The organism is Nocardia sp. N2S4-5 (genome assembly GCF_044628355.1).
GTDB classification, from domain to species: Bacteria; Actinomycetota; Actinomycetes; order Mycobacteriales; family Mycobacteriaceae; genus Nocardia; species Nocardia wallacei_B.
This window is the reverse complement of record NZ_JBIUPM010000001.1, coordinates 5,918,804-6,143,686: the sequence shown is the minus strand read 5'-3', so window position 1 is coordinate 6,143,686 and position 224,883 is coordinate 5,918,804. Positions and strand designations below refer to the sequence as shown.

Annotated in this window: 215 protein-coding genes, 2 tRNA genes, 2 pseudogenes and 1 riboswitch (2 of these 220 only partly in view); of the genes and pseudogenes, 89 read left to right on the top strand and 130 right to left on the bottom strand. The window is 68.9% G+C overall.

Translation table 11 applies throughout. The features are described from left to right. The 7 genes from ACFMRZ_RS28305 to ACFMRZ_RS28275 form a co-directional block, all read right to left on the bottom strand. Positions 1-410 carry the 5' portion of a F0F1 ATP synthase subunit delta gene (locus tag ACFMRZ_RS28305; RefSeq protein WP_400181404.1) on the bottom strand. 400 nt of this gene lie to the left of the window's left edge, so the window shows 410 of its 810 coding nt (coding positions 1-410); its start codon is at positions 408-410; the stop codon falls past the left edge of the window. A gap of 75 nt (positions 411-485) precedes the next feature. Further along, complete coding sequence (locus ACFMRZ_RS28300) at positions 486-1,043, bottom strand: F0F1 ATP synthase subunit B (RefSeq protein ID WP_280361528.1); 558 nt, start codon at positions 1,041-1,043, stop codon at positions 486-488. Between the two features lie 5 nt (positions 1,044-1,048). Further along, positions 1,049-1,297 carry an ATP synthase F0 subunit C gene (locus ACFMRZ_RS28295; protein ID WP_040746450.1) on the bottom strand — a complete coding sequence of 83 codons (249 nt, stop codon included), beginning with the start codon at positions 1,295-1,297 and terminating at the stop codon, positions 1,049-1,051. A gap of 73 nt (positions 1,298-1,370) precedes the next feature. Further along, the gene (gene atpB, locus ACFMRZ_RS28290) at positions 1,371-2,096 is read right to left on the bottom strand and encodes a F0F1 ATP synthase subunit A (protein WP_280276086.1); all 726 of its coding nucleotides are present in this window, start codon (positions 2,094-2,096) and stop codon (positions 1,371-1,373) included. 358 nt (positions 2,097-2,454) lie between these two features. After that, the gene (locus tag ACFMRZ_RS28285; protein ID WP_400181403.1) at positions 2,455-2,907 is read right to left on the bottom strand and encodes a hypothetical protein; all 453 of its coding nucleotides are present in this window, start codon (positions 2,905-2,907) and stop codon (positions 2,455-2,457) included. Between the two features lie 14 nt (positions 2,908-2,921). Continuing rightward, positions 2,922-4,097 (bottom strand): MraY family glycosyltransferase, encoded by a 1,176-nt coding sequence (locus tag ACFMRZ_RS28280; protein WP_280276077.1) that lies wholly within the window; start codon positions 4,095-4,097, stop codon positions 2,922-2,924. Positions 4,098-4,108: 11 nt separating this feature from the next. Next, on the bottom strand, positions 4,109-4,774 hold the full coding sequence (locus ACFMRZ_RS28275) for an L-threonylcarbamoyladenylate synthase (RefSeq protein ID WP_280276076.1): 666 nt from the start codon (positions 4,772-4,774) through the stop codon (positions 4,109-4,111). A 209-nt stretch (positions 4,775-4,983) separates the two neighbouring features. Between ACFMRZ_RS28275 and ACFMRZ_RS28270 the strand changes: the two genes are divergently transcribed. Next, entirely contained in the window at positions 4,984-5,433 is a 450-nt protein-coding gene (locus tag ACFMRZ_RS28270) for a nuclear transport factor 2 family protein (RefSeq protein WP_400181402.1), read from the top strand. A 13-nt stretch (positions 5,434-5,446) separates the two neighbouring features. On the opposite strand, the gene prmC is transcribed toward ACFMRZ_RS28270, so the two are convergent. The 3 genes from prmC to rpmE all read right to left on the bottom strand — a co-directional run bounded on the left by prmC (position 5,447) and on the right by rpmE (position 7,948). Next, a complete protein-coding gene (gene prmC, locus ACFMRZ_RS28265; RefSeq protein WP_400181401.1) occupies positions 5,447-6,328 on the bottom strand; it encodes a peptide chain release factor N(5)-glutamine methyltransferase in 882 nt (293 codons plus the stop codon). A 74-nt stretch (positions 6,329-6,402) separates the two neighbouring features. After that, positions 6,403-7,482, bottom strand: a complete 1,080-nt coding sequence (prfA, locus tag ACFMRZ_RS28260) for a peptide chain release factor 1 (RefSeq protein ID WP_280276074.1) — start codon at positions 7,480-7,482, stop codon at positions 6,403-6,405. A gap of 229 nt (positions 7,483-7,711) precedes the next feature. Continuing rightward, positions 7,712-7,948, bottom strand: coding sequence for a 50S ribosomal protein L31 (rpmE, locus tag ACFMRZ_RS28255; protein ID WP_400181400.1), 237 nt, complete (start codon positions 7,946-7,948; stop codon positions 7,712-7,714). A gap of 449 nt (positions 7,949-8,397) precedes the next feature. On the opposite strand from rpmE, the gene ACFMRZ_RS28250 reads away from it, so the two are divergent. Further along, a complete protein-coding gene (locus ACFMRZ_RS28250; protein ID WP_400181399.1) occupies positions 8,398-8,679 on the top strand; it encodes a hypothetical protein in 282 nt (93 codons plus the stop codon). Between the two features lie 5 nt (positions 8,680-8,684). Here the strand turns inward: ACFMRZ_RS28250 and rho are convergent, their stop codons facing one another. The 6 genes from rho to argS form a co-directional block, all read right to left on the bottom strand. After that, a complete protein-coding gene (gene rho, locus ACFMRZ_RS28245; RefSeq protein WP_400181398.1) occupies positions 8,685-10,568 on the bottom strand; it encodes a transcription termination factor Rho in 1,884 nt (627 codons plus the stop codon). A 515-nt stretch (positions 10,569-11,083) separates the two neighbouring features. Beyond that, the gene (thrB, locus tag ACFMRZ_RS28240; protein WP_280361521.1) at positions 11,084-12,040 is read right to left on the bottom strand and encodes a homoserine kinase; all 957 of its coding nucleotides are present in this window, start codon (positions 12,038-12,040) and stop codon (positions 11,084-11,086) included. A 25-nt stretch (positions 12,041-12,065) separates the two neighbouring features. Further along, the gene (gene thrC, locus ACFMRZ_RS28235; protein ID WP_280274047.1) at positions 12,066-13,154 is read right to left on the bottom strand and encodes a threonine synthase; all 1,089 of its coding nucleotides are present in this window, start codon (positions 13,152-13,154) and stop codon (positions 12,066-12,068) included. Further along, positions 13,151-14,506, bottom strand: coding sequence for a homoserine dehydrogenase (locus ACFMRZ_RS28230; protein ID WP_400181397.1), 1,356 nt, complete (start codon positions 14,504-14,506; stop codon positions 13,151-13,153). The genes thrC and ACFMRZ_RS28230 overlap by 4 nt, the downstream gene beginning before the upstream one ends. Continuing rightward, entirely contained in the window at positions 14,503-15,924 is a 1,422-nt protein-coding gene (gene lysA / locus ACFMRZ_RS28225) for a diaminopimelate decarboxylase (protein WP_400181396.1), read from the bottom strand. The genes ACFMRZ_RS28230 and lysA overlap by 4 nt, the downstream gene beginning before the upstream one ends. A gap of 52 nt (positions 15,925-15,976) precedes the next feature. After that, positions 15,977-17,635 (bottom strand): arginine--tRNA ligase, encoded by a 1,659-nt coding sequence (gene argS, locus ACFMRZ_RS28220; protein ID WP_400181395.1) that lies wholly within the window; start codon positions 17,633-17,635, stop codon positions 15,977-15,979. A 265-nt stretch (positions 17,636-17,900) separates the two neighbouring features. Here argS and ACFMRZ_RS28215 point away from each other — a divergent pair. The 3 genes from ACFMRZ_RS28215 to ACFMRZ_RS28205 all read left to right on the top strand — a co-directional run bounded on the left by ACFMRZ_RS28215 (position 17,901) and on the right by ACFMRZ_RS28205 (position 19,546). Further along, positions 17,901-17,973 (top strand) — tRNA-Arg (locus ACFMRZ_RS28215). A gap of 82 nt (positions 17,974-18,055) precedes the next feature. Next, the gene (locus ACFMRZ_RS28210; protein WP_280270370.1) at positions 18,056-18,691 is read left to right on the top strand and encodes a Uma2 family endonuclease; all 636 of its coding nucleotides are present in this window, start codon (positions 18,056-18,058) and stop codon (positions 18,689-18,691) included. A 57-nt stretch (positions 18,692-18,748) separates the two neighbouring features. Next, the gene (locus ACFMRZ_RS28205) at positions 18,749-19,546 is read left to right on the top strand and encodes a thioesterase family protein (RefSeq protein WP_400181394.1); all 798 of its coding nucleotides are present in this window, start codon (positions 18,749-18,751) and stop codon (positions 19,544-19,546) included. Positions 19,547-19,568: 22 nt separating this feature from the next. On the opposite strand, the gene ACFMRZ_RS28200 is transcribed toward ACFMRZ_RS28205, so the two are convergent. Then, positions 19,569-20,141, bottom strand: a complete 573-nt coding sequence (locus ACFMRZ_RS28200; RefSeq protein WP_400181393.1) for a TetR family transcriptional regulator — start codon at positions 20,139-20,141, stop codon at positions 19,569-19,571. Positions 20,142-20,247: 106 nt separating this feature from the next. Between ACFMRZ_RS28200 and ACFMRZ_RS28195 the strand changes: the two genes are divergently transcribed. Next, the gene (locus tag ACFMRZ_RS28195; RefSeq protein ID WP_400181392.1) at positions 20,248-21,411 is read left to right on the top strand and encodes an FAD-dependent oxidoreductase; all 1,164 of its coding nucleotides are present in this window, start codon (positions 20,248-20,250) and stop codon (positions 21,409-21,411) included. A gap of 97 nt (positions 21,412-21,508) precedes the next feature. Then, positions 21,509-22,180 (top strand): EthD domain-containing protein, encoded by a 672-nt coding sequence (locus ACFMRZ_RS28190; protein ID WP_400181391.1) that lies wholly within the window; start codon positions 21,509-21,511, stop codon positions 22,178-22,180. A 16-nt stretch (positions 22,181-22,196) separates the two neighbouring features. Here the strand turns inward: ACFMRZ_RS28190 and ACFMRZ_RS28185 are convergent, their stop codons facing one another. Further along, on the bottom strand, positions 22,197-23,108 hold the full coding sequence (locus tag ACFMRZ_RS28185) for a zinc-binding dehydrogenase (RefSeq protein ID WP_400181390.1): 912 nt from the start codon (positions 23,106-23,108) through the stop codon (positions 22,197-22,199). A 100-nt stretch (positions 23,109-23,208) separates the two neighbouring features. On the opposite strand from ACFMRZ_RS28185, the gene ACFMRZ_RS28180 reads away from it, so the two are divergent. Continuing rightward, a complete protein-coding gene (locus tag ACFMRZ_RS28180; protein WP_400181389.1) occupies positions 23,209-23,796 on the top strand; it encodes a TetR/AcrR family transcriptional regulator in 588 nt (195 codons plus the stop codon). On the opposite strand, the gene ACFMRZ_RS28175 is transcribed toward ACFMRZ_RS28180, so the two are convergent. Continuing rightward, a complete protein-coding gene (locus ACFMRZ_RS28175) occupies positions 23,793-24,812 on the bottom strand; it encodes an iron ABC transporter substrate-binding protein (RefSeq protein WP_400181388.1) in 1,020 nt (339 codons plus the stop codon). The two genes, ACFMRZ_RS28180 and ACFMRZ_RS28175, sit on opposite strands and share 4 nt — an antisense overlap. A gap of 108 nt (positions 24,813-24,920) precedes the next feature. Here ACFMRZ_RS28175 and ACFMRZ_RS28170 point away from each other — a divergent pair, with 108 nt between their 5' ends. After that, a complete protein-coding gene (locus ACFMRZ_RS28170; protein WP_400181387.1) occupies positions 24,921-25,505 on the top strand; it encodes a hypothetical protein in 585 nt (194 codons plus the stop codon). A gap of 20 nt (positions 25,506-25,525) precedes the next feature. Next, entirely contained in the window at positions 25,526-26,956 is a 1,431-nt protein-coding gene (locus tag ACFMRZ_RS28165) for a metallophosphoesterase family protein (RefSeq protein WP_400181386.1), read from the top strand. Between the two features lie 319 nt (positions 26,957-27,275). Here the strand turns inward: ACFMRZ_RS28165 and ACFMRZ_RS28160 are convergent. Then, a tRNA-Cys gene (locus tag ACFMRZ_RS28160) sits at positions 27,276-27,346 on the bottom strand. Between the two features lie 118 nt (positions 27,347-27,464). Here ACFMRZ_RS28160 and ACFMRZ_RS28155 point away from each other — a divergent pair. Then, positions 27,465-28,001, top strand: a complete 537-nt coding sequence (locus ACFMRZ_RS28155) for a MarR family transcriptional regulator (protein WP_280271436.1) — start codon at positions 27,465-27,467, stop codon at positions 27,999-28,001. Between the two features lie 82 nt (positions 28,002-28,083). Then, positions 28,084-29,139: a hypothetical protein gene (locus tag ACFMRZ_RS28150; RefSeq protein WP_400181385.1), complete on the top strand. Its 1,056-nt coding sequence runs from the start codon at positions 28,084-28,086 to the stop codon at positions 29,137-29,139. On the opposite strand, the gene ACFMRZ_RS28145 is transcribed toward ACFMRZ_RS28150, so the two are convergent. The 6 genes from ACFMRZ_RS28145 to ACFMRZ_RS28120 form a co-directional block, all read right to left on the bottom strand. After that, complete coding sequence (locus ACFMRZ_RS28145; protein WP_400181384.1) at positions 29,140-29,916, bottom strand: enoyl-CoA hydratase; 777 nt, start codon at positions 29,914-29,916, stop codon at positions 29,140-29,142. 34 nt (positions 29,917-29,950) lie between these two features. Beyond that, entirely contained in the window at positions 29,951-31,018 is a 1,068-nt protein-coding gene (locus ACFMRZ_RS28140; protein ID WP_400181383.1) for an enoyl-CoA hydratase/isomerase family protein, read from the bottom strand. Between the two features lie 233 nt (positions 31,019-31,251). Next, a complete protein-coding gene (locus ACFMRZ_RS28135; protein ID WP_400181382.1) occupies positions 31,252-32,250 on the bottom strand; it encodes a hypothetical protein in 999 nt (332 codons plus the stop codon). 25 nt (positions 32,251-32,275) lie between these two features. Beyond that, a complete protein-coding gene (locus tag ACFMRZ_RS28130; protein ID WP_400181381.1) occupies positions 32,276-33,085 on the bottom strand; it encodes a hypothetical protein in 810 nt (269 codons plus the stop codon). Further along, positions 33,082-34,101: a hypothetical protein gene (locus ACFMRZ_RS28125; protein WP_400181380.1), complete on the bottom strand. Its 1,020-nt coding sequence runs from the start codon at positions 34,099-34,101 to the stop codon at positions 33,082-33,084. The genes ACFMRZ_RS28130 and ACFMRZ_RS28125 overlap by 4 nt, the downstream gene beginning before the upstream one ends. Continuing rightward, a complete protein-coding gene (locus ACFMRZ_RS28120) occupies positions 34,098-35,279 on the bottom strand; it encodes a hypothetical protein (RefSeq protein WP_400181379.1) in 1,182 nt (393 codons plus the stop codon). The genes ACFMRZ_RS28125 and ACFMRZ_RS28120 overlap by 4 nt, the downstream gene beginning before the upstream one ends. Before the next feature lie 243 nt (positions 35,280-35,522). Here ACFMRZ_RS28120 and icmF point away from each other — a divergent pair, with 243 nt between their 5' ends. From icmF to ACFMRZ_RS28105, 3 genes are all read left to right on the top strand, one after another. After that, complete coding sequence (icmF, locus tag ACFMRZ_RS28115; RefSeq protein ID WP_400181378.1) at positions 35,523-38,762, top strand: fused isobutyryl-CoA mutase/GTPase IcmF; 3,240 nt, start codon at positions 35,523-35,525, stop codon at positions 38,760-38,762. 81 nt (positions 38,763-38,843) lie between these two features. Further along, positions 38,844-39,929, top strand: coding sequence for an amidohydrolase family protein (locus ACFMRZ_RS28110; protein WP_400181377.1), 1,086 nt, complete (start codon positions 38,844-38,846; stop codon positions 39,927-39,929). Between the two features lie 80 nt (positions 39,930-40,009). Continuing rightward, on the top strand, positions 40,010-41,533 hold the full coding sequence (locus ACFMRZ_RS28105; protein ID WP_400181376.1) for a flavin-containing monooxygenase: 1,524 nt from the start codon (positions 40,010-40,012) through the stop codon (positions 41,531-41,533). On the opposite strand, the gene ACFMRZ_RS28100 is transcribed toward ACFMRZ_RS28105, so the two are convergent. Genes ACFMRZ_RS28100 through ACFMRZ_RS28090 form a run of 3 tightly spaced genes read right to left on the bottom strand, consistent with a single transcriptional unit; the run spans position 41,491 to position 45,898 of the window. After that, positions 41,491-42,285: a helical backbone metal receptor gene (locus tag ACFMRZ_RS28100; RefSeq protein ID WP_400181375.1), complete on the bottom strand. Its 795-nt coding sequence runs from the start codon at positions 42,283-42,285 to the stop codon at positions 41,491-41,493. The genes ACFMRZ_RS28105 and ACFMRZ_RS28100 overlap by 43 nt on opposite strands. A gap of 6 nt (positions 42,286-42,291) precedes the next feature. After that, entirely contained in the window at positions 42,292-43,062 is a 771-nt protein-coding gene (locus tag ACFMRZ_RS28095; RefSeq protein ID WP_400181374.1) for an SWIM zinc finger family protein, read from the bottom strand. Positions 43,063-43,075: 13 nt separating this feature from the next. Then, positions 43,076-45,898, bottom strand: coding sequence for a DEAD/DEAH box helicase (locus tag ACFMRZ_RS28090; protein WP_400181373.1), 2,823 nt, complete (start codon positions 45,896-45,898; stop codon positions 43,076-43,078). Between the two features lie 187 nt (positions 45,899-46,085). Here ACFMRZ_RS28090 and ACFMRZ_RS28085 point away from each other — a divergent pair, with 187 nt between their 5' ends. Then, the gene (locus ACFMRZ_RS28085) at positions 46,086-46,358 is read left to right on the top strand and encodes a hypothetical protein (RefSeq protein ID WP_400181372.1); all 273 of its coding nucleotides are present in this window, start codon (positions 46,086-46,088) and stop codon (positions 46,356-46,358) included. A 118-nt stretch (positions 46,359-46,476) separates the two neighbouring features. Further along, complete coding sequence (locus tag ACFMRZ_RS28080; RefSeq protein ID WP_280363979.1) at positions 46,477-47,145, top strand: HNH endonuclease family protein; 669 nt, start codon at positions 46,477-46,479, stop codon at positions 47,143-47,145. A gap of 19 nt (positions 47,146-47,164) precedes the next feature. On the opposite strand, the gene ACFMRZ_RS28075 is transcribed toward ACFMRZ_RS28080, so the two are convergent. The 3 genes from ACFMRZ_RS28075 to ACFMRZ_RS28065 all read right to left on the bottom strand — a co-directional run bounded on the left by ACFMRZ_RS28075 (position 47,165) and on the right by ACFMRZ_RS28065 (position 49,943). Next, positions 47,165-47,974, bottom strand: coding sequence for a sulfurtransferase (locus ACFMRZ_RS28075; protein WP_400182992.1), 810 nt, complete (start codon positions 47,972-47,974; stop codon positions 47,165-47,167). 125 nt (positions 47,975-48,099) lie between these two features. After that, on the bottom strand, positions 48,100-49,251 hold the full coding sequence (locus tag ACFMRZ_RS28070) for a benzoate/H(+) symporter BenE family transporter (RefSeq protein WP_400182991.1): 1,152 nt from the start codon (positions 49,249-49,251) through the stop codon (positions 48,100-48,102). A 131-nt stretch (positions 49,252-49,382) separates the two neighbouring features. Beyond that, positions 49,383-49,943, bottom strand: a complete 561-nt coding sequence (locus ACFMRZ_RS28065; RefSeq protein WP_400181371.1) for an Lrp/AsnC family transcriptional regulator — start codon at positions 49,941-49,943, stop codon at positions 49,383-49,385. A gap of 210 nt (positions 49,944-50,153) precedes the next feature. On the opposite strand from ACFMRZ_RS28065, the gene pdhA reads away from it, so the two are divergent. The 3 genes from pdhA to ACFMRZ_RS28050 are packed head-to-tail and all read left to right on the top strand — an operon-like array spanning position 50,154 to position 53,632. Then, a complete protein-coding gene (gene pdhA / locus ACFMRZ_RS28060; protein ID WP_400181370.1) occupies positions 50,154-51,251 on the top strand; it encodes a pyruvate dehydrogenase (acetyl-transferring) E1 component subunit alpha in 1,098 nt (365 codons plus the stop codon). After that, positions 51,248-52,228, top strand: coding sequence for an alpha-ketoacid dehydrogenase subunit beta (locus ACFMRZ_RS28055; RefSeq protein WP_400181369.1), 981 nt, complete (start codon positions 51,248-51,250; stop codon positions 52,226-52,228). The genes pdhA and ACFMRZ_RS28055 overlap by 4 nt, the downstream gene beginning before the upstream one ends. Before the next feature lie 27 nt (positions 52,229-52,255). Further along, positions 52,256-53,632: a dihydrolipoamide acetyltransferase family protein gene (locus ACFMRZ_RS28050; protein ID WP_400181368.1), complete on the top strand. Its 1,377-nt coding sequence runs from the start codon at positions 52,256-52,258 to the stop codon at positions 53,630-53,632. Here the strand turns inward: ACFMRZ_RS28050 and ACFMRZ_RS28045 are convergent, their stop codons facing one another. Both ACFMRZ_RS28045 and ACFMRZ_RS28040 read right to left on the bottom strand, forming a co-directional pair. After that, entirely contained in the window at positions 53,633-54,025 is a 393-nt protein-coding gene (locus tag ACFMRZ_RS28045) for a thioesterase family protein (RefSeq protein ID WP_280363986.1), read from the bottom strand. 71 nt (positions 54,026-54,096) lie between these two features. Then, a complete protein-coding gene (locus ACFMRZ_RS28040; RefSeq protein WP_400181367.1) occupies positions 54,097-55,143 on the bottom strand; it encodes an AraC family transcriptional regulator in 1,047 nt (348 codons plus the stop codon). A 237-nt stretch (positions 55,144-55,380) separates the two neighbouring features. On the opposite strand from ACFMRZ_RS28040, the gene ACFMRZ_RS28035 reads away from it, so the two are divergent. The 4 genes from ACFMRZ_RS28035 to ACFMRZ_RS28020 all read left to right on the top strand — a co-directional run bounded on the left by ACFMRZ_RS28035 (position 55,381) and on the right by ACFMRZ_RS28020 (position 58,339). After that, a complete protein-coding gene (locus tag ACFMRZ_RS28035) occupies positions 55,381-56,604 on the top strand; it encodes an MFS transporter (protein ID WP_400181366.1) in 1,224 nt (407 codons plus the stop codon). Positions 56,605-56,614: 10 nt separating this feature from the next. Then, positions 56,615-57,190, top strand: coding sequence for a TetR/AcrR family transcriptional regulator (locus ACFMRZ_RS28030; RefSeq protein ID WP_400181365.1), 576 nt, complete (start codon positions 56,615-56,617; stop codon positions 57,188-57,190). A gap of 72 nt (positions 57,191-57,262) precedes the next feature. Further along, complete coding sequence (locus ACFMRZ_RS28025; RefSeq protein WP_400181364.1) at positions 57,263-58,051, top strand: oxidoreductase; 789 nt, start codon at positions 57,263-57,265, stop codon at positions 58,049-58,051. A gap of 24 nt (positions 58,052-58,075) precedes the next feature. Then, entirely contained in the window at positions 58,076-58,339 is a 264-nt protein-coding gene (locus ACFMRZ_RS28020; protein WP_400181363.1) for a hypothetical protein, read from the top strand. Between the two features lie 13 nt (positions 58,340-58,352). On the opposite strand, the gene ACFMRZ_RS28015 is transcribed toward ACFMRZ_RS28020, so the two are convergent. Continuing rightward, the gene (locus tag ACFMRZ_RS28015; protein ID WP_342213874.1) at positions 58,353-58,637 is read right to left on the bottom strand and encodes a hypothetical protein; all 285 of its coding nucleotides are present in this window, start codon (positions 58,635-58,637) and stop codon (positions 58,353-58,355) included. Positions 58,638-58,840: 203 nt separating this feature from the next. On the opposite strand from ACFMRZ_RS28015, the gene ACFMRZ_RS28010 reads away from it, so the two are divergent. Next, positions 58,841-59,641 carry a maleylpyruvate isomerase family mycothiol-dependent enzyme gene (locus tag ACFMRZ_RS28010; protein WP_400181362.1) on the top strand — a complete coding sequence of 267 codons (801 nt, stop codon included), beginning with the start codon at positions 58,841-58,843 and terminating at the stop codon, positions 59,639-59,641. 66 nt (positions 59,642-59,707) lie between these two features. Here the strand turns inward: ACFMRZ_RS28010 and ACFMRZ_RS28005 are convergent, their stop codons facing one another. The 3 genes from ACFMRZ_RS28005 to ACFMRZ_RS27995 are packed head-to-tail and all read right to left on the bottom strand — an operon-like array spanning position 59,708 to position 62,574. Beyond that, positions 59,708-61,120 (bottom strand): NAD(P)(+) transhydrogenase (Re/Si-specific) subunit beta, encoded by a 1,413-nt coding sequence (locus ACFMRZ_RS28005; protein ID WP_400181361.1) that lies wholly within the window; start codon positions 61,118-61,120, stop codon positions 59,708-59,710. Between the two features lie 3 nt (positions 61,121-61,123). After that, positions 61,124-61,447, bottom strand: a complete 324-nt coding sequence (locus ACFMRZ_RS28000; RefSeq protein ID WP_400181360.1) for an NAD(P) transhydrogenase subunit alpha — start codon at positions 61,445-61,447, stop codon at positions 61,124-61,126. Continuing rightward, positions 61,447-62,574, bottom strand: a complete 1,128-nt coding sequence (locus tag ACFMRZ_RS27995; protein ID WP_280274764.1) for a Re/Si-specific NAD(P)(+) transhydrogenase subunit alpha — start codon at positions 62,572-62,574, stop codon at positions 61,447-61,449. The genes ACFMRZ_RS28000 and ACFMRZ_RS27995 overlap by 1 nt, the downstream gene beginning before the upstream one ends. 269 nt (positions 62,575-62,843) lie before the next feature. Here ACFMRZ_RS27995 and ACFMRZ_RS27990 point away from each other — a divergent pair, with 269 nt between their 5' ends. The 3 genes from ACFMRZ_RS27990 to ACFMRZ_RS27980 are packed head-to-tail and all read left to right on the top strand — an operon-like array spanning position 62,844 to position 64,784. Then, positions 62,844-63,293, top strand: coding sequence for an HIT domain-containing protein (locus ACFMRZ_RS27990; protein ID WP_400181359.1), 450 nt, complete (start codon positions 62,844-62,846; stop codon positions 63,291-63,293). Next, complete coding sequence (locus ACFMRZ_RS27985; RefSeq protein ID WP_400181358.1) at positions 63,290-64,114, top strand: maleylpyruvate isomerase family mycothiol-dependent enzyme; 825 nt, start codon at positions 63,290-63,292, stop codon at positions 64,112-64,114. Before ACFMRZ_RS27990 ends, ACFMRZ_RS27985 begins: the two co-directional genes overlap by 4 nt. 1 nt (position 64,115) lies before the next feature. Continuing rightward, positions 64,116-64,784: a Type 1 glutamine amidotransferase-like domain-containing protein gene (locus tag ACFMRZ_RS27980; RefSeq protein WP_400181357.1), complete on the top strand. Its 669-nt coding sequence runs from the start codon at positions 64,116-64,118 to the stop codon at positions 64,782-64,784. On the opposite strand, the gene ACFMRZ_RS27975 is transcribed toward ACFMRZ_RS27980, so the two are convergent. Continuing rightward, a complete protein-coding gene (locus tag ACFMRZ_RS27975) occupies positions 64,762-65,361 on the bottom strand; it encodes a TetR family transcriptional regulator (RefSeq protein WP_400181356.1) in 600 nt (199 codons plus the stop codon). The two genes, ACFMRZ_RS27980 and ACFMRZ_RS27975, sit on opposite strands and share 23 nt — an antisense overlap. Before the next feature lie 115 nt (positions 65,362-65,476). Here ACFMRZ_RS27975 and ACFMRZ_RS27970 point away from each other — a divergent pair, with 115 nt between their 5' ends. Beyond that, positions 65,477-66,931, top strand: coding sequence for an MFS transporter (locus ACFMRZ_RS27970; RefSeq protein WP_400182990.1), 1,455 nt, complete (start codon positions 65,477-65,479; stop codon positions 66,929-66,931). 73 nt (positions 66,932-67,004) lie between these two features. On the opposite strand, the gene ACFMRZ_RS27965 is transcribed toward ACFMRZ_RS27970, so the two are convergent. Next, positions 67,005-67,325, bottom strand: a complete 321-nt coding sequence (locus ACFMRZ_RS27965; RefSeq protein ID WP_280274769.1) for a co-chaperone GroES — start codon at positions 67,323-67,325, stop codon at positions 67,005-67,007. Positions 67,326-67,366: 41 nt separating this feature from the next. On the opposite strand from ACFMRZ_RS27965, the gene ACFMRZ_RS27960 reads away from it, so the two are divergent. Both ACFMRZ_RS27960 and ACFMRZ_RS27955 read left to right on the top strand, forming a co-directional pair. Beyond that, a complete protein-coding gene (locus ACFMRZ_RS27960; protein ID WP_400181355.1) occupies positions 67,367-68,725 on the top strand; it encodes an FAD-binding oxidoreductase in 1,359 nt (452 codons plus the stop codon). Positions 68,726-68,764: 39 nt separating this feature from the next. Further along, positions 68,765-69,055: a GNAT family N-acetyltransferase gene (locus tag ACFMRZ_RS27955; RefSeq protein ID WP_280274771.1), complete on the top strand. Its 291-nt coding sequence runs from the start codon at positions 68,765-68,767 to the stop codon at positions 69,053-69,055. Positions 69,056-69,070: 15 nt separating this feature from the next. Here ACFMRZ_RS27955 and ACFMRZ_RS27950 read toward each other — a convergent pair whose 3' ends face one another. The 5 genes from ACFMRZ_RS27950 to ACFMRZ_RS27930 all read right to left on the bottom strand — a co-directional run bounded on the left by ACFMRZ_RS27950 (position 69,071) and on the right by ACFMRZ_RS27930 (position 73,174). Beyond that, positions 69,071-69,409 carry a hypothetical protein gene (locus ACFMRZ_RS27950; RefSeq protein ID WP_280274772.1) on the bottom strand — a complete coding sequence of 113 codons (339 nt, stop codon included), beginning with the start codon at positions 69,407-69,409 and terminating at the stop codon, positions 69,071-69,073. A gap of 98 nt (positions 69,410-69,507) precedes the next feature. Next, positions 69,508-70,665 (bottom strand): acyl-CoA dehydrogenase, encoded by a 1,158-nt coding sequence (locus ACFMRZ_RS27945; protein WP_400181354.1) that lies wholly within the window; start codon positions 70,663-70,665, stop codon positions 69,508-69,510. 171 nt (positions 70,666-70,836) lie between these two features. Beyond that, positions 70,837-71,490 (bottom strand): TetR family transcriptional regulator, encoded by a 654-nt coding sequence (locus ACFMRZ_RS27940; RefSeq protein WP_400181353.1) that lies wholly within the window; start codon positions 71,488-71,490, stop codon positions 70,837-70,839. Positions 71,491-71,505: 15 nt separating this feature from the next. Beyond that, on the bottom strand, positions 71,506-72,009 hold the full coding sequence (gene purE, locus ACFMRZ_RS27935; protein WP_280274775.1) for a 5-(carboxyamino)imidazole ribonucleotide mutase: 504 nt from the start codon (positions 72,007-72,009) through the stop codon (positions 71,506-71,508). Further along, on the bottom strand, positions 72,002-73,174 hold the full coding sequence (locus ACFMRZ_RS27930) for a 5-(carboxyamino)imidazole ribonucleotide synthase (protein ID WP_400181352.1): 1,173 nt from the start codon (positions 73,172-73,174) through the stop codon (positions 72,002-72,004). The genes purE and ACFMRZ_RS27930 overlap by 8 nt, the downstream gene beginning before the upstream one ends. 121 nt (positions 73,175-73,295) lie before the next feature. On the opposite strand from ACFMRZ_RS27930, the gene ACFMRZ_RS27925 reads away from it, so the two are divergent. Then, the gene (locus ACFMRZ_RS27925; RefSeq protein ID WP_280274777.1) at positions 73,296-73,841 is read left to right on the top strand and encodes a GtrA family protein; all 546 of its coding nucleotides are present in this window, start codon (positions 73,296-73,298) and stop codon (positions 73,839-73,841) included. 4 nt (positions 73,842-73,845) lie between these two features. Here ACFMRZ_RS27925 and ACFMRZ_RS27920 read toward each other — a convergent pair whose 3' ends face one another. From ACFMRZ_RS27920 to ACFMRZ_RS27910, 3 genes are read right to left on the bottom strand one after another with little or no spacing between them, the layout of a single operon-like run. Next, entirely contained in the window at positions 73,846-75,159 is a 1,314-nt protein-coding gene (locus ACFMRZ_RS27920; RefSeq protein WP_280274778.1) for a HAMP domain-containing sensor histidine kinase, read from the bottom strand. A gap of 7 nt (positions 75,160-75,166) precedes the next feature. After that, entirely contained in the window at positions 75,167-75,844 is a 678-nt protein-coding gene (locus ACFMRZ_RS27915) for a response regulator transcription factor (protein ID WP_195100056.1), read from the bottom strand. A gap of 25 nt (positions 75,845-75,869) precedes the next feature. Then, a complete protein-coding gene (locus ACFMRZ_RS27910) occupies positions 75,870-76,403 on the bottom strand; it encodes a PH domain-containing protein (RefSeq protein WP_400181351.1) in 534 nt (177 codons plus the stop codon). A gap of 199 nt (positions 76,404-76,602) precedes the next feature. Between ACFMRZ_RS27910 and ACFMRZ_RS27905 the strand changes: the two genes are divergently transcribed. Next, a complete protein-coding gene (locus tag ACFMRZ_RS27905; protein WP_280369433.1) occupies positions 76,603-77,553 on the top strand; it encodes an acyl-ACP desaturase in 951 nt (316 codons plus the stop codon). 29 nt (positions 77,554-77,582) lie between these two features. Here ACFMRZ_RS27905 and ACFMRZ_RS27900 read toward each other — a convergent pair whose 3' ends face one another. The 4 genes and pseudogenes from ACFMRZ_RS27900 to ACFMRZ_RS27885 form a co-directional block, all read right to left on the bottom strand. Then, a complete protein-coding gene (locus ACFMRZ_RS27900) occupies positions 77,583-78,383 on the bottom strand; it encodes a biotin--[acetyl-CoA-carboxylase] ligase (RefSeq protein WP_400181350.1) in 801 nt (266 codons plus the stop codon). Positions 78,384-78,452: 69 nt separating this feature from the next. Beyond that, positions 78,453-78,644 carry a hypothetical protein gene (locus ACFMRZ_RS27895; protein WP_280274781.1) on the bottom strand — a complete coding sequence of 64 codons (192 nt, stop codon included), beginning with the start codon at positions 78,642-78,644 and terminating at the stop codon, positions 78,453-78,455. Between the two features lie 144 nt (positions 78,645-78,788). After that, positions 78,789-79,127, bottom strand: a complete 339-nt coding sequence (locus ACFMRZ_RS27890; protein WP_400181349.1) for a hypothetical protein — start codon at positions 79,125-79,127, stop codon at positions 78,789-78,791. 125 nt (positions 79,128-79,252) lie between these two features. Beyond that, positions 79,253-79,633 (bottom strand): annotated as a pseudogene (locus tag ACFMRZ_RS27885) (DUF1707 domain-containing protein); the annotation flags it as partial. Positions 79,634-79,750: 117 nt separating this feature from the next. Between ACFMRZ_RS27885 and ACFMRZ_RS27880 the strand changes: the two are divergent. After that, positions 79,751-81,532, top strand: coding sequence for a protein kinase (locus ACFMRZ_RS27880; protein WP_400181348.1), 1,782 nt, complete (start codon positions 79,751-79,753; stop codon positions 81,530-81,532). 148 nt (positions 81,533-81,680) lie between these two features. Here ACFMRZ_RS27880 and ACFMRZ_RS27875 read toward each other — a convergent pair whose 3' ends face one another. Further along, the gene (locus tag ACFMRZ_RS27875; RefSeq protein ID WP_280271390.1) at positions 81,681-83,483 is read right to left on the bottom strand and encodes an acetyl/propionyl/methylcrotonyl-CoA carboxylase subunit alpha; all 1,803 of its coding nucleotides are present in this window, start codon (positions 83,481-83,483) and stop codon (positions 81,681-81,683) included. Positions 83,484-83,643: 160 nt separating this feature from the next. Then, a complete protein-coding gene (locus tag ACFMRZ_RS27870) occupies positions 83,644-84,558 on the bottom strand; it encodes a sulfurtransferase (protein ID WP_400181347.1) in 915 nt (304 codons plus the stop codon). A 285-nt stretch (positions 84,559-84,843) separates the two neighbouring features. On the opposite strand from ACFMRZ_RS27870, the gene ACFMRZ_RS27865 reads away from it, so the two are divergent. After that, positions 84,844-85,515 carry a helix-turn-helix transcriptional regulator gene (locus ACFMRZ_RS27865; RefSeq protein WP_400181346.1) on the top strand — a complete coding sequence of 224 codons (672 nt, stop codon included), beginning with the start codon at positions 84,844-84,846 and terminating at the stop codon, positions 85,513-85,515. Here the strand turns inward: ACFMRZ_RS27865 and ACFMRZ_RS27860 are convergent. The 6 genes from ACFMRZ_RS27860 to ACFMRZ_RS27835 all read right to left on the bottom strand — a co-directional run bounded on the left by ACFMRZ_RS27860 (position 85,447) and on the right by ACFMRZ_RS27835 (position 91,589). After that, complete coding sequence (locus ACFMRZ_RS27860) at positions 85,447-86,088, bottom strand: Maf family protein (protein ID WP_400181345.1); 642 nt, start codon at positions 86,086-86,088, stop codon at positions 85,447-85,449. The two genes, ACFMRZ_RS27865 and ACFMRZ_RS27860, sit on opposite strands and share 69 nt — an antisense overlap. A 1-nt stretch (position 86,089) precedes the next feature. Then, positions 86,090-86,410: an acyl-CoA carboxylase subunit epsilon gene (locus ACFMRZ_RS27855; protein ID WP_400181344.1), complete on the bottom strand. Its 321-nt coding sequence runs from the start codon at positions 86,408-86,410 to the stop codon at positions 86,090-86,092. Between the two features lie 211 nt (positions 86,411-86,621). Next, positions 86,622-88,262 carry an acyl-CoA carboxylase subunit beta gene (locus ACFMRZ_RS27850; RefSeq protein WP_280271385.1) on the bottom strand — a complete coding sequence of 547 codons (1,641 nt, stop codon included), beginning with the start codon at positions 88,260-88,262 and terminating at the stop codon, positions 86,622-86,624. A gap of 152 nt (positions 88,263-88,414) precedes the next feature. Continuing rightward, the gene (locus ACFMRZ_RS27845) at positions 88,415-89,608 is read right to left on the bottom strand and encodes a hypothetical protein (protein WP_400181343.1); all 1,194 of its coding nucleotides are present in this window, start codon (positions 89,606-89,608) and stop codon (positions 88,415-88,417) included. Positions 89,609-89,734: 126 nt separating this feature from the next. Then, the gene (gene lat, locus ACFMRZ_RS27840) at positions 89,735-91,030 is read right to left on the bottom strand and encodes an L-lysine 6-transaminase (RefSeq protein ID WP_400182989.1); all 1,296 of its coding nucleotides are present in this window, start codon (positions 91,028-91,030) and stop codon (positions 89,735-89,737) included. 106 nt (positions 91,031-91,136) lie between these two features. Beyond that, a complete protein-coding gene (locus tag ACFMRZ_RS27835) occupies positions 91,137-91,589 on the bottom strand; it encodes an Lrp/AsnC family transcriptional regulator (protein WP_187685059.1) in 453 nt (150 codons plus the stop codon). 110 nt (positions 91,590-91,699) lie between these two features. On the opposite strand from ACFMRZ_RS27835, the gene ACFMRZ_RS27830 reads away from it, so the two are divergent. Further along, positions 91,700-93,229, top strand: coding sequence for an aldehyde dehydrogenase family protein (locus ACFMRZ_RS27830; RefSeq protein WP_400181342.1), 1,530 nt, complete (start codon positions 91,700-91,702; stop codon positions 93,227-93,229). An 8-nt stretch (positions 93,230-93,237) separates the two neighbouring features. Here ACFMRZ_RS27830 and ACFMRZ_RS27825 read toward each other — a convergent pair whose 3' ends face one another. Together ACFMRZ_RS27825 and ACFMRZ_RS27820 are read right to left on the bottom strand one after the other, a co-directional pair. Then, positions 93,238-94,080 (bottom strand): SDR family oxidoreductase, encoded by an 843-nt coding sequence (locus tag ACFMRZ_RS27825; protein ID WP_400181341.1) that lies wholly within the window; start codon positions 94,078-94,080, stop codon positions 93,238-93,240. A gap of 17 nt (positions 94,081-94,097) precedes the next feature. Beyond that, complete coding sequence (locus tag ACFMRZ_RS27820; RefSeq protein WP_400181340.1) at positions 94,098-95,045, bottom strand: patatin-like phospholipase family protein; 948 nt, start codon at positions 95,043-95,045, stop codon at positions 94,098-94,100. Positions 95,046-95,112: 67 nt separating this feature from the next. On the opposite strand from ACFMRZ_RS27820, the gene ACFMRZ_RS27815 reads away from it, so the two are divergent. Next, positions 95,113-95,718, top strand: a complete 606-nt coding sequence (locus ACFMRZ_RS27815) for a TetR/AcrR family transcriptional regulator (protein WP_400181339.1) — start codon at positions 95,113-95,115, stop codon at positions 95,716-95,718. Here ACFMRZ_RS27815 and ACFMRZ_RS27810 read toward each other — a convergent pair. Continuing rightward, complete coding sequence (locus ACFMRZ_RS27810; RefSeq protein ID WP_400181338.1) at positions 95,708-96,253, bottom strand: histidine phosphatase family protein; 546 nt, start codon at positions 96,251-96,253, stop codon at positions 95,708-95,710. The genes ACFMRZ_RS27815 and ACFMRZ_RS27810 overlap by 11 nt on opposite strands. 87 nt (positions 96,254-96,340) lie before the next feature. Between ACFMRZ_RS27810 and ACFMRZ_RS27805 the strand changes: the two genes are divergently transcribed. From ACFMRZ_RS27805 to ACFMRZ_RS27785, 5 genes are all read left to right on the top strand, one after another. After that, positions 96,341-101,698, top strand: coding sequence for a DEAD/DEAH box helicase (locus ACFMRZ_RS27805; RefSeq protein ID WP_400181337.1), 5,358 nt, complete (start codon positions 96,341-96,343; stop codon positions 101,696-101,698). A gap of 87 nt (positions 101,699-101,785) precedes the next feature. Beyond that, a complete protein-coding gene (locus tag ACFMRZ_RS27800; protein ID WP_400181336.1) occupies positions 101,786-102,550 on the top strand; it encodes a DNA-formamidopyrimidine glycosylase family protein in 765 nt (254 codons plus the stop codon). Between the two features lie 111 nt (positions 102,551-102,661). After that, positions 102,662-102,838, top strand: a complete 177-nt coding sequence (locus tag ACFMRZ_RS27795; protein ID WP_280271376.1) for a hypothetical protein — start codon at positions 102,662-102,664, stop codon at positions 102,836-102,838. A gap of 80 nt (positions 102,839-102,918) precedes the next feature. Further along, positions 102,919-104,283, top strand: a complete 1,365-nt coding sequence (gene hpnE / locus ACFMRZ_RS27790; RefSeq protein WP_400181335.1) for a hydroxysqualene dehydroxylase HpnE — start codon at positions 102,919-102,921, stop codon at positions 104,281-104,283. A gap of 29 nt (positions 104,284-104,312) precedes the next feature. Continuing rightward, positions 104,313-104,888 (top strand): TetR/AcrR family transcriptional regulator, encoded by a 576-nt coding sequence (locus ACFMRZ_RS27785; RefSeq protein WP_400182988.1) that lies wholly within the window; start codon positions 104,313-104,315, stop codon positions 104,886-104,888. A gap of 8 nt (positions 104,889-104,896) precedes the next feature. On the opposite strand, the gene ACFMRZ_RS27780 is transcribed toward ACFMRZ_RS27785, so the two are convergent. The 5 genes from ACFMRZ_RS27780 to ACFMRZ_RS27760 form a co-directional block, all read right to left on the bottom strand. Next, positions 104,897-106,648 carry a glycerol-3-phosphate dehydrogenase/oxidase gene (locus ACFMRZ_RS27780; protein WP_400181334.1) on the bottom strand — a complete coding sequence of 584 codons (1,752 nt, stop codon included), beginning with the start codon at positions 106,646-106,648 and terminating at the stop codon, positions 104,897-104,899. A gap of 621 nt (positions 106,649-107,269) precedes the next feature. Further along, positions 107,270-108,448: a PLP-dependent aminotransferase family protein gene (locus ACFMRZ_RS27775; RefSeq protein WP_400181333.1), complete on the bottom strand. Its 1,179-nt coding sequence runs from the start codon at positions 108,446-108,448 to the stop codon at positions 107,270-107,272. An 87-nt stretch (positions 108,449-108,535) separates the two neighbouring features. Beyond that, complete coding sequence (locus tag ACFMRZ_RS27770) at positions 108,536-109,807, bottom strand: hypothetical protein (protein WP_400181332.1); 1,272 nt, start codon at positions 109,805-109,807, stop codon at positions 108,536-108,538. A gap of 73 nt (positions 109,808-109,880) precedes the next feature. Continuing rightward, complete coding sequence (locus ACFMRZ_RS27765; RefSeq protein WP_400181331.1) at positions 109,881-111,023, bottom strand: hypothetical protein; 1,143 nt, start codon at positions 111,021-111,023, stop codon at positions 109,881-109,883. A 317-nt stretch (positions 111,024-111,340) separates the two neighbouring features. Next, positions 111,341-112,744 (bottom strand): NAD(P)H-quinone dehydrogenase, encoded by a 1,404-nt coding sequence (locus tag ACFMRZ_RS27760; protein ID WP_400181330.1) that lies wholly within the window; start codon positions 112,742-112,744, stop codon positions 111,341-111,343. Positions 112,745-112,985: 241 nt separating this feature from the next. On the opposite strand from ACFMRZ_RS27760, the gene ACFMRZ_RS27755 reads away from it, so the two are divergent. After that, positions 112,986-113,465 carry a gamma-glutamylcyclotransferase gene (locus ACFMRZ_RS27755; RefSeq protein ID WP_280271370.1) on the top strand — a complete coding sequence of 160 codons (480 nt, stop codon included), beginning with the start codon at positions 112,986-112,988 and terminating at the stop codon, positions 113,463-113,465. A gap of 22 nt (positions 113,466-113,487) precedes the next feature. Here the strand turns inward: ACFMRZ_RS27755 and ACFMRZ_RS27750 are convergent, their stop codons facing one another. The 4 genes from ACFMRZ_RS27750 to ACFMRZ_RS27735 form a co-directional block, all read right to left on the bottom strand. Next, positions 113,488-114,618 carry a M20 family metallopeptidase gene (locus tag ACFMRZ_RS27750; protein ID WP_280363881.1) on the bottom strand — a complete coding sequence of 377 codons (1,131 nt, stop codon included), beginning with the start codon at positions 114,616-114,618 and terminating at the stop codon, positions 113,488-113,490. A gap of 143 nt (positions 114,619-114,761) precedes the next feature. Next, on the bottom strand, positions 114,762-115,937 hold the full coding sequence (locus ACFMRZ_RS27745; protein ID WP_400182987.1) for a M20 family metallopeptidase: 1,176 nt from the start codon (positions 115,935-115,937) through the stop codon (positions 114,762-114,764). 192 nt (positions 115,938-116,129) lie between these two features. Continuing rightward, positions 116,130-116,834: an enoyl-CoA hydratase-related protein gene (locus ACFMRZ_RS27740; RefSeq protein WP_400181329.1), complete on the bottom strand. Its 705-nt coding sequence runs from the start codon at positions 116,832-116,834 to the stop codon at positions 116,130-116,132. A 15-nt stretch (positions 116,835-116,849) separates the two neighbouring features. Then, positions 116,850-117,764 carry a ribonuclease Z gene (locus ACFMRZ_RS27735; protein WP_280271391.1) on the bottom strand — a complete coding sequence of 305 codons (915 nt, stop codon included), beginning with the start codon at positions 117,762-117,764 and terminating at the stop codon, positions 116,850-116,852. A gap of 103 nt (positions 117,765-117,867) precedes the next feature. On the opposite strand from ACFMRZ_RS27735, the pseudogene ACFMRZ_RS27730 reads away from it, so the two are divergent. Both ACFMRZ_RS27730 and ACFMRZ_RS27725 read left to right on the top strand, forming a co-directional pair. Beyond that, a pseudogene (locus tag ACFMRZ_RS27730) lies at positions 117,868-118,646 on the top strand (purine-nucleoside phosphorylase). Positions 118,647-118,697: 51 nt separating this feature from the next. Then, a complete protein-coding gene (locus tag ACFMRZ_RS27725; protein WP_400181328.1) occupies positions 118,698-120,275 on the top strand; it encodes a phospho-sugar mutase in 1,578 nt (525 codons plus the stop codon). Positions 120,276-120,288: 13 nt separating this feature from the next. On the opposite strand, the gene upp is transcribed toward ACFMRZ_RS27725, so the two are convergent. Next, positions 120,289-120,912 (bottom strand): uracil phosphoribosyltransferase, encoded by a 624-nt coding sequence (upp, locus tag ACFMRZ_RS27720; RefSeq protein ID WP_400181327.1) that lies wholly within the window; start codon positions 120,910-120,912, stop codon positions 120,289-120,291. A 144-nt stretch (positions 120,913-121,056) separates the two neighbouring features. Between upp and ACFMRZ_RS27715 the strand changes: the two genes are divergently transcribed. Genes ACFMRZ_RS27715 through ACFMRZ_RS27695 form a run of 5 tightly spaced genes read left to right on the top strand, consistent with a single transcriptional unit; the run spans position 121,057 to position 124,523 of the window. Continuing rightward, entirely contained in the window at positions 121,057-121,377 is a 321-nt protein-coding gene (locus ACFMRZ_RS27715; protein ID WP_400181326.1) for a hypothetical protein, read from the top strand. A 5-nt stretch (positions 121,378-121,382) separates the two neighbouring features. Beyond that, entirely contained in the window at positions 121,383-122,516 is a 1,134-nt protein-coding gene (locus ACFMRZ_RS27710) for an NlpC/P60 family protein (RefSeq protein WP_400182986.1), read from the top strand. Beyond that, a complete protein-coding gene (locus tag ACFMRZ_RS27705; RefSeq protein ID WP_280363860.1) occupies positions 122,513-122,866 on the top strand; it encodes a hypothetical protein in 354 nt (117 codons plus the stop codon). The genes ACFMRZ_RS27710 and ACFMRZ_RS27705 overlap by 4 nt, the downstream gene beginning before the upstream one ends. Before the next feature lie 13 nt (positions 122,867-122,879). Beyond that, a complete protein-coding gene (locus tag ACFMRZ_RS27700) occupies positions 122,880-123,227 on the top strand; it encodes a YbaB/EbfC family nucleoid-associated protein (protein WP_280363863.1) in 348 nt (115 codons plus the stop codon). 33 nt (positions 123,228-123,260) lie between these two features. After that, positions 123,261-124,523 carry a primosomal protein gene (locus ACFMRZ_RS27695; RefSeq protein ID WP_400181325.1) on the top strand — a complete coding sequence of 421 codons (1,263 nt, stop codon included), beginning with the start codon at positions 123,261-123,263 and terminating at the stop codon, positions 124,521-124,523. Between the two features lie 6 nt (positions 124,524-124,529). Here ACFMRZ_RS27695 and ACFMRZ_RS27690 read toward each other — a convergent pair whose 3' ends face one another. The 6 genes from ACFMRZ_RS27690 to ACFMRZ_RS27665 all read right to left on the bottom strand — a co-directional run bounded on the left by ACFMRZ_RS27690 (position 124,530) and on the right by ACFMRZ_RS27665 (position 130,206). After that, a complete protein-coding gene (locus ACFMRZ_RS27690; protein ID WP_280274685.1) occupies positions 124,530-125,621 on the bottom strand; it encodes an adenosine deaminase in 1,092 nt (363 codons plus the stop codon). A gap of 131 nt (positions 125,622-125,752) precedes the next feature. Continuing rightward, positions 125,753-126,253: a DMT family transporter gene (locus ACFMRZ_RS27685; protein ID WP_280274684.1), complete on the bottom strand. Its 501-nt coding sequence runs from the start codon at positions 126,251-126,253 to the stop codon at positions 125,753-125,755. Further along, on the bottom strand, positions 126,250-126,774 hold the full coding sequence (locus ACFMRZ_RS27680) for a DMT family transporter (protein ID WP_280274683.1): 525 nt from the start codon (positions 126,772-126,774) through the stop codon (positions 126,250-126,252). The genes ACFMRZ_RS27685 and ACFMRZ_RS27680 overlap by 4 nt, the downstream gene beginning before the upstream one ends. 89 nt (positions 126,775-126,863) lie before the next feature. Further along, positions 126,864-128,114: an SLC13 family permease gene (locus ACFMRZ_RS27675; protein ID WP_400181324.1), complete on the bottom strand. Its 1,251-nt coding sequence runs from the start codon at positions 128,112-128,114 to the stop codon at positions 126,864-126,866. Positions 128,115-128,425: 311 nt separating this feature from the next. Next, on the bottom strand, positions 128,426-129,718 hold the full coding sequence (locus ACFMRZ_RS27670; RefSeq protein ID WP_400181323.1) for a thymidine phosphorylase: 1,293 nt from the start codon (positions 129,716-129,718) through the stop codon (positions 128,426-128,428). Positions 129,719-129,798: 80 nt separating this feature from the next. Further along, entirely contained in the window at positions 129,799-130,206 is a 408-nt protein-coding gene (locus ACFMRZ_RS27665) for a cytidine deaminase (protein ID WP_400181322.1), read from the bottom strand. A 336-nt stretch (positions 130,207-130,542) separates the two neighbouring features. Between ACFMRZ_RS27665 and sdhC the strand changes: the two genes are divergently transcribed. The 6 genes from sdhC to ACFMRZ_RS27635 all read left to right on the top strand — a co-directional run bounded on the left by sdhC (position 130,543) and on the right by ACFMRZ_RS27635 (position 135,584). Further along, on the top strand, positions 130,543-130,944 hold the full coding sequence (gene sdhC / locus ACFMRZ_RS27660; RefSeq protein ID WP_280274679.1) for a succinate dehydrogenase, cytochrome b556 subunit: 402 nt from the start codon (positions 130,543-130,545) through the stop codon (positions 130,942-130,944). 2 nt (positions 130,945-130,946) lie between these two features. Further along, entirely contained in the window at positions 130,947-131,378 is a 432-nt protein-coding gene (locus ACFMRZ_RS27655) for a succinate dehydrogenase hydrophobic membrane anchor subunit (RefSeq protein ID WP_280274678.1), read from the top strand. Between the two features lie 17 nt (positions 131,379-131,395). Beyond that, entirely contained in the window at positions 131,396-133,180 is a 1,785-nt protein-coding gene (sdhA, locus tag ACFMRZ_RS27650) for a succinate dehydrogenase flavoprotein subunit (RefSeq protein ID WP_280274677.1), read from the top strand. Continuing rightward, positions 133,180-133,947 carry a succinate dehydrogenase iron-sulfur subunit gene (locus tag ACFMRZ_RS27645; protein ID WP_280363873.1) on the top strand — a complete coding sequence of 256 codons (768 nt, stop codon included), beginning with the start codon at positions 133,180-133,182 and terminating at the stop codon, positions 133,945-133,947. Before sdhA ends, ACFMRZ_RS27645 begins: the two co-directional genes overlap by 1 nt. 151 nt (positions 133,948-134,098) lie before the next feature. After that, entirely contained in the window at positions 134,099-134,629 is a 531-nt protein-coding gene (locus tag ACFMRZ_RS27640; RefSeq protein WP_400181321.1) for a DUF4396 domain-containing protein, read from the top strand. A gap of 67 nt (positions 134,630-134,696) precedes the next feature. Beyond that, positions 134,697-135,584 carry a phenylalanine 4-monooxygenase gene (locus ACFMRZ_RS27635; protein WP_280274674.1) on the top strand — a complete coding sequence of 296 codons (888 nt, stop codon included), beginning with the start codon at positions 134,697-134,699 and terminating at the stop codon, positions 135,582-135,584. Here ACFMRZ_RS27635 and ACFMRZ_RS27630 read toward each other — a convergent pair. Continuing rightward, complete coding sequence (locus ACFMRZ_RS27630) at positions 135,559-136,182, bottom strand: TetR family transcriptional regulator (protein WP_400181320.1); 624 nt, start codon at positions 136,180-136,182, stop codon at positions 135,559-135,561. The two genes, ACFMRZ_RS27635 and ACFMRZ_RS27630, sit on opposite strands and share 26 nt — an antisense overlap. Beyond that, complete coding sequence (locus ACFMRZ_RS27625) at positions 136,172-137,632, bottom strand: MFS transporter (protein WP_400182985.1); 1,461 nt, start codon at positions 137,630-137,632, stop codon at positions 136,172-136,174. Before ACFMRZ_RS27625 ends, ACFMRZ_RS27630 begins: the two co-directional genes overlap by 11 nt. 255 nt (positions 137,633-137,887) lie before the next feature. Between ACFMRZ_RS27625 and ACFMRZ_RS27620 the strand changes: the two genes are divergently transcribed. Both ACFMRZ_RS27620 and ACFMRZ_RS27615 read left to right on the top strand, forming a co-directional pair. Continuing rightward, positions 137,888-139,189 (top strand): serine hydrolase, encoded by a 1,302-nt coding sequence (locus ACFMRZ_RS27620; RefSeq protein ID WP_400181319.1) that lies wholly within the window; start codon positions 137,888-137,890, stop codon positions 139,187-139,189. 117 nt (positions 139,190-139,306) lie between these two features. Beyond that, positions 139,307-139,507, top strand: a complete 201-nt coding sequence (locus tag ACFMRZ_RS27615) for a hypothetical protein (protein WP_280274671.1) — start codon at positions 139,307-139,309, stop codon at positions 139,505-139,507. 164 nt (positions 139,508-139,671) lie between these two features. Here ACFMRZ_RS27615 and ACFMRZ_RS27610 read toward each other — a convergent pair whose 3' ends face one another. Continuing rightward, entirely contained in the window at positions 139,672-140,952 is a 1,281-nt protein-coding gene (locus tag ACFMRZ_RS27610) for an RNA polymerase sigma factor (RefSeq protein ID WP_400181318.1), read from the bottom strand. Positions 140,953-140,971: 19 nt separating this feature from the next. Then, the gene (locus tag ACFMRZ_RS27605) at positions 140,972-141,391 is read right to left on the bottom strand and encodes a YciI family protein (protein ID WP_400181317.1); all 420 of its coding nucleotides are present in this window, start codon (positions 141,389-141,391) and stop codon (positions 140,972-140,974) included. 157 nt (positions 141,392-141,548) lie between these two features. Between ACFMRZ_RS27605 and ACFMRZ_RS27600 the strand changes: the two genes are divergently transcribed. Both ACFMRZ_RS27600 and ACFMRZ_RS27595 read left to right on the top strand, forming a co-directional pair. Then, positions 141,549-142,487 (top strand): TetR/AcrR family transcriptional regulator C-terminal domain-containing protein, encoded by a 939-nt coding sequence (locus ACFMRZ_RS27600; RefSeq protein WP_400181316.1) that lies wholly within the window; start codon positions 141,549-141,551, stop codon positions 142,485-142,487. Positions 142,488-142,648: 161 nt separating this feature from the next. Next, positions 142,649-144,349 (top strand): VOC family protein, encoded by a 1,701-nt coding sequence (locus tag ACFMRZ_RS27595; RefSeq protein WP_400181315.1) that lies wholly within the window; start codon positions 142,649-142,651, stop codon positions 144,347-144,349. A 54-nt stretch (positions 144,350-144,403) separates the two neighbouring features. Here the strand turns inward: ACFMRZ_RS27595 and ACFMRZ_RS27590 are convergent, their stop codons facing one another. Then, the gene (locus tag ACFMRZ_RS27590; RefSeq protein ID WP_400181314.1) at positions 144,404-145,477 is read right to left on the bottom strand and encodes an aminoglycoside phosphotransferase; all 1,074 of its coding nucleotides are present in this window, start codon (positions 145,475-145,477) and stop codon (positions 144,404-144,406) included. Positions 145,478-145,647: 170 nt separating this feature from the next. Between ACFMRZ_RS27590 and ACFMRZ_RS27585 the strand changes: the two genes are divergently transcribed. Continuing rightward, positions 145,648-146,244 (top strand): TetR/AcrR family transcriptional regulator, encoded by a 597-nt coding sequence (locus ACFMRZ_RS27585; protein WP_400181313.1) that lies wholly within the window; start codon positions 145,648-145,650, stop codon positions 146,242-146,244. A gap of 16 nt (positions 146,245-146,260) precedes the next feature. On the opposite strand, the gene ACFMRZ_RS27580 is transcribed toward ACFMRZ_RS27585, so the two are convergent. After that, positions 146,261-147,844 carry a serine/threonine-protein kinase gene (locus ACFMRZ_RS27580; RefSeq protein WP_400182984.1) on the bottom strand — a complete coding sequence of 528 codons (1,584 nt, stop codon included), beginning with the start codon at positions 147,842-147,844 and terminating at the stop codon, positions 146,261-146,263. Between the two features lie 143 nt (positions 147,845-147,987). Between ACFMRZ_RS27580 and ACFMRZ_RS27575 the strand changes: the two genes are divergently transcribed. Beyond that, positions 147,988-149,376, top strand: a complete 1,389-nt coding sequence (locus ACFMRZ_RS27575; RefSeq protein WP_400181312.1) for a serine/threonine-protein kinase — start codon at positions 147,988-147,990, stop codon at positions 149,374-149,376. A 60-nt stretch (positions 149,377-149,436) separates the two neighbouring features. Here the strand turns inward: ACFMRZ_RS27575 and ACFMRZ_RS27570 are convergent, their stop codons facing one another. The 3 genes from ACFMRZ_RS27570 to ACFMRZ_RS27560 all read right to left on the bottom strand — a co-directional run bounded on the left by ACFMRZ_RS27570 (position 149,437) and on the right by ACFMRZ_RS27560 (position 151,278). Then, positions 149,437-149,973 (bottom strand): hypothetical protein, encoded by a 537-nt coding sequence (locus tag ACFMRZ_RS27570; protein ID WP_400181311.1) that lies wholly within the window; start codon positions 149,971-149,973, stop codon positions 149,437-149,439. A 223-nt stretch (positions 149,974-150,196) separates the two neighbouring features. After that, the gene (locus ACFMRZ_RS27565) at positions 150,197-150,400 is read right to left on the bottom strand and encodes a DUF397 domain-containing protein (protein ID WP_400181310.1); all 204 of its coding nucleotides are present in this window, start codon (positions 150,398-150,400) and stop codon (positions 150,197-150,199) included. After that, positions 150,397-151,278 (bottom strand): helix-turn-helix domain-containing protein, encoded by an 882-nt coding sequence (locus tag ACFMRZ_RS27560; RefSeq protein ID WP_400181309.1) that lies wholly within the window; start codon positions 151,276-151,278, stop codon positions 150,397-150,399. The genes ACFMRZ_RS27565 and ACFMRZ_RS27560 overlap by 4 nt, the downstream gene beginning before the upstream one ends. A 219-nt stretch (positions 151,279-151,497) precedes the next feature. Here ACFMRZ_RS27560 and ACFMRZ_RS27555 point away from each other — a divergent pair, with 219 nt between their 5' ends. From ACFMRZ_RS27555 to ACFMRZ_RS27540, 4 genes are read left to right on the top strand one after another with little or no spacing between them, the layout of a single operon-like run. Beyond that, positions 151,498-151,860, top strand: coding sequence for a hypothetical protein (locus ACFMRZ_RS27555; protein WP_400181308.1), 363 nt, complete (start codon positions 151,498-151,500; stop codon positions 151,858-151,860). Between the two features lie 32 nt (positions 151,861-151,892). After that, complete coding sequence (locus ACFMRZ_RS27550; protein WP_400181307.1) at positions 151,893-152,489, top strand: DUF3558 domain-containing protein; 597 nt, start codon at positions 151,893-151,895, stop codon at positions 152,487-152,489. Then, entirely contained in the window at positions 152,489-153,850 is a 1,362-nt protein-coding gene (locus tag ACFMRZ_RS27545; protein ID WP_400181306.1) for a hypothetical protein, read from the top strand. Before ACFMRZ_RS27550 ends, ACFMRZ_RS27545 begins: the two co-directional genes overlap by 1 nt. Next, positions 153,847-154,572, top strand: a complete 726-nt coding sequence (locus ACFMRZ_RS27540) for an ESX secretion-associated protein EspG (RefSeq protein WP_400181305.1) — start codon at positions 153,847-153,849, stop codon at positions 154,570-154,572. Before ACFMRZ_RS27545 ends, ACFMRZ_RS27540 begins: the two co-directional genes overlap by 4 nt. 16 nt (positions 154,573-154,588) lie before the next feature. Here ACFMRZ_RS27540 and yhjD read toward each other — a convergent pair whose 3' ends face one another. Together yhjD and trpS are read right to left on the bottom strand one after the other, a co-directional pair. Continuing rightward, positions 154,589-155,599: an inner membrane protein YhjD gene (gene yhjD, locus ACFMRZ_RS27535; protein WP_280363412.1), complete on the bottom strand. Its 1,011-nt coding sequence runs from the start codon at positions 155,597-155,599 to the stop codon at positions 154,589-154,591. A gap of 96 nt (positions 155,600-155,695) precedes the next feature. Continuing rightward, positions 155,696-156,721, bottom strand: coding sequence for a tryptophan--tRNA ligase (trpS, locus tag ACFMRZ_RS27530; RefSeq protein ID WP_400181304.1), 1,026 nt, complete (start codon positions 156,719-156,721; stop codon positions 155,696-155,698). Between the two features lie 116 nt (positions 156,722-156,837). Here trpS and ACFMRZ_RS27525 point away from each other — a divergent pair, with 116 nt between their 5' ends. After that, a complete protein-coding gene (locus ACFMRZ_RS27525; protein ID WP_400181303.1) occupies positions 156,838-158,961 on the top strand; it encodes a phosphocholine-specific phospholipase C in 2,124 nt (707 codons plus the stop codon). 12 nt (positions 158,962-158,973) lie between these two features. Here ACFMRZ_RS27525 and ACFMRZ_RS27520 read toward each other — a convergent pair whose 3' ends face one another. Next, positions 158,974-159,906, bottom strand: a complete 933-nt coding sequence (locus ACFMRZ_RS27520; RefSeq protein ID WP_400181302.1) for an oxygenase MpaB family protein — start codon at positions 159,904-159,906, stop codon at positions 158,974-158,976. A gap of 146 nt (positions 159,907-160,052) precedes the next feature. Here ACFMRZ_RS27520 and ACFMRZ_RS27515 point away from each other — a divergent pair, with 146 nt between their 5' ends. Continuing rightward, positions 160,053-160,688 (top strand): TetR/AcrR family transcriptional regulator, encoded by a 636-nt coding sequence (locus ACFMRZ_RS27515; protein ID WP_400181301.1) that lies wholly within the window; start codon positions 160,053-160,055, stop codon positions 160,686-160,688. Positions 160,689-160,712: 24 nt separating this feature from the next. Here ACFMRZ_RS27515 and ACFMRZ_RS27510 read toward each other — a convergent pair whose 3' ends face one another. From ACFMRZ_RS27510 to ACFMRZ_RS27500, 3 genes are read right to left on the bottom strand one after another with little or no spacing between them, the layout of a single operon-like run. Then, on the bottom strand, positions 160,713-161,171 hold the full coding sequence (locus ACFMRZ_RS27510) for a barstar family protein (protein WP_400181300.1): 459 nt from the start codon (positions 161,169-161,171) through the stop codon (positions 160,713-160,715). Then, positions 161,171-161,647 carry a ribonuclease domain-containing protein gene (locus ACFMRZ_RS27505; protein WP_280273077.1) on the bottom strand — a complete coding sequence of 159 codons (477 nt, stop codon included), beginning with the start codon at positions 161,645-161,647 and terminating at the stop codon, positions 161,171-161,173. Before ACFMRZ_RS27505 ends, ACFMRZ_RS27510 begins: the two co-directional genes overlap by 1 nt. Next, the gene (locus tag ACFMRZ_RS27500) at positions 161,644-162,363 is read right to left on the bottom strand and encodes an exodeoxyribonuclease III (RefSeq protein ID WP_400182983.1); all 720 of its coding nucleotides are present in this window, start codon (positions 162,361-162,363) and stop codon (positions 161,644-161,646) included. The genes ACFMRZ_RS27505 and ACFMRZ_RS27500 overlap by 4 nt, the downstream gene beginning before the upstream one ends. Positions 162,364-162,641: 278 nt before the next feature. Between ACFMRZ_RS27500 and ACFMRZ_RS27495 the strand changes: the two genes are divergently transcribed. After that, a complete protein-coding gene (locus ACFMRZ_RS27495; RefSeq protein ID WP_280273075.1) occupies positions 162,642-163,496 on the top strand; it encodes an alpha/beta hydrolase in 855 nt (284 codons plus the stop codon). Positions 163,497-163,556: 60 nt separating this feature from the next. Here the strand turns inward: ACFMRZ_RS27495 and ACFMRZ_RS27490 are convergent, their stop codons facing one another. From ACFMRZ_RS27490 to ACFMRZ_RS27460, 7 genes are all read right to left on the bottom strand, one after another. Next, positions 163,557-164,807, bottom strand: coding sequence for an acyl-CoA dehydrogenase family protein (locus tag ACFMRZ_RS27490; protein WP_400181299.1), 1,251 nt, complete (start codon positions 164,805-164,807; stop codon positions 163,557-163,559). 24 nt (positions 164,808-164,831) lie between these two features. Next, positions 164,832-165,701: an SDR family oxidoreductase gene (locus ACFMRZ_RS27485; protein ID WP_280272463.1), complete on the bottom strand. Its 870-nt coding sequence runs from the start codon at positions 165,699-165,701 to the stop codon at positions 164,832-164,834. Positions 165,702-165,724: 23 nt separating this feature from the next. Next, complete coding sequence (locus ACFMRZ_RS27480; protein ID WP_400181298.1) at positions 165,725-166,600, bottom strand: MaoC/PaaZ C-terminal domain-containing protein; 876 nt, start codon at positions 166,598-166,600, stop codon at positions 165,725-165,727. Next, positions 166,597-167,034, bottom strand: a complete 438-nt coding sequence (locus tag ACFMRZ_RS27475; RefSeq protein WP_400181297.1) for an SRPBCC family protein — start codon at positions 167,032-167,034, stop codon at positions 166,597-166,599. The genes ACFMRZ_RS27480 and ACFMRZ_RS27475 overlap by 4 nt, the downstream gene beginning before the upstream one ends. 27 nt (positions 167,035-167,061) lie before the next feature. Then, positions 167,062-168,276 (bottom strand): lipid-transfer protein, encoded by a 1,215-nt coding sequence (locus ACFMRZ_RS27470; RefSeq protein ID WP_400181296.1) that lies wholly within the window; start codon positions 168,274-168,276, stop codon positions 167,062-167,064. A gap of 203 nt (positions 168,277-168,479) precedes the next feature. Then, the gene (locus ACFMRZ_RS27465; RefSeq protein ID WP_280363440.1) at positions 168,480-169,124 is read right to left on the bottom strand and encodes a helix-turn-helix domain-containing protein; all 645 of its coding nucleotides are present in this window, start codon (positions 169,122-169,124) and stop codon (positions 168,480-168,482) included. 47 nt (positions 169,125-169,171) lie between these two features. Beyond that, complete coding sequence (locus ACFMRZ_RS27460) at positions 169,172-170,425, bottom strand: MFS transporter (RefSeq protein WP_400181295.1); 1,254 nt, start codon at positions 170,423-170,425, stop codon at positions 169,172-169,174. Positions 170,426-170,606: 181 nt separating this feature from the next. On the opposite strand from ACFMRZ_RS27460, the gene ACFMRZ_RS27455 reads away from it, so the two are divergent. Beyond that, positions 170,607-171,077 (top strand): hypothetical protein, encoded by a 471-nt coding sequence (locus ACFMRZ_RS27455; protein ID WP_400181294.1) that lies wholly within the window; start codon positions 170,607-170,609, stop codon positions 171,075-171,077. Between the two features lie 86 nt (positions 171,078-171,163). Here the strand turns inward: ACFMRZ_RS27455 and ACFMRZ_RS27450 are convergent, their stop codons facing one another. Further along, a complete protein-coding gene (locus tag ACFMRZ_RS27450; protein ID WP_280363444.1) occupies positions 171,164-172,381 on the bottom strand; it encodes an NADP-dependent isocitrate dehydrogenase in 1,218 nt (405 codons plus the stop codon). Between the two features lie 266 nt (positions 172,382-172,647). Continuing rightward, a complete protein-coding gene (locus ACFMRZ_RS27445; protein WP_400182982.1) occupies positions 172,648-174,051 on the bottom strand; it encodes an MFS transporter in 1,404 nt (467 codons plus the stop codon). Between the two features lie 220 nt (positions 174,052-174,271). Between ACFMRZ_RS27445 and ACFMRZ_RS27440 the strand changes: the two genes are divergently transcribed. The 3 genes from ACFMRZ_RS27440 to ACFMRZ_RS27430 all read left to right on the top strand — a co-directional run bounded on the left by ACFMRZ_RS27440 (position 174,272) and on the right by ACFMRZ_RS27430 (position 176,609). Then, positions 174,272-174,955 carry a TetR/AcrR family transcriptional regulator gene (locus ACFMRZ_RS27440; protein WP_400181293.1) on the top strand — a complete coding sequence of 228 codons (684 nt, stop codon included), beginning with the start codon at positions 174,272-174,274 and terminating at the stop codon, positions 174,953-174,955. A gap of 51 nt (positions 174,956-175,006) precedes the next feature. Next, positions 175,007-175,117, top strand: a riboswitch (SAM riboswitch). 86 nt (positions 175,118-175,203) lie between these two features. Continuing rightward, complete coding sequence (locus tag ACFMRZ_RS27435) at positions 175,204-175,452, top strand: hypothetical protein (protein ID WP_400181292.1); 249 nt, start codon at positions 175,204-175,206, stop codon at positions 175,450-175,452. Continuing rightward, entirely contained in the window at positions 175,449-176,609 is a 1,161-nt protein-coding gene (locus ACFMRZ_RS27430) for a homoserine O-acetyltransferase (RefSeq protein WP_400181291.1), read from the top strand. The genes ACFMRZ_RS27435 and ACFMRZ_RS27430 overlap by 4 nt, the downstream gene beginning before the upstream one ends. A 15-nt stretch (positions 176,610-176,624) precedes the next feature. Here the strand turns inward: ACFMRZ_RS27430 and ACFMRZ_RS27425 are convergent, their stop codons facing one another. Next, on the bottom strand, positions 176,625-176,870 hold the full coding sequence (locus tag ACFMRZ_RS27425) for a DUF3017 domain-containing protein (protein WP_280274720.1): 246 nt from the start codon (positions 176,868-176,870) through the stop codon (positions 176,625-176,627). 144 nt (positions 176,871-177,014) lie between these two features. Between ACFMRZ_RS27425 and ACFMRZ_RS27420 the strand changes: the two genes are divergently transcribed. After that, the gene (locus ACFMRZ_RS27420; RefSeq protein WP_400181290.1) at positions 177,015-177,491 is read left to right on the top strand and encodes a tRNA (cytidine(34)-2'-O)-methyltransferase; all 477 of its coding nucleotides are present in this window, start codon (positions 177,015-177,017) and stop codon (positions 177,489-177,491) included. 4 nt (positions 177,492-177,495) lie between these two features. Here ACFMRZ_RS27420 and ACFMRZ_RS27415 read toward each other — a convergent pair whose 3' ends face one another. From ACFMRZ_RS27415 to ACFMRZ_RS27390, 6 genes are all read right to left on the bottom strand, one after another. Next, positions 177,496-177,726 carry a DUF167 domain-containing protein gene (locus tag ACFMRZ_RS27415; RefSeq protein ID WP_280274715.1) on the bottom strand — a complete coding sequence of 77 codons (231 nt, stop codon included), beginning with the start codon at positions 177,724-177,726 and terminating at the stop codon, positions 177,496-177,498. Beyond that, positions 177,683-178,978, bottom strand: coding sequence for a DUF4349 domain-containing protein (locus ACFMRZ_RS27410; RefSeq protein ID WP_400181289.1), 1,296 nt, complete (start codon positions 178,976-178,978; stop codon positions 177,683-177,685). Before ACFMRZ_RS27410 ends, ACFMRZ_RS27415 begins: the two co-directional genes overlap by 44 nt. Before the next feature lie 30 nt (positions 178,979-179,008). Continuing rightward, positions 179,009-180,007 carry a hypothetical protein gene (locus ACFMRZ_RS27405; protein ID WP_400181288.1) on the bottom strand — a complete coding sequence of 333 codons (999 nt, stop codon included), beginning with the start codon at positions 180,005-180,007 and terminating at the stop codon, positions 179,009-179,011. A gap of 572 nt (positions 180,008-180,579) precedes the next feature. After that, complete coding sequence (locus ACFMRZ_RS27400; protein ID WP_400181287.1) at positions 180,580-182,436, bottom strand: glycoside hydrolase family 19 protein; 1,857 nt, start codon at positions 182,434-182,436, stop codon at positions 180,580-180,582. Beyond that, positions 182,433-182,660: a hypothetical protein gene (locus tag ACFMRZ_RS27395; RefSeq protein ID WP_400181286.1), complete on the bottom strand. Its 228-nt coding sequence runs from the start codon at positions 182,658-182,660 to the stop codon at positions 182,433-182,435. The genes ACFMRZ_RS27400 and ACFMRZ_RS27395 overlap by 4 nt, the downstream gene beginning before the upstream one ends. Positions 182,661-182,959: 299 nt before the next feature. Then, the gene (locus ACFMRZ_RS27390) at positions 182,960-186,256 is read right to left on the bottom strand and encodes an error-prone DNA polymerase (RefSeq protein WP_400181285.1); all 3,297 of its coding nucleotides are present in this window, start codon (positions 186,254-186,256) and stop codon (positions 182,960-182,962) included. A 158-nt stretch (positions 186,257-186,414) separates the two neighbouring features. Here ACFMRZ_RS27390 and ACFMRZ_RS27385 point away from each other — a divergent pair, with 158 nt between their 5' ends. Next, the gene (locus ACFMRZ_RS27385; protein ID WP_400181284.1) at positions 186,415-187,413 is read left to right on the top strand and encodes an SDR family NAD(P)-dependent oxidoreductase; all 999 of its coding nucleotides are present in this window, start codon (positions 186,415-186,417) and stop codon (positions 187,411-187,413) included. Positions 187,414-187,418: 5 nt separating this feature from the next. Here ACFMRZ_RS27385 and ACFMRZ_RS27380 read toward each other — a convergent pair whose 3' ends face one another. Further along, positions 187,419-187,979, bottom strand: a complete 561-nt coding sequence (locus tag ACFMRZ_RS27380; RefSeq protein WP_400181283.1) for a YdeI family protein — start codon at positions 187,977-187,979, stop codon at positions 187,419-187,421. Between the two features lie 27 nt (positions 187,980-188,006). Beyond that, positions 188,007-188,774 carry an alpha/beta fold hydrolase gene (locus ACFMRZ_RS27375; RefSeq protein ID WP_400181282.1) on the bottom strand — a complete coding sequence of 256 codons (768 nt, stop codon included), beginning with the start codon at positions 188,772-188,774 and terminating at the stop codon, positions 188,007-188,009. Positions 188,775-188,857: 83 nt separating this feature from the next. Between ACFMRZ_RS27375 and ACFMRZ_RS27370 the strand changes: the two genes are divergently transcribed. Next, positions 188,858-189,592: a class I SAM-dependent DNA methyltransferase gene (locus tag ACFMRZ_RS27370; RefSeq protein ID WP_400181281.1), complete on the top strand. Its 735-nt coding sequence runs from the start codon at positions 188,858-188,860 to the stop codon at positions 189,590-189,592. Positions 189,593-189,608: 16 nt separating this feature from the next. On the opposite strand, the gene ACFMRZ_RS27365 is transcribed toward ACFMRZ_RS27370, so the two are convergent. After that, entirely contained in the window at positions 189,609-191,297 is a 1,689-nt protein-coding gene (locus ACFMRZ_RS27365; RefSeq protein ID WP_400181280.1) for a DNA polymerase Y family protein, read from the bottom strand. A gap of 181 nt (positions 191,298-191,478) precedes the next feature. Beyond that, entirely contained in the window at positions 191,479-192,204 is a 726-nt protein-coding gene (locus tag ACFMRZ_RS27360) for a hypothetical protein (RefSeq protein WP_280274704.1), read from the bottom strand. 261 nt (positions 192,205-192,465) lie between these two features. Between ACFMRZ_RS27360 and ACFMRZ_RS27355 the strand changes: the two genes are divergently transcribed. Continuing rightward, positions 192,466-193,599: a protein kinase gene (locus ACFMRZ_RS27355; protein ID WP_400181279.1), complete on the top strand. Its 1,134-nt coding sequence runs from the start codon at positions 192,466-192,468 to the stop codon at positions 193,597-193,599. A gap of 6 nt (positions 193,600-193,605) precedes the next feature. On the opposite strand, the gene ACFMRZ_RS27350 is transcribed toward ACFMRZ_RS27355, so the two are convergent. Then, positions 193,606-194,259, bottom strand: a complete 654-nt coding sequence (locus tag ACFMRZ_RS27350; protein ID WP_400181278.1) for a response regulator — start codon at positions 194,257-194,259, stop codon at positions 193,606-193,608. Between the two features lie 103 nt (positions 194,260-194,362). Here ACFMRZ_RS27350 and ACFMRZ_RS27345 point away from each other — a divergent pair, with 103 nt between their 5' ends. Then, complete coding sequence (locus ACFMRZ_RS27345) at positions 194,363-194,896, top strand: GrpB family protein (RefSeq protein ID WP_400181277.1); 534 nt, start codon at positions 194,363-194,365, stop codon at positions 194,894-194,896. Between the two features lie 78 nt (positions 194,897-194,974). On the opposite strand, the gene ACFMRZ_RS27340 is transcribed toward ACFMRZ_RS27345, so the two are convergent. Beyond that, positions 194,975-196,327 carry a PspC domain-containing protein gene (locus ACFMRZ_RS27340; protein WP_400181276.1) on the bottom strand — a complete coding sequence of 451 codons (1,353 nt, stop codon included), beginning with the start codon at positions 196,325-196,327 and terminating at the stop codon, positions 194,975-194,977. A 194-nt stretch (positions 196,328-196,521) separates the two neighbouring features. Here ACFMRZ_RS27340 and ACFMRZ_RS27335 point away from each other — a divergent pair, with 194 nt between their 5' ends. The 5 genes from ACFMRZ_RS27335 to ACFMRZ_RS27315 all read left to right on the top strand — a co-directional run bounded on the left by ACFMRZ_RS27335 (position 196,522) and on the right by ACFMRZ_RS27315 (position 203,079). Next, positions 196,522-197,544, top strand: a complete 1,023-nt coding sequence (locus ACFMRZ_RS27335; RefSeq protein WP_400181275.1) for a WXG100 family type VII secretion target — start codon at positions 196,522-196,524, stop codon at positions 197,542-197,544. A 12-nt stretch (positions 197,545-197,556) separates the two neighbouring features. Further along, a complete protein-coding gene (locus ACFMRZ_RS27330) occupies positions 197,557-198,036 on the top strand; it encodes a YbaB/EbfC family nucleoid-associated protein (RefSeq protein WP_400181274.1) in 480 nt (159 codons plus the stop codon). Positions 198,037-198,157: 121 nt separating this feature from the next. Beyond that, positions 198,158-200,920 carry a hypothetical protein gene (locus ACFMRZ_RS27325; protein WP_400181273.1) on the top strand — a complete coding sequence of 921 codons (2,763 nt, stop codon included), beginning with the start codon at positions 198,158-198,160 and terminating at the stop codon, positions 200,918-200,920. 160 nt (positions 200,921-201,080) lie between these two features. Then, positions 201,081-202,880 (top strand): PspC domain-containing protein, encoded by a 1,800-nt coding sequence (locus ACFMRZ_RS27320; RefSeq protein WP_400181272.1) that lies wholly within the window; start codon positions 201,081-201,083, stop codon positions 202,878-202,880. Further along, entirely contained in the window at positions 202,873-203,079 is a 207-nt protein-coding gene (locus ACFMRZ_RS27315; RefSeq protein ID WP_280274698.1) for a hypothetical protein, read from the top strand. The genes ACFMRZ_RS27320 and ACFMRZ_RS27315 overlap by 8 nt, the downstream gene beginning before the upstream one ends. A gap of 63 nt (positions 203,080-203,142) precedes the next feature. Here the strand turns inward: ACFMRZ_RS27315 and ACFMRZ_RS27310 are convergent, their stop codons facing one another. Both ACFMRZ_RS27310 and guaA read right to left on the bottom strand, forming a co-directional pair. Further along, positions 203,143-203,607 carry a ribonuclease domain-containing protein gene (locus ACFMRZ_RS27310; protein WP_400181271.1) on the bottom strand — a complete coding sequence of 155 codons (465 nt, stop codon included), beginning with the start codon at positions 203,605-203,607 and terminating at the stop codon, positions 203,143-203,145. Positions 203,608-203,758: 151 nt separating this feature from the next. Continuing rightward, complete coding sequence (gene guaA, locus ACFMRZ_RS27305; RefSeq protein WP_400181270.1) at positions 203,759-205,333, bottom strand: glutamine-hydrolyzing GMP synthase; 1,575 nt, start codon at positions 205,331-205,333, stop codon at positions 203,759-203,761. A gap of 280 nt (positions 205,334-205,613) precedes the next feature. On the opposite strand from guaA, the gene ACFMRZ_RS27300 reads away from it, so the two are divergent. Next, positions 205,614-206,408: an alpha/beta hydrolase gene (locus ACFMRZ_RS27300; RefSeq protein WP_280274695.1), complete on the top strand. Its 795-nt coding sequence runs from the start codon at positions 205,614-205,616 to the stop codon at positions 206,406-206,408. Positions 206,409-206,438: 30 nt separating this feature from the next. Here the strand turns inward: ACFMRZ_RS27300 and ACFMRZ_RS27295 are convergent, their stop codons facing one another. Together ACFMRZ_RS27295 and guaB are read right to left on the bottom strand one after the other, a co-directional pair. Then, positions 206,439-207,572, bottom strand: coding sequence for a GuaB3 family IMP dehydrogenase-related protein (locus ACFMRZ_RS27295; RefSeq protein WP_280363494.1), 1,134 nt, complete (start codon positions 207,570-207,572; stop codon positions 206,439-206,441). Between the two features lie 999 nt (positions 207,573-208,571). After that, positions 208,572-210,113: an IMP dehydrogenase gene (gene guaB / locus ACFMRZ_RS27290; RefSeq protein WP_280271727.1), complete on the bottom strand. Its 1,542-nt coding sequence runs from the start codon at positions 210,111-210,113 to the stop codon at positions 208,572-208,574. A gap of 925 nt (positions 210,114-211,038) precedes the next feature. On the opposite strand from guaB, the gene ACFMRZ_RS27285 reads away from it, so the two are divergent. Further along, complete coding sequence (locus tag ACFMRZ_RS27285) at positions 211,039-211,452, top strand: DUF5319 domain-containing protein (RefSeq protein ID WP_024802268.1); 414 nt, start codon at positions 211,039-211,041, stop codon at positions 211,450-211,452. Positions 211,453-211,654: 202 nt separating this feature from the next. On the opposite strand, the gene ACFMRZ_RS27280 is transcribed toward ACFMRZ_RS27285, so the two are convergent. The 3 genes from ACFMRZ_RS27280 to ACFMRZ_RS27270 form a co-directional block, all read right to left on the bottom strand. Further along, positions 211,655-212,788: an anti-sigma-D factor RsdA gene (locus ACFMRZ_RS27280; protein ID WP_280276456.1), complete on the bottom strand. Its 1,134-nt coding sequence runs from the start codon at positions 212,786-212,788 to the stop codon at positions 211,655-211,657. Beyond that, positions 212,781-213,359: a sigma-70 family RNA polymerase sigma factor gene (locus ACFMRZ_RS27275; RefSeq protein ID WP_040746108.1), complete on the bottom strand. Its 579-nt coding sequence runs from the start codon at positions 213,357-213,359 to the stop codon at positions 212,781-212,783. The genes ACFMRZ_RS27280 and ACFMRZ_RS27275 overlap by 8 nt, the downstream gene beginning before the upstream one ends. A gap of 120 nt (positions 213,360-213,479) precedes the next feature. After that, positions 213,480-214,394 (bottom strand): hypothetical protein, encoded by a 915-nt coding sequence (locus ACFMRZ_RS27270; RefSeq protein ID WP_400181269.1) that lies wholly within the window; start codon positions 214,392-214,394, stop codon positions 213,480-213,482. Positions 214,395-215,056: 662 nt separating this feature from the next. Between ACFMRZ_RS27270 and ACFMRZ_RS27265 the strand changes: the two genes are divergently transcribed. The 3 genes from ACFMRZ_RS27265 (at position 215,057) to ACFMRZ_RS27255 (ending at position 216,657) form a co-directional block, all read left to right on the top strand. Next, entirely contained in the window at positions 215,057-215,350 is a 294-nt protein-coding gene (locus ACFMRZ_RS27265) for a WhiB family transcriptional regulator (protein WP_187685245.1), read from the top strand. Positions 215,351-215,819: 469 nt separating this feature from the next. Beyond that, a complete protein-coding gene (locus ACFMRZ_RS27260; protein ID WP_342213805.1) occupies positions 215,820-216,383 on the top strand; it encodes a sigma-70 family RNA polymerase sigma factor in 564 nt (187 codons plus the stop codon). A gap of 1 nt (position 216,384) precedes the next feature. After that, entirely contained in the window at positions 216,385-216,657 is a 273-nt protein-coding gene (locus tag ACFMRZ_RS27255) for a hypothetical protein (RefSeq protein WP_400181268.1), read from the top strand. A gap of 255 nt (positions 216,658-216,912) precedes the next feature. Here the strand turns inward: ACFMRZ_RS27255 and groL are convergent, their stop codons facing one another. Further along, a complete protein-coding gene (gene groL, locus ACFMRZ_RS27250; protein WP_400181267.1) occupies positions 216,913-218,520 on the bottom strand; it encodes a chaperonin GroEL in 1,608 nt (535 codons plus the stop codon). Positions 218,521-218,609: 89 nt separating this feature from the next. Then, positions 218,610-218,912, bottom strand: coding sequence for a co-chaperone GroES (gene groES / locus ACFMRZ_RS27245; protein WP_187685248.1), 303 nt, complete (start codon positions 218,910-218,912; stop codon positions 218,610-218,612). A 614-nt stretch (positions 218,913-219,526) separates the two neighbouring features. Here groES and ACFMRZ_RS27240 point away from each other — a divergent pair. Further along, complete coding sequence (locus ACFMRZ_RS27240; RefSeq protein ID WP_400181266.1) at positions 219,527-221,032, top strand: Hsp70 family protein; 1,506 nt, start codon at positions 219,527-219,529, stop codon at positions 221,030-221,032. A gap of 34 nt (positions 221,033-221,066) precedes the next feature. Here the strand turns inward: ACFMRZ_RS27240 and tsaD are convergent, their stop codons facing one another. From tsaD to ACFMRZ_RS27215, 5 genes are all read right to left on the bottom strand, one after another. After that, on the bottom strand, positions 221,067-222,119 hold the full coding sequence (gene tsaD, locus ACFMRZ_RS27235) for a tRNA (adenosine(37)-N6)-threonylcarbamoyltransferase complex transferase subunit TsaD (RefSeq protein ID WP_400181265.1): 1,053 nt from the start codon (positions 222,117-222,119) through the stop codon (positions 221,067-221,069). Further along, a complete protein-coding gene (rimI, locus tag ACFMRZ_RS27230; RefSeq protein WP_280273289.1) occupies positions 222,116-222,643 on the bottom strand; it encodes a ribosomal protein S18-alanine N-acetyltransferase in 528 nt (175 codons plus the stop codon). The genes tsaD and rimI overlap by 4 nt, the downstream gene beginning before the upstream one ends. Then, positions 222,640-223,401, bottom strand: coding sequence for a tRNA (adenosine(37)-N6)-threonylcarbamoyltransferase complex dimerization subunit type 1 TsaB (gene tsaB, locus ACFMRZ_RS27225; RefSeq protein ID WP_280273288.1), 762 nt, complete (start codon positions 223,399-223,401; stop codon positions 222,640-222,642). Before tsaB ends, rimI begins: the two co-directional genes overlap by 4 nt. Positions 223,402-223,492: 91 nt before the next feature. Beyond that, the gene (gene tsaE / locus ACFMRZ_RS27220) at positions 223,493-223,939 is read right to left on the bottom strand and encodes a tRNA (adenosine(37)-N6)-threonylcarbamoyltransferase complex ATPase subunit type 1 TsaE (RefSeq protein WP_280370363.1); all 447 of its coding nucleotides are present in this window, start codon (positions 223,937-223,939) and stop codon (positions 223,493-223,495) included. Then, positions 223,932-224,883: the 3' portion of an alpha/beta hydrolase gene (locus ACFMRZ_RS27215; protein WP_280273286.1), read on the bottom strand. Its footprint extends 149 nt past the window's final position; only the last 952 of its 1,101 coding nucleotides appear in the window; its start codon lies off the right edge, out of view; its stop codon occupies positions 223,932-223,934. Before ACFMRZ_RS27215 ends, tsaE begins: the two co-directional genes overlap by 8 nt.

The following is a 224,883-nucleotide window of genomic DNA, read 5'->3' as shown; positions in this document are numbered from 1 at the left end:
AGGTTCGGGTTGTCCTCGACGATGCGGCCGAGCCGGAACAGCTCGTCCTCCACCGCGTCGATGCGCCCGCGATCGGCCGCTGCCCGCAGCAGCGCCTCCCGCCCGAGCAGCACCAGGGTGTCGACCAGATCCCGGGTGCGGGACCAGTCCTGAGCGACGGCCGTGGTCAGCACGGCCGTGGTGGCGGCGCTGATCTTCCCGCCGAAAACGCGTTCGGCCAGTTCGGCGCGCGCCGAACTCGACACCGACTTATCCGCGAGCGCCACACGCAGCGAACGCTGGTCGTCGAGTACTGCGACAACGGCGAACAGTTCGGAGCCCGTCGTGGCGGCGACGGAGTCGCTCCCGGTGAGAGCGGCCGAAAGAGCTTCCCGCGCACGGGAACTCGCCTCGCGGCTCGCTGCGTACATGCTTCCCACTTTCACTGTGTTGGGACCCTGCCCGGGCGGGGCCGCCGGCTCGGCCGCCGACCCGCTCGCGCATGGTTACCTTCCGACCCCGATGCCGGCCTTCTCGTCCAGTTCGGTGAGGAACCGGTCGATCGACGCCGCCTGCTTGGCCTCGTCCGACACCGACTGCCCGATGATCTTCTCGGCCAGGTCGACGGCGGTGCTGCCCAGCTCCGACCGCAGCTCGGTCACGATCTGCTGGCGCTGTGCCTCCAGCTGCGCGTGCCCCGACGCCACGATGCGATCCGCCTCGGCCTGCGCCTCGGACCGCAGTTGCGCGAGGATCTGCTGACCCTGGTTGCGCGCCTCTTCACGAATGCGCGCGGCCTCGAGCCGGGCCTCCGCCAGCTGCTGCTGGTACTGCTCCAGCGTCGCCTGCGCCTCGGCCTGCGCGGCCTCGGCCCGGGCGATGCCGCCCTCGATCTTGTTCGACCGTTCGTCGAGCACCTTCGACAGTCGCGGGATCACGTACTTATAGAAGACGAACGCGATGACGGCCACGACGACGAGCGACCATACGATGTCGTACACCTCGGGGAGCAGCGGATTTCTGTCCTCCGGTGCTTCCTCGGCGAGCAAATGGATCCCGTTCATGGCAATCAGAAGATGAAGCCGGCGACGAGACCGATCAGCGCCAGCGCCTCGGTGAACGCGATGCCCAGGAACATGTTGGTCCGGATGGTGCCCTGCAGCTCGGGCTGGCGGGCGATGCCCTCGATCGCCTTACCGACGACGATGCCCACGCCGATACCCGGACCGATGGCGGCCAGACCGTAACCGATAGCGCCGTAGCCCTTGACCCTCTCGGAGGTCTGGGCGAGTTCGGCGGCCACGTAGGAGAGGCTCATGAGATTTTCTTTCCCTTTCTGTTGCCCACCCGCCCGGCGACGGAGTGGGTTCAGTCTTTGTGCGGTTGTGCGGTCAGTGCGAATCCGCGTGCTGAGCCAGACCGATGTACACGGCGGTCAGCAGGGCGAACACGTAAGCCTGCAGGAAGATCACCAGCATCTCGAACAAGGTGAAGGCGAATCCACCGAGCAGCGAGAACGGCGACAGACCCTTCATCCACGCGGCGCCGTCGAACAGGAAGAACTGGGTCGCCGAGAAGAACAACACCAGCATGACGTGTCCGGCCAGCATGTTCGCCATGAGTCGGACGGTCAGCGTGAACGGGCGCAGGATGAAGGTCGAGATGAACTCGATCGGAATCAGCAGCACGTGCATCGCGGGCGGCACATCGGGCACCACGATGCTCGAGCGCATGTACTTCCAGAAGCCGTACTTCTTGATGCCGATGGCGTTGAACGCGATATACGCGATGATGGCCAGCACCAACGGCATACCGATCCGCGCGTTCGACGAGATGTTCAAGAACGGGATGATGCTGGAGAAGTTCAGGAACAGCACCGTGAAGAAGATCGTCGCGATCAGCGGGAAATACTTCCTGCCGGTTTCCTTGCCGAGCACTTCGTCGCAGATCTGCTCCTTGACGAACAGCAGGCCGTACTCCGCGATGTTCTGCAGACCGCGCGGCACGATCTTGGGGCTGCGGAATGCGAGCAACATCACCGCAATCAGAACGGCCGCCATCACGATGCGGATCAGCATCAAACGGTCGAGCTCGAAAGGCGTCCCCTCGAACAGCACAGCTGGAGGGAAGAAATCTGACAGCGAAGGCGCGTGGAACTCGCCCGCCAAAGTGGTGACGCTCAGCGTTCTCTCCCGTGTTCGGGCCGCGGGCCGTGTTTCCACCCGCGGTTCGATCGGACATTGACGATCTTGTGGTCGACTCAGGTCGGCTCGAGTTCGTCAGCAGCTGCGCGGGGTCACCCGCCGTGGCGTCTGTACGTCGGCGACATCGTCGACGGTGCAGAGCCGAACCCCCTCAGGTCCGGCACGGCTGTAAGCATAACCGCCAGGTTTGCGATCTTGTGATCGCCCCTGGGATAGCTGCTTACGGTAAAGAGTTTACCAAGCTATCTACGACAACGTGTAGGGGGTGCGCTCAAACATTTGAACGATCTTGGTCGGCGCGCTCGTCGGGCGTCTCGACCACCGGAACTCGTTGGCGCAGTAGACCGTACGTCTCCGCGCCCAGAACGATCAGCAGAGCGCCCACCACGGTGAGGAACAGGGTGCCGGGACTGTAGAACTCGAACTGCTTCAGCACGGCCACCACGATCATCACGACCAGCAGCTTGCCGACCCAGCTGGCCAGCATGACCATGCCCTGGACGCCGGATTCCAATTTCGCGCTGAACAGCACCAACGCCGCCGTGGTGAGAATGAAGAAGCCGCCGATGGCCGAGCCGATCAGCGCGCCCCACAGGCCGGGCAGCCCGGCGAAAATCGAACCGAGGACGGCCGAGAGCACCACCAGCGCGATCAGACCGGCGATGCCGTAGCGCAGCGCCGCCCGCAGCGGGGCGTCGGGATGGTACTCGGATGCCGTGCTCACGCGGGCCACTCTACCTATTCGGTGTGCGCGCCCCGCCCGCGCGGTATCCAGCGCCGCAATCCGAGCGCCTCACGCAGCGACGGCACCGCCGTCACCACCAATGCGAATACCAGCCCGGCGGCGAACAGCAGCACCACGAGACGGCGATCCATCAAAGACGTACCGACCGCCCCGAATGCCAGCACACCGACCCACAGATAGATGGTCAGCACCACCCGCCGCTGCGAATGTCCGATCTGCAACAACCGGTGATGCAGATGCATTTTGTCCGGAGTGGAGAAACTCACGCCCGCGCGCACCCGGCGCACGATAGCCAGCACCAGGTCCAATACCGGAATGAACATCACCGCGCCCACCAGCAACAGTGGGGAAAGGAGACCGACGAAGTCGCGGGGTCCGTATCCGGTGAGCGGAATTCGACCGGAGGCGCCCGTGGAGATGGCGGCCAGCATGAGGCCGATGAGCATGGAACCGGAGTCGCCCATGAATATGCGAGCCGGCTGGAAATTGTGCGGGAGGAATCCCAGGCAGGCGCCGGCGAGTGCGGCGGCCAGCAGCGCGGGCGGATAGGTACTGACGTCACCGCCCTGCGCGTAGAGCAGTCCCATCGAGAACACGAACACCGCGCCCGCGCAGATCAGGCCCAGTCCGGCGGCCAAGCCGTCCATGCCGTCGACGAAATTCATCGCATTGATCATGGTGACGGTGACGACGACCGTCACCAGTCCGCCCTGCAGCGCGTCGAGCACGACCGTGGTCTGGTTGAACGGGTTGTAGACGACGACCCAGCTCAACCCGATGACGGCCATGACACCGGCCGCCGTGATCTGGCCGACGAATTTGGTGAGGGCGTCCAGGCCCCAGCGATCGTCGACGATGCCCACCAGCACGATGAGCGTGCTGGCGACGAGCACCGCGGGGATATCCGGTGCGAAATCGAAGCCCCGGCGCAGCGCGGGCAACTGGTGCGCGAACAGCACGGCGGCGACCACGCCGATGTACATGCCGACGCCGCCCATGCGCGGCGTCGGCTTCACGTGCACGTCGCGTTCCCGGGGCACCGCCACCGCACCGAAGGCGATCGCCAGCACCCGAATGCCGCCGGTGGACAGCAAGGTCACCACCGCAGACACGAGCAGCACCAGCAGCAGCTCGCGCAGCGGAACCACCGCGCTCTGACTGAATCCCATCTACCAGGCCATCACCGTGCGGCTTCGGATGTCAGCCGGTCCGGCGACACGCCCAGCACCTCGGCCACCTGCGCCGTGGTCACAGCGCCCTCGCGCAGGATCCGCGGAGTGTCGGCGGTGAGGTCGACGATGGTGGACGGGCGGCCGTGCTCGGCCTTCCCGCCGTCGAGGTACACGCCGACCAGTTCGCCCAGCTGATCACGGGCCTCGTCGGCGGTCGTGGCGGGCGGCTGCCCGGAGACGTTGGCACTCGACACCGCCAGCGGCCCCACCTCGCGCAGCAGTTCCAGCGCGATCGGATGCAGCGGCATGCGCAGCATGACCGTCCCGCGCGCGTCACCGAGATCCCACGCCAGCGAGGGCGCCTGCTGCACCACCAGACTCAGCCCGCCGGGCCAGAACGCCCGAATCAGATCCCGCGCCTGCGACTGCACCGAGAACACCAGTCCATCGATGGTGTTCCAGGACCCGACCAGCACCGGCACCGGCATGTCCCGCCCGCGCCGCTTGGCGGCGAGCAGCGCGGCGACGGCCGCGGAATCGAACGCGTCGGCGGCAAGGCCGTACACCGTATCGGTGGGGATCACGGCAAGCCGTCCGGATTTCAGGGTCGTCCGCGCGGCGGTCAGCCCGGCGGCCCGAGAGTCGGGATCGGAGCAGTCGTAGACGGTACTCACGGCGCTGAGTCTATTGAATGTGTCTCACCGCACGCCTTCCGGCAGGGTGCCGAGCCCCGCGTACCGCGATGGCCAGCACCGATGCCACGCTCCCACCGAGCGGGTGGGCGCGCCGAGACGCTCACGACCATGGGCGGCAATGCTTCCGAACGAGTGCGGGGTCGGATTTGCGCCAGCGGGCGGTGCAGGCGGGTTCGATAGTGGTTGACATGACCACTTCACGGGCGAGGCCCGATGTAGACGTGCTCGAGGGGATGTATCGGGCGGAGGCGGAGTATCTGGCGGCGGGTGGGCCGGGGCGGGCGTCGTTTGCGACGCTGGCGCCGTTTTTCGCGCCGGATGTCGTGCTGTATCAGGCCGAGGGGCTGCCCTACGGGGGAATCTGGCGCGGGCATGACGGGATGGAACAGTTCTTTCGCGCGATGAGCGGGGTGTGGGAGCGGTTCGAGATGGTCGAGCAGACCTATCTCAGTGGGGTATCGCCGCTGGTCGTCCGGACCTGGGTCAGTGCACGAGCGCGGGCGACGGGCCGGGATCTGAAGTTTCCGATCCTGCAGACCATTACCGTCGCCGACGGCCGCATTGCCGAGGTTCGGCCGTTCTACTGGGACACCGCCGCCATCGCCGACGCCTGCCGTATCCGCCTCGGGCATACCTGAGGCAAATCGGCGATCAGTCGGCGCGGGTGCGGCGGGCGGCCACGAAGCGGGGCCGGCCGGCGAGGTCGGGGTGCTCGGCGACCGCCGTGAAACCGCCGTGCGCGGTGAACGTGGCGGCGGTCTGGGAGCCGTTGGTGTCGTCGTGCTCGACCGCCGCCACGCCGTCGGCGCGGAGCAAACGGGCGATGGTGCCGACCATGGGGCGGATGACATCCAGGCCGTCGGCGCCGCCGAACAGGGCCAGATGCGGATCGTGGTCGCGCACTTCAGGATCCAGCCACGCCGACGTGGGGATGTAGGGCGGGTTGGCGACCACCACGTCGACGCGGCCGTCGAGGTCCGCCAGGATCGATGGGTCGGTGACATCGCCGGCGTGCAGGGTGATCGGGGTGTCACCGGTGGCGGCGCAGCGGTCCGCATTGCGCCGGGCCCAGTTCAGCGCGGCCGGATCGAGTTCCACCGCGTGCACCTCGGCGTCGGGGCGCGCGTGCGCGATCGCCAGTGCCAGCGCCCCCGACCCCGTGCACAGGTCCACGACGATCGGCGGATGCTCGTGCCCGGCCGCCTCCAATTGCGCCAGCGCCCAAGCGAACAGCAGCTCGGTCTCCGGTCGCGGCACGAACACCCCCGGCCCCACGACCAAGTCGATCTCCCCCATCGCCGCCGTGCCGGTGAGGTGCTGGAGCGGCACCCGCTCCGCGCGCCGCGCCACCAGCTTCTGGAACTCCCCCAGCTGTTCGGGCGTCACCATCGGAATCAGCGCCAGCCGTGGGCGTTCCACGCCGAGGACGTGAGCGGCCAGCGACTCGGCGTCGACGCGCGGACTGTGCACCCCCGCGGCCTGGAGCGTCTGCTCGGCCGCCAGGACCGCTGGGCGTAAGGGAACTCGGGTCACATCGTCCAGCGTGCCCGACGCGGCCGGGTCACCGGACACGAATACCCACGAAGCCGACCGTTCGGTGCCGTGAGTTATTCGACAGCAAGCCGGGCCGCACGGTCCGCCTCGCCCAGGGCGTCGAGGAGCGCGTCCAGGTCGCCGTCGAGCACCGAATCCAGATTGTGGGCCTTGAACCCGATGCGATGATCGGTAATCCGGTTCTCCGGGAAGTTGTAGGTGCGAATGCGTTCGGACCGGTCCACCGTGCGGATCTGGCTGGCCCGCCCGGCCGCCGCCTCCGCGTCCGCCTGCTCCTCGGCCAGCGCCTGCAACCGCGCCGCCAGCACCTGCATGGCGCGAATCTTGTTCTGCAGCTGCGACCGTTCGTTCTGACAGGTGACCACGATCCCGGTGGGCAGATGCGTGATACGCACCGCCGAATCGGTGGTGTTGACGCCCTGACCGCCCTTACCGGACGACCGGTAGACGTCCACGCGCAGATCCGACTCGTCGATCTGCACCTGCTCGACCTCGTCCGGCTCCGGATAGATCAGCACGCCCGCGGCCGAGGTGTGGATGCGGCCCTGCGATTCGGTGACCGGCACCCGCTGCACGCGGTGCACACCACCCTCGAACTTCAGCCGTGACCACACACCGTCCCGGCTGGGCTCGCGGCTCTTGATCGAGAACGTCGCTTCCTTGTAGCCGCCCAGGTCGGAGATGTTGGCATCGAGCACCTCCACCTTCCAGCCGTGCCGCTCGGCATAGCGGATGTACATGCGGGCCAGGTCGGCGGCGAACAGCGCGGACTCCTCGCCGCCCTCCCCCGACTTCACCTCGAGCACCACATCGTCGGCGTCGTGCGGGTCGCGCGGCGCGAGCAGATCGGTCAGCGTCTGCTCCAGCTCGGTTACCTGCTGCTCCAGACCCGGGACCTCCGCGGCGAACGAGGCGTCGTCGGCGGCCAGTTCCCGAGCAGCGGCCAGATCGTCGCGCGCGGCCTGCAGCTTGGTGTAGGTGGACATGATCGGAGCGAGTTCGGCGAACCGCTTGCCGACGCGACGGGCCTCGCCCGGATTGTTGTGCAGCGCCGGATCCGACAACTGCATCTCCAGGCCGGAGTGCTCGGCCAGAATGTCGTCGATCGCGGACGGGGCCGTGATATCGGCCATCGCGTGCTCCTGTAATTTTGGCGCCGCCTTCGGCGTCGCGGTTCGCGGCCCCTGAGGCTCGATTCTTCCCTCCTCCGCTCCTCCGCTTCGCTCCCCCGCTCCGTCGGTCCAGAATCGAGCCGGGCCGCGAACAGGAGGGATACCGGGTTGAGGGCGTTTTTGGGGGCCTTCTTCTCCCGAAACGCGCCGACGCCCGGCCTGCTCGGCAGGACGGGCGTCGGCGGTGGGGTTAATTGGCGTCTGCTTCGGCGCCCTTCTTGGCGCGCTTGCCGTAGCGGGCCTCGAAGCGGGCGACGCGGCCGCCGGTGTCCAGGATCTTCTGCTTGCCCGTGTAGAACGGGTGGCACTGGGAGCAGACCTCGACGTTGATGTGGCCCGACTCCTTGGTGCTGCGAGTCTGGAAGGTGTTGCCGCAACCGCAGACCACGGTCGTCGGCACGTACGTGGGGTGGATTCCTGCCTTCATGGGTGTCCTTTCGATGTGGTCGCCGGGTCGCCGTCGTGCATCGAGGGCGTGAACCGGAACCGACTAGGCGGGATGGTCTGCCTTCTACCAGCAGACGCACCAGCGGTCCAGTATGCCAGAACCGCCGGCATGCTCTCAAAACACTCCCCGCCACAGCTTTGTTCCCCGCCACCGAGCGCTTCCCCCTGAAACTGCGGGCACGCATATCCGCAGCTCTCGAGCCACGCTGAAGTCGAGTAGCTCGCTACTCGGGAATGTGAACACCGGTGTTCCTAAAGTTTCTCCAGGTGAGAACCGTGCCAACACTCGAAAGGAATGCAGTGCACCTCCACGCCGCTCGGGGGGCGACGAGATCCAGGTCACCGGCACCCGGGAGAACGCATCCGAGACACCGGAGAGGTCGCGCGCTGCCGGGGGGTACGCGCGCGGCGGAAATGTACGCCGGCGCCGTGTTGGTCGTGCTGTTGCTGACGGCCGGAATCGGCTGGTTCCTGATACCCGGCGACCGGCCCGCGACGGCCGCCGCACCGCCGGCGGGCTCGTCGCAACTCGAATTCACCGCGACCGCCGTCTCGACCGGCGGCGTCACCTCCGCCACGGCGCTGATCCTGGCGGTGCTGATCGTCGGCGCCGCACTGATCGGCGCGCTCTGCTACGCCCCGAAAATGCCGCGGCGGCCTCGCCGAAACGAGGCCGCCGCAACAACTTTCGCCCGCCGGAAACAGCGGTAGGCGGGTTACTCCTCGAGCGCGCCCGGGGCGGTCTTGGAGACCGTCATCAGGAACTCGAGGTTGTTCTTGGTCTTCTTCAACCGGTCGATCAGCAGATCGATGGCCTGGTGCGAATCCAACCCGGAGAGCACGCGACGCAGCTTGTGCAGCACCGCGGCCTCGTCGGGATTCATCAGCAGATCGTCGCGGCGAGTACCGGACGGGTTGACGTCCACGGCCGGGAACACGCGCCGCTCGGCGATCTTGCGGTCCAGCTTCAATTCGGCGTTGCCGGTGCCCTTGAACTCCTCGAAGATCACCGTGTCACCGGTCGAACCGGTCTCCACCATCGCGGTGGCGATGATCGTCAGCGAGCCGCCGTTCTCGATGTTGCGCGCCGCGCCGAGGAACCGCTTGGGCGGGTACAGCGCGGTCGAGTCGATACCACCGGAAAGGATGCGGCCCGACGCCGGCGACGCGTTGTTGTACGCGCGGCCGAGGCGAGTGATGGAGTCGAGCAGCACGACCACGTCCTGACCCATCTCCACCAGGCGCTTGGCCCGCTCGATGGCCAGCTCGGCGACCGAGGTGTGGTCCCCCGGCGGCCGGTCGAAGGTGGACGCGATCACCTCGCCGCGCACGGTGCGCTGCATGTCGGTGACCTCTTCCGGACGCTCGTCGACCAGCACCACCATGAGGTAGACCTCGGGGTTGTTGACCGCGATCGCGTTCGCGATGTCCTGCATGATCGTGGTCTTACCGGCCTTCGGCGGCGACACGATCAAGGCGCGCTGTCCCTTACCGATCGGCATGATCAGGTCGATCACCCGGGTGGTGAGCTTGTTGGGCTGAGTTTCCAGCCGCAGCCGCTGATTCGGGTACAGCGGGGTCAGCTTGTTGAAGTCCGGGCGGCGCTTGGCGCTGTCGATGTCGCTGCCGTTGACGGTGTCGAGGCGCACCAGGGGATCGAACTTCTGCCGCTGGTTTCCGGCCTCGCCCTCGCGGGGCGCGCGCACCGCGCCGGTGATGGCGTCACCGCGGCGCAGACCGTTCTTGCGGACCAGGTTCATCGACACGTACACGTCGTTCGGCCCGGCCAGGTAGCCGGAGGTGCGCACGAACGCGTAGTTGTCGAGCACGTCCAGGATGCCGGCCACGGGCTGCAGGACGTCGTCCTCGCGGATCTCGACGTCGCGGGTCTCGCTGCCGCCGCTCTCGCGGTCGCGACCGCGCCGCCGCTCGCGGAAGCGACGTCCGCGCCGGCCCCGGCCGGACTCGTCGTCGTCACCGCCACCATCGCGGCCATCACGGCCATCGCGGCCGCCCCGGGCGCCGTTCTGGTTGTTCTGGTTCTGACCGCCCGACTGCTGGTTGCGGTCGCGACGACGCTCGCCCGCATCCTGCTCCGGCTTCGCCTCGCCCTCGGTCTTCGCCTCGGACTTGTTCTCGGCCTTGCCTTCCGAACCCTCCGCGGCGCGCTGCTCGCGGCCCCGGCGCTGCCGGCCCCGGCCACGCTGACCACCCTCGCGGCCCGCGTCGTCGCCCGAATCGGCGGAGTTCTGCTCGGCCGGCTTGTCCGTGCCCACACCGTCGAGCGTCTGCTGCTCGGCCCGCGCCGACTTGCCGCCCTCGTTGCGACCGGCGGAGTCGTTCTTCGCGGCGGGCTCGGACTTCTTGCCGGACTCCGACTTCTCGGACTTCTCGGCCTTGTCCGACTTCTCGGCCTTGGCCGCGGGCTCGGACTTGGCGGCGGGCTCCGTCACGGCCGCGGGCGCCTCGCTCGCGGCGGCCTGCGCCTCACCCTTCGCGTCGGCGGCCTTCTCGGCCCGGCCGCGCGCGGGGGCAGCGGCCTTCCCCGACCCGGAAGATTGGTTTTCTTTGATAGCGGCGATCAGATCGCCTTTACGCATCCCGGATGTGCCTCGGATACCGAGCTTCTCCGGCAAGCGCACGCAATTGCGGCAACAACATTCCAGTCAGCCCCGATCGTGCGACGTCAGTTTGTTCGCTCATCTTCGAAATCTGTCCGGAGTCACTTTCGCGGTCCGAGGTGCGCACATCGGTCTCCACCCCGGGTGTCGCGAGCAGGTCCGTATCTGTCACGGAGATCCTTTCCTTCCCTCGATTGCCGTGTGCTTGTTCGAGGGTTTCGTCCCGAAGTCCGGTCACTGCGCCGAACTCGGATGCCGTATCGCCTGCCCCGCCGGACCGGCGGCGAAACACCACCTGGTCACAGCCACCGGTTCACAAAGGTGGGAGTGATCATTCCAGTTGCTGTCCTCGATGTACGAGACTCGGGTCCCGAGCCTGAGCAAGGAGCCTTCTGGAGCGATTGCCCTGATGAAGCACCGGCGACTGACGCGCACGATGTACGGACTCGCCCAGGATAGCTCCCACCGTTCACCTCAGCAAGGCAGGCGCGCCGTCAATCGACCCGGACGCCGTCGGAGATGTCCGGCCGGATCACCCGCAAACCGTCGATCACCGCCCGTTCACGCAGCTCAGCGGGAAAATCTCCGGTGCTCAACGCCAGCACCGTCGGCCCCGCGCCCGACACCGTCGCCGCGATTCCGGCCTCGCGCAATCGCGCGATCCACGTCGTCGTGAGCGGCAGCGCGGACGAGCGATAGCCCTGGTGCAGCCGGTCCGCCGTGGCGGGTAGCAGCAGGTCGGGACGCTGCGTCAGGGCGACCACGGCCAGTGCCGCGCGACTGGCGTTGAACGCCGCGTCACCGTGCGGGACCAGGTCCGGCAGCATGCCGCGGGTATGTGCGGTCGAGGACCGCTCCTCGGGGACCAGTACCGTCGCGCACAGCGCGGGGTGCGGATCCAGCCGTACCGCACGGTATACGCGCTGATGGTCCGCCGAACCGTTGGCGCCGTTCGCGACCGGGCCGCCGGTTTCGGTCCACGACACCACGATGCCGCCGAGCACGCTCGCCGCCGCGTTGTCGGGGTGTCCCTCGAATTCCGAAGCCAGCTGCACCAATTCGGCATCGTCACAGGCCAGCTCCGCGTCGAACTCGGCGGCCAGGCCACGGGCCGCGGCCAACCCGCCGACCACCGCCGAGGCGGACGACCCGAGCCCACGAGAGTGCGGAATCACATTGCGGCACAACACATCCAGGCCGTTGGCCCAGACGCCCGCCGATTCCAACCCCCTTTCGATCGCACGCACCACGAGATGTGAAGGGCCCCAAGGCACGTCGTCGGCGCCTTCACCCTCCACCCGGATCGTAAGCCCGGAATCGGTCGTGCGCACCACGATCTCGTCATAAAGCCCCAGGGCGATACCGAGCGAGTCGAAGCCCGGACCCAGATTCGCGCTCGACGCCGGCACCCGGGCCGTCACGGTGATACCTGGCGGCAGGGTCCGAGTCATCAACCGACCTTCGCGCGAGCTCAACTCAGGCCAGCTCGAGTTCGTGGGCCACCGCGACCGGGTCGACCTGGATCGCCTGCACCTCCGGCATGCCCGACAGGGCGGTGTCGGGGTCCTTGAGGCCGTTGCCGGTCACCGTGCACACCACGGTCAGCCCGGCGTCCAGCCAGCCCTCCGCGCGGGCGGCCAGCAGCCCGGCCACGCTCGCCGCCGAGGCGGGCTCGACGAACACGCCCTCGGTGCTCGCGATCAGCCGGTACGCGTCCAGGATCGCCTCGTCGGTGGCGGCCCGGAAGGCGCCGCCGGACTCCTCCTGCGCGCGCACCGCGCTGTTCCACGAGGCCGGCGCGCCGATCCGGATTGCGGTGGCGATGGTCTCGGGATTCTTCACCGGCGCCCCGGCGACCAGCGGCGCGGCACCGGCGGCCTGCACGCCCAGCATGCGCGGGCGGCTCGTGGTGACGCCGTCGGCGTGGTACTCGCTGTAGCCCTTCCAGTACGCGGTGATGTTCCCGGCGTTGCCGACCGGCAGCGCGTGCACGTCGGGCGCGCGGCCCAGCGCGTCGCAGATCTCGAACGCCGCGGTCTTCTGGCCCTCGATGCGGGCCGGGTTCACCGAGTTGACCAGGCCGACCTCCGGGAATTCGGAGGTCACCTTGCGGGCCAGCTCCAGACAGTCGTCGAAATTGCCCTGCACCTGGATGATCTTGGCGCCCAGCATGACCGCCTGCGCCAGCTTGCCCATGGCGATCTTGCCCTGCGGGATCAGCACCGCGCAGTGCATGCCCGCGCGGGTGGCGTAGGCGGCGGCCGAGGCCGAGGTGTTGCCGGTGGAGGCGCACAGCACCGCCTTCTGGCCGCGGGCCTTGGCGTCGGTCATCGCCATGGTCATGCCGCGGTCCTTGAAGGAACCGGTCGGATTCAGGCCCTCGACCTTGAGATAAACCTCACAGCCGGTGAGCTGCGACAGGTGGTGCGCGGGCACCAGCGGGGTGCCGCCCTCGAACAACGTGACCGGCTCCCAGTCCGCGCCGACCGCGAGTCGATCGCGATACGCGGCGATCAACCCCGGCCAGGGAGTGTGCACAGCCGCCGGCTGCACTCCTGTACTCATTCCTCGGTGCCTTCCAATCTCAGAACGCTGGTCACGGACGTGACGGACTCCAGTTCGGCGAGCGCTGACACCGTATCGGCCAGCGCCGACTCCTGTGCGTGGTGGGTGACCACGACGAGTCGTGCTCCCTCGTCGTGTCCCTCTTGGCGGACCGTCGAGATGCTGACGCCGTGTTGGGCGAATTCGCCGGCTACCGCCTGCAGCACCCCGGTGCGATCGGCGACCTTCAGGTTCACGTGGTAGCGGGTGGGTGTGTCGCCGATCGGCGCGATCGGCAGCTCAGCATAAACCGATTCACCCGGGCCGCGACCACCGTAGAACTTGTTGCGCGCCGCCATCACCAGGTCGCCCATCACCGCGGACGCCGTCGGGGCGCCGCCGGCGCCCTGGCCGTAGAACATCAACCGGCCGGCGTTCTCGGCCTCGACCACCACGGCGTTGAAGGCGCCGTCGACGGCCGACAGCGGATGCTTGCGCGGGATCAGCGCCGGGTACACCCGCACCGAGACCCGCTCCTTGCCGCCCTCGGCCGCGGGCAGCTCGCCCGGGACGCGCTCGCAGATGGCCAGCAGCTTCACCGTGCAGCCGACGGCCGCGGCGGTCTCCAGGTCCTCACCGGAGATCTTGGTGATGCCCTCGCGATAGACGTCGGCGGCGGTGACACGGGTGTGGAAGGCCAGCGAGGCCAGGATCGCGGCCTTGGCCGCGGCGTCGTAACCCTCCACATCGGCGGTCGGATCGGCCTCCGCGTAGCCCAGCCGGGTGGCCTCGGCCAGCACGTCCGAGTAGTCGGCCCCGCTCTCGTCCATCGCCGAGAGTATGAAATTCGTTGTGCCGTTGACGATTCCGACCACCCGGTTGACCCGGTCACCGGACAGCGACTGGATCAGCGGGCGCACCACCGGGATCGCCCCGGCGACGGCGGCCTCGAAGTACAGATCCGCGCGGCTGCGCTCGGCGGCGGCGGCCAGCTCGCCGGTGTAGTCGGCCAGCAGCGCCTTGTTCGCGGTGATCACCGACTTGCCCGCGTTGAGCGCCGCCAGGATGACCTTGCGCGCCGGGTCGATGCCGCCCATCACCTCGACCACGAGGTCCACGTCGTCGCGGCCCACCAGGGCCTCGGCGTCGGTGGTCAGCAGCTCGTCCGGGAGGCCGCGGTCGACGCCGAGCCGGCGCACGGCGACCCCGCGCAGCACGACCGGCGCGCCCACGCGCGAACGCAGGTCGTCGGCATGGTCGCGGAGGATTCGCACCACCTCGGTACCGACATTGCCCATACCGAGCACCGCGACGCCGATCGGATGATCGACGCCGAAACCGCCGGCACCCGTGCGGCTCGATACCTCGCTCATGGCTCCACCTCCAAACTCAACAGATCGCCCACCGTCTCGCGACGCAGGATCAGCCGCGCCTGCCCGTCGCGCACGGCCACCACGGCCGGCCGGGTCAGCATGTTGTAGCGGCTGGACATCGAATAGCAATAGGCGCCCGTACCGGCGACGGCGACCAGGTCGCCGGGGCCCACGTCCGCCGGAATCCAGGTATCGCGAATGACGATATCGCCGCTCTCGCAATGCTTTCCGACCACCCGCGCGACCACCGGGTCGGCCGCGCTGGAGCGCGACACCAGCCGGCAGTCGTAGTCGGCCTGATACAGCGCGGGCCGGATGTTGTCGCTCATGCCGCCGTCGACGCTGACATAGCGACGCCGGGCGCCGGCGTCCAACGTCACGTCCTTGGTGGTGCCGACCTCGTACAGCGTCACCGTGCCGGGACCGGCGATGGCGCGGCCGGGCTCGACGGCGATTTCCGGTGTGGCCAAACCGATCTGGGCGGCCTCGGCGGTCACCAGATCGCGCACCTTGGCCGCGAAATCGTCCAGCGGCGGCGGATCGTCGCTGGGCAGGTATGAAATGCCCAGTCCGCCACCGAGATCCAGCGTGTGGATCTGCTCGGTGCGCTCGACGCCGAACTTGTCGATGGCATCGCGCAGCAGCCGCAGCATGCGCCGGGCCGAGATCTCGAAGCCGTCGATCTCGAAGATCTGCGAGCCGATGTGGCTGTGCAGGCCGACCAGGCGCAGGTTCCGGGTGTCGAACACCCGGATCAGGGCCTCCATGGCGTCGCCGCCGGCGATGGAGAAGCCGAACTTCTGGTCCTCGTGCGCGGTCGAGATGTATTCGTGCGTATGGGCTTCCACGCCGACCGTGACGCGCACCAGCACGTCCTGCACCACGCCCGCGGCGCCGGCCACCCGCTCCAGCCGGTCGATCTCGATCAGCGAGTCGACGACGACGTGGCCGACCCCGGCGGCCACCGCCGCTTCCAGTTCGCTCACCGATTTGTTGTTGCCGTGCAAGGCGATTCGCTGCGCGGGGAAACCGGCGTGCAGCGCCACCGCCAGTTCGCCGCCGGAGCAGACGTCGAGATACAGGCCCTCGTCGCGGACCCAGCGCGCGACCTCACCGCACAGGAAGGCCTTGGAGGCGTAGTGGATCCTCGCCTTGTCGCCGAAGGCGCGCAGCATGTCGCGGCAGCGCGAGCGGAAGTCGTCCTCGTCCACCACGAACAGCGGGGTGCCGTACTGCTCCGCCAGTTCGGTCACCGGGACACCGGCCAGCCGCACCACCCCGTCGGCGTCGCGAGAGGCGTTGCGCGGCCAGACGTTCGAGGGCAGTTCGATCAGCTGTGCGGGGTTCGCGGGACGCTCCGGGAGATTCGGGGCGTGCGGGATTTCGGCATGCCGGGGCCCGGCCGGGTGCGCACTCACGATGGTTCCTTTCCTGCGGCGCGGGTCGATTCGTCGGCGGGGACCGGGGCGTTCACATGCGCTCCGGTGCCGAGACGCCGAGCAGGCCCAGCCCGTTGGCGAGGACCTGCCGGGTCGCCCGGACCAGTTCGAGCCGGGCGGCGTGCAGCGGCGTCACCGGCTCGTCGCCCTTCGGGAGAACCCGCATGTCGTCGTCGGACTGGAACGGGTGGTACACGCCCGCCAGTTCGTCCAGATAGCGGACCACCCGGTGCGGTTCGCGCATCTCGGCGGCCGTCGCGACGACCCGCGGGTACTCGCCGAGGGTGCGGATCAGCTCGCCCTCCCGGTCCGAGGTCATCAGGCCGAGATCCGGTGTGACCGAGGCGAATCCGAACGCCGCCGAATTCTCGATGATGCGGCAGGTGCGCGCGTGCGCGTATTGCACGTAGTAGACCGGGTTCTCGCTGCCCTGCGTGGTCCACAGGCCGAGGTCGATGTCGATGCTCGAGTTCACCGAGGAACGCACCAGCGAGTACCGGGAGGCGTCCACGCCGATGGCCTCGACCAGGTCGTCCAGGGTGATGACAGTGCCGGCGCGCTTCGACATCCGTACCGCCACACCGTCTTTCACCAGGTTGACCATCTGGCCGATGAGCACCTCGACCGTGTCGGGGTCGTCACCGAACGCGGCCGCGGCGGCCTTCAAGCGGCCGATGTAGCCGTGATGGTCGGCGCCGAGCATGTAGATGCACAGATCGAATCCGCGTGCCCGCTTGTTGTGGAAGTAGGCGATGTCACCGGCGATGTAGGCGGCGTGGCCGTCGCTCTTGAGGACCACCCGGTCCTTGTCGTCGCCGTACTCGGTGGAGGCGATCCACCAGGCGCCGTCCTTCTCGTAGAGCCTCCCGGACGCCTTCAACTCGGCGACGGCCTTGTCTACCGCACCCGACTCGAACAGCGAACTCTCGTTGAAGTACACGTCGAAGTCGGTGCCGAAGTCGTGCAGGGTCTGCTTGATGTGCGCGAACATCAGCTCAACGCCCTCGCGCCGGAACAGTTCGTGCCGCTTCCGCTCGGGCAGGTCGGCCGCGCCGGGATGCGCGGCGGCGATGCGGTCGGCGATGTCGCCGATGTAGGCGCCCGCGTAGCCGTCCTGCGGGGTGGGCGCGCCGGTGGCCGCCGCGACCAGGGAGTTGGCGAACCGGTCGATCTGGGCGCCGTGGTCGTTGAAGTAGTACTCGCGGGTGACATCGGCGCCCTGCGCGGCCAAAATGCGGCCCAGTGCGTCGCCGACCGCGGCCCAGCGGGTGCCGCCCAGATGGACCGGCCCGGTCGGGTTGGCGGAGACGAACTCCAAGTTGATCTTCCGCCCCGCCAGCGCGGCCGACGTGCCGTAGCCGGCGCCCGCCGCCAGCACCTGCTCGACGATCGCCCCCTGCGCGGCCGCCGCCAGCCGGATATTGAGGAATCCCGGTCCCGCGACCTCGGCGGACTCGACGCCGTCGGTCGCCGCCAGCGCGTCGGCCAGCAACCCCGCCAGCTCGCGCGGGTTCATGCCCGCCTTCTTCGCCACCTGCATGGCCACATTCGTGGCATAGTCGCCGTGTTCCGGATTGCGGGGACGCTCCACCTTGACCTCGTCGGGCAGGACCGCGGGGTCCGATCCACGTTCGACAAGCACCTTCGCGGCCGTGGCGCGAAGGAGATCTGCAAGGTCAGCTGGAGTCACGAGTCTCTATCCTATGGTCTGAGCAGGTGTGCCCCACCAGCGGGGACCTGCACGGGCAACGCCGGTCACAGGACCGGCAACACCAGCGTGCCGCACGAACAACGACGCGCATATCGAATTTCCCGCCCACCACCGCGACACCCCTCCCGCCCCACCAGCCGACGCCCCCGGTCGCCCCTACTTTTTGGCGCACGCCCCCGGATGCGATACGCTTTCCCAGCCCGATCGGACGACGTGTAAACAGGTGACGAGCGGGTCCACCCCCGCCCTCGTAGCTCAGGGGATAGAGCGTCTGCCTCCGGAGCAGAAGGCCGCAGGTTCGAATCCTGCCGAGGGCACCGAATGAAGCCCTGACCAGCCACCACGGTCAGGGCTTTACTTCTAGGATGGCATCGACCGCCCGATCAGAGGACGCGCGCTATGTCGGAAGCATTCGACTGGTCATCACCCAAGACCTATGTCCAGGCCATAGACATGGACACCTATCTGTCGATGCCCGAAGACATTTCCCGAACCGTAGAGATCCACGACGGCATGGTTGTCTTCTGTGAGTCACCGACGCCCAATCACAATGCGATCGCCTACGCCATCGAGCGGGCCCTGCGGGATGCGAACGCTGCGCGGTCGCCGGCGGAGCCGTGCCTGCGCGTCAACCACGATCTCGACTTGCTCGTCTCTGAGGTTCCCTTTCATTACAAGCGGCCGGACGTAATCGTCTATCGCTGTATCCCGGAACCCCGAACGAAGTGGAAGCGCAAGCCGACCATCGCCGACACCCTCCTGGTCGTAGAGGTTGTCTCGCCGACCACCGTTACCGCCGACTTGATCGACAAGCGGGCCGAATATGCCCGCTATGGAGTCCGCCACTACTGGATCGTGCGGATGGTCGATGACGACGGCCCCGCGTCCTCGGTGGAGATGCTGAACCTGGATTCCGCCGGACGGTACATCTCGGAGGGTTTGCGCAGTCGCACCGCGACGTCGCACGCTATCGAGGCCGTGACACCTCTGAAGGTGCAGGTGTCCTGGGACGAACTGGACGTGGGAATCGACTGAGGCTGTTCAGCGATGTCGCTCCGGCGGGTGCGGGGCGGCGTGAGATGGTGATGTCTCATGGATGCCTTCTACGTGCCTGATCCCGCTGATCCGAATCTCTTCGAGTCGACCGAGTTGACGCGGGGGCCGTGGTCGCCGGATGCGCAGCACGCGGGGCCGCCTTCGGCGTTGCTGGGGCATGTGATCGAGCGGTGTGAGCCGCGGGCGGGGTTCACGGTCGGGCGGGTGGCGGTCGAGATTCTGGGGCCGGTGCCGATCGCTCCGTTGCGCGCCGAGGCTCGGGTGAGCCGGGCGGGGCGCAGTGTCGAATTGATCGAGGCGACACTGAGTTCGGAGCAGGGGCCGGTGATGAAGGCCAACGCCTGGCGGTTGCGCGGGGCCGAGCCGGAACTGGATCTGCCCGCCGATGTCGTGCCCAGCGGGACGTACCCGGGGCCCGAAAGCGCCGCGGCGGGAGCCGAATTCCCGTCCACACAAACGGTCGGCTTCCACACCGGCATCGAATACCGTTTCATCGCGGGCGGATTCGCCGAACCCGGACCGGCGGTGTGCTGGATTCGACTGCGCTATCCCATCGTCGGCGGGACCGTCCCCAGCCCGCTGGAGCGCACGCTCGCCGCCGCCGATTCCGGCAACGGGATCAGCGCCGTACTGGATTGGGACAGTTACCTTTTCATCAACACGGACCTCACCGTGACGCTGCACCGTGAGCCGCTCGGCGACTGGGTGTGCCTGGATGCGGTCACCTATCCCGAACGCAGCGGCCTGGGCCTCGCCGAATCCCGCTTGTACGACGAGAAGGGTCCCGTCGGCCGCGGCACCCAGACCCTGTTCATCGGCCCGCGCAAACGCTGAGCCCTGGGTACTCCTGCCGGAGTCATGGCGTCGAGGTGAGGTAGCGCTGGAGCGTGGGGCCGATGTCGGCGACGATCCGGGCGGGGGTCAGAGCTACCACCGGGGGCAGCCGTAAGACGTAGCGGCACAAGGCGAGTCCGAGCACCTGCGAGGCGATCAGGCCCGCGCGACGGGGAGCGTCGGCCGGGTCGCCGATGCGGAGCACGACCGGGGTCAGCTGGCGGGCGAAGACCTGCTGGACCCGCTCCACGACGGCCTCGTCGGTGACCGACGAACGCAGCAGCGTCAGCAGGATCTCGTTGCCCGGAGAGTCGTCCCACAGCTCGAGGAACCGTTCGGCCAGGAGTTCACCCAGGGCCTCCGGGTCGGCCTCGGTGAGATCGGGCAGGGACAGGTCCACATCCAGGGCGGCGTCGAACAGGCCCTCCTTGTTGCCGTAGTAGCGCATCACCATCGACGGGTCGATACCCGCGTCCGCGGCGATCGCCCGGATGGTGGCCTTGCGGAAGCCGTCCTCGGCGAAGCGGCGGCGGGCGGCGTCGAGAATGGCGGCGCGGGTGGCGTCGGAACGACGCTGAGGTGCATCGACTGTCATGCCAACAAATGTAGGCCAACAAGTGTTGACATGCCAGCGCGGGCCGCCCTATCGTTGTTGCCAACAGACGTTGGCCAACAAATGTTGGCAAGCCAGAGGAGTCATCATGACCATCCCCGCCACCACCTCCGTCGCCATCGTCGGCGCCGGCCCGGCCGGGCTCACCGCCGCCATCGCGCTCGCCGACGCGGGCATCGACTTCGTCCTGCTGGACCGGCAGGCCGAGGGCGCGAACACCTCGCGCGCCGCCGTGGTGCACGCCCGGACGCTGGAGGTGCTGGACGGCTTCGGCATCGCGGCGGAACTGCGTGACCTGGGCATCGAGGTGCCGCGGTTCGTGGTGCAGGACGGCACCACCCGGCTGGCCACGGTCGACTTCGGCGGCCTGCCCACCGCCTTCCCCTACACGTTGATGGTCGGCCAGGAGACGACCGAGGCCGTGCTGCTGGCGCGCCTGCGCAAGGCGGGAGGCGATGTGCACCGGCCGTACCGGGTCACCGCCGTGCACGACGACGGCACCGGCGTCACGGTCGAATACGCCGACGCCGCAGGCACTTCCGGCGCGCTCCGGGCCGACTACGTCATCGGCGCGGACGGCATGCACAGCGTGGTGCGGGAGCAGGCCGGAATCGGTTTCACCGGCGCGACCTACCCCGAGTCGTTCGTGCTGGCCGATGTCCGGATGACCTGGCTGGACCCGCGCGACGAGGTCTCGCTGAACCTGTCGCCCGAGGGCGTCACGGTGGTGGCCCCGCTGCCCGACGAGAACGGCGAGCGCTACCGAGTCGTCGCGACCGTCGCCGAGGCGCCCGAACATCCCGAGCTGGCCGATGTCCAAGCGATTCTGGACGCCCGGCGGCCCGGCGCGGTGGTCCGGGAGGTGTTGTGGGGCTCGCGATTCCGCGTGCACCATCGGGTGGCCGAGCACTACCGCGCGGGCCGGATCCTGCTGGCCGGAGACGCCGCGCACGTGCACAGTCCGGCCGGCGGGCAGGGCATGAACACCGGTATCCAGGACGCCGCGGCGCTGGGCGCGCTGCTGGTGCGGGTGCTGGGCGGCGCACCCGAGGCGCTGCTGAACGACTACGAGAAGTCCCGCCGCCCAGTGGCTCTGGACGTGGTCGCCTTCACCGACCGGATGACCCGGGTAGCCACCCTGCGCCCGCGCCCGGCCCGGCTCGTGCGCAATGCCGTCCTGCGCACCGTCACCCGCCTCCCCGCAGTGCGGCGGGCCCTGGCCTATCGGCTGTCGGAACTGGCCAACCGCTGAATCACCCGTCCCGCCCTCCGGGATCGACGGCCGAAACCACCGATGCGACCACGGAGCGACCGCTACCGTGGTCGCTGCCGACGACCCGGGAGCCGCTGTGACGAAACTGATGTACGCCCTGTGGGGTGCGGACCTCGACAAGAACCTGCACGCGCCGACGCTGCACGAGCGCCTGGCCGCGGCCGGCGCGGACACGGTGCAGCTCAATATCTGTGACGACGACGTGGCGGCCGCGCAATTGCGCATCTCGACCTACGCCGAACCGATCGCGGCGATCGTCGGGGTGTGGACCGACGCCGCCGAGGCCCCGATCACGGCCGCGCTGGCGGACACGGCCGACCGGCTCGACGGCTGGATCGTCGAGGAGCGCGTCCCGTTGCCCGCGCCGCCGACCGAGAACGGCGCCCGCAGTGCGGCTCTGGCCAATATCGCCCTGCTGCGCATCCCGGAGGGGCTGTCCCGCGAACAGTGGCTGCGCTATTGGCACGACACCCACACGGCGGTCGCGATCGAGACCCAGGCGACCTTCGGCTACGTGCAGAACATCGTCACCACCGCGCTCACCCCAGGGCCGCGCGTGGACGGCCTGGTAGAGGAGCTGTTCCCGCCGGCGGCCATGACCGACCAGCACGCCTTCTGGGGCAGCGGCGGCGACAATGCCGAATTGGAGCGCCGGGTCACTCGAATGCTGGCCAGCGTCAAGGCTTTCGGCGCGGATCGCGATATCGACGTGGTACCGACCAGCCGCTACCTCTACCGGCTGCGGTGAACGGCCCGAAAACCGCTTATCCCCGGGTGATTTCGAGTACCGCCTTGCCCGCGATCCGGCGATCGATCAGCGCCCGCGCGGCATCGGCGTAGTCGTTCCAGTCGCTCCGCCGACCCACTTCCGGCGAAAGCCGTCCGGCCGCAGCGAATTCCAGCAATGTGGCGAGATCGGGACCCACCTCGTGGACATCGCCGAAGGTACTGATGGTCTTGACCGCGCCGACGAAGAACAACGAGTAGGGGTCGAACACCGCGGGCTCGTCGGATGCCCAGCCGATGGTCTGCACACTTCCGCCGGGCGCCAGCAGTTCCCAGGCCGCGGCCAGTTGCGGGCCGCCGACATTGTCCAGAATGAGATCGACCGGACGGTCGATACCGGACAGGCCTACCACGACCTCGTGCGCCCCCAACTCCGCCAAACCCGTTGCGCGCCCAGATGATCCGACGGAGGCGACCACGTGCGCCCCGCCCAGTGCGGCCAGTTGCACGGCATACCGGCCGACTCCGCCCGCGGCCCCCGTGACCAGCACCCGGCGGCCGAGAATGTCGCGGGTACGCAGCGTGCGCAGCGCCGTGACCCCCGCCATCGGCAACGCCGCGGCCGCGACGAGATCCAGCGCCTGCGGCACCTCGGCGACCGCGGAGGTGTCCACGGCCAGCAATTCCGCCCACGCGCCCGCGCCGAAGGCGGCGACCCGGACGCCGGCCGGTGGCCCGGACCCGTCCGCCGCGGCCCGCACCACGACCCCGGCCGCGTCGTAGCCGTGCACGGTCCCCGCGGGCCTGCGACCGGCGAACAGCACCTCGCCGCGATTGAGCGAGAAGTGCCGCACCTCGATCAGCACTTGGCCGGGCCCGGGTTCCGGGTCGGGCACCGTGCTCAGGCGCAGCGACTCCGGCCTTTCGTTATCGACGATCAACGCACGCATTTCGGTAGGACCTCCCAGCGAGACACAAAGCGGACCAACAGTCCGATTAAGGCACGGTAGCATGAACCGGACCAGCAGTCCGATTGAGCGGAGGTGTGCGATGCCCGACCAGCGCGGCGAACGGGCCGACGCCGCCCGCAACCGCCGGGCGGTGCTGCGGGCCACCGAGCAACTGCTGGCCGAGGGCGGCGGTGACCACGTCTCGCTCGATCGTGTCGCCGCGTTGGCGGGGGTCGGCAAGGGCACCGTGTTCCGGCGCTTCGGCAATCGCGCCGGACTGCTACAGGCCCTGTTGGAGGAGCGATCCCACGAGCTCCGCGAGGCCGTCCGCACGGGTCCGCCGCCGCTCGGTCCGGGCGCGCCGACACGCGAACGCCTGATCGCATTCCTGGATGCCCTAGGGGCGATCGCGGAGGGCAATGCCGTCCTGCTGTCGGCACACGAACAAGCTTGCGCCGAGGACAAATTCGACGATCCGAGCTACCGGTTCTGGCATCGCCATCTCAGCGATCTCTACGCCGCCGAGCAGCCCGGCCGCGACACCGAATTCCTGGCCCACGCACTGCTCGGCACATTCGACGGTGAACTGGTCCGCCACTTCACTTCTCGCGGCGACCCGCGCCGATTCACCCGCTCCGTACAGGATTTGGCGCTGGCGCTACTCGAATCCCCGCGCGAGGGCGGCTAGAGCAGGTCCGCGTCGGTCATCAGCTGGGTGATCTTCTTCGCGTCCAGCTTGCTCGGATCAATACGCGGCGCCTGCAGGCTGTCGAGCGGCGGGAGCGCCGGGTTGGCGGGCACGTCGGCGGCGACGGGGTATTCCATGGAGGTGCTGCGCTGGAGCACCTGCTGTCCGGTCCGGCCGGTGACGAACCGGACGAACCGCTGTGCCGCCTCGGACTTCTTGCTGGACCGCAGCACGCCCCCGCCGGAGATCGACACGAATGCGCCGGGGTCCCCGTTGCGGAAGTAGTGCAGCGCGGTGTTGCCGCTGTTCTCCTTGGTTCCCGCCTGGTCGCGGTACCAGTAGTAGTGGGCGATCAGGCCGCCCTCGACCTGTCCGCGGTCGACCTTCTTCATCGACTCGACGCTGTTCGGGGACGCGACGGTGTCGGTCTTCAGGCCCCGCAACCACGCCCGGGTCACGTCCTCGCCCTGCGATGCCAGCAGGCCCGCCACGACGGCCTGGAAATCCGCGCCCGAGGTGGCGGCCGTCCAGCGGCCCTTCCACTGCGGCTGCTGCAGGTCCAGCAGTGAGGCCGGCACCTGGTCGGCGGGCAGCTTGCCGCTGTTGTAGACGAAGACCGTCGAGTTGGCGGCGGTGCCGGTCCATTTGCCGGTCGAGGGCCGATATTGCTCGGGGACCTGCGCCAGCGTCGCCTGGTCGAGATCGGCGAGCAGTCCGGCGTGCTCGACCGTCGCCATCGCCGGGGAGTTCTCGGTGAGAAAGACGTCGGCCGGAGACTTTTCGCCCTCGGCGGCGAGTTGGTCGGCGAGATCGGTGTCGCCGCCGTTGCGGAGGGTGACCTTGATACCGGTCTCCGCGGTGAACGCGTCCACCCACTGCTTGGTCAGCGCCTCGTGCTGGGCGTTGTAGACCAGAATCTCGTTGTCGTCGTTCACGTTCGAGCACGCCGTGGTCGCCGCCAGTACGGTCAGCGCCGCGAGGATGCCGATCGCCGATTTCCGTCGAGCCGCCGTCATGACCGACCAAGCTACCCGGTGGCACGGTACAGCGCGGCGTCGCCCCGGGCTCGGAGATCGAATTGCCGTACTGTGCGAGAAAACCGGCGGGCCGACGAGGGGAACGTGATGACCGATCCATCCGGTGGCCTGCCGTACCAGCCCGCACCGGAGCCGCCGAGCTACTACCCGCCCGAGGGATATCTCCCGGCGGACGACTCCGCGCCGCAGCCGCAGCCGCCCGCGCCACCGCCGCGCCGGAAGCACACCGGAGCGATCGTCGCGCTGCTGGCCGCCGCCCTGTTCGCGGTCGCCGCCGCGATCGGCGTCGCCGCGCTGCTCACCGGACAGGGCAAGGGGCCGCTCGCCTCGGACGAGAAGAAGATCGAGGTCGCCGTCCGCGACTTCTACGACACGATCGCCGCCGAGGGCGTGGACGCGGCGATGGCGAAGTCGTGCCGCGTCGATCGCGACGAATACGCGGCGCTGCCGGACGATCAGCGTGCCACGATCGCGAGCGAGACCGTGAAGATCCGGATCGACGCCGTCGACGGCATCGTGGTCCGCGGCGATCGGGCCACCGCGAAACTGCACGGCAAGCTGGAGCCGTCCGGCGGCGGTCTGATGCCGGATCTCGATGCCATCGACAGCGCACCGGAATACCTGCGCAAAGAGGACGGCGACTGGAAGGTCTGCGCGGCCGACAACCGCTAGCCCCTGCTACCGTCGCTGCGGTGGGCTACGGGATGAGCTGCTGTGGACCGAAGCGGCGCCACGTGCTGCGCGCGCTCGGACTGGCGGCCGCGGCGCCGCTGCTCGCCACGAGCGCGCCGGGATCCGCTCGCGCCCAACCGGGTTCGCTGATTGCCACGGATCTCGAGGTGGTCACCGTCACGGCCACTTCGGTCGTACTGACCTGGACCACACTGGCCGTGAACGCCGACGGCACACCGATTCCGGCGGAAGCGAACACGGAAGTCCGTCTGGCCCCGGCGGATTCGCGCGGCCCCGCGACGGTGTACTTCCCCGCCGGAGCGGAACGCACGCCGTACCATTACGCCGAGGTCGACGGCTTGGAGCCCGGCCGCCCCTACCGTTTCGAGGCCTGGTCGGACGGCGTGCGCGTCACCCCCGCGGCGAATCTCGTCACCCGCATGCCCACCGCGCCCGAATGTACCGGCGAATTCACCACTTTGGTGCCGCCCCCCGGCCGCCGGTTGCGCACCCTGGCCCTGTGCAACGACGTGCATTTCGGCGAGGAGGTGAGCGGCCTGATCGCGGCGGGCCTACCCCCCGGCGTGCGACAGGACCCGGGCCTGACCCCCTACCCCGAGATGATGCTCGCGGCCGTCCTCGACGACCTACGCCGCCCCGACCGCGCCGCCGACCACCTCCTCCTGGCAGGCGACCTCACCTCGGAGGCCACACCCGACCAGACCCACGGCGTCCGAAGCCAACTCGACGCCTGGGGCGCCCCCGGCCGAGATTGGTTCGCCGTCCGCGGCAACCACGACCGCCCCCACATCGGAAACGACTACGCCACCTGCCCACCGATCGCCGCCGACCACCACGACTGCTGGGGCGAATCCTTCACGCCCCCAGGCGAAGTCCTCGACCACCAAGTAGGCGGCCTCCGCCTCCTGGGCCTGGACACCACCGACTTGGACACCGCCGGCGGCCGCATCGACCGCCCCCAACTCGACCGTATCCGCGAGCTGCTACACGCCGACCCCCACCGCCCCACCCTGGTATTCGGCCACCACCCCGTAACCCTCGACTCGGCCGTATCCAACATCGCCGGCCCCTCTTTCGTCCTCAACCGCCCCGACGCCACAGCCCTACAAGCCCTGTACAGCAAGGCCCCCGGAGTCTTCCTCCACCACAGCGGCCACACCCACCGCAACCGCCGCAGCCCACCCGACACCCCCCTCCAAGTCGAATTCATAGAAGTAGCCGCAGTAAAGGAATACCCCGGCGGCTACACCCTCCTCCACCTCCACGAGGGCGGCTACCAACTCAACTTCTACAAAACCCGCTCCCCCCAATCCCGCACCTGGAGCACAAAAACCCGCTCCGAATACCTAGGCCTACAACCCGAATACACCCTGGGCCCCACCACAACCCGCAACCACGTAGTCCACAAAGACCTATCCGGCCTTACCTAGCCCCGCACACCCGCACACCCGCACACCCGCACACCCGCACACCCGCACACCCGCACACCCGCACACCCGCACACCCGCACACCCGCACACCCGCACACCCGCACACCCGCACACCCGCACCGAGCGAACGCGACACCACCTCCCCACGCAACCACCCACGCCCAAAACATCCACTAATCCCGGTTCCCCCAAAGGTTTTCGGCGCGTCTCGGTTTTCGGGTGCCGCTGCGAAGCGACGAAGGAGCCAGCAGCGGCACCCGAAAACCGAGACCAAGGGCGCCGAAAACCCGCCGGAGCGAAGCGGAGGCCAAAAATACAGAGCGAGTGGCGGGATTCGAACCCGCGTACACGGTTTTGCAGACCGCCCCCTAACCACTCAGGCACACCCGCATCAATCCCCATACTCGCCAACAGACCCCCAAACCCCCACCCTTCCCCTCACCATGATCAAAACCAACCCCCCAACACCTAGAACCCACCCCCACCCCCACCACCTAAACTCGGCCACATGGCCGTCCCCCGCCCGCTCCCCCTGGACCCCATCGAAGAGGCCCACCGCCAATGGACCGCACACGGCTGGGAGAACGTAGCCGACGGAATGGCCGCGGTCACCTCCCTCGTCCGAGCCCAGCAAATCGTCATGGCCCGGGTCGATGAGGCCCTACGCCCCTCCGGCCTCACTTTCTCCCGCTACGAACTCCTCATGCTCCTGAGCTTCAGCAAGTCCGGAGCCCTGCCGATGGCCGTCGCGAGCGCCCGCCTGCAAGTCCACCCGACCAGCGTCACCAATACCGTCGACCGCTTGGAAGCGGCCGACCTCGTCCGCCGCGTCCCGCACCCCAGCGACCGTCGAGCAACCCTGATCGAAATCACCGATGCGGGCCGTGAACTGGTCACCAGTGCCACCGACGCTCTGAACACCAAGGTCTTCGCACATCCCGGGCTTGCGCCCGACCGACTGCAATTGCTGCTGCAACTCCTGGCCGAGTTCCGGCGCGCGGCCGGCGACTTCGATGCCGGAGCGGGCCCGACACGCTGGGCGTGACACGATAACCGTTCAGCATCCCACCAGCGACATTCCGACTCCCGGCTTCACATCGGCGGTCCGAGGGTCCACCATGGAGGCCATGGTGCTGGTCCTGGGGGTGTCGGCGGGCGCTGGTGGCGCACGCGCGATGCTCACGCATTCCGACCAGCCACATCTCCCGCCCATTGATCGCTGCACGGTGCCCCGGCGCGCCGGCGGCGGTGTCGAGGAACCGGTTTTCCAGGCCATCGATCGGATGCGCCGGTCGGCGGAGGAGCGCGACGAGTTCATCACCGGTATCGCCGTCACCTCGCGCAGCCCGGTGCACGCCGACGCGATCCGCGCCACGGCGGGGCGCAGTCGGCTCACCATCGTGGACGAGCCGGTGGCTCAGCTGCGTTATCTGCGGTTCAGCGGTCAGCTGCCGGAGGAAGGCGCGATCGTGCTCTACGATCTGGGCGCCTCGGGCCTGACGGTCACGGAGGTCGACTGCCGCACCGACGCCATTCTGGCGGCCAAGCGCAGCACGGTGCTCGGCGGCGACGGCCACGACGCGCTGTTGCGGTGGCGGCTGGCGCACGGCGGCGTGATGATCGACAAGCCGACGAGCCGCGCCTACAAGGAGGCGCTGACCACGACGCCGGTGCTGACGGCCGGCGATCCGCTGACCGATACCCGAATGGTGTTCACGCGCAGCGATTTCAGCGAGTTGGTGGCGGCCGGGGTGCATCATTCGGTGTCGTTCGTGCGGCAGATGATGGAGGAGACGGGCACCGCCGCCGAGTCGGTCGCGCTGCTCGGCGGCTGCACGCGGAATCTGGGCATTCGCGACGCGCTGGCGCAGTTGCTGGATCTGCCGGTGATCTACGACCCGGAGCCGGAGTTCGTGTCGGCCCGCGGCGCGGTGCTGATGGCGACGCAGATGCCCGCGGCGCGGCGGGTGCGCGGTGTCCGGTTCGCGGCGCAGCGGTTGCGGCCGACGGGGTCCGCGCCGGTGTCCAAGCGCAAGGTGGTGGCGGCGCTGGCGGTCACGGTGACGCTGGGCGCGACGGTGGCCGGTCTGCTGGCCGCCGACCGGCAGGCCCCGCAGCCGACCACGCACGGGACCGTGCCGTCACCGGTCGAGGTGGCGGGCACGCCCGCGCCGCACAAGTGATCAGCGGTTGGTGAAGTTCGCGGGCCGCTTCTCGACGAAGGCGCTCATGCCTTCCTTCTGATCCTCGGTGGCGAACAGCGAGTGGAATACCCGCCGCTCGAAGCGCAGCCCCTCGGTGAGCGTGGTCTCGTAGGCGCGGTCCACGGCTTCCTTGGCGATCATCACCGCGGGCAGTGACATGGACGCGATGGTCTCGGCCGCCTCCAGCGCCGTCGGCACCAGCTCGGCGGCGGGTACGACGCGGGCCACCAGACCGGCGCGCTCGGCCTCTTCGGCATCCATGTTGCGCCCGGTCAGAACGAGATCCATGGCCTTGGCCTTGCCGACCGCGCGGGTGAGCCGCTGTGAGCCGCCCATGCCGGGGATGATGCCCAGCTTGATCTCGGGCTGCCCGAATTTGGCCGTGTCGGCGGCGAACAGGATGTCGCACATCATGGCCAGCTCACAGCCGCCGCCCAGGGCGTAACCCGCGACGGCGGCGATGATCGGCTTGCGGAAGGCGACCACGCGATCCCAGCCCGCGAAATGGTCGTGCAGGAACATGTCCATGTAGGACTTGGCCTGCATCTCCTTGATGTCGGCGCCGGCGGCGAACGCCTTCTCCGACCCGGTGAGCACGACCGCGCCGATGCCGTCGTCGGACTCCAGCTCGTCGAGGGCCGCGGTGATGTCCGTGAGCACCTGCGAGTTCAGCGCGTTGAGCGCCTTCGGCCGGTTCAGTGTGATCAGGGCGACGCGACCCTTACGCTCCAGCAGGATGGTCTCGAAGTCGGTCACAGCTGTTCCTCTCCGGATCGGTTGCGGATATCGGTCACGATAGCCGAGCAGGCGGCGCAACGAGATTCAGTTCGTCGGCGCCCAGTTCGGCGAAATAGGAGTCGACCTGCGCGGCCGGGACGTCGGCGAGGGTGGCGGGCCGCCAGCGCGGAGTGCGGTCCTTGTCCACCACCTGCGCGCGGATGCCTTCGACCAGATCGTGGCTGTCCAGCGAGGCGACCGAGACCCGATACTCCTCGTTCAGCGCCGATTCCAGATCGGTTGCGGCGCGGGCGTTTCGCAGCGAGCGCAGCGTGACCTTCAGCGCCACCGGTGATTTCGACAGCACCTCGGCGGCGGCCCGACCGGCGGCCGGGGCGGGGTGTGCGCGCAGCCGCGCGACGATCTCCTCGACGGTGTCGGCGCTGTAGCAGGAGTCGATCCAGTCCCGCTGTGCGAGTAGCTCGGACGGCGGTGCGGGCTGGGCGAACTTGGCGATGGCGACCTCGGGCTCCGCGGTGCGCAGCGCGTCCAGCAGAGCCGGAAGCTGGTGGGAGGGAACGTAATAGTCGGCGAATCCGGTGGCGATGGCGTCACCGGCGCTCATGCGCGCGGTGGTGAGCGCGACATGGGTGCCGATCTCGCCGGGCGCGCGCGAGAGCAGATAGGTGCCACCGACATCCGGGGCGAACCCGATGCCCGTCTCGGGCATCCCGACCTTGGAGCGCTCGGTGACGATGCGGTGACTGCCGTGCCCGGACAGGCCGACGCCGCCGCCCATCACGATGCCGTCCATCACGACCACGTACGGCTTCGGGTAGCGGCCGATGTAGGCGTTCAACACGTACTCGTCGCGCCAGAACCGCGCCGACGCCGAATTCGCACCGCTCGCAGTGTATTTGGCGTCGTTGTAGATGGCGACGATGTCGCCGCCCGCGCACAACCCGCGCTCGCCCGCACCGGTCACGACGACCGCGCGAATCTCGTCGTCGTCGGCCCATCGCCGCAGCGCGTCCAGGATGGCCAGTGCCATCGGATGATTCAGCGCGTTGATGGCCCTGGGCCGGTTCAGCGTGATCAGGCCGAGGCCGTCGCGCTGGTCGATGAGAACTTCGTCGCTCATGCTGCTCCTACTACTGATCGGGCGACGACCACCCGTACGATCTCGCCGACGCTCCTCGAGGAGTCGGCGCGGGCGACCTCATTCCGGCCGATGTACGGTCATCCTATAGTTGGACTACCAAGTATATCTAGGCGACAGTTCGAGGTGTGCGCTACGCCACTGGACCGCCGAGGGCGGCCGCCGGTGCGCGTGCGCCACGCACCGGCCCGCCCAGAGGGTGCGTTACCGCCCGCTCAGTGCTCCGGGCCGAGTTCGACGGTCGTGCCCGGATGCGCGAGCGAGGCCACCCGGACCGGGCCGCCCTTCGCCTGCTCGATGAGCTGCCCCTGCCACGCCACGAAGCAGGAGGCCGCCTCGCTGTCGTGGATCCGGTCCAACGCCGGGGCCAGGTTTCGGGCGAGGTCGCCCTCCGCGGCGATCAGCTGATCCCGATACGGGCCGTAGTAGGGCAGGATCGCTTCCAGCACAACGGCTTCCACGCTCTGCACCTGGGCGATGACCGGATCGATGAGCGGCTGGTTGCGGATGATCACCGGTGCGATTTCGGCGAGCACCGGGCCGACCAGCTGCAACAGCGGCTGATACACCGAGCCCAGCGCGAAGGCCTCCGAGGAGAACGGGCCGGCCAGCGGGGCCAGGCCGATCAAGGAGGCCAGGCCGCCCTGCTGCCGCGGCGCCGGCCAGCCGAGCGGGCACGGCGGCTGGGCATTCGCGGGAGCGGCGTCGAAGAGACCGGCGGCACCGGGCGCCCCGTTCAGCGGCACGGAATCCGTGCCACCGGGGCCCTGCGAACCCCCGTTCAGCGGCACGGACGCGCCCGGACCGGCGTTGCCCGGACCGATCGCGATCCCGGGTGCCACTCCGGCCGCCCCGCCGAGCGGGACCGACGCCGCGGGCGCGACGCCGTTCGGAACCGACCCGGCGGGCGCGGTGCCGGGCGGGAGCGACCCAGCAGGCGCAGTGCCGGGCGGAACAGACCCCGCGGGCGCAGTGCCGGGCGCTGCCGGGGCCGCGGGTGCGGACCCCGGCTGCGCGGGCGGTTCCGGCTGCGCGGGGGCGGTGCGGGCGGCGGGTGCGGGCGCCTGCGAGACCACCACCGTGACCGGCTGGTCGTCGTGGTCGCGGACGGTCAACGCCGTCACCGCGACGGTGCTGCCGAGCGCCGTCACGGCCGCCACGATGCGGATCGCGCCGGCGAGCCACGGCTTCGGCGTCCTCGTGCGGGAAGTCATGGGCCCGAACTCCTTGTCGTATCGCTCATTTCGTCGGTACCGGCGGGGATTCCGGTGCGGCGGTGCCGGGTTCGAACACGCCCTCGAGATGCCAGACCCCGGTGAACCCGTTGAACGGCCCGCCCACGATCAGGCTGGTCCACTGCAGCGTGAACTTCCGGGTCTTCGAGTCGTAGCTGCCCGTCGCCGAGGGACCCTGCGGGGCATCGGATTTCGGCTGGTTCAGCCACTGGTGCGCCACCCAGTCCCATACCTTCTGCACCTGCTCGGCGCCCGCGACCTGGCCGACCAGCTTCTCCGGGGGCTTCGGCGCGCCCTGGTTGAACTCCTGGTCGTTCCACGAGGCCGCCCACGACGACAGATCGGCGGTCAGCTTGCCGCCGTCGTTGATCACCGACGGCGGCGGCACCTGCCGCTGGGTCTGCGGATCGACCGCATTGGTGGAGGCGCCGAACTCGACCGCGAAGAACTTCGTCGGCCGGGTGATCGAGGCGGCGAGCGAATTGCCGTGGTCGAAGCCGGGATTCGGCTCGCTCTGATAGCCGCCGGTGCGCAGGCCGCCCGCGGTGCCGGGGGCCAGCAGCGTGGTCGAGCCGCCCTGTGCCGGGGAGTCGCCGTTGGGCATGTACGGCCCCTGCTCGGCGGTGCCGCCGGGCTGCACCATGCGGAACCAGGTCCCGGTCACGGACGTGCCGTCGACCGCTCCGGGCGTCAGCCGCAGCAACCCGATCAGTGGTTCCGGCCCGTTCGACGCCGGAGCGTCGCCGCCGGAGCAGCCGGTCAGCACCGCGACGGCCGAAACCAGCACGGCGGCCAGTACTGTGCGCGTGTTCATCTGCCGTCACCTCCGGTCGCGTTCGATTCCTGCCGCCTGCCGGTTCCGGCGGCCGCCACCGCGAGCGCCAGCACACCGGGCACCAGGTAGAACCAGCCCAGCGCCCGGAAGCCGGTGACGCCCAGCGGTTTCGTCGTGTCGTTCAGCGCCGCGACGGCATCGAAATTGCCGATGTTGTCGTTCATGGCCCCGATGAGCGCGGCGAACCGGGAAGTCATGGGCTGCCAGCGGGATTCGAGCGCGGTGAGACCGCCCAGCCCCGCGTCCGGATGCGCCGCGCGCACCGCGGGGACGTAACTGCTGTTCAGTTCGCCGTCGGCGGCGACCAGGGTGATGAAGTAGTCCTGCACCTTGCGCACCTCCGCGTGGGTGAGCAGGGGACCGAAGCCGTCGATCACGGGTTGCCCGGCGCCGGCGGCGCCGAACAGCCCGCCCGCCAGTGGGACCGCGATCAGCGCCACGCCCGCCAGCGCCGCCAGCGACCGCCAGACCGGCGCCGGGCGGCCGTCACCCGCACGCCGGAAGCCGAAAACGCCTGCGGCGGTGAGTATGACGCCGGGCAGCACGAGCAACCAGGGCAGCACCCCGAACGGCGGCAGATCGGCCAGCCGATCGTAGTCTCCGCGGTGGCTGTCGATCGTGCCGATCGTGCCGCCGAGATCGGTACGGATGCCGGGATAGTCACGTACGAATCGATCGATCCGCTCGGAGCCCCGTGGCTCTTGACCCCGTGCGCGCAACTCGAGCACATTCGACCGGGCGTCATCGAGCACCACCAGGTCCGCCCGGAAGTCCGCCACGGCCGAGGCGGTGACGTAGGGCGCGAAACCGTCGATCATGGCCTCGCCCTTGGCCGTTCGCGGGAACATGCCGGTCACGATGGGCACGACGATCAGCGCGACACCGAGGACCGCGAGCGCCACGAACGGCCATCGCGGCCGCACGGGCGCCGCCACCTCGACGCTGGACACGTAGTCCGCGTAGGCGGGCAGATCGGAGGACAACGGGGATGTCATGGCCGCCCGCGCCCGACCAGCCGATCAGCGCTGAAGAACACACCCGTCGCGACCACGGCCACCACCACCAGCACCGGAATCAGCCACACCGGCTCCCCCCGGCGCGGCGGCACCTCAACCGTCCGCCCCGCCAGCACCGCATCCGACACGGACTGCCCTTGCTGCACAGAAGAATTCACACCGGACCCCGCTCCCCCAGGCGGAGATCCCCCGGGCACGAGGGTGGGCGGGACACCTCCGGGCGCAGCAGCGGGCGGAACACCTCCAGGCCCGACGGCAGGCGGGGCACCCGCAGGCCCGAGGGCGGGCGGGGCCGCTCCGGGCGCCACGGCGGACGGCGCTCCCCCAGGCCCGGCGGCGGACGGCGCTCCGGCAGACCCGACGGCGGGCGGCACTCCCCCGGGCGCTACGGCGTTCGGCGCTGCTCCAGCAGGTGGGGCTCCGGCGGGCGGGGCTGCGGCGGGTGGGACCGGGGCCGCTACCGCTGCTCCGTGCGGCAGACCGCCCCCGCGATATTGGCCTGCCAGGTGCCACAGTCCTGTGAAGTTGTTGAATGGGCCGCCGACGATCTGGCTGGTCCACTCGAGCACGAAATTGCCTGCCTCGTCGATGGTTCCGCGGACCGGGCTGGTCTTTCCGGGGAGCCCGCCGCCGGGTTTGGGCGCACCCTGGTTGAACACCTGGTTGTTCCAGGTGACGCCGAGGCTGCTGAGATCGCCGGACAACTGCCCGCCGTCGGCGAAGATCTGCGGCAGTGCGGTACCCGTGCCGGTCTGCGGGTCGGTCGGATTGGTCGCCGTGGCGAAATCGACGCCGTAGAAGCGGACCGGCGTGGTCACCCGTCCCGATTGCGCGTTGCCCGAGGCGTCGAAGGCGGCCGCGGGCTGCGGCTGATAGTCGCCGCCGATCAGGCCGCCGTCCGTACCCGCCGACAGCGGCGTCACCGTCTGATCGCTGCACCTCGAATCGCTGTTCTGCAGGTACGGGCCGCCCGCGTCGCCGGTCGGCAGAATCATGCGGAAGAAGCTGCCGGTGACCGCGCCGTTCGCGCATACCCCGGGCGATAGCGCGAACAACCCGTCCAGCGCCACCGGATCCGCCTGCGCGGGCGGTGTCGCAATCATCGAGACGCCGACCGCGGCGGCCGCGGCGGCGAGCCGGTACCCGGTCCGTCCCATGCGTTCTTCCTTCGATCGATGCAGCTGAATGCCCACGGTCATGCCGTGGCCCGTCCATCGGAACTCGAGTCCGCGCGGAAGTCGCCGGTTGTGGTCAGGCTGAACCGAAATATGCCCGCAAACTTCCGGGCACCCCGCCTGGCATTGTGGCCGCGCTCACCGTAGAATAATTACTTTGACGTCCTAGTATTGGTCGCCAAAGCAGTACTGATCGCCACAGCACATTCCCCGGCGGAGGATTCCATGCCCGACCAGACCACCCTGCACGCGCCCGTGCACCCCGTGCGCTTCGTGACCTCGGCGGCGCTGTTCGACGGGCACGACGCGGCGATCAACATCATGCGGCGGATCCTGCAGTCGCAGGGGTCCGAGGTCATCCACCTCGGGCACAACCGGGCCGTGCACGAGGTCGTCGACGCGGTGCTCACCGAGGACGCCCAGGGCGTGGCGGTCAGCTCGTATCAGGGCGGGCACGTCGAGTACTTCGAATACCTGGCGACGGCGCTGCGGGAGGCCGGCGCCGGGCACGTGCGGATCTTCGGTGGCGGCGGCGGAGTGATCGTCGCCGACGAGATCAAGCGGCTGGCCGAGTCGGGGGTGCGGATCTTCTCCCCCGAGGACGGGCAGCGGCTGGGGCTGCCGGGCATGATCAACGAACTGGTCCGCGACTGCGACGTGGATCTGTCGCTGGAGCCCGCACCGGTCGACGCGGTGCTGTCCGGCGAGCGGAAAGCGTTGGCGCGCACCATCACCTGCCTGCAGCAGGACGCGCTGCCCGCCGCCGATCTGGCGGCGATCACGACGGCGGCGGAGAACAAGACCGTCCCGGTGCTCGGCATCACGGGCACGGGCGGCTCCGGAAAGTCCTCGCTCACCGACGAACTCGTGCGGCGGCTGCGCTCGGACCAGCAGGACAAGCTGCGCGTCGCGATCCTGGCCGTGGACCCGACGCGGCGGCGCGGCGGCGGCGCGCTGCTCGGCGACCGCATCCGGATGAACGCCCTCGACGGCGACCACGTCTACTTCCGCTCGCTGGCCACCCGCGGCGGCCGCGAGCTGCCGACCAATGTCGACGCGATGATCCTGGCCTGCAAGGCGGCCGGATACGACCTGGTGATCCTGGAGACACCGGGCATCGGCCAGGGCGACGCGGCGATCACCGACCACGTCGATCTCTCCATGTACGTGATGACGCCGGAGTTCGGCGCGGCCTCGCAGCTGGAGAAGATCGACATGCTCGACTACGCGGACGTGGTGGCGATCAACAAGTTCGAGCGCCGCGGCGCCGCCGACGCGCTGCGCGACGTGTCGCGTCAGCTGATCCGCAACCGCGAGGCGTTCGGCTCCACCCCCGACGACATGCCCGTCTTCGGTACCAGCGCCGCCACTTTCAACGACGACGGCGTGACCGCGCTGTACCAGCACCTGGCCGGTCGGTTGCACGAGCTGGGCCTGCCGCTCGAGCCGGGCGCGCTGCCGCGGGTGAACACCAAGGCCTCCACCAGGTTCGCGCAGATCATCCCGCCGTCGCGGGTGCGGTACCTGGCGGAGATCGCCGAGACCGTGCGCGACTACCACGCCGACACGGTGCGGGAAGTCGCTGCGGCACAACGGGTTCAGCGATTGGAGCAGGTGCTCGGCGAGCTGGAAGGCACTCACGAAACGACAGAGGCACAGCACGCCGTCGCCGCACTCCTCGACCAGGCCCGCACCGGACTGGCACCCGAAAACGCCGCGCTGCTGGCGGAATGGCCCGCCCTGGCCGAGTCGTACCGGGGCGAGGAGCAGGTGGTCAAGGTCCGCGATCGCGAGCTGCGCACCACGCTGCGCCGAACCTCGTTGTCCGGCAGTTCGATTCCGCGCGTCGCACTCCCGCGCTTCACCGATCACGGTGAGCTGCTGCGGTTCCTGCGCTCGGAGCACCTGCCCGGCCGATTCCCGTTCACCGCGGGAGTTTTCGCGTTCAAGCGGGACAACGAGGATCCGGCGCGCATGTTCGCGGGCGAGGGCGACCCCTTCCGCACCAACCGCCGGTTCAAGGTGTTGTCCGAGCACTCGGACGCGAAACGCCTGTCCACCGCCTTCGATTCGGTGACCCTGTACGGCCACGACCCGGCCGAGCGGCCCGACATCTACGGCAAGGTCGGCACCTCCGGCGTGTCCATCGCCACGCTCGATGACATGAAGGCGCTCTACGACGGCTTCGACCTGACCGCGCCCACCACCTCGGTGTCGATGACGATCAACGGCCCGGCGCCGACCATCCTCGCCTTCTTCCTCAATACCGCGATCGATCGGGCGGTGGAGAGCTTCACCGAAACCGAAGGGCGCGCACCGAATTCCGAGGAAGCCGCGGAAATCCGCGCGAAGGCGCTGGCGACCGTGCGCGGCACCGTGCAGGCCGACATTCTCAAGGAGGATCAGGGCCAGAACACCTGCATCTTCTCCACCGAGTTCAGCCTGCGCATGATGTCCGATATCCAGGAGTGGTTCGTGCGCAACAGCGTTCGCAACTTCTACTCGGTGTCGATCTCGGGCTACCACATCGCCGAGGCCGGGGCGAACCCGATCAGCCAGCTGGCCTTCACCCTCTCCAACGGCTTCACCTACGTGGAGGCGTATCTGGCGCGCGGCATGCACATCGACGACTTCGCGCCCAACCTGTCGTTCTTCTTCTCCAACGGCATGGACCCGGAGTACTCGGTGATCGGCCGGGTCGCGCGGCGCATCTGGGCGGTCGCCATGCGCGACAAGTACGGCGCCAACGAACGCTCGCAGAAGCTGAAGTATCACGTCCAGACCTCCGGCCGGTCGCTGCACGCACAGGAGATGAGCTTCAACGACATTCGCACCACGCTGCAGGCGCTGATCGCGCTCTACGACAACTGCAACAGCCTGCACACCAACGCCTACGACGAGGCCGTCACCACCCCGACGGAGGAGTCGGTGCGCCGCGCCCTGGCCATCCAGTTGATCATCAACAAGGAGTGGGGCCTGGCGATGAACGAGAACCCGCTGCAGGGCAGCTTCATCATCGATGAACTCACCGATCTGGTCGAGGAGGCCGTGCTGACCGAGTTCGAGCGGATCAGCGAGCGCGGCGGCGTGCTGGGCGCCATGGAGACCGGCTACCAACGCGGGCGCATCCAGGACGAGTCCATGCTGTACGAGCACCGCAAGCACGACGGCAGCCTGCCGATCATCGGCGTCAACACCTTCCGCAACCCGCACGGCGAGGAGCATCAGGTGCTGGAGCTGGCGCGCGGCACCGAGCAGGAGAAGCAGTCGCAGCTGCGGCGCACCCGCGACTACCAGGACCGGCATCGCGACGAGGCGCACGCGGCGCTGGCCCGGCTGGAGGCGGCGGCCCGCGGCGACGACAACGTCTTCGAGGTGCTGATGGACGCGGCGCGGGTGTGCACGCTGCAGCAGATCACCGACACCTTCTTCACCGTGGGCGGGCAGTATCGCCGCAATGTGTGAAACGCGGCGATCTCCCGCGATCGCCGGTCGCCGCGTGTGACAATCGCCTGGTCGCACGGCTGACGAGGCGGAAGGGGCGATATGGACCTGGCGGGTATCAGCGTCGTCGACGCGCACGTCCATCAGTGGGACCCGCTGACGACGCCGCGTGATTTCAGCCTGCTGGCCAAGCTGTTCCGCTACGCCCCGATGTCGATCGACGTCGCGGCCCGGCTGGCCCCGCGGCGCGATCGCGAGTTCGTCGGAGATCCCGACATCTACGTGCGGCCCTACCTGCCCGCCGACTACCGAGCCGATCTGGGCGCCGTGCCGGTCGAGGCGCTCGTGCACGTCGAGGTCGAATGGGCGGGTAAGGCGCCGGCGGCCAAGGCCGACGAGACGCGCTGGGTGGCGAGCCTGCCCTTCGGCGTCGACACGCCCGCTCTGGGCGCGATCGTCGGCAGCGGCGACCCCGCGGCCGAGGGCTTCGCCGCGCTGATCGACGCGCATCAGTCGGCGTCGTCGCTGTTCCGCGGCATCCGGACGATGGTGGCGCATCACCCCGATCCCAGCGTGCGCTCGTTCTGCCCGGTGCCGGGCGCGCTGACCAGCAAGGCATTCCTCGACGGTTTCGCGGTGCTGGCCGAGCGCGGGCTGTCATTCGACGCCTGGGTGTACTCGCATCAATTGCCGGAGGTGACCGCGCTGGCGCAGCGCTATCCCGAGGTGACCATCGTGCTCGACCATCTCGGCACGCCCGCCGGGATCTTCGGCCCGGTCGGCAAGCGCACCGGCGTGAATCCCGGGGCGCGGCGCGAGCTGTTCGTCCGGTGGCGCGACGATATCGCCACGCTCGCCACCCATCCGAACGTGGTGGCCAAGGTGAGCGGGATGGCCATGCCGATCCTCGGCCACCCCGTCCCGGCGCGCGGCAATCCGACCCCGGCGCCGGAGCTGCTGGAAAGGGCCGCGCCGTTGCTGCACCACGCCTTGGATGTCTTCGGCGCGCAGCGCCTGATCTGGGGCTCCGATTTCCCGGTGGACAAGCCGATCACCAGCGTCGGCAACAGCGCCCGGGTGGTGGTCGACGTGCTCGCCGACCACGGTGGCGGAGCGGCGGAACTCGACCAGATCTTCCGCGGCAATGCCCAGCGGGTGTACGGGATCGACGCCGAGCTGCTGGCCTGACGGCGCCTGAGCGCGGCGCTGGCGTCAGGGGGCCGTTCGTGGCCTAATGGTGGCGGGCGGCCAGTGGCGGCAGGAGGTCCATGAGCGAGCAGACGACGCGGTCCGCGGATTACGAGGTGATCATCGTCGGGGCCGGGTTCTCCGGGATCGGCGCGGCGATCAAGCTGCGCGAAGACGGGTTCGAGGATTTCCTGATCGTGGACGATGCCGACGGAGTGGGCGGCACCTGGCATTGGAATACGTATCCCGGTATCGCCGTGGATATTCCGTCGTTCAGCTACCAGTTCTCGTTCGAGCAGAGTCCGGAGTGGTCACGGGTGTACGCGCCCGGCCGCGAACTCGCGGCCTACGCCGAGCACTGCACCGACAAGTACGGGCTGCGGCAGCGAATCCGCTTCCGCACCACCATCTCCGACGCCGAGTTCGACGCAAACGGCGACCTGTGGCGATTGCGCACCACCGACGGCGACGAACTCACCGCGCGCTATGTCATCGCGGCCACCGGCGTGCTCACCCGGCCGAAACTGCCCGACATTCCCGGTGTGGAATCGTTCGCGGGCCGCACCATGCACACCTCCCGCTGGGACCATTCCGCGGATCTGCGCGGCAAGCGAGTCGCGATCATCGGCACGGGGGCCTCCGCGATACAGGTCATCCCCTCGATCGCGCCGGACGTCGAGCGGCTGGTGGTCTTCCAGCGCACGCCGATCTGGTGCCTGCCGCGGCCGGACGCGACGCTGCCCCCGCCCGTGCGGTGGGCGCTGCGGCACCTGCCGGGCGGGCCAACGCTGGCGCGGCTGGCCAGCCAGGCGTTCGTCGAGCTGACCTTTCCCCTGTCGGCGCACTACTACTCCACCCTGCCGCTGGCGAAGCTCGGCGAACGCAGCGGGCGGGCGCATCTGCGCAAACAGGTGCGCGACCCGGCGATCCGGGACAAGCTCACCCCGCGCTACGCGCTCGGCTGCAAGCGGCCCGGATTCTCCAACGACTACCTCGCCACCTTCAACCGCGACAACGTGCTGCTGGAGACCGACCCGATCGCCGAGATCACCCCGACCGGCGTGCGTACCCGCACCGGCGCCATCCACGAGGCCGACGTACTGATCCTGGCGACCGGCTTCAAGGTGATGGAGGCCGGGAACATGCCGACCTTCGCGCTGCGCGGCGTTGACGGGCTGGACCTCGAGAAATGGTGGGACGAGAACCGCCTGCAGGCCTACGAGGGCGTGAGCGTGCCCGGCTTCCCGAATTTCTTCTCCATCATCGGGCCCTACGGATACAACGGTTCGTCGTACTTCACACTCATCGAGATGCAGACCCACCACATCCTGCGGCTACTGCGGCACGCCCGCCGCAAGCGGGTCACTCGGGTGGAGGTGACCCGCGCGGCCAACGAGCGGTACTTCCGCGAGATGCTGGATCGCCGTGCCGGACAGGTGTTCTGGCAGGACAGCTGCACGCTGGCCAACAGCTATTACTTCGACAAGAACGGCGATGTGCCGCTGCGCCCGATGAGCACCGTCGAAGCCGCTTGGCGGGCAGCGCATTTCGACCTCGGCGACTATCGGTTCGAGTCGGGGGCCACGGACGCCCGGGCCAGCTGAGCGGTGAGTTCGGCCCGCGCGGTGACCAGTGACGGGCCGTACCAGGTGAGGCTGCGGCCGGACACCAGGGCCACCGGAATACCCGGAAACGCCTCGGGCCCATCGGTTTCGGTGAACACGTAGGGCTCGTCCGGCAGCACGGCCAGTTCGACGCCGGGGGTCAGCTCCGGCGCGGACACCGTGGGATAGCGCTCGTCCCGGTCGGCGTGCACGAGCCGCAAGCCGAGACGGCGGGCCAGATCACCGGTGAAGGTGTCGCGCCCGACCACCATCCACGGATCACGCCACACCGGGATCACCGTGTCGCGCAACGGTTCCGGCGCGGGCGCGGCCCAGACCTCTTCCGCCGCACGCAGCCAGGCGGGCGAACGGATACCGAAGGCCAGTTCGAACAGCCTCGTCATGGCGGTGAACGCCGCCGGTACCGTCTCGATCCTGGTGACCCACACCGGAATTCCCGCCGCGCGCAGGCGGTCGACATCGAGGCGCCGGTTCTCCTCCTGGTTGCAGACCACCAGGTCCGGGTCCAGCTCGGCGATGCGCCGGACATTCGGGTTCTTCGTCCCGCGTACCCGCTCGACCGCGAGATCGCCGGGGTGCGTGCACCATTCCGTGGCCGCGATCAGCCGCTCCGGGCAGGTCGCCGCGATGGCCTCGGTGAGCGACGGCACCAATGAGACGACCCGGCGCACCGGGCGGCGCACCGGCACCTCCGTATCGAGATCGTCGCGCGGGATGTCGGCTGTGGTCATCAGTTCTTATCCCCTGCCCAGTGCCCGGTAGCGGTCGCGCAGTTCCCGCAGACCGGTCTCGGCGATGTGCTCGTCCTCGGCGGTCATCCGCAGCGCGCGGCGCAGCGGGACCGGGTCCAGGTCGTCGAGGGCGGGGCGGAAGTCCGGCCGCGGGAGGCCGGGCAGCGCGATGTTCTCCCCGTACAGGTCGTCGGAGACCGTTGTGCCCGCGTCGTTCTGGACGCCGCTGATCAGCGTGTCCAGTTCGAGGCCGCGCAGCGTGAGCATGATCGACGGCTCGGCGTCGAGGCGTTCGGCGACGATGTAGCAGACCGCGGCCACGTGCTTGCACGGCCAGCCGGAATCGGGGCAGCTGCAGCCGAAGTCGAGTTCGGCGGCCGTGGTCGGCAGCAGTAGTGGTCCGAGTTCCTGCGGCAGGGCGCCCGAGGCCAGCTGGACGAGCATGCCGGGAGTATCGCGGACCAGGTCGATCAGTTCGTCCAGCCGCTCGTCGCGCAGTTGCCGCAGGGTCAGCACCGAGGTGAACGGGCGCGGCTGGCTGCCCTGCACCTCGGCCGTCACCGCGCCCGGCTCGACGTGGTAGGTCACCACCTGCCCGGAGCGGGCGTAGGTGCGCCCGCGCGTCAGCCGTCCCGCGTCGGCGACCTGCTCGACCGCCTCGATGAACGACCGGCCCCACCAGGTGCGGGCGAACGACCCGCGCCGACTGCGGGGTTCGACACCGCCGCGCACCGGGCGGCGCTTGCCGTACTGGCTGTAATCGGTGAACGGGCTCATGCCGCCGCCTCGCTCATTCGCCCACCGCCTCGGACCCGAGGGTAAACAGTCGCTGGATCTCGTCGTTGCTGAATTCGGTGATCCAGCTCTCGCCGGTGCCGACGGTCAGATCGGCCAATTCCTGTTTGCCGCTGATCATGTCGTCGATGCGCTCCTCGATGGTGTCGACGCAGACCAGCTTGCGCACCTGGACGTCGCGGCGCTGGCCGATCCGGAAGGCGCGGTCGGTGGCCTGGTTCTCCACCGCCGGATTCCACCAGCGGTCCAGGTGCACCACGTGATTGGCGGCGGTGAGATTCAGTCCGGTGCCACCGGCCTTGAGCGACAGCAACATCAGCGGCGGGCCGTCGGCGCTCTGGAAATTATCGACCATGCCGTCGCGCCGCTTCTTGGACGCCCCGCCGTGCAGGAACGGGATCGGAGTGCCGAACCGCTCGGTCAGGTACGGCTCGACCAACTCGCCGAACTCGCGGAACTGGGTGAACAGCAACGCCTTCTCACCGTCGGCGAGTACCGCCTCCAGGACGTCCTCCACCAGCGCCAGCTTGCCCGAGCGGTGCTGCCCGCGCCGCAGCACCGCGGAGCCGTCGCCGAGGAAATGCGCGGGATGGTTGCACACCTGCTTGAGCCGGGTCAGCGCGGCGAGCACCACGCCCTTGCGCTGAATGTCCTTGGACTGCTTCAGTTTCGCCATCATGTCGTCGACGACGGCCTGATACAGCGCGGCCTGCTCCACGGTGAGGTTGGCGCGCACCGTCATCTCGATCTTGTCGGGCAGGTCGGAGATCACCGCGGGATCGGTCTTGACCCGGCGCAGCACGAACGGCGCGATGACCGTGCGCAGCCGGGTGATCGCGTTCTCGTCGTGCTCGCGTTCGATCGGCACGGCGAAGCGGGCGTGGAACTGCGAGGCCTTGCCCAGCAGATTCGGCGCCGCGAAATCGAGGATCGAGCGCAGTTCCTCCAGCCGGTTCTCCACCGGGGTTCCGGTGAGCGCCAGGCGTTGTCGCGCCGGGATGTGCCGCGCCGCACGAGACTGGCGGGTATTGGCGTTCTTGATGTGCTGCGCCTCGTCCAGCACCACCCGCGCCCACGGCTGCCGTTTCAGCTCTTCGACATCGCGGGCCAGCAGCGCGTAGGTGGTGATCACCAGGTCCGAATCCGTCACGGCCGCATCGAATTTCGCACCGGATCGGCGACCGGCGCCGTGATGCACCAGCACGCGCAGTTCGGGCGCGAAGCGCTCGGCCTCGCGCTGCCAGTTGCCGACCACCGACATCGGGCACACCAGCAAGGTCGGGCCCGGCACGGAAGCTCTTGCGGCGGTTTCCCTTTCGTGCAGCAGCAGGGCGAGCACCTGCACCGTCTTGCCCAGGCCCATATCGTCGGCCAGGATGCCGCCGCAGCCGTACCGGTTCATCGTGGCCAGCCAGGACAGGCCGCGCAGCTGATACGGCCGCAGCTCCGCCTTCAGGCCCGCGGGTGGGTCGACCGGCTCGGCCGTGCGGGTCGACTCGAGCAGTCCGGCCGCCCAGCCGGTGGCGCGCACCTGCTCGATCGGCACGTCCTTCACCTCGGTCGTGGCGATCTGGGCGAGCAGGTCGGTGAGCGTGCCCGTCGTGTCGGAGGTGCGGCCGTCCAGGTAGGCCGCGGCGGCGGCCAGCGCCCGGTGGTCGGCCTGGACCCACTGCCCGCGCAGCCGCACCAGATCCGACTTGGACCGGACCAGCCGGGCCATCTCGGCCGGGGTCAGCACGATGTCTCCGAGCGCGAGTTCCCAGCGGTAGGAGACCAGCCCGCTCAGGCCGACCGCGGTCTCGGTGGCGGCCGGGCTCTGCACGGCCAGGCGCATGCTGGGGGCGACGATCCGCCAGGCACGCGGCAGCAGCAACCGCACACCGGCCGCGTGCAGCGCGTGCGCGCCGTGCGCCACCAGGTCCTGGACCACCGCGGTCGGGAGCAGGAAGTCCAGCCCGCCCGGATCGCGCGGCAGTTCGCGCAGCATCGGGTACGCCTGGACCGCCGCGGCCACCTTCTCCGTCGTGAGCTTCAACTGGCCCGGATCGCCCTGGATCGGAACCGGTTGCGGGGCTTCGCCTTCCGCGCGCAGACACACCTCGAGCCGCCAGAGCGCGTCGGTGTCGGCCGCGCCCGTCTCCGGCTCCTCCTCGGGCTCCAGCAGGCGCAGCACCAGTTCCGGCTCGCCGAGGGTGAGGCTGGTGCGCCACTCCTCCAGCGCCGCGGACACTCGGTGCGACCCGGTTTCCAGCGGCACGTCCTCGGTCAGGGCCGCCACCAGCGGGTGGGTGTGCCGCGCCGCGACCAGATGCGCGCGGGCGACCGGATCCGCCAGCTCGCTCACCATGTTCTCGAGCACGGCGGAGGGGCGGGCGCCGACCCGCAGCGCGGGCGGCATCGCGGCGGCCAGTTCGGCCAGCCAGGCGCGCTGCCGCTGCCCGCCGACCAGCCGCCAGCGGACCCACCACGCGCCGTCGTCGCGACGGAGTTCGGGCACCACCCGCCCGGCCCGCACCCATCGATCGATGCCGTGCGCGACGTGCGCGAGGAACCGCAGGTCGGCGGCGACCAGATGGTCAGGCAGCCGTTGGAGCAGCACCTCGGCGGCGGCCGACGGGGTCAACGCGTGCGCGCGCACCTCGGTGAGTTCCGGGCCCTCGGCGCCCGCGACCAGCACCTGTGCGCGATGTCGGAACCGGGCGCTCGTGAGCACCGCGCCCAGCGGATCGGGCAGGGCGGACTGCGCATCGGGTGCGCCGGATTCGGGATGGCGCCACAGCACCAGCCCCGCTCCGGGAGTCCACAACCCGTGCAGCATCCATCCATCCAATCAGCCGCCACCGACACGACTCGCGGCCGTCCCGCCGCACTGTGAGCAGAACGGTGTTTCCGCCGACAGCTGTCAGGCTACGAATAAGCAGCGCTCCGTCGGCCCGGACGACGGAGGCTCGTAACCCATCGACCGGGACGAGGATCGCGCCACCCGGCGCGCAGTAGGAGGATACGTGCGACCTGTCACAGCCGGAATCGTCGCCGCGGCCCTGACCGCCGCCACCCTCGCGGCGGCCACCCAGCCCGCGACCGCGGACGAGCCCGCGCCCAGCGGACCCGACGAGATCATCTCGATCAATATCAACCTGCTCGGCTGCTCCCTCGGCGCCGGCCTGGGCCTGGATCTGCTGCTCGCGCTCACGGCCGGGAACGGTTCGAGCGCCGTCGTGGGTTCCGGCCTGGCAACCCGGCTGCGCGCCGCCGGTTGCCTCCCGTGGAAGCCGTAACTCGGCATTCCGAGTGAAACAGCTTGCCCGGAACTGATTCCTGTCGGTGCCCGGGTGTAGACCTGACATCGTGCGATGGGGAGGGCGCGGCGGGTGGGCGGCGGCAGCAGCCGTCGTAGTGGCGGCTGTCGGGGCGTTGGTCGCGGGCTGTTCGATTCTTCCCGGCGATCCGCCCGCCCCGGGCAGTCCTACCCGAACGCAGTTGGAGGGTCTGCTCGTGGCGGTGCGTGTGGTCGACAAGCGCGCCCGTCCCGGCGGATATCAGCGCGGCTGCCGCGCCGGGGAGGGGTGCGTCTTCGGCGCGGCCTGGTCCGACGACCACGACGGTCCCGGCGGGCACGACGGCTGCGATTCCCGCAACAGCGTGCTCACCCGGCAACTGACCGCGGTGCGGCACCGTCCGGGCACCCGCGACTGCGTGGTGCTCGCCGGTGTCCTGCAAGATCCGTACACCGGCAAGCGCATCGATTTCGACAAGTCGCGCGCACGGGCGGTACAGATCGACCACGTCTATCCCCTGGCCGCCGCCTGGGACATGGGCGCGGCGAATTGGCCCCTCCCCCAACGCCTCCGGTTCGCCAACGACCTCGACTTCAATCTCCTCGCCGTAGACGGCCCCACCAACGAGGACAAGGGCGACCGCACTCCCGCCGACTGGCTCCCACCCGCCCACGCCTACCGCTGCTTCTACGCCGGTAAATACCTCACCGCCGCAACCCGATACGACCTCCCGATCACCACCGCCGACCGAGACGCCCTACGCCGGGTGACCCGAGGCTGCCCCTGAAGACACCACGGGCGGGATCTCAGTCGGTGGCGACCGGGCGCTTGGGGTCGTTGGACCATTGCGACCAGGAGCCGGGGTACAGGGTGGCGTCGATTCCGGCCACCGCCAAGGCGGCGACCTCGTGGGCCGCCGTGACACCGGAGCCGCAGTAGACCGCTACGGCGTCCGAGTCGAGGTTCGCGAAGCGGGCTCGCAGTTCCTCGGGGGACTTGAATGTGCCGTCGGCTCTGAGGTTTTCGGCGGTGGGCGCGCTGATCGCCCCGGGGATGTGGCCGGCGCGCGGGTCGACGGGCTCGGTCTCGCCGCGGTAGCGCTCCCCGGCGCGGGCGTCGAGTAGCGAGCCCGGCCAGTTCGCCGCGCCGTCGGCGTCGGTGACGGGCACGTTGTTCGGAGTGAGCACCACGTCGCCGGGCGTGGGGTCGGGCTCGCCGCCGGTGGCGAGTTCGCCCCCGGCGCGCTCCCAGGCGGGCAGCCCGCCGTCGAGAATCCGCACGTCCGGCACCCCGGCCCAGCGCAGCAGCCACCAGGCCCGGGCGGCCGCCATGCCGCCGGTCGCGTCGTAGACGACGACCGGCTCACCCGACCGCAGCCCCCAGCTCCGCGCGTACCTCTGCAAATGGGCGAGTTCGGGGAGCGGGTGCCGCCCGCGGGCCGGGGAGGGAGGATCGGCCAGCTCGGTCTCGAGATCGACGAACACGGCACCGGGTATGTGGCCGTCCAGGTAGTGCTGCGGTCCGTCCGGGTCGCCGAGCGCCCATCGCACGTCCAGCAGATGTACGCGGGACTCACTGTCGGACAGCACTTTCCGAAGTTCCTCGGCCGAAATCAATACCGCGGTCAAGCCAGCTCCTCTGTCAGATCTGTACCCGGGACCGAACACCCTCACCCTACGACAGCACCGCGCCGCGCGACCGGATCCGCATCACCGGGAGTCGAATTCACCGGGAGCCGCAGTCACCCCGCGGGCCGCCGCAGCACCCAGCGCACCAACAGTCCCGCAGCCAACGCCCAGAAGGCAGCGCCGATCCCGAGCAACGCGACGCCCGAGGCCGACACCAGGAAGGTGACGGCGGCGGAGGTCCGGTGCTCGGTCGCCCCCAGCGCCGCGTGCAACGCCGCGGCCAGGGTGGCGATCAGCGCGAGCCCCGCGACGGTCTCCAGCACACCCCGCGGCGCGGCGGCCACCAGCGCGACCAGCGCGGCGGAGGCCGGCGCCAGCACCAGGTAGCAGCACCCCACGCTGAACGCGGCGATCCAGCGCCGCCGCGGATCCGGGTGCGCGGCGGGCGCGGCCGCCAGCGCGGCGCTGATCGCGGCGAGATTGATCGCGTGCCCGCCCGCGAACGCACCCGCGACCGTGCCGAGCCCGGTCGTCCCCATCGCCGCCCGCCACGGCACCCGGTAGCCGAACGAGCTCGTCAGGGCCGTCCCGGGAATGTTCTGCCCGGCCATGGTGACGATGTACAGCGGGACCGCGACCCCGATCACCGCCTGCCAACTCCAGTGCGGCACAGTGAATTCCACGTGGGGCACCATCGCGCCGATATCGATCCGGCGATGGGTGAGGGCGATGTCGACGCCCGCACCGATCGCGGCGGTCACGAAGGCCGCGGGCACCGCCCAGCGCGCGGCGAAGCGCTGCAGCGCCAGCCACACCACCAGCACCGGGATCACCACGGCCGGGCTGGTGCGCAGCGCCCCCACCGGCGCCAGGCACAGCGGCACCAGCACCCCGGCCAGCATGGCCTGCGCGATCTCGACCGGGATCGCCGCGATCAGCCGTCCCAGCCGATCCCACCACCCGGTGAGCACCACGAGCGCTCCGGTCACCACGAACGCCCCGACCGCCGCGGGCCAGCCGCCCGCGACCGCGCCCGTGCTCGCCAGCAGGGCGGCGCCGGGCGTCGACCAGGCCAGCGTGATCGGCATCCGATAGCGGCGGCTCAGCAGCAGGATCCCGACGGCCTGCGTGACACACACCGCCAGCAGTCCCGACGCGGCCTGCGCGGGCGTGGCGCCCATCGCCGTCAGCCCGGCCAGCACCACCGCGAACGAACTGGTGAACCCGACCAGCGCCGCCACCACCCCGGCGCCCACCGCGTGCAGCGGCCCGGCGTCGGGCGGAGTGGCGGTGGTCGGCGCGGAGGCAGCGGTCGCAGTCACCGCGCCATCGTCGCCAACTCCGAGCAGTCCAGTCACGAGCCAATCCCGCGAAACTGGCCTGAATTACCGACAATTCAGCGCGGGCGGGCGTTCCCGCCGCCGGAACCGTCCTCGGCCGCGGTGGCGGGCCGGGGTGCGACGCCGGTCGGATTCGACATCCGCCGCAGCAGCGGCGCCGAACGCGGACCGACCAGCTGCCGCATGACCAACGCCATATTGGTCCGTTCGACACCGGGGATCTTCAGGATCCGCCCGGCGATGCGGTAGAGATCGTCGGCATCGCGCGCGACCACCCGGACCGTGAGATCGGTCGGCCCGGTCATGCCGCACACCTCCGTCACCTCCGGCACCTCGGCCAGCTCGTCGACCACCGAATCCAGGGTGTGCTGGTCGACCACCACCGCCACGAAGGCGGCCAGCGGATAACCCAGCGCGCGCGGATCGACCCGGCGCTCGAAACTGGCCAGCACGCCGCCCGCCTCCCAGCGGGCGAGCCGAGCCTGCACGGTATTGCGCGACAGCCCGAGCCGGGTAGCCAGTTCGACTCCGGTGGCGCGGGGGTTGGCGACCAGTTCCAGCAATAGCCGCGCATCGGTCGCATCGACCACGGCCCCGGCAGGCTCTCCACTCGACATGCACGCAGTATGACAGCCATCACTGCGTCGGCCAATCTGATCAAGGCAGGCAGTATGCCCGCGAACGCCGGAACAGTGACGAGCACTTTGCACAGTTCGCGTGTCGTCACTTGCGCAACAAGCTCAACCGTGGATGCTGTGTGATACAGCACACTCTCACGTCGCCGAGTGCGGAGACCCCGGCGGGGCGACGGACAGGAGGGGATGGTTATGGCCGACCCGCTCACCTACCCGGTGCAATTGGTCCAGCCCGACGGCCGCCGCGTGCTCGATCGCGAGCACGCCGCCCTGGTATCCGATGTCGGACCCGAACGGCTGCGGCAACTGTACGAGGACATGGTGGTCGCCCGGCGCATCAATGTGGAGGCGACCGCGTTGCAGCGCCAGGGTCAGCTGGGCCTGTGGCCCCCGCTGCTCGGGCAGGAGGCGGCACAGATCGGTTCCGCCCACGCCCTGCACCCCGACGACTACGTGTTCTGCAGTTATCGCGAGGCCGCGGTCGCCTACTGCCGCGGGGTCGACCCGGGCGAGATCACCCGGTTGTGGCGCGGCGTGGCACACCACTGCTGGGATCCGGCCGAGATCAACATGACCAATCCGGCCATCGTGGTCGGGGCGCAGGGCCTGCACGCCACCGGTTACGCCTACGCCGCGCACCTCGACGGCGCCGAGATCGCGGTGCTCACCTACTTCGGCGACGGCGCGACCAGCCAGGGCGACGTGGCCGAGGCGCTCGGCTTCGCCGCCTCGTGGAGCGCGCCGGTGGTGTTCTTCTGCACGAACAACCAGTGGGCTATCAGCGAACCCGTGCGCGTGCAGAGCGCGACCCCGATCGCGCGGCGCGCGTACGGCTACGGCATCCCGGGTGTGCAGGTCGACGGCAACGACGTGCTGGCGGTGCTCGCGCTGACCCGCCAGGCGGTGGCCCGCGCCCGGACCGGCGGCGGGCCGTCGTTCATCGAGGCCATCACCTACCGGATGGGCCCGCACACCACCGCCGACGATCCCTCCCGCTACCGCTCGGCTGCCGAGACCGAGCTGTGGCAGCGCCGCGACCCGATCGACCGGATACGCCGCCTCCTCGAACGAGAAGGCCTGTGGGACAGTGCCTTCGAGAAACGCGTCGGCGCTCGCTCGGACGAGGTCGGCGCCCGGCTGCGGGCGGCGACGATCGAGATGCCCGACCCCGACCCGGCGCAACTGTTCGAGCACGTCTACCGCACCGCGCATCCCCTCATCGAGGAGGAACGCCGGGAGTACGCGGAATACCTGGCAGGCGACCACATCTCGGAAGGAGTCCGGCCATGATCACCACCTTCGCGGGCGCCCTGAACACCGGACTGCGCCGCGCTTTGGAGGACGACGCCAAGGTCGTGCTGATGGGCGAGGACATCGGGCGGCTCGGCGGAGTCTTCCGGGTGACCGACGCGCTGCAGAAGGACTTCGGCAACAACCGTGTCATCGATACGCCGCTGGCCGAATCCGGCATCATCGGAACGGCTTTCGGCATGGCGCTGCGCGGCTACCGGCCGGTCTGCGAGATCCAGTTCGACGGCTTCGTGTATCCGGCGTTCGATCAGATCGTCTCCCAGGTCGCCAAGATCCACTATCGCACGCAGGGAAAGGTGTTCGCGCCCCTCACGATCCGCATTCCGTGCGGCGGCGGCATCGGCTCGGTGGAGCACCACTCCGAATCCCCGGAGGCCTATTTCGCGCACACCGCCGGATTGCGCGTCGTCATGCCCAGCGATCCCGCCGACGCCTATCTCATGCTCCGCCAGGCGATTTCGCTGGACGACCCGGTCATCTTCTTCGAACCCAAGCGCCGCTACTGGGACAAGGCCGACGTCGATTTCACCGCCCTGGACGACGACCCGTTCCCGCTCGACCGGGCGCGGATCCGCCGCGCGGGTGACGACGCCACCGTGGTGGCCTACGGCGGCATGGTCCGTACCGCACTGACGGCAGCGGAAATCGCGGCGAGCGAGGGCCGTTCGCTGGAGGTGATCGACCTGCGCAGCCTGTCGCCGATCGATGTCGACACCATCGCCGAATCGGTCAATCGGACCGGACGGTTGATCATCACTCACGAGGCGCCCGTCTTCGCCGGTCTGGGCGCCGAGATCGCCGCCCGCGTCACCGAACGGTGTTTCTACTACTTGGAGGCGCCGGTACTGCGCGTCGGAGGCTTCGACATCCCGTATCCCCCCGCTAAGCTCGAACGGCACCACCTGCCCGACCCCGACCGCATTCTCGCCGCGGTCGACCGCACGCTCGCCGCCTGACCAGACCGCTCAGACAGAAGGTGCCCGTTGGACGACTCGGTTGCAGCAGACCAGAACCACGTGCTCGAGTTCCGGCTACCCGATCTCGGTGAGGGTCTGACCGACGCCGAACTGGTGTCGTGGGCGGTGGCCGTCGGCGATCGGGTGGAACTGAACCAGACCATCGCCGAGGTCGAGACGGCCAAGGCGCAGGTGGCGCTGCCCAGCCCGTTCGCCGGCGAGGTGCTCGAGCTGCTGGCACAGCCCGGCGACACCGTGCCGGTCGGCGCGCCGCTGATCCGGGTCGCCACCGAGTACCAGGCCGCCGCGCCGCAGACCCCGCCCGCCGAGCGGCAATCGGTGCTGGTCGGCTACGGCCCCGAGGGCGAGACCGTCTCGCGCCGTGCCCGCCCGGCCGCGAAAACCCCTGTGGTGCATGCCGATCCCGCGCTCACCTACCCGGAGATTCCCGGCCGTCCCCCGGCCACGCCCGCCGCCCGGAAGCTGGCCCGCGAACTCGGCATCAATATCTCCTTCGTCGCCGGTTCGGGTCCCGGCGGCGCGGTGACCGTCGACGATGTGCGGCACGCGGTGCCGGTGTCGCAGCCGCCCGCCCGGATCCAGCCCGAACCCGGCACGGAATCCGACGACGCACCGCGTCCCAGCAAACCGCCGGTGCCGACGATGCGCCCGGACGGCGGCATCATCCGCCCCACTCCGTCCGCGCGGGAGACCCGCACCCCGGTCAGCGGGGTCCGCAAGCGCACCGCCACGGCCATGGTGACCAGCGCCCGCACCATCCCGCAGGCCAGCGCGTTCGCCACCACGGATTTCACCGCGTCGATGGAACTACTGGACCACCTGCGCAGCACCGAATCCTTCAGCGGACTCACCCTGACGCCGCTGGCCCTGGTGGCGAAGGCGACCCTGGCCGCGATGGCCGAATTTCCCGAGATCAACTCGTGGTGGGACGACGAGCGCAAGGAGATCGTCACCAAGCACTACGTCAACCTGGGCATCGCGGTGGCCACCGACCGCGGCCTGCTGGTGCCGAACGTCAAGGAGGCGCAGACGCTGAGCATGCGTGAGCTGTGCCGGGAGATCGGCTGGCTGGCCGACGTCGCCCGGACGGGCAGCGCCCGGCCCGCCGATCTGCGCGGGGGCACGTTCACCATCACCAATGTCGGCGTGTTCGGCGTCGATACCGGTGTGCCGCTGGTGAATCCGGGCGAGGCCGCGATCCTGTGCCTGGGCTCGATCCGCAAGCAGCCCTGGGTCTATCGCGACGAGCTGGCCGTCCGCTGGGTCACCACGCTGGGCCTGAGCTTCGACCATCGCATGATCGACGGCGAACTGGGCGCGCGGTTCCTCTCGACGGTGACCTCACTGCTGGAGGATCCGCTCACGCTGCTGGGCCGGGTGTGATCAGTCGGTGACGAGTTGTGTTGCGGCACTGCGGATCACGGCCGGGATCTCGACCGGTTTGCGGGTCTGCTCGTCGACGTAGACGTGCACGAACGTGCCCGTGGCCGCCAATTCCAGCGCGTCGCCGTCTTCGCGGAAGATGGCCAGGCCGTAGGTGATGCTGGTGCGGCCGAGCCGGGTGATCCGCAGGCCCACCCGCAGCCGGTCGGGAAAGCTGAGTGAGCCGTGGAACCGGCAGGAGGTCTCCGCGACCACGCCGATGGCGGGCAGGTCGCGGATATCGGTGCCGGTGGCGTGGATCAGCCAGGCGTTGACCGCGGTGTCGAAGTACGAGTAGTACGTCACGTTGTTGACGTGCCCGTAGTGGTCGTTGTCCGCCCAGCGGGTCGGCATCGGCCAGAGCACCGGGTAGTCCTGCTGCGTCGTCACCCGGCCGACAATAGCCAGGCCGCCGCCCGAACCGGTCAGTGCCCGGCGGAGGATGCCCGCGCGAGGGGGTCGGTCCCGCGCTCGGCCGACATCCCGCTCTGCCGGTGCTCGCGCGGGCTGCGGCCGTAATGCCGCTTGAACGCCGTGCTCAGCGCGAAGGCGCTGCCGTAGCCGACGCGCCGGGCGATGGACTCGACCGTGGCGTCGGAATCCTGCAGCAGATCCGCGGCCAGGGCCAGACGCCAGTCGGTGAGGAAGGCCATCGGCGGCTCTCCGACCAGATCGGTGAAACGCCGCGCGAGCGCCGCCCGGGACACGCCGACCTCGGTGGCCAGCGCGGCGACCGTCCAGGGGTGCGCCGGATTGTTCTGCAGCAGGCGCAGGGCCTTGCCCACCAGCGGATCCGCGTAGGCGTGGTACCAGGCCGGCGCGTCGTTACGGGAGAACCAGGCGCGCAGGGTGGCGATGAGCAGCAGATCCAGCAGGCGATCCAGCATGGCGCCCTGCGCCGGTCGATCCTTGGCGCTCTCCTCGACCAGCAGATCCAGTACCGGACTGTCGAGTTCGGCCCGGGGCAGCACGATCAGCGGTGGCAGGGCGCGCAGCAGGCGGCGGCTGGCGGCGCTCTCCTGCTCGTAGGTGCCGGTGACGAGCATGGTCGCGGCGTCCGGATTCGGGCCCCAGCCGCGCACCCCGAGATTCCACACCTCGCACAGCACCTCACCCTCGGGCGTCGTGGTGATCTGGCCGGGGTTGATGTACACCTGCGGCGCCGTGGCCGGATCGTCGGCGACGGTGTAATGGTCGGGGCCGCGAATGATCGCCACGTCGCCCTCGCGCAGCTGCCGGGGCGCGGTCGTGCCGGCGCCGGGGAAGCCAACGCGACCCAGTTGCGCCGATTCCGCGCTGCCCGCGCCGCTGTGTGGATCCGGGAGCACCCAGCCACTGCCCCGGACCAGCGCCACCACCGTCAGCGGCGACTCGTCCCGGACACGGAGCGACCAGGGCGGGTCGAGCAGCGACCGCATGACGAACGCGCCACGCGCCCGCGGGCCCTCGAGCAGGCTTTCCAGCGGATCCACCCTCAAACCTTGGCAGATGACCAGGGGCTTCTCAACCCCGGTGCGTCCGTCCGCCCGCGACCCTGATTTTGCGGGCCGGAACTTGTCGGTGCCCCGCCCTAGAATTGAGGCGAAACCGGTTGAACCGGGACACTATTCGGCACCTGCCCGCCGGCGTCGACGAGGCCGTGGGCGGCAGGGCAACGGGGAGCTGCCGGGCAAGGCCGCGGGTGCGGCCGTGCCGGTACCGTCGAATCAATGGCTGCTTCGACGCTCGCTCCCCCGGTCCGGATGGCCCGCGCCGCGGTCTTCGTGGTGTTCGGGCTCAACGGGTTTCTGGCCGCCATGTGGGTGGTGCACATCCCGGCGATCACCGAGCGCGCCCACGTGTCGAACGCGACGCTGGGCATGCTGATCCTGCTCATGGCGGGCAGCGGCATCGCCGGTATGCAGGCCGCCGGCCCGCTGGCCGACCGCTTCGGCAGTCGTGTGCTGGTGGCCGCGGCGGCGTGCTGGCTGTCGGTGGCGGTGCTCGGCCCGGGGCTGGCGACGAACCCGTGGTCGCTGGCCGTGGCGCTGGCGGCCTTCGGCTTCGGCAACGGCGCGCTGGACGTGTCGATGAATACCCAAGCCGTCCAGGTCGAACGCGAATACCCGCGGCCGATCATGTCGGCCTTCCACGCGCTGTTCTCCTGCGGCGGCCTGGCCGGTTCGCTGGTCGGCGCCGCGGCCCTGCACCGCGACTGGGATCCACGCGCGACGCTGACCCTCGCGGGGGCGATCGGGCTCGCCCTGACAGCAGGGTGCACGAAAAGACTGCTCCCCCACACCGGACCCCCACCCGCGAGCGCACCGGCCGATATCCCACGCGGGAGCGCGCTGCCGGTGAGTCCGTCGGACGACTCCTCCGCGCCACGCCGATTCCGCGCGTCCCGCAAGGTGTTCGCGCTCGCCGCCGTCGCTTTCGCGCTGCTGATGACCGAGGGGGTGGCCAACGACTGGAGTGCGTTGCAATTGCGCGAGCATCTCGGGGCGGACGAGGCGACCGCGGCGCTGGCGTTCGGCGCGTTCTCCACGACGATGACCGTCGGACGGTTCGGCGCGGATCGGGTCAGCGGGCGCTACGGGCCGGTCGCGGTGGTCCGCTGGGGGGCGCTGCTGGCCGCCGCCGGACTGGTGTTGATCATCGCCTCGATGTGGGTGCCGCTGACCTTGTGCGGCTGGGCGCTGCTGGGTATCGGGCTCGCCGGCGGCGTACCCCAGATCTTCAGCGCCGCAGGCAATCTGGGTACAACGACGGCCGCGACCGACATGTCGCGGGTGTTCAGCCTCGGATATCTCGGCTTCCTCGCGGGGCCGTCGGTCATCGGCTGGCTGTCCGAGCCCACCTCGCTGACCACCGCCCTGATCTTCCCGCTCGTACTGGTGGTGCTGTGCGCGTGCTTCGCGTCAATAGTTGACCCCGAGGACAAAAACTCGTAGGGTCGGTCGCATGGCCAGACCGCGCAATTTCGAACCGGAGACGGTGATCGATCTGGCGATGGAGACGTTCTGGACCCACGGCTACGCCAATACCTCCCCGGCGCAGCTCGCCGAGTGCACGGGCATCGGAAAAGGCAGCCTGTACAACACTTTCGGCAGCAAACGGGAACTGTTCGCCCGCGTCCTCGAGCGCTACGACCGGATGGGCTCCGAGCTGGCGGCCGAGTTCATGTCCCGACCCGGCGGCACCCGCGAATGCCTGCGCGCGTTCCTGCGCTTCCTCGTCGACACCGACACGTCCCAGCCCGTCCGGCGCGGCTGCCTGGCGGTGAACACGGCCACCGAGTTCGCCGCCCAGGACCCGGAGATCACCGCGGCCGTCCGGGCGATGCAGGAACACACCACGGCCGCCTTGGCCGCCCGCATCGACCAGGGCCGCCACGACGGCGATGTGCCGCGCGACACCGACCCCCGGGCGGCCGCGGAATTCCTCATGAACACCATCGTCGGCCTGCGAGTACTGGCCAAGACCAACGACATTCGCACCCTGCACCGAATCATCGAGACCGCACTGACCACGATCTGACACCCCCGCCGCGCAACGCGGCCCTTCTTCCTGCCCTAGTTTTTGACCCGTAGTTCAAGAAAGGACCATCTCATGGAACTCGACCTGACCGGCAAGACCGCCGTCGTCACCGGCGCCGGCCGCGGCATCGGACTGGCCGTCGCCGAAGCGCTGACCGCGGAGGGCGCGCGCGTGGTGGGCGCCGCGCGCACCATTACACCGGAACTCGAAAAGGCCAGTGTCGCAGCCGTTTCGGCGGATCTCGGGACGGCCGACGGCGCGGCCGCGTTGATCGACGCCGCCCTGACCGAGCTGGGCGGCATCGACATTCTGGTCAACAATGTCGGCGGCGGTGACGCGGATCGCTTGGGGCTCGGCGGATTTCTCGACGTCTCCGACGAGCAGTGGCGAATTCTGTTCGACCTCAACCTGTTCAGCGCGGTCTGGGCCACCCGGGCGGCGCTGCCGAGCCTGCTGGAGCGCCGAGGCGCGATCGTCAACGTGTCCTCGATCAACGCCCAACTCCCGGCGGCCGGTCCGGTCGGCTACAGCGAGGCGAAGGCCGCGCTCTCCAATCTCGGCAAGCGGCTCAGCGAGGAGTTCGGGCCGCGCGGCGTACGGGTCAACACCGTGTCCCCCGGCGTGGTGGGCACCCCGCTGTGGCGGGATCCGAGCGGTTTCGGCGCCAAACTCGCCGAGTCGCAGGGTATTTCGCACGAGCAGTTGCTGGCGAGCATCGGCGAGCAGTTCGGCATCGCCTCCGGCCGGATCTCCGAGCCCGAGGAGGTCGCGGCGCTGATCGCGTTCCTGGTGTCGCCCCGGGCCGCCAATATCGTCGGCGCCGACTACGTCATCGACGGCGGCACATTGAAGACCGCGTGAGCCGCAACCCGCTACAGTGCGGGAATGTTCGACAATCGCCGTCTCGAGCGCCTCGAGCGCAAACTCGATCTGATCATGCGTCACTTGCAGATCACCGACCCCGACGCGCCGCAGCACATCTCCTCGACCGTCGCGCCGGGCGAAGGAATCCGGAATGCGGAGATCGATGAATTGCTGGCGCAGGGGAAGAAGATCCAGGCCATCAAGGTCTACCGGGACCTTCATCCCGAACTGGGGCTGAAGCAGGCCAAGGACGCCATCGAGGCGCGCGAGCGGCGATACTTCTGAGCCGGGCCGCGCGCTACCGGGTCTCGGTCCGGTGGAACGACAGCTCGGGCCACGGCGGGCGGCGCAGCACAGCGAGCGTGGCGAGGGTGGCCGACACCAGGCCCGTCAGCACCGCGATGAGGGCGATCCGGCCCTCGTCGACGGCGGGCCTCCAGGTCACCTCGCCCGCGTGCACCACGAATACGCCGACGGGACGCAGCCCGGGCCGGAACAGGCCCGGCCGGGCCACCGTGATCACCGTGGACCCGTCCGGCGTCTCGTGCGGGACGCCGTAGACCAGCGAAGCGTCGACGGTCACCGAAAGATCGTGCTTCTCGCGCAGCGTCATTCCCGCCCTTTCGAACAGCGCGGCGAGCCGACCTCGACGCGGTGAGCCATACCCGGCCAGCGTAACGCCGCGCGACTCGGCCCGACAGCGGCAACTCCAGCAGCGGCAGCCGAATTCGCTGACGGCACAAGCCCGCTGTGCCCGGCGGGACCCGCATCGGCATGATGGTGATCATGACCGATTACCCCAACGGGCTGCTGACGGCGGCCGACTATCAGGTGCGGCTGCAGCAGGCGGCCGACTCGATGGTCGCGGCGATACAGGCGGGACCGCTGGACGCGATCGTGCCGGCTTGCCCGGGCTGGACCCTTCGCGACCTCGTCGTCCATGTCGGCGAGGTGCATCAGTGGGCGCGTGCCAATATCACCGACCCCGAGATCACCGACCTCGAGCGAGCGCCCCGGCACACCGCTGTCCCGCCGAGCCCCGACGAGGACCTGTCTGCTTGGTACCGGCGCTGTTTCGACGAACTGGCCGAGGTCCTGGAGTCGACCGATCCGGCGACGCCCGCTTGGACCATGCAGCCGTCGAACCGCACGGCCGGGTTCTGGTCGCGCCGGCAGTGCCACGAACTCGCCATGCACGTCGTCGATGCCCGGCAGGCGCAGAACGCGGTCACGTACTACGAAACCGATCTCGCCGTCGACGGGCTGTCGGAGATCTTCGACGTGTGGGTGTACCGCCGGTCGGCTTGGCGGGTGCCGCCCGTGGATCTGGCTGCGCCGGTTGAGGTTTCCTGCACCGACCGGGACGCACGCTGGGTGCTGACGCCGACCGGTTCCGCCGAACCACCGGAGTACGAGGCGTTCGGGCCGACCCCGCCGGCGACGGCGCCCGCTCCCGCGGCGGTGGTCCGGGCCGAATCGGCACAGCTGCTGCTGATGTTCTGGGGACGCGCCGATCGGTCGTCGGTCAGCATCGACGGCGACCCGGAACTGGTCCGGCGACTGCTGGATTCGCGCATCACGCCCTGATCGGTCCGGAAAAGGCAACGGCCCGCACCCCTTTCGGTAGTGCGGGCCGCTGCATATCCGGAATGCCTACAGCGCCTTGAGTTCCTCGGTGACCGCGCCGACGGACTTCTTCGCGTCGCCGAACAGCATGGAGGTGTGGTCGGCGTAGAACAGCGGGTTGTCGATGCCCGCGAAACCGGAGTTCATCGACCGCTTCAGCACGATCACGCTCCTGGCCTGATCGACGTTGAGCACCGGCATGCCATAGATCGGGCTCGAGGAGTCCTCCCGCGCGGCCGGGTTGGTGACGTCGTTGGCGCCGATCACCAAAGCCACATCGGTGCGGGAGAATTCGCCGTTGATGTCGTCCATTTCCTTGAGCGCGTCGTAGGACACCTCCGCCTCGGCCAGCAGCACGTTCATATGGCCGGGCATGCGGCCCGCGACCGGGTGAATGGCGTACTTGACCTCGACGCCCTTGGCCTCGAGCAGGTTCGCCATCTCCTTGACCGCGTGCTGGGCCTGGGCCACGGCCATGCCGTAGCCGGGGACCACGATGACCTGATTGGCGTAGGCCATCTGAATCGCGGCATCGGCGGCGCTGGTGGCCTTGGCCTGCTTCTGTTCGCCGCCACCGGCCCCGGGAGCCGTTCCGCCGCCGCCGAATCCGCCCGCCACGATCGCCGGGATGGAGCGGTTCATGGCCTTGGCCATCAGGTTGGTCAGAATCGAACCGGACGCGCCGACGATCATGCCGGCCACGATCATGGCGGTGTTGTTCAGCGCCAGACCCGCTGCCGCGGCGGACAATCCGGTCAGCGCGTTCAGCAGCGAGATGACCACGGGCATGTCGGCGCCGCCGATGGGCAGCACCACCATCAGCCCGAGCACCGCGGCCAGCACGAGCAACAGCACCATCCACCAGCCCGGCGCACCGTCACCGGTGGCGCCGACGCCGATCACCACTGCCGCCGCGACGGCGCCGAGCAGCAGCAGAATGTTCAAGGGCTGCTGGAGTTTTCCGGCGCCGATCGGCTTGCCGGGCAGGATCTCCTGGAGCTTGCCGAACGCGATCAGCGAGCCCCAGAACGAGATCGAGCCGATGATCGCCGCGAACAGCGACGCCACCACGATGTGCACGGTCGGCTCTTCCGGGATGCGCGAAAAGCCTTCGGTATTCAGGAATTCCGACCACGCGATGAGCGCGACGGTGCCGCCGCCGACACCGTTGAACGCGGCCACCAACTGCGGCATCGCCGTCATCTTGGTGAACTTCGCCGGCGGCACACCGAGCACCACACCGACGACCAGGCCCGCGACGATCAGAATCCAGTTGCCGGTGTCGCGCACCGCGATCAGGGTCGCGATCACTGCGATACCCATGCCGACCGCGGCGATCCAGTTGCCGCGCACCGCCGTCTTCGGGCCGGTCAGGCCCATCAGGCCGTAGATGAACAGCGCGAACGCGACGATATAGAGAATGTTGACCAGGTTGTCCATGGGTTACTTCCCCGCCTTCGCGTTCGCACCCGTACCGGGCTTCTTGCCCTTGAACATGCCCAGCATCCGGTCGGTCACGACGAAGCCGCCGATGACGTTGAGGGTTCCGAACACCACGGCCACGAACAGAATGATCTGCGTCGCCACCGACGGGTCCTCGACGCGGCCCAGGGTGACCAGCGCACCCAGCACCACGATGCCGTGAATGGCGTTGGTCCCCGACATCAGCGGGGTGTGCAGCGTATTCGGGACCTTCGAGATCACGGCGAAGCCGACGAACCCCGACAGCACCAGAATCGCGATATTGGCCAGCAATTCGGTGTACATCAGCTCTGCTCCTTCTCCGCCTCGCGGGTGACGCAGGAATCGGCGAGCACCTGGTCCTCGAAATCGGGCGCCAGCTTGCCGTCGACCACCATCAGCTCCAGCAGGGCGGCGATGTTCTTCGAGTACAACTCCGAGGCGTGCTCGGGCATGGTCGCGGGCAGATTCAGCGGGGACGCGATGGTGACCTCGTGCTTGACCACCGTCTCGCCCGGCTCGGTCAGCTCGCAGTTGCCGCCGGTCTCACCGGCCAGGTCCACGATCACGCTGCCGGGCTTCATGCCCTCCACCGCGGCCGCGGTCACCAGCCGCGGCGCGGGCCGCCCGGGGACCAGCGCGGTGGTGATCACCACGTCGAAGCCCTTGATGGCGTCCTCGAGGGCCTGCTGCTGCTTCGCCTTCTCCTCGTCGGTGAGTTCGCGGGCGTAACCGCCCTCACCGGCGGCATCGATGCCCAGATCGAGCCACTGCGCGCCCACCGAGCGGACCTGATCGGCGACCTCGGGCCGCACGTCGTATCCGGTGGTCCGGGCGCCGAGCCGCTTCGCGGTGGCCAGCGCCTGCAGGCCCGCCACGCCCACGCCGAGCACCAGCACCGTCGCGGGTTTCACCGTGCCCGCGGCCGTGGTCAGCATCGGGAAGAACCGCGTCGACTCCGACGCCGCCAACAGCACCGCCTTGTAGCCCGACACGTTCGCCTGCGAGGACAACGCGTCCATCGCCTGTGCCCGCGAAATGCGCGGGATCGCCTCCACCGCGAAGGACTGCACTCCCGCGGCCCGCAACGCGCCGATCTTGTTGTCGGCGTTGCGCGGAGCGAGGAACCCGATCAGCGTCTGTCCCGCGGACAGCTTCGCGATCTCGGCATCGCTCGGCGGCGCGACCTTCGCGATCACCTCCGCCGACCACGGGTCGCCGATGGTGGCGCCCGCCTCGACATAGGCCTCGTCGGGGATCAGCGCGCCCAGTCCGGCACCGGACTCGACGACCACCCGCACCCCCAGCTTCTGCAGGGCAGGAACGATCTTCGGCACCAACGCGACGCGTCGCTCGCCGGCGCCCGATTCGCGCACGACTCCGACAGACGTCCCGCGCGGCGCGTCCGCGTCTGCGCTTTGCGTTGTCTCCACTGGTCAACTTCCTTACTCGTGGTGGCAGCTGGCCCCCGACACCATGGTGGGCCGCTGTGCCCGGTCAAGTTTTCCGGAACTTACTTTTCAGTAGGTTCCAGCGAATCCTCGCAACTGTACCCGGCACGCGGTGAGCGTAGCCGAGATCAACGTCACATGGTGAGGGCGCATTCCTCCCTATTGCCGGAATTAAGGGGTACGCGGCAGGCCGGAGAATCGCCGAGGCCGCGGGCTGTCACCGAGCGGTCGTACGCCGTAATGTCGGGCGGGTGAGTGGCTGTATCTTCTGCGGCATCGTCGCGGGCACCGCACCGGCGACCAAGGTCTACGAGGACGAGAACCTGTGCGCGTTCCTCGACATCCGGCCCATCACCCGCGGGCACACGCTGGTGATCCCCAAGCAGCACGCCACCAATCTGGACGATCTGGAGCACGAACTCGGCGCGCGGATCTTCACCCTCGGGCACCGCCTCGCCAAGGCGCTGCGCCGCAGCGATCTCGCCGCAGACGGCGCGAATCTGCTGCTGAACGACGGCAAGTCGGCCTTCCAGACGGTGCATCACGTCCACCTGCACGTGGTGCCGCGCCGGCGGGGCGACCTGTTCACCTTCGCCCGCGGCTTCGTGCTGCGCCGTCCGCACGAACCCGCGGCCACCGCCGCCGCCATCCGCGCCGGACTGGACCGGCTCGATACCGAGGAGAGGGAGACTCGCGCATGAGCACGCCGCCACCGAACCACGCCGAACTCACCGCCGCGCTGTCCGAGCAGTGGGACGCGCTGGCCCAGTTGGTCGCCGAGCTGGACGAAAAGGCTTGGCGCACACCGACAGCGCTACCCGGCTGGACCGTTTTCGACGTCATCGCCCACGTCATCGGCATCGAATCCATGCTGCTGGGCCTGCCGGCTCCGCGGCTCGACACCGACGTGCGCGGATTCGAGCACGTGCGCAACGAGATCGGCGCGCTCAACGAGGTCGCGATCGAGTCGCGGCGCGGTCGGTCCGGCGCCGAGTTGCTCGGTGAATTCCGCGAGGTGACCGACCGGCGGCGGAAAGCCTTGGCGGAGACGAGTGCCGACGCCTGGGCCGCACTCACCGAATCCCCCGTCGGCACCGTGCCTTACGGGCGATTCATGCGGGTCCGGTTGTTCGACTGCTGGATGCACGAGCAGGATATCGCCGACGCCCTCGGCGTCACCGTGGACGAGGGCGGGCCGCGCGCGGAGTTCGCCTTCGCCGAGCTGATTCCCACCATCGGCCGCGCGGTGGTGAAAAAGGCGCAGGCGCCGGACGGTGCACAGCTCACCATCGCGCTCACCGGTCCCGTGACCCGGCAGCTGCACATCGTCGTGGACGGCCGCGCCGAGCTGGTCGACGCCCTGGACGGTCCCGCGACCGTGACCATCGAGCTGTCCTCCGGGCTGTTCGCCCGCTTGCGCGGCGGGCGCACCGACGCCGACGCCCACCTCGACGAATTCACCATCGTCGGCGACAAGGAACTGGGCGACCGGCTGATCCGCAACCTCGCCTTCACCATCTGAGATGCGACTGTTCCTGTCCAGCTACAGATTCGGCGCGCACTACGACCGGCTCGCCGCCTTGATCGGCACGCCCGGCCGGGTGGCGGTGATCCCGAACGCCTGTGACGCGTGGCCCGCGATGTGGCAGGGCGCCGTCAGCAGTGACGTGAATCCCTTGCGGCGGTTGGGTTTCCGGCCCGACGTGGTCGATCTGCGCGAATACGTCGGGCGGCCGGAGGAATTGGAGCAGGTCCTGCGTGGCTACCCGATGCTGTGGGTGCGCGGGGGTAATACGTTCGTGCTGCGAGCCCAATTCGCCCGCAGCGCGGCCGATCTGGTGCTTGCCCGGCTGCTCGCCGAGGACGCGCTGGTCTACGCCGGCTACAGCGCGGGGGCCTGCCTGCTCACGCCGGACCTGCACGGCCTGGAGGAGGCCGACGACCCGGACGAGGTCCTCCCCGCCTGTGGCATCGAAACCCGCTGGGACGGGCTGGGTTTGGTGGACCACCGCATCGTCCCGCATGTGAATTCCCCCGGCACCGATCCCGACGGCTGTGGCGACCGTCTCGCCGAGCGCTTCCGCGCCGAAGGGGTCCCGCACTGGGCGCTTACCGACGACGACGCGGTGATCGTCGATGGCGAGCGGATCGACGTGCTGACGTCGGATATCACTCCCCCTGGGGCGCAGTAGGTTTCGCCGCCACCACCCGCCGGACCGCGTCCTTGAGCCACGAGCGCCACGCCTCGGGGTCGTCGTCCTCGCCGATCACGAAGCGGGCCGACTGCGGGAGCGCCTCGCGATAGTTGATCATGCCGGTCAGCAGGGTGAGCAGATAGCCGGCGGGCAGATCGGGCCGCAGTAGTCCGCGCCGCTGCGCGTCCTCCACCTTGGTGGTCTTGTCCAGGTAGCGGGCGGCGCGCAGTTCACCGGCCGAGACCTCGTCCGGATCGAGTTCGAGGGCCTCCCACATCTGCAAGCGCAGGAACTCCGGGTGCTTGCGGTGATAGTCGATGTGCGCGTCGACCCACGCGTCGATGTCGTCGATATCGGTCGACACCGAGGCCGCCACGTCCAGCATCGCCTTCTCCAGCACCTGGTGGAACAGCTGCTGTTTGTCGCCGAAGTAGGCATAGATCAGCTGCTTGTTGGCCTTGGCGTTGCGGGCGATGCGGTCCACGCGCGCACCGGCGATCCCGTAGGCGGCGAACTCCTGCGTGGCCGCGTCGAAGATGCGGGCCCGGGTTGCCTCGGGATCTCTGGGGGACATGCTCCGATGGTAACCAACCAATTGGTTGACAAGAATCCGGCGGGACTGGAATAGTTGCAACCAACCGGTTAGTTACATACTTTCGTCACCCAGATTCCGGGAGCACGACGTGTCCATGCTCGAATCTCCTTCCGTCCCAACCACTGTCGCCCCTGCCGGACCGGCGCCGTACGCCGCGCGGTGGCGGGTGCTGCCGGTGGTGCTGAGCGCCGTATTCATGGCGATGTTCGACTGGTTCGTGGTCAATGTCGCGGCCTCCTCGCTGCAAACCGACCTGCACGCCGGGGAGGCCGCGCTGGAGCTGATCGTCGGCGGTTACGGCTTCGCCTTCGCCTCCGGCCTGATCACCGGCGGGCGACTCGGCGACCTGCACGGCCATCGCCGGTTGTTCGCGATCGGCATGGTCGCCTTCGCGGCCGCCTCACTGCTGTGCGGACTCGCGCCCAACGCCTGGGCGCTGGTGGTGTTCCGCGTCCTGCAGGGCGGGACGGCGGCGCTGATGGTGCCGCAGATGCTGGCGCTGATCAACACCATGTTCCCGGCCGCCGAGCGGCCGCGGGCGATGGCCGCCTACGGCGCGACCATCGGCACCGGCGCGGTCGCCGGGCAGGTGCTCGGCGGCGTACTGCTGGACGCCGACCTGTTCGGCTGGGGCTGGCGCACGATCTTCTACATCAATGTGCCGGTCGGGCTGGCGGCCGCCGGGCTGGCCGCGCGCTGGCTGCCGCGGCACGAGCGCACGCACCGGCCGAAGCTGGATCCCATAGGGGCCGTGGGTATTTCGGCGGCGCTCGCGCTGGTGCTGGTGCCGATCACGCTCGGTCGCACGGCGGGCTGGCCGCTCTGGACGTGGGTGTCGATGGCGGCCGCGGTCCCGGTGCTGGCGATCACGCTGCGCTACGAGAATGTGCTCGCGCGCCGCGGCGGTGAGCCGGTGCTCGATCTGACGATGGTGCGGGAGCGGGTGTTCCGGTCGGGCCTGGTGATCTCCGGCGGATATCTCACCTTCTTCGCCGGGTTCATGCTGTGCCTGACCCTGCTGCTGCAGAACGGGCTCGGCCTGGCGCCGCTGCCCGCCGGGCTGGCCTTCGCGCCGCTCGGGCTGTGCTTCGCGGGCAGCTCGTTCTTCCTGGCTCGCCGGGTCGCCGATCGGATCGGCAACCGGGTCATGGTGGCGGGCACGATCACCAGCCTGGTCGGCCTGGCGCTCACGCTGGCCGCTCTGACCTGGTACGGCCGCGACCTGAGCCCGCTCGCTCTGATCCCCGGCATGATGATCGTGGGCATCGGCAACGGCCTGACCATTCCGTCGGCCATCGGCGCGGTGCTGTCCTCGGGTATTCCGCCGAACCGCGCGGGCATGGCCGCGGGTGTCCTCACCACCGCCCAGCAGTTCGGCAATGCCATCGGCGCCACGGTCCTCGGCACCATCTTCTTCTCGGCCCTCGGATCCGCAAGCGGCACCGGCGATTACGTGACCGCCATGCAAGCAGCCGCCCTGGCGGGGCTCGTCGTCCTGGCCATTGTGTTGGCGGCCGCCTTCACGTTGCCGCGGCGTGCCACCCACTGATCACCTTGCCCCGTCATCCCGGCGAAGAGCATGCCGGGATGACGGGATGAAACGCGCTCGCGGGGAACCACAATTACAGATACAGGCCGGTGCCGTGTTCCGGGCGTTCGCTCGCCACGGCGTGCAGGTCGCGTTCGCGCAGGACGAGGTACGGGTGGCCCTGGACCTCCACCTCGAACTGGTCCTCGGCGCTGAACAGGACCCGATCGCCGACCGCGACGCTGCGCACGTGCGAGCCCACTCCGGACACCTCGCCCCAGATGAGCCGCTTGGCCACCTGCGCCGTGGCCGGAATCAGAATGCCTCCGCTGCTGCGTCGCTCACCGGGCTCCTGCGCCACGCGCACCATGACCCGATCGTGCAGCATCTGGATCTCTAGCTTGGCATCGGACACCGCGGCAGTGTACCGGCACCGGACGACGTAGTTTCGGGGGTGTGGATCCGAACACCCTCGCCGCGCAGCTTCCCGACGGCGTGCTCGTCACCGACCCGGACGTCCTCACCGGATATCGCCAGGACCGCGCGCTCGACCCCGCCGCGGCCATGCCGGCCGCGCTGCTCCGCCCGCGCACGACCGAGCAGGTCGCGACCATCCTGCGGTGGGCGCACGAACACCGGGTTCCGGTCGTGCCGCGGGGCGCGGGCACCGGCCTGTCGGGCGGGGCGACGGCACAGGCCGGGGCCCTGCTGCTGAGCACCGAGCGCATGCGCGACATCACGGTCGACCCGGTGACCCGCACCGCGGTGGTCCAGCCCGGCCTGCTGAACGCCGAGGTCAAGCGGGCCGTCGCGGAACACGGCCTGTGGTATCCGCCGGATCCGTCCTCGTTCGAGATCTGCTCGATCGGCGGCAATGCCGCCACCAACGCCGGTGGGCTGTGCTGCGTGAAGTACGGCGTCACTACCGATTACATCCTCGGCATGGAGGTGGTGCTGGCCGACGGCACCCCCGTGCACCTGGGCGGTCCGCGATTGAAGGACTCCGCGGGCCTGGCCCTGACGAAACTGTTCGTCGGCAGCGAGGGCACCCTCGGGGTGATCACCGAACTCACCCTGCGCCTGCTGCCCGCACAACCGCCGCAGAGCACGGTGGTCGCGTCGTTCGCCACGCTGACCGCCGCGACCGACGCGATCCTCGCCGTCACGGCCCGGCTGCGCCCGTCGATGCTGGAGTTCATGGACGCGGTGGCGATCAACGCCGTCGAGGACGAACTGCGGATGGGCCTGGACCGTTCGGCCGCGGGGCTGCTGGTGGCCCGCTCCGACGCACCCGGCCGCTACGCCGCCGAGGAGGCCGCCGTCATCGTCGCCGCCTGCGAACAGGCCGGTGCCACAGAGGTTTTCAGCACCGAGGACCCGGAGGAGGGCGAAGCCTTCACCGCCGCACGGCGATTCGCCATACCCGCGGTGGAACGCAAAGGGCCGCTACTGCTCGAGGACGTCGGGGTGCCGCTGCCGCGGCTCGGCGAACTGATCACCGGCATCGCCGAGATCGCCGCCCGCCGCGACGTGCTGGTGTCGGTGATCGCGCACGCCGGCGACGGCAACACCCACCCGCTGATCGTGCACGACCCGGCCGATGCCGACCAGAGCGCCCGCGCCCATCAGGCCTTCGGAGAGATCATGGACCTGGCCATCGCGCTGGGCGGCACCATCACCGGCGAGCACGGCGTGGGCAGGCTGAAGAAGGCGTGGCTGCCCGACCAGCTCGGCCCGGACGTGATGGCGCTGACCCGCCGCGTCAAGGACGCGCTGGACCCGCACGGCATCCTGAACCCGGGCGCTGTGCTGTAGGACTGGAACAACAGCCGCCATCGAGGAGTTTTACCGACCATGACCACCAGGTTCGAGCACAATGTCGAGGCCACCCGCTACGAGGTCTACCTCGACGACACCCTCGCCGGTTACGCCGACTACAGCGAGCGGACCACCGGCGATCGGAAGGTCCGGGATTTCCAGCACACGCTGACGTTCCCCGAATTCCGCGGGCGGGGCGTGGCGGCTCAGGTCGTGGAATTCGCCCTGCGCGATACGCGCGAGGCGGGATTCGCCGTCGTACCCACCTGCTGGTACGTCGAGCAGTTCATCGGCGAGCATCGGGAGTACGCCGATCTGGTCGCGTAGTTCCGCACCGACCGGCTAGTTCCGGGCGGGCGAGCCACCCTTCGCGGGACTCTTGCGCCGCCACACCAGAAACTGCCGGTCGGTCACGCTCCCCATCGCCTCCACCACTTTGGTGTTGTCGAAACCCGGCAGCCGTTGCAGCCGGACCAGGAAACCGGAGTCGGCCGCCGAATGCGGCACCACACAGCCGTTACCCTTCGCGCCGATCAACACGAAAAAGACATCGTCGGCGAACGGTCCGTCCGCCGTGGTGATGATCCGCACCTCCGTAAGATCGTGCCACGCAACCTCTTCGATCCGTCCGTTGTCCAGCGTGCGCCGGACGAATCTGTCGTTGATCTCGACGCCGGCCATGCCTCAATAGTGCTCCGTGCACGGCCGGTCCGATAGCCCTAATTCGCCCGATTGCGACTGAAATTACCGATGTAAGAACAGATCTGGGCGGTCGAGATTCACCGGAGGATTGCGCGCGACATGACCATGCGCTGAATCTGGTTGGTGCCCTCGTAGATCTGCGTGATCTTGGCATCGCGCATCATTCGCTCGACCGGGAAGTCGGTGGTGTAACCGGCGCCGCCGAACAACTGCACGGCATTCGTGGTGACCTCCATCGCCACATCCGAGGCGAAACACTTCGACGCCGCGGAGATGAAACCGAGGTTCTTCTCGCCGCGCTCGGCGCGGGCCGCGGAGGTGTAGACCATCAGTCGCGCGGCCTCCACCTTCATGGCCATATCGGCGAGCATGAACTGGGTGTTCTGGAAATCGGCGATCGCCTTGCCGAACTGCTTGCGGTCCTTGGTGTAGGCGATCGCGGCGTCCAGCGCGCCCTGCGCCAGGCCCACGGCCTGCGCGCCGATGGTGGGGCGGGTGTGGTCGAGCGTCTCGAGGGCGGTCTTGAAGCCGGTGCCCTCGGCGCCGATGATCCGGTCGCCCGGGATGCGGCAGTTCTCGAAGTACAGCTCCGCGGTCGGCGAGCCCTTGATGCCCAGCTTGTGCTCGAGCGGGCCGACGACGAAGCCCGGGTCGTCCTTGTGCACCATGAACGCCGAGATGCCGTTGGCGCCCTTGTCCGGATCGGTCACCGCCATCACGGTGTACCAGGTGGACTGGCCGCCGTTGGTGATCCAGCACTTGGAGCCGTTGATCACCCAGTCGTCGCCGTCGCGGCGGGCCCGGGTGCGCATGCTCGCGGCGTCGGAGCCGGCCTCCCGCTCGGACAGGCAGTAGGAGGCCATCTTCCCGTCGACGAGGTCGGCGAGCACCTGGTGCTTGAGTTCCTCCGAGCCCTTCAGGATCAGGCCCATGGTGCCGAGCTTGTTGACCGCCGGGATCAGCGACGACGAGCCACACACCCGCGCAACCTCCTCGATCACGATGCAGGTCGCGACCGAGTCGGCGCCCTGGCCGCCGTAGGTCTCGGGGACGTGCACGGCGTTGAACCCGGCGGCGTTGAGCGCCTCCAGGGCCTCCTGCGGGAACCGGGCCTGCTCGTCGACGGCCTTCGCGTGCGGCGCGATCTCCTTCTCGGCCAGGCCGCGGATGGCCTCGCGCAGTTCGTTGTGGATGTCGTCGAGTTTGAACAGGTCGAAGTCGGGATTGCCCGCCATGGGTTCACTCCTGGTCGTCGGGTCGGAATCGCCTGGTTCCGCAAATCGTCAGCAGGTTCGGCACTCAGTGCCATCGAGGATTGAGTATACGCCGCGATATCGCAGCCACATGCGCCTATGTCCGGCAGATCACCTGGCACTGAGTGTCACCGGGGTGACTCGGTACCGTCCCTACAGGTTACCGAGCCGATGCGACAGCAGGTCGGCAATCCGGCGGGGTGGCATGTCCCGCGGAAACACCGCCACCACCAGCTCCTCCGACTGCTCCCGCCCGGCCCGCGGGATCGCGGCCAGCGCCGCGCGCAGGTCCGACGCGGCGGCCTCGCCCTCGCCCCGCACCATGCGGCGCAGCAGATAGTTGTGCGTCGCCGTGACGGCCGCGGTGAACTGGATCAACGTCAGATCCGGCGCCTGCGGCAGCCGCCGCCGCAAATAGTCGGTGAACAGCCGCTCGTACCGGAACACGGTGACGATCTCGCGATCGCGCAGCGCCGGGACTTGACGGACCACCCGGTAGCGCCGCGCGGCCAGCTCGCGCGTCTGGGTGAACCGCTCGAACACCCCGACCACCGCCTCCGCCACCGCATCCCACGGATCACCCTGCGCCGCAGCGAGATACGCCTGCGCCTGCGCCAATTGCGCCTCGTGGTCCGCGAAAACGACATCCTCCTTGGACCGGAACTGCCGGAAGAAGGTGCGCCGCGAGATGCCCGCGGCCTCGGCGATCTCGTCGACCGTCGTTGCCTCGTAACCCTTTTCGGCGAACAGCCGCAGTGCGTGATCGACGACGGCGAGCTTGAAACCGGAGTCCCCGGCGGTGCTCATCGGCGGGCCGCCCGCTCAGCCGAGCAGCCGGGCGCGCAGCGCGTCGTCCTTCTCCAGCACCAGCTGCTCCAGCCCGGCCTGGAATTGTTCCATGCGCGAACGCAATTCGGCGTCGGCGGCGGCGAGGATGCGGACCGCCAGCAGCCCGGCGTTGCGCGCACCACCGACCGAGACCGTGGCCACCGGCACCCCGGCGGGCATCTGCACGATCGACAGCAGCGAGTCCAGGCCGTCGAGGTACTTCAGCGGCACCGGCACACCGATCACCGGCAGCGGCGTCGCGGCGGCCACCATGCCCGGCAGGTGCGCGGCGCCACCGGCGCCGGCGATGATCACCCGGATGCCGCGCTCCGCCGCGCCGCGGGCGTAGTCGAGCATGCGCTGGGGCGTGCGGTGCGCCGAGACCACCCCGACCTCGAAGCGAATGCCGAACTCCGCCAACGCTTCCGCCGCCGCCTCCATCGTCGGCCAGTCGGAGTCGCTGCCCATGATCAGGCCGACCTGCACTGTGTCACTCATGGGGATCCCATCCGTCGGTCCATACCGCGTGCGACATCCACTGTGCCGCTCGCTCGGCCTTCTCGCGCACCTCGGCCACGTCGTCACCGAGAATGTTGACATGCCCGATCTTGCGGTCGGGCCGCTCGCCCTTGCCGTACAGGTGCACCCGCGCCTCGGGCAGGCGCGCGAACAGGTGATGCAGCCGCTCGTCCATCGACATCGCCGGGGCCTCGGGGGCGCCCAGGATGTTGGCCATCACCGTGACCGGCGCCAGCGGCGTGGTGTCGCCGAGCGGGTAGTCCAGCACCGCCCGCAGGTGCTGTTCGAACTGGCCGGTCACCGCGCCGTCCATGCTCCAGTGCCCGGAGTTGTGCGGCCGCATCGCCAGCTCGTTCACCAGCAGCTCGCCGGCGTGGGTCTCGAACAACTCCACCGCCATCGCGCCGGTCACACCCAGTTCGGCGGCCAGCCCGAGCGCCAGCGCGGAGGCCGCGGCCGCCGCGTCCTCGGACAGGCCGGGCGCGGGCGCGATCACCACCGCGCACTGGCCCTTGCGCTGCACGGTCTCCACCACCGGCCACACGGCGGCCTGACCGAACGGGGAGCGCGCCACCATGGCCGACAGCTCCCGGCGCAGTTCCACCTTCTGCTCGGCGAGCAGCGTGACGCCCTTCGACAGCTGGTCGCGGGCGATCGACTCCGCTTCCGCGGCCGACTCCGGCATCCACACACCCCGGCCGTCGTAGCCACCGCGCACCGCCTTCAGCACGCAGGGCCAGCCGTGCTGGTCGCCGAACGCCACCACGTCGGCGACGGACTCGACTGCGACGAAGGCCGGGGCGGGGATGTCCAACTCGGCCAGGCGGCGGCGCATGGCCAGCTTGTCCTGGGCGTAGACCAGCGCCTGCGGGGGCGGCTGCACGTTCACACCCTCGGCGACCAGGGCGCGCAGGTGCTCGGTCGGCACGTGCTCGTGGTCGAAGGTGAGCGCGTGCGAACCGACCGCCGCCTTGCGCAAGGCGGCCAGATCGGTGTGCGAACCCAGCACGACCTCGGGAGTGACCTGGGCGGCCGGGTCGTCGAGGCGCTCGGCGAGCACGCGCAGGCGCTGGCCCAGCGCGACGGCCGCCTGGTGGGTCATCCGCGCCAGCTGGCCACCGCCGACCATGGTCACGGTCGGCATCACAGAAGCATCGAAGGGACGGGTACTGGGCTCGTTCACGGCCCCCAATATTGTCATGGCACCGCCCTCGCAACTGCGGTCGGGTTGGTTGCCGAAAAATCGAGCGACGTAGACTCGGTCCGTGTCAATCGTCGACAACGTGGTCAGCGCCCTACCCAGAACGCTTCGGGATCTCGCCTATCGCCATCACGAACTGATCAAGTTCGCGATTGTGGGGGCCACCACGTTCGTCATCGACAGCGGCATCTTCTACATCCTCAAATTGACGGTACTGTCGCCGAAGCCGGTTACCGCCAAGATCATTTCGGGTGTCATCGCGGTCATCGCCTCCTACATTCTCAACCGGGAATGGTCGTTCAAGGGGCGCGGCGGTCGCGAGAAACACCACGAGGCCCTCCTGTTCTTCGCCGTCAGCGGCATCGGCGTGGTCCTGAGCTTCCTGCCGCTGTGGGTATCGCGCTACTGGCTCGACCTCCAGGTCCCCCACATCAGCCTGGCCGCCGAGAACATCTCCGACTTCCTCAGCGCCTACCTGGTCGGCAATATCCTCCAGATGGTCTTCCGATTCTGGTCCATGCGCCGCTGGGTCTTCCCGAACGAAATCGACACGCTCGTAGAAGAATTCGAGGAATTGTACGAAGAGGAAGAGCAGCTCGGGCACAGCTGATTCGTCATCGCGGTTCGCTGGTCGCGGTGCCGTTCTCGCCCTTCGCCGCGCTGGGCTTGCCCAGGAATATCGCGAAGAGGGCGGGGCGGCGGCGGTGTAGTTCGAGGCGGCCGCCGTCGGCCTCGATCAGGGCGCGGGCCAGGGCCAGGCCGACGCCGGTGGATCCGGCGCCGGAGAAGCCGCGGTCGAAGATGTGCGGGGCGAGGTCGTCGCTGACGCCGTCGCCCTCGTCGGCCACCTCGACGGCTACCAGGGGTTCGCGGTCGGGGCCGCCGTAGACGGTGCGTACCGACACCGTGCAGTCGCCGCCGCCGTGCATCAGGGCGTTGTCGACCAGCACCGCCAGCGCCTCGCGCAGCCGGGAGCCGGTCACCGGGGCGGTCAGGGTGGGGTCGCCGGACAGGATCAGCTTGCGGCCCGCCTCGGTGAACGGGTGCCGCCATTCGGCCACCACACCGCGCAGTTCCTCCACCACGGGCACCGGGTCGCGGTCGGCGGCGCCCTCGTCGCGGGAGGCGCGCACCAGATCGTCGATGGCCTCGGTCAGGCGGTCGACCTGCGCCATCGCCTCCTCGGCCTCGTGCACCACATCCGGATCGTCGTGCACCGACAGCTCGTCCAGCCGCAGCCGCACCGCGGTCAGGCGGCTGCGCAACTGATGCGAGACATCGGCGACCAGCGCGTGCTCGCGTTGCAGCCGCCCGGCGATCTCGACGGCGGCCGCATCCAATACGTCGGACACGCGATCCAGTTCCGTGATGCCGTGCCGCCGCGCGTCCAGCCGGAAGTCGCCGACCGCGATCCGCGCGGCGCGGGCCGCGACATCGCGCAGCGGATCGGCCACCCGGCGCGCGGTCACCACCGCCACCGCCGCACCCGCCGCCAGCGAGGCCAATGCCACCAGCGCCACCGCGCCGACCGCCTGCCGCTGCATCGAATGCATCGGCGCCGCCGGAACTTCCAGGCGCAGCGAACCCGAGGTGCCCATGGACAGCGACTCCACCACCGGGTCGTCCACCCCCGGCACGCCCGCGTCGACGCGCATCGCGGAATCCTCCGGCGTCGGATACACGACCGTGAGACGCCCGCCGGGCGGGATCAGCGGCCGCACCGAGCGCAGGTCCAGCGCGCCGTGCACCTGCCCGTCGTCACGCTCCTGGGCGACGATCTCCACGGCCATCCGGTCCAGCCGCGCCCGCAGGTCGCCGCGGGTGATGTCGGCCACCCACTGCCAGGCGGTAAAGCCGAGCGGGATGCCCAGCACCACCGTGGTGAGGGTCAGGGCAGCGAGCATCGACAACAGTATTCGGCGGCGCATGGGCTCCTCAGTCGGTGTTGAACCGGAAGCCGACGCCGCGCACGGTCACGATCCGGCGCTCGGCCACCGGCCCCTCGTCCCCGATCTTGCGACGCAGCCAGGACATATGCATATCGAGCGTCTTGGAGCCGCGCAGATCGGCGTCGCCCCACACCTCCCGCAGGATCGTTTCGCGCGGGACGACCTGACCGGCCTTGTCTATGAGTACCTTCAGCAGTTCGTACTCCTTGTTGGCCAGGTTCACCTCGTGCCCGTTCACCAGCACCCGGCGCGCCTGCGGCTCCAGCCGGATACCGCCCACCTCCACCGCCTCGTCGCCGATTCCGCTCCGCCGCAACAGGGCCCGCACCCGGGCCAGCAACTCCGCCAAGCGAAACGGTTTGCCCACGTAATCGTCCGCGCCGGCGTCCAGGCCGACCACGAAGTCGACCTCGTCGGTGCGCGCCGTGAGCATCAGCACCGCCAGATCGGCCCCGCGCGCTCGCACCTGGCGGCACACCTCCAGACCGTCCATGCCGGGCAGGCCGAGATCCAGGATCAGCAGGTCGTGCCCGCCCTCCAAGGCGCGTTGCAGCACCGCGGGACCGAAACTCTCCACGGTCACCGAGTAGCCCTCGCGCCCCAGCGCCCGGGAGAGCGGGGCCGCGATGGCCTCGTCGTCTTCGGCCAGCAGTACAGCGGTCACGCTCCAAGATTACGCAGCCGCGGCGCTAACGTCGGCCGGACCGGCCGTGGTCGTAGGGCGGGCTGTGCGGATTGTCGAAGACCTCGTGGTACAGCAGCGCGTGCACCTTCTGTACCTGCGGGATGTCGTCGTACTCCAGCGGATCGCCGGAGGCCGCGTCGATGATCAGGGTGCCGGTGCCGAGCATGCGATCGGAAAGCCCGTGCCGGAACTGGATATTGGCGATCCGATTCATCGGGATGTCGATACCGGTATGGGTGAGCACGCCCTCGCGGACCAGCACGCGCCGGTCGGTGATGATGAAATGCGTTGACTTCCACCGGAGTACGGGCGCCGCGCAGCGCCACAGCAGCAGCGCCACCCAGATCACCACGACGGCGATGAGCACGGCGCTGCGGACGGTGCCCTCGGTATTGCGGTAGGCGAAGCCCCCGGCGAACCCGGCGACGGCCGTGGCCACGATCAGCGTGATCGCGGGCCAGAACAGCATCTTCCAATGCGGATGACGGTGCAGCAGCAACCGCTCCTCGGGTGCGAGCAGCTCCTCCGGGTAGCCCATAATCGAACCCTACCGCGTGAAGATACGAAATTTCCTGACAGCGAACGCCGTTGTGCTGCACAATTTGCAGCTACCGCGACCGGAGCCACGTGACGCCAGCACGGCGCACGGACGGCACGCGCGGATCTCCATGGCTCTTTCTGCAGCACCGAAGGACGACCCGGCTTTTTCCTGTCCATTTGCGATAGCGGAGGCGTGCGTGACCGAGGAACTGACTCAGCTGGAAATACTGCGAGAGCTCGAGCCGGTGGCCGAGCAGAACCTGAACAGGCATCTGTCGATGGCCAAGGACTGGCACCCGCACGACTACGTGCCCTGGGACCGGGGCCGCAACTTCGCCGCCATGGGCGGAGTGGATTGGGCGCCCGAACAATCCACGCTGAGCGAGGTCGCCAAGGTCGCGATGATCACCAATCTGCTCACCGAGGACAATCTGCCCTCCTACCACCGCGAGATCGCCGAGAACTTCTCCCAGGACGGCGCCTGGGGCACCTGGGTCGGCCGCTGGACCGCCGAGGAGAACCGCCACGGCATCGTGATCCGCGACTACCTGGTGGTCACCCGCGGCGTGGACCCGGTCGCGCTCGAACAGGCCCGGATGATCCACATGACCAACGGCGCCCACTCGCCCGACGACTGGGGCGGCTTCCTGGAGAACGTCGCCTATGTGACGTTCCAGGAGCTGGCCACTCGCGTCTCACACCGCAACACCGGCCGGGTGTGCGACGACCCCATCGCCGACCGCATGCTGCAACGCGTGGCCGCCGACGAGAACCTGCACATGATCTTCTACCGGACGCTCTGCGCCGCGGGCCTGGATCTGGCGCCGGACCAGGCGATCGAGGCGATCGTCAAGGTGCTCACCAACTTCACCATGCCCGGATACGGCATGCCCGACTTCCGCCGCAACGGCGTCATGATGGCCAAGCACGGCATCTACGACCTGCGCCAGCACCACGAGGAGGTGGTGGCGCCCGTGCTGAAGAACTGGAACATCTTCGAGCGCAACGATTTCGGGCCGCGTGGCGAACAAGCCAGGGAGCGTCTCGCCGCCTATCTGGAGAAGCTGGCGCAGGATGTGGTCAAATTCGAGGAGCAGCGCGATCGGCTGCTGGCGCGCGAGCGGGCACGCGAACTGACACCGGTGTAACGGCGTAACCTACTGTGCCGCAGTGACTCTCAGTCCTGCGGCCGCAGGTGGGTGACATCGCCCGCCGAGACCGGCCGGTCGCCGATCAGCAACCGCCCCTGACCGTCCACGTCGGCGGCGGTTCCGGTCAGCACCTCGCCACCGGGCAGCTCCGCGCGCACGGCCATGCCGAGAGTGGCGCAGCGCGTTCGGTATTCGCGCGCCAGGCCGGACGGGTCCCAACCGGCGGCGCGCCACGCGGTGAAATACCCGGCGATTTCGCGCAGCATCGACCGCACCAGCGCGGTGCGGTCGACCTCCGCGGCGCCGGCGAGGACCAGCGACGTGGCGTGCGGGACCGGCAACTCTTCCTCGGTCAGGCTGACGTTGAGGCCGATGCCGAGCACCACTGCCGGGCCGTCCGGTCCCGGCGCGACCTCGGCCAGGATGCCCGCGGCCTTGCGGCCGTCGATCAGAACGTCGTTGGGCCATTTCAGGCTCGCCCGCAGGCCGGTGGTGGCCCGCACCGCGTCCACCGTCGCCACGCCCGCCAGCAGCGGCAGCCAGCCCAGTGCGGACGGGTCGACGCCGCGCGGTCGCAGCAGCACCGACATCGCGATCTGCGCACGCGGCGGGCTCACGAAGACCCGATCGTGGCGGCCGCGGCCGGTGCGCTGCGTCTCCGCGACCAGTACGCGGCCGTCCGCATCCAGGTCGTCGGCCAGCGCGAGCAGGTCGGCGTTGGTGGAACCGGTCGACTCCACCACGTCGATGCGGGAGAACAACGACAACTCCGGGAGTTCGGCGACGCCGCGCCGCAGGAGTTCGGCATCCAAGGGTGGCCTCTGCACTCCCGCAGGCTACTACTGCGGTACGAACACGGCGCCGCACCCGTGCGGATGCGGCGCCGTGGCACGCGTTCAGGCGATGAGGCAATACTCGCCGAGCTGTGCGGATACGGAGATCGCGTCGGCATCGTCGCGATCGTTGTCGTGCTCGGTGTTCTCCCGCCAGGTCTCGGGGTCGACCACGGTCGGCCGCGGTTCGCGAGCCGACCCGGTCCACACCGCGGCGGCGGCTCGTTCGGCGACGGTTCTACTCCACTCCCACATGTTGCGCCTCCCCAACGCTCGACAACGGGGGGTGTTCACCGTAACTCGCGAGATAGGTGTCGCGACAGTGAATATTCGGCGGCGCGGTACCTTGAATTAGCAGAAGCTATTGCTGTGCAACGCTTTTCGCGTCGAATCAGGACCTCAGATCGGTTGCAGGCCCAGCGCACCGGCGACGAAACGGCGCACGGCCTGCTCACCGGATTCCAGTGCACCGTCGTAGCTCTCGCGGGCCCAGCCCGAAATATCCGCGGTGCCATCGGGATTCGGCGTGACGACGATCTCGGCCACCATTTCCGCGGTGGTCGGTTCGCACACCGCCCACGAGTAGTGGGTCTGCTCGGCCCATTCGCGGGCGCGGCGGTCCACGTACTCCGGATCGGTGATGCCGCCGTCGGCGAGGGCGGGGCGGTCGTCGATGCGGTCGTCGGCGCGCAGGGCGCGCAGGTACCAGCCGCCCGCGTTGATCTCGATCGGCTCCATTACCGGCCCCGCCGCCGGTCGCGGTGCTGCTGCCGGAGTTCGCGCGCCTGCTGCTTCAGCTCGCGGCGGTGCTGCTCGATCTCCAGCCGGTGCGCCTCGGCCGCCAGGTGCCGCTCCCCCCGGATCTCGTGACGACGCCGATGGCCGCCGTGCCCGAGCGAACCGATCAAGATGCCCGCGGCCGGGATCATCAGGAACCACAGCCAGCTGCCGGTGGTGAAGAACAGCACCAGCGCCAGGATGACGGTCAGGCCCATCGCGGGACCCTGGATCTGCGGCCGACCGCCCGGCCGGGGGCGCGGTGCGCGGGGCTCGTCGGCCACCGGCTGCGGCAGGTCGGCGAAGACCGGCGCGAGGTCGCCGCGCGTCACCGCCGCGGCGATCACACCGCTGCGTTCGTCGAACTCCGCCACCGAGAGCCGCCCGGCGGCGAAATGCTGGGAAAGCTGCTCCATGGCCTTTTCGCGCTCCGCGGTACCGATGCGGACGTCGGGAGTATCAGCCATGACACGAGATTAGCGCTTCCCACTGTCGCACGGCCCACACTGGTCTCGTGCGGTGACGCCGGTTTAGGGTCGAACCATGTTCCGGCAGCGCGGCACCCGTCTCACCTGGAGGCGCTGATGGCGGCGCGGACGTTCGGCAAGTACCGGCTCGACCGGATGATCGGGCGGGGCTCGGTCGGTGAGGTGTGGCTGGCCCGCGACACGGCCGCCGATCGTTCGGTGGCGCTGAAGATTCTCACCATCACCGCGGCCGAGGACCCCGACTATCGGCGGCGGTTCGAACGCGAGGCGCGCATCGGCGCGAGCCTGAGCAATCCGCACATCGTGCCGATCCACGACTTCGGGGAGCAGGACGGGCGGCTGTTCCTGGACATGGCGCACGTGCCCGGCACCGATCTGGCCCGGCGGCTGCGGCCCGGGCCGATCGGGGCGCCCGAGGCCGTCGATATCGTGTCCCAGATCGCCGAGGCGCTCGACGCGGCGCACGCGGCCGGGCTGATCCACCGCGACGTCAAGCCCGCCAACATCATCGTGCACGCGAGCGGTTTCGCGTACCTCATCGATTTCGGCATCGCGCGGGCGCCGAACCAGACCACCATCACCGCAACGGGTTTCACGGTGGGGACGCTGGCGTACATGGCTCCGGAGCGGTTCACCGGCCAGGGCGACTCCCGCTCGGACATCTATTCGCTGGCCTGTGTGCTGTTCGAATGCCTCACCGCCCAGCGCCCTTTCGGCGACACCGACCCGGTCCAGCAACTACACGCCCACCTGCGCGAGGACCCCCCGCGCCCGTCGGCCGACAACCCCGCGATCCCGCAGGCCCTGGACGCGGTCATCGCCCGCGGCATGGCGAAGAACGCCGAGCACCGCTACCCCACCGCCGGCGACCTCGCCGCCGCCGCCCGCACCGCCATCGGCATGCCCCACCCCGTCCCCCGCACCCCACCCCTCCCCGAACAATCCGAACCCCTCACCCAGGCAACAGGCCAACCCGCATCCCCCTGGGCCTCCTCCCCGAAATCCACCTCCGTTCTCCCCGCGCCCCCATCCGGCACAGACACCCCCGGCCAACCCCTCCGCCCCACCCGAGCACTTCCGGAAACCCCACGCGCACAGGCGAACACCCCCGTCCAATCGCCCGCCTTGCAGTGCGCCGGGCCGGGCCACCCACACCCGCATCCGGAAGATTCCGCAGAGCCACACGGGACAGGCCGACCACTACACCTACCGAACGACCAAGCCGCGCAGGCGCACTCAGCAGGACACTCACCGCATCCCACTCGCGCGATGCCGGAAAGCCCGGTCGATGCCGCCGGGCGGCCACTGCGGCCTACCCGCGTCATGCCGAACGACCCAGCGGCACAGGAAGATTCGCGTAAGCCGGTCGACGCGGCCGGTCAGCCGCTGCGGCCCACTCGCGTCATGCCCGGGCCCGGTGGGGGGCAACCGCCGTGGCGGCCGGGTGGGGCCGGGGGTGGGACGGCTCGGCAGCCGGTGCGGCCGGAGCCGCGACAGCGGTCGGTGGTCAAGATCGCGACCGTGGTGGTGGGTGTGGCCGTGCTCGGGTTCGCTCTCGTCGCGGCCTGTACGGCGGTGCTGACGCAGGGTGGGGGTGGGCAGCCGGGGCGGCAGCCCGCTGTCTCCGCGACCGCGACTGCCGAGCCGCAGGCGAGCACCGTCGCGCCGACGGGTAAGGACTGGCCGCCGCCGGGATACACGCTGCCGTTCCCGACGGGATTCCCGACATCGTTCCAGATCCCGATCCCCACACTGCAATTCCCGACCCAGCAACCGCAGTCCCAGGCGCCGCCCATCCAGCTCCCGGGTTTCCTCGCCCCGGCGGAGCCATCGGACCACCGCAAGCCGAACAAGGAAGACAAGAAAACGGAGCGCTGACCCTTCCGGGTCGCACGTCGGCGGCAACTCGGATCGGGACGACGAGAAGTGGGAACGGCGGGGCACTCCCGCCCACAACAAGGCCCGATCCGACAACAAGGCCCGACCGCTCCGAGGAGCGGCCGGGCCTCGCGAAAATCCTTGCGCCCTACTTGATTTCGGCGAGCACGGTGCCCTGGGTGATGGCGGCGCCGGCCGCGATCGACAGCCCGGTGACCACACCGGACTTGTGCGCGTTGACCGGGTTCTCCATCTTCATGGCCTCGAGCACCACGATCAGGTCACCGGCCTCGACCGACTGACCCTCCTCGACGGCGACCTTCACCACGGTGCCCTGCATCGGCGCGGTGACCGCGTCACCGGACGCCGCACCGCCACCCGCGCCGCCACGCTTGCGCGCCTTGGGCTTCTTGCGGATGACCCCCGCGCCGTTGCCCGCCGCGACGGGCACGCCCGCGCCGACGGAGAACTGGCCCGGCAGCGACACTTCCAGCCGCCGGCCGCCGACCTCCACGACCACCTTCTGGCGCGCGGCTTCCTCGTCGTCCTCGATCGGCTGTCCACCGGTGTAGGGCGGAATCGGGTTGTCCCAATCGGTTTCGATCCACTTCGTGTACACGTCGAACTTCGTGCCGTCGCCGATGAACGCCGGGTTGGACACGATGTGCTGATGGAACGGCAGCACCGTGGCCAGGCCCTCGATCTCGTACTCGGCCAGCGCGCGGCGCGCCCGCTCCAGCGCCTGGGTGCGGTTCTCGCCGACCACGATCAGCTTGGCCAGCATGGAATCGAACTGGCCGCCGATCACGCTGCCCGCCACGACACCGGAGTCCACGCGCACGCCCGGGCCGGTCGGCTCCTTGTAGACGGTGACCGGGCCCGGTGCGGGCAGGAAGTTGCGTCCGGCGTCCTCGCCGTTGATGCGGAACTCGATCGCGTGCCCGCGCGGGGTCGGGTCCTCGGTGATGGTCAGCTCCTCGCCGTTGGCGATGCGGAACTGCCAGCGCACCAGGTCGAGTCCGGAGGTCTCCTCGGTGACCGGGTGCTCGACCTGCAGGCGCGTGTTGACCTCGAGGAACGACACCGTCTCGCCCTGCACCAGGTACTCCACCGTGCCGGCGCCGTAGTAGCCGGCCTCCTTGCAGATCCGCTTGGCGGACTCGTGGATCTTCGAACGCACCTCGTCGGACAGGAACGGCGCGGGCGCCTCCTCGACCAGCTTCTGGAACCGGCGCTGCAGCGAGCAGTCGCGGGTGCCGGCCACGATCACATTGCCGTGCTGGTCCGCGAGCACCTGCGCCTCGACATGGCGGGCCTTGTCCAGGTACTGCTCCACGAAGCACTCGCCCCGGCCGAACGCCGCGGTCGCCTCACGGGTCGCGGACTCGAACAGCTCGGGGATCTCCTCGATGGTCTGCGCGACCTTCATGCCGCGACCGCCGCCACCGAACGCGGCCTTGATCGCCACCGGCACGCCGTAGGTCTTCGCGAACTCCACCACCTCGGCGGCGTCCTTGACCGGGTCCTTGGTGCCCGCGGCCATCGGCGCCTGCGCGCGCTCGGCGATGTGGCGGGCGGTGACCTTGTCACCCAGGTCCCGGATCGACTGCGGGGACGGGCCGATCCAGATCAGCCCCGCGTCCAGCACGGCCTGCGCGAAATCGGCGTTCTCCGACAGGAACCCGTAACCCGGGTGGATGGCGTCGGCGCCCGACTTGCGGGCGGCGTCGAGCACCTTGTCGAACACCAGGTACGACTCCGCCGACGTTTGGCCCCCGAGCGCGAACGCCTCATCGGCGAGCTTCACGAACGGCGCGTCCGCGTCCGGTTCGGCGTACACCGCGACGCTGGCGATACCGGCGTCCTTGGCGGCCCGGATCACACGCACCGCGATCTCGCCCCGATTGGCAATCAGGACCTTGGTGATCTGCGCGCTGGCATGGCTGGGCACTGAGCCTCCTGTGCTTTGGACAAACTATCGTCTGGGCCGAGTGTAGGCAGTCTGCCAACAGACGCTGAACCGGGATAGGGGCTACTGAACGGTAAGCCCTGGGAAGTGATGTGGACAACAGTGTGTCCTCATTGCGCCCGACTCGCTGTGGAGGCCCTGTTCAGGGAACTGTCACAACGGGGCGGCCGATATCCGGGATTTCCCCGGGTTCATGCCCTTTGACGATCGGCGTGCGGACCGCATTACTCCATTCGGTCCACGAGCCGTCATAATTGCGCACATTCTCCCGGCCCAGCAGATAAGTGAGTACGAACCAGGTGTGCGCGGAATGTTCACCGATACGGCAGTAGACGATTGTTTCGGGCGCCTCGGAGGCCGCGGCGTAGATCCGGTCCAGTTCCGCCCGCGAGCGGAAGCGCCCGTCGCCGCCCAGCGCGGCGGTCCACGGAATGTTCACCGCGGTGGGGATGTGCCCGGCGCGCAACGACTGTTCCTCCGGCCGGTCGGTGATGCGCGCCAGTTCGCCGCGGTACTCGGCCGCCGGGCGCACGTCGATCAGCGACTGCCCCAGCCGCGCGCGCACCTCGTCGAGGAAGATCCGCGCGCTCCGGTCGTCCCGCTCCACCACCGGATACTCACCCAGACCGACGTCGGGAACCTCGAAGGTGGTGTCGCGCTCCTCGGAGATCCAGGCGTCCCGGCCGCCGTCGAGCAGGCGCACGTCGGGGTGCCCGAACAGGTCGAGGACCCACAGCGTCGCGGCCGCCGTGCCGTTGGATTTGTCGCCGTAGACCACCACCGTGTCGTCGCGCTCGATACCCTTCGCACGCATCAATTCCGCGAAACGGGCGCCATCGACCACATCTCGGGCCCTCGGGTCGGTAAGCTCAGCCCGCCAGTCGATCTTGATGGCGCCGGGTACGTGCCCGATGTCGTACAGCAGAACGTCCTCGTTGGACTCCACGATCTTGAGCCCCGGCGCGCCTATGTTTGCCGACAGCCACTCCGTGGTTACTAGTCGGTGAGAGTGTGCGTGGGAGCCGAAGGATGGATGAGAGTCCGGGGCGACGGGCACGGTGTCTGGTCCTTCACGCGTGGGTAGGCGGGTGGTAGCAGGTTCCACCCCGATCGTAGGTGCGAAGCGTTACAGCAGCCGGTTTCACATCACGAATCGGGTGAAGCGCGATTAAGTCGCAGCCTCATCCGATAAAGTCTCCCGGGAGGAGGGGTGAGCTATGTCTGATTCTTGGCCACGACGGCGCCTGCTCGCGATCCTACGTGGCGCCAGCGAGCCTCTCGATGCCCAAGGCTCGCACGAGTCACCGGGCAACACGTCACCACCGTCCGATTCCATCTCGATGTGCTGACGCGAGAATCGCTGGTGCGGCAGTTCCAGCAGCCGCCGCGCGGTCGCGGCCGTCCGCGCATCGGTTACACCGCGGTGCAGCGATCCGTCGGCTATCAGGATCTCGCCCAGGTGCTGGCCGACCAGCTCGGCAGCGATCCGCGACGGCGCTCGGATGCCGCCGTCGCCGCCGGGCGAGCCTGGGGCGCCAAACTGGAGGCCGGCGACCAGCCGATCGCCTCGCTCGCCGACGCCCGGGACGTCACCGTCACCACGGCCTCGGAACTGGGCTTCGCACCCGAACGCGACCCGGCCACCGAGACCGACGAGCAGGTGCTGATCCGCCTCACCGCGTGCCCGCTGCGCGATCTGGCCCGCACCCACTCCGAAGTGGTGTGCGGCGTCCATCTGGGGCTGATGCGCGAGGTGCTCGACCGCAACGGCGGCCGGGACACGGTCAACGTGCGGCTGCATCCGTTCGTGGAACCGGAGATGTGTGTCGCCCGGCTGGAAGCGCTCGCGAGCACGCTGGTGCCGGATCCCGCCGAGCTGCCGGACCTGCCGGCGAACGGCGAACCACGACTGGCCGCACCCGCGGGCAGCCGGGTCGGTCCGCAGCTACGAACCGACCCACAGCTGCGCAACGCCGACACCCACGCCGGCAAGCAGTCGACGCAGCAGCGGTAGCCCGATCCCGATCACGCTCGACGGGTCGCCCTCGATGCGGTCGACGAACCAGCCGCCCCGGCCATCGAGGGTGAAGGCGCCCGCCACCTGCAACGGCTCGCCGGTGGCGAGGTAGGCGTCCAGCTCCTCGGGTTCGGGCTTGGCGAAATGCACCGTGGTGCGGCTGCAGTCGGCGACCTCGGCGACCGTGCGCGCGTCCCGCAGGCGCAGCACGCAGTGGCCGGTCAGCAGGTCGGCGCCGCGGCCGGCCATCGCGGCCCAGCGCTCCCGCGCCACCTCCGGGGTGAGCGGCTTGCCCTGCAGCACACCGTCGACGAGCAGCATCGAATCACAGCCCACCACCACGCAATCCGCGATGACCTCGGCGCGCTCCGCGACCAACGCCGCGGCCGCGGCTTCGGCCTTGGCGCGCGCGAGCGCGGTCACCACGCCTGCCGGGTCGGTGCCCGGCGGCAGTGCCGCCGCCACCGCGTCCTCGTCCACCTCCGAGACGCGCACCAGCGGGCGCAGGCCGGCGGACCGCAGGACCTCCAGCCGGGCGGGCGAGGCGGAGCCGAGTACGAACTCCGTCACGTCAGTCGCGCAGGTGCGACAGTTGGGGGAAGGCGTACGGGGAGAACGGCGACGTGCCGCGGTGCATCAGCGTCGGCCGACCCCACGCGTCGGCCGGGCCGCTGGGACCGGGAGCCGCGGCGGAATTGGCGGCGGCCGCCAGCACGCACACCAAGGCGGCGATCTCGTCGTCGGTGGGCGAGCCCTTCAGGATCCGGATGACGGGTCCCGCGTTCGATTCGGTATCGCCGTCGGCTACCACCGGCTCCATCGCGACGAATTCGTCGACCGACAGATCCAGCTCGGCCGCCCGCAGTACCTCTTCATCAGCTACAGCCGTCACAGCGCCAGCTCCTCCTGTCCATGTGCCGGGCCCTGCCGGACCCGGCGTTCGCGGTAACCAGGAGCATTCCCGGCGCCCGCGAACGGTATTCGTTGCGGCTCTCGTCTGCGAGGGCCCTACTTACCATCTTTGCTCGGCTGAGGCAGTTGCGCGCGGCCTGCTGTTGTTTCTCACAACCGAGTGTGCTCCCGATACCGCGCATATCGTCGGATCACAGCGGAATGTTGCCGTGCTTCTTCGGCGGCAGGGTCACCATCTTGCGCTCCAGCAGCCGCAGCGCCGAAACGATCTGGCCGCGGGTCTGCGAGGGCGGGATGACCGCGTCGACATAGCCGCGCTCGGCGGCCACGTACGGGTTCACCAGGGTGTCCTCGTACTCGTTCTGCAGCTCGAGCCGCAGCGCGTCGACGTCGGCGCCCTCGGCGGCGGCCTGGGCCAGCTGCTTGCGGTAGACGAACCCGACCGCACCGGAGGCGCCCATGACGGCGATCTGCGCGGTCGGCCACGCGAGGTTGACGTCGGCGCCCATGTGCTTGGAGCCCATCACGTCGTAGGCGCCGCCGTAGGCCTTGCGGGTGATGACCGTGATCTTCCCCACAGTGGCCTCGCCGTAGGCGTACAGCAGCTTGGCCCCGCGGCGGATGATGCCGTTGTACTCCTGGCCGGTGCCCGGCAGGAAGCCCGGCACGTCGACCAGGGTGACGATCGGGATGTTGAACGCGTCGCACGTGCGCACGAACCGCGCGGCCTTCTCCGAGGCGTCGATATCCAGGCAGCCGGCGAACTGGGTGGGCTGGTTGGCCACGAAACCCACACTGCGCCCGTCGATCCGACCGAATCCGACGATCACGTTCATCGCGCGCTCGGCCTGCACCTCGAAGAACTCGTCGTCGTCGACCAGCCGCCGGATGACCTCGTGCATGTCGTAGGGCTGGTTGGGCGAGTCCGGGATCAGCGTGTCGAGTTCGAGGTCCTCCTCGGTCAGCGACTCCTCGATCGAGCCCTCGATCGGGTCGGTCGCCGGGAACCGCGGCGCCTCGGCGCGGTTGTTGCTCGGCAGGTAGCTCAGCAGGTCCTTGACCCAGTCCAGGGCGTCCTGCTCGCCGGAGGCGACGTAGTGCGCGGTACCGGACTTCACCATGTGGGTGTGGGCGCCGCCCAGCTCCTCCATGGTGACCTCCTCACCGGTGACGGTCTTGATGACGTCCGGTCCGGTGATGAACATCTGGCTGGTCTGATCGACCATGACGACGAAGTCGGTCAGCGCCGGGGAGTACACGTGCCCGCCCGCCGCCGCGCCCATGATCAGCGAGATCTGCGGGATGACACCCGAGGCCTGGATATTGCGGTGGAAGATCTCGCCGTACAGGCCGAGCGAGACCACGCCCTCCTGGATCCGGGCGCCGGCGCCGTCGTTGATCCCGATCAGCGGGCGGCCCGTCTTCAGCGCCAGATCCATGACCTTGACGATCTTCTCGCCGTACACCTCGCCGAGGCTGCCGCCGAAGACCGTCGAGTCCTGGCTGAAGATGCACACGTCGCGGCCGTCGATGGTGCCGTAACCGGTCACCACGCCGTCACCGAGCGGACGGTTGTTCTCCAGCCCGAAATTCACGCTGCGATGCCGCGCGAGCGCGTCCATCTCCACGAACGAGCCCTCGTCCAGCAGCGCCAGAATGCGCTCACGCGCGGTCAGCTTGCCCTTGGCGTGGACCTTGTCGACCGCGGCCTCACCCATCGGGTGCTTCGCCTCTTCCAGCCGATTGCGCAGATCAGCCAGCTTCCCAGCGGTGGTGTGGATATCGGGGGCCCCCGCCGAACCCGGCGTAGGCTGCTGCTGGACACTCGTCATGCCCCGGAGTGTAACGAGTGCCAGGCTCGGTGGAAATCCGAGTAGGGGCTACCGACGAGTACCGCTATTGGCTGGCCGCCAGCGGAAAACCGCAGGTGAGAAGCGGTTTGAGGCTCGCGAAAAACCGCGGAAATCCCCGCCCTGAAAACCTTTCAGCGCATGACTCCCGTATGCCCGGTGCAATAGCGTCCCGGTTGCGGCCAGATGGTCAGCCCGTGCGGTCCGTGCCCGACGGGTATGCGCGCCAACAGCTTCCAGTCCACGATGTCGATGGCGTACACCTCGTCGTGGTAGCGGCCCGCCACCCAGAAGACCCGGCCGTCGGCGGAGAGATTGCCCATGTCCGGACTGCCGCCGCCGGGCAGCTCCCACTTGCGCACCAGCCGCCGCGCCGCGAAGTCCCACACCGACAGGCTGCCCTCGCCGCGATTGGTGATGATCAGCTGCCGCGAGTCCCGGGTGACGTACAGGCCGTGCGCGCCTCTACCGGTGGGCAGGTGCCCGGTGACGTCGAAGGATTTCGCGTCCACGGTGTACACGCCGTCGGCCATCATGTCCGCGACGAAGAAGGTCGACCCGTCCGGAGACAGCTTGACGTCCTGCGGCATGCCGTGCGGCCCGCCCGGCAGCTCCACCATCCGCACCAGCCGCAGCGCGCCGATGTCGAGCACCGCCATGCGACCGGCGAATTCGCAACTGGCCAGGGCGAATCGGCCGTCGGCGGTGAAGTCCAGGTGGTCGACACCGGCGCAGTCGGGCACCGGCACCGAGCCGACCTGCCGCCACGTGTGCGGGTCGTAGAGATCCAGCGACCGGTCCGCCTCGGCGACGACCACGGCGTAGCGGCCGTCCGGGGTGAAGTACATGTTGTACGGGTCGCGCACCGGGAGCGGGTCCCCGGACTTGCCGGTGCGTGGATCGATCGGCATCAGGCTGCCGCCGCCGATCGGCAGATCGTTGGTCGCGTACAGGGTCTGCATGTCGTAGGACGGCACGACGTGCTGTGGCTCCACGCCCCGCGAGGAGTAGGTGTCGACGACCTGGAAGGTGGCCGGGTCGATCACGGTCACGGTGTTCGACTTGCTGTTGGGAACGTAGACGCGGGGCAAATGATCGGCCACCGACGGGGCGAGTTCGCGGGCGCCGGCGTACACATCGGTGCCCGACATCGGTGGCGGCATCCCCGGCAGCAGATTCATCGCCGCCGGGGAAGGCTCGCCCGAGACGGTGGCAACCGTGGACAAGATGGCACCGGTCGGCGCTTTCTCCCCCGAGACGCCCGGTGAGCAACCGGCCAGTACGACGGCCGTGACCAAGACTGCGAGACGAACGTGCCGGGCGCTCACGCGCCGCACCGTGCCGAGAAGTCGAACCGGCGAATCGACATGGACGAATACTAGAGGGCCACAGCGTCTTTCGCAGCAACATTTCAGCGATGTCGCGCGACGAACCTGCCGCACGCCGCGCAGGGGTCAGCCGAGCACCCGGTCCAATGCATCCACCGCCTCGTCCAACTCCGCTTCCGTCACCGTCAGCGGCGGCCGGAACCGGAGGCCACGCTCCCCCGTGCCGAGGATCAAGACGTGCTCACGCTCGCGCAGTTCGGTGACGACCGCGTCGCGCCGGTGCGCCGACGGCAGGGTGATCGCGCACAGCAGTCCGCGACCGCGCGGTTCGGTGACGGCCGGATGCCGTTCGGCCAGCCCGACCAGCCGGTCCAGCAGATGCGCGCCGAGGCGACCGGCCCGCGCGGCCAGTTCCTCGCGCTCGATCACCTCGAGGACGCGGCGAGCCCGCACCATGTCCGTGAGATTCCCGCCCCAGGTGGAGTTCAGCCGGGAACTCACCGCGAAGACATTGTCGGGCACCTCGTCGACGCGGCCGCCCGCCATCACCCCGCACACCTGGGTCTTCTTACCGAAGGCGACCACGTCCGGGCGCAGCCCCAATTGCCGGTAGGCCCACATGCTTCCGGTCGCGGCCACGCCGGTCTGCACCTCGTCGAGCACGAACAGCGCGTCGTTCTCCCGGCACAGCGCCTGCATCGCGCGCAGGAACTCCGGGCGCAGATGGCGATCGCCGCCCTCGCCCTGGATCGGTTCGGCGATGAAACAGGCTATGTCGTGCGGGTTTTCGGCGAACGCTGCGCGCGCCTGCGCCAGCGCGCGAGCCTCCGCCGCCTCGATGTCGATATCCCCGGCCAGATACGGGGTGTCGATGCGCGGCCAGCCGAAGGACGGAAAGCGCGCGGTCTTCACCGGATCGGTGTTCGTCAGCGACAGCGTGTATCCCGTGCGCCCGTGGAAGGCGCCGGTCAGGTGCAGCACCTTGGTGCCCAGTTCGGCTGGGCGGCCGTGCATTTCGTTGTGCCGGCTCTTCCAGTCGAAGGCCACCTTGAGCGCGTTCTCCACCGCGAGGCCGCCACCGTCGATGAAGAACAGGTGCGGCAGTGCGGGATCGCCGAGCACCCGCGCGAAAGTGTCTACGAAGCGCGCCATCTCGACGGTGTAGATGTCGGAGTTGCTCGGCTTGTTCAGCGCGGCCGTGGTGAGTTCGTCGCGAAAGGAGGCGTCGTCGGCCAGCGCCGGATGGTTCATGCCCAGCGCCGAAGACGCGAAGAAGCCGAACATATCCAGATAGGCGGTGCCGTCACGGGCGTCGACCAGGCGCCGGCCACGCGAGGCGCGCAGATCCAGCACCAGCTCGAAACCGTCGGCGAGGATGTTCGCGGACAGGATCTCGTGTACCCGGGAGGGGGTGACCAGCATGTCGTCGGCAACCGCCCCTGGGCGCTCCAGTTCTAGGGTCACACTGGCAGATTACGCAAATTTTTACGCTTTTGCTACAGCACTCCGTAAAGATTACGATCGAGACTCATCTGTCATAGAATGTCTGCAGGATGATGGTGCTTCGAGTCCGAACGTTGGCCGTAGCGCGAATCTCCTGCAGCAACTGCTCCAGGTGCCGGGGCGAGGCCACCCGCACCAGCAGCACATAGCTCTCCTCGCCGGCCACCGAGTGGCACTCCTCGATGCCCGGGATGTGCTGCAGCAGTGCGGGAGCGTCGTCGGGCTGCGAGGGGTCGAGAGGAGTGATGGCGACGAATGCCGACAACAGCTGGCCCAGCGCCTCGGGATCCACCTTGGCCGTGTAACCGCGGATCACCCCGCGCGCCTCGAGCCGACGCACCCGGGACTGCACCGCCGACACCGAAAGATTCGCCTTCTCCGCCAGATTGGAGAGCGTGGCTCGGCCGTCGGCCATCAATTCCCGAATGAGCAGTCGATCGATGTCGTCCAGAGCAGGTTTCGCCGGTGCATCCGCCATCAGCGAAGGCTAACCCAGCACACCGGACTCGTGGCAGGAACCGAGCCCGCGACGGCCGCCGGACGGGGCCCGCGACGCCGCGAAAGCCACCCTCGGACAGGGAGTAACCCATGACCTCAGCACCGACCGCAATCGACACCGGCCACCTGCGTGACCGCGCCGAACGCCACCTGCGCGACCTCGGCGCCGCCCTGCCCGAACCCGGCGCGCTGTCGGCGCGCACGCCCATCACCGGGGGCGAGCTGGCGAGCCTGCGCCCGAGCACGGCCGCGGCGGTGGACGAGGCAATCGACAAGGCCGCCAATGCCTTCCGGTCGTGGCGCACCGTCCCCGCGCCGCAGCGGGCCGCGGTGGTCCGCCGCCTCGGGCAGTTGCTCACCGAGCATCTCGGCGCACTGGCCGAGCTGGTCACGCTGGAGGCGGGCAAGATCGGCGCCGAGGCCCGCGGCGAGGTCCAGGAGATGATCGACATCTGCGAGTTCGCGGTGGGGCTGTCCCGCCAGCTGTACGGGCGCACGATGCCCTCGGAGCGGCCCGGTCACCGGTTGATGGAGACCTGGCATCCGCTGGGGGTCGTGGGGGTGGTGTCGGCGTTCAATTTTCCGGTCGCGGTCTGGTCGTGGAATACCGCGGTCGCGCTGGTGTGCGGGGACACGGTGGTCTGGAAGCCCTCGGAGACAACGCCGTTGACCGCGCTGGCCTGCCACGCCCTGCTGCGGCGGGCGGCGGCGGAGGTCGGCGCCGATCCGGAGATCCACCAGCTGATCCAGGGCGGCGTGGCGGTGGGTGAGCGGCTGGTCGACGACGAGCGGGTCGCGCTGGTGAGTGCGACCGGGTCGGTGCGGATGGGCCGCGCGGTCGGTCCGCGGGTGGCGGCCCGGTTCGGTCGCTGCCTGCTGGAGCTGGGCGGCAACAACGCGGCCGTCGTCACGCCCTCGGCCGACCTGGAATTGGCCACGCGCGGTGTCGTTTTCGCCGCGGCGGGCACGGCCGGGCAGCGCTGCACCACGCTGCGGCGGCTCATCGTCCACGCCGATGTGGCCGACTCGCTGGTGGGCCGGATCGAGCAGGCGTATCACCAGCTGCGCGTGGGCAATCCGCTGGAGGACGACGTGCTGGTGGGGCCGCTGATCGACGGGCGGGCCTACGCGGCGATGCAGGAGGCCGTCGCCCGCGCCGTGGCCGATGGCGGCGAACTGGTCTGCGGCGCAGAGCGTCTCATGGTGTCCGGAGAGGACTCGTACTACGTGCGTCCGGCGATCGTGCGCATGCCCGCCCAGACGGAGGTGGTTCGCGAGGAGACCTTCGCGCCCATCCTGTACGTGCTGACCTACCAGGAGTTCGACGCCGCGATCGCACTGCACAACGGTGTGCCGCAAGGACTCTCGTCGGCGATTTTCACCGGCGACCAGCGCGAGGCCGAGCGGTTCCTGGCCGCCGACGGCTCCGACTGCGGCATCGCCAACGTCAATATCGGCACCTCCGGGGCGGAGATCGGCGGCGCTTTCGGCGGCGAGAAGCACACCGGCGGCGGCCGCGAATCCGGTTCGGACGCCTGGAAGGCCTACATGCGCCGCGCCACCAACACCGTCAACTACTCCGCCGAACTCCCACTGGCCCAAGGCATTCGCTTCGGTTAGGCACCCGATCAGTCCTCGGCGATGGCGCGGATCTGGTCCTCGTAGGCGGCGCGGGTCCGGCGGTCGGACGGGTGCAGGGCTCGGTCGCCGTCGAAGAGGCGGCGGACCAGGCGCACAGCCGGTTCGGGGGCGGCGGCCAGGGCGAGGTCGACGGGGTTGAGGTAGCCGGGGACGGCCACCTCCGCGCGGCGGGTCCGGCAGGTCTTCAGGATCGCGGCCGCGACGTCCCCCGGGTCGACGGTCGGCAGGCCGTGGCCGAGCGCCAGCCCGGACGACAGGCGGGTGCGCACCGCCGAGGGCAGCACGCAGCTCACGCTCACGCCGTGCTCGGCGAACTCCAGCCGGGTCGCCGCCGACAGGCCGACGGCGGCGAACTTGCTGGCGTTGTACACGGCCAGCCCGGGGAGGGGAATCTTCCCGGCCAGTGAGGCCACGTTGACGACGTGTCCGCGCCCCTGCTCGATCATTCCCGGCACCACCGCCCGCATGCCGTGGATCAGGCCCCACACATTGACGTCGATCGTGGTGTGGCCCACGGCATCCGGCTCGGCCAGGAACGCTCCGGCGGGCATCACACCGGCATTGTTGACCAGCACGTCGACGCCGCCGAGGTCGGCGACCACCTTGTCCCATCCCGCGCGGTCCCGCACGTCGAGTTCGCAGGCTCGCCCGCCGAACGCCGCCGCGGCCGCCTGCGCCGCGGCCACATCGACATCCGCGACGGTGACCTGGGAACCCTTGTCCGCGAACAACTCCGCGGTCGCCTGCCCGATCCCGCGCCCGCCGCCGGTGATGAGCACGCGGGCCCCGCGCAGGTCGATGCCCGGATAGTCCGCCCCGAAAACGCTCATCGTGCTTCCCTTCTCGCTCAGACGAATTCGCCCTGCTCGACGGCGCGGCGGGTGCTGCCCAGGCTGTGCGCGAAGGTGTCCCGGCGGCGACGGCCGTCCATGAAATTCGGTCCCATCACCGCCAGGTCGGCGGCGGTGGCGTCCACCCGCAGCACCCTCGTGCCGGCCGCGCGGACCGCCGCGATCTCCGCATCGAGCTTGGCGCTCATGCGGTTTCGCAGTTGCCGTTCGAGGTAGTGCCCCGGACCCACCGCCGGAATACGGCCGGTCGACGCCATCGGCGCCAGCACCACCAGCTCGTCCAGCTCATACGGGACCAGCAGGTCCACCGAAGCGGTGGACGCCGCACCGCCATCGATGTAGCGGCGCCCGTCGATTCGCACCGGCGGGAACCAGCCCGGCACCGCCCACGAGGCCCGCAGCGCCGCGCCGAGGGGGGCCACCGGAGCGCCCGGCGCACCGAAGGGCACTCGTTCACCGGTCGCGTAATCCATGGCGACCAGCCAGGTCGCCGGATGCGCGACCCACGACCGTCCCGGGTTCAGATCCGTCGCCAACCGTTCGAGCCACCCCGCGTCGCCGCCACCGACCGGCAGCAAGCCGCTGCCCACGGTCAGCAGCCGCTGCTGGGAACGGTTGCCGTGCAAGGCCATTCGCGGCGCGCCCACCGACGGCCGGGGCAGTGGCGGAAACCGTCCCGGCCCGCTGCGCAGATGTCGCGCCAAGACCGGATGGGCGGTGCTGCCGTCCTGCATGGCGACCAACTCGTCGACACCCACGCCGCTGCCCAGCATGGTCACCAGTTCCGCGCCCGCCGAGGTGCCCACCAGCACGTCCGCGGTGCGCGGGTCCCAGTCCAGCGCGTCGCGGACCGCCGCCAGCGCCGCGACGATCCACGCCGCCCCCAACGTGCCCCCGCACCCGATCGCCAGGCCGCGCCGCCGGGGGCGGTTGCCGTTACTCATAGTTTCGAACATATCAGAATGTAAATACCGTAGGTATCCCAAAGCCATCGGTACCTAGAATCGCGATATGGCCAGACTGACCCGCTCCGAGAGCCAGGCCCGCACCCGCGCCGACCTGCTCGCCACCGCGCGCGAGTTGTTCCTCGCCGAGGGCTACGCGCGCACCAGCCTGGAGCGAGTCGCCGACGAAGCGGGATATTCCAAGGGCGCGGTCTACTCCAATTTCCGCACCAAGTCTCAGCTCTGCCTCGACGTGCTCGCCGACATCCACGAGCGGAAGTTCACCGAGATCAGCGCGCTGCTCGCGGACGAGGGCGAGCTGGATGAGCGGCTGGCGCGGTTTCAGGATTGGGCCGAGCACACCCTGGGCGATGTCGGCTGGACCATGCTGGAATTCGAATTCGCCATCGTCGCCCGCGAGGACCCGGAACTGCAGACGGCGCTGGTGTCGAATCTGGCGCTGGTGCGCGGCATGGTCGCCGCTCAGTTGGAGACGCTGGCCGACGCCTTCGGCGTGCGGCTGCCGATGCCCGCTTCCGACGCCGCCACGACCGTGCTGAGCATGGGTCTCGGGCTGGGCATCCAGCGTGCGATCGATCCGTCGCTGCCGGCCCGGCTGATCACCGACGCGGTGCGCACGCTGGTGCGGGCCGGGCCGCCCGTCACGCCGTGAGGTGCAGCGTCCAGTCGCCGCGATAATGCAGCCTGGTCACGCTGACCGGCGGAATATCGATGCGCCAGAACGACTTCGGCGGGGCATCCAGCACGACGAGCAGGGCGGCGCGGATCACCGCCGGATGGGTCACGGCGATGGTCGGGTCGCCCTCGTTCGCGACGGCGGTCAGCCACTCCCGGACCCGCTCGATCACATCGACGACGGCCTCGCCGCCGTGGCCGCGGAATTCCGGGTCGGTCAGCCAGGCGTACAGCTCGTCCGGCGGCACCGACGTCAGCTCGTCGCCGCGCCACGCGCCCGCGTCCAGATCGCGTAGCCGATCGTCCTCCTCGCCGACCAGGCCCAGCAGCGCCGCGGTTTCGGCGGCGCGGCGTTCGGGCGCGGTGCGGACCCGCGCGGCGCGGAGCAGGTCGCGGGCGGCGACGGCGCGGCGACCGGCCTCGGTCAGCGGTTCGTTCTCCGGGAATCGGGCCTTGCGCATCGCCTCGGTCATGCCGTGGCTGACCAGATCGACCCGGAGCACCTTCTGCACGGAGGGAAGCGTACGGCGCGTCCGCGGGACCGTGCCCCCGATCCGGCGATCGCTTCACCTGTCGGTGCCCGGGTGCACACTGGGCCCATGGATCAGTTCTCCCGCCCCACCCAGGAGTGGTTCGGCGGCGCCTTCCCGGCGCCGACGGCCGCTCAGCTGGGCGCGTGGCAGGCCATCTCGGCCGGGGAACACACGCTGGTCGTCGCGCCGACCGGCTCGGGCAAGACGCTGTCGGCGTTCCTGTGGGCGATCGATAGGCTCGCCACGCGCGAGCCGTCGGACCCGCCGCGCAAGACGTCGGTGCTGTACATCTCGCCGCTGAAGGCGCTGGCCGTCGATGTCGAGCGCAACCTGCGAGCACCGCTGGTGGGCGTCACGCAGACCGCGAAACGGCTCGGCCTGCCCGCTCCGGAGATCAGCGTCGGCGTGCGCTCGGGCGACACCACGGCCGCGGCCCGGCGCTCCCTGCAGCGCACCCCGCCCGACATTCTGATCACCACGCCCGAATCGCTGTTCCTCATGCTCACCTCGGCGGCCCGCGAGACGCTGAGCGAGGTCCACACCGTGATCGTCGACGAGGTACACGCCATCGCGGGCTCCAAACGCGGCGCGCACCTGGCCCTGTCGCTGGCCCGGCTGGATCTGCTCACCGAGCGGCCCGCCCAGCGCATCGGGCTCTCGGCGACGGTCCGGCCGCCCGCGGAGGTGGGCCGGTTCCTGGTGGGTTCGGCGCCGATCACCATCGTGTCGCCCCCGGCGCCGAAGACGTTCGACCTGTCGGTACGGGTGCCCGTGGCCGATATGAGGGAGCCGGACCAGACGGGCGAGTCGGACAGTCCGGGCTCGATCTGGCCGCATGTCGATTCGGCGATCGTGGATCTCGTGCTGGCGCACCGTTCCTCGATCGTGTTCGCGAACTCGCGGCGGCTGTCCGAGCGGCTCACGGCCCGGCTGAACGAGGCGTACGCCGAACGGCTCGGCGAGCCCGTCGAGTCGGAGCACGCGCCGCCCGCCCAGCTGGGCCCGTCCACCGAGGTGACGCACGGCGGTTCGGCGCTGCTGGCGCGCGCCCACCACGGATCGGTGAGCAAGGAGCAGCGCGCGCTGATCGAGGACGATCTGAAGAGTGGCCGGCTGCGATGCGTGGTCGCCACCAGCAGCCTGGAACTCGGAATCGATATGGGCGCGGTGGATCTGGTGGTCCAGGTCGAGGCGCCGCCGTCGGTGGCGAGCGGGCTGCAGCGAGTGGGGCGGGCCGGGCATCAGGTCGGCGAGGTGTCGCGCGGGGTGATCTTCCCGAAGCACCGCACCGATGTCGTGCACTGCGCGGTGGCGTCGATGCGGATGTCGGCGGGGCAGATCGAGGAACTGCGGATGCCCACCCACCCGCTGGACATCCTGGCCCAGCAGACGGTCGCCGCGTGCGCGCTGGAGCCGATCGACGCCGATACCTGGTTCGAAACCGTCCGCGCCACCGGCAGTTACGCGACGCTGCCGCGGTCGGCCTACGAGTCGGTGCTGGACCTGCTGTCGGGCCGCTACCCCTCCGACGAGTTCGCCGAGCTGCGCCCGCGCGTGGTGTGGGATCGCGATGCCGGTACGGTCACCGGCCGCCCGGGAGCACAACGGCTCGCGGTGACTTCCGGCGGCGCGATCCCCGACCGCGGCCTGTTCCCGGTGTTCATGGTCGGCGAACGCGCCTCGCGCGTCGGCGAACTCGACGAGGAGATGGTCTACGAATCCCGCGTCGGCGACATCTTCGCCTTGGGCGCGACGAGCTGGCGCATCGAGGAGATCACCCACGACCGCGTCCTGGTCACTCCGGCCTTCGGCCTACCCGGTCGACTACCGTTCTGGCACGGCGATTCCCTGGGCCGCCCCGCCGAATTGGGCGCCGCCCTGGGCGAATTCATCCGCAAGGCGAGCCAGGCAGTGGAACGCGCCCCCGCCACCCAGCTGAATGCCCTACTCCGAACGGCCCGTCAGCAGCCCGCCGATCTCGATGCCGAACCCTCGGCCCAGCCGCTCGCCACCGAGGTCGGCGTGCACCACGAGCCGCCCGAGAAAGTTGTGGAACCCGGCGGCGCTGCCGAGTCGGAGCTTCCTGATCTTCCGGAGCACTCCGACACTGCGCGCACCGGCCGCGCGGCGGGGAAAGCACGGTCTGCCGGTGCGTCCAAGCCCACGAACCCGAAACGTCGCGCCGGCGGGTCCGGTCGCACGCGAGGCCCGGCCGCTGCCGAGCTGAATGACCTCGAGCAGGTAGTCCACGCGGCTGGGCTGGATGAGTTCGCGACGGCGAATCTGGTGTCGCTGCTGGAGGATCAGCGGCAGGCCACCGGCCACCTTCCGACCGACCGCACGTTGCTGGTGGAGCGCTTCCGGGACGAACTCGGCGACTGGCGTCTGATCCTGCACTCGCCGTACGGGCTGCCCGTACACGCGCCGTGGGCGCTGGCCATCGGCTCGCGGCTGCGCGAACGGTTCGGGGTAGACGCCGCGCCCACGGCCTCCGACGACGGCATCGTGGTCCGGCTGCCCGACACCACCGACGACCCGCCGGGCGCCGAGCTGTTCGTCTTCGAGCCGGACGAGATCGATGAACTGGTCACCGAGCAGGTCGGTGCCTCGGCGCTGTTCGCGTCCCGCTTCCGGGAGTGCGCGGCCCGCGCACTGCTGCTGCCGCGCCGCGACCCCGGCCGCCGCGCCCCGCTGTGGCAGCAGCGGCAGCGCTCCGCCCAATTGCTCGATGTAGCACGCAAGTTCCCCGATTTCCCGATCCTGCTGGAGACGGCGCGCGAATGCCTGCAGGACGTCTACGATCTGGCGGCGCTGCGGGAGCTGCTGGTGGGCGTGGCCCGGCGCAAGCTGCGGCTGGTGGAGGTGGAGACCGCCGCGCCGTCACCGTTCGCCAACGCGCTGCTGTTCGACTACATCGGCCAGTTCATGTACGAGGGCGACAGCCCGCTGGCGGAGCGCCGCGCGGCCGCGCTGTCGCTGGATTCCGCCCTGCTGGCCGAGTTGCTCGGCCGGGTCGAACTGCGCGAGCTGCTGGACGCGGCGGTGCTCGAGCAGACCGAGCGGGAATTGCAGCGCCTGACGCCCGAGCGGCAGGCTCGCGACGCCGAGGGCCTCGCCGATCTGCTGCGTCTGCTCGGCCCGCTCACGGCCGAGGAGGCCGCGCAGCGGTGCCTCGACGATCCGCGGCCATGGTTCGAGGAACTGGCGAAAAACCGTCGCGCACTGGAGGTCTCGTTCGCCGGTGCGAGCTGGTGGGCGGCCGTGGAGGACGCGTCCCGCCTGCGCGACGCACTGGGCGTACCGCTGCCGATCGGGACGCCCGCCGCCTTCATCGAACCCGTCGCCGATCCGCTGGGCGATCTGGTCGGCCGCTACGCCCGCACGCACGGCCCCTTCACCCTGGACGCGGTGGCCCGCCGCTTCGGCATCGGCACCGCGGTCGCCGCCACCGCACTGCATCGGCTCGCCACCGAGAAGCGCGTGGTGGAAGGCGAATTCACGCCGGGATCGGCGGGCGCGGAATGGTGTGACAGCCAAGTGCTGCGGAGACTGCGGCGGCGGTCGCTGGCCGCGGCACGCAAGGATGTGGAGCCGGTCGCGACGGCGGCGTTCGCCCGATTCCTGCCCGCCTGGCAACATGTCGGCACCGGCGAGCTGCGCGGCGTGGACGGCGTCGCCACGGTGGTGGAACAGCTTGCGGGAGTACCCATTCCGGCATCGGCCTGGGAATCGCTGATCCTCCCGTCCCGCGTCCGCGACTACTCCCCCGCCATGCTGGACGAACTGCTCGCCACCGGCGAGGTCATCTGGTCCGGCCACGGCTCGATCACCGCCAAGGACGGCTGGATCGCCCTCCACCCAGCCGACCAAGCAAACCTCACCCTCCCACCACCCGACGACATCGACCTCACCGAAACCCAGATCCAACTACTCCTCGCCCTCGGCGCAACGGTCATCCCGCAACCCCCCGCACCACAGCGCGAGACATCGCCCCACACGAAGTCCCCTAGCAACGGCACCCGCCCGGCTCCAAGCCCATCTCGCGGTAGAAACCATCCAGCACCCGGCACAACCACCCCAGAACATGGCGACAACGCCAAGTCGCCTACCTCCCCGAACGACTCAGTCGCCCCCTCGCCACCCACCTCCCCAAGCAACTCGCCCAACCCCACCCCCACCTCCCCAGGCAGCTCGGCCAATCCGCCACCAACCTCCCCAGGCAGCTCGGCGGACCCATCTGCACCCACCTTTCCAGGCGACTCGGCCGACCTATACGCACCCACCTCCCCTGGCAGTACGGCCGACCCGGCACCCTCTCCAGACGGCTCGCCCAACCCGCCACTCACCTTCCCTGGCAGTACGGCCGACTCACCGACCCCCACCTCGCCAGGTGGCCCGCAGCGCGCCTCGCGGAACAGCACCCCCGCCGCGCCTGCCGCGAATGCCACTGGGACACCGGCACTTTCGGCTGCATCGTCGTCCGGACGCGTCCAGGTGGTGCCCGGCATGGGTGGCGCGTACTTTTTCCGGCAGCTGTCCGACGCCACTGGGCTGCTCGACGACGCCGCGGTGGTGGCGGCGCTGTGGGAGTTGGTGTGGGCCGGGTACGTCGCGGGCGACACCTTCACGCCGGTGCGGGCGATGCTGTCGGGGACCACGCGCAGTACCACTGCCCATCGCACGCCGCGTCGTACCCCGCGGGGTCGGGTCTATCTGCCGCGGGCGAATATGCCGACGCGCACGGGGCCGCCGAGTGCGGCGGGGCGCTGGTCGCTGCTCCCGGAACGCGCCTCGGACAATACGATTCGCGCTCACGCCACCGCCGATGTACTACTCGAGCGATACGGCGTGCTCACCCGGGGGTCGGTGCAGGGCGAGGGCGTTCCGGGCGGCTTCGCCCTGATGTACCGCGTGCTCACCGAATTCGAGGACCGCGGCCGCTGCCGTCGCGGCTACTTCGTGGATTCGCTGGGCGGAGCGCAGTTCTCCACCACCGATGTGGTCGATCGGCTCCGATCGTTCGACACCGAGCGCCCGCAGCGCACCGAGGGCACCGCACTGGCGCTGGCGGCCTGCGACCCGGCCAATCCCTACGGCGCGGCACTACCGTGGCCCAAGGGCCCGGAGGGCGGGGGCCATCGTCCGGGCCGCAAGGCCGGTGCCCTCGTGGTGCTCGCCGACGGCGAACTCGCCCTGTATCTGGAACGCGGCGGCAAGACCCTGCTCACCTTTTCCGAGGACCCGCGGATCCGTGCGCAGTCGGCCGCCGCCCTCGCCGCGCTCGTCCACGACCGCCGGGTCGACTCACTCGTGATCGACCGTGTCGACGGAGAATCCGTACACGGAAACACCTTCGCCACCTTTCTCACGGAAGCCGGATTCGCCGCCACGCCCCGTGGGTTCCGATTGCGCGGCAAGCCGTGAGCGAGCCGCTCCGCCACCGGCCGCCAGGCGCGCCGTCCGGGAAATGTTGGCCCACAGCGGCTTTCATCGCTCGACAGCGAGGCTCGGATGCCCGAGGGTGACACCGTCTATCTCGCCGCGGCCCGCCTGCGACAGGCGCTTGCTGGAAAGATGCTGACTCGCAGCGATTTCCGCGTCCCGCGCTATGCGACGCTCGATCTGCGCGGCCAGCGGGTCGAGGAGGTCGGCAGCTACGGCAAGCATCTGTTCGTCCGGACGCCGACCGTCAGCATCCACACCCACCTGAAGATGGAAGGCGTGTGGCGCGTGTACCGGCCCGGGCAGCGCTGGACCAAACCGGGTTTCACGGCACGGCTGGTGCTGGCCACCGACGACGCGGAAGCCGTCGGCTTCTCGCTCGGCCTGGTCGAGGTGCTCGCTCGCGCCGACGAGCACACCGCCGTCGACCACCTCGGCCCGGACCTGCTGGGACCGAATTGGGATGCGGGCGAGGCGGTTCGGCGGCTGGCCCGGCACCCGGACCAGCCGATCGGCCTCGCCCTGCTCGACCAGCGCAATCTCGCCGGAATCGGCAATATCTACCGCAGCGAAGTCTGCTTCCTACGCCGCGTCCACCCGGCCACCCCGGTCGCCGCCGTCGACGACCTCCCCGGTCTGGTCGCCGAGGCCCACCGCGTGCTCACCCAGGCCGCCCAGCACCCGCCCTGGCGCGCGGTGGCCTATGGGCGGCAACAGCAACCGTGCCGGCGATGTGGCGCCGGCATGGTCGTCCACCTGCTCGGCGACGACACCGCCACCCGCTCCGAACGCGGTATCTACTTCTGCCCGCGCTGCCAGCCCGCGCCCGGCTAGCCCCCGCCGTATCGCCGGACCGGATACTTTTGCCACTCGATTGCTAACATTTCAACGACCAGGTCCGACACTCTCTGCGACCGATCGAACCCGGATCCAGGAGAGAGGCGGATGGCAGCGACCATGGCCCGGCGCCGCATCGCCGGCATCGCCACCCAACTGCTCGTCGCCACGATCGCGACGGTGGTGACCGTCCTGTTCTCCTGCCTGCTCTGCCAGCATCATTCGCACAGTGGGGTGTCACGGCCGACCGGCCGGCCACCCGCCACCGTCACCTCGCCGCACTGACCGCGATCACCGCGAATCCCTTGACCCCGCACCGCGTCCCGCTTAACTTACATTCTGTTAGTTGAGTGAGGAGGCCCGCCATGGGCGAGGACCCGCGTCGATACGTGGTCATCGGGGGCGGCCTGGCCGGGCTCGCCGCCGCCGTGTGGCTGGCCGAGGCCGGCAAACAGGTCACCCTGCTGGAGCGCCGCGGTCGGCTGGGTGGTCGCACGCAGGCCATGCGCGCCGAGCAGGTGGACGACACCCCGGACAACGGCCAGCACGTCATCGCCAGCGGCTACGTCCATCTGTTCCGCTATCTCGAGACCATCGGCACCCTCCGATTCGTCGCCTTTCCGCGGCGAGCGACGCTGCGCTGGCCGGACGGCCGCAAGGCGAGTCTGGTCACCACCGGCGCGGGCGCGATCAAAACACTGTTCGGCGCGCATCCGAGCGCGAGCCTGCCGGACCGGCTCCGGGCGGCGCGCGCCACCCTGCGGCTGGGGTGGCAATGCCTGCACCAGCCCGCCGACCTGGCCGACCTCACCACCGAGCAGTGGTTCCAGCGCGTCGGCATGCCCGCCACCGCCCGCGAGGCCCTCTGGGACTGGCTGGCGCTGGGCATCGCGGCCGAACCCGTGCAGCGGGAATCGGCGAAGGTCTTCGCCGATGTGCTGGCGACCGGACTGCGCCTCGGTCTCGCCAACCGGATTCCCGTGACCATCGGCTACCCGACCGTCGACCTGGACACGCTCTACATCACCGGCGCGCTCGAGCTGTTCGAGCGACGCGGCGTGGACGTGCGCTACCGCGCAGTGGCGCGCCGGATCCACCTCGGCGACGGCAAGGTCACCGGGGTGTCGCTGGCCGACGGCACGGTCGTCGCGGCCGACGCGGTGGTCTGCGCGGTTCCCAACTCGACTATCGGCGGACTGCTCGACGAGCTGCCCGAACATGCCGAAATCTACGCCGCCGCGGACAAACTGGGCTGCACGCCGATCGTCAGCACCAATCTCTACCTGGACCGCGCGCTGGGCACCGAGGCCGAGTTCGAGGCACTCATCGGCGGCACCGGGGTCATAGACGAGGTATTCGACCGGCAACGCATGCACGACCGCGACACCACCGCCGCGTGGCTGTACTGCCTGACCACCAGCGGGGCCTACGAGCAGATCCACAAGAGCAACGACGAGATCGTCGCCGAGCAGATGGCGTTGCTGCGTCGCTACTACCCCGCCGCCGCGGCGGCGAAAGTCGTTGCGGCCCAGGTGGTGAAGATGCCCAAGGCCACCTTCTCGCAGGTACTGGGCACGCACGGGCTGCGGCCGCCGCAGCGGACCTCGGTGCCGTCGCTGGTACTGGCGGGCGACTGGACCGCCACCGACTGGTCGGCCACGATGGAGAGCGCGGTGCAGAGCGCGGCGAGGGCCGTGGACCTGCTGCTCGAGTTACCGTCGGGAACGTGAGCGCCGATCGCCCCGCCGTCAGACGTCGCATGTCGGCCGCGGACCGGCGCGCGCAATTGCTGGATGTGACACGCGATATCGTCGCCGCGGCGGGATTCACCGCGGTCAGCATCGATCGGGTGGCGCGCGCCGCGGACGTCACCAGAGCCGTGGTCTACCAACAGTTCACCGATCTACCCGGATTGGTCACGGCGCTGCTGGAACGGGAGCGGTCCATCGCACTCGCCGGTGTCGGCAGCGTCGACAGGCCCACCACCGCGGACGACGTGGACACTCTCGGCCGCGGCATACTCGCGTATCTGCATGCGGCGCCGACGAGTTGGCGCATCATCCTGCGTCCGCCCGACGGCGCGCCGCCCGAGTTGCGCGAGCACATCGAACTCGGCCGCGCCTACGCCCGCCGGGTCGGCGCCCGCCACCTGTCCCGATTCACCGGCACGAGCGTCGACCCCGACGGCCCCACCGAACGAATCCTGTTGGCCGCCATCGAGGAACTGGCCCGGCTCCACCTCGAGCGCCCCGCGGACTATCCGGACGAGCTGGTCCTGCGCTACCTGCGCACCCTGGTCTCCTGGGCGGCCGACGTCGAATCGGCAGACCGCTGACCGCACGCTCACCGTTCGGTCGGCACCGGTTCCAGAATTTCCGGGCGAGGTTCCGGCGCCGCCGCGCGCAGGGCGTCCGCCGACTCGTCGTCCGGCTGGGTCTGGGATTGGATCTCGGATCGGACTCGGGCGCTGTAGGTCTCGACTTCTCGCGTGATGTCGGCGTCGGACCAGCCCAGTACCGGCGCGACCAGTCGCGCCACCTCCTCGGCGCAGTCCGCGCCGCGGTGGGCGTACTCGATGGAGATGCGGGTGCGGCGGGCCAGAATGTCGTCGAGGTGCAGGGCGCCCTCGGCGGCGGCCGCGTACACCGCCTCCACCCGCAGGTAGGTGGGCGCATCCGTAATCGGTTGCAGCAGTTCGGGTTTGCCCGCGGCCAGGTCGAGGACGTGGGTGACCAGCGAACCGTAGCGGTTGAGCAGGTGCTCGACCCGATACGGGTGGACACCGTAAGTCTCGGCGAGGTGCGGCGTCTGGTTGAGCAGGGCGAAGTAGCCGTCGGCACCCAGCAGCGGCACCTTGTCGGTGATGCTGGGCGAGACCCGCTGTGGAATGTCTTGCGCCGCAGCATCTACCGCGTCGTAGGCCATCACGCGGTAGGTGGTGTACTTGCCGCCCGCGATGGCGACCAGGCCCGGCGCCAGCCGTGCGACGGCATGCTCACGCGACAGCTTCGACGTCTCGTCGCTCTCCCCCGCCAGCAACGGCCGCAGCCCGGCGTACACGCCCTGGATGTCGTCGTGGGTGAGCGGCGTGACCAGCACCTCGTTCACCCGGTCCAGCAGATAGTCGATGTCGGCCTTGGTGGCCGCGGGGTGCGCGAGATCGAGATTCCAGTCGGTGTCGGTGGTACCGACGATCCAGTGGTTGCTGCCCCACGGGATGACGAACAGCACCGAGGTCGGGGTGCGCAGAATCAGCGCGGCGTCACTGGCGATGCGGTCGCGCGGAACGACGGTGTGCACACCTTTGGAGGCGCGCACGTGGAACCGGCCGCGCTGATGCGACAGCGCCTGGATCTCGTCGGTCCACACACCGGTCGCGTTGACGACCACATGACCGCGCACCTCGGTGGTGCGGCCGTCCTCACTGTCGCGCACCTCGACGCCCACCACCCGGTCGGCCTCTCGCAGGAAGCCGACCACCTGCGTGGATGTGCGGATCACGGCGCCGTAGTGGGCCGCGGTGCGCGCCACCGTCATGGTGTGCCGCGCGTCGTCGACCACGGTGTCGTAGTAGGTGACCCCGCCGATGAGCGCGTCGCGGCGCAGGCCGGGCGCCAGCCGCAGCGCACCCGACCGGGTGACATGATGCTGTCCCGGAACGGATTTCGCGCCGCCCATGGTGTCGTAGAGCAGCAGCCCCGAGGCCACGTACGGCCGCTCCCACACCCGATGGGTGAGCGGATAGAGAAAGCGCAGCGGCTTGACCAGATGCGGCGCAAGGGTTTTCAGGCTCAACTCGCGCTCGTGCAGCGCCTCCCGCACCAGCCCGAACTCGAGCTGCTCCAGATACCGCAGCCCGCCGTGAAACATCTTCGACGACCGGCTCGAGGTCCCCGACGCCAGATCCCGCGCCTCCACCAGCGCGACCTCCAGCCCGCGAGTGGCCGCGTCCAGCGCGATTCCCGCGCCGACCACTCCCCCACCGATCACCACCACGTCGAAATGCTCGTCGCCGAGCCGCTCCCACGCATCGGCCCGCTGCGCGGGTCCGAGATCGCCGGCGGCTTGCCCCTGCGGTTGCGCCTTCTTCGTCATAGCCCGCCTCCTCCAGAACGCCCGTGGTCGCGGGTTGCGGATCGACCCGCCGTTGGTGAAAGCTCTCGTCGGCTGCTCGCGTCCAGGCTATGGGAACACCGAGACTTCCCGGCCGGGGTGGCGCTCGTGTCGCGCGTCCGTCCTCGGCCTACCCACGAGTAACCGAGGCCCACGGTAGCCCACCCGTCGCTCCGCGGCGATGTGAAACACACCGCACAAGGAGCGCAGCCCGCACCGATGGCACACAGCGACCACCGACGCGGTAAGCACCACAGTGACCCACGGGCAAACGAGTATGGCCTCCGACCGGCTACCGGACGGAGGCCATACTCGTGGCTCGGCTGTGCCGCTACGACTTGCAGTCCTTCGACACGCCCGGCTGGCACTTCGGCGGCGGCGGCGTATTGGTGCAATCCGTCGACACACCCGGCTGACAAGGCCCGGCCGTGGCCACGCCCGGCGCGATGAGTGCGGCGGCGGTCGTAATCAGAACTCCCGCAACGATTTTCGAAATCATGGAAACTGCCTCCCGTTAGGTTCGCTCGAAGGTTACGGGGGTGACCGACCCCGGAGCAAGGATGAGGCTGTCCGCTCCGGACGCAAACATACTGCGGCAGTTGGCTATTCGTCGACGGCCGAGGCCAGACGTTCGACGGCGGCACGCAGCGTGGGCGCGTCGAACGTGGTGAAGCACAGGCGCATCGAGCTTCGGTAGCCGGCGGTGACGGCGAAGGCCGACCCCGGCACGTATGCCATACCGCGGTCGACGGCGCGCGACAGCAGCGCAGCCGTGTCGACGCCGTCGGTGAAGTCGGCCCACACGAACATCCCGCCGGTCGCGTCGGTGCTCACGATCCGCTCACCGAACCGGTCGCGCAGCGCGCCGACCAGCGCTTCCGCCCGCTCGCCGTAACAACGTCGCACCTTGTCCACGTGACCGCTCAGCCAGGCTTCGTCGGCGAGCAGTTCGGTGGTGATCTGCTGGGTCAGCGCGGAACCGCAGAGGTCGGCGCCCTGCTTCAGCAGTTCCACACCGCGGCACACCGCGTCCGGCGCCACCATCCACCCCGTCCGCAGGGTCGGCGCCAAAATCTTCGACGCGCTCGACAGCCGAATCACATTGGGCGAGTAGGACGCCACCGGCGCGGGCGACGGCTCATCGAACCACAGCTCACCGTACGGATCGTCCTCGATCACCCAGAACCCGTGCCGTTCGGCGAGCGTCGCCAGCTCCCGGCGCCGGGTCGGGCTCATGGTGACGCCCCCGGGATTGTGGAAGTTGCTCACCGTGTGCACTACGGCAGGCCGCTCGCCACGCTCGAGCAACTCGGCCAACGCGTCGATCCGCATACCCTGGGAATCCAGCGGGATGCCGACCACGCGCGCGCCCGCGGCACGGAACACCTGTAGCGCGCCGACATACGCCGGATCCTCGACTACCACCAACGCCCCCGGATCCAGCAGCACCTCGCCCAGCAGTGACAGCGCCTGCTGCGACCCGTGGGTGACGAAAACCTCCTCGACCGGCACCGGACGACCTATCCGCGCCGTTTCCCGGGCGGCCAGTACCTCACGCAACGGCCCCCAGCCCGCCGATTCGGTGTATTGCAGCCGAGTGCGATCCGCCAGCGCCGACTCGGCGGCCAGCGCGATCCGGTCCCGCGGCATCAGCTCGGCGTCGGGCAGCCCGCCGGCGAGCCCGATGACATCGGCGCGTGCGGTCAGCTTCAGCAGGTCACGAATCGCCGAACTCCGCAGACCGTCCAGCCGGTGAGCCAGTGGTGGGGTGAGCGGCGACATGGGGCGACCTCCAGGGACTACGCGATACCCCACTGTCACACACGACAACCCAGATTCTGAAATCAGATTCTCACATAATGAGATGTCTCACCAGATGATCTGTCCCACCAGCGTCCGTCCGTCGACCACGACGGTCGTAATGACCTGCGCGTACAGGGCCGTAGCGCCATCCGGGCGATGCTCGGTGATCTCCACGTTGAACCGGTCGGGCTGCGCTGTCACGATCCGCAGGCAGTAGCTCGTGCCGCGCGGGATCTGTTCGTCGATGGCCTTCTGCAGGTCCGCGGCCGGTAGGAGGTTCACGTCGGGAGCCGCGAAACCGCGGGCCAGCGTGGCGTTGCGGTCGGTGTAGTACGCGTGCTGGAAGGCAAGGATCGCCCCGATACCGCTGGCGGTGTCGCCCGGTCCGTTGCCGGTCGTCACATTGCCGTCGGTCTTGGTCTGACAGTCGGCCGCCCCGGCCGCGGAGGGCGCCGGTCCGGCCGTCGGAGCGCTGTCCTGCCCGTTGTTCCGCGTGGCGAAGACGATCACGGCGGCGATCGCCACGATCACCACGAAGGCCGCGGCCAGGCCGCCGATCAGCACCCTCGTGTTGCGGCCGGACTTCTCCGGCTCGGCCTCGGGCTCGGTCCGGGGTGCGGCGAGCTTCTTGGCCAGATCGTCGTCGTCCCACAGGGAGGACGAGGATTCGCGCTGCGCGGTCGGACGCGCGGCAACCAGCTTCTTCGCCAAATCGTCGTCGTCCCAGAGGGATCCGGAGGATTCGCGGGGCGGCGTGGGCGGTCCCTGGCGCCACGATCCGCGGTCGTCGGACGCGTCGGCGGGCCGCGGTGGCTGACGCGGGACGACGCCACGCGAGCCGGCCAGCGGCGGGCGCGACAGATCGAGATTGGACGTGCGCCGCGGCTCGGCCTGCGCGGGCCGCGACAGGTCGGGGCCGGGTGACCGCTGCGGCTCCGCGGTGCGCGGGTCCGCCTGCGCGGGACGCGACAGATCGGGACCGAGTGACCGCCGCGGCTCGGCGGTGCGTGGATCCGCCTGCACGGGCCGCGACAAGTCCGGGCCCGCCGTGCTCGAATCCGGCGCGCGGTACTGCGGGGGCGGCGGCGGCACGGGCGGCGCGGCCGGTGCGTCGGCGGGCTGCCAGCCCAGAGTGGGACGCTCCGGCGAGTCCGCGGGCGCCCAGCCGACCGCCGGGGCCTCACCGGTCGGCGGACCGAAATCCTTCAGGGGTGGGCCGAAATCGCCTAGCGGCGGGCCGAATTCGGAGAGGGGCGGGCCGAATTCGGACTCGCCTCGACCCGGTGCACCCGGTCGTCCGGACTCTTCGCGTCCGGCATCGTCTTCGGAGGCCATCACCTACAGTCCCTTCCCCATGACACACTCGTGGGGCGGTCGCGAACGGCCGCCCCACGTGTCGATTCGGTCTGTGTCAGTTCTGGACCGACCCACTCCACTGCGTGGTCACGCCCACGACGTTCACGATTTGCGGCGCGAAGTCGCCCTCCGGAAGCCTACCAACCTGAGCGGCGGCGGCGATGGCCGCTTCGCCGCCCGGCTGCATCCGGATCCAGCCCTCGACCGCCGCCTTGGCGGCATTGGCCTGGGTGGTGTCGACGTAGGTCTCGTTGGTGACGTCGGCGAAACCGGTGGCCGACTTCAGGTCATCGATACCCGTGGTGTGGGTGTACGTGGTGACCTTGATCTTGTTGGCCTCGACGTACTCGAGCGAGACGCCGCCGTCGCCCGTGCCCGTCGGAGTCGAGTAGCCCACCGTGCCGACGTAGCCGTCGAGATTGCTGAAGTGGTGGGTGTTGGCCACGTAACCCGGGACCAGGCCGCCGCCGTCGATGTTCGCGCCGACCTCGGTGTGCGGGCCTGCCATCGGGACGACCGGCGCGGCCGGGGCCGCGTGCAGGCTGGGAGCGTTCCAGCGCGGCTGGGTCTCCTCCGCGGGGCCGTTGTCGGTGAGGGTGTCCAGATTGTTCTGGCCGTTGCCCTGATTGCCCTGGCCGCCTTGACCACCCTGACCCGGCTGCGCGGGGCGCGGCGCCACCTGGGGCTGATCCGGCTGCGGCTGCTGGGGCTTGAGCTGATCGGCCTGGGGGCCGTTGGGCTGGCCCGGCACCACCGCCGGCTGCACCTCGCCCTGGTTGTTCTGGCCCGGCACGGGCAGCGGCGCCACGCGCGGGGCGGTGACGCCCGGCTGCCGCGGCGCGGCCTGATCGCGCTGATCGGGCTTGGGGGCGTTGGGGTTCGGCGTGGTGACGCCCGGCTGCGGCGACGTGGTGCCCGGCTGCGGGGTGGTGACACCCGGCTGGTTCGGGGTCTGTCCCTGCGGCTCCGCGTCGCCCGGCTGCTGCTCGCCTTCCGGGGCCTGGACCTCGTTGGTACCCGGCTGCGACTCGTTGGCGCCCGGCTGCGCGGGGGTGGTAGGCACCGCCGGCTCGGCGGGGGCCGCGGTGGCCGGCCCGCCGGAGGCCGTCAGGATCGTCGCGACAGCGGCCGCGGCGGCCAATGGCAAGGACGTCTTGGCGACCGTGCGCGTCGGCCGACCCGGCTTACGATGTTTCACTGTCTCGCAATCCCTTTCCCAAGCCCGGTACCCCGTCAAGGGTCGACCGCGCTCCAGCTTTGTCCTCATCAATGCCCGGTCCGCTCGTCCCGGCCGCCAGGGGCCGTCCGCGGATCTCCGGTTCGGGAAAGATTCAATCCCCCCGCACACGAAATCAACCAACCGCCCACCAGTCACATCTCTGCGGGAAGTGAACCACACGAACAAGTTTCAGGCAACAGCTGCGACAGGCACTCACCGGTGCTGGGAACACGGTGGTCGTGACCTGGTCAGCAGCCGAATCGGCGGTCCGGGTCGGCCGGTACGTCGGCCGGTACTCAGCCGAGGTCGTCGTGCCGCATCAGCTGGCGGGCGGCCTCGGTGAGCGAACCGGACAGCGACGGGTACACCGAGAAGGTCTGAGCCAGGTCGTTGACCGTCAGATTGTTCTGCACCGCCATGGCGATCGGCAGGATCAGCTCGGAGGCGATCGGCGCCACGACGACGCCGCCGATCACCACGCCCGTCGCCGGACGGCAGAAGATCTTGACGAAGCCGCGGCGCAGGCCGGACATCTTGGCGCGCGGGTTGGTGTTCAGCGGCAGCATCACCGTGCGCGCGGGGGTGTCGCCGTTGTCGATCGCGGTCTGGCTGACGCCCACGGTCGCGATCTCCGGACGGGTGAACACGGCCGAGGCCACCGTCTTCAGCCGGATCGGCTGCACGCCCTCGCCCAGCGCGTGGTACATCGCGATCCGGCCCTGCATCGCGGCCACCGAGGCCAGCGGCAGCAGGCCGGTGCAGTCGCCGGCGGCGTAGATGCCCGGCACCGCGGTCCGCGACACGCGGTCGACCCGAAGGTAACCGCCCTTGTCGAGTTCGATGCCGATGCGTTCGAGGCCGAGATTCTGGGTGTTCGGGGTGGAGCCGACCGTCATGAGCGCGTGCGAGCCGGTCACCGTGCGGCCGTCGGACAGTTTCACCACGATGCCGTCGGCGGTCCGCTCGACCGCGTCGGCCCGCGCCTGCTTGAACAGTTCCACGCCGCGCTCGGCCAGCGCGTCCTCCAGCACGAGGGCCGCGTCGGCATCCTCGCTGGGCATGATGCGGTCGCGGCTGGACAGCACCTTCACCTTCACGCCCATCTCGGTGTACGCGGAGACGAATTCCGCACCGGTGACACCGGATCCGATGACCACCATGGTCTCGGGCAATTCTTTGAGGTCGTAGAGCTGCCGCCAGGTCAGGATGCGCTCACCGTCGGGCTCGGCGCCCGGCAGCACGCGCGGGCTGGCCCCCGTCGCGAGCAGCACGACGTCGGCCTCGAGCACCCGCTCCGCCCCATCGGCCAGCGTTGCCCGCACCAAATGGGTGGCCAGACCCGGAATCTGATCGATCAGCTGCCCGCGCCCGTTGAGAATCGTGACCCCCGCCGCCTGCAATTTGGACCGGATATCGGACGACTGCGCCTGCGCCAGCGTCTTGACCCGAGAGTTCACCTCGGACAACCGCACGTGCGCCTGCGCCGGATGCAGGGTGATCCCCAGATCGCGGGCCCGCCGCAGATCGGTACGCACCCCCGTCGACGCGATGAAGGTCTTCGACGGCACGCAGTCCCACAGCACACACGCACCACCGATGCCGTCGCTGTCGATCACCGTGACCGTCGCGCCGTGCTGAGCCGCCACCAACGCCGCCTCATAGCCGGCGGGACCGCCCCCGATGATTGCAATGCGGGTCATGTGCACCTCCGCTATCGACCTGACACCCGGGATCTCCGGAACCCCCTAAACGTTATCCGCCCTGCTCCTCACATGTTTACTTGCACCACCGGTGAGCCGACCACACCAACTCGTCCCCAACGCTCAGCCCTCGCGCAACCACAACGGTTTTCGGCGCGTCCCGGTTTTCGGGTGCCGCGGCGAAGCGACGAAGGAGTCGGCAGCGGCACCAGATAACCCCATCACCAGCTACGCTTGCCTCGTGCCGATATACGCCGCCTACGGGTCCAACATGGACCCCGAGCAGATGCTCAAGCGCTGTCCGCACTCCCCGGTGTACGGAACCGGTTGGCTGGAGGGTTGGCGCCTGACCTTCGCCGGCGACGACATCGGCTGGGAGGGCCCGCTCGCGACGGTGGTCGAGGAGCCGCGCTCGCGCGTGTTCGTCGTCCTGTACGACGTGTCCGCCGAGGACGAGCTGAGCCTGGACCGCTGGGAGGGTTCGGACTTCGGCATCCACAAGAAGATCCGGCTGCGCGTCACGCCGAGCCCCGGCACCGGTACCGAGCCCGTCCTGGCCTGGCTGTATGTGCTCGACGCCTACGAGGGCGGCCTGCCCTCCGCCAGGTACATCGGAGTGATCTCGGACGCGGCCGAAAAAGCCGGCGCCCCCGCCGAATACGTCCACGCCCTGCGCACCCGCAACAGCAAGAACGTGGGCCCGGGGACCTTCGGCCCCTGATCGGGCACCACGCCTCGGTGTCTCAGCGTGCTTGTAGGACCAGGTTGGTGAGGGTGCGGACGCCGACGGCGAGGGCTCGTTCGTCGATGTCGAAGGTGGGCTGGTGCAGGTCCAGTTGGGGACCCCGGCCGGACCAGACGCCGAGGCGGGCCATCGCGCCGGGGACCTCCTCGAGGTACCAGGAGAAGTCCTCACCGCCGCCGGACTGCGGAGTGTCGGCGAGGGCGTCGGGGCCGAGCGTGCGGATGGCGTCCTCGAACATCCGGGTGGCCTGTTCCTCGTTGACGACCGGCGGCACGCCGCGCTTGTAGTTCAGCTGGTACCGCACGCCCGTCGGGGCGAGCAGGCCGTCGACGATCTCGCGCACCATCGGTTCCAGCAGCGACCAGGTGGCGTGGTCGCCGGTGCGCACGGTGCCGGTGAGCATGCCGGTCTGCGGAATCGCGTTGGGCGCCTTGCCCGCCGACACGGCCCCCCACACCATCACGGTGCTGGTGCGCGGATCGATGCGGCGGCTGAGCAGGCCGGGCAGGCCCGTGATGACGGTACCGATCGCGTACACCAGGTCGCTGGTCAGATGAGGACGCGAGGTGTGCCCGCCGGGCGAGTCGAGCACCAGTTCCACGGTGTCGGCGGCGGAGGTGATGGCCCCGACGCGGACGCCGACCCGGCCCACCTCCAGCCGCGGATCGCAGTGCAGCGCGAACATCCGCGACACGTCCTCCATGGCGCCGGCGGCGACCATGTCGATGGCTCCGCCGGGCATGACCTCCTCGGCGTGCTGGAATACCAGCCGCACGCCGACCGGCAGTTCGGGCGCCTCGGCCAGCGACAGCGCCGTGCCGAGCAGGATGGCGGTGTGCGCGTCGTGCCCGCAGGCATGCGACACGCCCGGAGCGGCGGAGGCGAACGGCAGTCCGGTGTACTCCTGCAGCGGCAGCGCGTCCATGTCGGCGCGCAGGCCGAGGCGCGGGCCGTCGGGGCCGATGTCACAGATGAGGCCGGCTCCGGTGGGCAGCTTGCGCGGCTCGAGACCGGCCTTGACCAGCCATGTCTCGACGAATTCGGTCGTGGCGAACTCGGTGCGGGACAGCTCGGGGTTGGCGTGGATGTGCCGTCGCCACCCGATCAGGTCCTCCGCGTGTTCGCTCAGCCATGCGTCGACCGCCGCGCGGCCGCGCGCTACCCCGTTCGCCGCCGCGGCGCCGTTCGTCGATGCGCCGAGCCGTCCCGCGGGCGCGTCCGGACCGGTCACCCGCGCCGTACTCGGTGCGGTGTCCGACCCGCCGGTTGTACTCACCGAATGTCCTCCTGTCGCTGAATGCTGCGCTCCAACAACCTGTCTCTGTGAAATTGATCGCCCGCAATCGCGATTGCGGTACGCGCCAGCGCGGTGGCCCCGTCGGTCACCGCGAGATCCGCCGACGGCGTGATACACGCCGCGGCGAATTCCGGCTGATGTGTCACCGCGCCACCGGCCTCGATTCCGATAACCGGATGGATGCCGGGGATGACATTGGTGACGTTGCCCATGTCGGTGCTGCCCAGCGGACGCGCTGCCTCGAGGTCCGCCGCGAGCGGCACCCGGCCCATGCCGACGATCTGCTCGCGATAGGCAAACAGTAGTGCGGGGTCGGGAGTCAACTCGGTATATGTGGGCGCCAGCGTCCGGATTTCGTGGGTGCATCCGGTCGCCAGTGCTCCCGCCTCGAAGCAGGCCGATGCGCGTCGCATCAGATCGTCGAGGGATGCGGAGTCGACTGCCCGTAGGTAGTACAGCAGTTCCGCATGTCCGGGCACTATGTTGGGGGCAACGCCGCCCGTCTTGACTATACCGTGCAGTTGCTGCCCGGGGTTCAGATGTTGACGCAGCAAACCGAGGGCTACCTGGGCGACGGTCACCGCGTCACCGGCGTTCCGGCCCTGTTCGGGCGCGGCGCTCGCGTGCGCCGCACGCCCTTGGAAGGCGACCGAGACGTCCGCCAGCGCGAGTGAGCGCGCGCCGACGATGTCGCACGGTCCCGGATGGACCATCATCGCCAGCGCCGTGTCGTCGAACACGCCGCGCTCGAGCATCAAGACCTTGCCACCGCCGCTCTCCTCGGCCGGCGTGCCGAACACCTTCACGGTGATCCCGCACCGATCGGCCACCTCGGCCAGGCCCAGGGCCGCACCCACCGCCGCGGCGGCGATGATGTTGTGCCCACAGGCGTGCCCGATCTCGGGCAACGCGTCGTACTCCGCGCAGATTCCCACCACCAGTTCACCGCTGCCGTAGGTGGCGGTGAACGCGGTGTCCAGCCCGGCCGCGGGCGTCTCGATCGCGAAACCGCGCTCCCGCAGCGGAACGAGGGTCTTGGCGACGCTGCGCGTCTCGGCGAAGGCGAGTTCGGGCTCGGCGTGGATGTCGTGGGACAGCGCGATCAGCGCGTCCGACGCGGCGCCGATCGCGGTGTCGGCCGCCGCGACCAGCGCGGGATCCGGCGGCGTCGCGAAGTACGAAGCGCCTGTTCCGGAGTCGATCGATCCGACTGTTCGGTCCGACTCCGGGTCGGAGGGGTGGGCGCCGGCGCTACGTGGCATGGCACACAGTGTTGCACTGCGACCGCCTGACCGCCCGCCGGGTTATCCGGGAGCGAATATCGGACTCCGGCGGCGGAGTTCTCAGCCGGCGTCGAAGGCCAGGTTCTCCGGAGTGGTCGGGTTGGTCAGCCCGGCCAGCGCCCGGCCGTGCAGCGCGCGCTTGATCACCGGCAGATTCGGTTTGCGGTTACCGGCCAGGGCGGCGGCCCGGGTGACGGCCGCAGCCAGCACCTTGTCGGCGTCCGCCTGCTCGTCGACGATGCCGGCCGCGATCGCGTCGGCGGCGGCGTAGCGGCGACCCGTGGTCATCGCCTCCAGCGCTACCTGATTGGTGAGGCGCTCGGTGACCAGGGCGTTCATCGCGACGGTGAACGGCATGCCCAGATGCACCTCGGGCAGGCACCAGTAACCGCGATCGCCGCGCATCACCCGGAAGTCGTGCGAGGTGGCCAGCATCGCGCCGGCGCCGAAGGCGTGCCCGTTGATGGCGGCCACGGTCGGCATGGCGAAGGTCAGCAGGCGGCTGAACATCGAGTGCACGCGGTCCAGATACCAGTGCACGCGGTCGTAGTTGCCGAACAGCCAGTCGGTGTCGAGGCCGTTGCTGTAGAACTTGCCGGTGGCCACGGTGACCAGTGCGGCCGGACCCGCCGAGGATTCGACCCGGTCCAGCAGCCCGTGGAACTCGTCGATCCAGTCGGGGTGGAAGCGGTTCTCGCTGTCGGTCTGGCCCTCGTTGCCGAGGTAGAGGACGAATACATCCCCGTCGCGCTCCAAGTACGGCATAGCGGGAAGCATAAGTTACCGGCGAGTCGGGACCGGAACACGCATGAGATCTTCGGCCACCACCAACTCGCCGTGGAAGTACTTGCTCGCCTCGATGCGGTGACCGTCGAGGTCGGGATAGCGCTGCGAGAAGTGCGTGAGCACCAGTGTGCGCACGCCCGCCGCCTCGGCGACCTGGGCGGCCTCGGCGGCGGTCAGGTGGCCGAACTCGTGTGCCAGCGCGGCGTCGGCGTCGAGGAACGTGGATTCGATCACGAGCATGTCCGCGTCCTGCGCCAATTCCTCGACCCCCGAACACATCCGGGTGTCCATGACGAAGGCGAACCGCTGGCCGCGACGCGGCGTCGAGACTTCGTCGAGGGTCACGGTGCGGCCGTCGGGCAGGGTCAGGCTGCCCGCGCGTTGCAGGCGTCCGACATCGGGTCCGGCAATACCCGAGGCCGCCAGCCGATCCGGCAGCATCCGGCGGCCGTCGGGTTCGGTGAGGCGATACCCGAACGTCGCCACGCGGTGGGACAGCGACACGGCTTCGAGGTGAAAGGGCGCGTCCGGCAAGGGAATCGGGCCGTCCATCGCGATCGGGTGCGGCCGCAGGCCGGGGTCGCGGTGCCGCGGCACGATCTGGCTCAGCCGCTCGAAATAGTCGATGTCCTCCGCCGGAAAGCAGATGTCGACCGGATGGGTCACCCGGTCCAGGTTCAGCCTGGCGAGGACGCCCGGCAGGCCCAGGCAGTGGTCGCCGTGGAAGTGGGTGAGGCCGATCCGGGTGATGCTCGCCGCGGAGACGCCCGCGTACAGCATCTGACGCTGGGTGCCCTCACCCGGGTCGAACAGCAGGCCGTCCCCGTCCCACCGCAGGAAGTAGCCGTTGTGGTTGCGTTGACGGGTCGGCACCTGGCTGGCCGTCCCCAACACGACGAGTTCACGCACGGCCTCATACTGCCCTGCCCCGCCGACGGTCGCCGGATCGCGCCCGTACTGGGCGGTATTCCCCACGCGGCGGCCCGTATCCGACGCGACTATGGTGAGCCACATGCTTGCCGAACAGGCCGCCGAGGCGATTGCCGAACGTACGGGAGTAGCGCGTCACCGGGTCGCGGTGGTGCTGGGTTCGGGCTGGCAGGACGCGGCCGCCGAGATCGGCACGCCGACCGCCTCCGTGCCAATGAGCGACCTGCCGGGCTTCGGTGCGCCGACCGCGCAGGGCCACCGGAACACCGTGCATTCCGTGCTGGTGAACGACACGCCGACGCTGGTGCTGATGGGCCGCCAGCATCTGTACGAGGGCTACGAGCCCGCCGATGTGGTGCACGGGGTGCGCGCGGCCGTCGCGGCGGGCGCCGACACGATTCTGCTCACCAACGCCGCGGGGGAATCCGGCCCGGCCTGCGCGTGGGCGAGCCCGTGCTGATCGGCGACCACATCAATCTCACCGGGCGCACGCCGCTGGCCGGGGCGAGCTTCGTCGATATGGTCGACGCCTGGGATCCGGAGCTGCGCACGCTGGCGCGGGAGGTCGACCCGAGCCTCACCGAGGGCGTCTACGCGGGCCTGCACGGGCCGCAGTACGAGACGCCGGCGGAGATCCGGATGCTCGGCACCGCGGGCGCCGATCTGGTGGGTATGTCGACGGTGCTGGAGGCCATCGCGGGCCGCGCCGCCGGCGCCCGGTTGCTGGGTATCTCGCTGGTGACCAACCTGGCCGCCGGTGTCACGGGTGCGCATCTGTCGCACGCCGAGGTGCTGGCCGAGGGTCACGCCGCGGCGCCGCGGCTCGGCAAACTGCTGCGCGGCGTGCTGGAACGGCTGTAGTCCGTCGCCGAGCCCGCCCGAACCGACGACGCCGGAAGGACACTGCCGCTGATGCTCCGATTCGGAACTGCCGGACTGCGTGGCCCGCTGCGGGACGGCCCCGACGGCATGAATGCCGACACGGTCGCGCGCGCGTCGGCGGGAATCGCCGCGTGGTTGCGGGATCGCTGCCTGGGCGGCGGCCTGGTGATCGTGGGCCGCGACGCCCGGCACGGTTCGGCGGAATTCGCCACCGTCACGGCGGAAGTCTTTGCCGCGGCGGGCTTCTCGGTGCTCGCTCTCCCCCGGCCGGTGCCCACTCCGGTTGTCGCGTTCGCCGTGCGTGAGCTGAAAGCCGTTGCGGGAATACAGATCACGGCCTCGCACAATCCCGCCACCGACAACGGCTACAAGGTGTACCTGGACGGCGGCTCCCAACTGATCCCACCCGCGGACGCGGAGATCGAACGCGCCATAGCCGCTGTGCAGGAACCCATCCCCCGCGCCGACCCCGGCGCCTCCGCTCCCACGCCCACCGCGCTGTCCCTCTCCACCGGTGCGACGGCCGCGGACCTGGGCGAGGAGATCATCCAGCGGTACCTCGCCCGGGTAGCCTCCCTCCCCCCTCTCCTCGGCGGACCGGACACGGAAGCGGGCAGCGCCTCGGACACTGTGCGCCGCAGCGATATTCGTATCGCGCTCACCCCGATGCACGGGGTGGGTGGCGAGTCGGCCGTGACGGCGTTGCACGCGGCCGGGTTCACGGATGTGCATGTGGTGGTCGAGCAGTTCGCGCCGGATCCCGACTTCCCGACCGTCGCGTTTCCGAATCCGGAGGAGCCCGGCGCGGCGGATCTGGTGCTGGCGCTGGCGGAGAAGGTCGGTGCGGAACTGGCGATCGCGCTGGATCCGGATGCGGACCGGTGCGCGATCGGGGTGCCCGGACCGGACGGCTGGCGAATGCTGCGCGGCGACCAGACCGGTGTGCTGCTCGCCGATTACGTGCTGCGGTCCGCGCCGCGAGATGCCTTGGTGGCCACCACCATCGTGTCGTCGCGGCTGCTGAGCAAGCTGGCCGCGGCGCGCGGCGCCCGCTACGCCGAAACCCTCACCGGCTTCAAATGGCTGGCCCGCGCGGGCGACGGCCTGGTCTACGCCTACGAGGAGGCGATCGGCCACTGCGTGGACCCCGCGACGGTCCGCGACAAGGACGGCATCTCGGCGGCGGTCGCGGCGGCGGACCTGCTGACCCGGCTGCGCGCGGCCGGGCGCACCCTGCCCGAGGTCCTCGACGACTACGCGCTCGAATTCGGCCTGCACGCCGGTGCGCAGGTGGCGTTGCGCCTGGCGGACCAGGAGGCGGCCGCCGAGGTGGTCGCGCGACTGCGGGACACCCCGCCGGACACCCTCGCCGGAGCGCCGGTGACCTGCACCGATCTCCTGCGGGCACGGGGCCGGATGCGCACGGACGCACTGATTTTCGAGGGCGAGTCGCAGCGCGTCGTCATCCGCCCCTCGGGCACCGAACCGAAACTCAAGTGCTATCTCGAAGTGGTGCAGCCGGTTTCTGCCCGAGCGGACCTGCCCGCCGCGAAGGACGCCGCGGCACAACGCCTGTCACAACTACGCGAGTTCTGCGAAGCGCTCTGACCGCGAGGACCGTTCAGCGCGGCCCGAATTGGCGGTCCCCCGCATCGCCGAGTCCCGGCACGATGTAGGCGTCGGCATTGAGCCCGTCGTCCACCGCGGCCGTCACCAGCCGCACCGGCAGGCCGGAATCCTCCAGCGCCGCAATGCCTTCGGGCGCGGCGACCACGCAGACCGCGGTGATGTCGGTAGCGTTGCGGGCCGCCAGCAGTTCGAGGGTGTGCCGCATGGAACCGCCCGTGGCCAGCATCGGGTCCAGCACGAACACCGGATACCCGGACAGGTCCTCCGGCAGCGATTCCATGTAGGGCACCGGCTGATGCGTCCGCTCGTCCCGCGCGACACCGACGAAGCCGACCCGGGATTCGGGAATCAGCGCACTGGCCGCGTCGACCATTCCCAGCCCGGCCCGCAGCACCGGCACCAGCAGCGGCGGCTGCGCCAACCGGGCGCCCACGGTCGCCGCGACGGGGGTGACGACCTCGAATCCGGCCAGCGGAGCGTCCCGAAGTGCCTCGTAGATCAGGAAACCCGTCAGATCGCGCAACGCCGCCCGGAACCCCGCATTGGACGTACGGGCGTCGCGCATGGTCGTCAGCAGAGTGGCGGCGAGCGGATGATCCACGATGTGCGTACGCATGAGGGAACGATAAGGTCTGTACGGGTTCGGGGCCCGCACCCGCGGTGGATTTCCGGTCCGGTGACGGAACCGTTGCCGCGGTGCCTGCGTCCAAGTACTCGGATGCCGTAATCTGCCACCAGACCAGCACGATGGGGGATGTTGATGCACAAGATCTCGGTCGACACCGAGGGCGTCGCGGCCTACGGTGCGACAGCCGGGGGCCTGTCCAGCGAGATGGCCGCCGCCGCGGTCAGCGCGGCCGGCGCCGATCCGCTACTGCTCGGGCCCATCTTCGGACTGATCGGCGGGGATTTCGTCACCGCCTACGCCGCCGCGCACGCCGGTCACGTGGCCGGCATCGGGCAGCTGTCGGCGGTGCTGGGCAGCATGGGTGTCGCCGCGGCCGGCGCCTCGGGCGCCTACGCCGAGACGGATCTGGGCCACGCCGCCACGCTGCGAGCCACCGAGGGAGAGCTGCCGTGACGGGCGTGATCAACCTCGATGCCCTGGCCCAGCCGATCATCGAACTGCTCACCAGCTTCGGCCACGGCGTCCTGCCGGGCGGCGGCCCGGCCGACTCGCTGCGGCAGACGTCCACCACCCTGGACGGAATTCATCAGGCCGGCAGCGCCGGTATCAACCAGATGACCAACGCGTGGCACGGCCAAGGCGGCGATGCCGCGATGGACAAGGCGCTGAAGATACAGACCTCGGCGGCCTCCATCTCCGATCGCGGCCTGGACATGGCAGACGTGGTCACCCAGGCCGCGGCAACGGTCCAGACCGGGCAGAAGGAACTCGACGGAATCCTCCAATCCTTCGTGCAGTCGGTGACCGCGCTCGGCCCCGCCGTGACCACACCGCCCGGCCTGGCGACAGTGGTGGGTTCGGCCATCGATCACCTCGGCCAGGCCCTGAACGTGGTGACCCGCACCCGTTCCGAACTCGACACGCACACCGCCTCGATGACGGAGCTGACCCCGCCGCCGTCCACGCCGTCCACCGCGGGCACCCCCGTGGCCGCCGCGGCCGCCGCCGCCCCGGTCGCCGCCAGTGGCCTGCAGCAGGCCGGTTCGGTGCTGGGCACGGTGGCCTCCACCGGCGGATCGATGATGAGCGGGCTGATGGGCACGCCCACCTCCGCGGCGAGCATGTCGTCGCCGTCGCGCGGCGGCACGGTGCAGCCGAATGCCCAGTCCGGCACGGGCGAACGCGGCCGCCACGGTGGCGTGATGGTCACCCTGCCCGACGGCAGCCAGGTCGAGGCGCCCAACGAGAAGGCGGCGAAGGCGGTCACCTCGGCGCTCAGCGCCCAGGGCACGCCGTACGTCTGGGGCGGCAACACCCCCGGCGCGGGCCTGGACTGCAGCGGCCTCACCAAGTGGGCCTACGGCGAGGCGGGCGTGGATCTCCCGCGGCTGGCCGCCGACCAGAGCGCGGGCGCCACCCCCGTGAGCCCCGGCGATCTCATGCCCGGCGACCTGGCCATCTGGGACGGCCATGTCGCCATGGTCATCGGCAACGGACAGCTCGTGGAGGCCGGTGATCCCGTCCAGACCGGCCCGATTCGAACGGAGAACAGCGGAATGGCGTTCCACGGCTTCTACAGGCCCACCTCATGACCTCGCAGCAACCACAACCGCAGATCCCGAGCGTCACGGTCGCCGCCAGCACCAACCGCGCCGGCACCATCAGCGTCCGGGCCACCGACCAGGGCATGCCGGTGGAGATCAAGTTCGAGCGCAGCGAATACCGTTACGGCGCAAAGGCATTGGCCGCGGAGATCCTGCGCTTGACCAAGCGGTCGGCCGTCGTCGCCAAGGCGCGGCGGCGCGAATTGCTGGCCGAGTCGGGCATGCCCGAGGAGATCTTGGACAAGCTCGGCCTGCCCACCCGCGGGCAGGCCGTCGACGAGCTCGACCGCATGGACGACGCGGATACGGGACCCACGAGCTGGATGAGGCCGGTGTGAGGGAGGCGCGAGGATGAGTGCCGAGATGGATGCCCTGGTCGCACGGGCGACCGACAAGCTGGAGGCGCTGGAGGCCGCGCTCTACGGCCTGCAGCACGTGCGCGGCCGCTATACGTCCGAGGACGACTCGGTGACGGTCGAGGTGGATTCCAGCGGCGCGCTGGTCGCGCTGGAGCTGGCCGAGACGGTGACGTCGCTGCCCCCGGCCGAGGTCGGTCAGTTGATCATCTGGGCGTGCCAGCAGGCCGCGCAGGACGCGGGCACGCAGCGGTCCGAGGTGGTCGGCAAGCTGAACGCCGCGTTCGTCCCACCGGAACCGGGATCCCCGCAATCGGGAAACGTTGGGGGGCGGGCCGAATAGTGCCGCGGCCGTCGACTGGATAGGCTTCCGTTCATGGCTTCTGGAGACATCGTCCCGATCGAGCTCGGCCTGACCGACGGCGACCTCGTCACACTGTGGGCACCGCGCTGGCGAGACGGTGACGACGAGTGGGAGGCATTCCTCGGGCACGAGGACGCGCTGTACGGCTTCGAGTCGGTGGCGGAACTAGCCGCCTTCATCCGCACCAACGACGACAACGATCTGGTCGACCATCCGTCGTGGAAGGTGGTGGCGGGGCTCTCGGCCGCCGAGCTGGAGCCCGAGGAGCAGTACGTCTTCGACCTGATCGGCGTCCCCGAGCTGGCGGCGGGCGACCCGGACCCGGAGACCCTGGCGGAGCTGGAGGAAACCCTCGACATGGTCCGCACCCTCGGTGAGGTGTGCGAACTCGAGGTGGTCACGAAGTTCTTCGGCTCGCATCCGGTGCTCGGCGCGCTGCCCGCGGGCTCGAGCGCGTTCGTCGGCCGCGAGGGCGAGGAGCTGTGGGACCAGATCGGCGCGGCCATCGCCAAGGACTGGGACGCCGTCGTCGACGCCATCGACTCGGCCGTGCAGACCCCGGATGTCGACGCCGAGGCGGTCGCCGTCGCCGAGGCGGAACTGCTTGCGGCAGAAGAGAATGTCGTGGACGCGGAGGACGCCGCCGAGACCGACGACGAGGAGGACTTCGAAGAGGTCGACCTCGCCGCCGAGGACGACGACGAAGCCGAGGAGGAAGAGGAAGAGGAGACCTTCTGGCACGAGGTCGGCATCGACCCGGTCAAGATCGTCACCTCCGCCGACACCCTGTACACCCTGCGCTGTTACCTCGACGACGAGCCGGTGTTCCTGGGCTCCGAAGGCGTCATCACGGTCTTCACCTCCGAGCGCGCCCTGGCCCGCTACCTGGCCGACGACCACGACCACGACCTGTCCCGGGTGAGCACCTACGGCGAGGTGCAGACCGCGGCCACCGACGGATCGCTCGAGATCGAGGTGAGCGACGAGAACGTCTACGTACTGCCGGGCCTGGCCGACGACCTCGCCGAGGGCCCCAAGGTGGTCGACATCGACCAACTCGACCTGGCGGTCGAATTGTTCACCGACGCAGCGGATTACGCCAACGACGACAGCGTGGAGCAGGCGCTCGCCAAGTCGACCCCGCTCGGCTGGTACGTGTCGTATCTGCTGGAGCCGGACCCGAGCCGGATGGCCCCGAGCCCGCCGTTCACGGCCGAGGCCGAGCAGTGGCGGGCCCTGGAGCAGGCCTTCGAGACCCGGTTGCAGAAGGGCTGATTCGGCTCAGCCGATCAGCACGGCATAGCCAGGTTTGATCACCTCGTCGATGATGCGGAGCCGATCCGGGAACGGGATGAAGGCCGATTTCATCGCATTGATGGTGAAGCGTTCCAGGTCGCTCCAGCCGTAGTCGAAGGTCTCGACCAGCTTGAGCATCTCCCGGCTCATGTCGGTGTCGCTCATCAGGCGGTTGTCCGTGTTCACCGTGACCCGGAAACGCAAGCGGGCCAGCAGGTCGAACGGGTGCTTCTCCAGCGAGGGCACCGCACCGGTCTGCACATTGGACGACGGACACAGCTCGAGCGGAATTCGCATGTCCCGCACGTAGTTCGCGACCTGTCCGAGGCGCGGCTCGGTATCGGAGTCGACGATGTCGTCGGTGATCCGGACGCCGTGGCCGAGGCGGTCGCAGCCGCAGAACGCCACCGCTTCGTGGATGGACGGCAGCCCGAACGCCTCCCCGGCATGGATGGTGACGTGGGCGCAGTTGGCGCGCATGTACTCGAAGGCGTCCAGGTGCCGGCTGGGCGGGTAGCCCGCCTCGGCTCCCGCGATGTCGAAACCGCCCACCCCGCGGTCGCGGAAGCGCACGGCCAGTTCGGCGATCTCCAGCGAGCGGGCGGCGTGCCGCATGGCGGTGAGCAGGCAGGTCATCCGGATGGGGGTGCCCGCCTCGGCGGCCAGGGCAGACCCTTCCTCGAATCCGGCCAGGGTGTGCTCGACCACCTCGTCCAGCGAGAGTCCGCGCTCGAGGTGCTGCTCGGGCGCGAACCGCACCTCGGCGTAGACGACGCCGTCGGCGGCCAGGTCGAGGGCGCATTCGCGCGCCACTCGCCGCAGCCCCTCGGGGGTCTGCATCACCGCGACGGTGTGGGCGAAGGTCTCCAGATAGCGCTCGAGCGATCCGCTGTCGGCGGCGTCGCGGAACCACTGGCCCAGGGCCTCGGCGTCGTGTGCCGGAAGCTGGTCGTAACCGCAGTCGGTAGCCAGCTCGAGGACGGTGTGCGGACGCAGCCCGCCGTCGAGGTGATCGTGCAGCACGGCCTTCGGGGCCTGGCGGATCGAGGCAAGGGTCAAAGGCATCGGTCCAGTCATGTACCGACGCTATCCGCATCCGTCCCGTTCCGCAGCGGAGTCGGCGCGTGTCCACTCACCGGCTGGCATGTCGTAGCCGGAATGTCGCCCGCGTGTCGCCGGGATAACGCTTCGGCCCGTTCCCGTCGAGTTCAGTACTTGGCCATCAGATAGGAACCCGCGATGAGCAATACGCATCCGGCCAGGCGCTGGACGGTGAGCCGACGACGCGGGAAACCCATGACGCCGTAGTGGTCCATCGCCGTCGCCAGCAGCATCTGACCGGCGATGATCAGTGCGTTGAAGGTGCTCACGCCCACACTCGAGGCGACGGTAATCATCGCGAAAATCGCTGCGCCACCGGTCAATCCACCGAACGGGGCCCATCGGGGCATGGCCTTCAGGTCCGCCCGCGACGGCCAATGCCGATGCCGCGAGAGCGCCAGCGTGACGGCGAAGATGATCCCGACGCCGGTGAGCGCCACCGCGTAGGAGATCACTCCGCACAGAAAGACGTTGTGCAGGGCCAGTTTCAGCGAGTTCTGACACCCGGCCTCCACCGATCGCAGCGCACCGCCCGCGAGCATGAAGACGAAGATGAGAATCATGACGCGGCGCGGCAGGGACGTCCGCGCGGTAGTGGTGGTTGTCATCGGACGACCTCTCCCGCGAGGACGGCGGGCCGCCGTTCGGGCTGTGACTCGCCGGAGTCGCTGGCCATGAGATAGACCGCGGCGGTGATGAGCACGGCGGCCAGCAGCCGGGGCGGCGTCAGCTCTCGCACCTCGAAGCCCATCAGACCCAGGTCGTCCATGACCAGCGCGACCAGCATCTCACTCACGATCACGACGGCGTTGAAGGTGGCGACCCCGACGTACTTGGCGACGGTGATCATGCCGACCACCGCGACACCGCCGATCAACCCGCCGAACGGCGCCCACCACGGCATCTGCCGCAGGTCCTCCGACGACGGCCACGCCGACCCCGAGACCACCACCGATACCGCCAGGAAGATCGAGAATCCGATCAGCGCGACGGCATAGGACACCACGGCGCACAGCCAGAGGTTCTTCAGATGGATCTTCTGCGTGTTCTGGCAACCGACCTCGACGGAACGCAATCCGCCCGCGGCCAGGATGAACAGGAAGACCAGCCCAAGAGCGACAGCACTCACGAGCACACGTCCTTCGATCGATGGTCGGTGACGCGCTTAATGTACCGTTATATAACGGCACGTTAAATAGGTATCGAGGTAATCCCTGGTCAGGACGCGAGAAGCAGCGCACCCACCGCCCCGGCGGTCGCGGTCGCGGCGAGCACCGCCCCGGTGGCGACGAAGCGTCCGAACGGCACTCGCACGCCATGGGAGCGGCAGAACTCCAGGCACAGCAGCGTTGCCAGCGAGGCCCACGGCGTCACCACCGATCCGACGTTGGTGCCGATCAGCAGGGCCAGCAGTTGATCGCGATGGCCCGGCTCGATGACCGCCTCGCCGGCGGTATAGGCGGGCAGGTTGTTGGCCACATTGGACAATCCCGCCCCCGCCGCGGCGGCGCGGAAGACCCCGGCCGTACCCGAGTCCGCGCCGATCAGCAGGCGCATCAGGTCGGTGAGCCCGAATCGGCCCAGGGTCGGAACCACCAGGAACAGCCCGACCACGAAAACCAGTAGCCGCCAAGGGATCAGCGACAGCCGCAGCGCCGAGCGGTCGAGGACGGCGAACGCGCCGACCGCGACCAGCGCGGCAGCCAGGGCGGCCACGCCGATCAGGTCGCCGACGATCGGAATCGCCGCGATGAACACCAGACAGGCTGCGCCGGTGACGTAGAGCAGGACCCGCTCGCGGCGGTCTGCGAGCCGGATCGGGTCCGGCGGCAGATAGCGGTCCACGCCCCGGCGCCCGCGCCGCCAGTACCACACCCACAGCCACAGCATCGTCGCGGTGATCGAAACCAGTTGCGGCAGCCACATTCTCGCCGCGAACTCGGTGCCCGCCAGGCCGACCCGATCGGCGGCCAGCAGGTTGGTCAGGTTCGATACGGGCAGCAGCAGGCTCGCCGTATTGGCCAGCCACAGGGTGGTCATGGCCAGCGGCAGCGGCGGAATGCGAGCCGGAACCGCCAGCGCCAGCAGCACCGGTGTGAGCAGCACCGCGGTGGTGTCGAGATTCAGCAGGATCGTCGTCGCGGACGCGAAGGCCACGCACAACGCGAACAGCGCCGCGTAGTACCCGCGCCCGATAATGGCCAGCCGATACGCGATGACGTCGAATACCTGCGCCCGCCGGGCCAGTTCGGCCAGCACGATCACGCTGCCGAGGAACAGCAGTAGCGGCCCGATCCGCCGCATGTTCGCCGCCGCCTCCGCCCGCGGCAGCAACCCCGTAACCACACAGAGCAATCCGGCCACCAACAGCCCGACCCGCACCCAGTCGAGCACGCGCGACCGCCGACCCGCCCCGACCTCGTCGGCACCCTCGGAATCCCGCTGCGCGGTGTCCACTCGCTCAGACACGCGCCCATCATCCCAGCCACACCCCACCGGATTCCTGTGCATGGGGAGCCGCCACACCCCAAGGCAGACCGATCACCCAGCCGAGCCATCCCACTCAGTCATCTCGGCCTAGCCATCCGGACCCAACCATCCTGCGCGGTCATCCCGGCCCGGTCATCCCGGCCCAGCCATCCGGGCCTAACCATCCCGCCCCAGTCATCCCGGCATGCTCTTGGCCGGGATCCACCGAACGGTACTGGGAGCAGGGCGTGGGGGTACCTAGCGCGAGGTGGCCCCTGGCCACGCTGCCCGCTCGCTGATGCCGAAGTGATTCAGGGGGTAATGCGGTCCAGGACGAGGGGGGTGGGGTGCACGGGGGCCGGGCCGATGGCGTGGCCCGCGCGGAGAGTGTCCAGGGCTACGGGGATCGCGTCGGGGGTGTCGGTGTGGAGGGTGAACAGTGGCTGACCCGCGGCGATCGCATCGCCCGGCTTGGCGTGCAGTTCGACGCCCGCGCCGAACTGCACCGGGTCACCTTGCCGGGCGCGGCCCGCGCCGAGACGCCACGCGGCCAGGCCGACGGCCATGGCGTCGAGGCGGGTGAGGGTGCCGGATTGCCCGGCGGTCATCGTCTCGGTGTGCGCGGCCCGGGGCAGCGGCGCGTCCGGGTCGCCGCCCTGCGCCGCGATCATCGCCCGCCAGTGGTCCATGGCGCGGCCGTCGGCGAGGGCCGCGGCGGGGTCGGCGTCGCGAATTCCCGCCTGTGCCAACATCTCCCGAGCCAGCGCGAGGGTCAGCTCGACGACATCGCCGGGTCCCCCACCGGCCAGCACCTCGACGGCCTCGGCCACCTCCAGCGCGTTGCCGGCGGTCCGGCCGAGCGGGGTGTCCATCGCGGTCAGCAGCGCCACCGTGCGCACACCCGCGTCAGCGCCCAGTTCGACCATGGTGGTGGCCAATTCGCGCGCCGACTCGAGGTCCTTCATGAACGCGCCGCCGCCCACCTTGACGTCGAGCACGAGCGCCGCGGTGCCCTCGGCGATCTTCTTGCTCATGATCGAACTGGCGATCAGCGGCACGGATTCCACCGTGCCGGTCACGTCGCGCAGCGCGTACAGCCGCTTGTCGGCAGGCGCGAGATCCGCACCGGCGGCGCAGACCACCGCGCCGATCTTCGGATCCGCCGTCAGCTCCCGCATCAACGACACCGGAACGTCGGCCCGCCAGCCGGGAATCGACTCCAGTTTGTCCAGGGTGCCGCCGGTATGGCCCAGCCCGCGCCCGGACAATTGCGGGACGGCCGCCCCGCACGCGGCCACCAGCGGCGCCAGCGGCAGCGTGATCTTGTCGCCGACACCGCCCGTGGAGTGCTTGTCGACGGTCGGCCGGGGCAGATCGGTGAAGTCCAGTCGCCGACCGGACGCGATCATGGCCCGCGTCCACCGCGCGATCTCCCGTCGCGTCATTCCGCGCAGCAGTATCGCCATAGCCAGGGCGGCCATTTGCTCATCGGCGACCTCGCCGCGGGTGAAAGCGTCCACCACCCAGTCGATCTGTTCGTCGCCGAGTTCTCCGCCGTCCCGTTTCGCCGCGATCACCGATACCGCCGAATGCGCGCTCACCATGGCGAACAGCCTGGCAGACCGCCTCGCCGCGCGCGGCCGTCAGGGGAAACGTAGCCAAATCCTCGCCGGCGTGCCGAATTTCACATATCCCGTTGCCCCGCCGCCAAATCGGCGGGTCCGAAGGCATCCGGCAGCAAACTACTCAGCGGCATCGGACCGGCCCGATGATCCACCAGCATTTCCGCACCGCCGTGCTCGTAGAGCACCTGACGACACCGCCCGCAGGGCAGCAGAATCGCCCCGCGCGAATCGCATACGGCAACCGCCAGCAACCGCCCGTCACCGGTCGCGCAAAAGTTACCCACGAGTACGCATTCGGCACAGAGGCCTAGGCCATATGAGAGATTCTCCACATTGCAGCCGCTCACAATTCGCCCGCCATCCGTGAGAGCAGCGGCGCCGACCGGGAACCTGGAGTACGGGGCATACGCATTCTGCATAACTCGAAATGCGCTGTGGCGCAATGCATCCCAATCAATATCGGGCATATCGGACCTCCGCTCGAACGTGCCGAACACGACCGTAGGAATGGCATTGCGAGCCCGTCAATTCATCAGGCAAGGCAAACCTAACTCATTGATTTACCGGCCAACGACCGGCACGCCGAATTAGTTCCGCCAATCGCCGGGGATTAGAGTTCGAGACAGATCGGTTCAGGTTCCCGGCGGCGGGCCGGCCACCGCCTCCGGGGAGTCGGCCCCGGGCACGAGCTGGTGTTTTCCAACATCCAACGGCTCACATGTCCGCGCGCCGAAAACCGCGACGGGTCCAGACTTGCCGGCTTGCCGGCGTGTCCATCAACGACGTTGGAGGCACCGCACTCTATGACCGCCACACTGGAAGCTCCGGCACAGCCGAAGCGGAAGACGCTGTACCGCGGCGACCCGGGCATGTGGTCCTGGGCGCTGCACCGGATCACCGGCGTCACGATCTTCTTCTTCCTGTTCGTCCACGTGCTCGACACCGCCCTGGTCCGGGTCAGCCCGGATACCTACGACCAGGCCATCGAGACGTACAAGAACCCGCTCGTGGCCCTGATGGAGATGGGTCTGGTCGTGTGCGTACTGTTCCACGCGCTCAACGGCATCCGCGTGATCCTCGTCGACTTCTGGTCCAAGGGCCCGCGCTACCAGCGCCAGATGCTCTGGATCGTCCTCGCGATCTGGGTCCTGGTCGCCGGGGCCGGCGTCGGCCGCCAGTTCTTCTACCTGCTGACGGAGCACTGATCATGTCTGCACCTGTACTGGGCAAGTCCTACGACATCCCCGCCAGCCTCGACGCCCCCCGCGCCCCGCGCCGCACCATGGGCAACAACTTCGAGAAGTACGCGTGGCTGTTCATGCGCTTCTCCGGCCTGCTGCTGGTCGTGCTGGTGCTCGGCCACATGTTCATCATGCTGATGATCGACGGCGGTGTGCAGCGGCTGAACTTCGCCTTCGTCGCCGGCCGCTGGGCCAGCCCGTTCTGGCAGCTCTGGGACCTGACCATGCTGTGGCTGGCGCAGTTGCACGGCGGCAACGGCCTGCGCACGGTCATCGATGACTACGCCCGCAAGGACTCCACCCGCTTCTGGCTCAAGACGCTGCTGGTGATCTCGATGATCCTGATCATGGGTGTGGGCAGCTACGTCATCTTCACCTTCGACCCCAACATCAGTTAGGAACAGGCCAAATAGCCATGAGTGAATCCCGACCGATTCAGGAGCACCGGTACGACGTCGTGATCGTCGGCGCCGGTGGTGCGGGGATGCGCGCGGCGATCGAGGCCGGTCCCCGGGCCCGTACGGCCGTGCTGACCAAGCTGTACCCGACCCGCAGCCACACCGGCGCGGCGCAGGGCGGCATGTGCGCCGCGCTGGCCAACGTCGAAGAGGACAACTGGGAGTGGCACACCTTCGACACCGTCAAGGGTGGCGACTACCTGGTCGACCAGGACGCCGCGGAGATCATGGCCAAGGAGGCCATCGACGCGGTGCTCGACCTGGAGAAGATGGGCCTGCCGTTCAACCGGACGCCCGAGGGCAAGATCGACCAGCGCCGCTTCGGCGGCCACACCCGTGACCACGGCAAGGCCCCGGTCCGCCGCGCGTGTTACGCCGCCGACCGCACCGGCCACATGATCCTGCAGACCCTCTACCAGAACTGCGTCAAGCACGACGTGGAGTTCTTCAACGAGTTCTACGTGCTCGACCTGGTGATGACCGAGACCGATCGCGGCCCGGTCGCCACGGGCGTGGTCGCCTACGAGCTGGCCACCGGTGAGCTGCACGTGTTCCACGCCAAGGCGATCATCTTCGCCACCGGCGGTTCCGGTCGCATGTACAAGACCACCTCCAACGCGCACACGCTGACCGGCGACGGCATGGCGATCGTGTTCCGCAAGGGACTTCCGCTGGAGGACATGGAGTTCCACCAGTTCCACCCGACGGGCCTGGCCGGTCTGGGCATCCTCATCTCCGAGGCGGTCCGCGGCGAGGGCGGCATTCTGCGCAATGTCGACGGCGAGCGGTTCATGGAGCGCTACGCCCCCACCATCAAGGACCTGGCGCCGCGTGACATCGTGGCCCGCTCGATGGTCAAGGAGGTCCTCGAGGGCCGCGGCGGCGGCCCGAACAAGGACTACGTCTTCATCGACGTCACCCACCTCGGCGAGGACGTGCTCGAGGAGAAGCTGCCCGACATCACCGAGTTCTCCCGCACCTACCTGGGCGTCGACCCGGTGAAGGAGCCGGTGCCGGTCATGCCGACCTGCCACTACGTGATGGGCGGCATCCCGACCCGCATCCGCGGCGAGGTGCTGCGCAACAACACCGACGTCGTCCCCGGCCTGTACGCCGCGGGCGAGTGCGCGTGCGTGTCGGTGCACGGCTCGAACCGCCTCGGCACCAACTCGCTGCTGGACATCAACGTGTTCGGCCGCCGCTCGGGCATCGCCGCGGCGGAGTACGCGCAGCGCGCCGAGTTCGTCGAGCTGCCCGAGAACCCGGCCGAGTACGTGCAGGGCTGGCTGGCCCGGCTGCTGTCCGACCACGGCAACGAGCGGGTCGCCGACATCCGCAGCGAGCTGCAGGTCACCATGGACGCGAACGCCGCGGTGTTCCGTACCGAGGAGACGCTCAAGACGGCGCTCACCGACATCCACGCGCTCAAGGAGCGCTACGAGCACATCACGGTGCAGGACAAGGGCCGCCGCTACAACAGCGACCTGCTCGAGGCCGTCGAGCTGGGCTTCCTGCTGGAGCTGGCGGAGGTCACCGTCGTCGGCGCGCTCAACCGCAAGGAGTCGCGCGGCGGCCACGCCCGCGAGGACTACCCGGATCGCGACGACACCAACTTCATGCGCCACACCATGGCCTACAAGGACGTCGAGCCCGGCGAGCACGCCAAGCTGATCGCCGACATCCGCCTCGACTTCAAGCCGGTGGTGCAGACCCGCTACGAGCCGATGGAGCGTAAGTACTGATGACCGCTGTAGCAGAGGCCCCCCAGAAGGCCGCTCCCGTGCCGGACGGGTCGACCATGATCACCGTCAAGGTGGCGCGGTTCAACCCCGAGGACGACAAAGGCGCGCACTGGGATTCGTTCCAGGTGCCGGTGCTGCCGACCGATCGCTTCCTGAACGTGCTCATGTACATCAAGTCCTACCTGGACGGCACGCTCACCTTCCGGCGCTCGTGCGCGCACGGCGTCTGCGGTTCCGACGCCATGCGCATCAACGGCGTCAACCGGCTGGCCTGCAAGGTGCTGATGCGGGACATGCTGCCGAAGAACGGCAAGACGCTCACCGTCTCCGTCGAGCCCATCCGCGGCCTGCCCGTGGAGAAGGATCTCGTGGTGAACATGGAGCCGTTCTTCGACGCGTTCCGCGCGGTGAAGCCGTACCTGATCACCCACGGCAACGAGCCGACCCGCGAGCGTATCCAGTCCCAGACCGACCGCGCCCGCTTCGACGACACCACCAAGTGCATCCTGTGCGCCTGCTGCACCACCTCGTGCCCGGTGTACTGGAGCGACGGCAGCTACTTCGGCCCGGCCGCGATCGTGAACGCCCACCGCTTCATCTTCGACAGCCGCGACGAGGCCGCCCGCGAACGCCTCGACATCCTCAACGACGTCGAGGGCGTGTGGCGCTGCCGCACCACCTTCAACTGCACCGACGCCTGCCCCCGCGGCATCGAGGTCACCAAGGCCATCCAGGAGGTCAAGCGCGCCCTCCTGTTCGCCCGCTGACCCGCAGTCCGAAAACCGAAGGCCGCCTTCCTCGTTCGCGAGGAGGGCGGCCTTCGTCATTGCCGGGCACAGCTCAGTGGTGATACACCGCATACGGGGCGCGGGTATCCAGCAGCTTGACAAGATACCCCCTAGGGGTATTCTCCTGGTTATGGACGAACATCTGAATCACGAACACGCCGGACACCGGCTGGAAACCGATTCGCACGCGGGGCATTCGATGAGCGCCCACACCGCCCCCGCTACGTGGAAGATGGCCGCCACCGCCACCCTGCACTGCCTTACCGGGTGCGCCATCGGCGAGATCCTCGGCATGGTGATCGGCACCGCGCTGGGCTGGCACAATGCGCCGACCATGGTGCTGGCGATCGTGCTGGCCTTCGTCTTCGGCTATGCGCTCACCATGCGGGGCGCGCTCGCCGCGGGGCTCGGGCTGGGCGCGGCGGTGTCGTTGGCGCTGGCCGCCGACACCGTGTCGATCCTCGTCATGGAGATCGTCGACAACGCGGTGCTGCTGGCCGTGCCGGGCGCGATGCACGCCGGGCTGGCCGACGGGCTGTTCTGGGGGTCGCTGATCTTCGCGCTGGCCATCGCCTTCGTCATCACCACCCCGGTCAACAAGTGGATGATCGGCCGCGGCAAGGGGCACGCGGTGGTGCATTCGCTGCACGGCCACCACTAACTAGGCAATTTGCCCAGCTGCCTGCGCGTTTGTTGTCTGATTCGCCCAGCGGTGCTTGCATCGAGACATGTTCGAAGAAGCTCAGCTGTACTCCCCGGTGACCACCGGGGCCGGCGGCGACGTCACGGTGCACCTGAGCGACGAGCACCCCGGCGTGAACGACCCGGCCTACCGGGCCCGCCGCAATGCGATCGCCGCTCGGGCGCTGGCCTACCGGCCCGGGGACCCGGCGCCACGCATCGAGTACACCGACGAGGAACAGGAGGTCTGGCGGATCGTCTGCGCCGAGTTGCGCCGCAAGCACCACAGGTACGCCTCGCGCGAGGTGCTCGCGGGCGAGGAGCGCCTGGACCTGCCCGCCGACCACATTCCGCAACTCGACCAGGTATCCGCGAAACTGGTGCCGCTCAGCGGTTTTCGATACGTCCCGGCGGCGGGTCTGGTGCCGCTGCGAGAGTTCTTCGGGTCCTTCGCCGAGCGGGTCTTCCATTCCACCCAGTACATCCGCCACCACTCGGCCCCGCTGTACACCCCGGAACCGGACGCGATCCACGAGATCATCGGGCACGCCAACCAATTGGCGAGCCCGCGGTTCGCGGCCATCTACGCGGCCGTGGGCGCGGCCGTCGATCGGCTGGAAACCGATTCGGCGCTGAAATTCCTGGCGGACGTGTTCTGGTTCTCGATGGAGTTCGGCGTGGTCCGTGAGAGCGGCGAAACTCGGTGCTACGGAGCGGGTCTGCTGTCCTCGTACGGTGAGATCGAGGAGTTCCGGCACGCCGAGCTGCGGCCGCTGGACATTGCCGAGATGGGCGCCCGCGCCTACGACATCACCCACTATCAGCCCGTATTGTATTGCGCCCGTTCGGTTTCCGAGATCGAGGAGGTAGTGGGCGGGTTCTTCGCGACCGTGACCGACGAGGTCGTCGCTAGAGCCGCATCCCGCCTGCCATGAAAGTGATGATCCGGGTGAGGCTTTCGGTGTCGTACGGGTCGCGGTCGAGCAGCGCCGCCTGCGCGGCGCCGATCAGCGCGCCGGAAAAGGCCCGCACCTCGATGTCCTCGGGCGATCGGCCGGTCCGCGCGGCGGTCAGGTCCGCCACCAGCCGGACGCTGCGCTCGAACTCGCGGGCCAGCGCGCCCCGCAGCTCCGGCACCGTGCGGATCAGGTCGGTTCGCTGCCGCTCGAACGAGAGAATCTCCTCGTCGAGGACCGAGAACACCTCGAGCGTGGCGAGCCGGAACGCCTCGAGCATGGTCAGCTCCGCGGGCTGCCGCTCGATCGCCTCGATCATCAGCGGGTCCAGGTCGTCGGCCAGCACCAACTCTTCCTTCGACGGGAAGTAGCGGAAGAAGGTGCTGGGCGAGACCTCCGCCGCCTCCGCGATCTGCTCCACGGTCGTCTCGTTGTAGCCCTGTTCGCGGAACAGCCGGAACGCCTCGGTGCGGATGGCGCGGCGGGTGCGCTCCTTCTTACGCTCGCGCAGGCCCATCCGGGGGGCGGTCACACCCGGATGGGCCTGCGCTGGCGGGGCCTCGGAATCAGCCGGCATGACCAGATTCTCCCGCACCACCGGCAGCGGCGGTTTCGGGCACCCGGGAACGGACGAAGAGCGCGGCCAGTGCGGCGGCCACCACGCAGATGCCGGCGCACACCCACAGCATCGCGCTCATGCCGCTCACGAACGCCGACTGCACATGCCCCAGCATCTGCGGATCGCCCAGCTTGCGGGCCACCGCGACACCGGCGTTCACCCCGTCCGAAACCGGCGCGACATCGTATCCGCCCAGCTCGGACCGGTATTGCGTGGCCAGCACGGTGCCGAGCACCGCCACGCCGATGGTCCCGCCGGCCTGCCGGACCGCCTGCATGAGCGCGGAACCGGATCCGGCGCGCTCGGGGGTCAGCTCACCCATCGCCATACCCATCGCCGAGGGCATCACGAAACCCATCCCGGCGCCGAGCACGGTGATCCAGGCGGCGGCATAGCCGTAACCGATGTCCGCGGAGGTCAGCGCGCCGAGTACGAGGCCGACGGCCAAGACCGCGAATCCCGCGGTGAGCACGGTCCGTATCCCGAGTCTCGGCAGCAGTTTGTCGGCGACCCGGGTACCGACGACCAGCCCGCCGATCAGCGGCAGCAGCCGCAACCCGCTGCCCAGCGAATCGGCGTCCAGCACCGCCTGGAAGTACTGCGGCACGGTGAAGAACAGTCCGAGCATCGCGAACTGCACGAGAATGGAAAACCCGGTGCCCCAGCGGAATCCGCTCGCCGAGAACAGACCCAGATCGATCAGCGGGTGCGAGGTCCGGCGCTGCGCCAGCACGAACCCGGCCAGAATCGCCAGTCCCGCCGCCACGGTCGCCCAGCCGAGCAGATCGCCCCAGCCCGCGTCCCCGAATCGGATGAAACCGTAAGTGAGCGACAGCATTCCGCCCGCCGACAGCGCCACGCCCACCAGATCGATCGGAAAACGCTTCTCGCTGCGGGATTCCGGAACCAGCAGCGCCACCGCGAACAGGCCCACGATCACCAGCGGCACGTTGATCAGGAACACCGAACCCCACCAGAAGTGCTGCAACAGCCAGCCGCCGATGATCGGGCCCAGCGGCAGGCCGATCGCCGTCGAGGTGACCCAGATCGTCAGTGCCCGTTGCCGTTGCGCCGGCTCGGGGAACATGGTCGGCAGCACCGCCATCGACAGCGGCATCATCGTGGCGGCCGCGATACCCAGGATCGCCCGGGCCGCGATCAGCTCCCCGGACGACGTGGCCAGGGCGCACCACACCGACGCCACCCCGAACAGCGCCAGCGCCGCGAGCAGGAACTTCTTCCGGCCGTAGCGGTCGCCCAGCGCGCCGGCGGGCAGCATGACACCGGCCAGCGCCAGTGTGTACGCCGTCGTGAACCATTGCAGCGCAGCGGTATTCGCGTTCAGATCGAGCGCCATCGTCGGCAGCGCCACCACCAGCACCGTCGTGTCCAGGCCGATGGTCAGCATCGCGACCGCGAGCGCGCCCAGTGCCAACCACCGGGCCTTTCCGCTGGTCTCGGTGGTCGCCGCTCGGGCTTGGTCCCCTCCCCCGGCGGCCGATACCCGGTCCCGCGAGCCCAACGTCTTCATGACAGTTCCCATCATTTGGCTTCTACTACTTTTTGATAGTAACTCTCATTTCATGCCGTCTGTCAATACCGTCCTGTCGCAGTGGGGACTGAGCGCAGCGGCCCGGGTGCGCGCCGAATAAGCTCAGGGGCGATGAGTACCTGCATGACCCGGCGTCTCAGCCGCTCCAGATCGTTCGCGGCCGCTGCGCTGGTGGCCGGGCTCATCGGCGCCCCCGCGCTGCCGGGCATCCTCGCCACCACCTCGGCCGCGCCGCCGGTGTCCACCACGGCGCCGTTCAGCACGCCGAACACCGACTCCTGCCCGAACAAGACCGCCCCACCGCCCGCGATCGACGCCTCCGAGGTGCCCGAACCGGGCGACCCGGCGCCCGCGCCCCTCCCGGTCCAGTCGCCCCCGATCGGCGGCGACAAGCTGGGCGCCTGCGGCCTGGTGCTGCCGGACGGCGCGCCGCCGCTGCCCGCCGACCTCTCCGCCACCGCCTGGGTGATCGCCGACCTCGACACCGGCCGGGTGCTCGCGGCCAAGGACCCGCACGGGCGATACCGGCCCGCCTCGACGATCAAGGTGCTGCTGGCCGCGGTCGCGCTGCGCAGCCTCGACCTCGGCAAGGTGGTGGTCGGCACGCAGGAGGACGCCAACGCCGACGGCACCCGGGTCGGCATCGGCCCCGGCGGCCGCTACACCAACAAGCAGCTGATGCAGGCGTTGATCATGGCCTCGGGCAACGACGCCGCGCACGCCGTCGCCATGCAGCTCGGCGGCCCGAAGGCGACCGTCGAGAAGATGAACGATCTGGCGAAACGGTTGCGCGCCTTGGACACTCGCGCCGCGACGCCGTCCGGGCTGGACGGCCCCGGGATGAGCACATCCGCCTACGACCTGGCCGCGCTGTTCCGCGAGGCGATGACCATCCCCACCTTCGCCGAACTGATCCACACCGAACAGGTCGACTTCCCCGGTTTCCCCGCCAACCCGCAGATTCCCGGCGACCAAGACCATCCCGGCTTCCCCATCGCCAACGACAATCACCTGCTCTACGACTACGAGGGCACGCTGGGCGGCAAGACCGGATACACCGACGACGCCCGCCAGACCTTCGTCAGCGCCGCCGAACGAGGCGGTCACCGGCTCGTCGTCACGCTGCTGCAGGCCGAGGTCCTGCCCATCCGCCCGCCGCAGCAGGCGGCCCGGCTGCTCGACTACGGCTTCGCGCTGGCGTCCGGCGCGAGTGTCGGCGAACTACCCGACGGCAGCGCGACAGCGTCGAATACGAATGTGGCCGTGGCCTCGCCGCCGCCGCACGACTCCGACACCGCGGCCCCCGCGGAACAGCACAACGAGAATCTGCTGACGGTGCTGATCGTGGGCGGTCTCGCGGCCGCGCTGGTGCTGGCGATCGCGGCCTGGCGACTGACCGGTCGCTCCCGCTGACCGGCACGCCGGCGAAACCCTTTCTCCCTCTCGGTGTTTGACCGCCCGATAGCCGGGCATCCGCACATCGAGCCGCTTGCAGGCTCCAGCAAGTAGTACCGGAGAGAGGAGAACAACATGCCGGATCGCAAGAACGCCGGCCAGTTCGGCAATCGACCGGATACCGCGAAGCAGGCCCAGAAGGGCGGCGTGGCCAGCACCGGCAGCTTCGGCTCCCCGAACAGCGCGGACCCCTCGGCAGCCGGCCGGAAGGGCGCCGCCGCGCAGCCCACCGAGGCCAAGTCCCGCGGCGGCCAGCACAGCCACAGCGGCCGCTGACGGGCCGGGGCCCCGAGCAGCATCCTCCCGCTCCCGGGGTTCCGATACCCGTCCCCTCGCATCGAGGAGGCCGCCGCGGCACGCGCCGGGCCCGAGACCGTAGTCCATACGGTCGAGCGGCCCGGCGCGTTGCCGTGTATGGGTGTGCGATCGATCGGACCGCCTCAGTCCAGCTGAGCGAGCTTGCGCTCGTACACCTTTCGCTCGCGCTCGTTGCCGCAGAGCTTCGCTGCTCGCTCGAGTTCGATGCGGGCGTCGGCGGTACGACCCAGGCGTGCGAGCAATTCGCCACGGACACTTGGCAATAGGTGCGAGTTCGGCAGTGCGTTGGTGTCGATCAGATCATCGACTATGGGTAGGGCGGCGGCCGGCCCGTGGGCCATGGCTACTGCCACCGCGCGGTTGAGGTCGACCACCGGGGAAGGCGCCAAGCGGCCGAGCGCCTCGTACAGCAGCACGATGCGCGGCCAGTCGGTGACTTCGACCGAGGCCGCCGTGGCGTGACATTCGGCGATCGCCGCCTGCAGACCGTAGGTGCCCAGTCCGCGGCCGACCTGCTCCGCGCGTTCCAGGGCCGCTCGACCGCGCCGGATGGCCGCGCGATCCCAGCGGCGGCGGTCCTGATGCTCCAGCAGAATCGGCTCGCCGTCGCGACCGGTGCGGGCGGGGAAACGCGCCGCGGTCAGTTCGAGCAGCGCCAGCAGGCCGTGCACCTCCGGCTCCTGCGGTATCAGGTGAGCCAGCACGCGGGTGAGGCGCTGTGCCTCTCCCGCCAGGTCGAGCCGGATCACATCGGCGCCGGAGCTGGCCGACGAACCCTCCGTGAAGATCACGTAGAGCACGCTCAGCACCGACCCGAGCCGCTCGGCCCGCTCCTCCGGCGACGGCACCCGGAACGGCACCCGGGCCGCGGCGAGCGTCTTCTTCGCCCGGGTGATGCGGGCCTGCACGGTCGCGGTCGGGACCAGGAACGCCTTGGCGATCTCGTCACTGGTCAAGCCGCCGACCACGCGCAGCGTGAGCGCGACCCGCGCCTCCCGGGACAGCACCGGGTGGCAGGCGGTGAACATCAGGGCCAGGACGTCGTCATCGATCTGATCCGGATCCCTCAACACGTCCTCCTCGTCCGGGCGGACCGGCGGGCTGCCGGCGGCGATGCCGCCCTCGCCCAGGTCGCGGGCGAGAGCGGCATGCCTGTCGTCGAGGGCCGCGCGGCGGCGGAAGCCGTCGATCGCGCGGCGCCGGCCCACGGTGAGCAGCCAGCCCGCGGGGTTGCGCGGCACACCGTCGCGTGACCAGGTCACCAGGGCCTCGGCCAGAGCCTCTTGGGCGAGGTCCTCGGCCAAGGCGAAATCGCCGGTGTAGCGCGCGAGCGCACCGACGATCCGGGCGGACTCGATGCGCCACACCGCGGCGACGGTCGCGCGGCTCGCGGGGTCGACCATTGTTCGGCCTATCGGTCGATCAGAGCTGACCGGTCGCCTCGCGCCACGCCCGCTCCTTCTGCACCCACTGATTGTCCTGCGGGAACTCATCGATCGTGGGCACCCGGCGGATCTCGGTCTTGAATCCGGGCCCGGCCATCGGCAGCCGCTTCGCCCACTCGATGGCCTCTTCCTTCGACGCCACGTTCAGGATGTAATAGCCGCCGAACAGCTCTTTCGTCTCGCCGTACGGACCGTCGGTGACCACCGGAGTCTCCGACGAGTAGTCGACGACCACGCCCTCCGACGCGTCCTCGAGCCCCTCCGCGGCCAGCAGCACCCCGGCCCGGATCAGCTCGTCGTTGAACCGGCCCATGGTGTCGAGCATCTCGGCGAAGTCGACGTCGGCCATCTTCGCCATGCCCTCGTCGGTAGCGCGCATGATCAGCATGTACTTCATGGTTTTCTCTCCTCGACTGTGGGCCCCCGTCGGACCCTTTCACGCATAGGTCGAACAGGGAAGTAGCGGATCGACACGGCGGGCGAGAATTTTTCGAAGCGCGTCGACGGACGTAAGTTGAGGGTGCGCACGCCGCTGTTCGGCGGATCGGAGAAGCATGTCGTCGTCGGAACGCCCGGACTCGCCGTACCTGGTGATCGCCGCCGAGATCCGGGAGCGGATCACCAGTGGTGCGCTGCGTCCGGGCGACCGGGTTCCCTCCATCCGGCAGATCGTTCAGCGCTGGGGTGTCGCGGTAGCGACGGCGACCAAGGTGACGGCGACCCTGCGCGACGAAGGCCTGGTCGAGACGAAGGTCGGGTCGGGGACCGTGGTCAGCTCGCCCGGCAACCGGAAGCAGCCGAGGCCCTCGCCCGAGTCCCGCCAACCCGCTGCTCCGGAGCGCGCTCTGCAACGAAAACAGGTGCTGCGCAAGGCCATCGAGATAGCGGATGGCGAGGGGCTCGACGCGGTGTCGATGCGGCGCCTGGCGATCGCACTGGGCACGGGGCCGATGTCGCTGTATCGGCATGTGGCGAACAAGGACGAACTGCTCACCCGGATGGCCGACGAGGCCTTCGGTGAACTCGACCTTCCCGCACCGGGTACGCGCGGGTGGCGCGCGGAGCTCGAATTCAGCGCCCGGCAGCACTGGCAGCTGTGTCGCCGGCACCTCTGGCTGCCCCGAATCGTCTCGTTCACCCGGCCCCTGTTGGCGCCGAACATGATGGCGCAGACGGAGTGGGTGCTCGGCGCGCTCGAGGGGCTGGGGTTGCCCATGGCGGTCCGAATGCGCGAAGCGCTCACCCTGCACGCGCTGGTCCTCACCTTGGCGCTGTCGGTGGCCGAGGAAGTCGAAACGGAACAGAACACCGGCGTCTCCCACGACAGGTGGCGGGTAGCGCAGCTGGCACGGGCCCGCGATCTTCTCGACAGCGGGCGATTTCCCTTGCTGGCGGAGGCGCCCGGCGACATTGCCGTGGATCTGGACGAACTGTTCGAATACGGGCTCGCGCGCCATCTGGACGGATTCGCCGTCTTGGTAGCGCAGGCATAGCGATATTCCTCAACGCCGAGTGCACTAGTTCATTTCCCAGCGCCCTAGTGCACTATTCGTCTCCAAAACTGGTGTTTATCAAGGCATTTCGCCTACTCTGAGCGCCGAGACCAATACATCGTACGCACGCCCCTAGTACGGTCCCTGCACAGGAGTAACCGATGAAAAACCAGAGCATCCTCATTTCCGGTGCCGGAATCGCCGGACCGGCCCTGGCGTACTGGCTGCACGAATACAGCTTCCGGCCGACCGTGGTGGAACGCGCCCCAGGACCTCGCAGTGGTGGTCACGCGGTCGATATTCGCGGTACGGCCCGGGAGGTGGCCGCGCGGATGGATATCGTCGCGCGGGTTCGGGCAGCGGGCACCGGGGCACGCGGTATGGCATTCGTCGACAGCGCGGGCAAACGGGTCGCGACGATGGGTACCGACGTGTTCGGGCATTCGGGCGGCCCGGTCGCCGAATTGTCCATCCGGCGAACCGATTTGGCGCGGATTCTCTACGACACCACCGGCGACGCGGTCGAATACGTCTTCGGCGATGCGATCACCGCCGTCGAACAGGACGGCGACGGTGTCCGTGTCCGATTCGAACAGGGTGCATCCAGGGAGTTCGACCTGCTGGTCGGCGCCGACGGTGTGCGATCCACTGTGCGGCAGTTGATATTCGGGCCGGAGGAACGCTACCTCCGCGATCTCGGCTCCTATATGTCGCTGTTCACCGCGCCGACCGAGATGGAATACGACGGCTGGCGATTGATGTACACCGTGCCCGCGGGCGGCGGACGGCCCGGCCGGACCGCGGCCTGCTATCCGCAGCTCGAACCGGGCACCGCACTGACCGGGTTCTTCCTGCGCTCGGCGCCGCTGCCGGACATTCGGAGCGATACCGACGCGCAGCGACGCATCGTGATCGACGCCTTCGAGGACGACGGGTGGCTGGTCCCCGAAATGCTCGCGGCCATCTGGGATGCGCCCGATTTCTATTTCGACAGAACGGTGCAGGTCGACATGGACGTCTGGTCGCGCGACCGGACAGTGCTGCTCGGAGACGCCGGTTACTGCGCGTCACCGATGTCCGGTATCGGCACCAGCCTCGCACTCGTCGGCGCCTACATCCTGGCAGGCGAACTCGCCACCGCCGGCGGCGACCACACCCGCGCCTACCCCGCGTACGAGCAGAAGATGCGGCTGTTCGTGCATCGAGCCCAGGAATTCGCCCGCCGTGCCGGCGACGGCGGTCTCATGCCCGAATCACACCGGCAGCTGCGGCTGCGCAACCAGGCGATCCGAATGCTTCGGTTCCTGCCGAAACGCCTTGTCCGACGCGGCATGGAGAAGGTGGCCGACACGGTCCAGCTCGATGAATACCGCAGAGGAAAAGCCATGCGAGCGAGCACATTCCTGTGGTTCGACGGCCACGCCGAGGAAGCCGCCGACCACTACACCGGCCTGTTCGCGGATTCCGCGATACTCGAGCGGCAACGCGACGCGGACGGCCGCGTCACCACCGTCGTTTTCGAGCTGGCCGGACAGCGCTACATCGCTTACAACGGCGGACCGCAGTTCACCTTCTCCGGTGCGATCTCGCTGTATCTGGAATGTGACACCCAGGAGGAAGTCGACACCGCGTGGGCGGCCCTCACCGAGGGCGGGCAGGAAGGCCCGGGTGGCTCGCTGACCGACCGATTCGGGGTCACCTGGCAGATCGTCCCGAATATCCTCGGTGAACTACTGGCCGAGGCGGAACCCGAAGCCGCGCAACGCATTCTCACGGCGGTACACGGCATGACGAGGATCGATATCCAAGCATTGGTCGACGCCCGCGACGATAAACAGCCCGAAAGCCCTTCTCACGCATAGGCATATCGACACGGCTCCGAGAAGCTCCGACTATCGCGGGTGTACGGCTGATGGTCAAGTGGTGATGCGACGGAGCGCGGCCGGCGTGTCCAGGTCGGCGTAGGCGGTCGAATACCGATGTGCGAGAGCGAGAGCGATGTCGGGGCGCTGCCAGAGTTCGCCGGCGCTGGCGGTGGCCAACCACAGGGTCAGGCCGTGGGCCACCGACGCGCTGTAGCGCAACCAGATCTCCTCCGCGGTCGGTTTCTCGTCGGCGGGCAGGGCCAGCGTGTCGCGGTATTCGGTAAGCAGAGCGCGCTCGCTGCGGCGGCGGTCGGAGACGGTCAGCGCGCCCTGCAGGAAGTAGCCGACATCGAGCGACCAGTTGCCGCGACGGACGACTTGCCAGTCGAGGAAGCCGATCTCGCCGTCGGGGAGCAGGTAGGTATTGCCGATGTGCGGGTCACCGTGCAGCAGCGTGGGCGTGGTGGTGGTGAGGGTGTGGATATAGGGCTCCCAGACGTCATTGATCAGGGAGTCGGCGGTCAGGGCCGTCACCTCCGGCGGCGCGTCGGCGCCGAGTCGTTCGAATGTCTTCTCGATCGGCGCGGCGCGCATGACGTCACCCCACGGCCGGAAGGGTTCGAGCCAGTGCAGGTTCGGATGCCGCACGCGGTCACCCCAGTAGGCGCTGTGCAGCCGCGCGAGCGCGCGGACTCCGGCCGCGGCCTGTTCCTCCGACAGCGGTGTGGTCGCATCGAGCATCGTCGCGCCGCGGGCGGGCAGGTCCTCCATCACCAGGCAGAACCGGTCGGCCGCCGTGTCGATGGGTGCGGCGTACACCGTGGGATGGTCGACCGGCAGCGGCACACCGGCATCGAACAGGCGTGGCTCGTGGAACAGTCCGCTGGTCAGCTTGTGCAACGGAGTGTGGGCGGGATCGGTCGCCTTGACGAAGACCGTCGCGGGCCCCGTCCCCTTCGCGTACGTCAGAGCCAGGCGCGCGCGGCGGTTCGTCCCGTCGTCACGCAGCCGCACGCGCACTTCGCCGATCTCGGCATCGGGATGGCGGCCACTGAGCGCGGCGGTCATCCATTCCGGCGTGATGTCGTCCCAGTCCTGCGGCACGGTCAACTCGGCACGGTCCACTTGCCCGACCTCTCCATCGAATGTGGTTAGTATACGACCCGTGTCGTATCTCATGGAGGCTACCCGCACTAGCGGACGGTTCGGGGCGAATCGCGCGAATACCCGCGACACACAACCGCTTTCGTGCACTACCGTCGGTCACCGCGCAGACCATGGATACGCTTTCAGGCATGTCTGATGAGCGCGGCGGCAGACCACGCGACGCGCGGTTGCACGACCGCATCCTCGCCGCGACCCGTGAACTGCTGGCCTCGGGCAGCTATACGGCGTTGTCGATGGAGGCCGTGGCGGCTCGCGCCGAGGTCGGAAAGAAGACCCTCTACCGGCGATGGCCGTCCAAGGCGCCGCTGGTGGCCGAGGCGGTACTCGACGCGTACGGGCGCCGAAGTTCCTTCCGCGTCGCCGACACCGGTGATCTGCGCGCGGACCTGTCCGCGTGGTTCGCCGAGCACGCGGAATTCGTCGCCGACCCGTCGTCCGCCGCACTGATTCGAGCCATCGTCGCCGCGGCGGCAGCCAGCCCGTCCGACAGCGACGCCCTCTACCAGCAACTCAACGCTCCCCAACACGAGGGATTGATCTCCCGGCTACGGCAGGCCGCCGAACGCGGCGAAATCCGCGACGGCGTCGATGTCGAGGCCGTCGCGAACGCCATGATCGGCAGCCTCCTCCTGCACACCCTGTCCGCGTCCTACGATCCCCACCGATCCGCACCGGTATTCGACGGGTTGGTCGATGTGCTGCTGCACGGCGTGGCTGTTACGTAAGTTGGTGGTGCCGCGCTCAGAAGGCGTCGCATTCGTTCCACCAGTTGACGAGTTTGTCCATTTGGGCCCGGCCCATCCAGGCCGGAGTCAGGTACATCAAGTATGCGGCCCGTTCTGGGTCGTCCGGGAAGGTGGTGATCATGACCGCCGACTCGTTACCGTTGCGGTCCTTGTTGAAAAGCTTGTAGTTCGTATAGGCGCGGCCATCTTTGGCATCGACCGAACGATCGGCGCCCAGAGCACCGACCGCACTTTGTACATCGTCCGGAGACCGGTACGAAAGTATCGTGAATCCCGCGTCTCCCTTCCCAATGCAGCGCCAACCCCCGACCCAATTTCCGTAATCCACCTCGCCGGGTCCCACATAAGGGCGCCAATACTTGGCGATGAAACTACACTCGCGTCCCCCATAGCCGATGGGCTTACTCCCGTTGGGACCGGTAATATCGGGAGGAACCATCTTCGGAAACGCGGCACTGATCGCCTTGACGGCCGCAATAAGTTCCGCTTCGTCCTTCGCCTTTTGCGGATCGGCAGTCGGCCCGGCCGAGGTAGTTTTCGGCGCGGCAGCCGGTGACGTGCTCGTCTGCGTCCCGACCACGATGCCGACACCGACACCGAGCACGACGACCAGCGCGATACCCGCTCCCACCAGAACAGATGACCGGGAGAAAGGTCGTTTCGGCGCCTCGGAAATCGGCGGCGGCGCGTGCTGTACCCGTACGGGCTCGGGCGTCGGCATCGGGACGGGGGCCGGGACGACCGGCACGTAGCCGGATGGCGCGACACCTCTGGTCAGCGCGTGCCATGCCGCCGTGGAGAATTCCGTGCAGGAGGCGAAACGATCCGCCGGCCGTTTCGCGAGCCCGCGAGCGAACACGATATCAAGGGCAGCGGGAAGCCCCGGCCGCACCGCGCTCAACTCCGGCGGAGCCTCTTGCAGATGCCCTTTGATCACCGCTGCGGAATTCTCCGACTGAAATGGCGCGCGGCCGGACAGCAACCAGAACAATGTGCACGCCAGAGAATATTGGTCCGCTCGATGATCCAGAACTGCTCCGGTCAGCTGTTCGGGCGAGGCATAGGACAACGTCGCGTTGATCGCGCCGGCCTGTGTCAGATAGCCGGTCTCGCCGCGGAGCCGGGCGATCCCGAAATCGGCGAGAAAGGTGCGTCCGCCGACACCGTTGGCGCGTGGGATCAGGATGTTCGCGGGCTTCACATCCCGGTGCAGGACGCCCACACCATGGGCATAGTCCAGAGCTTCCCCGGTTCGACCGATTATCTGCACGGCATGATCCGGCGGCAGTACGGCCGGATCGATCGTCCCGGCATCGACGCCGTCGACGTACTGCATCGCCATCCATGGCTGATCGCCCTCGACGCCGCGGTCGTACACCGCGACAATCCCCGGGTGATCCAACCGAGCCACCAGATCGGCCTCACGCGCGAATCGAGTTCGCATCTCGTGATTCGCGAAGAGGTCACTGTTCAGTAGTTTCAGCGCGACGAGGCGGCGCAGCCGAGGATGCCGCGCAAGATAGACCGAACCCATACCTCCTCGGCCGAGGACACGCTCGATGACGTATCCGGCGCACACGTCCCCTGCGTCGAGCACCCGACCCCCTACTGCGATCCAGACCCGGACTTCGCTCCGGCCATAGGCCGACCATGCCCGCTGACCGGCCAACCGACCATACAGTAGGGTGTCTGCCAGGGAGTCAGGGCGGGAGGTACCCTTACGTGGGTCAATCACTGAGAGACGGTGAGGTTTTCGCCGGATTTCGCATCGAGCGCCGACTCGGCTCAGGCGGTATGGGGGAGGTCTATCTCGCACACGATCGTGACCTGCCGCGCTATGTCGCACTGAAAGTTCTCGGTCCCAGCGTCGCCGGTGACCCGGACGCACAGGCGCGGTTCCTACGTGAGGCCGACACCGCCGCTCGGCTGTCGCACCCGAACATAGTCACCGTCTATTCCCGTGGCCGAGAGGAGAATCGGCTGTGGATGGCCATGCAGTACATCGAAGGCACCGACGTGGGTGCCTTGTTGCGCAATGGCCCGATCCACCCGGAGCCCGCGGTCCGCATCGTGAGCGAGACGGCCAAAGCTCTTGATGCCGCCCATGACTCGGGAATCCTGCATCGAGATGTGAAGCCCGCCAACATCTTGCTGGCCAATAACAAGCTCGAACAGGTGCTGCTGGCCGACTTCGGTATCGCGAAGGCTCTCGACAGATCCAACAACCTCACCCGGACCGGCGAGCTGTATGCCAGTTTTCAATACGCCGCACCGGAGCAGTTCGACGGCCATTCCCATGTCGATCATCGAGCCGACGTCTACGCGCTGGGCTGCACGCTTTATCACATGGTCACCGGGGTCACTCCATATCCCGGCACCAACACGGGTCAGCTGATTCACGGTCATTTGAACCTGCCCATTCCACGGCCCAGCCAGCAAAACCCTTGGCTGCCACCACCCTTCGATGCCGTGATCGCTCGTGCGCTCGCTAAGAACCGAGATGAACGATTCTGGAGCTGCGGCGAACTTGCCCATGCTGCGCAACAGGCACTGACGAGTCCGGCACCTACGCCCCTACCGCCCCCGCCCGCGAAACGCCCGTCCCGCACGACCGCCAAGATCGCGGCCGGTGCGGCCGCCGGTCTTCTGATTGCCGGCGCGACAACGGCAATCGTTGTGCTGTACAACAATTGGAGCCGGGACCACGAACAGGTCGCGCTGAACCAGGCTCGCGATGCGGCAAGTGACGCGGCATGCGCCTACATACAAACGATGTTCAACTACGACTACACCGACCTCGAGCCGTACCGAACGTCGGCCATCGACGGCGCGACCGGTGACTGGAAAACCCAGTTCGAATCGTCCTGGCCAACCCTCAGCAAGACCATGACCGACTCGCACGCACATTCCAAAGCCACCGACCCCCAATGCTCGGCCAAGTCTTCGGAGAAGAACAGCGCCGAGGTCTCCGCGGTCATGAACGGCCGGTTCAGCAATGACAACAACGGCCAAGCCAACAGCGCCAAGCAGATGACCTTCAACCTCACCATGGAAAAGGTCGATGCCCGATGGCTGTGCAGCAAGTTACAGAACGTGGAGTCCGGCAACTGAACCGACCGAGTTAGCGAGCGCCTCAGCGGTCGAAGACGCCGCGCCTTTCGGCTTTCGCGGCTATTCGATTGCGGGAGGGGTTGTTTGCCGGCGGGCGTAGTCGTGCCAGTACGCCGCGATCTCCGCGGTCTGCCGCACTATACGGTCCGGTTCGGGTGGGGCGGGCCAGAACTGCAGGAGGTAACGGTCCAGCAGTGGCTCATCGTCGAGTCTGGTGTCCTTCTGCCGTGCCTGGTCCATACCCTGGGCGCAGTACCGCACCCGGTAGTCGATCTCTGACAAGTCCAGTTCCCAGAAGGCCTCGCCTGCCCACTGCATCAGCCGGCTGTGAGCCGAGACCGGATGGAAGGAGACCTCTACGACGTCTTCCCATACCGGATCGAGTGGCGGAGCCTGACTACGCACTTCCACGGTGAAACCGACGTTGCCGGTGTGCAGCCCGGTCGTGAGCCACAGTGCGCCGGGTATCGCTGCGCCGCACAGCCCTGCGCTCTGCCCGGCGAACGCATCCTTCAGATCCGGGCCGAAACTCTCGGGGTCGCTCACCGCGTAGATCTGGCCGTAGTGGACATGCACTTCGCCATCGAGCCTGCGCACGCTCTCACACCCTTCCCACCGACGAGGACCAACCGTCGCGTAGCCGCGCCACGCGCAGCGTGCCGCCGAACGGGAGGCGAGAATTCACCCCATCATCGCTGCCGACCCATGTCATGCACGTCAGCGTAGAGAACGCCACCGACACGGCCGCTCCGCAACCCTCGCGGCATGAACTCGTGCAGCAAGGGACACCCGGCAACTAGACCTACCGAGACCCGAGACCTCAGCGGTCGAAGACTCCCCGCTGCGCCGCAGAAGTGAACGCCGACCACTCGGTGGTTGTGAACACCAAGGCGGGGCCGGGGTGAGCCTTGGAATCCCGCACGCCGACAAGGTCGTTCGGGAGAAAGGCGACCTCGACGCAATTTTCGGAACCGCCACTGCGGGTGCTCTTGAACCACTGGGCGCTCGATAGGTCAAACGTCAAGGCATGTACTCCTTTGCCATCTTTCGGAGCCGGGCCCGGCTTGCGTCGGCATCCAAAGCGCTGCGCCGCAGGTCCCGGTAAGTCTGATGGTACCGCCGCACGGCCTCAGGTTTCGTAAGATACAAACCCCCCGTGAAACATTCGGTGTAGACCACTGGCGGCTCGATCATCTGACCGTTCCTGTGCTGGCCGAACTCCATGATCACAAACGGCCCTACTGCCTCACCCAGCGGGAAGCCGACACTGAACGGCAGGATCTGCACGTTGATATTGCTCCGTGTACCTATGTCCGCCAAGTGTTTCAGCTGCGCTGCCATCACCTTCGGACCGCCCACCATTCCATGTAGGACCGACTCGCGCAGGATGACGTCCAACGTCGCGGGCTCGTGTTTGCGGGTGATCCGCGTCTGGCGGCGCATACGGAGCTGCAACCGACGGGCATGCTCCTCCTGACTGTCCTCGGGATGAGATGCATGCATTAGCGCACTCGCGTATGACGGTGTCTGCAGAAGCCCTGGCACGAGTTCCGGTTCGTAGGTGATCAGTTGCTGCGCAGCAGCTTCCAATCCGACATAGAAGTCGAAGTTTGCCGGGATGACATCGCCGTACTCGCACCACCAACTCTCCTCGGTGCCCTGTTCCGCAAGCGCTTTCATCGCGGCAGTGTGCTCCTCATCGAACCCGTAGAGCTTGCACAACGCCTCGATATCTACCTCCCGCAGGTTCGCCACCATCCCCTTCTCGATCCGCTGCAACGTGCTCGCACTGCGCTGTATCAACGCCCCCGCCTGCTGCAATGTGAGCCCGCATTCCTCCCGCCCGTTCCGCAGGTACCGGCCCAGTTGCCGCCGCGGCAGCGTAGATCCGTTCTCCGACATGCCCGCCTCCCTCCAGGTTTCACATGGACCCCGCCACCCCATCACCCCGCGAACCCCCACGCCCCCGCCACCGCGGAATCTCATTCAATCTCCGCATAACCCCAGGAAGCGTTGCATTCTCAGCCCCACTCGTACCCGAAATCCGCAACAGAGGGAACCAAGTCACCCGACAGTGCGTCCAGTAAGGTAAGCCGTCGAGCACGAAGGGAGGGCCTGTCGATGGATGTGGGACAGTCGACAGCGATCGGGCTGTACCAGCAGGCGGTTGCGGGCACGTTCCAGATGGACCGCGACGCAGCCCGCAAGTGCGCGGAGATCTATCAGCGGTTCGCGGATTCGATCAGCGATATGGTGATCACCGCCAACGAGCTGCGGGTGTTGCAGGGTTTCGGCACATTTGAGTCGGCACAACATCTCCAACAGGGGTTCGAGGGCAAAGGTGTCAAGCTGATCGAAGCCCTACAAGGGTTGCGAGAAGCATCTACTCGGATGGCGGCGGCATACCTGCGAGCAGGCGGATGCGTGGAGGAAGCGGACGACATGAATACGCTGGCCATCCGGATGGCGGGAGCTGAGCAATGAGGTACGCGCGACAGAGTGGGTACTTCGTCGGCATGCTTGTGACTGCTGCTCTGATCACGAGTTGCGCGACCGACAATAATTCGTCGAGCACTGACAACGAATCCGCAACCCGCACCGCTACAGCCAGCGCCGCAGCGACCGTGAATGCCCCGAATCCGACACTGACCGCTTCGTCGCTGCAGCCCCCGCCGCAGAAGCAGTACGGGCGCCCAGGCGTCGTCTACGACCCTTGTACCTGGATACCCGACGATGTCATTGCCGGCGCAGGCTTCGATCCCGGCACCAGGAGTCGGCCCGGTGATCAAATTGCCGAAATCACCTTTCTGATCTGCCGTTTCAAGTCGAAGCCCCGCACCCTTTCAGTCCTATCGGGAAACGCGACTTGGGACGAAGATCTGCAGAAGAATCGCTCCTGGAGCGAACCCCTCACCGTCAACGGCCGAGAAGCGATGTGGGTGCGCGATCCTGGGCTCGGGGATGGATGCGCCATCGATCTGCGTACCAAGGTAGGCGTCATTAGCGTCATGTCGACTCTGACCCTCAACGGACTGAGCCAAAACCTCCAACCCTGCGACGGCCTCCTCGACATCGCCACCGCCATCGAGCCGACGATCGGCAAGGACAACTGATGACCGGTGAGACCACGCCCCCCAATCCACAGCAGGCCGTCGCGGGCTTTCTCGTCGGCGTTGACCTGCCGACCCACCAGATCATTCAGCGAGCCGAGAAGACCCAGGACGGGTCGCGAATCATGCAGGGCCAGCTGGCCTACAACAGCACCGATCCCGACTACATCCCGGATGTCGAGCATTGGAATCAAAAGGACCTGTCGCATCAGGAGATCTATAACCGCGTCCAGGAAATGCAGCCGGACGCGATGCACACGTCCGCCAAGAAGTGGGGTGAAATCTCCGCGGGTCTGGGCGGGGCGATCTTCGGACTCAACCTGTCCATACAGAAGGCCCTCTCGGACGGGATCCAGGGACAGTTCGGCGACGCCGCGCTGACCGCTGCCCGCAAATTCGTCGATCAGGCGACCGATGTGCAGGAAGTGATTCGAGTCGTCGGTCTTCGGATCGAGACCGCGGCGTACGGCGCCGAGGCCGTGAAGCGCTCCGTGCCGCCGCCCGCGACCTCCAGCCCGGGTTCGGCGACCGGTTCGCTCGCAGACGTACTCGAGACCGTGGGGGCTCAGTCGCCGGGCGCTGCGGTGACGAACGGGACCGGGGAAGAGGAGCTTTATCAGCAGGCCATCCTCGCGATGCAGACCAATTACGACCCCACATACCACCCGGCAGGCCAGGGCGTCCCGACGTTCGCCCCGGTCGACTCCCCCGGCGACGATGGGAACGGCCCACCCAACAACGGCTGGACGCCTGGCACCGGGGGCCCGAGTGCAGCCGGGACCGATGGCAAGACCGGGAGCGCCGACGGACAGTCCGGCACCGGTGAGCAGCAGGCACAGGCCGATCCGGCCGGCACCGCGACGGCGAGCGATTCTTCGAATGCCGCAGGCAGCCAAGGGAGTCAGGCCGCGAACTCGAACCAGCAGGGTGCGGGTGCGACCTCGCCGAACGGCAACCAGACGACCGCCGCGGGCTTCGGGGGCGGTTCGGGTGGTCGTGGTGGTGGCTCCGGGTCGTCGGGCGGATTCGGAAGCGGCGGCAGCGGGCGCCCCGGCGGCTCGGCAGGTGGCCCCGGGCGCAGCGGCACGGGCGTGCCGGGTGCCGGGAACCCGGCCGCCGCGGCCGCGCTGGGTGCCGGTAAAGCCGGGACGGCCGTACCCAACGGCATGCCCGGCATGGGCGGGGGCGCGCCGGGACGCAAGGGCGAGGACGACGAGAAGGAACGCAAGACGCCGGATTACCTCGTCATGGACCGTGAGGAAGAACTGCTGGGCACCCGCGAGCGAACGGTTCCGCAGGCCATCGGCGCGGATATCCCTGCGGCGCAGACCCAACCGGACAACGGCGGGGGCCAGAAAAGGTGAAGTGGGAGTTCACTCCCGACGAATTCATGCACGTCTGGGCGGAGACCGACATAGACCGGTACCCGTTCCCGCTGAAGCTGAGATCGTCGGTGCAATGGCAGAGCGAATACGCGAAGCTGAAAGAAGAGTTGCGGCAACGCCTGCCGCACGGCCACGATCCCGACCTGTCCGCAGTACTGCGGGTGGCGTCGAATCCGGCTGTGTCCCTGCTCGTTACGGGTAAACGCAAGCGTCCGGTGCGCGCGTACGGCGCAATCGACACCACCGTCGGCGTCACCCTGGTCCAACGCCCGGGCCCCACCGACGACGTGGGCGGCAATGTGATGATCGAGGTCGGTTCGCCCGCGATCGTGCCGAAGGTGTTCGCGGCCGTGCTCGGCGACGTCCCGCCCGGAAAGCACCCGCCCATGGTGGAGAGCTTCGACCGCATCCGCACCGACCTCGAATCCTGGACCGGCACAAAGGAAACCATCACCGACCGCATTCGTCGCCTGCTGGGTTCGCCGCGCGCAGGCACCGGCCACGTCGAAGTCCGGTGCGGCCTACAGGATTCGCGCCCCTTCCCACCGCAGTATTTGAGCTGGGTGGATGTCGAGGGCGACGGCCGCTACGTATATCGCCAGCAGCACAACGACTTCCACGTCGAACCCTGCTCGCAGCAGGCCATCTTGCGCGAGATCACCCGCATGACTCAGCAAGGAGTATCGGACAGGGCCGGGTAGCGGCCGGCGCGGGAACCTACCTCCGCCGCCGCAACCCCACCAACGCCCCCGCGACGGCACCCACCCCGAACAGCGCCGCCCCCGTCCGCGCGGTCATCCCCACATTCACCCTCGGCTCGATGACTGCCGGTGGCGGCGGGGGGATTTCGGCTTCGGGCTCGTTTTCGCGGGCGGTGGCCGCCCAGGCTGTGGCGAAGAGAATTATGCGGGCGGTGATGTAGGCGAAGACCATCAGGCCGATGATGGGGCCGAAGGTGACGCCGGCGGGGCTGTTGAGGACGGATTTGAGGTAGATGCTGGCGAGCTGTTTCCAGAGCTCGAAGGCCAGAGCGGCGAGCAGGGCCGCCTTCAACGCGCTCACCAAGGTCACCGGTTCGCGCGGGAGGCGGGCGATGATCCAGACGAAGACCGCCCAGGACGCGAGCACGGCGAGCACCAGCGAGACGATGGTGAGCAGCACGCCGACGCCGGGCGCGTTGTCGAGGTGGACGGATTTCAGCACGCTGCGGCCGAGACCGCTGCCCGCGAGCGCCGACAACCCCAGCGACACCACCATCGCCGCGCCGAGACCGAGCAGCGCGAGCAGGTCGGACACCTTGCTGCCGACCCAATTTCCCTCCGGCGTCTTCTGTTCCCACTGTTCGGTGAGCGCGGCCCGCAGGTTCGCCATCCACCCGAGCCCGGCGTAGAGGGCGCCGACCAAGCCGACCACGCCGACGCCGGTGCGCGACCGCACGGCCTGGTCGATCAGGTCGGTCAGCTGCCCGCCGAAGGAGCCCGGAACCTTCTCGACCACCTTCTGCTGCAACTCGGCCAGCAGGTCCGCGTTGCGCGACAGCACGAATCCGGCCACCGCGAAGCCGACCATCAGCAGCGGAAACAGCGACAGCACAGTGAAATACGTGATGCCGGCGGCGTAGTAGTCGCCGCGCTGGCGCTGATACCGCCCGCCGGCGCGAATGGCATGGTCCAGCCACGGCCGTGCCTGTACCTCACGTTCGATCCGTGCCTTGACCTTGCCGAACACCAGTCCTCCCGAAACCTGTCGGCCGGCCGCGCATCGGGGCAGCGCGTGTCACCACGAAGGCGGTCGGCGGTCGTGCACAGCCCCGCGAGGTGGACGTCAGCGGGGCAGGAACCCCACCCGGTCGTACACCTGCGCCAGGGTGTTGCCGGCGATTTCCCGAGCGCGCTCGGCACCGGCGCCGAGAATGCGATCGAGTTCGCCCTGGTCGTCCAGATACTCTTGCACCTTCGTCTGCAACGGCGTGACAAATTCGACCAGTGCGTCGGCCACATCGCCCTTGAGATCGCCATACCCCTTGCCGGAGTAATCATTCTCCAACGTCACGATGGGGCTGCCGGTGAGCGACGACAGGATAACCAACAGATTGCTCACCCCCGGCTTGGCCTCCGGGTCGTAGCGGATCTCGCGTTCGGTGTCGGTGACCGCGGAGCGGATCTTCTTCGCCGAGACCTTCGGGTCGTCGAGCAGGTTGAGCAGCCCGGTGTCGGTGGCGGCCGACTTGCTCATCTTCGACGTCGGATCCTGCAGGTCGTAGATCTTCGCGGTGCCGGAGACGATGTGCGCCTCGGGGACGACGAACGTCTTCTTGTACCGGGTGTTGAACCGCTGGGCCAGATTGCGGGTCAGCTCCAGGTGCTGGCGCTGATCCTCGCCGACCGGCACCTGATGCGCCCGGTACAGGAGGATGTCGGCGGCCATCAGGACCGGGTAGGTGAACAGGCCGACGGTGGCGTTCTCCGCGCCCTGCCGGGCCGACTTGTCCTTGAACTGGGTCATCCGGCTGGCCTCGCCGAAGCCGGTGATGCAGTTCAGCACCCAGGTCAGCTCGGCGTGCTCGGGCACCTGGCTCTGGACGAACAGCGTCGACCGCTTCGGGTCGATGCCCAGGGCGAGGAGTTGCGCCGCGGCCCGCTTGGTGCGGTTGCGCAGTTGCTTGGGGTCCTGCGACACGGTGATCGCGTGCATGTCCGGGATGAAGTAGAGGGCGTCGTAGTCGTCCTGCAGGTTCACCCAATATTGCAGCGCGCCAAGGTAGTTGCCGAGGTGGAAGGAATCGCTGGTCGGCTGGATGCCGGACAGGACACGCTGCTTGCGCTCACCGGGTGCTGCAGGACTCGACATGCACAGATCTTCGCATGCCCGGACCGGCGGACGACCGGCACCTTGCTCGCTGGAAATTCACCCGGCAACCGTGTCGCGGTAACCCGGCACCCACGTGTGGTTGGTTTACTGGGCTCATGGCCATCCTCTCCCGGCGGCATCTGCTCGGGCTGGCGGCCGGTTCGGCCACCGCGTCCCTGCTGCCGCCCGCCGTGCACCGGGCGATGGCCGCCCCGATGCGGCCGGGCGGGCTGCGGGCCATCGAACACGTGATCCTGCTGATGCAGGAAAATCGCTCGTTCGACCACTACTACGGGACCTTGCGGGGCGTGCGCGGGTTCTCCGATTCGTCGCCGCTGCGCCTGCGCAACGGCGCCTCGGTCTTCCGGCAGCCGGTGTCCGGAGTCTCGCTGATGTCGGACGCGCGCGGGTCGCCGCGGCCGGGACTGCCCGACGCGGCGGGCGGCTCGGTCCTGCCGTTCTCGCTGCGGCAGGCGGCGGCGCGGGCGGGCCGCCCCGACACCGATATCCAATACCTCGACAGCCTCGACCACGAGTGGGACGGCAGCACCGCGGCGTGGGCGCGGGGCTGGTGGGACGGCTGGATTCCGGCGAAGACCGCGGCGACCATGGCCTACTACGAACGCCGCGACCTGCCGCTGCAGTACGAGCTGGCCGACACGTTCACCATCTGCGACGCCTACCACTGCTCCCTGTTCGGCGGCACCAATCCGAATCGCAACTACTTCTTCACCGGCACCACGGGGTACGAACCCGGCACCGATGAACGCGCCGTCGACAATGCCGCTTACGAGGCCGCCCATCCCGGCTACGAGTGGACGACCTACCCGGAACGGCTGGAGGCCGCCGGGGTCTCGTGGCAGATCTATCAGGAGTGGGACAACTTCACCGACAATCCCGTCGAGTACTTCGCGACGTTCAAGCGCATCGGGAAGAAGCTGCTCTCCCAGGTCGAGGGCAACTATCCGACGACGGAGAAGTTCTACGAGGCGCTACAGCAGAAGCCACCGCCCGACCAGCGTCGGCTACTCGGGCAACTGGACGCGGCACGGGATCGGCTGAGCGCTCCGGAGCGGCGCCTGTTCGACCGGGCGATGTATCGCGGCGAACCCGACAGCCTGCTGCGGCGGCTGGCCACCGACATCGAGGAGCGGACGCTGCCGAAGGTCAGCTGGCTGGTACCGCCCGCGAAATACAGCGAGCATCCCTCCTCATCGACCCCGCTGGGCAGCGCGAACCTGATCTACCGGCTGCTCGACCTCGTCGCCGCCGACCTCGACACCTGGTCCCGCACAGCGATTTTCATCAACTTCGACGAGAACGACGGCTATTTCGACCACGTGCCCTCGCCGGTGCCACCGCCCGGGGGCGACGACTGGTACGACGGCACGCCGATCGGGCTGGGACCGCGGGTGCCGATGACCGTGGTGTCGCCGTGGACGATCGGCGGTTTCGTCAGTTCGGAGGTCTTCGACCACACCTCGGTGCTGCGGTTCCTGGAACAGTGGACCGGTGTGCGGGAGCCGAACATCAGTGACTGGCGGCGCACGGTGTGCGGCGACATGCGGTCGGTGTTCGATTTCGGCGCTGCGGGCAAACCACCGAAATTGACTGAGCCGAAAGGCATTCCGAGCCCCGCCGCCCGATGGAAGCCGGAGCCGCCGGACGCGCAGTCACTGCCCGCCCAGGAGCCCGGTGCGCGGCCCGCTCGCCCGCTGCCGTACCAACCGGCGGCCGCGGGATCGGTCTCCGGGACGACGCTGACTCTCCGGCTGACGAACAGCGGTGCGGCGTCGGCGCATTTCGTCCTCTACCCGTTCGGCGGAGTATCGGACAGCCCACGGCACTGCGATGTGCGCGGCGAGCGGACCGAGACGTTCACCGTCACCGACTCTTACGAGTTGTCGGTGCAGGGGCCGAATCGGTTCTGGTACGAAATGCGCGGCGGCACAGCGGGTCCGGCGGCGACAGTCGAGGTCGCTACGGTGCCCTCGGGAGCCGGGCTCAGGATTTCGCTGGCCAACCGGGGGCGGCGGCAGGTCACCGTGACGGTCGCGGCGTTGCGGTACGCCGGGCTCCAGGAGCGTGTCGAACTACCGGCCGGGGCGACCCACTCGCTCGAGTGGGCTACCGAAAACGGTTGGTATGACGTGGAAATCACCGCCGACGAGGATTCGGACTTCCGGCGGCGCGTCACAGGGCGCATCGAGAACGGCAAGCCCGGCGTCAGCGCGGACTGAGTATCGAATCCGCTATGAGACGCCGCGCTGCTCGTGGTTCAGCGGGTCGACACCGGGCATACTCGGCCGCCCGGAGCTGACCAGGTCATGCTCGCGACGGCTGAGCATCCGATACACCGGAGCGCTGGGCCCGGCGAGCGTTGTGCGGAGCGGGCGCGGCGCGAGCGGCGGTGTGCGATGGGCCGTGCGGACGCCCTGGGCCAGCGTGCGAAAGGCCAACTCCTCCTTGGCGCCCCACCGGATCCCGTACATGTCCCGGATCCGCGGCGGCAGGCTGCCCTGGATCAGCAGATACACACCGGAGGTCACCTGGTGCAGCGGCGCGCGCAGCGGGTACGGCACCCGCCTGCCCGCCAGATACGAGCCGACCAGACGCGCCTCCTCGGTGAGGAACACTTCGTCGGAGGCCAGATAGTCGTCGAAGAAGCGACGGAACGCGGGATAGTCGGCCGGCGCCGCCGTGCGCGGCATACCGAACAGCTCTCCCCAGCGCACGTAGTCCTGGTAGAGACCCTCCCGCTCGGCGGCGGTGAGCCTGCGGATCAGCAGATCGTGCATGACCTCGGCGGAGTCGAAGGTGAAGGCCATGGTCATGAACATCAGATGGGGGTTCGTCGCGGAGTATTCGCTGCCCTCGGGGTGGTGCGGACCGGCGTCCTCGGGCAGCGAACCCGATACCCGCGCATGCTTCTTGTGCGTGAAGGCCAGCGCCCGGTCCGCCTCCGCCCGGCTGCCCAGGAACACCGCCTCGAACAACCGGCCGGTGAGCGCGAGCCGCGTATAGGGCGTCGTCCGGTGTTCGGTGTTCTCGGCGGTCCCGACGTACAGCAGCGGGTGGACGGCCCCGACCACCAGCGCGCGCTGACCGTAGGTGAGGCCCACCGCCCGCTTGCGCATGACACGGCGAATCATCGAATCGTCGGAGAAATAGCCGGTCTCGGGCATCGTCGCCTCCTCGTCCAGGGCATCTGGCAATAGAATCCACCAGAATCGACAATCTGGCAAGAGGCACCTCCAGAATTGCTGCCGCACCTCCGCGGCGTTCGTATCCGGGGTCCGGGGGCGGGCGCGCGCCGTGCCACAATCGGAACGTGGCAGCGCAACGGACGTACGGCGGGGTCTCCGCAGCGCAGCGCCGCGCTCAACGCAGATCCGTGCTACTCGAGGCCGCGCTGGACATCATCGGCACACAGGGGCTGGAGAAACTGACCGTTGCCGGGCTGTGCACGCGAGCCGGACTGAACGAGCGCTACTACTACGAGCAGTTCGACGGCCGCGACGCCGTACTCACCGCACTGTTCGACGGTGTCGCCGAGGAGTTGGCGACGGCGATCGTGGCGGCGCTGCGGACGGCGCCCGCCGACACCCGCGACACCGCGCGGGCCGCGATCGCGGCGGGCATCCACGTGCTCACCGACGATCCGCGCAAGGCGCGGGTGGCGTCGATCGTCGGCACCGCGACACCCGAATTGCGCTCTCGCACACTCGAATCCATTCGCTCGTTCGCGAATCTCGTGGCGGCCAGCGGCATCGACTTCTACGGGCTCACCGGCGCCGAACCGGACCCGGTGATCGCCTTCCGCGCGACCTACCTCGTCGGCGGCCTCGCCCAGACCCTGACGAGCTGGCTCCAGGGCGACCTGCCCATGACCCGTGACGAGCTGATCGACCACACCACCGATATCTTCGTCCTGCTCGGGGAGGATCTGGCGAAACGCCTCCGCTGACGCACCGCGCCCGGCGACCGCGCCTCAGTCGGCCGCGAGCGTGAGCGGCACCGCGGCCAGCTCGGGACGACCTTGCAGCACAACGCGATACGCGGTGTCGCGTGTGGACCAGAAGGCGGCCGCGTCGCGCATGGCCTCGGCGAACCAGTCCATTTGCTCCGGCTGGTCGGCCAGCAACTGCTCGGCGTCGCGGACCACCACCAGGTAGCCGCGCGCCGGACCGACGAAATCGTCCAGGTCGCGCAGGCATTCGTCGAAGGCGTCCTTGTTCGCGCCGAAGTAGTACGGGAACTGGAAGGCCGCGGCGAATTCGTCGTAGACGCCCGCGAGCGTGCGCATCTTGGCGCCGCGCAGCTCACGGACGCGAAAGTTGTCGGGCGCCTGGTAGCGCACGCCGCTGAACTTTCCGTCGTCGGCGGCCAGCTCACCCACCACCGGGCCGGCGCCGGACAGGAACTGCGACAACGTCATCGGCCTGGTCATCACCGCATCCTCGTGAACGTCTCGTAGTGGTCTCCGGTGTAGTAGGCCGAGCCGTCGCTGCCGGTGACTATGCGTTCGGCGTCGCGGGACTGGCCGCGCTTCTTCGGATTCACATCCCATTCCTTGTAGGTGATCGCCTTGCCGGAGGAATCCGTTTTCGCCAGTGTTCCATCGCGATTCATCCACTGGTCACCGCCCTTGGTGCCCGGCGCACCCGCCGAGTCGGGCCAGCGCCCGGCGTCGATCTCCGCCAGCGTCTGATACGCGCGCTCGGGAACACCGGCGACTCGGCTGACCGCAGAAGTGTTGCCCGCCTTCGCCGTCGGCTTCGCCGTCGCACTCGCGGCAACGGACTGCGCGGTGCCGCTACCGGAATCGGTGCCACCGCGCAGCGCGAGCACGCCCGCGACCACCACCGCGACAACCAGACCGGCCAATACCAGCAGCGTGCGAATTCGCTTGTCGGAGAGGTTCATCGGTACTGCACCGTCACCGGGGCGTGGTCCGACCAGCGCAAGGCGTACTCCGACGCCCGCTCCACCACCGCGTGTTTCGCCCGCCCGGCCACGCCGCCGCGGGCCAGGTGGTAGTCGATGCGCCAGCCGGCGTCGTTGTCGAACGCGCGGCCGCGGTAGGACCACCAGCTGTAGGGTCCCGGCACACCCGGGTGGAGGGTGCGCACCACGTCGACGTATCCGGCGGCCAGTATCTCGTCGACCCATGCTCGCTCGCCGGGCAGGAAGCCGGCGTTCTTCACATTGCCCTTCCAGTTCTTGATGTCCAGCTCGGTGTGCGCGACGTTCCAGTCGCCGCAGATCACGAAATCACCGGTCTGCGCGCGCAAATGCGCGCCCAGGGCGCCGAGGAACCGGTACTTCTCGTCCTGCATCGGCGTGTCGGCCTCCCCGGTGTGGACGTACACACTCGCGACGGTGAGCCCGTCGAACTCGGCCTCGATATAGCGGCCGATACCGTCGAACTCCGCGCAGCCGAACCCGGTCCGCACCGCGCGTGGCTCCTGGCGAGACAAGATGCCCACCCCGGCCCGGCCTTTCGTGCCCGGTTCGGCGTGTGCCAGATGCCATCCGGCCTCCAGCGCCGGGGCCAGCGCCTTGCGCGTCTGCTCGTCGGTTGCCCGGGTCTCCTGCAGGCAGATGATGTCGGACTCGGTGGCCGCCAGCCACTCGAGCATCCCCTTGCCCGTCTTGCCGGTCGCCGCCCGAATCCCGTTCACGTTGATCGTCGAGATCGTGCAGTAGCAGGCATAGTTGTCCGACCAGGTCTGATGGAACAGCTCATGAGAACCCACAGCGACACGATAGCCCGAACCCCGTGCGCCGCACTCACCCAGCAAATTGAAATGAGGCTCGTTTACATCATGCCGTAGCGGTGATGTAGAACACATTTCCTCCGTACAATGCTGTCATCAACTCCCTGTGGACATCGAGGTCCAGGAAGGGGTGACGAACGATGACGTCCGGCACCACCCGATCCGCACTCCCGCTCGTACCGATGCAGGCACTGCACACCGGGTCCGGGGATCCGCTGCTGTTGCTGCACGGGTTCATGCTCTCGCCGCACTGCTGGGAGCAGGTGGCGTTCCGATTATCCAGTACCTGTGAGGTCTTCGCGCCGGCCTTCCCGGGCCATTGGGGCGGCCCCGATCTGGACGGCTGGTACATCGATATCGACGTACTGGCCGATCGGGTCGAGGCCCAACTCGACGAATTGGGCTGGCGCACCTGTCATATCGCGGGAAATTCGCTCGGCGCCTGGGTCGGCTTCGAATTGGCGCGGCGCGGCCGGGCCCGCACGCTGACCGCGATCGCACCCGCCGGCGGCTGGCAGTCGCCGTCGCTGCTGCAGATCCGGGTGGGGCTGAAATTCCTGTCGCTGGTGCCGGTGGTGCAGGTCGGCAAGCGACTGCCGCCGCTGGTCCAATTCAGCGCTCCGGTACGGCATTTCGCGGCATACCTGCTCGCCAAGAACACCGCCGCGGCGGCTCGGCGCGGCGTGGAGGCGGCGATCGCGTCGGCGCTGCACTGCACGGCCATGCTGCCGCTGCTGGCCGGCGGGCTGCGCATGCCCGCGCTGGAGGACATGTCCACGCTGCGCACCCCGGTGCGCCTGCTGCTCAGCGAGCACGATCGGGTGATCCCGAATCGTGCTTTCGCGCAACGGTTTCTGCGGGAACTGCCGGACTCGGCCGATCGTATTCTCGTGCACGGCGTCGGCCACGTTCCGATGCTGGAGGCGCCCGACCGCGTCGCGACCCTCATCGCCGAGCACGTCTATGCCAGCCGCACGCACCTGCGCGCGGTGTGAGGAAGGCCGGCGGATCGGTCACCACCCCTCGGCGCCGATCCGCCGGCCGCCCACGCAGGATTACGCTCCGAGTAGGCCCTTGGCGATGTGGGTCACCTGAATCTCGTTGCTGCCCGCGTAGATCATCAGCGACTTCGCGTCGCGGGCCAGCTGTTCCACGCGGTACTCGGTCATGTAGCCGTTGCCGCCGAACAGCTGCACCGCCTCCATCGCCACCTCGGTGGCCGCCTCCGAGCAGTACAGCTTGATCGCCGATGCCTCCGCCAGCGTCGGCGGCTTACCGGCGCGGGCCCGCTCGATCGAGTGGAAGACCATGTTCTGCACGTTGATTCGCGCCACCTCCATCTTGGCCAGCTTGAGCTGCACCAACTGGAAGCGGCCGATCTCCTGGCCCCACAGCTTGCGGTTCTTGGCGTAATCCACACAGAGCCGGTGGCATTCGTTGATGATCCCCAGCGCCATGAAGCCGACGCCGATGCGCTCGGCGGTGAAGCTGGACCGGGCGCTCTCGCGGCCGTCACCGCCCTTGTGCTCCTCGGTCTCGCCGAGCAGCCGGTCCCGGCCCAGACGCACGTTGTCGAAGAACAATTCACCCGTGGGCGAGGCGTGCAGGCCCATCTTCCGGAACGGTTTGCCCTGGGTGAAACCTTCCATGCCCTTGTCGAGCACGAAGGTGAGCACCTTGCGGTCGCGCTTGTCGACCCCGGCGTCGCCCTCCTCGAGCTTGGCGTAGACGATCACCGTGTCGGCGTAGGGGCCGTTGGTGATGAAGGTCTTCTGCCCGTTGAGGATGTAGTCCTCGCCGTCGCGCTTGACGTAGGTCTTCATCCCGCCGAACGCGTCCGATCCGGAATCGGGCTCCGTGATCGCCCACGCCGCAACTTTTTTCATGGTCACGATGTCTTCGAGCCATCGCTCCTGCTGCGCGAGCGTGCCGCGCGACATGATGGTGGTCGCCCCGAGACCGATGGACACGCCCAGCGCGGAGACCAGCCCCATGCACACCCCGGACAGCTCGCCGATCAGCACAGCCATCAGCGACTCCTGCCCACCGAACGGGCCGCCGCCGGATCCGCCCCGCTTCGCACCGGGTTCGGCTCCTTCGGCCTTGGCCCGCTGCTTGGCCAGCATCTTGCCGACCGCCTCGGCGCCCATCGCGTCGATGCCGAACTCTCCGAACAGCTTTCGGATCACGGGATAGGGCAGCATCTCGCCGCTCTCCAGGGCGTCCAGGTGCGGCCGGACCTCCTTGGCGATGAAACCGCGGACCGCTTCGCGGATCAGTACGTCGGTCTCGGACCATTCGAACACGTTGTTCTCCAGTGGTTTTCGGGGTTACGGCAGGCGGGCGGCGATATCGTCGATCAACCAGGGGCCCTCGGTCTCGATGGTCTTCACGTCGTGCCAGCCGGCCAGCTCGGAGATGGCGCCGCCCTGCACCGCGAACACCTTGCCCGTGATCGCGCACTTGTCGCCGGCGAGATAGGCCACCAGGGGCGAGATATTGGCGGGACTGAACGCGTCGAACTCGCCCTCCGGGACCTCGGCGGCGAAGATCGCGCCCATGCCCGGGGTGGCGAGGGTCAGCCGGGTGCGGGCCATCGGCGCGATCGCGTTGACCCGCACCCCGTACCGCTCCAGTTCGTCGGCGGCCACCAGGGTGAGCGCGGCGATCGCGGCCTTCGCGGCCCCGTAGTTGGCCTGCCCGGCATTCGGGACGGTGACACCCGAGGCCGAGGCGGTGTTGACGACGGCGGCGTTGGGCCGGTTGCCCGCCTTGGCCTGGTCTTTCCAGTACGAGGCCGCGTGCCGCAGCACGTTGAAATGCCCCTTCAGATGCACCGCGATCACCGCGTCCCACTGGGATTCCTCGAGCCCGGCTATGAAGCCGTCGCGCAGGATGCCCGCGTTGTTGACGACCACGTCGAGTCTACCGAACTCCGAAACAGCCAGGTCGACAAGGTTTTTCGCACCCTCCCACGTGGCGATGTCGCCGGTGTCGGCGACCGCCCGGCCGCCCGCCGCGGTGATCTCGTCCACCACTTCCTGCGCCGGACCGGTGTCCGCGCCCGTCCCGGTATTGTCGCCGCCGAGGTCGTTCACCACGACCGCGGCGCCCTCCCGCGCGAACAGCAGCGCGTGTTCGCGGCCGATGCCGCGGCCGGCGCCGGTGATGACGGCGACCTTGCCTTCCAGTGCGCCCATCCGTAACTCCTGTCTGTGTTCGTTCAGTCCGCGATCTCGGCCAGGCCGTCGCTGAGCACCACGTCCGCGCCGCGCACCGTTTCGAAGGCGTAGGTGGTGATGCCCTTGTCGGACTTCACCTTCCAGATCCGGGTGCGTAGTTCGTCACCCGGAAAGACCATCTTGGCGAATCGCACCGCGAAGCGCCGCAGCCGGTGCGCATCCGAACCGCCGACCTCGGTGAGCACCGCCCACGAGGCGAAGGCCATGGTGCACAGGCCGTGCGCGATGATGCCCGGCAGCCCGGCGTCCTTGGCAACCTCCTCGTCGAGATGCAGCGGTACCGGGTCGCCCGAAGCCGGTGCGTAGCGGTAGGTCTGGTCGAGGTCGATGCGCTGGGTCACCTCGGCGACCGGGTCCTGCGCGCGCAGGCTCTCGTCGAACTTGTGCTCCGGCGCGGGCCGGCCGACCGTCTTTCCCGCGTCGATGTTGCGGAAGAAGGCGGTCAGGTATTGCTCGTTCACGAGTTCGCCGGACTCCGTGCGACATTCGATGTGCACCGTGATGCCGCTGCCGTTGGACCGGCCCGCGTACCCGATCGCCCGCGCCCGCGAGACCAGCGTCTCCCCCGGGCGGATCGGACGGTGGAAGTGGAAGTCCTGCTCGCCGTGCACGACTCGGCCGAAGATGTCCATCGGCGCCACATCGATGACCGGGACCAGCATGGCGTCGAAGACCGGCACGATCGCGAAGACCGGCGGCGCCACATCCCCGCCCCGGTGCGCCTCGATGGGATCGTTGGTGGCGGCGGCGTATTCGGCGATGCGTTCGGCCAGGACCTCGAAACGTTCCTCGTCACACCAGCGGTTCAAGCCGGAGTCGTCGAATTCGACTACGCGGCCGCCGGTTTCGGTGCTCACGCCGCCGCTGCCAGCACCTCGAGCTGCTCGAGGGACTTCTCGAGCTGTTTGCTGCCGTCCTTCTCCACCGCCTTGCCGAGCGCGCCCTTGATCAACGCGCCCTCGAAGTCGCCGTTGACCGACAGCTCCGTGCCGTCCGCGGCGGGGGCGAGAGTGAAGGTGAATTCGACCTTCACGCCGGCCATTCCGGTCGCGGTCAGCGTCAGCGTGCGGCCCGCCTCGACGGCCGCGACGCGCCATTCGAACTTGTTGGCCATGCCGAGCATGACGACCTTGGCCACCAGCTTGTTGCCCACCTCGAGAGTGGTCGGCGGCTCCTCCATCCAGCGTTCGTGGATGGAGAACCAGTCGCCCCAGGTGTTCGGGTTGCCGACCACGGCCCACAGGGCCTCGGGGTTCGCGGACAGGGTCTTGGTGTATTCGATGTGGCCCATGGTGCTCTCTTTCGTCGTCGGCCGGACTCAGCGGTCCGCGCGCTGGTAGGCCGTGACGACGGCCGCGCCGCCCAGGCCGATGTTGTGTTGCAGGGCCGCGGTCACATTCGGCACCTGCCGCTGGTCCGACTGCCCGCGCAGCTGCCAGGTCAGCTCGCTGCACTGGGCCAGACCCGTTGCGCCCAACGGATGTCCCTTGGAGATCAGGCCGCCGGACGGGTTGACCACCCACTTGCCGCCGTAGGTGGTCTGGTTGTCGTCGATGAGCTTCCCGGCCTCGCCCTCGCCGCACAGCCCGAGCGCCTCGTACAGCAGCAGTTCGTTGGCCGAGAAGCAGTCGTGCAGCTCGATCACCTGGAAGTCCTCCGGGCCGAGGCCGGACTGCTCGTAGACCTGGCGCGCCGCCTGCACGTTCATGTCGTAGCCGATGATGCTCTTGGCGGTGCCGTCGAAGGTGGAGGCGAAGTCGGTGGTCATGGCCTGGCCGACTATCTCAACCGCCCGACTCGCCAGGCCGTGTTCGTCGACGAACTTCTCGGACGCCAGGATCGCCGCGCCGGAACCGTCGGAGGTCGGCGAGCACTGCAGCTTGGTCAGCGGGTCGTAGATCATCCGCGCGTCGAGAATGTCCTGGAGCGAATACTCGTCCTGGAACTGCGAATACGGGTTGTTGACCGAGTGCTTGTGGTTCTTGTACCCGATCTTCGCGAAATGCTCGGCGGTGGTGCCGTAGGCCTGCATGTGCTCGCGACCGGCGGCGCCGAACATCCACGGTGCCGGGGGAAACAGCACCTCGGAGATCTCCGCCAGCGCCATCATGTGCTTGGCCATCGGCTGCTCGCGGTCGTCCCAGGTGGAGCCGAGCGAACCCGGCTGCATCTTCTCGAAGCCCAGGGCCAGTGTGCAGTCGGCCAGTCCGCCCCGAATCGCCTGTGCCGCAAGGTAGAGCGCGGTGGAGCCGGTCGAGCAGTTGTTGTTGACATTGACCACCGGGATGCCGGTCATGCCCAGCTCGTAGACGGCTCGCTGGCCCGATGTCGACTCGCCGTACACGTAGCCGACATACGCCTGCTGCACCCGGTCGTAGGAAATGCCCGCGTCGGCAAGGGCTTTGGTGCCCGACTCCCGCGCCATGTCCGGGTAGTCCCACGCCCGCGTGCCGTCCGCGTCCTCGACCTGACGCCGACCCGGCTTCTCGAATTTCGTCATGCCGACGCCGACGACGTAGACCTTGTTCGCCATCGAACTCCTCACCTCGCGCGGTCTGATCTGAAAACAAACATACGGAGCTGTATGTAACTACGCAAGATGTGGGCGCGGATAAGGCGCTGAATGCCGGGTCGGGGTGGAGATACGGGTCTTACGCGGTCATATACAGCCGCGGAGGTATGCAAGGCGGAATGGCCGAGTCGCTGTGTCGGCGCATTGCACTTCGGCGGTGCGGATCAGCGTCCCGCGCGCAGTCCCGGCAGGGAGGATTCGGCGGCGATGCGCAGGTGTGCCGAGGCGCGTTTCCAACGCCGCAGGGCGCGGTCGGAGTCCGGATCGATGAAGTTGGAGACCAGGATTCCGCGCAGCGCGTCCATCGCGGTGTAGACGAAGTCGCGGGCGGTCTTGCGGTCGACCTCGTCGGGTACCAGCTGGGCGACCGCCATCAGCACCGCGTTGTTGACGAACGGCTCGACCTTCGCCATCTCGGCGGCCAGCACCCGATCCACGCGGCCCGCCACCCACAGCTCCATCGCCGCGATGAACAGCGGGCCCTGGTGCAGTTCCCACAGGAAGTCCAGCACCGCGGCGACCGGGTCACCCTCGTGTCGGAATCGGCCCAGTTCCCGCATCGCCGCATCGGTGCGGCGCTGCGCGAGATGGCTGATCGCGGCCACCACGAGATCGGTCTTGGAGCCGAAATGGTGGACCTGCGCGCCCCGGGTGACGCCCGCGCGCTCGGCGACCCGGGGCGTCGTGGTGCCCGCGTAGCCGTACTCGACCAGGCAGTCTATGGTGGCGTCGAGCAGGCGGACGCGCATCTCGCTACTACGCTGCTCCTGCGTGCGGCGCTGCGGTTTCGAGACTGCGGGCCTGACCATCCGGGAATCATACACTTACATGCACTGCTGAATGAAAATGTGCGTGACTACCGCGCCCGGCGGGCGAGCCAGACGGTTCCGGTGAACATCAGCACGCCCGCCACCGCCAGACCCGCCCCGACCACCGCGGGAGCGGTGTACCCGAGGCCCGCCGCGATCACCAGCCCGCCGAGCCACGCGCCGGCGGCATTGGCGATGTTCAGGGCGGCGTGGTTGAGGGCGGCGGCGAGGGTCTGAGCGTCGTGCGCGACATCCATCAGGCGGATCTGCAGGCCGGGAGCCAAGGCCGCGCCGGACGCGCCGACCAGGAACGCACCCGCGCCTGCCGTGAACGGATTGTGCGCGGCCGCAACGAATCCGGCGAGAATGACGACCATGGACACCAGCGCCAGGAACACCGCGCGCTCCACACCGCGATCGGCGAGCACGCCGCCGACGATGTTTCCGGCGATCATGCCCAGACCGAACAGCGCCAACACGATCGGCACCAGCCCGATCGGCATGCCCGCGACATCGGTGAGCGTGGTGGTGATGTAGGTGTAGACGGCGAACATGCCGCCGAATCCGACGGCGCCGACCAGCAGCGTCAGCAATACCTGGGAGCGGCCCAGCGCACCGAGTTCGGTACGCGGATCGGTCACGCGGACGCCGGTCAGTTCCGGAACGAATTTCGCGATGGCGAACACGGTCGCCAGTCCGATCACGGCGACCACCCCGTAGGCATCCCGCCACCCGAGATGCTGGCCGAGCCACGTGGCCGCGGGAACGCCGACAACGTTGGCGGCGCTCAATCCCAGCATAACCGCGGCAACCGCCTTCGCGCGCTGCCCGACCGGCGCCAGAGTGGCGGCCGCGAGAGATGCCACCCCGAAGTAGGCGCCGTGCGGCAGCCCGGAAACGAAGCGCGCGGCCGTCAGGGTCGCGAACGAGGGCGCCAGCACTGTCGCGACATTGCCTACGGTGAAGGCGACCATCAGCGCGATCAGCAGGCGCTTGCGCGGCACCCGTGCGCACAGCGCCGCGATGACCGGCGCGCCGACCACCACGCCCAGCGCGTACGCCGACACCGCGTGTCCGGCGGTCGGCTCCGAGACGTTCATGGCGTGCGCGATATCCGGCAGCAAACCCATGGTGACGAATTCGGTGGTGCCGATGCCGAAACCGCCGAGCGCCAGCGCCAGCATCGCGGGGACATGCCAATCGGTGCGACCGGGGTGATCGACCGCGGGGACGTCGGCGGCGGACGGCTCGGCGGAGGAGGACTGGGGGAAGGCCACGGCGGGCTCGGAGACGGAAGCCACGCTTCACCGCAACACGGCGGCGAACGCTTACGCATCCCGGAGGGACGGTGATCTCACTCACCGGGGTCGGAACTGCCCGCCCAGACGCTCCGAAAATGCCGCTATTCACAGCCGGATCGGTTATCCCCAATCGCCGATCGCCCGCTTCCGCCGGGTTCGCGTGGCCTCTAGCGTTGTCGTCATGACCAAGCCGCAGCGAGACCCGATTGTCGACCGGTTGCGTCACGACGTCGACGACCTCTACGAAATGAACGACGACACCAACCGCACCGCACACACCTCCCTGGCCGCGGTGCGCGGGGTCGACCTGCGCCTACGCCGCTTCCAGCGAACCAGCGGCCGCCAGTTCGGGATCCTCATCGCGACGCTGCGACAGCACAGTCGCCGCTTCGACCAGACGGATGCGCGCCTGGACGGGATGGACCGGCGGTTCGACAAGATGGACACGCGGCTGGACAAGATGGGCACGCGGTTCGACAAGGTAGACACGCGGTTCGACAAGGTGGGCACGCGGTTCGACAAGGTGGACGAGCGATTCGATCAAGGGGAGGCGTGGAGCGGGGGCACGGATCGGCGGCTCGACAACATCGAGGGGTACCTGCGGCAGATGCAGCACACGCTGACCGAGGTGGTCACGTTGTTGCGGAAGTAGGTCGCCGCGAGAACAATTCGGGCACCCGCGGCCACCGGGGTGCGGTGGGGGCGGGTGCCCGGTTGTTCAGCTTCTCGTGCGGGTGCTCAGCGCAGTTCGCGCGCCAGGTTGGCATCGAGCACACCGAGGAATTCCTCGGTGGTGAGATAGCCCTGATCGCCGCCGACCAGCAGCGCCAGGTCCTTGGTCATCTGGCCGTCCTCGACGGTCTTGATGACGACATCCTCGAGGGTCTGCGCGAAGCCGATGACCTCGGGGGTGTTGTCCAGCTTGCCGCGATGGGCGATGCCGCGGGTCCACGCGAAGATCGAGGCGATCGGGTTGGTGGAGGTCGGCTTGCCCTGCTGGTGCTGACGATAGTGGCGGGTCACCGTGCCGTGCGCGGCCTCGGCCTCACAGGTTCGCCCGTCCGGGGTCAGCAGCACCGAGGTCATCAGGCCCAGCGAGCCGAAGCCCTGCGCCACGGTGTCGGACTGCACGTCGCCGTCGTAGTTCTTGCACGCCCAGACGTAGCCGCCCTCCCACTTCAGCGCGGAGGCCACCATGTCGTCGATCAACCGGTGCTCGTAGGTGAGGCCGGCGGCGTCGAACTCGTTCTTGAACTCGGTCTCGTAGACCTCCTGGAAGGTGTCCTTGAACATGCCGTCGTAGGCCTTCAGGATGGTGTTCTTGGTCGACATGTAGACCGGGTAGTTCTGCTGCAGGCCGTAGTTCAGCGACGCGCGCGCGAAGTCCTCGATGGACTTCTTGAAGTTGTACATGCCCATGACCACGCCGCCGTCCTCGGGCATCCGCACGACCTCGTGCTGGATCGGCTCGGAGCCGTCCTCGGGCGTGAAGGTGAGGGTGACGGTGCCCGCCTGATGCACCTTGAAGTCGGTGGCGCGGTACTGGTCACCGAACGCGTGACGGCCGATGATGATCGGCTTCGTCCAGCCCGGAACCAGGCGCGGGACGTTGGAGATGATGATCGGCGCGCGGAAGATCGTGCCGCCGAGGATGTTGCGGATGGTGCCGTTGGGCGACCGCCACATCTTCTTCAGCCCGAATTCCTTGACGCGCGCCTCGTCGGGCGTGATGGTGGCGCACTTGACGCCCACGCCGTGCTGCTTGATGGCGTTGGCGGCGTCGACGGTCACCTGATCGTCGGTCTTGTCCCGATACTCGATACCGAGGTCGTAATACTCGAGATTGATGTCCAGGTACGGATGGACCAATTTGTCCTTGATGAACTGCCAGATGATCCGGGTCATCTCGTCGCCATCGAGTTCGACGACGGTACCTTCAACCTTGATCTTGGACATGGATCTTCGTGTCCTCCTAGGAAGGTGCTCCCATTGCACGGCCAGGTGAACACGCTTGTGAGCGGACCCCAGCTGTTCAACAGACAACGTATACGCCCCGCGTTGTCCGCGAGACTTCGAGGTACTAAACAAGACAAGCGTACTGGTGCGCTGGGTCTCACTTCCAGGGGCCGTCCCATTGAGAGACGGTCACATCACATTCGCGGGGTCGCACACGAGGGCCGGTGCCACCTCAGCGGCACCGGCCCTTCCCCGCCTGCGAGTAATCAGACAGCCATCGGCGCGTGCTCGGCGCCCTCGAGGAGGTTCTCCGGCTTGTCGCGGATCATCAGCGCGACGATCAGGATCGAGGCCAGGAAGAATCCGGCACCGATGTAGAAGGCGATGTCGTAGCTGTGGATCGCGGCGCGGGCCATCAGGTTGTCGGCGGTCGGGTTGTTCTCGGCGTACCGCTCGGCCACCTGCACCGAGATGGTGGTCAGCAGGGCCGTGCCGATCGCGCCGCCGACCTGCTGGGCGGCGTTGAGCAGCGCGCTGGCCACGCCGGAATCCTTCTCCTCGACCTGATGCAGCGCGGTGGTCTGCATGGACACGAACAGCGCGCCCATCCCGAGTGCGATCAGCACCGTCGACGGCAGCACGGTCGCGGCGAAGCTGTCACCGAAGTCCAGCTGCGCCAGGTAGAGCAGGCCCGCCGTGCCCAGAATGCCACCGCCGATCATCAGCGGCCGCGGACCGATGCGAGGCAGCAGCGCGCTGGCCACGCCCGCCGAGATCACGATGCCGATCGGGAAGGGCAGGAACGCGACACCGGCCTGCAGCGGGCTGTAGTCGAGGGTGATCTGCAGGTAGTAGCTGAGGTTGATGAACATCGCGAACATCGCGATCGGCACCAGCAGCGCCACCAGGAACGACCCGCCGCGGTTGAGTTCGCCCGGAATATGCAGCGGCAGTAGCGGATTGGCGGTACGCCGCTCGATCGCCACGAACGCGATCAGCAGCGCCACCCCGGCGATCAGCAGCGCGAGCGTGGAGGAGGCCAGCCAGCCGTCCTCGGCGGCGCGGCTGAAGCCGTACACCACCGAGATCAGGCCCAGGGTCACCGTCACCGCACCCGGCACGTCGTAACCGCCGGTCCGCGGCACGGGCACGTCCTTGATGACGAACACGAACGCGCCGACCAACGCCAGCAGCGCGACGGGCGTGTTCACCAGCAGGCACCAGCGCCAGTTGGCATATTCGGTGAGCGCGCCACCGGCGATCAGGCCGATCGCCGCGCCGCCGGCCGAGACGCCCGCGAAAACGCCGAAGGCCCTTGCCCTTTCGCGCGCCTCGGTGAAGGTGACCGACACCAGCGACAGCGCCGCCGGGGCCAGCAGCGCACCGAAGGCGCCCTGCAGCGCGCGGCCCGCGAACAGTTCCGCGGAGTTCTGCGCCAGGCCGGCCAGCGCCGACGCGGCGGCGAAGCCGACCAGGCCGATCAGGAAGATCCGGCGGCGGCCCAGGTAGTCGGCGAGGCGGCCACCGAGCAGCAGCAGGCCGCCGAAGATCAGCGTGTAGGCGGTGAGCACCCACTGCTTGTCGCCGTCGCTGATGCCCAGGTCCTGCTGGGCGAACGGCAGCGAGATGGTCACGATCGTGGCGTCGAGCACCACCATGAGCTGGGCCAGGGCGATGACGCCCAGCGCCCACCAGCGTGCCGAGCTTGGGCCCGGCGGAGGTATCGGGAGTAACGAGTGTCCCGGTTTCGGTCATGAGGGGACTCCTGCATCGAAAGAATTGTGTCGCCATCGTGTCACCGGACGACAATTGGCGTCAAGAGAAAAATGTCCGAGTGTGACATTTGGCGGTACTAGTCACATTGAGAGCCGATCGCGATAGAATCGGGGCATGCTCGACTCACCGCCGCGTCACGCCCAGCCCGGCCTGCGTGAACGCAAGAAGCAGCAGACCAGGGACCGCATCATCGAGGTGGCGCTGCGGTTGTGCGACGCGAACGGCTTCGAGGCGACGACGGTCGAGCAGATCGCGGAGGCGGCCGATGTGTCGCCGCGGACGGTGAACCGGTACTTCGAGCTGAAGGAGGACATCGTCCTCGCCCCGATCGAGGACTGGGGCAAGGCGATCGGCGCCGAACTGCGCAAACAACCGGTCACGGGGAACGAACTGCAGGCCCTGCTCGACACCTACCTGGCCGTCACCGCGGAGAGCATCTCGGACGGCCCGGTGCCGTTCGAGTGGTTCCAGCGCATGCAGCGGATCAGCCGGACCAGCCCGACGGTACGAGCCCGCAGCATGGACATCGCCGACTCCAAGACCGTCGAGATCCACACCGCGCTCGCCGAGCGCATCGGCGCCGACAGCGAATCGATGACGGTCCGGCTCATCGCGGCCACCTTCAACGCGATCCTGCGCACCGGCATGGAATGCGATGCCGAGGTGCCCGAGGGCGAGCCGGCGGTCTCGGCGGAGGCCAGTGTGCGGGCAGTGCGCGGCGCCTACGACGAGTTCGTCCGCCGCTGCGCGGTTCCCGTGGCCGCGGCCGACGGCGGCGGCAGCGACCCGCGACGATAGCGGCGACCTGGCCTCGCCTCCGTCACCGGCGATCCGCTACCATCCCATTCAGGTCATGAGTGCCAGCGCCAAGCCCCGGCTTGCTGGCCGGCAACCCTCCAGTTGCGGTGGGGTGCTCCGGGTGATGACCGGGCTCTCGAAAGCCGAGAGCAAGCGCGACTTATCAGGAGGTCCCGAGATGTGTTGTTGCCGGTCGCTACCCGAGCCCCGCTGACAGCCGCATACGGCCTTTTCACCTGGAGTAGTACATGAGCGACTCGACTGCTGCTGTCTGCGACCCGGCGAACATCTCCCACGGCCCGCGCGGCACCGAGCATCCGATGCCGTCCGGTCGTATCGCTACCATCGAAGATGTGTGTTCTCCCCTGCTCGCTTCGGCATCGGCCCAGCATGCGCGGCCGACTCGCGGCGGGCGGCCGGTCTCCGGCGGGGCGGCGCACGGCATCGATGACGTTCCGGCCGGCCGGTGTGGCGGGCCCGCGGCGGCGGCACGGTGACCGTGAGCACCGAACCGACGACGACCCGGTCGGCCGCCGCTGCCCTGTTGCCCCCGCCGGACGGCACGCTCGGCACCCTCGCCCTCGGCGCGGTCCGGCTGGAGAACGGGGCGGTGATTCCCGAGGTCGAGCTGGCCGTGCAGCGTTGGGGCGAGCTGTCGCCCGACGCGGACAACGTCGTGCTGATCGAACACGCGCTGACGGGCGACTCACACGTGGTGGGCCCGCAGGACGAGGTGCATCCGCTGCCGGGCTGGTGGGACGGCGTCGTGGGGCCGGGCGCCCCGCTCGACACCGACCAGTGGTGCGTGATCGCCACCAATGTGCTCGGCGGCTGTCAGGGCAGCACCGGGCCGTCCTCCCTCGCGCCGGACGGAAAGCCCTGGGGCGCAAGGTTTCCCGAGATCTCCATCCGCGATCAGGTGACCGCCGAGGTGGCGCTGTGCGACCTGCTCGGCATCGAGCGACTCGCCGCGGTGGTCGGCGGATCGATGGGTGGGATGCGGGTGCTGGAGTGGATGGTCGGCTACCCGCAGCGGGTCGAGGCCGCGCTGGTGCTGGCCGTCGGGGCCCGCGCCACCGCCGATCAAATCGGCACCCAGACCACCCAGATCGCCGCCATCCAGGCCGACCCGAACTGGCAAGGCGGCAACTATCACGGCACCGGCCGCGCACCGACCGCCGGGCTGGGGATCGCCCGCCGGATCGCGCACCTGTCCTACCGCACCGAATTCGAACTCGATCACCGCTTCGAGAACCATGCGCAGGACGACGAGGATCCGCGCGACGGCGGCCGCTACGCGGTGCAGAGCTACCTGGAGTATCAGGCGCAGAAGCTGGTACACCGCTTCGACGCGGCCACCTACGTGCTGCTGACCGAGGCCATGAACAGGCACGATGTCGGGCGCGGGCGGGGCGGGATCACGGCCGCGCTGGCGGCCACCCCCGTGCCCTGCATCGTCGGCGGCGTCGACTCGGATCGGCTGTATCCGCTGCGCACACAGCAGGAGTTGGCCGATCTGCTGCCGGGCTGCCGCGGCCTCGAGGTAGTGCACTCGCGCGACGGGCACGACGGTTTCCTCACCGAGACCGAGGCGGTCGGCAAGCTGCTGGTGGAGACGATGGAGCTGGTGCACTCGGCGCGGGCCGCGCGCTGAGCCGTCGATTCGCCGTCAGCCGACGCCGAGGCTGTTGATGGTCGCGGCCAAGGCGATGACGGCGCCGCCGAGCACCGCGTAGGCGCCGACGTCGAAGGGCTTGCCGCGCACCGCGAGCAGCCCGACCCGGGCGGTCGGCAGGCAGGCCCGCAATGCCGACGCCAGCAGTGTCGCCCCGCCGATCACGTACGCGCCGCGTCGCCAGCGGTCCTGCGCCACGAACACCACGGCCACCAACAGCACCGTTACCACGAGCAGCATCGGCAGGTGGTTGCGGAAGAACCGGCCGACCGGGCCGGAGCGGTGCGCGGGAGCTGCGGGGGCTTCGATCACGCCCCGATTCTCGCATTGCGCGCGCCGGTCCCGCCGATGTGGCACCGGAGCGGCCGATGCGGGGGTCGTGCGATGCTTGTCGCCGTGCTCCATGTGGTGTTCTTCGAGCCTCGTATCCCGCCCAACACGGGCAACGCGATCCGCTTGGCGGCCGGCACCGGCTGTGAGCTGCATCTGATCGAACCGCTCGGCTTCGATCTATCCGAACCGAAGCTACGCCGGGCGGGGCTGGACTACCACGATCTGGCGTCGGTGACCGTGCACGCCGATCTCGATGCCGCATGGCAGGTCATCCGGCCCGAGCGGGTATTCGCGTTCACGACCAAGGCGACGACGCGCAACACCGATATCGCCTATCGCAAGGGTGATGTGCTGCTGTTCGGGCCCGAGCCGACCGGATTGCCGGAGGACGTGCTCGCCGACTCCCGCATCACCGATCAGCTGCGGATTCCGATGCTGCCCGGGCGACGGTCGATGAATCTGTCCAATGCGGCGGCGGTCGCGGTCTACGAGGCGTGGCGGCAGCTGGGGTTCCCGGGCGCGGTGTAGGACGTCAGTCGATTTCGAAGCGTTTGAAGCGGGACGTGGCTCCCGCCGTGAGCCGGACCGAGCTTTTCGGGACGCCGTAGTGTGCGGCCAGGAGTTCGACGGCGGCCTTGTTCGCCTTGCCCTCGACGGCGGGCGCACGCACGTAAAGCTGTAGCGTGCCGTCGTCGAGGGACTCGACCAGCGGGCCCTTCTTACTGTTCGGCTTGATCACCGCCCGGACGACGGTCGGCGGCATCGGCACCCCCTGTTTCCGCCGTTCCGGTGCGCTGCGGCGAATCTCCCTCTGCGGCAGCGGCTTCCGCAGGAGTCGATCCCTTCTCAGCGGCAGCGTTTTCCGCGGGAGCTGAAGCCTTCTCGGCGGCAACATTTTTCGCCGGAGCCGAAGCGTTCTCGGCGTCAGTCCTTTCCGCGTGGACCGGTGTCTTCTGGGCTGCAGTCTCTTCCGCGGAGACCGAGGCCTTCTCGGCAGCCGCGCCTTCCGCCGGGACCGAGACCTTCTCGGCGGCAGTCCTTTCCGCGGGTGCTGGCGCCTTCTCGGCGGCCGTGCCTTTCGGAGAGACTGATGCCTTGTCAGCGGCTGGATCCCGCTCCGATTCCGGCGGCGTCGGCGGGACCTGTTGCGGCGTAGGGGAACGACGTCTGGTCGCCAACCGCACTACACCCCAGACGACGGCGGCGAGCAGGAGCAGGAACCCGAGCCACGGGAGCGCGTTACCGGTCGACTTCAGCGCCCGCACCAGCGAATTCCAGCCGTCGACGATGCGGTTCCAGTAGTTGTCGGGCTTCGACCCCGGCGGCTCGTCGGTGCTGAGCTGGATGGTGAGCGTGGACAGGGCGACCTCGTCGTCCAGCTGGCGTTTGCGGGCGGTGAGGCTGTCCAGCTCGCCCTGCCGGCTCGACAGCGCGTTCTCGGCGGCGATCAGGTCGGCGGTGGTGGCGGCGCTCGAGACCAGCGCGCGCAGGCGATCGACCGAGGCCTGCAGGGCCTTGATCCGCGCGTCGAGGTCCTGCCATTGCATGGTCACGTCCGAGCGTTCGGTGGTCACGCTGGTGACCTCGCCGATGCCGCCGAGTCCGTCGACGAAGCCGTCGGTCTTGTCGGCGGGCACCCGGACGGTCAGCGTCGCACGGGCTTTGGTGGTGTCGGTGCCGGGCTGCTCGGAGCGGCTGTCCACCCGGCCGTCGACGGTCCGCACCCGGTCGGCGACCTTTCCGGCGGCGCCGATCGGGTCGGCGGTGGTGATGTCGACGCTGCCTGTGACGATCTCCTTGCGCTCGACGGTGGTGTCGGCGGAGTCGCTGTTCTGCTGCTTCGGGCTCGCGGGTCCGGCCTCGCGCAGGGCGGGCGGACCGGACGGTGCGGTCGCCGCGTACGGAGCGCCACGGGATCCCGAACCGTGCGCGGTATCGGAGTGCTCGGCTCCCCCGCACCCGGCCAGCAATGCCAGGGTCAGCAGACCGACCGGCAGGACAGCGAGTCTTCTCATGGGACGCAGCGTAGCCATCCGCCGGACGTTTCACCCGTGATCCGTCGCCGACCGTAATCGTGGCGGCGGCCGGTCTGCGGGCGGCTCCCGTTCGCCGTACGGAAGGCGCAGGTCCACCACATTGTGCGCGAGAACGCGGGCGTCGGTTCCGGCGAGCAGCAGGAGCGCACCGGAATGCACGGTGCGGACCCGATCGCGGCCGGTGCGGCGGATTTCCAGCGTGACCACGGGTGTGAGCGACGCACGCCGCAGAGTGTCGTTGCCGCCCTGCCGATCCCACCGCGTCTCTTGTTGAATCCAGACGGCGGTGGCGGTGGTGTGGTCCGGGGCGTTCGGCTCCCAGGACAGGTTGGTGATGATCGGCTCGGAACCGTGCCAGCGTAGGTCCGTCAGCGCGGAACAGGGCGCGAGCCATGGCGGGTCGAAGGTTTCCGTGCGGTCTCGTGCCAGGTCGATACGCACGAGACGGGCGGTGCCGCAGGTGTTCCCGTCACGCGCGTAGCCGCTCAGCGTGACCGCCCGGCCGTCAGGACGCAACGCGGCCGTCGCGAAGGCGGTGTTGACGCCCGTTCCCATGGTGTCCAACGGCCGGGCGGCGGCCGTGTCCGCGTCGACCGCCGACAGATGGTTGATGCCCCAGGACGCGCCGCGCGGAGACTCGACGCGGTCGATGATCAAGGTTCGCTGGTCGGCGGTGAGCAGTCGCGGGGCCGAGAGCACATTGCCCGGGGCGACGGACTCCTGCGGCAGGGAGATCGACATGGCCGCAACGGGTTTCGGGCTCAACAGATCGGCCCGCAGATAGGTGTCGGGCTCCTGCCACCAGCCGACGGTAGTGCCGGTCAGGGGAAAGATCCGCGTGCAGTGGCACTCCAGCCGCTGCGGCAGCATGGCGCCACTGTCCGTCTCCACGACAGCGACCCGGCCAGTGTCATCGAGGGCGTAAACATGCGAATCATCGCGGGTGAAACCGAAATCCACGTATTCACCGGTATGCCGCCCGATCTCCCGATCCGCCGTGGCAAGCACCAACTCGCTCCGTGACCGAAACACGAACGGCCGGTCGACCACGGCCTCCGACCCGTGCGCCACACCGGACTCCGAAACAGAACCCGAAAACCCACCCGCACACCCAGACGCGACAAGCACCCAAACCACAACCGACGCCGCAACCCCCGCACGACGACATCCGCGTCGGCGCACAGCGCCCGTCCACGTCACGCCGATACCACCCACGCGCACCACAGAGCGAAACCCGCAGCAGCCGTTCATGTCTCAGTCCCCCAGCCCGGGAAGCTCACGACGGCGGCCGGTGGTGGCTGTGCGGCAGCGGACGCGCACTGTGCCGAGTCGCGTCAACCGATTCCGCGCGTCGGCCTCCTCGTCGGTGTCGGTATTGCGGTGAGCAGTTCTGGGTGTCCGCGTTCGACTTGCGGGGATCAGCGACCGATCGCCGCGACGCCCTGCGGTCGCGTCGCCGTCAGCGGTGGTTGCCAGGGCGGAGAGGACGGTGGGGTGCATGCGGGCTGCGGATCCTCCTGCCCGCCACTCGGTATCGCGATCTCCGTCTGTCGCGCGGCGGGTGGGTTCGGGGCGGGTGGTCATCCGAGGACCTCCAGGGCGCGGGCGTAGTACTCCTGGCGGGCGGACAGGCCGTTGTAGCCGCCGTTGACGGCTCGGGTGACGGCGGCGAAATCGTCGGCGTCGGCCAGGGCGTTGATGTTGCGGGAGGTCCAGTACCACTGGGCAATTCGGAAACCGATGTCCGGCTGGGCGGCGAGTTCCGGGGTGGTCTCGAGGTCGAGGCCGAGGGCCGCACCGGCCTCGCGGTAGTTGGCGCGGCCGGTCAGTTGGATGGGGCCGCGGCCGTGGTAGCGCGGGCCGTCGCCAGGTTCGGTGTTGCCCACCGCGGTATTCGCCTGGCCCGGGTCGTACTGGCTGAAGTAGTCGTCGTCACCCAGTTCCTCGAAGTAGCGGAGCTGGCAACTCTCGTGAGCCAGCTGAGCCAGGAAAGCGGCCTGCCGAGGCGGCGTGGTGATGTCGCCCTCCTGCATAGCGGCGTTCAACGCGGGCAGATACTCGCTTGCCAAATCAGGAGAAAGATCCGGCATGATCGCCACGAGCTGATCAGCGTCCACCCCGCCAGGCGGCGGATCGATCACAGCAGGCAGCTCCGGAATGAACACCCCCGCCGCCGATCCGGTCTCGAGCTGATCATGCTGCTCCACCGCGGCGACCGGAATCGTCGGTGCGGGCAAGGAACCCCCACCTCCCTGCGGGACCGGCATGCCCGATGTGGGCGACCCGTCAGGCACCCCCGGCATCGCCGCCGCCTGGCCGCCCTCGGGCACAGCAGCCATCCCCGTCGACCGAGCACCGCCAGGCAGAGTCGGCGCAGCCAATGGTTGCGGCTCGTCACTCGGAACCATTGCGGCCGCCGATGTTTCGGTAATCCCGATCTCGTCACCGCCCTGAGATGGCATTACCGGCTCGACGCCATCAGATTCACCCTTCTCACCCAACTCCGCTCGGCCGCCCTCATCGGCCTGCGAACCACCCTCGTCCTCTGACTCCCCGGGGTCTTCGCCCTCGCCTGATATGCGCGGACCCTCATCCGATACCTGCGGGCTGTTCTCCTCTCCTGACTTCCGAGAACTACCCTCCTCGCCCGAGTCCCCTTCGCCTGTGCACTCCTCCGAGGCCTGTGCACTGCCCTTGTCTTGCGCACTGTCCTTGTCTTGCGAGTTGGCCTTGTCGTGTGAGGTGCTGTCCTCGTCCGTGGTCTCCGGGCAGTCGCACTCGGTCGGGGAATGGGGATCGGTACTTTCCTGTGGTGTGGGGGTGGGGGCTCCCCAGTGCTCGCTGGGGACAGTTGGTTCGGGGGGTGGGGGTCCGGGTTGTCCCGTGTCGGGGCAGGCGGGGACGGGGGTGGTAAGTGCGTTCAGGCCGGTGAGTAGCATGCCGGGGAGGTCGAAAGAGGTTGCTAGGTGGCCTATTTCGGTGGTTATTGCGCCGATGGCGGTGCGGCCGCACTCGTCGGCTCGTTCGACGGCGGCTACGGCCTCGGCGATTACCTCGGCCCATTCCTGTGCGGCCGCGCCTGCGGTGACTGCCCAGTTGTCGGCGATTCGGCAGCCGGCGGCCTCGGCGTCGGCTACGTAGTCCAGCAGGGCCAGGGCCGTGTAGTGCAGCTCCGACAGTGCTCGGGCGCCCGCGTCGCGCAGTAGTTCGGCCTGTTCGCACAGCCGCTGGTGCCGGCGGTGGGCCGCGTCGACGTGGGCGAGCACGGCGTCGTAGGCCTGGCCCTGCCAGCCGTCGCCGTCGAGCCGGTGGCAGGTGTCGCGGACGGTGGCCGACAAGGTTTCCAGATCCTCGATGTGGCGGTCGAACTCCGCGCAGAGCAGGTCGGCTGCCTCCAGTGCGCGCCACGACGCGATCACCGAGCGCGGCGGGATCATATGCGGGCCACCGATCGATCGATGTCGCCGGCGCAGCAGCGGTCGGCCGCGCAGAGCACGTCGACGGCCTGATCGGTGTGCTCGGCGAGCCGCCGGAAGCACTCCGCGCTGCGACGGACGATCTCCAGCGCCACGCGGGCCGAGTCGCACCACTGCGGCGCGGTGGCACTCTGCGGAACCAGGCCGGCGATCGACGCGCCGGCGTCGGCCGCCGTGTCGACCATCTCACAGATATCCCGAAACACTTGCAGCGCAACGACTCCGAATCGGAGCACCGCATCAGCATCAACAACACATGGACCGGACATGCCTCCCCCTCTGCCGTGGCTTCCCCTACCTCGAGCCACGGTAGCCACCGCCGATCGCGCCTGTCACGGCCCGGCGCACAGCCGCACCCGTTGCATGTTCCCGCACCCCGTGCAGGCCGTGGAGAGAGTGCGCGAACCTGCACAGGGTGCGGGAATGCGACAGACGGACGCGCCGTGAATCCAGCAGCAAATCGGCGACACCACACCGGCATCGCTCAGCGAAAGTCTCGCGATTTGGTGGCGACGCGCAGGTCCAGGAGCTGGAGGTGTTCCGCGACGACGCTCACCACACCCTCGGCATTCTGTACCCGGCCGCGGATCAGTAGGGCGGAGGCGCCCTGGGCGGTGCGGCGGTAGCGCCGCCACAGGCCCACCGAGCACACCACGTTCACCATGCCGGTCTCGTCCTCCAGATTGACGAAGGTGACTCCGGCGGCGGTGGCGGGTCGCTGTCGATGCGTAACCGCGCCTCCGACAAGCACTTTCGATCCGTCCGGCACCTGGGAGAGCTGCGCGGTGGACAGCGCGCCGAGCGAATTCAGGTGCGAGCGCAGGAATTCGGTCGGATAGCTGCCCGGCGACACCCCGCTCGCCCATACGTCGGCGGCGGCGAGTTCCAGCTCGCTCATACCGGGCAGGGCGGGTGCTGCGGTCGCGGCGCCCGTGCCGGGCAGCCGCCCGGCGCGCTCCCCCGCTGCCGCGCCCGCCGCCCACAACGCCTGCCTGCGATCGAGTCCCAGACTGTCCAATGCGCCTGCGGTGGCGAGAGATTCGGCCTGCGGCACGGAGAGTTCGACCCGCCCGGTCAAGTCCACGAACGAGGTGTAGGGCCCCGATTCCCTTGCCGCGACGATCTTTTCGGCCAGCTCGTCGCCGATGTGCCGGACCGTGGACAGGCCGAGCCGCACCTCGGTGCCGCGCCGCTCCAGCGTGGCGTCGGCGCGGCTGTGATTGATGTCCGGACCGTGCACCACCACGCCGTGCCGCCGGGCATCGGCGACCAGCGACTGCGGCGAGTAGAAACCCATCGGCTGCGCGTTCAGCAGACCGGCGCAGAACGCCGCCGGATGGTGCAGCTTGAACCACGCGGAGTAGAAGACCAGCGAGGCGAAACTCTGCGAATGGCTTTCGGGGAAGCCGAAATTCGCGAACGCGTACACCTTCTCGTAGATATTGTCCGCCAGTGCGCCGGTGATGCCGTGCAATTCACGCATGCCCTGGTAGAAGCGCTCGCGCAGCCGCTCCATCCGCTCGGTCGAGCGCTTGGATCCCATGGCGCGGCGCAGCTGATCCGCCTCGACCGCGGTGAAACCGGCGACGTCGACGGCCATCTGCATCAGCTGCTCCTGGAACAGCGGCACACCCAGCGTGCGGGACAGCGAATTCTCCAGTGCCGCATGCTCGTAGGTCACTTCCTCACTACCGTTGCGGCGACGGATGTAGGGATGCACCGAGCCGCCCTGGATGGGTCCCGGCCGGATCAGCGCCACCTCCACCACCAGGTCGTAGAACTCGCGTGGCCGCAGCCGCGGCAGGGTGGCCATCTGCGCCCGCGACTCCACCTGGAACACCCCCACCGAGTCGGCGCGCTGCAGCATCTCGTAGACGCCCGGCTCCTGCAGATCCAGCCGATGCAGCTCGACGGTCTCGCCGGTGTGCTCGCGCACCAGGTCGATCATGTAGTGCAGCGCCGACAGCATGCCCAGGCCGAGCAGGTCGAATTTCACCAAACCCGCTGCGGCGCAATCGTCCTTGTCCCACTGCAGCACGCTGCGGCCGGGCATGCGGGCCCATTCCACCGGGCACACGTCGGCGACGGGGCGATCGCAGATCACCATGCCGCCCGAGTGGATGCCCAGATGCCTCGGCAGGCCCTCGATCTCACCGGCGAGCGCCAGCACCTCGTCTGGAATATCGGTGTGGGTCTCGCCCGCGACGCCGGTCCAGCGGCTCACCTGTTTGCTCCACGCGTCCTGCTGGCCGGGCGAGAAACCCAGCGCCCGGGCGGCGTCGCGGACCGCCGACTTGCCGCGATAGGTGATCACGTTGGCCACCTGGGCGGCGTATTCGCGCCCGTACTTGGCGTAGACGTGCTGGATCGCCTCCTCGCGGCGGTCCGATTCGATGTCGAGATCGATATCGGGCGGGCCGTCGCGCTCCGGCGACAGGAACCGCTCGAACAGCAACTCGTTGGCCACCGGATCGACGTTGGTGATGCCGATCGCGTAGCAGACCGCGGAATTCGCGGCCGAACCCCGCCCCTGGCACAGGATGTCGTGCCGCTTGCAGAAATCCACGATGTCGTGCACCACCAGGAAGTAGCCGGGGAACTTCATCTCCTCGATGATTCGCAGTTCGTGTTCGATCTGTCGGTACGCCTTGGGGTTTCGCTCCGGGCTCCCATACCTGCGAGCCGCACCATCCATAACGAGTCGGCGCAGCCAGGTGTACTCGTCGTGCCCGTCCGGCACGGTGAACGGCGGTAGTTCGGGGGCTATCAGTCGCAGATCGAAGGCGCATTCCCGGCCGAGCGCGACGGCCTCGGCGATCGCCTGCGGATACTCCGCGAACAATCGCGCCATCTCGGCGCCGGAGCGCAGATGGGCGCCGCCCGCCGGTGCGAGCCACCCGGACATCTCGTCCAGGCTCTGCCGGGCCCGGATCGCGGCCAGCGCCATGGCGCGGCGGCGATGCGCGGGAGCCGCGAAATGCGCTGCGGTGCTTGCGATCACCGGCAGGCCCACGTGATCGGCGAGGGTGAGCAGCCGAGCGTTGCGTTCGTCGTCCTCCGGAATGCCGTGCCGGGTGAGTTCCACGGTCACCCGATCGGCGCCGAACCGTTCCACCAGGTCTCGCAGCGCCGCCTCGGCCGCCGCATCGCTCTCCCGAAGCGCCTGGCGCACATGCCCTTTGCGACATCCGGTGAGAATCTGCCAGTGGCCCCCGGCGGCCGCGGTGAGCCGATCCAGGTCGTAGCGCAGGATCCCCTTCTCGCCCGCCGCCATGTGCGCGGCCGAGATCTCCCGCGACAGCCGGCGATATCCTTCCTGCCCACGGGCCAGCACCAGCAGATGCGGCCCCGCGGGGTCGGGGGCGCCGGCGCGGGGTTCGGAGTCGGCCGCCGCGAGCGGATCGCTCAGCGACAGTTCCGCGCCGAAGATCGTCGGCATCCCCCATTCGGCCGCCGCCTCCGCGAAGCGCACCACGCCGTAGAGGCCGTCGTGGTCGGTGAGTGCGAGCGCCTCCAGGCCCAGCCGCACCGCCTCCTCCACCAGTTCCTCCGGCTGGCTGGCCCCGTCGAGGAAGCTGTAGGCGGAGTGCGCGTGCAACTCCGCGTACGGCACCACCGGTTCGCCCGGCCGCGGCCGCGACCCGGCCCGGTACTCGCCGCGCTTGCGCGACCAGGCAGGACTGTCGCCGCCGTCCCCGGGTGGATCGTCGGTGCGGCCGGGTCGCCCGGACAGCACCCGCTCCATCTCCGCCCACGTCGGCGGGCCGTTGCCCCAGCCCATACGCACCTCCGGCAAACCGATCGGTCTCTCTGGTATCGAACATACATTCGATATCGTGGAGATGGTCACCGGGGTTGCCGGACTGTGACGAACCAACGTTGGCGAGGTAACTTACTTTGGAGTAAGTTCGGGAGAACTCGACCTGCAAGGGAGCAGCGATGACCGACAACCATGCGGCCACCGGACCCGGCGACGGCAGCCTGCGCGGTCCGGGTCGCCGGCGAGCCCGCCGGGACCTGACCGGCAGACACGTCCTGATCACCGGCGCCTCCTCCGGCATCGGGCGAGCCGCCGCGCTCGCGGTCGCCGCCAAGGGCGCCGTCGTGTTCCTGCTCGCCCGCCGCGGCGACGAATTGGACGCGGTGGTCGAGGAGATCCGGGCCGCGGGCGGCGAGGCCTACGGCTACCAGTGCGACGTGACCGACTCCGAGTCCGTGGACCACACCGTGAAGACCATCCTCGACACCCACGACCACGTCGACATGCTGGTCAACAACGCCGGCCGGTCCATCCGCCGCGCGGTGCACCGCTCGACCGACCGGCTGCACGATTTCGAGCGCACCATGGCGGTCAACTACTTCGGCGCGGTGCGGATGACGCTGGCGCTGCTGCCGCGGATGCGCGAGCGCAAGTTCGGCCACATCGTCAACATCTCCAGCGCCGGGGTGCAGGTCGCCACCCCGCGCTTCGCCGCCTACCTCGCCTCCAAGGCCGCCCTCGACAAGTTCGCCGAGGTGACCGCGGCCGAAATGCTCGCCGACAACATCACTTTCACCACCATCCACATGCCGCTGGTACGCACCCCGATGATCACGCCGAGCGGCAAACAGGGCCCGTCGGAGTCGCCCGAGTGGGCCGCGGCCACCATCGTGCGCGCCCTCACCGATCGGCCCAAGCGCATCGATGTACCGCTGGGCACGCTGGCCGAGTACGGCACCCTGTTCACCCCGCGGTTGAAGGACCGCATCATGCACCGCTACTACCGGGCACTGCCGGATTCTCCCGCCGCCAAGGGCGAGACGCAGCCGGAGGACGACACCGACGCGGAAGAGCTTGTGCCCGAAGCGGAACCGCGCCGCCAGCCCACGGCCGCGGGACGGATCACGCGCACCACCCTCCGCCGGGCCGCCCGCCTGGTCCCCGGCACCCACTGGTGATCACGTCAGAACCGCTCTCCCGCGGCCAGTTTGCCGATGATCTGCGCCATCCGCCGTGCCCGCGTCTCCGGCCGCACGGCGTTGCCGAGGTGATAACCGATCGCGGCGCGGGACTGGCCGTCGAGGGTTTCGAAGAAGGCCGCGGCCTCCGCGTTCGCCGCCAGCGCGTCGAGGAAGTCCCGCGGCAGCTCCCGGCCGTAGGCGTTGGCCCAGCGCCCGTCCAGCTTGGCGCGTTCGATCTCCGCGTGCCCGGCCGGATGCACCAGCCCCTGCTCGACCAGCTCCTCGACCAGGCCGATATTGCGCTGCGACCAGGGGCTGCGCCGACGGCGCGGAGTGAAGCCGACCAGGTAGAAGTCCTCGTCGAAGGAGCGGGCCTGGCCATCGATCCAGCCGAAGCACAGCGCCTGCCGTAACGCGCCCGCGTAGTCCAGGGACGCGATCCCCGTCCCCTTCTTCGCGAACTTCAGCCAGATGCCGTCGACCGCGGCATGGTTGGCCTCCAGCCATACCCGAAATACCTGTTCATCGGGGAAGAACAGGGTCGGACGCTCCAGAACGGACATCGTTTCACTGTAGAAGCCGCTGCCCCTTCAGTGACCGAGGAACGGCAGCACGGTGGCAGTGAACTGCCGGTACCGGTCGCGGTGAATGCTGTGGCCGCAGTCGAAGGCGTCCACGGCGCAGTCGGCGATCGCGGCGCGGAACAGCTCCAGCTTCTCCGGATCGACCATGCCGCCGGGGCCGCCGCGCAGCATCAGGGTGGGCGCGGTGATCTCCGAAAGCCGCTCCCACCACTCCGGATTCGGCTTGCGGAACTGCTCCAGCGCGATCCGCGTCATCGACCGGTCGTACGCCAGCACCGCGCCCGGATGGCGGACCAGGCTGCTGGTGGCGTGCCACAGCTCCGGCAGACTGGGCAGGCGGCGGGTGAGGGTGAGTTGCTCGTCGCCGGACCGCAGCGGCAGCGGCTGCTCCTCGATGACCAGGCGGCGCACCAGTTCGGGCCGCTCGATCGCCACACACGACACCGCGTAGCCGCCGAGCGAATGCCCGACCAGGTCCGCGGTGGTCAGCTCGAGCCGATCGCACAGCCGCAACACGTCCGCGCCGAAGTCGTCGAACCGGTAGGAGCCGGTGTGCGCGCTGCGCCCGTGGCCGCGCAGATCCGGGATGATCACCCGCCGGCCCTGCCGCACCAGCAGCCGGGCGAACCGGTCCCAGGTGTGGCCGTCGCCGCCCATGCCATGTACCAGCACGACCGGGACATCGGACAGCGGGTGCGCGACGGCGGGCGCTCCGGAATCGCGGTAGGCGATCCGCACGCCCGCCAGCGACACCCGGGTAACCGTCGACTCCACGATCAGCCAGGGTACGGGTTTCGCGAGGCCACCGCCGCAGGTTGTGGGCGGAGCCATAGGCGGTGCACGGGAAAATACTTGGCGTGACCGGGACGCGGTTCGCGATACTGCGGCGCATGCCCACCTTCGCGGAATTCGACCGGCGCAACTATCGCACCGTGGACGTCGCCACCGGGTACGACGGCTGGGCGCCCACCTATGAGCAGACCGTCATGGACGAGATGGACCTCGCGCTGCTGGGACGGCTGCGGCGACCGGACTGGGCCGGGGTGCAGCGGGCCGCCGACCTGGGGTGCGGCACCGGGCGGACCGGCGCGTGGCTGCGTGAGCACGGCGTCGCGCACATCGACGGCGTCGACCTGAGCGAGGGGATGCTGTCGCGGGCGCGCGACCGCGGCGCACACTCCAGCCTCGCCCGGAGCGATGTGCGTGACACCGGATTGGCAAGCGGCGCATACGGTCTGGTGATCTCCTCGCTGATCGACGAGCATCTGCCCGACCTCGCGCCGTTCTACGCCGAGGCGCGGCGGCTGGCCGCGCCCGGCGGCGCCTTCGTCCTCGTCTGCTATCACCCGCAGTTCATGATGGTGACCGGGATGCCGACCCACTACACGGCCGAAACCGGTGAGCCACTGGCGATCAGCACCCATCTGCACCTGTTCAGCGAGCATGTGAACGCCGGGGTCGCGGCGGGCTGGCAGCTCGTCGAATCGGCCGAGGCGGTGGTGGACGACGCCTGGCTCGCCGCCAAACCCAAGTGGGCGGCACTGCGCGGGCATCCGTTCACCATGGCGTTGGTGTGGACCGTGCCGCGCTGATTCACTCGTAGCTGATTCATTCGTAGAGGCCCTCGACATGCCACTCCCGGTCGTAGCCGAGGAGCAGCAGGACGCGGAACTCGGCGTCCAGCAGCACCTGGGCGCGGACGGCGCCGTCGGCGAGATGGTCACCGGCCCACCAGCGTTCGTCGAGCAGCCACGGTCCGGTCCAGCCGGTCACGTCCCACTGTTTGCTGCTCCAGCGCAGTTTGGCCGGTTCGGCGGTGAACAGGCCGCGGTCGGTGATCCATACCGGGGTGCCGTCGGCGGCTTCCAGTGTCACACCGGGGTGGTTGACCAGGACCACGGCGGGTGCGGGCGCGGGCAGCCTGCCGGGCCAGGGCAGCGCCGGGTCGGCCGCGGGCATCCGCTCGTCGCCCAGCGCGACCAGAGTGACGCGTTCGGCCGGGCCGCGGCCACCGCTGAGCACCCCGATCCGCACCGCTTCGCCGCCCAGCAGACCCTGCACTCGAACCAGTGCGCGACGGGCGCGCTCGTCGCCCTCGCCGACCCCGCCCCACAGACCGAGTTGCAAGGCGCCCGCCGTCACCACCTCGACGGGTTCCAGGCGGAGCAGTGTGATCGGAGCGCTCGGGATCGAGTCGAATCTCCCACGGCTGCTTGCGTTTCCGAGACTCGGCCGATCGGGGGCGCGGTCGTCGGCCACCCGTCCGTGGATGGCGCCGAAATCCGATTCCGACGACTCCGGCCCGCCGCGTAGCGCGCGGTGGGTGAGCCAGCCGTCCAGCTGCCAGCGCACCCGGTCGGCGGTCTCCTCCGGGGTGAGCGGTTCGGCGCAGCGCCAGATCCGGGAAAGGCGCTCTCCGGCAGCGGTTTCCGCGACCACCGAGAGCCGGGTGCACGCCACCGAGGCGGCGGACAACCGCTCGTGTAATCGCGTGGCCAGCAGGCGACCGGCGAAGGCTGCGGCGTCGACCCGGTCGATCGGGGGGTCGCAGGAATAATCCACCGCCAGGTCCGGCGCGGGCGGGCGGGCCGACGGCAGCCGCTCCGGCTCCGCCCGGGCGCAGCGGTGCGCGCGGATCGCGTCGGCGCCGAAGCGCGAGGCGACCTCGGCCGGGGTCAGCGCGGCGAAGTCGCCGATCCGGCGCAGGCCCAGGCGATGCAGCAGATCCACCAGTTCCGCGCGTTCCGGAGCGGCCAGGCTCGGTTCCGCGGCGAGTTCCCGCACCGGCAGCGGCGCCAGGAACCGGGCGCCCGTTCCGGACGGCACGACGGCGGCCCGGCGGGCGGCGATCACGGCCGTCGACAACTCGTCGGCGATGCCGATCTGGCATTCGACCCCGACCGCCGCCACCGCGTCGACGAGCCGCTCGGCCGCCACCGTCTCCGATCCGAAGAACCGGGCGGCGCCGCGCGCGCTCAGGACCAGCAGCCCCGGCCGCAGCACCTCCACACCGGGCACCGTCGCGTCCACGGCCGCCACGACCGGCTCGAACAGCCGCGCGTCCCGATCCGGATCAGCCTGCGCCACATACAGATCCGGACAGCGGGCCTGCGCCTCCCGGCGCTTCAGCCCACGCTGCACACCCGCGGCCCGCGCCACCGCCGAGCACGCCACCACGCGGTTGGCGTGCAGCACCACCACCGGTCGGGTCGGCGGCACATCGGCCAGCGCGGCCGCCGCGGCGGCCGGCCAATCGGGGCACCACAGCGCCAGCACCCGCCGCGCCCTCACCCCCATCGTGGAACCGCTCGGGAGGCACGGGACAACTCACTCACCACATGCCCCGCCCTAACCCCCTGCCACACAACAACTCTGCACACTGCGAACCCAGCCGCCCGATCGCCTGTCGTGACCTGCGGCTGACTGTGGCGCAGACCGGACGCCTGCTCGACAGGCTTTCGTAAGGCGGCGACCGGCTTCACGAAGCGGCCTCGCGTACGGGTGTCAATTGCTGTGGCGGATTCGCCTGGGCCGCAATCCATTCGACTCGGTCGGCGCGGGGACTCAGTTCCAAGGTGCCGGTGCGAGGTGGGGCGGAGCGGGCGTGCACTCGGACGTCCAGGCGCATGGTGCGCAAGCGGCCGCAGCCGCGACCCACGCCGTCGTAGCCCGCCACCCGGGCCTCGATCCGCAGGGCAGGACCGCTCCAGGCGCCACCGGTGACGATCAGCGTGGAGCCCTTGCTGCGGGCGCGGGCGGCGAGCACCCGAGTTCGGCTGGGCGGCACCGACAGTCCGCCCAGGCCGAGCACCACCAGATCCAGGCCGTCGAGCAACACGGCGGCGACCTCCACCGGGTCCGAGCCGGGGTCGGGCACCACCGCCAGCCGGTCCAGCTCGGCGCCCATCTCGGCCGCGGCGAGCAGACCGAGCCGGGGCAGGCCGACCGCCGCGGCATGACCGCCCGCGCCCGTCACCGCGGCGAGCAGACCGGCCAGCAGCGAACTCGCGCCCGCGTACGCCACCACCGACCCCTTCGCCACACCGCCCTCCGGCAGCAGCTCCACCAGCGCGGACGGCACCGCCAGCGACTCCCGGTGTAACGGCCGGCGCAGCGTCGCGCCCGCACCGCGCGCCGGGACGGCCGCCATTCGCCGCCGCAACTCCGCCAGCCGCTCTCGCTGAGCCTCTCCAGCCGAACCCATCCTCGACCACCTATCTCCACCGAATGGACTCCACCGCTCGGGCCGCAGCCTGCGCGAGCCGCCGCGACCGAACCGGCACGACGCCGGAGCCGCCACTCCAGCACCGATTCAGCTATCGATCTGTCTCGAATATACGTTCGACTCCCCTTCAGTAGAACCCCACCCCCGATTCCCGTCAAGCGGCACTCGCGCGAGCGCACCCGCGCGATCCCGAACCACCGAAGCAGGCCAGTCAGGACGGTTTTCCGCTATCCTCGCGCCGTGACCGAACGCGCCCGTCCCATCGTCGGCCCCGACTACCTGGTCGCCGGCCGCTACCGCCTGCAATCGAAGCTGGGCGGCGGCGGCATGGGCGCGGTATGGCTGGCTCACGACCGGCTGCTGAACCGCGACGTCGCCATCAAGCAGGTGCTCACCACGGCCGGGCTCAGCGAGCAGGAAGCCACCGAGGTCCGCAACCGGATCATCCACGAGGGCCGCGTCGCCGCGAAGCTGTCGCACGAGCACGCCATCGCCGTCTACGACGTGGTCCTCGAGGCGGGCGAGCCGTGGCTGGTCATGGAGTACCTGCCCTCGCGCAGCGTGGCGAAGGCGCTGGCGCTGGCGGATACGCTGCCGCCGATCGAGGTGGCGCAGATCGGCGCGCAGGTTGCCGACGCCCTGGCCGCCGCGCACGCCGCGGGAATCACCCATCGCGACATCAAGCCCGGCAATATTCTCGTCGCCGACCGCGGCGCCGAGGTGGGCAAGGTCAAGCTCAGCGACTTCGGCATCTCCGCCGGCACCGGCGACCCGCACGACGAGCTGGACGATGTGATCACCGGAACCCCCGCCTACCTACCCCCCGAGGTGGCGCGCGGCGCCCGGCCGACCGAGGCCAGCGACGTATTCTCGCTCGGCGCAACGCTCTACACCGCGATAGAGGGCCAGCCGCCGTACGGCCTCGACGACGACAACGACGCGATCGTCATGCGCGCCGCGATGGCGCAGATCATCCCGCCCAGCCGCAGCGGCGCCCTGACCCCCGTGCTGCTGCACATGATGGAGCCCGCCCCCCAGCGCCGCCCCTCCATGGCCGAGGCACGCAACGAAATCCTCACCGCCGCTTTCGGTCCCGGCACCGCCCCCTACATTCTGGGCGCCCCGGTCCGCACCGACGACGGCACCATCCCCGCGTGGGCGGCCCGGAACTCGGCCGCCGGCCTACGCAGCCCCCACTCCACGCCGCTCCCCCGGCCGCCCCGCGCCACAGCACCGAATTCCCCTGCCGCACAACAGAAGTCGCAGGGATTCGACCTGTCCGCCCTGGGCCCCAACGCCGCACCCCTGGCCATAGCCATCGGACTGCTGATAGGACTGTTGATCCTGATCATCATCCTGGTGGCGGTGCTGTAACCACCCTCAGTCGATCCGCCGCCGATGCGCCCATCGAGTGAGCGCATTCCGATTGGACTGCTGAGTCTTTCGCAGCACATTGGACGCATGAGTCTCCACGGTCTTGACCGAAATGAACAAGGACTCAGCGATCTCCCGGTACGTGTATCCCCGCGCGAGCAACCGCAACACCTCCAGCTCCCGCGGCGTCAGCGAGTCCAGCTCGGGATCCAGAGGCGGCTCCGGCACCGATGACCGACCGGTGAACGAGTCGAGCACGAATCCCGCCAGCCGTGGACTGAACACCGCGTCACCCCCGGCGACGCGCCGAATGCCATCCGCCAGTTCGGGACCGGAAATGGTCTTGGTGACATATCCACGCGCACCGGCTCGGATCACCGCGATCACATCCTCGGCGGCGTCGGACACACTGAGCGCCAGGCACACCGGCCCGTCCTCGACCCCTTGCAACACCGCCACCCCGCCACCGTCGGGCATGTGCACATCGAGCAGCACCACATCGGGCCGGGCCGTCCCGACTCCGGCGATCGCCTCGGCCACCGTGCCCGCCTCGCCGATCACCTCGATATCGGATTCGCGGCTCAGCTCGGCCCGCACCCCGGACCGGAACACGGCGTGATCGTCCACCAGAAACACCCGGATACTCACTGCTCTCCTCATTTCGGACCGATGCCCGTTGCCCGGGCGCGGCGACGCCCACTCATCGGTACCACAAGGCGCGCCGGTCCGCCGCCAACCTGGGCGCGGATCTACCATGCCCCGAGTGCGTATTCGAGTGGTTCCTCACGACAGCGAGTGGCCGCGCCAGGCTCGGGTGGCGATCACGGAACTGACCGATGCCCTGCCCGGCCTCTTCCCCGAAATCGAGCACATGGGCAGCACCGCGGTGCCCGGACTGGCGGCCAAGCCGATCATCGATCTGATGGCCGCGGCACACGATCTCGACGCGGTCGCCGACCGTGCGGACGTCTTGGCCGCGCTCGGTTACCGCCGCGAACAGAACGGCATGCGCGACCGCCTCTTCTATCCGCGTATCGATGCCGCGGGGCAGCGCACCCACCATCTGCATGTGGTCCGCACCGCCGACTGGGACGGCCAGAACGAACGCATCCTGCGGGACTACCTGCGGGATCATCCCGCGGCGGCCGCCGACTATGCCGCGCTGAAACAGGCTCTCGCGGAGGAGATCTCCGATCCGGAGTTGTACACCCGTCGCAAGACCGACCTGATCCAGCGACTCGTGGACGCGGCCCGCGCAGAGCTGGGCCTCCCGCTGGTCCCGGTGTGGGTCGACTGATCTTCTCCCCTACCGATACCTCGACCGCTCGAACCGGCTATCTACCCGGCCGCGCATGCTGGCGCTGCCCATCGGCATCTACCGGTCCGCCGATTCGCCCTGGCCTTCCGAATTCCGCGCCGCGGTGAATCGACCGCCGCCCACGGACTCCTCCGCATTCTCCGAGACCGCTTCGTCGCCGACCTCTCCCTCGGAGTCGTTGCGGGGCAGCATGATCCGGACCTCGGTGCCGCGGCCGCGGGTGGACTGGATCTCCACGGTGCCACCGCGGCGCTCGATCCGGGCCCGGATGGATTTGGCCAGGCCCCGACGGTCGGCGGGGACGTCGGCCGGGTCGAAGCCGGTGCCGCGGTCGCGCACGAAGATGCTCACCTGATGCGGTTCCACCTCGGCGAACAGGTCGATGGTGGGAACGCCCGCGTGTTTGGCGGCATTCACCAATGCCTCGCGGCTGGCACCCAGGACGGCGGTGAAATGCTCCCGGGGCAGACCGATACCTGTCTCGCCCGGATCCATCGACACATCGCCGACCGTCACCGGCGTGACCTTCACCCCGTGCTGATCCTCGACCTCACCGGCGATGGTGCGCAGCGCGGCGGCGAGGCTGGACTGCGCCGGCACGGTGTCCTCGAACAGCCACCGGCGCAGCTCCCGCTCCTGACTGCGAGCCAGCCGCGTGACCTCCTGCGGGTCCTCGGCCTGCCGCTGGATCAATGCCAGCGTCTGCAGGACCGAGTCGTGCAGGTGTGAGGCGATCTCCTCGCGCTCCTCGTTGCGGATGCGGGCGGCGCGCTCGGCATTCAGGGCGCGCATCATCCGCAGCCACAGCGGCACCGTCAGCAGGCCCATCCCGATCAGCGTCACCGCGACGGCGATCAGCGCCGAGCCCATGGAACTCAGATTGATCCGGGCCAGCACCACCACGCCCAAACCGACCACGATCAGCGTGATACCGGCCAGGATGCGCGTCCAGGTGAGCACCGAGGGCCGTGCGGGCAGCCCGAGAATCGACCGCGGACCCTCCGCGTCGAATTCGCGCCACACCAGCGCCGCGCCGACCGCCACCACGATGATCGGCGCGACCACCTTGGCCGCGGTGCCGTTGAACAGCCACGACATCGACACGGCCAGCGCCAGCCCGAGCAGGATCAGGCCCACCGCCTGCCGCCGCTCCGAATTGGACGGCGGTGGGGCGTCGGCACCGGCCGGGGTGCAGATCCACAGCATCCCGTAGGCGACGATGCCCGCGCCCATCAGCGCCGACAGCAGCACGAACGCCATCCGCACCTTGAAGACATCGACCCCGAGATGATCGGCGACACCGCCCGCGACACCGCCGACGACCCGCCCCCCGGATCGCCGCATCAGCCGCGGAAACGGCGGCGCGGTCTGAATTCCGCGCGCGTCGAACGCGGGTGTGGACGGATACATGCCTTCGATACTGGCACGCCCTACCGACACCGACCATCAGGAAATACCCCCATTCCAGCGTCAGTGTGGCGAAGCAGCCAGCGCGTCATCACCGACAGTCATCGCCGGATGCGGAAAAACCTGTCCGGACAGCGGAACTGAAGCCCGGCCGGTTCCGTCCAACAGGAGGTCGAGTCAAACGAGGTGATATGCGGATGAGTGGGATATTTTCGCTCGAACCGGACGAGTTCTCCGGACAGGCGCCCGTATTCGGCGACGCGAGCGACGAGTTGGCGGCCGCGATCCGGCGGCTTCAGGCGGCGATCGATGGCGAGGGTCGCTGCTGGGGTGATGACGAGCCCGGACGCGCATTCGAAAAGACGTATCAACCGGATGCGGAAAGAACGGTGCAGAATGTGCAGAATCTGACGTCGATCCTGCGTGCCACCGGAGCACTCATCAACAACTCCGCGAACCATTTCGACCATCAGGACCTCGGTAGCGCCGCCGACTGTCAGGCCGCCGCCATCACGGACCCCGAATCCGGCTCGGCCATCGGCCTCGGCGACAACCCCACGCCGCCGCATGTCGCACCGGCCTCTCTCGGCATGTCACCCCTCGACACGCCCGACCACTGGCAACAGCAACTACTGTCGCCGGCTTTCGGCGACCGGTCGGCCGTTTCGACTCGAGCAGCCGAAACATACACACCATCCACCGCCACCCCCACCGGCACGGATCTGCCGAACCAAAGCACCCGTCTGCTGGGCGAGCGCGACCCGGCCGTATACGACCGAGAAGGCCACGGACCATCTCGGCAAGGGCACGATGACCGGCAACGACCGGGTAACCACAACCCCAAGGCCATCTCGCCGGACCTGCGTGGGACCGGCCGTACAGCGGAACCGATCTGCGACACCACCATCGGCAGTGACGGCGCTGTGGGATCAGCCGAACAGCCGGCGCCGAGTGCGAGACCAGGCACTGACGCACGGGAGGCAGGTGGGGGCCGTCCGGGCATGCGGCCTCCCTGGCAGCGGGCCAAGTCACGGGGCAACGATCAAAAGAAAGATCCCAAGCGTCCCAACGGGATTGTCGCGCCTGACGGCCAGGATCCGACTTCGGATACCACGGCGCCCAACGAGTTCTCCGCACCAGTCACCGGGAGGACGGGAGGCACTCCCTGGTCCGAGCGCAACCGCGACGATTCCCGCCTCGTCACACGCCCCAGCGCCTGAGGACTGTGACGAATGGACCGCCCGAATCTCGAGCAGTTGTATTCGATGAACAACGAAATCAAAAGACTGGTCTCCTCCCTGCTGGACGGACTCGACCAGCAGCAGGCGTACCTGTCGGACGTGGTAGCACGGCTGGCCGCATCACGATCGACGGCATGCTCGTCCGATCGACTGCTCGAGTTGACCGTCGACGCTTACGGGATCGTCGTCGAAGTGCGTCTGGCCGACAATGCGTTCAGCGCCAGCACGCCGGAGCGGCTCGCCCGATCGATAACGGAAGTAGCCAGGGCAGCGGCTAGGCAGGCACAGCAACGGCGGGCCGACATACTCACACCGATCACTGAAACGGTCGACAGTCTGCCGGATCTCCCCGACCTGTTTCCAGGCGCGCCGAGCCTGCGCGAGATCCGCGACATCATCGATGCGGCGGCCCGCACCGACAGCGCGGACACCGATTCGACTCGACCCAACCGACCAGGGCACTCCCGCTGATGTCGCCGCAGCCAGTGCCGCACCCGCCGCGAGACCCATCGATGTGCATCGGCGGAGGGGGTGAGGTGAGCACGAGTCGAGCGCCGATCGCCGATCCGGTGGGGGGTTGTCTCGGGCACGGGTGACGCTGCAGATTCCACCGGAGATTCCACAGTGGGTCGTGGCAGCGGTGGCCGGTCCCTGGCCTGAGGGCGATGAGGACGCGATGCGTCGGCTGGGTCAGGAGTGGATCGAAATGGGTGATGCGATTGCCCGGGTATCCCAGCTGACCGGTCAGGCTCGAGAGAAGGCCCTGGCGTCGATCTCCGGGGAAACCCGAAAAGCGTTGGAAGCACATGAACTCGACCTCAACGGCGATCTGCGGACAGTTGTTCTGGCCTGCAACAGCCTCGGCGAGCAGTTGATATACGACGCCCTATACATCGAGCACAGCAAGTACGTGATCATCGGGGCTCTGGTAGCGCTCGTTGCCGAGCTGGCCCTTGTTGCGCTCTGGCCCGGTGTGGGACAGGTGGGCGCGGCCTCGAAAACGGCGGCAACGCGCGTGACGGTGCGGGCGGCGGTACGGGAACTCGTCGAAAAGATCGGAACAGATGGCGCCTGGGCCGCTGCGGCGCGAGGGGGAAAGGCGATTCTGGGCAAGGGCGTCACGCTCGGCGCGATCCAGGGCGGAGCGATTCCGTTCGCCGCCGAGACCGTACAGATGATGGAAAGCAATCGCGAATGGGGCGATTACGCATGGCATGACGTCGGCATCGGTGTTGTGTCAGGTGGCGCGGCGGGTGCTGCGGGTGAATTCTTCGGCCGCCGGGCGCTCATGCGAATCGAGCGTACCGCCACCGAACTGGGTGCCAGACTCGATCGCGACCTAGCCTCGCCGTTTCTGGGGCAGGCGGTCATTCGCCTCAGTGGCGCGGCGGCCGGGGGCGTTGCAGGGGCCGGCGCGGCGGTGCTGGCGACTGTGCCGTTCACTGGGCAACTTCACCTCGGCTGGGAACAGGTACTGCCCGGTCTGGTCGGCGGTGTACTCGGCAGTATGCCGCATGCACTGCGCAGCCCTGTTTCGTTTCCGCCGCGGCGAAACGGGCCCGCCCCATCGCGTTCCGACTCCGCCGCGCCGGGCGATAGGGCCGCGAACACGCCACACAACGATGTGGAGACTCCGCCACCACCCCGTGGTGGACCCGAGCATCCCGGCGATGCGGTATCCGCTTCCGCAGGCCCTCGGTCGGCGGAGATGCTCCACTCACAGCCCGGAGAAGCACCGCGACAACAGGTGTATCGGGACAGCAGTAACACCTCCATGTCGCGGCTCGTCGGCGATTATGGGCGGGGCGTGCGTGACAACTCATCCGTGGAGTTGATCCGAAAGACGGAAGAACACTCGCACGGGGTGCCACGCCTCGAGGAGAAGGTTGTCATCGGAAATAGATGGGTACGTCGTAGGGAAATGTGGGAACCGCAGGAAGCCCACGATCTGAAGGCAGCGTATTTGACGGCAACAGCGGTTGGCATGAAGAAGGTTCCCGAGGTGTACATCGGTGAGGACGGCGCCGTATACACGAACTTCACGTCGGGCAAGGTGAAAGACGGTGCGGGGGACCTGGATCCGATGCTGACCTATCTCGAGTCCCACAAATTCGTTCCCGATGAATTGTCTGCGGCGCGAGAGAGGCTCACCGAGCTGATACCCGAGCTCAACCGACTGGGGCGGCCGGATCTACACGTGCAGATCATGGACCGGCTCACCGATATCGAGGCCACCCTCACAGAATCTAGAGCAGACGCCGCACCAAATACTCCGAATAGGACTGATTCAGCACCTTTACCACAATCTTCCGCCATGAACAGAAGTATCGCGGACGCTGGAGCTTCCTCCGTCCACGGTCAACGAATCAAGGATGTAACCGATGCGCTCCGAGGCCCTCTGGAGGAGCGGCGCGAGAACAATTCCCGGACGCAGCTCGGGCAAAGAAACAACATCAACTATGCATACGAGCAAAGAGAGCTTTCCGAAGGCGGCGTCAATTATGGCCGCGCCCAACCCGAGGAGGTGATCAAGGCCATCCGCGAAGGCCGCCCGGTGGGCGTCGAAGCCCCGGGACCCTATCTGGTGGACTATTCCGGCGGGCACATCACGATGGAGAACCTCATACCGGCCGACCGTGCCGTACTGGAAACCACTGCCACAATAGTCCGGGCGCTGCGCGAGAAAGAGCCGGGTGCTGATATCCGTATCGTCGCGCTCTGGGACGACTACAATATGCAAAATCCTGGCACCGGTTCGATGCGGACCCATCCCTTCACCGCCGACGAACGTGCGAATTTCCGAGAAGGCCAGATCCACATACTGAAGGAGTTCGGCCTCATCGAACCCGATGCGGTGGAAGGTCGCGATTTCCACCTCTTCCAGGAAAGCACACTGGTCAGCAAGGCTGAACAACTGGTGAATGTCCTGGAGGGACATGGCCTGATCCGGCGCTATCCAGGCAGCCTGCGGATCTCGTACGTCAACTACGATCCGGAGAACGCGTTGCACTATACCTTCGACTTGCGGAAGCAAGATGGTCTATGGATGTGTGAGGCGCTGGACTTCGCGAAGGTGGTATCGCTGCTCGAGGCCACGGGTCCGGACACGGTAATGGTGGTACCACTGTCACAGAACTTGCGCAGACAGCAGGATCGACTGTGGGAGTTGTTGCGCAGTTACGGTGTTCGTCCGGAAAACCAGCACAACTACTTCCTGGACCCGGAAGGATCCACCCAGCAAACGAACCTGATCAGATCGCACCTCACGAAGGCCACTGTCATCATCCTGGTCTTTGCTACGACGACGGCGGCCTCCGAGACCGATGTCCGGATACTCCGGCAGTACGCGGTCTAGCCGGCCGCCGGCGCACGAAGTTCCGTGCGGCGCGGATGTCGCTCGCGGCACGGTAACGATTTCGTAGCGCAGGGGGCGTTGACCGGGGCGGCGGAGTTCAGGTTCGCAATCAGGGTGAACCCCGATGTGCTGCGGCGGCGGCGATCGCCACCATGGAACCATGACCAGAGCGAACGGCTGGGCCGGCGGGACCGGCCGGATGGGATTCAACGAGCAACTCCACCATTTGTGGCGGACTCGCCCGCGGCGGCTGCCGCGGCAGGGGCCGATCGCGGGCGTCGCCGCCGGGTTCGGGCGTCGCTACGGGGTCGATCCGGTGCTGGTGCGGGTCGTGTTCGTGGTCGCGTCGATCTTCGGTGGCGCGGGCATCGTGCTCTACCTGGCGGCCTGGCTGTTGCTGCCGGCGGCCGGCGACCAGGTCTCGGCCACCGAGGGACTGCTGGGCCGGGGCCAGACTTCGCAGTCGCCGACCAAGACCATAGTGCTGATCGTGGCCCTGGCCATCGCCGTGAGCACCATGGGTCCGGTCGGAGTGGGACTGGGCGGGTCCGGCCTGATCAGCTTCGCGCTGATGCTGGCGGGCTGGTGGCTGCTGTACCTGCGGCAGCCGGAGCCACCCGCCGACGGCTACGACGCGCTGATCGCCGAGGGCGGCACCGCTTCGACCGGCTACCCCGGCACCATGTTCCCCGGCGCCTCGCCGTGGGTGGGGCCCACCTACGGCCCCTACACCCGGCTGCCGGACCACTACGAACCCGAGCAGCCGAAAACCCCTCCCGCACAAGCTTTCTCCCCGGACAACACGGCCACGGACGTCATCCCGCGACCGGACCGCGACACCGCGGTCCTCCCGGCCGACACCGCCGTGTTGCGCACCGAGGGCCCCGCCGAATCGCGGTCTTCCACCGCCACCACATCATTCGACCCCGGCACGGCACAGAGTTCAACGGCCGACGTCCTCGACAAGCCGGACGCGACAGACGACCCCGGCACGACGCCGGGCTCGGCGGCCGACTCGACCGCTGACACCACCTCGAGCCCGACAGCCGACGCGAGCACAGCACCGGACACGGCCACAGAGGTCGGCACGGCTTCGGGCGCGGCCGCTTCCGACGACGCGACACCGGGATCTATCGGTGAGGTAGGCGCGACATCGGACACGACCGCCGACACCGAGGCGCTACCGACGGGGGAAGGCACCCGCGCTGACCGGCCCGCGCGGCCGACCGCTGTCCCGCCCGTCGGCGATTGGCGCACCCGGACCGCGCCGGGACCCGCTCGGCCCGGGCTCACCCCGCCGGGCTGGGATCCGCTGGGTGTCGCTCCGCTGGCCTGGGATCTGCCCGAGCCCGGTCCGGCTCAGCCGGTCGTGATGCAGCCGCCACCGCCGTCGCGGCCGCGTTCCCGGCTCACGCCGATGGTGATCGGTCTGGCCGTTCTCGCCGCGGCTGTCGCGGGCGCCATGGCCGCCGCGGGGGTGGAGTGGATGACTCCCGCCCGGATCGGCGCGGTGGCGCTGGCGGTGGTCGCGCTCGGGCTGATCGTAGGCGCGTTCCTGCGCCGCGGTTACGGGTTGATGGTGGTGCTGGCTCCTCTGGCCGGTTTCGTCATCCTGGCGGCGATCGCCGGGCCCGTGGACTTCGACCGCGGCGCGATGGGAGACCACACCTGGACACCGGCCACCGTCGCCGACCTGCATTCGGATTATCGGGTGAATCTCGGTTCGGGCACCCTGGACCTGCGTTCGCTCGCCTTGACCGAGAACCGGACGGTGGACGTGTCGGTACGCATGGGCGATGTGCGGGTGCTGGTGCCGGAATCCATGCGATTGCGGGCCAATTGCACGTCGCAAATGGGTGACATGCAATGTCCGCAGGGACTCACGGGTCCCGCCGACGGACCGGTGCTCACCCTCAATATCGATGTCCACGCCGGAGACGCGGAGGTGAAACGTGGCTGACAATTCGGAAACCCGTCGGGGACCGTCGTTCTCGATGCTGCTGGCCGGAGTGCTGGCACTACTGGTCAGCGTCTGGGCTTTCATCGGCCCGTCCTCGTGGCCGGCGCACAGCATCATTCCGATCGGCTGGATCGTGGTCGCGGCCGCGATCGTGGTCGGCATCGTCCTGGTGGTCGCGCCGCGGAAGAAAAAGAACTGAATATCCGCAGACGAACAGGGGCTTGGATCGCGATGATCCAAGCCCCTGTTGTCGCAGGTACTCTCAGCGCATTCGGGTGAAGCTGCGATAGTGATCGCCGGTGTACCAGGCCGACCCGTCGCTACCGGTGACGATGCGCTCCGCGTCCCGAGATTGCCCCGGCTGTTTGGGATTCACATCCCACTCCTGATACCGGATCCGGTTGCCACCACCGTCGTTCGCGGGCAGCTGCCCTTCACGATTGCTCCACGTGCCGCCGCCCTTGGTGCCTTCCGCGCCGGCAGCGTCCGGCCATTGCCCGGCGTCGATCAGCTGCAACGTCTTCCACGCCCGGTCCGGAACAGTGTCCGCCACCAGCCGCACCTCGACCGGCCCCGCCGCCACCGAAGCCGGAGCATGATCACGCCCCGCCTCGCCTCCGGGCATCAGCAACACGGACGCCGCCGCGAGCACCGCCATAGCGAGCCCGGCGAATGCCGTGAATACCTTGCCCCACAAGCCTTTCGCCCGATCGGATCCCTGAGTCATCGGCTACCTCCCCAACATAGGCCGAGCCCGATCCGACTCGGCGCCTAACCCGAGCACCGAGCGACACCCTGGCAGCAGACCCTGAACCCCCGCAACACATCACACCACGCCGAACTTGCGACTCGGTGAAAACTCTCGGCACACGCCGAGTTCATTCCCACTCGATAGTCCCCGGCGGCTTACTGGTCACATCCAATACCACCCGATTGACCTCCGCCACCTCATTGGTGATCCGAGTCGAGATCCGTTCGAGCACTTCATAAGGCAACCGAGTCCAATCCGCGGTCATCGCATCCTCACTGGACACCGGGCGCAACACGATCGGATGCCCATAGGTCCGCCCGTCCCCCTGCACCCCGACACTGCGAACGTCGGCCAGCAACACCACCGGACACTGCCAGATCTGCTTGTCCAGCCCCGCCGCGGTCAGCTCCTCGCGAGCGATCGCATCGGCCTGCCGCAATGTGCTCAGCCGATCGCGAGTCACCTCGCCGACAATGCGGATGGCAAGTCCCGGCCCCGGGAACGGCTGGCGCGCCACGATTTCCTCGGGCAGTCCGAGTTCCCGCCCGACGGCGCGCACCTCGTCCTTGAACAACAGCCGCAGCGGCTCGACGAGCTCGAATTCCAGATCTTCGGGCAGCCCACCGACATTGTGATGACTCTTGATATTGGCCGTACCCGTGCCACCGCCGGATTCCACCACGTCCGGGTAGAGCGTGCCCTGCACCAGGTACTCCACGTTCGCGGCGCCGCCCTCGTCCGCGCCGGTCTCCTCGACGATCTGCGCGACCGCGTCCTCGAACGACCGGATGAACTCGCGCCCGATGATCTTGCGCTTCTCCTCCGGGTCGGTGACGCCCTTCAGCTCGCCGAGGAACTTGTCCACCGCGTCGACGGTGATCAACTTCGCCCCGGTCGCGGCGACGAAATCGCGCTGGACCTGTTCGCGTTCACCGGAACGCAGCAGGCCGTGGTCGACGAACACACAGGTCAGCTTGTCCCCGATGGCGCGCTGTACGAGCGCGGCCGCGACCGCGGAGTCAACGCCCCCCGACAGGGCGCAGATGGCGTGCCCGTCGCCGATCTGCTCGCGCACCCGCGCGATCAGGAGGTCGGCGATATTGGCGGAGGTCCACGCGCTCGGGATACCGGCCATCTCGTGCAGGAACCGGCTCAGTACCTGCTGTCCGTGCGGGGAATGCAGCACCTCCGGGTGGTATTGCACGCCGGCCAGCCGCCGCGCGCGGTGTTCGAACGCGGCCACGGGCGCACCCGTCGTGGTGCCGGTGACCTCGAATCCTTCGGGCGCGTCGGTAACGGCGTCGCCGTGGCTCATCCACACCGGCTGCACGGTGGGCAGGCCGCCGTGCAGGACGCCGCCGTCGATGCTCAGTTCTGTGCGGCCGTATTCGCGGGTGCCGGTGTGGGCGACGGTGCCGCCGAGCGCCCGCGCCATCGCCTGGAAGCCGTAGCAGATGCCGAACACCGGCACGTCCAGGTCGAACAGCCGCGCGTCCAGCTGGGGGGCGCCTTCGGCGTAGACGCTGGCCGGACCGCCGGAGAGGATGACGGCGGCCGGTTTGCGGTCGGCGATCTCCTCGACGGTCGCGGTGTGCGGGACCACCTCGGAGTAGACGCTGGATTCACGCACCCGCCGGGCGATCAGCTGCGCGTATTGCGCCCCGAAGTCGACGACGAGGACTGGTCGCTGGGTTTCTGCCACCCGCACAGTTTAGTGAGCACGCGATCGGGTCCTGTGCCCGGGCAAACCGGCGGGAACAGCGCCCCGAACATCCCACCGCTGGGGACATCGCCGAACCGCGCTCGCCGTGTCGCGCGGCGACACGCCCTCGTGGTAGTCACTGCCACGAATCCCCGTGTGGCACAAGCTCCCTGCTCGGCGAACCGGCAGCACCTCGGCCGACGGTAAAGATCACCGAGCGCCGTGGAACTGTCACGCAACCCGGACGTACGACGAGGCCCGGCCAGCTATCCTCGTGCTCGTGCCATTCGCCCGTGCGATCGATGCCGAGATCCATTACGAGGACAGTGGCGGCCACGGCCCGGTTGTGCTCCTCGGGCACGAATTCTTCATGGACCGAACGATGTTCGCGTCACAGGTCGCCGCGCTGGCTCCGGAGTTCCGCATCGTCGCCTGGGATGCCCGCGGGCACGGCCGCACCCGCGACAAGGGTTTGCCCTACACGTACTGGACCGCCGCCCGCGACGCCCTGACGGTGCTGGACCAGCTCGGCGTCGAACGCGCCGTCGTCGGCGGCACCTCGCAGGGCGGGTTCAGTGCGATGCGCACCGCCCTGCTGGCGCCCGAGCGGGTGGCAGCGCTGATCCTGATCGCCACCGAGGCGCACAGCCCGACCCCGCGGGAGCTGGAGACGTCTCGCAGATTCCTCGACCGCTGGCACGAGCCCGGCGTGCGGCGGGCCCTGGCCGACCATCTCGCGCAGTGGCTCATCGGCGACGACCCGTGGTACCGCGCGGTATGGACCAAGCGCTGGCTGAACCGCGACCCGCACGCCACCGAGGTAGCGGCAGGCTGCCTGCTCGGCCGCGACTCGATCATCGACCGACTTCCCGAAATCACCTGTCCCGCATTGGTGATTCATCCGACCCGGGCCGGCATACCCACCGCGCATGCCGCGGAAATGGCTCGCGCCCTGGTGAATTCACGCTACTTGGAGATCGAGGGCGCGCACCAAGCGGTGAACATGACACACCCCGCGCAGGTGAACACCGCTATCCGCGAGTTCCTCCGCCGCACGGTCGTCCGCGCCGGTTGACCCGGGCGAGCATAGAGCCAGAGCCCGATCTCAGGCCCGGACCGTGAGCCCCACCCGCTGAAACTCCTTGAGTTCGCAGTACCCGGCCTTGGCCATCGAACGGCGCAGTCCCCCAACAAGATTCACCGAACCCCAGGGATCGCTGGACGGCCCGTACAACACCTGCTGCAACGTAGGCCGCTCGTCCTCCTCGGCGAACTTCAACAGCGCCCCGCGCGGCACCGAGGGATGCGCGGCGGCCGACGGCCAGAACCACCCACGCCCCGGCGCCTCCTGCGCCAGCGCCAGCGGCACCCCGAGCATGGCGGCGTCGGCGCCGCAGGCGATGGCCTTGGCCAGATGCCCCGACGACACGATGTCGCCGTCGGCGATGACGTGCACGTATCGGCCACCGGTCTCGTCGAGGTAGTCACGTCGCGCGGCGGCGGCATCGGCAATGGCGGTCGCCAGCGGCACCCCGATCCCGAGCACCTCACCGGTGGTGGTGGCGCCCGGCGTGGAGCCGTAACCGACGATCACACCCGCCGCACCGGTACGCATCAGATGCAGCGCGGTGCGGTGGTCGCTGACCCCACCGGCCACCACGGGCACATCGAGGTCGGCGATGAAGGTCTTCAGGTTCAGCGGCTCACCGTCACCGACGTGTTCGGCAGAGATGATGGTGCCGTGCACAACCAGCAGGTCCACCCCCGCCTGCACCAGCGCCGGGGTGAGCTGCCGGGCATTCTGCGGACTCACCCGCACCGCCACCGTCACGCCCGCGGCCCGCACCTGCGCCACCGCCGCGGCCAGCAGGTCCGCCTGCATGGGCGCGGCGTGCAACTGCTGCAGCAGCGCGACCGCCGCCTCGGTGCCTTCCTTCTCGGCCACTTCGAGCAGCTGGTCGATGCGCGCGGCGACATCGGCATGCCGCGCCCACAGCCCCTCACCGTTGATGACGCCGAGCCCGCCGAGCCGTCCCAGCTCGATGGCGAACTCCGGCGATACCAGAGCGTCGGTCGGGTGGGTCACCAGTGGGATGTCGAACCGGTAGGCGTCCAGCTGCCAGGCCAGCGAGACCTGCTTGGACGACCGGGTCCGCCGCGAGGGCACGATGTCGACATCGTCCAGTTCGTAGGTACGCCGGGCGGTCCGGCCCATGCCGATCTCGACCATGTCGCGCACTGGTGTATCTCCTTGCTGTGTCTTTGGCGCCGCCTGCGGCGTCGCGGGTTTTCGGCGCCCTGTGGCTCGGTTTTCAGCGGCCTCCGCTTGCTCCTTCGTCGCTCGCGCGGAGGCCGCTGAAAACCGAGCCGCGCCGAAAACCGGGCGGGGTGCGATGGTGTCGGCACCCCTGTCCTTTGTGCTCAACCTGCACGGACGGTTCCATGATCCCAGCAACCAGCGCAAGCCATGCCTTCGGGGGCATGCGTGGTAAATGCCGAACCACTAAAACATCGCCCCGTGGATCCGCAACGCAACCATCAAGCCCGACCTGAACAACCATCAAGGTTCACGAACAAGGTTCCGCCGCCGCACAACTCGCCCACCCCACCCATCGAGCCCAAGCACAAGTCCCCCGCCCACCAAACCACCCACACATATCCCCGCTCACTAAGCCACCCGCGCACACCCTCCCCTCACCAAGCCACCCCGCGCAGGCCCTCCATCCGCCAAGTCACCCGCACATATCCTCCGCCCGCCGAGCTCACCCCGCGCACACCCTCCGCCCACCAAGTCACCCGCGCACACCCTCCATCCGCAAAGTCACACGCACACGTCCGCCGTCCGCCGAGTCACCCGCACACGTCCTCCGCCTGCCCAGGTCACCCCCGCGCACACCCTTCCTCCGCCAAGTCATCCGCACACACCCGCAACAAACACCCACCGGCAACACATGAACCCCATTCACAACATCCCCCACCACCCCACGCAACCCCCTCCGCCAAAAACCTCCCCTGTAGCACGCCAACCCCGTAAGTTTTCGGCGCGTCTCGGTTTTCGGGTGCCGCTGCAATGCGACGAAGGAGCCAGCAACGGCACCCGAAAACCGAGACCAAGGGCGCCGAAAACCCGCCGAAGCGAAGCGAAGGCCAAAAACACAGCCCCCACCTAACTCAACACGCCACCCACCAACACCTCACCAACACACACGCGAGCAACGGCTCCCGACCAACCCAACCCTCACCCACGCCCCGTGTAATTAGGCGCCTCAACAGTCATCGTGATGTCATGCGGATGACTCTCCTTCAACCCAGCCGCAGTAATCTGCACAAACTGAGCCCGCTGCAAATCCGAAATAGACTGCGCCCCGGTATACCCCATAGCCGCCCGCAACCCCCCGACCAGCTGGTGAATAACCTGATTAACCGGCCCCCGGAACGGCACCCGCCCCTCGATCCCCTCAGGAACCAACTTGTCCTCGGCAAGCACATCGTCCTGGAAGTACCGATCCTTGGAGTAGGACTTAGCCTGCCCCCGCCCCTGCATGGCCCCCAACGACCCCATCCCCCGATAACTCTTGAACTGCTTGCCGTTGACGAGAATCAGTTCCCCGGGCGATTCCGCGGTCCCGGCCAGCAGCGACCCGAGCATGACAGTGGAAGCCCCGGCCGCAATGGCCTTGGCGACATCACCGGAGTACTGGATACCGCCGTCCGCGATCACCGGCACACCAGCCTGCGTGGCAACGGCGGTGGCCTCGAGAATGGCGGTGATCTGCGGCGCCCCGACACCCGCGACGACGCGGGTGGTGCAGATGGAGCCCGGCCCGACCCCGACCTTGACCGCGTCGACACCGGCTTCGATGAGCGCCGCGGCGCCCGCCCGGGTCGCGACATTGCCGCCGACGATCTGAATGCGGTCGCCCACTTCGGTCTTGAGTTTCGCGACCATCTGCAGCACCTGCACCTGGTGGCCGTGCGCGGTGTCGACGATGAGCACGTCCACGCCGGCGTCGCGCAGGGTCATGGCGCGCGACCAGGAGTCCTCGCCGACACCGACGGCGGCGCCGACGAGCAGCCGTCCGTCGCGGTCCTTGGTGGCGTTGGGGTACTGGTCGGTCTTGACGAAGTCCTTGACGGTGATGAGCCCGCGCAGGCGGCCGTTGCCGTCGACGATCGGGAGCTTCTCCACCTTGTGGCGGCGCAGCAGGCCCAGCGCGGCCTCGGCGGTCACGCCCTCCTGCGCGGTGATCAGCGGCGCCTTGGTCATCACCTCGGCGACGCGGCGCTCCTGGTCGACCTCGAAACGCATGTCGCGGTTGGTGATGATGCCCACCAGCTCACCGGTCTCGTCGACCACGGGCAGGCCGGAGATGCGGTACCGGGCGCACATCGCGTCGACCTCGGCGAGGGTGTCGCTGGGGCGGCAGGTGACCGGGTTGGTGACCATGCCCGCCTCGGAACGCTTCACCGTCTCGACCGCGGCTGCCTGGTCGGCGGCGGCGAGGTTGCGGTGCAGCACGCCCATGCCGCCGGCGCGTGCCATCGCGATCGCCATGCGGGCCTCGGTGACGGTGTCCATCGCCGAACTCACCAGCGGGGTGCGCAACGTGATCTCACGGGTCAGCCGGCTGGAGGTCTCCACCGAGCTGGGAATGAGATCCGAGGCGGCCGGCAGCAACAGCACGTCGTCGAACGTGAGGCCGAGCATGGCGATCTTGTTCGGATCGTCACCACCCGTATGAGGGCGGACGGCGTGTTCGCCCATCACGGGACTACTCATCGGATCGACCCCTCCTGGACCTCGAAAGCAACAATCCGGGGATCGACCCGGACCGCGAACGTCTGACGGATTGCCGGAGCCGAAGATCAATACCCGGCACCGGTTCCGTCCATGGTATCGACCGCGCAAATCGACCGCCGCAGCGACCAGTCCCAGTAATCTCCGCCACACCCCCACCCCCACGACACGCCGACAACCCCGAGCAACCCACCCCGGCACCACATCCCACACATCACCCCCACCCGCCACAGCTCACTCACGAACCGAGTCGCCGACACAGCCCACCTCACTACACCGATCACCTGGCCTCACCGAACGCCCACGCCCGACCTCACCTCCCCAAGGCCCACTCCGCCACCTCCCCGAAATCTCCCCGCACACCCTCACGTCCGTCCGCCGAAAACCCCCACACGCCCCAATTCCCGAAAATCTTCTATACACACCACCACACACAGAAACTCTCCCCCGCCTTCCCTGCATCACCCGGATATCTTCCCCCCACGGCTACTGCCCTCCGGAGCTTTGCGCCCCACGACGACCTCCCAACAATCTCCCCGACCTGCCTACTTCCCCCGAACTTCCTCTCCGCACGCCACACCCTCGAAAGCCCTCCCCACAACCACGCACCCCCTCACCTCTGCAAACGTCTCCCCCACACGCAACCACAACGGTTTTCGGCGCGTCTCGGTTTTCGGGTGCCGCTGCGAAGCGACGAAGGAGCCAGCAGCGGCACCCGAAAACCGAGACCAAGGGCGCCGAAAACCCGCCGCAGCGAAGCGGAGGCCAAAAAACACAGCAGCGATCCCCACCCAACCCAACCCCACACCCGCCGAAAACCCACGACGCCGCAGGCGGCGCCATCAGACCCAGCAAAACTTCCCCGCAGCGCTGGCGCAGGTACCCCTGTTCTGCGTACCGTGGGATTGTGCGTGACCATCTACCACCTGGCCTGCCGCCGGATCCGTTCGCCGGAGACCCCTCCGACCCGTCGGCCGCGCTCGATGCCATCGAGCCGGGGGAGCCGCTGGATCCTCACGAGCGCCTAGCGGTCGAGGAAGATCTCGCCGACCTCGCTGTCTACGAGGCGCTGCTGGCCCACCGCGGTATCCGTGGGCTCGTGGTCAGTTGTGAGGACTGCCGGCAGGATCATTATCACGACTGGGACATGTTGCGCGCGAACCTGCTTCAACTGCTGGTGGACGGCACGGTGCGCCCGCACGAGCCCGCGTACGACCCGACCCCCGAGGCCTATGTCACGTGGGACTACTGCCGCGGTTACGCCGACGCGTCGATGAACGAGGCGCTGCACGGCGACGGGTTCGAGGGCTTCGACGCCTGATTTCGCGCTGATCGGATGCGTGCCGGGTAGGCCGCATCCGACATACATTCGATGCTCTGTGCCTTCGTCCGGGCAACGTACACCGGACGGGAACGCACACAGCAATGTCACCAGGACAATGTCACCACGACATACCGCGCGCACAGCAAAGCCGACCACCTGTCGGCGATCGGTTGATGTGCTGCTTTGTGACCGTGTCCCGCTATCCGCCGATTCCACCCGGCAGCGACCCGCCCGGCAACGATCCCGCCGGGGGCTTGACCGGTGTCGGCACCCCGATCGACGGGACGCTGGGACGGCCGGTGGGCTCGATGGTCTGCCCACCCGGCCGCGGCGGGAACGCGGGCGCCCCCGTCGAGCCGATGGTGGTCGGCGCGCCGGTGGGCGGTTCCTGCGGGATGGTCGGCGGTTCCTGCGGCACCGTGGGTTGCACGGTGGGCAGTTCGGTCGGCAGCGACGGCGTCGTCGGCAGCGTGGGCTTGGTGCTCGGGCCGCCGGGGTTGTCCACGCCGGGATCGGTGCCGAGGGTGCGTGGATCGAAGGTGCTGGTGGGCTTGCTCGGGCTGTCGGCCGGCTGCTGGGTGATCGTCGACCCGGTGGACGGCACCTGCGGACGGCCCGTGGACTTCGGCGGGCTGATCGGAGTCAGCGACGCGGCGATGTCCGGTGCGTCGATTTTCAGCTGTGCCCACAGCTGGTTCCAGCGTTCTTCCAGCTCGTTGCGACGCTTCTGGTCGTCGACCTGGGTCGCGGTATTGCGGGAACTCGCCAGCAGCGCCTTGGCCTCTTCCGGCCGCTTCTGCTCGAGCAGAGTCTGCGCCTCGCTCAGCGCGTTGTCGGCGCGCTGGGCGATGGTGGTCTGTGCCTGCTGGCTGAACACCACTTCCTTCACTCGCCACAGCGGATCGCCGGGCTGCGCACTGTAAGAGAACGCCGTCATACCGCCGAAGATCAAGGCCACCGCGGCGGCCGCACCCATGAGGGGACGTACCAGCCGTAAATGACTTCGCCGCGCGACGTTAACTCTCGTCTGCCGCGCACCGATTTCCTGATTGACCGCCGCGACAACAGCATCCAGATCCGGTCCGCCCGGCAACGGCTCCTCGACGATCTCCGCCCGCCAGTTCGCGAGCAATGTCGCGAGCTGATACTCCTCGGAGCTGTCGGTCGTCACGGGTCCGTCACCGGCGATGGCGTCGATCAAGGCATCGTCGCGGCGCACCGCGGCAATGTCGACCGGGCCGTTGTCCCCGGATGCCTCGGCGTAGGGATCGCTGTTGTGCGATCCAAGCCGCGCCTTCCAGTCGCCCCGACCGCGCTCGCCATCCCTAGCCATACATTTCACCTGCCCTCGCCACTTGTGACTTCAGTTTCGCGAGCGCCCGGTGCTGGGCCACTCGTATAGCTCCCGCCGTACTGCCCACGGCGACAGCAGTTTCTTCTGCTGACAGACCCATGACCAATCGCAGGATCAGAATCTCTCGATGCTTCTCCGGAAGCGTGGCCAGCAGACTGTTCATCTGCCGGCTCGTTTCGGAATCGAGAGCGCGCTGCTCCGGCCCCTGGTCGGTGGATATGACATCTGGTACTTCGGCCATCGCGTCCGCCTTGTTACGGGCGGCGTTGCGATGAGCATCGGCGACCTTGTGCGAAGCGATTCCATACACGAAGGCCATGAACGGCCGCCCTTGGTCCTGATAACGCGGCAGGGCGGTCATCACGGCCAGACAGACCTCCTGCGCAACGTCGTCCGCGGAGAGCTGCCCACGCTCCGCGGATCCGATCCGCGCACGGCAGTAGCGAACTACCAGTGGACGGATGATCTCCAGTACCTGGGCTAAAGCCGAACGATCGCCCTGCGCTGCGGCAGCGACGGCGGCGTCCAACTCCTCGCCCGTGTGCGTCATCGTCAGAGATATTCCTGGCGTTACAAGTGGCACGGTCGGTTGTTGACCAGTGCTTCCGCCGATCGGCGGAACGGCTCCAACAATAGCGGCTTCACAACCCGTGACGGGCAACACCTGGGATCAGCCACTACCGAGAACCTCATCGTCCGAACGCAATACACCGCCATGACCGGCCAGGTCCTGCGCACATGCGCGCGCTTCGGCCGCTGCTCGGGCCGCATCGACGCCCTCGTCGACCCCCGCCCGCAACATCGCGCAGGCCCACCGGAGCGGAAGCAGACCGTTTTCCCGGCTCTGGGAGGAGACCAGCGCGGCGGATGCCCGAGACTGTTCGACATCGCCGGCGGCGGCCGCCGCGGCGGCGACGAGTAGACGGGACTTGACGCGATGGCGCACCGACGGGCCACGCTCCGCGAGTGCGAGCGCGGTTTCGGCGTACCGCAGCGCGGAGCCGGCAACCAGCCCGCGGTCCGGCGCGGCCAGCGCGGTCTCGGCCGCCACCCAGTGCCAACGCAGCCGAGCGCGCGTCCCGTCGTCGTCGGCGGAATCGGGAAAATCGCCGAGAAAGTTCTGGCAACGTTTCAGCAGCCGCGCCGACAGCTCCGGCCGGGCGGTCCCCAACGCATCGGCGGCCAGGCCGGTCAACGCGTCGCAAACCGCTTCGCGCCAGGCCGCCGGCCCGGCCGCGCCGGGGGCGGGCGTCTCGGGGAGCACCAGTGCGAGCGCCCGGCCGTCGAGTACGGCGGCGCGCGCGTGCCGGCCGAGTTGCCGCAGCAGCGAGGCGCGGGTGCTGGTGATCAGCGAGCGCAGCGCCGGGTCGGCGCCGCCGCGGTAGGCGCGGTGCAGTTCGGCCCGGGCGGCGGCATAGCGGCCCTGGCCACCCAGAACGACCGCGCGGAGCCAGGATTCGACGGCGTCGGCGGCGGCGGGCAATTCGGCCGCGGGGATGCCCGGACGGGCGCCGAACGCGGCCTCGACGAATATCGCGTGCCGCGGGTTCGCGAGCGGGTCGGGCAGCGCGGAGAAGTGATTCACCGCCGCACCTTATCCGGCGACCCGCACGCCCCCGCGCGAACCCGTTTCGAACGGCGAGCAACCATTCAGCAAGAGGAAAGCGCCGCAGATGTTTCGATCTCGTAAAACAACGACGGGCAATCGCCCAGCACGTATGTTAGGAATTTGTATGCTTTTCGGATAATTAACCTGCGCGCCTCGGAGCGGCCATCTGACCATCGCCCACATTCGCCCGATCGGTGGCGTCCGCCACATACCACAAGCTACGCCGGCGATGGAACAACCGTGTCTTTCTTTCGATGAAAAGGGCCATGACCTGGCCGTTTATGGCCTATCACAAGACAGCAACGGACAGGCCCTGAACTGGCCAACCGATCAGTATCGCTATCGGTGGCCCGGATGTAAATAGCAGGAAGGTTAAATCTCGGAACCGCTCCCTTTGAAATCGTCGCCAGAGAAACTATTGACTGGATTTCGCTATGCGTCCTAACGTACGACATCGCCGTCGTCGGCGCCGTGTGAAATTGCGGCGACCACGAACTGCGATCGCCGGAACTCCGGCGACACGGTCCGAGCCCGATCTCGGCGAGGTCTCATCCGACCGCGCCTCGAGGTTCGGACAGACCGCTGCTGACAAGCACCGCTCGACAACGCCGACGAGCTCGCACCACTAGGAGTTCACGATGCCCATGCCCACCCACCTCCCCGGGCCCAATGCCGACATCTGGGATTGGCAGATGCGCGGTTCCTGCCGCGGTGTGGACTCCTCCGTGTTCTTCCATCCCGACGGCGAGCGCGGCCGCGCCCGCGCGCAGCGTGAGCTGCGCGCCAAGGAGATCTGCCGCACCTGCCCGGTGCTCATGCAGTGCCGCAGCCACGCGCTGAAGGTCAGCGAGCCGTACGGCATCTGGGGCGGGATGTCGGAGACCGAGCGCGAGATGCACGCGCGGCGCAACCGCCGCCGCGTGACGGTCTGATTCTCGCGCCCTCGAACTTTCTCCCATCCGGAACGCTCGGCGCGCCGAATGCCTGGCAAACGCCCGGCCATTGCGCTACCGGCCGGTGACGCCGACACAGGCGCGCAGGCTCCTTCGGTCACCGCCGACCGCCTGCCGCGAGATGGCCAGAAGCCTTGCCCACCCCTGTCGCCGCCCGCCTTGTCGCCGCGATGCCGGGTACGTCCGAATCGAACACAGCGATCCACACAATTTCCGGCGTGTCTTACCGAAGACTGCCTCGGCGTGTCGGGCAATGTCCGAAAACCGCTGAGCCGCAGTCAGTTTGCCGATACCCCCACCCGAGAGGAGGTCATAGCGGCACGCTACGGTAGTGGCCGATGACACAGAATGGAGCGTTGTGACAACGCGGCCGCCGGCCGCAGAGGGCGACTCGTTCCAACAAGCTATCCGGGACGAGCGGGTGGAAACACCCCGCGGAGACTCTGCGGTGACGGCGCGCGCAGCCGAAAGCCTCGAACTAGCCGCGCTTCTCGAACGCTGCGGCCGATCCGACCAGGAGGCCTTCGCCGAGCTGTACGACCGAACGTGCGCCCGGGTGTTCGGCCTGGTCCTGCGCGTCCTACACGACCCCGGCTACGCGGAGGAGACCACGCAGGAGGTCTACCTCCAGATCTGGCGCACCGCAGCCAACTTCGACTCGTCCAGGGGATCCGCGGTCACCTGGCTGATGACGCTCGCCCACCGCCGGGCGGTCGATCGCGTCCGCGCCGAGCAGGCCCACGCCCAGCGCGAAGTCGCCTACGGCGCAAGCTCTCTCGGTAACGAATTCGACGAGGTCACCGAAGAAGTAGGACGAAGGCTCGATCAGCAGGCGGTGTTGGAAAGCCTGTCCACCCTGACGGAGACACAGCGGGAAGCCATCTCGCTGGCCTACTTCGGCGGGCGGACGTATGCGGAAGTAGCGGAGTACCTCGGCGTCGGTTTACCGACCGTGAAGTCCCGCATCCGCGATGGATTGACACGATTGAAGAAGAGTTTGGGAGTGACGTGAGATGAACGAAAGCCAGATCGATCTCGCGCATGCGGTCGCGCTCGGATCGATCGGCGACGAGGACCGGCGCGCCGTGCACGATGTGCTCGATTCGGGCGACGCGGCGCTGCGCGCGGACTTCGACAGCGAAGTGCAACAGACCAGAGAAGCTCTCACCGTGTTCGCCTCGGCGTCGGCCACCCCGCCTCCCGCCACCCTCCGCACCCGCCTGCTCGCGGCCATAGCCGCCGACCAGACCCCCGCGGCAGCCACCCCGCACCACCCCCCACGCTGACCCAGGCACCCCGGTTACAAACAACAGCGGGCCGTTCCCATCCCAAAGGATGCGAACGGCCCGCTACTTGATCACCCCCACCCCGAACCCGCACGTCCCACCCCGTCCCCCGCACGGAGCGAGTCTTACGAGCGACCGTTCGCGGCCGGCTCGCGTTTCGGCGGTCGAAGCGCATGCGCGAAGCGCGAGTCTCGACCGCCGAAACGCGAGCCATCAGGGCCGCGAACACGCGACGCCGAAGGCGGCGCCAATATCTCAGTGCGAGTGCCCGTGGTGGTCGTCGCCCTCGTCCTCAACCGGCTTCTCAACGATCGCGCTCTCGGTGGTAAGCACCATCCGAGCCACCGAAACCGCGTTCAAGACGGCAGACCGAGTCACCTTCACCGGATCCACCACACCATCGGTCACCAGATCCCCATAGGTAAGAGTGGCCGCATTGAACCCCTCCTTACCCTCGGAAACCTTGCTGACCACCACAGCACCATCGATCCCGGCATTGCTGGCAATCCAGTACAACGGCGCCCGCAACGCCTGCCGCACCACATCCACACCGATCGCCTGATCACCACTCAGCGAATCGCGCAGCTCCACCAGCTTCGCCGCCGCCTGCACCAGCGCGGTGCCGCCGCCGGGCACGATGCCCTCCTCGATCGCGGCCTTGGCCGCGTTCACGGCGTCCTCGACGCGGTACTTGCGCTCCTTGAGCGCGGTCTCGGTGGCCGCACCGACGCGGATCACCGCGACGCCGCCCGACAGCTTGGCCAGCCGCTCCTCGAGCTTCTCGCGGTCCCAGTCGGAATCGGTGGCCTCGATCTCGGCGCGCAGCTGGGCCACGCGCGCATCGATGGCGTCCTGGGTGCCGGCACCGTCGACGATGGTGGTCTCGTCCTTGCTGACCACCACGCGCCGCGCCTGGCCGAGCAGGTCCAGGCCCGCCTCGCGCAGGTTGATGCCCAGGTCCGGGTTGATCACGGTGCCGCCGGTGACGACGGCCAGGTCGTCCAGGAACGCCTTGCGACGGTCACCGAAGAACGGCGCCTTGACCGCGACGACCTTGAGCGTCTTGCGAATGGCGTTGACGACCAGGGTGGACAGCGCCTCGCCCTCGACGTCCTCGGCGATGATGACGACCGGCTTGCCGGATTCGGCGATCTTCTCCAGCAGCGGCAGGAAGTCGGGCAGCGAGGAGATCTTCTCCCGGTGCAACAGGATCTGCGCGTCCTCGAACACGGCCTCCTGCTTGTCGTGGTCGGTGACGAAGTAGCCCGACAGGTAGCCCTTGTCGAACTGCACGCCCTCGGTGACCACGAGTTCGGTGCTCACGGTGGAGGATTCCTCCACGGTGACCACGCCGTCCTTGCCGACGGTGGTCAGGGCCTTGCCGACCATCTCGCCGATCTCCTCGTCGCGCGAGGAGACGGTGGCGACCTGCGCGATGGCCTGCTCGCCGGAGACCGGCTTCGCGGCGGCCAGCAGCGCCTCGGAGACCGCGTCGGCGGCCTTGCTCATACCCGCGCCGAGCCCGATCGGGTTGGCGCCGGCGGCGATGTTCTTCAGGCCGCCGCGGATCAGCGCCTGCGCCAGCACGGTGGCCGTGGTGGTGCCGTCGCCGGCCACGTCGTTGGTCTTGGTCGCGACGCTCTTGACCAGCTGCGCGCCCAGGTTCTCGAAGGGGTCCTCGAGGTCGATGTCACGGGCGATGGTGACGCCGTCGTTGGTGACCGTCGGGCCGCCGAACGCCTTGGCCAGCACCACATGCCGACCACGGGGGCCCAGCGTGACCTTCACGGCGTCGGCGAGCTTGTCGACGCCGCGCTCCATAGCCCGACGAGCCTTCTCGTCGAACTCGATCTGCTTTGCCATGGTGAAATCAGTCCTTGCTGATGGAAGGGGACGAACGACAACTGCCCCGGCCCCACGTGTGCGGGCACCGGGGCAGCGTCGTTACCGGGTCACTTGTCGACGACGGCCAGCAGGTCGCGCGCCGAGAGGATCAAGTACTCCTCGTTGTTGTACTTGATCTCGGTGCCGCCGTACTTCGAGTAGATGACGACGTCGCCTTCCTTGACGTCCAGCGGAATGCGCTTCTCGCCGTCCTCGTCCCACCGGCCGGGGCCGACGGCGACGACGGTGCCCTCCTGGGGCTTCTCCTTCGCCGTGTCGGGGATGACCAGGCCGGAGGCGGTCGTCGTCTCGGCCTCGTTGGCCTGGACGAGGATCTTGTCCTCGAGCGGCTTGATGTTCACGCTCGCCACGTTGAGCCCTCCACTTTCAGGGGATTCGTCGCGTCCGGGGCGGTTCCCCGGGCGCACGGTTATGGTCACGGTGTTGACCCTGTGCATAGCCCCGTCGTCGCGGGTGCCGGGACCCCTGCTCAGTAGTCAAGCGGCACCTGAGCAACATCCGCAGTGCCACCTAGCACTCTATACATGCGAGTGCCAGCGCTCAAGAGCGGGCGGTGCTATTCGCACCCGGCGGGAGCCAATTTCCAGATCAACTCCCAACACGCCGTAGGACGTGGCAATCCATCGTCAAAATCTGTAACGTTCCAATAACGGATTGTGACACTATGGACGACGGCTCCGTGATGTTGCGTCCGCCGCGCGCTCGCGCTGGTTGACGTCCAGTCATGCGAACCGCCGAGCACGACAACACAACTGCTTCACCCCACCCCACCCCCGCGCGAACCATCGCGCACGCCTGAGACGAGAGCTAGACCGCAAGTGATCGGTGGCTGGTCCCGACACCCGAACGGACGAGGGCCCGGCTGGATCCGCCGCTCGGGCCGTCCGCCATCCATGCGGACGCCCGCGCTGCCCGTTCGAGATGGTCGGCGACACCGTGACCATCCGCTCGAAGGGAGGTGAACATGCGAACATCCCTCGGCATCTCCGCCGGGAACGAAGTGGTGTGCTCGGCGCTGGTCGCCACCGCCCCCAACGGTGCCCAGAGTTTCGACTATCGAGTCGTGTCTGCGGACGCCGCACATTCGGACCTCGGTGATCTGGTGGCGTCGTCGATCGAACTGATGACCACCCAGATGCCGGCCCGCGACGTCGTGCACCCCGTGGGCGCGCACACCGCCGGCCTCCCGGCGCTGCATCCCGAGGCCGCCGCCGGACCACCGGGCGCGATCGCCGTCGCCTACCGCGATCGGGAACAGGCCGTTGCCATCCGGTCGGCCATCGGCCGTCAGCGCCGCGACGTGCAGCTCATCCCCGAGAGCACCGCCGCCCTCACCTATCTGCGCCACACCGGCCTGCTCGACAGGTACGAGACGGTCGCGATCATCGACCTGGGCGCCTCCGGCATGACCGTCACCGTCGCCGATCTGGCCGACGACACCACGCTGCGCTCCGAGCGCACCGCCGCCATCAGCGGCGCCGCGGTCGACGAGCTCATCTACCACCACCTGCTGGATTGCCACTTCGCCCGCCGTGGCACCCGCCCCAACCGCAGCATGCTGATCAACCGCAGCCGCGCGGCCAAGGAGCATCTGTCCATCGCCCCGGCGGTGACCATCGACCACGTCGCCGGTCAGCCGCTGAAACTGACGCGCGCCGATTTCGAGGAGCTGATCGCCGGTCTGGTCCGCGAGGCCGCGGTGTACGCGTCCGGGGTGTTCGCCCGCTCGCCCAAGCCGCCCGCGGCGATCGCCGTGATCGGCGGCGGCGCCAACATCCCCACCGTCGTCGCCGGCCTGAACGAATTGATCGACGTCCCGGTGCTCACCGTCCCGGAGCCGGAGGCCGCTACCGCGAAAGGCGCCGCGCTGGTGGCGGATTCGGCGCAACCGTCGACGTTCCCGGTGATCAGCCTCGGCAGCGACGCGTCGGCCGGTACCTTCACCAAGCTGGTCGGCACCCTCGCCGGTGCGGTCGTCGTGGTGGGCCTGGTCGTCGGCTACGGCGTCAAGGAACTGGTCCCGTCCGCCGATCGCCACGATGTCAGTCCGGTCGGCACCAGCAATACCGCGCAGCTGACCCCGGCGCCGACATCGCCGCCCACGCCGACGGGCTCGTCGACCGCACCGGCGGGCCAGTCCCAGCCCGGCCGGGAACCGGCCGCCACCAGTGTGCCCGTGCCGCCGCCCGCCTCCACCGGCACACAGCCGACCACCACCACGGTGAATCGCACCCCGGTCACCACCGCGCCGCCACTGCGGCCGGACCCGAACCTGCCGCAGATCCCGCTCCCCGACCTGCCGCGATTACTCGGCCCGTTACTGGGCACCACCACCCCGTCCCCGGGCCCGACGGTGTCTCCTGAGGGATCGACAACCACGACCCCGACCACGAGCCCCAATCGGGCACCGGCTCTGCCGAGATCGAACTCCGGTTCCGCCGGGGCCGCCGCGGTCCAGCCGACCGACTGATCCAGAGAGGTTGCCGCAGCAATCTTTTCGGGGTTCAGCGCAGCTGGCTGGTGGAGACGGGGAGGCCGGGGTCGGTGGCCACGGTGAGGGGGGATGGTTTGGCGCCGCCCGCGATGACGTGAGCGCCCAGTGTCGCGATCATGACGCCGTTGTCGGTGCACAGGCGGGGTTTGGGTACGCGCAGGGTGAGACCGGCCGCGGCGCAACGTTCCTCGGCCATGGACCGGATGCGTGAGTTCGCGGTGGCGCCGCCGCCGAGTACCAGCGTGTCGACGCCGACGTCCCGGGCGGCGCGGATTGCCTTGGCGGTGAGCACATCCGCGACCGATTCCTGGAACGAGGCCGCGATATCGGCGATGGGCAGTTCGGCACCGGTCCGCTGCGCGGCCTCGACGTAGCGGGCGACGGCGGTCTTCAATCCGGAGAAGGAGAAGTCGTAGCGCGGATCGCGGGGACCGGTCATGCCGCGCGGGAACATGATGGCGGTCGGATCACCCTGCGCCGCAGCCGCATCCAGCGCCGGGCCGCCGGGGAAGCCGAGCCCGAGCAGCCGCGCCACCTTGTCGAACGCCTCCCCCGCGGCGTCGTCGACGGTGCTGCCGAGCTCGACGATCGGCTCGGCAAGATCGGTCACCTGCAGCAGATGGGTGTGCCCGCCGGACACCAGCAGCGCCACGCACGGCGGCATCGGGCCGTGCTCGAGGGTGTCCACGGCGACGTGGCCGCCGAGGTGGTTCAGCGCGTACAGCGGGATATCCCACGCCGCCGCATAGGCTTTCGCCGCGGCCACCCCGACCAGCAGCGCACCGGCCAGACCGGGACCGATGGTCACCGCCAGCGCGTCGGGTCTGGTGACGCCCGCGGCGGACAGCGCCCGCCGCATCGCGGGCACGATCGCCTCGAGATGTGCCCGGGAGGCGATCTCCGGCACCACGCCGCCGAAGCGGGCGTGCTGGTCGACGCTGGAGGCCACCTCGTCGGCCAGCAGCTCACAGCTGCCCTTCCCCTCCTCGGTCGCTCTGGGATGCCAGCGGACGATGCCGACTCCGGTTTCGTCACACGAGCTTTCGATGCCCATGACGATCATGACAGGACCTCTGAGTTGTGCACGGAATCCGGTTGCGGGAAGCCCGTCATCGCCGGGCGGCGCATGGTGAACGCGTCGGCGCCGCTGGGCTGGTAGTAGTTCTTGCGCAGGCCGATGATGTGGAAGCCATGCTTCTCGTAGAGCGCGATCGCGGGCGCGTTGTCGGTGCGGACCTCGAGAAAGACCGGGCCGCCGCGTCTTCCGGCCTCCACGAGTAGCGCCCGCAACAGCACGGTGCCTATTCCGGCGCGGTGCACCCCCGGATCGACGCCGATGGTGTGCACCTCCGCCTCCGGATGTTCCAGGGTGCCCAGCAGCGCGATGCCCGCGTAGCCGACCATGCGGCCGCTCTCGTCGCGGGCCACCAGGTAGCGGTTGTGCGCGCCGGCCAGCTCCGACTGGAAGGCCACCTCGGGCCACGGATCGTCCTCGGGGAACAGCAGCGTCTCGAGTTCCGCGCAGCGCGCGATGTCGGCCGGGCCCATCGGTTCGACGGTGACAGCCGGTCGATCCGCCGTGGTCATGACGCCGCCTGATAGCTGCGTTCGACGGCGTCGGGGCGGCGCAGATACAGCGGCACCAGCGGTTCGGCGGTCGCGCGGGCCAGTATCTCGGTGGCGGCGCAGCGCACCAGCCCGGCCGGTGACGGCGTCTCCACCGGCAGCACCGGCAGGTCGAAGAAGTCGACGTGCGAGGCGGATCCGGCGATCACGGTCGAATCGCGCGTGTCGAGATCGGCCGGCTTGGTCACGCCCGGACCGGCGACCCGGCTTATGGCACGCGCATCGGATCCGATGGCGGCAGGCCCGGCCAACTCGGCTGCCGGGCGGATGCGATAGCGCGCCCAGTAGACCTCACGGCGACGGGCGTCGGTCACCACCAGCAGCTCGGAGTCGGCGTCGGTGATCTCCTGCCACGCCTCGGCGGCGATCGCGTCCAGGCTGCACACGCCGTACACCGGCAGGCCGAGGGCGTCGCCGAACGCGGCGGCGGTCGCCATCCCGACCCGCAATCCGGTGAACGGGCCCGGGCCGATGCCGACGACGACCGCCTCGAGGTCGGTGCGCGAACGACCCGCCGCGTCCAGGCATTCGAGGATCTGCGGCGTCAGCACCTCGTTGTGGGCGCGCGCGTCCACGGTCACGCGGGTGGCGAGGGTGTGGATCCGCGGCGCTGCCTCCTGATCGGCGGGCTGCCGATCCTGCTCCGAGGCGGCCCGCTCCAGCTCCACCAGTCCTGCTGTAACGGCAGGTGTCGCGGTGTCGACAGCGAGTACAAGCATGATTGGGCCAACGATACCGGTTGGTCACCTTCACAACGGCACCCGTGGCCCGCGTCGCCGAGACCGGCGCGAGGCGGCGGGCCCGGCGGGTTCAGGACGGGCTCACCCATTCCCATGTGGCCGTGCGGATATCGGATTCGGGTTCGCGGCGCAGGAGGACTCGGAGGTGGCGGTCGGAGAGGTGTTCGACCACGCCGAGGCCCCATTCGACCACCACCACGGCGTCGTCCAGGTCGGTGTCGAGGTCGAGGGCGTCCAGTTCGTCCAGGTCGCCGCCGAGGCGGTACGCGTCGACGTGCACGAGGGCGATCGCGTCCGGGCGGGGTCCTGCCCGGTGCTGGCGAGCGATGATGAAAGTCGGTGAGCTGACCCGGCCCTCGACACCGAGCCCGGCCGCGATGCCGCGGGTGAGCGCGGTCTTGCCGGCGCCCAGCGGGCCGTCCAGCACCACCAGATCGCCGGCGCGCAGGGTGGCCGCCAACTCGCGGCCTAGAGCCTCGGTGTCCTCGACGGTCGGCAGAATCCGTTGGTCAGCCACGGGCGGCCTCGCGACCGGCGCGACGGTTGCCGAGCAGCCCGCTGCGCCGCAGCAGACGATCCAGCGCGGCGTTGACCAGGTCAGGGTATTGCAGGTGCACCATGTGGGCGGCGTCGGTGACGCGGATCAGGTCGGCGTCGGGCAGCCGCGCGGCCAGCGCCCGCGAGTTGCGGAACGGGATCACCCGATCGTGCACGCCGCCGAGGACCAGCGCGGGGCGCGGGGCCAGGGTCGGCAGTGCGGCCGATTCGTCGTGCAGCTCCAGCGCTTTCAGGAATTTCACGATCGTGTCGACGGGGGTGCGGTCGATCATCGAGGTGGTGAACCGGGACAGAGTCGGGCTCACGTCGCCGTGGAACGAACTCACGTGCAGGATCGGCGTGATCACACCGCGCGCGGTGACGCGACCCGCCTGCACCAAGGCCGGCGCGGCGCGGGCCGCCACCCGGAACCCGTCGATCGCGGGCGTGCGCAGCAGCTGCGCGACGCCGGTGGAGGTGACCTCGGCGGCCGTCGTCGACAGCAGCGCCACCGCCCGCACCCGCCGCTGAAACAACCGCGGGAACTGTGCCGCCGCCGCCAGAATCGCCATGCCGCCCATGGAATGCCCGACCAGCAGCAGCGGCCCCTTCGGCGCGCGCTGCTCGAGCACCGCGGCCAGGTCGCGCCCCAATTGCGGCACGATGCAGCTGGGGTCGTCCGGCGCGCCGGAGCGGCCGTGCCCGCGCAGATCGAAGAACACCAGCCGGACCGCGGCGCCCCAGAGCTTTTCGAGGTCGCGGCGCTGAAAGTGGAACGACTCCATGCTGTTGCAGAAGCCGTGCACGAAAACGACTGTGGCCGGGGCCTTCTCGGGACCGCACTCGCGCACGGCCAGCTCCACGCCGTCCTCGGTGCGCACCGTGGCGGCGCGATCGCGCTCCAGCAGCGTGAAATCCTCGTCG

What these genes read in the sequence shown, in the direction of transcription:
- ACFMRZ_RS28300 (WP_280361528.1), bottom strand. Translation starts at nt 1,043, where the DNA reads ATGAACGGGATCCATTTGCTCGCCGAGGAAGCACCGGAGGACAGAAAT.
- ACFMRZ_RS28295 (WP_040746450.1), bottom strand. Translation starts at nt 1,297, where the DNA reads ATGAGCCTCTCCTACGTGGCCGCCGAACTCGCCCAGACCTCCGAGAGG.
- ACFMRZ_RS28280 (WP_280276077.1), bottom strand. Translation starts at nt 4,097, where the DNA reads ATGGGATTCAGTCAGAGCGCGGTGGTTCCGCTGCGCGAGCTGCTGCTG.
- ACFMRZ_RS28270 (WP_400181402.1), top strand. Translation starts at nt 4,984, where the DNA reads ATGACCACTTCACGGGCGAGGCCCGATGTAGACGTGCTCGAGGGGATG.
- prfA (WP_280276074.1), bottom strand. Translation starts at nt 7,482, where the DNA reads ATGGCCGATATCACGGCCCCGTCCGCGATCGACGACATTCTGGCCGAG.
- rpmE (WP_400181400.1), bottom strand. Translation starts at nt 7,948, where the DNA reads ATGAAGGCAGGAATCCACCCCACGTACGTGCCGACGACCGTGGTCTGC.
- rho (WP_400181398.1), bottom strand. Translation starts at nt 10,568, where the DNA reads ATGCGTAAAGGCGATCTGATCGCCGCTATCAAAGAAAACCAATCTTCC.
- thrB (WP_280361521.1), bottom strand. Translation starts at nt 12,040, where the DNA reads ATGACTCGGACCCTGCCGCCAGGTATCACCGTGACGGCCCGGGTGCCG.
- thrC (WP_280274047.1), bottom strand. Translation starts at nt 13,154, where the DNA reads ATGAGTACAGGAGTGCAGCCGGCGGCTGTGCACACTCCCTGGCCGGGG.
- ACFMRZ_RS28230 (WP_400181397.1), bottom strand. Translation starts at nt 14,506, where the DNA reads ATGAGCGAGGTATCGAGCCGCACGGGTGCCGGCGGTTTCGGCGTCGAT.
- ACFMRZ_RS28210 (WP_280270370.1), top strand. Translation starts at nt 18,056, where the DNA reads ATGTCGGAAGCATTCGACTGGTCATCACCCAAGACCTATGTCCAGGCC.
- ACFMRZ_RS28205 (WP_400181394.1), top strand. Translation starts at nt 18,749, where the DNA reads ATGGATGCCTTCTACGTGCCTGATCCCGCTGATCCGAATCTCTTCGAG.
- ACFMRZ_RS28200 (WP_400181393.1), bottom strand. Translation starts at nt 20,141, where the DNA reads ATGACAGTCGATGCACCTCAGCGTCGTTCCGACGCCACCCGCGCCGCC.
- ACFMRZ_RS28195 (WP_400181392.1), top strand. Translation starts at nt 20,248, where the DNA reads ATGACCATCCCCGCCACCACCTCCGTCGCCATCGTCGGCGCCGGCCCG.
- ACFMRZ_RS28185 (WP_400181390.1), bottom strand. Translation starts at nt 23,108, where the DNA reads ATGCGTGCGTTGATCGTCGATAACGAAAGGCCGGAGTCGCTGCGCCTG.
- ACFMRZ_RS28180 (WP_400181389.1), top strand. Translation starts at nt 23,209, where the DNA reads ATGCCCGACCAGCGCGGCGAACGGGCCGACGCCGCCCGCAACCGCCGG.
- ACFMRZ_RS28175 (WP_400181388.1), bottom strand. Translation starts at nt 24,812, where the DNA reads ATGACGGCGGCTCGACGGAAATCGGCGATCGGCATCCTCGCGGCGCTG.
- ACFMRZ_RS28170 (WP_400181387.1), top strand. Translation starts at nt 24,921, where the DNA reads ATGACCGATCCATCCGGTGGCCTGCCGTACCAGCCCGCACCGGAGCCG.
- ACFMRZ_RS28155 (WP_280271436.1), top strand. Translation starts at nt 27,465, where the DNA reads ATGGCCGTCCCCCGCCCGCTCCCCCTGGACCCCATCGAAGAGGCCCAC.
- ACFMRZ_RS28150 (WP_400181385.1), top strand. Translation starts at nt 28,084, where the DNA reads ATGGTGCTGGTCCTGGGGGTGTCGGCGGGCGCTGGTGGCGCACGCGCG.
- ACFMRZ_RS28140 (WP_400181383.1), bottom strand. Translation starts at nt 31,018, where the DNA reads ATGAGCGACGAAGTTCTCATCGACCAGCGCGACGGCCTCGGCCTGATC.
- ACFMRZ_RS28135 (WP_400181382.1), bottom strand. Translation starts at nt 32,250, where the DNA reads ATGACTTCCCGCACGAGGACGCCGAAGCCGTGGCTCGCCGGCGCGATC.
- ACFMRZ_RS28130 (WP_400181381.1), bottom strand. Translation starts at nt 33,085, where the DNA reads ATGAACACGCGCACAGTACTGGCCGCCGTGCTGGTTTCGGCCGTCGCG.
- ACFMRZ_RS28125 (WP_400181380.1), bottom strand. Translation starts at nt 34,101, where the DNA reads ATGACATCCCCGTTGTCCTCCGATCTGCCCGCCTACGCGGACTACGTG.
- ACFMRZ_RS28120 (WP_400181379.1), bottom strand. Translation starts at nt 35,279, where the DNA reads ATGGGACGGACCGGGTACCGGCTCGCCGCCGCGGCCGCCGCGGTCGGC.
- icmF (WP_400181378.1), top strand. Translation starts at nt 35,523, where the DNA reads ATGCCCGACCAGACCACCCTGCACGCGCCCGTGCACCCCGTGCGCTTC.
- ACFMRZ_RS28110 (WP_400181377.1), top strand. Translation starts at nt 38,844, where the DNA reads ATGGACCTGGCGGGTATCAGCGTCGTCGACGCGCACGTCCATCAGTGG.
- ACFMRZ_RS28105 (WP_400181376.1), top strand. Translation starts at nt 40,010, where the DNA reads ATGAGCGAGCAGACGACGCGGTCCGCGGATTACGAGGTGATCATCGTC.
- ACFMRZ_RS28100 (WP_400181375.1), bottom strand. Translation starts at nt 42,285, where the DNA reads ATGACCACAGCCGACATCCCGCGCGACGATCTCGATACGGAGGTGCCG.
- ACFMRZ_RS28095 (WP_400181374.1), bottom strand. Translation starts at nt 43,062, where the DNA reads ATGAGCCCGTTCACCGATTACAGCCAGTACGGCAAGCGCCGCCCGGTG.
- ACFMRZ_RS28090 (WP_400181373.1), bottom strand. Translation starts at nt 45,898, where the DNA reads ATGCTGCACGGGTTGTGGACTCCCGGAGCGGGGCTGGTGCTGTGGCGC.
- ACFMRZ_RS28065 (WP_400181371.1), bottom strand. Translation starts at nt 49,943, where the DNA reads ATGTCGAGTGGAGAGCCTGCCGGGGCCGTGGTCGATGCGACCGATGCG.
- pdhA (WP_400181370.1), top strand. Translation starts at nt 50,154, where the DNA reads ATGGCCGACCCGCTCACCTACCCGGTGCAATTGGTCCAGCCCGACGGC.
- ACFMRZ_RS28055 (WP_400181369.1), top strand. Translation starts at nt 51,248, where the DNA reads ATGATCACCACCTTCGCGGGCGCCCTGAACACCGGACTGCGCCGCGCT.
- ACFMRZ_RS28045 (WP_280363986.1), bottom strand. Translation starts at nt 54,025, where the DNA reads ATGCCGACCCGCTGGGCGGACAACGACCACTACGGGCACGTCAACAAC.
- ACFMRZ_RS28035 (WP_400181366.1), top strand. Translation starts at nt 55,381, where the DNA reads ATGGCTGCTTCGACGCTCGCTCCCCCGGTCCGGATGGCCCGCGCCGCG.
- ACFMRZ_RS28030 (WP_400181365.1), top strand. Translation starts at nt 56,615, where the DNA reads ATGGCCAGACCGCGCAATTTCGAACCGGAGACGGTGATCGATCTGGCG.
- ACFMRZ_RS28025 (WP_400181364.1), top strand. Translation starts at nt 57,263, where the DNA reads ATGGAACTCGACCTGACCGGCAAGACCGCCGTCGTCACCGGCGCCGGC.
- ACFMRZ_RS28020 (WP_400181363.1), top strand. Translation starts at nt 58,076, where the DNA reads ATGTTCGACAATCGCCGTCTCGAGCGCCTCGAGCGCAAACTCGATCTG.
- ACFMRZ_RS28010 (WP_400181362.1), top strand. Translation starts at nt 58,841, where the DNA reads ATGACCGATTACCCCAACGGGCTGCTGACGGCGGCCGACTATCAGGTG.
- ACFMRZ_RS28005 (WP_400181361.1), bottom strand. Translation starts at nt 61,120, where the DNA reads ATGGACAACCTGGTCAACATTCTCTATATCGTCGCGTTCGCGCTGTTC.
- ACFMRZ_RS28000 (WP_400181360.1), bottom strand. Translation starts at nt 61,447, where the DNA reads ATGTACACCGAATTGCTGGCCAATATCGCGATTCTGGTGCTGTCGGGG.
- ACFMRZ_RS27985 (WP_400181358.1), top strand. Translation starts at nt 63,290, where the DNA reads ATGAGCACGCCGCCACCGAACCACGCCGAACTCACCGCCGCGCTGTCC.
- ACFMRZ_RS27980 (WP_400181357.1), top strand. Translation starts at nt 64,116, where the DNA reads ATGCGACTGTTCCTGTCCAGCTACAGATTCGGCGCGCACTACGACCGG.
- ACFMRZ_RS27975 (WP_400181356.1), bottom strand. Translation starts at nt 65,361, where the DNA reads ATGTCCCCCAGAGATCCCGAGGCAACCCGGGCCCGCATCTTCGACGCG.
- ACFMRZ_RS27970 (WP_400182990.1), top strand. Translation starts at nt 65,477, where the DNA reads ATGCTCGAATCTCCTTCCGTCCCAACCACTGTCGCCCCTGCCGGACCG.
- ACFMRZ_RS27955 (WP_280274771.1), top strand. Translation starts at nt 68,765, where the DNA reads ATGACCACCAGGTTCGAGCACAATGTCGAGGCCACCCGCTACGAGGTC.
- ACFMRZ_RS27950 (WP_280274772.1), bottom strand. Translation starts at nt 69,409, where the DNA reads ATGGCCGGCGTCGAGATCAACGACAGATTCGTCCGGCGCACGCTGGAC.
- ACFMRZ_RS27945 (WP_400181354.1), bottom strand. Translation starts at nt 70,665, where the DNA reads ATGGCGGGCAATCCCGACTTCGACCTGTTCAAACTCGACGACATCCAC.
- ACFMRZ_RS27940 (WP_400181353.1), bottom strand. Translation starts at nt 71,490, where the DNA reads ATGAGCACCGCCGGGGACTCCGGTTTCAAGCTCGCCGTCGTCGATCAC.
- purE (WP_280274775.1), bottom strand. Translation starts at nt 72,009, where the DNA reads ATGAGTGACACAGTGCAGGTCGGCCTGATCATGGGCAGCGACTCCGAC.
- ACFMRZ_RS27930 (WP_400181352.1), bottom strand. Translation starts at nt 73,174, where the DNA reads ATGCCGACCGTGACCATGGTCGGCGGTGGCCAGCTGGCGCGGATGACC.
- ACFMRZ_RS27920 (WP_280274778.1), bottom strand. Translation starts at nt 75,159, where the DNA reads ATGCGCCGCCGAATACTGTTGTCGATGCTCGCTGCCCTGACCCTCACC.
- ACFMRZ_RS27910 (WP_400181351.1), bottom strand. Translation starts at nt 76,403, where the DNA reads ATGGGCTACCCGGAGGAGCTGCTCGCACCCGAGGAGCGGTTGCTGCTG.
- ACFMRZ_RS27895 (WP_280274781.1), bottom strand. Translation starts at nt 78,644, where the DNA reads ATGTGGGAGTGGAGTAGAACCGTCGCCGAACGAGCCGCCGCCGCGGTG.
- ACFMRZ_RS27890 (WP_400181349.1), bottom strand. Translation starts at nt 79,127, where the DNA reads ATGGAGCCGATCGAGATCAACGCGGGCGGCTGGTACCTGCGCGCCCTG.
- ACFMRZ_RS27880 (WP_400181348.1), top strand. Translation starts at nt 79,751, where the DNA reads ATGGCGGCGCGGACGTTCGGCAAGTACCGGCTCGACCGGATGATCGGG.
- ACFMRZ_RS27850 (WP_280271385.1), bottom strand. Translation starts at nt 88,262, where the DNA reads ATGACGAGTGTCCAGCAGCAGCCTACGCCGGGTTCGGCGGGGGCCCCC.
- lat (WP_400182989.1), bottom strand. Translation starts at nt 91,030, where the DNA reads ATGCTGGTCACCCCCTCCCGGGTACACGAGATCCTGTCCGCGAACATC.
- ACFMRZ_RS27835 (WP_187685059.1), bottom strand. Translation starts at nt 91,589, where the DNA reads ATGGCGGATGCACCGGCGAAACCTGCTCTGGACGACATCGATCGACTG.
- ACFMRZ_RS27830 (WP_400181342.1), top strand. Translation starts at nt 91,700, where the DNA reads ATGACCTCAGCACCGACCGCAATCGACACCGGCCACCTGCGTGACCGC.
- ACFMRZ_RS27825 (WP_400181341.1), bottom strand. Translation starts at nt 94,080, where the DNA reads ATGAGCGTTTTCGGGGCGGACTATCCGGGCATCGACCTGCGCGGGGCC.
- ACFMRZ_RS27820 (WP_400181340.1), bottom strand. Translation starts at nt 95,045, where the DNA reads ATGAGTAACGGCAACCGCCCCCGGCGGCGCGGCCTGGCGATCGGGTGC.
- ACFMRZ_RS27815 (WP_400181339.1), top strand. Translation starts at nt 95,113, where the DNA reads ATGGCCAGACTGACCCGCTCCGAGAGCCAGGCCCGCACCCGCGCCGAC.
- ACFMRZ_RS27805 (WP_400181337.1), top strand. Translation starts at nt 96,341, where the DNA reads ATGGATCAGTTCTCCCGCCCCACCCAGGAGTGGTTCGGCGGCGCCTTC.
- ACFMRZ_RS27800 (WP_400181336.1), top strand. Translation starts at nt 101,786, where the DNA reads ATGCCCGAGGGTGACACCGTCTATCTCGCCGCGGCCCGCCTGCGACAG.
- ACFMRZ_RS27795 (WP_280271376.1), top strand. Translation starts at nt 102,662, where the DNA reads ATGGCAGCGACCATGGCCCGGCGCCGCATCGCCGGCATCGCCACCCAA.
- hpnE (WP_400181335.1), top strand. Translation starts at nt 102,919, where the DNA reads ATGGGCGAGGACCCGCGTCGATACGTGGTCATCGGGGGCGGCCTGGCC.
- ACFMRZ_RS27785 (WP_400182988.1), top strand. Translation starts at nt 104,313, where the DNA reads ATGTCGGCCGCGGACCGGCGCGCGCAATTGCTGGATGTGACACGCGAT.
- ACFMRZ_RS27780 (WP_400181334.1), bottom strand. Translation starts at nt 106,648, where the DNA reads ATGACGAAGAAGGCGCAACCGCAGGGGCAAGCCGCCGGCGATCTCGGA.
- ACFMRZ_RS27775 (WP_400181333.1), bottom strand. Translation starts at nt 108,448, where the DNA reads ATGTCGCCGCTCACCCCACCACTGGCTCACCGGCTGGACGGTCTGCGG.
- ACFMRZ_RS27760 (WP_400181330.1), bottom strand. Translation starts at nt 112,744, where the DNA reads ATGACCCGCATTGCAATCATCGGGGGCGGTCCCGCCGGCTATGAGGCG.
- ACFMRZ_RS27740 (WP_400181329.1), bottom strand. Translation starts at nt 116,834, where the DNA reads ATGCCGTACTTGGAGCGCGACGGGGATGTATTCGTCCTCTACCTCGGC.
- ACFMRZ_RS27725 (WP_400181328.1), top strand. Translation starts at nt 118,698, where the DNA reads ATGCTCCGATTCGGAACTGCCGGACTGCGTGGCCCGCTGCGGGACGGC.
- upp (WP_400181327.1), bottom strand. Translation starts at nt 120,912, where the DNA reads ATGCGTACGCACATCGTGGATCATCCGCTCGCCGCCACTCTGCTGACG.
- ACFMRZ_RS27715 (WP_400181326.1), top strand. Translation starts at nt 121,057, where the DNA reads ATGCACAAGATCTCGGTCGACACCGAGGGCGTCGCGGCCTACGGTGCG.
- ACFMRZ_RS27705 (WP_280363860.1), top strand. Translation starts at nt 122,513, where the DNA reads ATGACCTCGCAGCAACCACAACCGCAGATCCCGAGCGTCACGGTCGCC.
- ACFMRZ_RS27700 (WP_280363863.1), top strand. Translation starts at nt 122,880, where the DNA reads ATGAGTGCCGAGATGGATGCCCTGGTCGCACGGGCGACCGACAAGCTG.
- ACFMRZ_RS27695 (WP_400181325.1), top strand. Translation starts at nt 123,261, where the DNA reads ATGGCTTCTGGAGACATCGTCCCGATCGAGCTCGGCCTGACCGACGGC.
- ACFMRZ_RS27690 (WP_280274685.1), bottom strand. Translation starts at nt 125,621, where the DNA reads ATGACTGGACCGATGCCTTTGACCCTTGCCTCGATCCGCCAGGCCCCG.
- ACFMRZ_RS27685 (WP_280274684.1), bottom strand. Translation starts at nt 126,253, where the DNA reads ATGACAACCACCACTACCGCGCGGACGTCCCTGCCGCGCCGCGTCATG.
- ACFMRZ_RS27670 (WP_400181323.1), bottom strand. Translation starts at nt 129,718, where the DNA reads ATGGTGAGCGCGCATTCGGCGGTATCGGTGATCGCGGCGAAACGGGAC.
- ACFMRZ_RS27665 (WP_400181322.1), bottom strand. Translation starts at nt 130,206, where the DNA reads ATGCCCGATATTGATTGGGATGCATTGCGCCACAGCGCATTTCGAGTT.
- sdhC (WP_280274679.1), top strand. Translation starts at nt 130,543, where the DNA reads ATGACCGCCACACTGGAAGCTCCGGCACAGCCGAAGCGGAAGACGCTG.
- ACFMRZ_RS27655 (WP_280274678.1), top strand. Translation starts at nt 130,947, where the DNA reads ATGTCTGCACCTGTACTGGGCAAGTCCTACGACATCCCCGCCAGCCTC.
- sdhA (WP_280274677.1), top strand. Translation starts at nt 131,396, where the DNA reads ATGAGTGAATCCCGACCGATTCAGGAGCACCGGTACGACGTCGTGATC.
- ACFMRZ_RS27645 (WP_280363873.1), top strand. Translation starts at nt 133,180, where the DNA reads ATGACCGCTGTAGCAGAGGCCCCCCAGAAGGCCGCTCCCGTGCCGGAC.
- ACFMRZ_RS27640 (WP_400181321.1), top strand. Translation starts at nt 134,099, where the DNA reads ATGGACGAACATCTGAATCACGAACACGCCGGACACCGGCTGGAAACC.
- ACFMRZ_RS27635 (WP_280274674.1), top strand. Translation starts at nt 134,697, where the DNA reads ATGTTCGAAGAAGCTCAGCTGTACTCCCCGGTGACCACCGGGGCCGGC.
- ACFMRZ_RS27630 (WP_400181320.1), bottom strand. Translation starts at nt 136,182, where the DNA reads ATGCCGGCTGATTCCGAGGCCCCGCCAGCGCAGGCCCATCCGGGTGTG.
- ACFMRZ_RS27625 (WP_400182985.1), bottom strand. Translation starts at nt 137,632, where the DNA reads ATGCTGACCATCGGCCTGGACACGACGGTGCTGGTGGTGGCGCTGCCG.
- ACFMRZ_RS27620 (WP_400181319.1), top strand. Translation starts at nt 137,888, where the DNA reads ATGAGTACCTGCATGACCCGGCGTCTCAGCCGCTCCAGATCGTTCGCG.
- ACFMRZ_RS27615 (WP_280274671.1), top strand. Translation starts at nt 139,307, where the DNA reads ATGCCGGATCGCAAGAACGCCGGCCAGTTCGGCAATCGACCGGATACC.
- ACFMRZ_RS27610 (WP_400181318.1), bottom strand. Translation starts at nt 140,952, where the DNA reads ATGGTCGACCCCGCGAGCCGCGCGACCGTCGCCGCGGTGTGGCGCATC.
- ACFMRZ_RS27605 (WP_400181317.1), bottom strand. Translation starts at nt 141,391, where the DNA reads ATGAAGTACATGCTGATCATGCGCGCTACCGACGAGGGCATGGCGAAG.
- ACFMRZ_RS27600 (WP_400181316.1), top strand. Translation starts at nt 141,549, where the DNA reads ATGTCGTCGTCGGAACGCCCGGACTCGCCGTACCTGGTGATCGCCGCC.
- ACFMRZ_RS27595 (WP_400181315.1), top strand. Translation starts at nt 142,649, where the DNA reads ATGAAAAACCAGAGCATCCTCATTTCCGGTGCCGGAATCGCCGGACCG.
- ACFMRZ_RS27585 (WP_400181313.1), top strand. Translation starts at nt 145,648, where the DNA reads ATGTCTGATGAGCGCGGCGGCAGACCACGCGACGCGCGGTTGCACGAC.
- ACFMRZ_RS27560 (WP_400181309.1), bottom strand. Translation starts at nt 151,278, where the DNA reads ATGTCGGAGAACGGATCTACGCTGCCGCGGCGGCAACTGGGCCGGTAC.
- ACFMRZ_RS27555 (WP_400181308.1), top strand. Translation starts at nt 151,498, where the DNA reads ATGGATGTGGGACAGTCGACAGCGATCGGGCTGTACCAGCAGGCGGTT.
- ACFMRZ_RS27550 (WP_400181307.1), top strand. Translation starts at nt 151,893, where the DNA reads ATGCTTGTGACTGCTGCTCTGATCACGAGTTGCGCGACCGACAATAAT.
- ACFMRZ_RS27545 (WP_400181306.1), top strand. Translation starts at nt 152,489, where the DNA reads ATGACCGGTGAGACCACGCCCCCCAATCCACAGCAGGCCGTCGCGGGC.
- trpS (WP_400181304.1), bottom strand. Translation starts at nt 156,721, where the DNA reads ATGTCGAGTCCTGCAGCACCCGGTGAGCGCAAGCAGCGTGTCCTGTCC.
- ACFMRZ_RS27525 (WP_400181303.1), top strand. Translation starts at nt 156,838, where the DNA reads ATGGCCATCCTCTCCCGGCGGCATCTGCTCGGGCTGGCGGCCGGTTCG.
- ACFMRZ_RS27520 (WP_400181302.1), bottom strand. Translation starts at nt 159,906, where the DNA reads ATGCCCGAGACCGGCTATTTCTCCGACGATTCGATGATTCGCCGTGTC.
- ACFMRZ_RS27510 (WP_400181300.1), bottom strand. Translation starts at nt 161,171, where the DNA reads ATGACCAGGCCGATGACGTTGTCGCAGTTCCTGTCCGGCGCCGGCCCG.
- ACFMRZ_RS27505 (WP_280273077.1), bottom strand. Translation starts at nt 161,647, where the DNA reads ATGAACCTCTCCGACAAGCGAATTCGCACGCTGCTGGTATTGGCCGGT.
- ACFMRZ_RS27500 (WP_400182983.1), bottom strand. Translation starts at nt 162,363, where the DNA reads ATGCTCGAGTGGCTGGCGGCCACCGAGTCCGACATCATCTGCCTGCAG.
- ACFMRZ_RS27495 (WP_280273075.1), top strand. Translation starts at nt 162,642, where the DNA reads ATGACGTCCGGCACCACCCGATCCGCACTCCCGCTCGTACCGATGCAG.
- ACFMRZ_RS27485 (WP_280272463.1), bottom strand. Translation starts at nt 165,701, where the DNA reads ATGGGCGCACTGGAAGGCAAGGTCGCCGTCATCACCGGCGCCGGCCGC.
- ACFMRZ_RS27475 (WP_400181297.1), bottom strand. Translation starts at nt 167,034, where the DNA reads ATGGGCCACATCGAATACACCAAGACCCTGTCCGCGAACCCCGAGGCC.
- ACFMRZ_RS27470 (WP_400181296.1), bottom strand. Translation starts at nt 168,276, where the DNA reads ATGGCGAACAAGGTCTACGTCGTCGGCGTCGGCATGACGAAATTCGAG.
- ACFMRZ_RS27465 (WP_280363440.1), bottom strand. Translation starts at nt 169,124, where the DNA reads ATGGTCAGGCCCGCAGTCTCGAAACCGCAGCGCCGCACGCAGGAGCAG.
- ACFMRZ_RS27455 (WP_400181294.1), top strand. Translation starts at nt 170,607, where the DNA reads ATGACCAAGCCGCAGCGAGACCCGATTGTCGACCGGTTGCGTCACGAC.
- ACFMRZ_RS27450 (WP_280363444.1), bottom strand. Translation starts at nt 172,381, where the DNA reads ATGTCCAAGATCAAGGTTGAAGGTACCGTCGTCGAACTCGATGGCGAC.
- ACFMRZ_RS27440 (WP_400181293.1), top strand. Translation starts at nt 174,272, where the DNA reads ATGCTCGACTCACCGCCGCGTCACGCCCAGCCCGGCCTGCGTGAACGC.
- ACFMRZ_RS27435 (WP_400181292.1), top strand. Translation starts at nt 175,204, where the DNA reads ATGAGCGACTCGACTGCTGCTGTCTGCGACCCGGCGAACATCTCCCAC.
- ACFMRZ_RS27425 (WP_280274720.1), bottom strand. Translation starts at nt 176,870, where the DNA reads ATGCTGCTCGTGGTAACGGTGCTGTTGGTGGCCGTGGTGTTCGTGGCG.
- ACFMRZ_RS27420 (WP_400181290.1), top strand. Translation starts at nt 177,015, where the DNA reads ATGCTTGTCGCCGTGCTCCATGTGGTGTTCTTCGAGCCTCGTATCCCG.
- ACFMRZ_RS27415 (WP_280274715.1), bottom strand. Translation starts at nt 177,726, where the DNA reads ATGCCGCCGACCGTCGTCCGGGCGGTGATCAAGCCGAACAGTAAGAAG.
- ACFMRZ_RS27410 (WP_400181289.1), bottom strand. Translation starts at nt 178,978, where the DNA reads ATGAGAAGACTCGCTGTCCTGCCGGTCGGTCTGCTGACCCTGGCATTG.
- ACFMRZ_RS27400 (WP_400181287.1), bottom strand. Translation starts at nt 182,436, where the DNA reads ATGATCCCGCCGCGCTCGGTGATCGCGTCGTGGCGCGCACTGGAGGCA.
- ACFMRZ_RS27395 (WP_400181286.1), bottom strand. Translation starts at nt 182,660, where the DNA reads ATGGTCGACACGGCGGCCGACGCCGGCGCGTCGATCGCCGGCCTGGTT.
- ACFMRZ_RS27390 (WP_400181285.1), bottom strand. Translation starts at nt 186,256, where the DNA reads ATGGGCTGGGGCAACGGCCCGCCGACGTGGGCGGAGATGGAGCGGGTG.
- ACFMRZ_RS27385 (WP_400181284.1), top strand. Translation starts at nt 186,415, where the DNA reads ATGACCGACAACCATGCGGCCACCGGACCCGGCGACGGCAGCCTGCGC.
- ACFMRZ_RS27380 (WP_400181283.1), bottom strand. Translation starts at nt 187,979, where the DNA reads ATGTCCGTTCTGGAGCGTCCGACCCTGTTCTTCCCCGATGAACAGGTA.
- ACFMRZ_RS27365 (WP_400181280.1), bottom strand. Translation starts at nt 191,297, where the DNA reads ATGGGGGTGAGGGCGCGGCGGGTGCTGGCGCTGTGGTGCCCCGATTGG.
- ACFMRZ_RS27360 (WP_280274704.1), bottom strand. Translation starts at nt 192,204, where the DNA reads ATGGGTTCGGCTGGAGAGGCTCAGCGAGAGCGGCTGGCGGAGTTGCGG.
- ACFMRZ_RS27350 (WP_400181278.1), bottom strand. Translation starts at nt 194,259, where the DNA reads ATGAGGAGAGCAGTGAGTATCCGGGTGTTTCTGGTGGACGATCACGCC.
- ACFMRZ_RS27340 (WP_400181276.1), bottom strand. Translation starts at nt 196,327, where the DNA reads ATGTATCCGTCCACACCCGCGTTCGACGCGCGCGGAATTCAGACCGCG.
- ACFMRZ_RS27335 (WP_400181275.1), top strand. Translation starts at nt 196,522, where the DNA reads ATGAGTGGGATATTTTCGCTCGAACCGGACGAGTTCTCCGGACAGGCG.
- ACFMRZ_RS27330 (WP_400181274.1), top strand. Translation starts at nt 197,557, where the DNA reads ATGGACCGCCCGAATCTCGAGCAGTTGTATTCGATGAACAACGAAATC.
- ACFMRZ_RS27320 (WP_400181272.1), top strand. Translation starts at nt 201,081, where the DNA reads ATGACCAGAGCGAACGGCTGGGCCGGCGGGACCGGCCGGATGGGATTC.
- ACFMRZ_RS27310 (WP_400181271.1), bottom strand. Translation starts at nt 203,607, where the DNA reads ATGACTCAGGGATCCGATCGGGCGAAAGGCTTGTGGGGCAAGGTATTC.
- guaB (WP_280271727.1), bottom strand. Translation starts at nt 210,113, where the DNA reads ATGAGTAGTCCCGTGATGGGCGAACACGCCGTCCGCCCTCATACGGGT.
- ACFMRZ_RS27280 (WP_280276456.1), bottom strand. Translation starts at nt 212,788, where the DNA reads ATGGCTAGGGATGGCGAGCGCGGTCGGGGCGACTGGAAGGCGCGGCTT.
- ACFMRZ_RS27275 (WP_040746108.1), bottom strand. Translation starts at nt 213,359, where the DNA reads ATGACGCACACGGGCGAGGAGTTGGACGCCGCCGTCGCTGCCGCAGCG.
- ACFMRZ_RS27265 (WP_187685245.1), top strand. Translation starts at nt 215,057, where the DNA reads ATGCCCATGCCCACCCACCTCCCCGGGCCCAATGCCGACATCTGGGAT.
- ACFMRZ_RS27255 (WP_400181268.1), top strand. Translation starts at nt 216,385, where the DNA reads ATGAACGAAAGCCAGATCGATCTCGCGCATGCGGTCGCGCTCGGATCG.
- groL (WP_400181267.1), bottom strand. Translation starts at nt 218,520, where the DNA reads ATGGCAAAGCAGATCGAGTTCGACGAGAAGGCTCGTCGGGCTATGGAG.
- ACFMRZ_RS27240 (WP_400181266.1), top strand. Translation starts at nt 219,527, where the DNA reads ATGCGAACATCCCTCGGCATCTCCGCCGGGAACGAAGTGGTGTGCTCG.
- tsaD (WP_400181265.1), bottom strand. Translation starts at nt 222,119, where the DNA reads ATGATCGTCATGGGCATCGAAAGCTCGTGTGACGAAACCGGAGTCGGC.
- rimI (WP_280273289.1), bottom strand. Translation starts at nt 222,643, where the DNA reads ATGACCACGGCGGATCGACCGGCTGTCACCGTCGAACCGATGGGCCCG.
- tsaB (WP_280273288.1), bottom strand. Translation starts at nt 223,401, where the DNA reads ATGCTTGTACTCGCTGTCGACACCGCGACACCTGCCGTTACAGCAGGA.